The following is a 165,926-nucleotide window of genomic DNA, read 5'->3' as shown; positions in this document are numbered from 1 at the left end:
TTGTACTTTTTTTGACTCATGGTCGGACACGTCCTCTCTTATGTTCAATTCTATTGATTTAACCGAGGTATGTCCACTTATCTATAATACATCCATAAAGTGCCCCCTATAAATAATTGAACTATCCTGCGTTAGTTTAAGAAAAAAGTGCTACCCCTAGACTTGAAGTAAAGCACCCCTTTTCGTTCAATATTTTACATATATTAACTTATTCAACGCATTCGCAAAAAAACCTCTTCTTCAACTAAACTGCACCGTTAGTTCAATAAGAAAAAGAGCTGCCTATGCAACTCAATGGTCTTCAAGAAAAGCACCCTTTAGTCATATATTGTTACCGAACATCATCTGTACTATGTGCGTTTCCCTTATTCTATTACTATACTAAATGAGATGTTAAGTTTATCCCAAACCCAAGCCTGGAAAATCCTATCTATTTCTATTTTTAGTGCTTTATCATCCAAATCATTATCAATACCTAATTCTTTAAAAGTAAATGTTTCTGTCGCCTCTGTACCTTCATATTTTGTACTACTGAATGAAAAAGTAACTGTCTTATCCATTAGTTCACCCTCCTATTTTAACCCTGCATAAATTCGCCTTTTATTACAGTTTACATTATTCCTTCTTATTGCACTAAACTGCTCCGTTAGTTGAATAACTGAATAATCAGTTGCTATGTCTAGTGAAACATATTTACAAATATGGGTGTGCGGAAGTGCGAGCTTATAAATCGAGCTATGATGAGATTGCGGTAGCACATCATTAAATTGGTGTGCTTTTTCTATTTGAATCGGATTAATGAATATAAGAAGCGAAAAAACAAACACAAGCTCTTGGTTGAAATAAGGAGTGTGGCAAAGTTCAATTCTTTCAACTTTGAGTCAGCTTACAACAACAATCGTAGCAGGCTTACAGAGCCATTTAACGAGCCTGTAAGAGTTGATAGATTTGGCTTGGGCTTGTCTCAATGGACTTTAGGAAGCTTACATATTTAACAAAAAGGTAAAAATCCAACAATCACTATTTACAACCCTTTCACCGAATCAATATTAAACAATATATGTTAGGGCTATCATTTATCACTCAATCCTGTTAAATGAAAGAAACATTGAATATTACCACTATCCCAAATATTGGGTTTATGATAACATATATCTGAATCTTATAACTTTAGAAAATATGAAAGGAAGTGTAATATTCAGATATGAAAAAGATATTGAAACCATTGATTAGTGTTATTGCCATTGGTGCCCTCTCTCTATCTATAAATATAGATAAAAATGTATTAGCTAGTAATATTGCAAATACATGTGATTATAATTCGGCATCGAAAGGAAACCCTGATTTTTCCACAATGAACTGTTTGTTAACCGAAACAGCACTGATTTATGATGTTCCTCCTGAAATTGTGAAGGCAATAGCGGAAGGTGAAAGTGGAAATTGGCGTCATTTCGATATGAATGGTGAAGCTATTGTGACAGCCGATAATGGAATTGGCATTATGCAAATTACAAATCAAGCCGGCTACAATCAAGATAGACTAAAAAGTGATATTGTCTATAATATTCAAGCTGGTGTAGAGACTCTAGATAAAATGTTTAAGCGGAAGGATTTACCTAGCATCAACAGTGGGGAAAGAGATGTACTGGAACATTGGTACTTCGCTATCATGGCTTATAACGGTACTAAGCCAGTAAATAGTCCAATTGTCCAAGCAACTGGTGAAAGAAATGCAAATGCCTATCAAGAAAGAATTCTCCGAATTATTGAGAAATTGGAATTAATAGACTTAACAGAGCTGCCTTTTTCACGCGAATATTTTCAATATGACTCTAACAGCAGGGAAAATATTAAATTCTCGGCGATGAACTATCCTTTTGATTTACCATTAACAAAATCAAAGTATTTTTTTGAAACAAATCAAAAAGTTAGTGCAACAACAACAAATGTGAAATTTAGGACAAGACCTTCTATAGATAGTCCTTCTTTGGGTACTTTACGTGAAGGCGAAATTGTTACCATTACGGGTCCTTTTGAATATGAAGAAGTAAAAACGAAGAAAAACCATTTTGTTTGGTATCCTGTGAAAAGAAGTGACGGGACAGAGGGGTATGTAGCATCAAGTTTTTTAAACTACTCAGCTTCAACACCAACGCCAACACCTCCAGTAACACCGCCAACAACGGGTAACGTTGATGTATCAAAGTTTGCTGATTACAATGCAAACCAATACTGGGCTGAGGATTTTAAGTGGGCAGTCAACATCGGTCTCATCAGTGGAGACCCAAACGTGAAAAACCCATCAACAGGTAAGTACGAAAACTTACTTAAACCGTACAATAACTTAACGGAAAACCAAATGTTATCTATCCTATTTCGTTACTTCAAACCATCAGAACTAGCTTCAACGATAGCTAATACTTCATGGTATGGAGACGTAAACTACCAACTGGCTACAAAATACTCTCTACCAGTCCTAGGTGCAAACACAGCATCCAAACAAGCCATTGCAGGTAAGGATATCACACGGGGTAACTTCGCTCGTATCTTAGCTTCAATGCATTATGGTAAGACTGTATCTCAGTCAGAAGCTATTAAATTCCTTCGTGATAATGGTTTAACAACTACTAAAACAAATGAAGAGTTTAAACCAAATGATTCTCTAACAAGAGCGCACACAGTGGCATTCTTCCACCGTTACGAACAAATATTCAATAACTAAATTGCTACTTACAAGTGAAAAGGTGACTATAAAAGTCATCTTTTCTTTTTTATGTTTAATAAATCCTTTCTTGACACTCCTCGAACCTTTCATAACTAAATTCATTGACACAGATTGCTTGATGGGAGCTACAAAGTCTTGTGTTAAGCTACTGGAGTGATTGAGAAAGCATAACAAAAGGACTTGCATATATGAGATTCAATCATACACGCAAGCCCTTTTCTTATTAACCTACCGCTCTCGTTAGTTAAACAACCCTTGCTCTTTCCACTTGTTAAAATACTTTTGATAACCCTTTTCCTCTGCTATCATAGTGTATTGCGTATCTTCCCATTTAAAAGTATGAGAACCCGACAATGCCTCGTAGCTTGGATTCCCTTTTACATCCCCAAAAAGCGTTTCAAATGTATTTACATCCACTGAATTTGTTGTTCCATTCTCGTCAGTTTCAAGATGAATGAAATCAACCTCTCCCTGTTCTGAATTCCCCTTAAACATCAAACCTGCTTTATTTAAAGATAAATATAATTGATTCATACTCAATTTCTACTCTCCTTTAAAATTCGTTAGCTTAATCAACTAAACTGCTCCGTTAGTTGAATATCTGAATATTCAGTTGTTTGGTATAGTGTAACATGTTTCCAAATGTTGGTGGGAGATGGATGTGTATGACTAACAAGGGAGATTGACTGTTACAGCAGGGCGAGGCGTTGAGGTCTAAACCCTTTCAACTTTGAGTTAGATTATAACAACAGCCGTAGCATACTTTTGATCAATCTTTATTTCAAACCAACACTTAAAACACACATAAAAGCTGAACCAAGATCAAAATTAGTTCAGCTTAAAAAATAGCATATTATAATGTTGCACATTGTATATAGATCCAGAAATATTAAGTGCATTACTTTAATTCTTGACTTTTAATAAAAATATAAACTGTATATAGCTTTTTTTTACAAAAATAAATAAACAAATAGTGGACATAAAAATGCGCCTATAATTGCAGTTAAGGCCATAGATAGCGAGCCTACTGATAATTCTTGTTCTCCGTATTCTCTTAATTTAACAAGCCCAACGCCATGTGAAGCACTACCTACTGCAACACCTCTACTAACGGCTGAATCAATTTTGCCGTATTTAATGACTAGCGGTCCAATAATAGCGCCTACAAACCCTGCCAGCATTACAAGCACAGCTGTTAATGGTGGAATGCCGCCAATTGTCTCACTCACCTGCATACCTACAGGTGTCGTTAATGATTTAGGCAAGGCCGTCAGCAGCCAGCTTTTATTGACGCCAATCCATTTCAGCATAACAAATATTGTTGCTAAGCCCGTAATCATAGCGATAAAAATACCTGACAAAATAGCATATTTATATTTCATAATGATCTCACGCTGATTATATAGAGGATAAGCTAGGGCTACAACTGCTGGACCTAGCATTTTTTGAAGCCATTGCCCTCCCTCCATATAAGTAGAATATGGAATGTTAAAGACTAATAACATAACTGCACTGACGATCGTTGTCGTCACTAGCGGAATCATTAAAGGATGTGGGTAACGTTGATAAAGTTTTGTAAATAACACGAATAAGACAACGGTGCCAACGACAACAATAATTTCAATCAACAGTTAATTTCCCCTCTCCTTCTTCTACAATGGTTTCTGTTTCTTTTTTAGCCAGCTCTTTTTTCTCAACCATTTGACTAAGTAATCCTGTAACATAAATAGAGATTAGCGTGCTTGCTATAACGGCTAGCATAATCAATAGGCCAGTAGTTGAAAAAAGTTCAGGGTAGTCAATCACTCCTACTGTTGCAGGAATGAAAAACAAGGTTAATACGCCAATTAAGAAGCCTGCTCCATCTTGAATGTATTCTACTTTAATTATTTTAAAATTGAGTGAAAGTGCTAGTAATAGTAATCCAATTACACTTCCCGGAAGAGGTACATGTAGTAAAGCCACAATACCGACACCCATGTAATAAAAAATATTGAGTATCCCAATCTGAACAATAATACGAACAACTCTCTTTAACATCGAAGCAAAATTTTCGTTCAACATTTCGCCACATTTCACCCCCTATAACGTTTATTCTACATCTGCAGGAATTTTCTGTCTATTATAATTTTAGGAAAACAATAGAAAAAAAGGATAACTCCAAAACACTTTGAGCCATCCTTTTTCTATACATAAGATAAAGAGGTTGTCTAAAAACTGCTCTACATTCGTTTTTAAGACAACGCCAAAAGTCTTTTTTTAACTATAATGCGTGTCCAGAACCACCATCAATGTTTACAGAAGTTCCTGTCACATAACTAGCTGCATCTGATACTAAAAAAGTAATGACATTTGCTGCTTCTTGAGTATCCCCTACTCGACCAAGTGGAATCGCTTGACCTACTTTACGTGAATAATTTTCCCACGATAGTTCTGGCGCTTCTTCCTTCCACTTCTTCTCAATTTGATCACTACGAATAAGCCCAATACAAACAGAATTCACACGAATATTATCTTTCCCTAAGTCTTTGCTCATAGCCTTCGTTAACGCAAGCCCTGCCGCACGACTTACAGTAGTAGGGAGTGAGTTTGCTGGTGGTGTTTTAGCCATTACTGCAGTCACATTAACTATTGCACCGCCACCAACCTTACGCAAATGAGGTGCAGCATATTTTGAACAATTGACAGCACCAAATACTTTTAAATCTAAATCAGCTTGCCATAGCTCACTACTAACCGCTTCAAATGGATTAGCCGAAGCTGTCCCTGCATTATTAATAAGAATATCAAGACGACCAAAATGTTCTACTGCTCGTTCAATTAAGTACTTACAATCTTTTTCCTTTGTAATATCAGTCGCTACAATTAATACGTCCTCGCCTGTTTCGTTTTTAATACAGCCAGCAGCCACTTGAAGCTGTTTTTCACCACGAGCACAAAGTACAACCTTTGCCCCCTCTTTCACAAGCTGCATCGCTGTATAATAACCAATTCCCTTACTTGAACCTGTAATAACTGCTACTTTCCCCTTTAAGCCTAGTTCCATTGTGATCACCCCAGTTTTTTGTTCAACTTCTTTTGTTATACAAACATCGATATCATTTTCGAATATCTAGCAGTCAATTTCAGAGACTATCTGACACATTCGCTAAATCTATTCGGTATTTAATATAATCCCAACCGAACTATATTATTTGAATATTCATTCGATATAATTACTTTATCAAAATTACAAGTAATATACAAAAAAACGGCTACAAAGCAAATGCTTTATAGCCGTTTTCATAAACTTTATTATTTTTTAGCTACAATATGGATTGGGTTGCCAAGTAATACTTCAGCAGCTTCCATTGTAATTTCACCTAATGTTGGGTGAGCATGGATTGTTAATGCGATATCTTCAGCAGTCATGCCGCCTTCAATTGCTAAGCCCATTTCAGCGATCATATCTGATGCACCAGCACCTACGATTTGAGCACCGATTAATAAGCCATCTTCTTTACGCGCAACAAGCTTCACGAAACCTTCTGTTTGGTTTAATGCAAGTGCACGACCATTTGCTGCGAATGGGAATTTCGCTGCAGTGTATTCAATGCCTTCAGCTTTCGCTTCATCTTCGTTATAACCAACTGTTGCCATTTCTGGATCTGTGAAGCATACAGCAGGAATAGCTAAATAATCAACGATTGATTTTTCACCAGCGATTGCTTCAGCAGCAACTTTACCTTCGTAAGATGCTTTATGAGCAAGTTGAGGACCAGCTACAATATCACCAATTGCATAGATGTTTGGAATATTTGTACGACATTGTTTGTCAACATTGATAAGACCACGTTCACCGAATTCAATACCGATTTCAGCAAGGCCCATTTCATCTGTATTTGGACGACGACCTACAGTTACTAATACATAGTCAGCTTCAACTTTTTTCTCTTCTCCGCCAACTTCATATGTTACTACTACGCCGTTTTCTGTTTCTTCAACGCCTTTTGCAGATGCGTTTACTTCCATTTCAACGCCTTTCTTTTTAAGGCCTTTTTTCACGATTTGTGTCATTTGTTTTTCGAAACCAGCTAAGATATCTTTTCCGCCCTCGATAATTGTTACTTGTGAGCCAAGATTAGCATATGCTGAACCTAACTCTGTACCAATATAACCTCCACCGATAACAACTAATTTACCTGGTACTTCTTGTAAAGAAAGTGCGCCAGTAGAATTTAGTACGCGATCAGAGAATTTGAATGTTGGAATTTCAACTGGGCGAGAACCTGTTGCGATAATTACATTGTTAAATGTGTATGTTTGAGCAGATTCACCATTGATGATACGCACTGAATGAGCGTCAACGAAATAAGCTTCACCTTGTACAATTTCAACTTTATTACCTTTAAGTAAGCCTTCAACACCGCCAGTTAATTTTTTAACAACGCTGTCTTTAAATGCTTGTGCTTTTGAGAAGTCTAATTTCACGTCAGAAGCGATGATACCCATGTCATCTGAATGTTTAGCATGCTCAAAACGGTGACCTACTGAAATTAATGCTTTTGATGGGATACAACCTACGTTTAAGCACACACCACCAAGTACATTTTTTTCAACGATTGTTACTTTTTGGCCAGTTTGAGCTGCACGGATTGCTGCTACATATCCTCCAGGACCTGAACCAATGACAAGAGTATCTGTTTCGATTGGAAAATCTCCTACTACCATTTTTGTTACGCCTCCATTAATAATAATTCTGGTTCACTTAGCAAACGCTTTAAGTGATTTAAAGCATTTTGCGCAGTGGCTCCATCAATCATACGATGATCAAAGCTCAATGATAATGCTAACACAGGTGCGGCTACAATTTCACCATTTTTTATTACAGGTTTTTCTGAAATTCGACCAATACCTAGAATTGCTACTTCAGGATGATTAATTACCGGAGTAAACCATTGTCCTCCTGCAGAGCCGATATTCGTAATCGACATCGAAGCGCCCTTCATTTCATGTGGTGCAAGCTTGCCTTCACGTGCTTTAGTCGCTAATTCATTAATCTCGTTTGATACTGCAAATACAGATTTACGATCTGCGTGCTTAATAACTGGTACTAACAAGCCTTTTTCTGTATCTGCTGCAATACCAATATTATAATAATGCTTCTGAATAATCTCTTGTGTTGCATCATCTAATGAGCGGTTAAATTCTGGGAATTCGCGTAAAGTTGAAATAAGCGCTTTAACTACGTATGGTAAGTACGTTAATTTGACACCTTTTTCAGCAGCGATATCTTTGAATTTTTTGCGATGTGCTACTAGAGCTGTTACATCGACTTCATCCATTAGTGTAACATGTGGAGCCGTTTGTTTCGAGTGAACCATCGCTTTTGCAATCGCTTTTCGAATGCCCGACATTTTCTCACGTGTTTCAGGGAATTCACCTTCAAGAACTACTGGTGCTGCTGCTTGTGCAGTTGTTTCTTGCTGAACAGCCTCCTCATTAGCCACCGGTACTACTTCAGCCTCTACAGCGCCTCCACCTTTTAGGAAATTCTCAATATCTTGTTTTAAAATACGACCATTTTTGCCTGTACCTTTAACTTCACGAATATTAACATCATGCTCTCGTGCAAATTTACGTACTGAAGGCATTGCAATGACACGCTTATTTTCATCAGCTACAGTTACAGCTTCAGTCTTTTCGGCAGCTTTCTCTGGAGCCTGCTCATCTTTAACAGGAGCCTTTTCTACTTTCTGACCATCCTCAGCTGTTGCTTGAACTTGAGCCTCTGTTTTCGCCTCAGCATGGTCATCACCTTTTAGCTTTAAGTCTTCATAGCCAGGTGCATCAAAACGGATTAAGACATCACCAACAACTGCTACTGTGCCTTCTCCTACTAAAACTTCCTCTACTTTCCCTTCCACCGGAGAAGGGATTTCTACTACTGCTTTGTCATTTTGTACTTCACAAAGAATATCATCTTCTTTTACTGTATCTCCAGCTTTAACGAACCATTTCACGATTTCGCCTTCGTGAATACCCTCGCCTATGTCTGGTAATCTAAATTCAAATGCCATGTGTACCCATCCTTTCGATTTACAGTTCCTTGTTTAGAAGCTACATTAGAATGTTAAAACTTTTTTTGCAGTTTCCATTACATCTTTATAGTTTGGTAACCAAACACCTTCAGCTTGTGGGAATGGGTACACAGTATCTGGTGCAGCCACACGAAGTACAGGTGCTTCTAAGCTTAAAATCGCGCGTTCTGTAATTTCAGCCACAACATTTGCAGCGATACCTGCTTGTTTTTGAGCCTCTTGTACAACGATTGCGCGACCTGTTTTTTCAACTGACGCAATAATTGTTTCAATATCAATAGGTTGGATTGTACGTAAATCAATAACTTCTACAGAGTGACCTTCTTTTTCTAGCTCTTCTGCAGCCTTTAAGCTTTCGTGAACCATTAAACCATAGGCAATGATTGTTAGATCTTTACCTTCACGTTTTACATCCGCTTTACCTAGTGGAATTTCGTATGCTTCCTCTGGCACCTCTTCACGGAATGAACGATATAATTTTAAATGCTCTAAGAAAATGACTGGGTTGTCATTTCGAATAGATGAAATCAGTAAGCCTTTCGCATCGTATGGTGTAGATGGTACAACAACCGTTAACCCTGGTTGTGCTGTCATTAAACTCTCTAAGCTATCTGAGTGCATTTCTGGTGTATGTACACCACCACCAAATGGAGAACGGATTGTTACTGGTGCATTATAGACACCGCCGCTACGGTAGCTCATACGTGCTAATTGACCACTAATTGAATCCATTACTTCATAAACAAAGCCGAAGAACTGAATTTCAGGAACTGGACGGAAACCTTGAAGAGAAAGTCCGACTGCTAAGCCACCAATACCTGACTCTGCTAATGGAGTATCGAAAACGCGGTCAACACCGAATTCTTTTTGTAGGCCTTCAGTTGCGCGGAATACCCCACCATTGACACCTACATCTTCCCCGAATACAAGAACGTTTTCATCATTCTTTAATTCTGTGCGAAGTGCATCTGTAATTGCTTGAATCATTGTCATTTGTGCCATAGGTTATTTCGACTCCTTCTCTTTATAGATTTCATATTGTTCTTTTAAGTTTGATGGCATTTCGCCTTTATACATGTTTTCCATTAACTGTGTTACTTTTTGTTTTGGAGCAGCATCGGCTTTTTTGATTGCCTCTTTAATTTCTTCTTTTGCACGCTCAATAACAGCCTCTTCTTTTTGCTCATCCCATAAACCTTTCGCCTCTAGATATTTACGGAAGCGTACAAGAGGGTCTTTTTGCGCCCATTCACTATCTGTATCCGATGTACGGTAACGCGTTGGGTCATCCCCTGCCATTGTATGAGGACCATAGCGATAGCACATTGTTTCAATTAAAGTAGGACCTTCGCCATTAACAGCGCGCTCACGTGCATCACGTGTTGCTACGTAAACAGCTAACGCATCCATTCCATCTACTAAAATACTTGGTAAGCCTGCTGCTACACCTTTTTGAGCAATTGTTTTCGCAGCTGTTTGTAATTCACGAGGTGTTGAAATTGCATATTGGTTATTTTGTACAATGAAAATTGCTGGTGATTTAAACGCACCCGCAAAGTTAATGCCTTCATAGAAATCCCCTTGCGATGACCCACCATCACCTGTATAAGTTACAGCGACAGCCTTTTTACCACGTTTTTGAATACCAAGCGCTACACCTGCAGCTTGAATATATTGTGCACCGATAATGATTTGAGGTGCTAATACGTTTACCCCTTCAGGAACTTGATTCCCCATAAAATGACCGCGTGAGAATAAAAACGCTTTATCTAAAGGTAAACCATGCCATACGATTTGTGGTACATCACGGTAACCTGGTAAAATCCAATCTTCTTTTTCTAACGCAAAGTGTGAAGCAAGTTGTGAAGCTTCTTGCCCAGCCGTTGGTGCATAGAAGCCTAATCGACCTTGACGGTTAAGAGAAATGGAACGTTGGTCTAAAATACGTGTATAAACCATACGCGTCATTAACTCAACTAGCTCCTCATCAGATAACTTTGGGTCTGCCTCGTCATTTATAATTTCGCCTTCTTCATTTAAAATTTGAAACATTTCAAATTTATCTTCTATTTCAGTTAGCGTTTGTTTAGCGTCAAAAATATTATTGTTTTTCTTGCCCATTTGTCACATCTCCCTTTCAGCTGTATTAAAATAAATCACCATTTCAACTAGTACAACTTATTCTTTGCACTCAGTATACTGAATAAAATACTGTCGGTCAATCATATAATACGCGTATAAACAAAGATTTTTTCTAACATAGCGATTATACAACTCTGTTTCACACTGTACCACTAACAAAGAATAACTGTATTATAACAACATATCGAAAGTACATAATTATTTAGTTTCCTTACATGATTACCAATAGTAGAATGCCCCAGTTCCAGACAATCTAATAGCTTTAGAAAAATTTTTTAAGTATATTCAAATAAGGTCTTTTTTCATGTGATTGTTTTAAGACGTGATGTATACTTATAAGTAAGCACTACAAAGTTGAAAGGAAGATTCATATATGATTTTAATGGATGATATTATTCGCGAAGGTCATCCGACTTTACGCACAAAAGCTGAGGAGGTCAAATTCCCTTTAACTGATGAAGTAAGACAGCTTGCAGAAGACATGCTTCAATATTTAATAAACAGCCAAGATCCTGAAATGGCAGATAAATATAATTTACGCGGCGGCATTGGATTAGCTGCCAATCAAGTAAATAGCCTACATCGCATGTTTGCCCTTCATTTAACTGATGACAATGGCGAACAATTAAGTTTTGTAGCTATCAACCCAAAAATCGTTAGCCATTCTGTAGAAAACTCATACCTTGCAGCGGGTGAGGGCTGCCTTTCTGTAGATCGCAATGTTCCAGGCTATGTACCACGTCATGCTCGTGTTACAGTTAAATTTAAAACAATTGACGGTGAAGAGAAAAAATTGCGACTTAAAGGCATGCCTGCTATAGCCTTCCAACACGAATTAGACCACCTTAACGGCATTATGTTTTACGATCGCATCAATGAAAAAAATCCATTTGCGGAAATTCCAGATTCTACACCATACGAGCGCGATTAGGAGCACAGAAAGAAAGCAAACCCAAGCTAGGACATCCTGTTCCGTGAAATGAAATGTATACAATAGAAAGGCAACAGCATATTTTACAATTTGTACGAAAACATATGATAGTAAAATTAGTAACGCTAACAAAAGAGTTCAACGTTTCAACGGAAACAATTCGTCGTGATATTCAACACAGCTTGTGCAAGATAAGAAAATGGAGAAGTTTTATGGCGGTGGTGAACTACCCACCATTTATAACCTAACAGTTTTTGAAGTGGGGGCTTCTCGACTTATCGTTGCTTTTAGTAGCCAACGAAAACTGACCGAGCTATCCCTCTTGTTCCAAAAGTTTTTTTGTTATGCTAACGCTAATAAACGCAATCCTTCATGTCTGATGTTGATAAACGGCATTCCAGTCCCTGTCTGCTATAAACCCACAATCACAGTAGAACGTACACTCAGAAAGAGATAAGGACTCCTTTACTTGACCACAATTGGAACAAGTTTCGGAAGAAGGAAACCATCTGTCTATTTTGATTAACTTTTTCCCTTGCTCCTCTAACTTATACCTAAGAAAAGTTGTGAACAAGCCCCATGCATTATCTGCAACGCTTTTACCAAAACGGAGTGCTTGTGACATCCCCTTCATGTTGAGATCTTCAATCACCACGCAATCATAGGTTTTGCTACTTTATGCGATTCTTTATGCAGAAAGTCTTTCCGTTGGTTGGCGATTTTTTCATGTAACCTCGCTACTTTAAGACGCTGTTTGTGCCAACGATTAGAATCTTTCTTTTTGCGTGATAGAATACTTTGTTCCTTCGCTAATTTTACCAAGGCTTGACGATAGAAACGTGGGTAATTGGCTGTCTTACCTTCTTCGCTATCGACAAATAAGCCATTCATGGAAAAATCTAACCCAACAACATCTTGTACTTCCTTTTTTATAGGTTGATGTTCGTATTCGCGGAAACAAATTATAAATATTTCTCAAACTGTCTATGTAGCAGCGGACTCTTCAAAACTTAACAAAGATGTCGCTATTCAAGTTTGTCCAGTAAATGCGGTAGATATGATTATCACAGATTACTCACTCTCTAAAGACACGGTCAATCATTTCACGGATAATGGTGTACAACTGAAAATAGTAAGAACAAACATCGAAGACACTAAATAATTTATTAAATACAAAAGCAACTAGTTGTAGTCAATTCTTACAACTAGTTGCTTCTTTAGTTTCTCTAATCAATTATGCCTCGGCATTGCGTCCGGAGGTTTAACTTATTTCAGCGGATGTCTTTTGTACCGAAAGCTTAGCGACAGGTACGGATGTTTCGACTCCGTTGAAATAAGTTAGATAATATTTAATTGGTGCATGATTTTAGCAAGACCATCCTCGTCCACATGCTCCGCAATATGAGTAGCAACAGCCTTCACTCTCTCATGACCATTCCCCATCGCCACGCCAGTCCCAACAGCCTGTAGCATTTCAATATCGTTAAGTCCATCCCCAAAAGCAATGGCATCATTTAATGTCAGCCCTATCTTATCAAGGACCTTTTCAATACCAGCAGCCTTCGAGCCTCCCTTTGGTAAAATATCACAAGAATAGCGGTGCCAGCGTACAAACTCCACGTTCGGAAATGCTTCACGATATAAATGTTCATCTTTTTCTTCCATAAAAATAAGTGTTTGATAGACATCGTTCTGCATATAATAAGTTGAGTCTATAGTCGGATACTCGTATTTTAATGTATCGAGGCTTTCTACTACCATATCGTTATTTCCTACAGATGCAATCATACGCTTGTCGTCTAAAAATACTACAGGTTCATTTCGCGCTTCACCAAAGGCAATGATTTTGGCTAGCTCACCTTTTCCAACACCATTCGTATAAATAACCTCACCACGATAAACAACATATTGTCCGTTAAATGTCACATACGTATTAATATCTAGCTCTTCTAGCAAGGATTGAATCATGAAAGGTGCACGTCCAGTTGCAATCGCTATCTCATATCCATTACGACGAGCTTCAAAAAGTGCCTCTTTCGCAGAAGCAGGTAATATTTTCTCACTATTATAAAGTGTACCATCTACATCAAAAAATAATATTTTCTTCATCTTATAGTCCCCTTCATTATGTATTATTCTGCAAGGTTAATGACTTTACAGAGGCAATATTTTTTATTATAATGATCCTAAGGAGTGATGTGCCATGCTGAAGAAACTCAAACGCAAATTGTTGAAGCAACTTCGCGGCATACTCGGAAAAAAATCAATTGCCTAACATTTGCCCTTCATTATTTGAAGGGCTTTTCTTTATTTTAGAGTAACTGCGTGATAATATAAAGGAAATGCATTTATTTGGCTATGCGCAACCACTGTCTCATTGCATAATTCAATTACACCTTGTTGTAATTACGTCTGGATTGTAACACTGAGATACAAGAACTTCAAACGCCTAATTTCTTCCTTTGTTTACTAGAAATTTGCTGTTTTTTCTTGTAGTACGTGTGTGGTATTAGTCAAAGGTGCAAGAAAATTGTACGCAATAAAAGGAGAGCAAACTATGATTTACAAAGTTTATTATCAAGAAAAAGTAAATGAAATTCCAGTTCGCGAAAACACTAAAAGTCTATACCTAGAAGCTGCTTCAGAACGCGAAGTACGTGAAAAGCTAAAAGACCGAAACTACAACATCGAGTTCGTTCAATTGCTTGAAGGTAACTATTTAGTCTACGAACAAGCAAGCCCGAACTTCATCTTGGAGGAAATTTAACAAACATGAAGTTTGTTAAAAATGACCAAGCAGCTGTTTTCGCGCTCGGCGGACTGGGCGAAATCGGCAAAAACACTTACGGCGTTCAATTTCAAGATGAAATCATTTTAATTGATGCCGGCATTAAATTCCCAGAAGACGACTTACTCGGCATTGACTACGTTATTCCGGATTATACTTATTTAGTACGCAACGCCGACAAAATTAAAGGATTATTTGTTACACATGGACATGAAGACCATATTGGTGGTATTCCCTACTTATTACGTCAAGTAAATGTCCCTGTCTACGGCGGCAAGCTTGCACTTGGTTTATTACGCAATAAGTTAGACGAGCATGGTTTACTACGTACAACAAAGCTTATCGAAATTAAAGAAGAGGATGTTATTAAGTTCAGAAAAACATCTGTTAGCTTCTTTAGAACAACACACAGTATTCCAGATGCTTACGGAATCGTTGTAAAAACACCACCTGGTAACATCGTGCATACAGGTGATTTTAAATTTGACTTTACACCTGTAGGCGAGCCAGCCAACTTAACAAAAATGGCTGAAATCGGCCGTGATGGCGTACTATGCTTACTTTCAGATAGTACGAATGCAGAAAAGCCGAACTTTACAATGTCAGAGCGTACAGTTGGTAAAAGTATCGATGAAATTTTCCGTAAGGTAGATAGTCGTATTATTTTTGCAACTTTCGCATCTAACATTCACCGTTTACAACAAGCAACAGATGCTGCAGTAAAATACGGAAGAAAAATTGCTGTCTTCGGACGTTCAATGGATAATGCCATTACAATTGGTCGTGAACTAGGCTATATTAATGCACCAAAGGATACATTTATTGATGCCCAAAGCATTAATCGTCTTCCTGCCAATGAAGTTATGATATTATGTACAGGCTCTCAAGGTGAACCGATGGCCGCACTTTCTCGCATTGCCAATGGTACACATCGTCAAATCCAAATCCAGCCTGGTGACACAGTTATCTTCTCTTCTTCACCAGTACCAGGAAATACGGTAAGTGTAAACAAGATTATCAACTTACTTTTCCGTGCAGGTGCAGAAGTTATACATGGTGCACTGAATAATATCCATACTTCTGGTCACGGTTCTCAAGAAGAACAAAAACTAATGCTGCGCCTAATGAAGCCTAAATTCTTTATGCCAATTCACGGTGAATTCCGTATGTTGAAAATGCATACTCATCTAGCAGAAGATTGTGATGTTCCGCTTGAAAATACATTCGTTATGGAGAATGGTGACGTGCTAGCATTAAGTGCCAACGAAGCACATGTAGCAGGTCGTATTCCTTCAGGAGACGTTTATATTGACGGCAATGGTATTGGAGATATCGGCAATATCGTATTACGTGATCGACGCATTCTTTCTGAAGAAGGTTTAGTGATCGTTGTTGTAAGTGTGGATATGGAAAACCAAAAAATCGTTTCCGGTCCAGACATTATTTCACGAGGCTTTGTTTACATGCGTGAGTCAGGTACGATGATTAATGAAGCACAAAAAATGCTAAACCGACACCTGAATGAATCAATTCAGGGCAAAACGCCTCAATGGACTGAGCTAAAAAATGAAATCACTGACGTATTAGGACCATATTTATTCGAAAAAACAAAACGTCGCCCTATGATTTTACCGATCATTATGGAGGTTTAATCTCATTAAAAAAACTACGCAAAATTGCGTAGTTTTTTTATTTTCATTTTTTTGGAACCTCTTTGCTTTTTTTTCGTATATAGTATGAAGACTCTAAAATAATTTCAACAACAATAAGTTTCAAAATGAATTAGAGTAACACAAGAAATAGCTACTCGAATGGAGTTTTGTCCCTATTGTAGTACTATCAGAAACTCGCAATCACTTCTAGTCACCGAGACTAATACTTAATTACCGCTAACACTTCAAGTTTTCATATAACATTCAATAATCTTAACCAATTTCGCAGTGTCATAACTTTAACTGTCGCTACAGAAAACACTGTGCCAAATGAAGATAAAATAGGATCGCTCACCCGTTAGAATGTGCAATCCTATCCTTATGTCTACATATTAAAGTATTTAGCTATTACATAAGCAACCCAACGATAATCTGGCTGCAAGCGTATGTTTTCAATTAAACCTTTTACAATCGGTTTACTATAGGTTGGATTTTCGACTTGGTCTTTTAATAATTCTAGAGACTCTCGTTCTATAGTGTCTTCTAAGCCATCTAGATGTTGTTCGATTAATTCTAGCAAAGATTCCTGCGTAACTTCTTCATCACAAGGTTTTTCCGTTAATCGAACGAGTTCTTCAGTTATAAATGGTATCGTCGTATGTCGTGCAATAATTTCCGTCTTTTCAGCTAGCGATCTGGCCAATTGATCTAAATCGAGTGGTATATCGGAAAAAATAAAAAGTTCCGAATAACTTTTCATAAATCCTTTAATGCAATACATAACATCATATTTTGTCTCCTGAAGTTCATCCTGATATAACTGCTCCAGCATATAGAGAATCGACTTAGACATCTCAACATCATAGGCAATTATTTTCTGAAACAATTCTTTTTTTGTAAGAAGTACTTTCTCATTAAAAAACACACGGGCAGATGCAGCATGATTTTTAAAAGCTTGAAAAATACTTTTGTAAAATTCAACTAAAATGATATCTTTACTAAGTGAACTTCTGACTACTTGGTCAACGTCAGTGACAAACTGTTGTAGATAATACTCTACCATAGAAATTAGAAGCTCGTCTTTTGTTTTGAAAGATAAATAAAATGCACCCTTTGAAATTCCACATCGTTCTGTAATTTGCTGTACAGATGTAGCTTCGAAGCCTTGTTCTGAAAATAGCTCCAACGCTTTCTCCATAATAAGTTGCTTTTTTAACATACTTTTAATCTCTCCTAATGTGTTTCATTGACAAATGACCGATTAGTCATTAGTATAAATAACGAAATCTAGTTAGTCAATAAAGGGTAGGTGTGAAGGTGAAAGGTTTAGTTAATTTCGTATTGAAAAACAAATTGGCAGTGTGGTTATTAACAATTATCATCACTGTCTCTGGTATTTATTCAGGTACAAAAATGAAAATGGAGTCCATACCTGACATTTCTATACCATATTTAATTGTAATGGGTGTTTATCCTGGTGCAACACCTGAACAGGTTATGAATGAGCTTTCCATGCCATTTGAAAAGTCAATAGAAAGCTTAGAAGATGTAAAGGCTGTTTACTCAAATTCCTCTTCAAACGTAGCTCAAGTTCAAGTTGAATACGACTACGGCATTGATATGGATGAGAAAAAGCGCCAATTAGAGTCCGCTTTAGAAGGTATAAAAATACCTGAAGGTGCTCAAAAACCGACAGTTATGGCAATTAGCATGAATATGATGCCTGTTGTCGCTTTATCAGTTAGTAGCTCTAAGGAAGATATTGTTGAATTAACGTCAACAGTAGAAGACATTCTACTTCCAAAAATCGAAAAAATTGATGGCGTTGCTTCAGCAACTATCAATGGTCAGCACATTAATGAAATATCATTTAAATATGATAAAGCAAAAATGGCTGCTCTCGGCTTAACAGAGGATTCTGTCAAGCAAATGATTCAAGCAAGTGATATGTCACTATCACTTGGTTTATATCAATTTACCGTTGGCGAACAAGCCGTATCAGTAGACGGTAAAGTACAATCTATCGATCAGTTAAAAGAATTATTGATCCCAGTCACACCTTCAGCTACAAATCCTTCACCATTCGTTCGCTTAGGCGATATTGCAACGATTGAAGTCGAAGGTAAAGTACAATCTGTATCACGTACAAATGGCAAAGATGCGATTGCGATTCAAATCGTTAAAGCTCAAGATGCAAATACGGTAAAAGTCGTAAATGCAGTGAAAGATTTAATGAAAGACGAAGAAAAATCATTAGCCGGCTTAAAAGTGGATATCTCACTTGACCAAGGTAAACCAATTGAAGATTCAGTCTTCACAATGATTGAAAAAGCAGTATTCGGTGGTGCCATTGCCGTATTAATTATTTTACTATTTTTACGTGATTTCAAATCAACAATTATTTCGATTATTTCTATCCCAGTTTCAGTATTCATGGCATTACTACTATTAAACTGGATGGATATCACATTAAACATTATGACTCTCGGTGCCATTACCGTGGCGATAGGTCGTGTTATCGATGACTCCATTGTAGTTGTTGAAAATATTTATCGACGTATCCATTTAAAAGGAGAAAAACTAACAGGTCGTGCTCTTATTCGTGAAGCGACAATTGAAATGTTCAAACCAATCCTTTCTTCTACATTAGTAACTGTGGCCGTATTCGCCCCACTAATGTTTGTAGGCGGTATGGTTGGTGAATTATTCATGCCGTTTGCGTTAACAATGTCATTTGCGCTAGGTGCTTCATTACTAGTGGCGATTACAATAGTTCCAGCTTTATCTCACTTCCTATTCCGCAAAAAAATATACGGTGAGAAAAAAGAAAGTCAACATAAAGAAGTTGGAAAGCTAGCTCTTTGGTATAAAGGTGTACTAAAAAAAGCATTAAACCATAAAATCATTACATCAGTTATAGCGATTGTATTGCTTGTTGGTTCTCTTGCTTTAACACCACTTATCGGCTTCAGCTTCATGGGCTCTCAAGAAGATAAGGTTATGTACTTAACGTATACTCCTGGTACAGGCGAGCTAATGAAAGATACAGAAGCAAATGTTGCAAAAGTAGAAAAAGAATTAATGAAACGTAAAGACGTTAATATTTTACAAGTTTCGATCAATGACCCTAAACATGTTGATCCTTCAGCAATGATGATGGGTGGCGGTGCTGGTGGTGCCTTAATGTACCTCATCTTCGATCCAGATATGAAGGACTTCCCTGAAGCACGTCAAGAAGTAGAAGACTATGTAACGAACATCGATCAATCAGGAGAATGGAAATCTCAAAACTTCTCATCAATGTCGGGGTCTTCAAATGAAGTAAGTTACACATTATACAGTGAAGATCTAGATAAGCTTCGCAAAGCAGTGAAACAAGTGGAAGGCGCATTAAAAGAAGTTGATGGTTTAGAAGAAATTAAGTCTGATACTGAAGATCCATTTGTTGAAAATACCTTAAAAGTAGATCAAAAGAATGTTCTACAATATGGTTTAACTACTGCTCAAATTGTAATGGCTTTAAATCAAAATACATCATCAGAAGTTCTAACTAAAGTTCAGTATGATGGTGAAGATATTGATGTTATTGTACAACATGAAGAAAAAGCTGCAGCCAAATCTCTTGATGATGTATTAGCTACTAAAATCCAAACAGCTTTAGGCACAACAATGACAATCGGTGAGTTAGTAAAAGTAGAAGAAGGCACTACATTAAACACATTGTCTCGCTCAAAAGGTGAATATTTCGCAAAAGTTTCTGGTACGATTATCGGTGACGATATTTCAAAAGCAACTACAGCTGCTGATAAGAATATCGATAAATTAGATTTACCTAAAGGTGTAACGACTGGCGTTGGAGGCGTTGCTGCAGACATGCAAGAAACGTTCACACAGCTTGGAATTGCTATGTTAGCTGCGATCGCGATTGTTTACTTCATCCTAGTAGTAACATTCGGTGAAGGTTTAGCACCATTTGCTATTCTGTTCTCACTACCATTCGCAGTAATTGGTGCATTTGTCGGCTTGTACGTTACAAATCAAACCATTTCTGTTTCTGTTATGATGGGACTATTAATGTTAATAGGTATCGTTGTAACAAATGCCATCGTATTAGTAGATCGCATTATTCATATGGAACGTGACGGACTTGCTATGCGCGAGGCCATTTTAGAGGCAGGTGCAACTCGTTTACGTCCAATCCTAATGACAGCCATCGCAACAATTGGTGCGATGATTCCAATGGCACTTGGTAATGGTGGCAGTGGTCTAATTTCAAAAGACCTAGCGATTACCGTAATTGGTGGTTTACTATCTTCAACATTATTAACATTAGTAGTTGTACCAATCGTGTATGAAATGCTATCTAAAATGTTAAAGAAAAACCGAAAAGACGTTAAAGATAATTAATAAATACTTGTAAAAAAGGGCTCTCCATTGTAGGAGGCCCTTTTTTCTATGTTTTGAAGAAATACTATTGTCTATGACTCATTAGCATAAAGTGAGGTTGATTTCCGTTACGGTTGATCGGTTTCCTGAGGGCGTCGTGGCAACAGGTGTTTTTTGCGCGAAAGCGTAGCGGCAGCGGCAGATGGTTTTTGCGCGAAAGCGTAGCGGCAGCGGCAGATGGTTTTTGCGCGAAAGCGTAGCGGCAGCGGCAGATGGTTTTTGCGCGAAAGCGTAGCGTTGACGTAGCGTCAGCAATATGGCGGGTATTTGCTTTCCTTCCGCGAGTATTTGCCCTCCTTCCGCGGGTATTCTCTAGCTTCGCGCAAATCATCATATTATAAGTAAAGCTGTTGCATTAGATTACAGACTACTAAACGAGTTCATCCCCTTTCAATCTCAAATAAACAGCCTAACGAAAATTTACAAATCTTGTTATAATTAAATACACTCAAACGCTTTTAAGGGGGAGTTTTATGAGCGACAACATTTTTAAACAAGCAGTACCTGTTTTAAAGACAGAAAGATTAACATTAAGACCAATTACACTGAATGATGTAGAAGCCATGTTTCTTTATGCTTCCAGTGAACATGTAGCTCGTTATGTGACATGGGACGCACATAAAAGTTTAGATGAAACGAAGGATTTTATTGCATTGATTTTATCTGGTTACCAACAAGGTCAACACTTTTTTTGGGGCATCGAATATGAGCAAAAATTGATTGGCACCATTGACTTCGTGTCGATTAACACGACACATAAATTTGCGGAGGTTGGTTATGTTCTTTCTGAAGCTTATTGGAATAAAGGGATAACGACTGAAGCGGCAAAAAAACTAATCGACTTTGGCTTTAACGAGTTAGGATTAGTGCGAATTCAAGCGCGATGCTTTGAAGAAAATATTGGATCTCAAAAAGTAATGGAGAAATCAGGGATGCATTTTGAGGGAGTTTTACGAAAATGTATGTTTGTTAAGGGCATTCATCAAAATGTTAATATGTATGCTATTACAGATGATGACTATGTTAAATCTTAAATGGACTAAGCCCTGCAAAAAAGCAGGGCTTACAACCATTTCTCAATACAATAGACTTTTTTGGCCGTTGCATCTAATCTCACTTGTTTTCCTATAGCAATTGGATGCATCGGATGCGTATGACATATATCAAATTCTGCCAATATCGGGATATCAATGCCGTCTAACTGTTCAAGCAGGATTTCATATGGTTTACGCCCAGTCCCTAAATCATCATAACGTTCATGCTTGCCTAAAATAATGCCACTTATTTTTTCAAATACACCATGCAATTTCAGCATTGCAAAATTCTTCTCAACGATAGCCGTATTTTTAGCGCAATCTTCTATTAATAAGATATCTCCAACATTAATTTTCGGGAAATAAGAAGTACCAATAAATCCATACATAGCATTTACATTGCCGCCGATTAATCTACCTTCAGCAACACCTTCTTGAACCGTCACCCATTCATTTTTATATAAATTTTTTTCCACCGTTTTTTCTAGCCAATTGACAGGTTCATCTGACCAGTATGTAGGCATTGGAATTTCATAAGGTGATACTTGTGATTTCAAGAAGTAGTTCTCGAAGAATTGATATGTATCATTGACTAATGGCTCAAATTCACCAAAGGAAGGAATTAATGCTGGTCCGTAATAAGTTGTAATTCCTGTTTTTGCGTAAAGTGCCAGTAAAATTGCTGTTGTATCAGAGTAACCAACGACGATTTTGGGATTGCTTCGAAAAGCCTCATAATCAATATATGGCAGCATACTATTTGAGTTTGTACCACCTATTGTCGACATGATAATGTGGACGTTTGGATCACGTAATAATTCATTCAATTCCTCTGCGCGCTCTTTAGGAGTACCTGAGCGATAAATATCAGCTTTACCCGTCAAACTACCTTCAATTAGATTAATATTTTTTTGTTCAAGAAAAGCTTTTGCACGCTTATATCGAGAAAGTGCATTGACGGATGCAGGGGAAGACGGTGAAAAAATACCGATATTAATACTTCTAGTGTTTCTTCTAGAATTCATATACATCCCCCTTTTTTATTACAATAATTTTGACATATGATATTCATCCATATATTCCCCATCAACATATAAGGAATGTCTTTTAGTCCCCTCAATTTCAAACCCCATTTTTTTATATAAAGCTATGGCTGCCATGTTATTCGCCATTACTGTTAGTTCCAAGCGATGCATGCTCTTTTCTTTTGCCCAATCGTCGAGGTGACTAAACAATGCAGTACCAATTTTCTGTCCCCTATATTCACTATGGATACCTACGACTATATAGGCTCGATGTGAAACACTGGATGGCATATGATTACCTTGAACTATTAAATAACCAACTACTATCTTTTCAATTTCAGCTATAAATAAAGCTGAATGGCTGTTATTGTTCATATTCTCGATAAATTTAGTAAACTGTTCAGTCTCTAACTTTCGTTCACCTGGCCTGAATAACATAAAATTAGACTCTTCCGCATTTTTGATGACAGCTATTACCTGTTCAGCATCTTTACCTATTGCCTCTCTTACTAACATCTTGATCGTACTCCCTTCTTTATCAATTAGCCTTCAGCGGATGTTTGGACTCCCGCTGAAAGAAGTTAAAATTTAGTGACATGTATCATCAAATCTTTCGTATTCATTTGAATTTCACCACCAATTGGAAACGTAAAGATTGGCTGTGTATGTCCAAAATCAACATCATATAGAACTGGTATTTTTCTTAAATTTGGATGCTTATCTAAAATAAAATGTAGTTGCTCCTCTGTCATATTAGAAGCTCTTTGAAAACGCCCTATCGCAATACCTTTAATATTACTAGTAGCTTGTAATATTGAGCTGAAGTCCCGAGCAAATATTTCTGGATAAACTAGTTTATCATCCTCTACAAATAAAATACTATTTGATAAATCTGGCATATACGGTGTCCCTTGCAACAAATTTAATGTACATAAATTCCCTCCGAATAATTGCCCACTTGCTTCTCCTGCGGAATATACTTTCCAACTAGCCGCTTCAAAATGACGATTATGTTGATCTAAATACCATGCATCATCACTCCAAACGCTTGATGCTTTAATAGTATATGGTGTATTACTCATCAAACATTTTTGAAAATATGATAGCTGATAGTCTTGTGCCTGTTCCATACGGAAGCTAGAAAAATGAGGACCCGAATACGTAATAAATTCACATTTTTTTGTAATAGCTGTTGCTAAAGCTGTGATATCACTGAAGCCACAAAATATTTTTGGATTATTTGCTATCATGTCGTAATCCAAATAAGGTAATACCTCATTACAGTTATAACCACCAACAACTGTTAATACAGCCTTTACATTCTCATCACGAAAGGCATCATGAATGTCAGCAACTCGATGCTCAATAGAAGTTGAATTTTGAAGATCACATTCAAAAATATGTTGACCAAAGGATACTTTAAAACCTAACTCTTCAAGATTTTTCTTTGTTTGTTCAGCGCCTTCTGCTGTTATGATTGCTGCGCTACGACTAGGTCCGATAATCCGTATCTCTTCACCTACTTTTAATTTATTCGGAATACGCAAGCTACTCCCTCCTCTGCTTTGTAGAAGTTAAAAAAATTTAATGCAAGATTGCCTTTCTAATCCGTGCAGCTATCTCATTTGGATTGGTGAGAGGCAAAAAATGATAGCTTTTGGGAATAATCTCAACTTGTGCATTCGGTTGTCTTTCTTGAAATCTATTTAACTTCTTATGTAACAAACTATCCGAATGTTCGTCTGCCAACAGTAATAACACCGACAAAGGAATTTCATTTTCTATACAGTAATTATTTTTTTCTACTGCTTTTGACAAATCATTTAAGGCATTTGCATCACTGTGATGGTAATAGACATTGTTTTTTTCAACAAAGTTATGAAGGAAATAATTATACGAATATTCTTTATTTTCTGCAGACAAGTTCCCCATGTTCCGTATTTCTTCATTTATAGCCTCTTGTAAATCTTCTAATCGTTCAATGATAGGTAATTGTATTTCTGCTTTATCATCAGGATGATATTCGCCTATAAAATAATATCCACCGTCTAACAATGTTAATGATTTAACCGAATCAGGATAGTTTGTATAAAAATTTTGAATGATCCATGCACCTATTGAATTTCCAAGAAAATGAGCTTTAGTAATTTTTAGATACTCCATAATTTCTTTTATCGTATTGTTATACGACTGAAATGAAAAATCATTATCTAGTTGACCATTATGCCCTGGTAAATCGATTGCTACAATATGGGCTTCTGGTAAGATGCTCGCTAATGCTGCGTACATTTCTTTACGTTCACCAAGCGCAGGTATCGCAATTATTACCTCTTTATTCTGAAATGCATTGTATTGTATATAATTTTTCACGATACTATACCTCCCCCTAATTCACTTACAGTTTGAGCTCCTCGTAAAGGTTCTATATACAAAAAATTTGGTCTGATCACCACTTACCTCAAAACTAAAATTTTCTCTATTATTACAAAGCTCCAATGGAAAATCAAATGCAAAATTACATTTTTTTCATATATTTTGTTTCATCGTGTAATGAAGCCCAGTAAATACTATTTGGAATACCGCATACCACATTCATAATGTTTCTAGGCGATGTTCGATACTTTATCAGCGATTCTAGCTTTTTTATCAGCGATGTTCGATGCTTTATCAGCGATTCCGGCTCTCTTATCAGCGATGTTCGATGCTTTATCAGCGATTCCGGCTCTTTTATCAGCGATGTTCGATGTTTTATCAGCGATTCCGGCTCTTTTATCAGCGATGTTCGATGCTTTATCAGCGATTCCGGCTTTTTATCAGCGATGTCCGCTGTTCTTCCAATGATAAAAAATCAATCAAAAAAGATGCATCGCAAAGTAATTTTGCAATGCATCTTTTTTTTATTGGCTGTGCGACCAATGCGTTTAATTATGCTGGCAGCACAGACTTTTTAAAATGATTCGGCTATCTATTTTCTCTTTTTGCCAATCAATAGCGTGACTTGTGCCATTGTAAATGGCAATGAAGATTTCTTTCGATAGGCTATATACTTTGGCTCCCAAAAATCTGCATATTTTAATTTAAAGTTTCTTAATCCTTTAAAATGATAGAAGTGCTGCCCATGTAAAAATATTTGTGCTGCAATTTTTTCACTTAAAAAGGAATACCTAGACTGCCCGACATTTGACAATGGCGACATCCCCATATTAAAAACACGGTAGCCTTCTGATTTTGCCCATTCAAAAAGCGATAGGAATATGAAATCCATCGTTCCAGATGGTGCTCCCGGCTTAAAACGCATGAGATCTACTGAGAGTCTTTCGCCATTATCGTACATGGGCATGAGACTAGCAAAGCCAATAACTCCTTCTGTACCACGTAAAACGGCAATGTTTGAAGTGTTTAAATAGTGTTCATTAAAAAAGCCAAGAGAAAAGCCTTTTTCTGACCTTCCCTGCAACCATTTCGTTGATACTTCTTGCATTTCATTCATTAATTCCTGTGAGTAAGGAGGGCTTACTATTTCAACTGTAAAATTTTCTCGTTCAAATTTATTTTTTACCGCTCGACGTCCCTTCATTCCCTTACCAGCAAGTGTAAACTTCTCCAAATCTACAAAAGCTTCTTCGCCAAGCTTAAAAAAACTATACCCATGCTCATGTAAAGAAGGGAAAATTTTATTGTTAATTTCATAAAAGACTGGTGTATAACCATGCTTATCTGCCAATTCTAAAAACTCTTGAATAGCTGATAAAAAATCAGATTCATCTCCTACTGGATCTCCCAGTACAACGATCTTATCGGCATATATTTGATAAGAAAATAAAACTGTACCTTGTTTATTCCAATGTACAAATTTGTCATGTAAAAAAATTAAATGTGAATACTCCGTCCCTTTATAGGTCATCAAATGATCTTTGATTCTCTCTTCTTGCTCACTTGATAAAAGCTTTTCCATTTTCTTAGGTGCACGGATAAAATAACCTATATAAAAAATAACAATTGCTATTAGGATACCAATTACTGCACTATAAAATAGGTCTCGGTAATCAGTAATGATGTATTCCTGCAGAGCGACTGGAATATGAATTTTGGAAGACGGTAAGTTCACATAACCAATCAATACATACATCGTTGTAATAATTGTCACTGCAGCAAGATCAATCAAAACGATGCCCCATGTCAAAACGTAACTTTCACGGTAAAATTGTTTTTTTGAGGCAATTAACAGCCCTGCGACAATCAGTAGAAAAATAGCTTCTTCATAGTCCAAGCCTTTAAAAATTGAAAATAGTGCAGAACTACTTAGCACAATGAGGCAAAGCTGATATGCCCTTTTTACTTTATATTTAATCCCTCTACATAGACCTAAGAGAATAAAGCCAGCTGCAACAGTCATTTGATGAGAGACATGCATAATCGGCGAAGATAAAAATTCCTGAGCTATTTTTAGTCGACTTAAAATCCCTGGAACTGAAGCCGATAGCAATAATACAATGCCAGAGAGAAATACCATTATCGTTAATAGCATGTGGCTAAGTTTCTGAAAAACGACATTTGGCAAGTCATCCCATGATTGATTCCAACGTTCCCAATATTCTTTTACAAACAAAAGAGAAGAAACTAAAAACGGAAGCACAAAGTAGCCAACCCGGTACAAAATTAATAGAAAAAGCACTTTTTCATCAGCGATTCCTAAACTTTGAGTCCCCCATAAAAAAACAAGGTCAAAAGAGCCCACTCCGCCAGGGATCATACTAACAATACCCGCGCAGGAAGCAATTAAAAATATGGGGATTAAATTGGAGAATTCTATTGGGATCTTCAATATAAAAGTTAATATCCAGATAACTAAAAAGACTGCAACCCATTCAGTTACGGAAGTACCTATCAATTGAAGAGAGATCTTCGGCTTTATAGAACCTGCTTTTTTATTGCGAATGAAAAGCATAGCAATAAAAATCGGAACATATAAGCTGACAAGAATAACTGCTATCTTTAACCATCGTACTTCTTTTAGCAATGGGAAGTCCCAAAAGAATATATACATAATCCAAGCTAACAGCGAAATCCCTGTTAAATAAAAGAGTGTTACGGAGGCAATGCTTTTTAACAAGTCTTCCTTATCCTCTTTATATTTCGAATAGAAATAGTTACGCAGAAAAACACCAACTAAACCACCAAAGCCTATAAGATTGGAGAAGGTGTTCACAATAAATGAATGATTCAGCAAAAGACGATTGTTTATTTTGATTCCTAATATTTTCACTAAAATTACATCATAAAAAATCATCGGTGTAATGGCACAGAAGGTGATAAAAAGAATAAATAAGAGCTCCCATATCTGCAGTTCATTCACTTCTTTCCGAAGTAAATGAACATCTATCCCACTTATCGTTTGTAGAATTTCATAAATTGCTATTGCTAAAAGCGCTATTGGAAATAGAATTTTCAAAAATTTAAATAGCGACTCTTTTCGAACGTTGAACATGTGTATTAAACCTACTCCCCATTAGCTTTCTAAAATCAAGTATATCTTTAATTTCCATAAAAAATCCTCCGAAGAATAACATACCATTATTGTAACGGATTCTCTGCTATATGTATCGCTAAAGTAAGTTTGCCTCTCGGGATAAAGCATATTTTATTCAACTATTGACTCTATTTGCTGCATAATGTATTCATCAATAAACAAATTTCCCTAAACACCTTCTTCTTCCCAAAATCTAATCCATATTGGTGAGAAAGCGAATGATGCTTCGAATATCCCCTTAATTTCTATAGTTTCCCTATAAAAGATGTATTAAACAGCTCTATAAGACACTCATTCGGATTAAATATAATATCGATGGATAGGACGTCCCACACTTCCATATTGTATATCCACCTTTAATAAATTTTGTTTTTCTAAAAAATCCAGGTAACGTCGAGCTGTTACACGAGCTGCTCCAATATACGTTGACACTTCTTCCGCTGATACGGCTCCGTCACTCTCTTGAATGTAGGCAAGCACCTTGTCTAATGTTGCTCGATTAAAACCCTTTGGTAGCTCGTCAATTATTATCGTCTCAGTGATCGGAGGAACAACTATTTGTTCAGAAATACGTTGCTGCATTAGATGATCTACATCATGCTGTGTTAGATCTTGCATACCACTTATTTTCTTTCTATAACCTTGATAATTCTTTAAAGTCTGTTCAATTCGTTCAAACGTAAAAGGTTTCATAATATAATCATAGACACCTAGGTGTAATATTCTCTGCACAGTAGGCATATCATTCGCAGCAGTTACGGCAATAACATCAACTGGAATATGTTCTTCACGAATTTTTCCTAGCGTAATAATACCATCCTGCTCTGGCATAAAAATATCCATAAAGACAAGGTCAGGGTTTAATTGTTTAATCTTCTCTATCCCTTCTATCCCATTACCAGCATAGCCTATCAATGAAAATCCTGTGATTTGCTCAATAAATTGCCTGTTCACTTCTCGTACCATTGGATCATCTTCAATTAATAACACATTTATTACATCCATCTACTCTTCCCCTAACTCAAATAAGATTAAGAAACTTGTCCCTTTCATAAATTCACTCACTACCTCAATATCGCCATTACCTTTTCTTACGATTTCATGTATTAAATGCAAGCCGATACCGCGATTCTCACTTGCCTTTGTAGAAAATCCATTTTCAAACATACGAACTTGAACCTCTTCAGACATCCCAATTCCATTATCAGAAACAGCAATTGCTAGCACACCGTCATGCTCATCTACAGAAATCGCTACATATTTATCATCCTTCGAAAGAACATTTAGCGCTTCAAAGGCATTTTCAATTAAATTTCCTAACAAGACGACAAAATCGTGGTGATCTAATAATGGGGGAAAGCTTTTAAAATGACTTTTTCGATCGATTTCTACTTGTATGCCTAATTCCTTGCCATAACTAACTTTACTAAGCAATAATCCTGAAATATTTTCATTATGAAAGCGTTCATTCAAAAACTTCGTTAAAGAAGCTTCATTTTCAGTAGTAGCTGTAACGTATTCAAGTGCTTGCTTTGTATGTCCCAATTGTAGAAGTCCTGCAATAGTATGAAGCTTATTTTTATGCTCATGTGTTTGTACACGCAGTGCTTGCACAAAAGCTTTAACACCTGTTACCTCTTCCGCAAGCTTTTTCACGGCTGTTAAATCTTTAAACATAGCAACTGCTCCCACTAACTCACCATTTACAATAATCGGGACACGATTACTCAAAATACTATGATGATTGATGTAGAGCTCTTGATCGTATACCGGCGTTGCCGTTTCAACAATTTCAGGCAATCGTGTGTCAGGCAAAACATCATAAATCTTTTCCCCGATACAATCCTCTATCTTTCTAGCAACTCCTAATATATCAGCTGCTTTTTCATTAAAAATTGTAATATTCATTCCTTTATCGACTGCTATAATGCCTTCATGCATAGCATTGAACGTTTCTGTTCGTTCCACATACATCTTGGCAATCTCATGAGGCTCAAGCCCAAACATTTGCTTTTTAATATGTCGGCCCAGTGTATATGCCCCCCAAATACTAAAAACAAGCGATATAAGAATAGTAATAAAAATTTCATGCTCATAATTTTGCAACATTTCTATAAAAGTTGGCAGTGAATACCCTACAACGACAATGCCTACTTGTTCTTTTTTGTCATCAATAATAGGGACAAAAGCTCGAATCATTACACCCGCTTCCCCTTGCGCCTTCGATATATAATAATGCTCACTAAAGGAAGCATTTAAATCCTGTGATTCACTACGCTTCCCTATTTCTTTACTAACTGGGTGAGATAGTTTAATACGATCCATATTCATTACAACAATATACTCCGCTTTATTAACAACACGAATTCCATCTACAATTTTATTGACATTTTTCGCAGCTTCTTTAATATTGTCATTTTTCAAATGCATACTGATTTCTGGCACATTTGATACAGTCCGCGCTACGAGCATAGCACGCTGACCAAACTCCTTTTCTTGCTCAGTTAAGAGGTTTCCAAGTACAAAAATGCCACCAAGTAAAAAGGAGAATGCAATGATTAAAAATGTCACTAGCAGGATTTTGCCGTTTACAGGCATTTTTATCATTTAATATTCCTTCCTTTCCAAATCTCTGCATTTCACTATTAAAGAAGTTTAATGGGATGATTTTACTCATGCTCAGAATGTAACTTCTATCAATGATATGCTTTTAAGATTATCTTCAAAAAAATCTTTTGACAACACTTTTAGTTGACATAAGTAGGAGAAAGTCATGAACTTAATGAACAATATTACAAAAAATTGACATAAAACTAAATTTTCTTTCATTAATTATTTTTGTATTATAACAATAGTAAATTATTTGCAGAGTATCATAACAGCTTGAGTTATTGAAAACACTACGTTTTATTTAAAATATGGATGAATGTACTTAATGAACGATATGTTTCTTATTTTCTAAATCTCTTTTTTCTAAAAAGATTCGCTATGATAATTCTAGTGAAAACGATATCAAAGAGAAAATTTAGAAAAGAGGTAGCATAAAGTGAAATTACTGAAAAATCTGACTGTTCAGGTTATAGTTGCGATTATTCTAGGGGTGATTGTTGGGGCTATCTTCCCTGAGTTTGGTGCAAGCCTTAAAATCCTGGCTGACTTATTCATTAAGCTAATTAAAATGTTAATCGCCCCTATTATCTTCTTAACAGTTGTAATCGGAATCGGTAGTATGGGGGATATGAAAAAAGTTGGAAAGATCGGAGGAAAGGCGTTACTGTATTTCGAAATTGTCTCTACCATTGCCTTAGCAATCGGTATTGCTGTTGCATTAATTGTTAGCCCTGGTACAGGTTTAGATACATCAGGTGCTTCCGAAGCCGATATCTCAAAATATACAACTGCTGCAGCAGAGTCTGAGCAAGGCTTAGGTGCTTTCATCTCTAGCATTATTCCTGAAAACGTTGTAGGTGCACTTGCAACAGGACAATTACTTCCTGTGTTATTCTCTGCAATATTGTTCGGCTTAGCTGCTGCTTCTATTGGAGCACCTGCAAAACCTGTCATCACATTTTTTGAACAAGTGGCAGAAATTTTCTTCAAAATCGTAAGTATGGTGATGAAAATATCTCCAATAGGTGCTTTTGGTGCAATGGCCTTTACGATTGGTAATTTTGGCTTGAAATCGTTAGGCAACTTAGGTCTATTAATGGCCGCAGTATACATTACAATGTTCTTATTCGTAGTTTTTGTTTTAGGAACGATCGCAAAATTTTTCGGCTTCAACATTTTTAAATTTATCGCTTATATAAAAGAGGAGATTTTCTTAGTAATTGGTACTTCATCATCTGAATCTGCCTTGCCATCTATGATGCGTAAATTAGAAAACTTTGGTTGCTCTAAACAAGTTGTTGGATTAGTAGTACCAACCGGTTATTCTTTCAATCTTGATGGAACGTCCATCTACCTATCAATGGCTGCATTATTTATTGCACAAGCATACGGAATGGATTTGACGTGGATTCAAATCATTACACTTCTTGGAATTTTAATGATTACATCTAAAGGAGCCGCTGGTGTAACAGGTTCTGGTTTTATCACATTAGCAGCAACACTTGCTGCTTTCCCAATGATTCCAGTTGAAGGAATTGCGCTATTAATTGGTGTTGACCGCTTCATGTCTGAGGCACGTGCCGTAACAAATTTAATTGGTAACGGTGTAGCTTGTGTAGTCGTATCGAAATCTGAAAAAGAGTTTGATATAGAAATGCAAGAGCGTGCACTTCAAGGAAAAAATACTATTGTGTCCTAAGAACAATTCACTAAAGCGCTCGTTTACATCCGACAAGCGCCGGAGAGCCCCTCGGGGCAAAAGTAAACGCTAATCCACTTTTGCCCGAGGGATCGAAGCGACCTAGAGGTTGTAGCGGTTAGCCTAGACACCTACTATGTTCTAAGTTATCTACAGGCAAAGGGTCTATATTTTCCTTAACTACAAGAAAGGGTAGTGATGACAGCTAGTTGCTGTTTTCACTACTCCTTTTTATTTAACATATTGTTCAAGCAAACGTTGCGTATTTGTTGATTGTTCAAGTGCTTTTTTCTCTTTTGCCCAATATATCAAATATTGCTGATCCCCAACATTAAAAACCATCTGCTGTAATTCTTCACTTAGCTCAGAGCTAATCGCGACCTTTAAAATATCTACCTCATATAAAGGCTCTCCTTTAATTTCGTAGACAATATGATAAAGTGGTTTTTCTTCAAATATAGCTCGTTCTTTTTTACTTAGTTTCTTAACATGGCTTAGCGGATAGTTTTCAATATTAGCTGTTGCATCTTGACCTGTTGCTCGAAATAAAGATTGCTCTCCTTTAAATAGCTCGATTGCATCAATTTCTGCTGTATGATCTAAAATGCGAGAAATAGCCTCTTCCTCATTTTTGTCGCGAGATTGTAATGTAAAGGCGACAATAAGAATAATTGCAGCAAATATAACTAGTTTCCATCTTCGTTTATTCATTTTCATTACCCATTCAATGCCTTTTTGACAAAGCGGTTAATATCTACATCCGCCCCAATGACAAGCATTATATCTCCCAGCAAAATTTTATCACTCGCCTGTGGAGATACGATGATATCTGGACCACGCTTAAGACCTACAATATTAATCCCGTACTTTGCACGAATATCTAGATCCATAATAGAGTAACCTGCAATCGCATCATTGGCCTTAAGCTCCATAATTGAATGTTCATCTGAAAGCTCTAAATAATCGAGCACTGTATTAGACAACATATTATTGGCAATACGTATCCCCATATCACGCTCAGGATGCACGACAAAATCTGCGCCAATTTTACGCAGAACTTTTTCATGGTAATCATTCTGAGCCTTTACAGTAATCTGCTGAACACCAATTTCTTTTAAAATAATAGTCGACAAAATACTAGCCTGAATATTTTCACCAATCGCTACGATAACATGCTCAAAATTACGAATACCTAATGAAATTAATACCGATTCATCCGTCGAATCTGCGATAACGGCCTGCGTGGCAATCGAAGCAAACTCGTCCACCCGCTCTGAGGAATGATCTATCGCCATAACTTGTGCGCCTTGACTCATTAGTTCTCGAACAATACTTCCTCCAAAACGACCCAGTCCAATGACAGCAAACTCTTTTTTCATCATTAATAATCCCTCCGAAAACTACTATACCATTATTGTAACGTATTCTCTGCTATATGTATCGTCAAAACAAGAGAGTATTCGTCAATAAAAGACAATCCTTGGACAGGATCGTTCTGCCTAGTGGCTTTCTTGTTCGGTTGTCGTTAGGATTTGATCGGGTGAGAGACGAAACTGCTCGGGTGGACCGAGGAAGTAATCAGATTTGCCCCAAAACTGCTCGGGTTGACCGAGGAAGTGATCAGGTTTGCTCCAAAACTGCTCGGGTTCACCGAGGAAGTGATCAGGTTTGCTCCAAAACTGCTCGGGTTCACCGAGGAAGTGATCAGGTCTGCTCCAAAACTGCTCGGGTTGACCGAGGAAGTGATCAGGTTTGCTCCAAAACTGCTCGGGTTGACCGAGGAAGTGATCAGGTTTGCTCCAAAACTGCTCGGGTTCACCGAGGAAGTGATAAGGTTTGCCCCAAAACTGCTCGGGTTGACCGAGGAAGTGATCAGGTTTGCACTAAAACTGCTCGGGTTGACCGAGGAAGTGATCAGGTTTACCATAAAACTACTCGGGCTGCCGAGGAAGTAATCCGGCCAACCCCTTTTCCGCTCTGGTCACTTCTCCATCGGCTTGCTTTTTTTCAATCAGCTTGACTCATTGATCGCTCAAGGTACGTCACATATAGTGAGCTTCATAATAATCCCGTAGTGGACACTAACATTGTGTTTTCCATAAAAAAAGACGAGGAGTAAAATATCCCCGCCTCGTTTTCTACTATTTTATGCGTTGCGCATTTCATCTAAAACGCGATTCACACGTTTTTCTAGCATTTTCATACCGCTACCACCAGCTTGCATATGACGAAGCTGACCATCTTTATCGAAAACAAAATACGCAGGTACGTATTGGTTTTCAAATGCATCTGTCAGCTTTAATTCGCTATCTACAAAGATTGGTTGCACAATGTCATGCTCTGCTGCTACCGATTTGATTGTTTCTAAATTTGTATCTTCCTCAGAACGTGGCATATGCACTGCGATAACGTTTAACTCATCTTTGTATTGATCACGGAAATTGTTCACATCCGGCATTGCCTCTTTACATAGATGGCAACTAACTGACCAGAAGTGGATTAATGTTGGCTTTTCGCCTACTAAATCCGCTTTTGTTACTTCACCATTTAACCAAGTCGTTGCGCCTACAAGTTCAGGCATTTGTTCACGAAGTTTCATAAAACATTCTCCTTTTTCCTTTTTCTAGGATCATTATCAAAACGTGTGGTTGATTTCCGTTCCGGCTAGGCGCTTTGTAGCTGCCGCTTTGCTTTCGCTACAGAAAACAATTGTTGCTGCCGCTTTGCTTTCGCTACAGAAAACAATTGTTGCTGCCGCTTTGCTTTCGCTACAGAAAACAATTGCCGCTGACGCTTCGCTTTCGCGCAGATAAAACATTTGCTGCCGCTACGTTAGCACTACGCTTTCGCACAGAAAACATCCGCTTCGCTGCAGGGTCTCGGGCCAGCACGATGCTGGTCACGAAGGCGTTATCACAGGACGTGATGGTTTTAGCCTTCGTTCCTCTATTGCTAATCCCCCAAGGAGTCGCCTAGCCTCCACTCCAACGTTTTAACAAAAGTCATCCCCAATTTTTGGTGATGAACCTTTTTCTCTATCAAGTTTAAAAAAATCCCCACAAACTTACTGTGGGGACTCTTTATTTGTTGAATGATCTAAAACTCTAAATTATAGAGTTGCTTGACCTGGGCGCCAGTTTGCTGGGCAAAGACCACCAGTTTGTAAAGCTTGAAGTACACGTAAAGTTTCGTCTACATCACGGCCGATGTTGTTATCGAATACTGTTTGGTATTTTAATTCACCTTCTGGGTTGATGATGAATAAGCCGCGTAGTGCGATACCTTCTTCTTCAATTAATACACCATATTCTTGTGAAATTTGGTGATTTGTATCTGCTGCTAATGGGTATTTTAACTCACCAAGACCATTTTTAGTGCGGTCAGTGTTAATCCAAGCTAAGTGAGTGTGGATTGTATCAGTAGAAACACCGATTACTTCTGCATCTAAGTCTTCGAACTCATCGTAACGATCGCTCATCGCAGTGATTTCTGTTGGACATACGAAAGTGAAGTCCATTGGATAGAAGAAAAGAACTGTCCATTTGTCTTGTGCTTTAATGTCTTCTAATGATACTTTACCAAATGATTTGTCTGGAAGTACTGCTTCCATTGTAAAGTCAGGTGCTTGTCTACCTACCATGCGTTCTGCCATTATAAATCCCTCCGATTAAATATGTAGTGTATATATTCCATTCGCACCAGCGAACTCGTCTTCTACGATAACAGAGTAATCGTAGTTTTTCAAACAAGTAAACTTCACAAAAGTGCTCACATTAAATTATCTGACAAATTTCCGTCAAATCCCTAAATGGAATAACTGCTACAGCCTATTCATTAGCTATTTTTAACAATTTTATTCTTATTTAAACGAAATTTTTCTATGCGGTATTTATGTATAATTTCTAAAAATTTCATCTACTTTTTTTTCATTAAAAACGATTGCAAATTCTTTATTATTATGTATAATTGTAATGGTTTTAGTAAACTAAAAGTTTCGTTAAAGTAAACTTCGTATTTCAAAAGTTTATGATTGCTAAACTTCTTCTAGGAGGGAAAAGATGCAAATAGGAGCAAAAATCAAAGCGCTTCGTTTAAAAAAAGGTCTTACCCAAGAGGAGCTTGGAGAACGTACAGATTTAAGTAAAGGGTATATTTCACAATTAGAACGTGATCTAAATTCACCTTCCATTGAAACACTATTTTCACTATTAGAGGTTTTAGGGTCAACACCTAAGGAATTTTTCGATGATGGAGCACCTGAACAAAAGGTTGTATATACAGAGGAAGATCAATCCACTTATACAGATGAAGAAAAGAAATATGAAATTCAGTGGCTGATTCCTACATCAAATGAAAAAGAAATGGAGCCCATTTTCTTAACACTTGCTGCTGATGGTGAATTTAAGCAGTTTGAACCCTCCCTTTCAGAAACATTTATTTATGTTGTCGAAGGGCGTATTCGTCTCGTTTTAGGAGATGAACAGTACATAGCGAGTGAAGGCAATGCTCTCTATTTTGAAGCGACAGATCATCATCAAATTTTTAATGCACATGCTGATGAAACAAAAATTTTACTTGTCGCAACGGATTCATATTTATAGCTTAAGGAGGCGCATCTATGACAACGAATTCGATTATCCGCTTTGAAAACGTTTCAAAGTCCTATAATGACGGCACGGTCGTCTTAAAAAACATTAACCTGGAGCTAGAAAAGGGCAAATTCTATACACTACTAGGTCCGTCCGGTTGTGGTAAAACAACTATTTTACGTATGATCGCTGGATTCACAGAACCGACAACAGGAAATATCTATTTTCATAATAAAAAAATCAACTCAGTGCCAGCAAATGAACGCCAAGTAAATACTGTTTTTCAAGATTATGCTTTGTTTCCTCATTTAAACGTCTTTGAAAACGTCGCATTTGGGCTTCGTATAAAAAAGCTTCCTGAAAGTGAAATTAAAAACCGTGTTGTTGAAGCATTAAAATTCGTTAACTTAGCAGGCTATGGCAATCGTGAAATTTCTGAAATGTCTGGTGGCCAACGTCAACGTGTTGCAATTGCTCGTGCGATTGTGAACGATCCTGAAGTAATTTTACTCGATGAACCTCTTTCAGCTTTAGATTTAAAGCTACGTACAGAAATGCAATATGAGTTACGTGAGTTACAACAACGCCTTGGGAAAACATTTGTCTTTGTCACACACGATCAAGAAGAAGCACTTGCCATGAGTGATGAAATCTTTGTCTTAAGTGAAGGTGAAATTCAACAATCTGGTACACCGGTAGATATTTATGATGAGCCAATTAACCGCTTCGTTGCTGATTTTATTGGTGAATCAAATATTGTTCCTGGCGTGATGATTGAAGATTTCAAAGTAGAATTTGCTGGTAAAGTTTTTGAATGTGTTGACCAAGGTATGAAGCCAAACGAAAAAATCGATATTGTCATTCGCCCAGAGGATTTAGAAATGACAACAATCGATAAAGGCAAGCTTGTCGTTAAAGTTGATACTCAATTGTTCCGTGGGGTGCATTATGAATTATCTACGTACGACAAAGATGGCAATGAATGGCTCGTGCATTCATTGAAAAAAGCTGAGGTAGGGACAGAAATTGGTTTAGACTTTGATCCAGAAGCAATTCATGTAATGCGCTTAAATGAAACAGAAGAAGAATTCGACAAACGTTTAGAGGCGTATGGAGACGACGAAGATGCAAACTAAGACTTCGAAATCAGCCTTATTTCCATATGTTTTATGGATTGCGTTTTTCGTTATCGCGCCGATTGCACTCGTTGTTTACTATTCCCTACTAGATATACATGGCAATTTCACGCTCGATAACTATAAAGCATTCTTTACTTCTGTCTATTTAAAAATGACATTAAGTTCATTCTGGTATGCGTTTTTAATTACGTTCTTTACGTTACTTGTTTCGTATCCAACAGCCTATTTTTTAACGAAGACGAAACATAAACAGCTTTGGCTTTTACTAATTATTATTCCTTCTTGGATTAATCTTTTGTTAAAAACATATGCCTTTATCGGGATTTTCGGCTTGTACGGTCCATTAAATGCATTTATCGAAGTATTTGGTTTTGATCCGAAGCAAATGCTATTCACTGACATTAGCTTTGTGTTCGTATCCGTTTATATTTTTATTCCATTTATGATTTTACCGATTTTCAACTCATTGGATCGTTTAAATCCGGCTCTTGTTTATGCCGCACGTGATTTGGGGGCATCTGCCTTTACTACATTCCGTCGCGTTATATTGCCTTTAACAATGGACGGTGTTAAATCAGGTATTCAAGTTGTATTTATTCCTGCATTATCACTTTTCATGATCACTCGTTTAATTGCAGGAAATCGTGTTATTACACTGGGTACAGCTATTGAACAACAATTCCTTGTAACCCAAAACTGGGGAATGGGTTCAACAATTGCTGTTTTCTTAATTTTATTCATGGTCATCGTTATGTTAATTACAGGACAGAAAAAGGATAAAGGAGGTCGCGTACGATGAAAAAACTATCTGCTACAGCAAGAGTGTATTTAGCGATTGTTTTTATCGTTTTGTATGCACCTATCTTCTATTTAATCTTCTATTCGTTCAATAGTGGCGGATCAATGAATAATTTTGAGTCCTTTACGTTAGAACATTATAAAGCCGTATTTGAGGATTCACGTCTACTCGTAATTCTAATTAATACAGTGATCGTGGCATTACTCTCTGCATTGATTTCTACAATCATTGGGACACTAGGAGCAATTGGCATTGTCACTGTTAAAGATGCAAAAATGCGCAATACACTACTTTCTTTAAACAATGTGTTAATTGTGAGCCCGGATGTCATTATTGGTGCAAGCTTCTTAATTTTATTCACAATGATTGGTATTAAATTAGGATTTACTTCTGTGTTAATAGCACATGTAGCGTTCAGCGTCCCAATTGTTGTACTGATGGTCTTACCGAAACTATTAGAAATGAATAAATCATTAATCGATGCTGCATTAGATTTGGGAGCAACGAAAAAAGATGTCATGATGCGTGTTATTTTACCGTATATTCAACCTGGTATTTTTGCAGGGTTCTTCCTTGCCTTAACATATTCTCTAGATGATTTTGCGGTAACATTTTTCGTGACAGGTAACGGCTTTAGTACTTTATCTGTTGAAATTTACTCAATGGCACGTGCCGGTATTTCCTTAACGGTTAACGCTATTTCTGGTTTAGTATTCTTTGTAACGGTTATCGTCGTAGTTGGCTATTACTTCATTACAAGCCGCGCTAGTAAAAGAACGGGGGGAACTCAATGAAGCAATTAATTCAAGCAACAGTCGCAATCCTTGTCGTTTCCGCCCTTTTGTTCTATGCTGCTGACGCCCTAAGTGCCGGTGGTGGTAAAAGTGGTAAAGATACGTTAACGATCTTTAACTGGGGAGAATATATAGACCCGGATTTGCTGAAGCAATTTGAAAAAGAAACAGGCATTCACGTCATTTATGAAACGTTCGATTCAAATGAAGCAATGATGACAAAAATTCAACAAGGTGGTACAGCTTACGATATCGCAGTACCTTCTGAATATATGATTGAAAAAATGAAGGAAGAAAACTTACTTATTCCTTTAGATAAAACGAAAATCCCTAATTTTAAAAATATTGATCCTTATTTTTTAGATTTACCATTTGATAAGGACAATAAATATTCTGTCCCATATTTCTGGGGAACAGTCGGCATTGTCTATAATCCAAAGCTCGTTGGAAATTTAGACTTCTCATCTTGGAAGGACTTATGGGATCCTTCATTAAAGCGTAAAGTCTTTTTAGTAGACGGTGCACGTGAGGTGATTGGTATGGGCTTAAACAGTCTTGGCTACTCTCTCAACTCTTTAGATGACCAGGAGCTACGTAAAGCTACTGATAAACTAATCACATTGGCGCCAAATGTTAAAGCCATTATCGGGGATGAAATTACACCGTTGATGGTTAATAATGAAGCTACTGTGGCACTCACTTGGTCTGGTCAAGCAGCAGACATGTTATCAGAAAATGAAGATTTAGACTTCGCTGTACCAAAAGAAGGCTCAAACTTATGGTTTGACAATATGGTTATCCCAAAAACGTCAAAAAATATTGATGGTGCACATGCTTTCATTAACTTTATGCTGAAAGCTGAATCGGGTGCTAAAAACGCTGATTATGTAGGCTATTCTACCCCTAATATTGCAGCGATGAAGTTAATGGATAAAGAAGTTGTATCTGATAAACGCTTCTATCCTACTGAAGAACAACGTAAAACATTAGAAGTTTATAAAAACTTAGGTCCTGATTACTTAGGCAAATACAATGAGCTGTTCTTGGAATTTAAAATGAGTATTCGATAACCTATTTTAACCCATTTAAAGCTGTTCTCACGTTAGTAACGTTGAGAACAGCTTTTTCGTTTAGCTGAAGGTAAACTATTTTTAAAAATGGATAAACAAGCAAAATATCAATAAAAGATTCCTTTTATCGACTCATCTCTAATAGATAGGACTGATAATTGTTAAAACTATATCATGTTATAAGTTGATTGGAGTGGAGGCTGGGCGACTCTTGGGGATCAGCGTCACAGATGAGACCCTGAGCGAAGCGAAGCGGCTCATCGGACGCCCCCAGGAAAGCGCCCAGCCGGAACGGAAATCAACACCCCCACGTTATGATGTATATGATGCGCCCCCATTATCCTTAATAATAAACCTATATTTTACTAATCAACACGCTTATTTTATTTGATCAATAGAATCCTCATAACCTTACTACTAAATCTCAGACTTATAGTCAATAGCAAACGTACAAGCCTTGTGGTAGACTGTAGTATATTTGATTAAAGAAAGGGGTATTCGATGACCCAGCAGAAGTCTAACAAGGCGGCTTTGTATATTTTAATGTTTAATATGTTTATCGCAATGGGGAGTATCGGAATTATTATTCCTGTCATGCCTGATTATTTAAAACTATTTGGTGCTGCAGGACAAGTACTTGGCATGTTGATTGCAACGTTCGCCTTAGCACAATTCGTATTTTCTCCAATTGCTGGGAATCTTTCCGATCAATACGGTCGTAAAAATCTCATTATTTTCGGCCTTATCGTAACAGGACTTGCACAAATTGGATTCGGACTTTCTACAGATGTGTGGATGCTCTTCTTGGCACGCTTTTTAGGTGGCCTTGGATCTGCATTTGTGGCACCTCCTATAATGGCATTTGTGGCTGACATCACAACGTACGAGGAACGCGGAAAAGGTATGGGGATGATAGGGGCAGCAATGTCCTTTGGTTTTATGATCGGACCAGGTATTGGCGGATTCCTCTCAAAAGTTAGTTTGCATTTTCCGTTTTATACTGCTGGATGTGCAGCTATCTTAGCAGCTATTTTATCGTTCTTTTTATTGCCTGCTACAAAACCGAACACTGCTAAAAAAGCACAGAAGCAGGATAATCTTGCAAAGCAGATGGCCCGTTCAGTCCGAATGCCTTATTTTGTCATGCTAATTATCATGCTTGTATTCTCTTTCGGGATTGCTAACTTCCAAACAACATTATCATTATTTGTTACAGACAAGTTTAATTACACACCTACTGATATCGCCATTATATTAGTTATGGGCGGCGCTTTTGGTGTTGTTGTACAGATGTTTGTTATTACACCGCTGTTTAATCGCTTCGGCGAAATGAAAGTAGTGTTAGTCAATTTATTTATTGCAGCCGTTTCGATTTTCTTAATATTATTCGCATCTGGTTTTGCACTTATTTTAATTGTAGCGACCATCTTCTCTACAGCTACGACATTGATTCGCCCAGCCGTCAACACATTGATTTCAAAGCTTGCTGAGAATGAACAGGGCTATGCAGCTGGTCTGAACAATGCTTATATGAGTCTTGGTAATATGATTGGTCCAGCTCTAGCAGGTATATTATTCGATTGGAATATGAACAGTCCTTATATATTCGGGTCTATTATTTTAATGGCTTGTTTCTTCCTTGCCCTTATTTGGACAATGAAAAAAGCACCACATCTTATGCATCCTGATACAAAATAGTCTGAAAAGTTATTGACTATTTTTAGTAGTATGCTACATTAATATGTGAAAAACTAAAAATTCTATTAATTACCACTAGGGGAGTCTTTAAAAGGCTGAGACGTATATGATCATATACGGACCCTTTGAACCTGATCTAGTTCACACTAGCGGAGGGAAGTGCCGACACTTGCTTTTTACTATGTAGATACAAGGCCGCTTCCTATTGTTTTTTAGGAAGCGGCTTTTTTACGCTTTAGCGGCGGAACTCTCCTGTTTAGCGGCGCTTCTCATAGCCTTAACGGCGGAACTCCACTGTTTAGCGGCCGTTCTCTTTGGCTTAGCGGCGGAACTCCCCTGTTTAGCGGCGCTTCTCTTTGGCTTAGCGGCGGAACTCTCCTGTTTAGCGGCGCTAACTATAAAATTCACATTTCAAAGGAGTGGAAATTATGTCAATTCGAAAATTAACAATCATGGCCTTATTAGTAGCAATTGCCGTAGCAGGTTCTACCTTCGTTTCAATACCAACGGGGATTGCGCGTGCCTACCCTGTCCAACATGCCATTAATGTTATCGGTGCTATCATTCTTGGTCCAGTGCCTACTGTTATGGTCGCCTTTGTCACAGCCATTATTCGTATTTTAACAGGCACAGGCTCATTACTAGCTATACCTGGCAGTGTTATTGGCGCTCTATGTGCAGCTCTTGCCTATAAATACAGCGGTAAGCAATGGCTTGCAGGAGTCGGTGAAATGTTGGGGACAGGTATCATTGCCTCACTTATCGCAGTACCTTACGCGCATTTATTAATGGGGACATCCGTTGCTGCTTTATTTTTCATGCCAGCCTTTTTAACTTCAAGTACCATTGGTGCTATGCTAGGCATTGTCGTTGCTAGCAATTTGCGTAAGACAGTATTTGTAACTAACCTTAACACTCAGCTTAAATAACTTGATTTACAGCAATTTAAAAACGTTACTTTCTTTAATGACAATTAATTAAGAAAGTAACGTTTTTTGTTCCAACCTAATTCACCCATACTTCAACGGTAATCCCATTTCATGAGCAATTAATAAAAAGTCTTTTTTGCTTATTTCAAAATGACCAAATCTAAATTTATAGCCATATTTGGATTTGTCCTCTACAAACTCTAAATAATCTAAGATCCTTTTTATTGGCACAGCTTTTGCATCTTTATAAAAGTCTATATCTCTTCTAAAAGGAATAAAATTTTCTGCCATTTGGAACTCGTATATTCGCTCGTCCTTCACTCTTCCAATTGCGGTAAATGCTCTTACAGGCTCATTACCATCTAGACTTCTTTTAGGAGAATAATAAATGATCCAGTCTCCTTTTTGCATTCGTTTCAAAGGTCTTTCTTTACCATGGCATAACTGGCCGAATCCTCCCTCAACCCCTTTTTGCACATGATTAAGAGATACCACACCAATCCAATATTTCGTGTCTCTTTCAGGTGTAGGAAGGGAATTTTTATTAGGATTTAATGACATAGCTTCCGCCCCCTTTTATTTTGGAATCATCGCCAACGATTTTATTTTTTCATTTTCAAGAATCAACCTTTCTTCCAGAATCACTGGGTTTGGCAAACCATCCCAAGTAGTTAAAACTGTAGCAATACATTCTGTATCATCACCATCAATATTTTGGATAGTTAATTTAAAGCCTTTTGGCATAGGTGACGTGTAAAAGTTTTGTATTTCTTTTCTTCCTTTAAAAATTTCACCTTTAAAATTTTTTAATTCTCCATGATCTACATACATATCAGATAAATCCTGACCCTCTTCTTGCGCTCTTCTCAAATACTCCTTCATAACCTCTACTGCTTTCATTTCTCATCACTCTTTCTTTTTTATTGATATGGTTATCAATTATGCCTCGGCATAATTGTTGCTGTCGCTTCGCTTTCGCACAGATAAACAATGCGTCCGGATTCGGCTTTGTGCTTAGGCCTGCAGATGTTTTTTGTGCGAAAGCGTAGCGGAAGTGGCACCGTTGCAGGTCAGTTAGCCGTTATCGCATGGATGCGATGGTTTTAGGCTAACATCCTTTATTAACTCCTTTCCGAATCCGTGACATCCGCCGGAGGCTTTAGGCCAACACGAAGTTGGTCACTCAGTCGTTGCCACAGGACGTGGCGTTCTTAGACTGAGTTCCTCTATTTCAGCAGGTTGCTGAAAGAAGTTAAACCCTATTCACGATTTTCATATACTTTTTTCAATATGCTTTTCAACAGCTCTTTTTCTTCCAATGATAGTACGTTTAACACTTCATTCTCAGAAATCGAAAGGGTCTTCAATAAATCTTCTGCCAAATTTTCACCATGTTCCGTAAGGCATATTAAATTCTCTCTTCTATTTTCTGGATTTTTCTCCCTATAAACATAATTTCTTTCTTCTAGACCATCGATAAAAAAGCGGACACTATTTTTATCTAACTTTAAAATCTGCCCTATTTGAATTTGACTAAGTTTATTTTCTTTTACAGCAATCATGATCCCGACTTCTCTGGATTTCATTTGATATTTTTCACTAATATATTTCTCGAGGTTTTCCTCCAAAGCCTCTGCTAATTTAAAACTAAGAAACCCAAAAGAATTCATTATATTGGTCATGTCCAAACCTCCAAAATCTATAGTACTTAAAAGTGATAGTAATATTTTATTACTATCATCTATTATTGCATCTATGTATATTATTTACAAGTCATATTTTACCTTTCATGAATAATTCTCCAATCCAGTTGTTGAAATTACAAAAAAACGATGGCACATCTCTATGCACCATCGTTTTATCTGTTAGGATCGTTTTTTCATGCCCTTTAATAGCTGGGCAACATTTGTGTCCTCTGCCTGTATCTGTGTTTCCTCTACAGGCTGTTCTTTTTTCTTCGGCCTTGTTAGGAAGCCCCAACCAAAGCGTCGAATAGTAATATCTATGAAGAATAGTAGCATACCTGCCAATAAGAGCCATGTTGCAATATTTTGGCGTTCCGTACCTTTTTTAGTAAATTCACGGAATGCCTCGCTCGGTTCTTTTAAAACGGAGCCGCCTGTTTGCTTTGTTAGCTCTTTGACTAGCTTATCATTCACTGGGCGTAATTCATACTCAGCACTATAAGGTACACTTAAGCCTGCCTGGTAAATGGCATTTTCTTCATCGGCAATGCGGAAGAAGATGAGTCCTGGTTCTGCTTGTACGACTGCTCGAACTTGTGATGCTGAAATTGTTTCAAGCTGTGTATCAAGTTCTTCACCCGCTTCATTGACAGCAACAATATCTAAGAACGCCGCTTCATTTGTTGGGTCAGTGATGACAAATGAGCCGTCTGATTCTAGACGTACATCATAGGCAACATCATTATAGCTTGGTAGCATTTTTGAAATAAGCGTTTGCCAAAATGTGCCCCAATTTTGCCATCTTGCCCAGTCTCCTGTCCATTTTCCTGTCGAATCAGAAGTAAAGGCGAATGTTTTGCCAAGGCCATATTGCCATTCTGCAAGTACTGGATCTTCCTTCTCACTTTCTGCAATAACAGTAGCTCCTTGCTTTGCTGTCGTACCGATATAAGCGTTCATTTTAGGTACACCATCTGTAAATAATGTATTCCAGCCAGCTGCATTAAATATCGTTGGATAGAATGGGTTATCCTCAATATATGTGCGTGAAATCATGGCTGTTTCACGCGATAAAATAGAAGGGATTGTCTGCTCATCAACAACATCGTAGAAACGCCCACTGCCCATCTCGCTAAGCGCTTCAAGTAAGTTAGCATCTGCATCCTGACCAATTGCAACTGTTGAAAGAGTAATGCCATTCTCTTTTCCTTGAGCAATTAAGTCTTCATAGTTACCAGGCTGAGACTGACCATCAGTTAATAGAATAATATGCTTTCGCTGTAGCTTTAAATCAGCTAGATTTTCATAAGCTTTTTCTAGTGAGCCATATATTTCGGTACCACCCCCTGGCGTTACAGATAATATCGTATCTACCGCTTCTTCCTTATTGCTAAGTGGTCCTGCCTCAATAATTTCCCAAGGTCGATCATCAAAGGCAATAAACCCGAGTGTATCCTCTTCTCGTAGCAGTTCAACTGAACGAGCGGCCGCCTCTTTTGCGAGCTCTAGCTTTGCTCCAGACATACTTCCAGAGCGGTCAAGGACAATCACAAGCCCTAATGACGGTAATTGTTCCTTACCTTTAATCTCCATTTCAACAGGTAGTAAAGTTTCGATTGGTGTTTTAAAGTAGCCTCCTAAGCCAAAGCTATTTTCGCCACCGACCATTGTAAAACCGACACCGAAATTTTTCACTGCTTGCTCAATGACATTCATTTTTGCCTCGCCTACTAAATGTCCTTGCACATTATCAAAAATGATGGCATTGTATTGTAAATAACTAGAGAGTTCATTTGGCAGACTGTTAGCATTTACAACATCATAGGCAATTGATTGTTTGCCAAGCGCTGCTGCAATTGGTGATACCGTATCATAGCCATTAACAATTAGTAAATGTGGTTCACTTTGCACCATTGTGACGCTTGTTAATTTATTATTTTCAAAAATGGCATCCTGTTCGACCTGCATGATTGCCTCATATTTTACAAGCCCTTCAGCCGTCGCTGAATGTTTATATGTAAAAATATTTGACCCTTCTGCAAGCTCCACTGCTTCACGGTGAATAAGCTTATCGTTTTCGTATAGCAATAGCTCACCTTGTTCTGCTACAGTTGCATTTATTTCGGCAACTAGCTGCTGTTGCTCACCTACATAAGCAACTTGCGGTGTGACAAAGCTTTTCATAGATACATCCTTAGCAACAGGTTGGTTAAATGGCATTACATCAACACTTATATTTGACCCTTTAAACTTCGATGCAAATTCTAAGGTATCTCCTTTTGTTTCATTGCCATCCGTTAAGAGTACAAGTCGTGTTGCTTTTTTTTGATCTACAATACCTGAAGCAAGCTGTAGACTCTGTTCAATATTTGTTTGATCTGTTGCTTTTATAGCTGTAAACTTCGGCACTTCCTTTAAAGTCTTCGATAAAATGGCTTCCGTTTGTAATGTCGATGAAAAAGAATAAATCCCTGCAAGCTGTTCATCTTTCTTCGACTGTAAACTTTCCGCTATAAAATTGGCCATCTTATCATCTGTCCCATTCATTGAAGCAGAACGATCTACTAAGAATAATACTTGTTCTTCCTTTACGGGCAATAAAATATAGGGTCCTGCAAGTGCAAAAACCAAACAGCATACTGCCACAATGCGAATACCTAGTACGACGATATGACTCTTCTTTAGTCGCTGTCGTTCACGCCAATAGGTCCATCCAAAATACATAAGCAATGGAAGTAAAAGCAACAATGCTAATGGCATATCAATTCGTAAATCCACGACGTCGTTGCACCTCCCACTCTAAAACAAGTAATACCAAAATCATAAGGATCAGCCAAGGTACGAACGAGGTTTTCGATATTTCTTCCTTACCATTGTCTGGAAGCCCTCCAAGTGTATAACTTGTCCCTTTTTCAATCACACGCTCTTGCGCTTGGAGCTGTACGATGAAGCGCTTTTCTTCATCTTTTGAGCGAGCTGTATAAATTCCTGGCTTCATTGGAGCTGTTAGTAGACCATTCGAAATAGACGATAAAAACTCTTCTTCCTGCGAATATATACTCCAATCACCTTGCGCTAAAGCAACTGCGCGTTGCTCATTTGGTGTAAAAATACCAAGAGAACCAACTGATGCTGAAAGTTCCTGTTCAGCACTCCATAAAAATAATGGGAATGAAGGATGTAACGGCCAATCTGTATCTGCAATATCAGCTAATACAACGATATCCCCTTCAGGTGAACGCTGAATAAATGGCTGGTCTCCAACTGATGCAATCGTTTTATAGTCATCGAATCCAGGATATACAGCACTGACGTAAATATCTTTTAGCTCACTAAATGCAAACAATGCATCACTTGTTGTACTGATTTCCCCAGTAGCTTCAACCTTCTCAACGTCATCCCGTCCAAATAAAACAATTGGCTTGTCCATCTTTTCGAGTAGCGCCGTCTGATTGGTCACTACTGTAGCATCCTGATTGTCAGCCAGTTGTGAAGATGGAACAATTTTCACGCTACTATTAATCGTTTGCAAACCTTTTTGAATGAGTTGATGCATACTTTGATCCACAACTACTTTTGAAGTAGCTGTTTGTAGCAATACAGGCTGTGAATTATCAACAGCATAATCGTCCTTAGCATCTATTTTGGCAGTCAACGTATCTTCTAACGGTAGATCTTTAAATGTTTTTGTTATGGCTTCATTTGGAGGTAATGCGACACTCTCTGTAACGATCTCCTTACCCTTAACATTTTCTATCGAAAGTTTTACATTTTGCTCTTGGTCCGTATCATTTTGTAACTGTACAAGCGCCATAGCAGATTGTCCATCTGTAGTAGCAACAAAACGTGTCATTGCGATATTTGTTAAATCCTTTGCAGACCCTTTTACGATCCACTTCACCGTATCTTTTTCCATCGGTAATTGCTTTTTATCGAGCGCATCTGTAAAGACATAAATAGATGTTGGTGTATTGCCGACAAAAGCCTGTGCCACATCTAAAGCTTTATTCATTTGAGCTGTCTCATACGTTACTTGTAACTGTTGAATGGCTTTTTCAATATCTTTAGTATTTGTTTCTTGCTGTAATATGGCTTTTGGCGTATTACCTGTTGTAATGAGTGTCACAGGTCTTCCATCAAGCTCATTGACCAATGACAGCATTTCTTTTTTATGTGTATCAAATGTTGACTGCTCTTTCCCTGCTAACATCGTTGCAGAAGTGTCCACTATGAAAATCGTCTGCGCACCAACAATGGTTGACTTTTTAACATATGGATTCATTAATGCTAGTACGAGTAAAAGAAGAGCAAGTAGTTGCAAATAAAGCAGTGCATTTTTTTGTAAATGTTTTAAGTATGGTGACACACGTGTTTCTTGCATAATTTCCGACCAGAAAAGTGTGGAGGATACGGTTTGATCGGTATATTTTTTTCGAAAGAAATAATATAGAAGGACAATGACCGGGATGATGGCCGTCCAGCTAAAAAGTAATTGACTAAAGCCCAATACGGCTCACCTCACCTAATCCAATGTGCTTTTAATAATTGATGGAAGATGGCATGCTGTAATCCATCCTCTACTTTAAGTTGTAATTGTCGAACACCGAAACGTCGACAAATTGCTTCAAATTCCTCTTCATGTAATAAACGTCTTGCCGTATATGTGTCCAGCACTTTAGAAGACATCGTAACATTTACATCTCTGCCCGTTTCACGATCAAGTAAGCGCACATCACCCGTATATTCTGGTGCTATTTCTTCTTGTGTAACTATTTGCAAAATACGGACATCCCCTGCAAAACGTGGTAGCCTTTTTAAAAGTTGCTCCCATTCCTCGATTGGCTCAAGTCCGTCTGTGACAATAAATAGTACGGTACTATCCTTAGGCAATGCTTTGAAAGCTCCTTGTGCGAAGCTATTTGTATAAGTTGCTTGCTCAATCTCGGTGACCAACTGTAAAAAGGCGCGACGATACATAGCACCCTTACGACGAAACGGTGGCTTCACCTCATCCTGTAGAAAAGAAAATGATAAGCGATCATCGCGTCCGAGCACCATTAGGCCAAGTGAGGCGACAATTTGCCGGGCAAAAGTCCATTTTGCTTGATCGCCCATCGATTTAGTTGTATCTAGCAAAATGTGGACGCGCATTTCTTGTTCATCTAAAAAACGTTTAATGAAGTATTTATCAGTTCTCGCAAAGACGTTCCAATCCACCTGACGTACATCATCACCTAAATGATATTCACGAAAATCCGAAAAATCGAGCGATGCCCCAAAGCGTTGCGAACGGTGCGAGCCCTTGTGCTGCCCACGTAATTTGGAGGCCGTTGCCACTTGGAAGCGACTGATTTTCGCTAACCAATCCTCGGGCAATAATAATTTTTGCGTCACCTGCTAACACCTTGCTGTACTTTTTCTAAAATGACATCAATCACATCGTCTGCTGTTTTACCTGAAGCCTCCCCTTCATAATTCAACAGCATCCGGTGGCGTAATACTGGCTTAGCCACTGACTTAATATCTGCTACAGAGACGTGGAAACGTCCATTCATAAGCGCCCTTGCCTTCGCTAATTTGATTAAACTTTGTAAACCTCGAGGGCCGCTACCATACATGGCATATTGCTTGACCTCATCAATGGCATCCACTCTCTCAGGATGTGTAGCCACAACAAGATCCGTCGCAAATTCGAGCATTTCATCAGCAACAAGTACTTCCTTAACCATTTGCTGCGCTTCAATCAGTGCTTCTGTATCCATGATCTTTTGTAAATCAATTTCCTTAGCGCCTGTTGTACGCTTCATAATTTCCATTAGTTCACTTTTCTCAGGATACGGCACTAGAATTTTACATAGGAATCGGTCCATTTGTGCTTCTGGTAAAGGGTATGTTCCCTCCATCTCAATCGGGTTTTGTGTTGCTAACACGAAGAATGGTTTCGCCATCTTCTTTGTATCTCCCAAAATTGTTACAGTTTTTTCACCCATTGCTTCAAGCAGTGCACTTTGTGTTTTTGGTGTTGCGCGGTTAATCTCATCTGCTAATACCATTTGGCTAAAAATTGGACCAGGCTGGAACGTAAATTGCTGCTTGCCATCAGCTGTGCGCTCAATCATGCTTGTCCCTGTAATATCCGCTGGCATTAAATCTGGTGTAAATTGAATTCGTGAAAATGATAAATCTAGTACTTCAGAAATTGTACGAATTAACATCGTTTTCCCTAAACCCGGTAGGCCCTCTAATAATGCATGCCCATCAGCAAGGACTGCGTATAATGTATAATCAATTGCTTCCTCTTGGCCAACGATAAAGCGATGAATTTCTTCCTTTACTTGTTGTAATTTCGTACTCATTTCAACATATTGTTGCTCTGTAAATGCCATTCCTTTTCCTCCTACTTAGAGTCAATTGACGTGAAATAAGATTGCACGACATTTTGTAAATCCTTCGGTAATTGTAAACGCTCTGAGCTTTCTAAATAGCTATCTTTATAGGAACCTATAACTTCCTCATAAGGACGGATAGAACCTTTAGTAATCGGGCCATTTCCTTGTTGCTCTGAAACATGTGATCCATCTCCTAATGCTCCACCATCAACTGAAGTCTGACTAGATCCACCAATTCTATTCGGTGTTGTCAATAAATCGCGGCCGCCCTGTCCTGTGCCTGTGCCTGCGCCTTTACCTCCTTGAGCAGTACCTTGACTTTGACCATTGCCATTTCCCTGACCTTGTCCTTGACCTTGTCCTTGACCTTGTCCTTGACCCTGACCTTGTCCGTTTCCTTGACCATTGCCTTGTCCTTGTTGATTGCTTTGATTCGATCCTTGTTTCTGTCCTTGACCACTAGCCTGTTGGGAACCATTTTGAGAATTAGTTTGGCCTTGTTGTCCTGTTTGACCTTGTTGATTACTTTGCTGTGAATTCGCTGATGGATTGGTATTAGGATTGTTTTGCTGATTATTATTGGCACTATTGGCACTCGCAATAGCATTTTGTAGAGTATTGCTTGCAGGTTTCCCAAGCTTGCTCATAGCTGTCTGAGTAGCATTTGCATTTTGCGTTAGCTCCTGCTGCATTTGGGCGAGCTCCTTCAATTGCTCCGCTTCTTCCTTCGATAAGCCTTTGTCGTCAGAAGCGCCCTCCTTACTAGCCGTTTGCTTATCCTTTAATTGTTGCTCCTTTAAAGAAAGCTCCTTTTGCTTTTTCACGACTTCTCTTAATGCCTCTTCAGCTGTTTCTGTCTTTTTTAACGTATTTTGCAATTCTTTTAATTGCTCTTTCACTTCTTTTGTTTCTGCTTTTTTCTCTAATTTAGCAACTTCCTTCTTTACGTCTTCAATGACAGCTTTTTCTTTTTCCACCTCAATTGCTTCAATTTGTGAAGCTGCTGGGAACATATAAAGAATGGCCAGTACGACAGCTGTTCCAAATAAGCCAATCAATGCTTTGGGGCGAAATAAAATTTTTTTCCGAGCCTTAAAATCAGCAAATGCCTTTTCAACGTTCTCGATTGCTTTCGTTAGTAGAGATTGAACGAGTGGGTCCTTATCGTCCTCGAACGATAAGGCTGTCACAAGTTCATTGTGAGAAAAATAATCATCCAGTGTATGCAATGCTTCCTTTTCTTTCACACGCTTCCACCACATAAACAGCACTGTTGCTAGTATGACTATGATAAAGATAGCAAGAGCTGTTTGGCGATAATACGGCCAAACAAAGAGCCTGGAAACGAGGAAGAGGGCAGCACTCGAAAGCAATGCCAAAAACAAGCCGTACTGTGCAATTGGAATGCTTCTTTCTACTGTTAAACTCGTCTTTGCACGTTGAATATATTTTCGTAATTGCTTACGACGCTCCATAAGATTTCCTCCTTATCGGTTACTTTTCATATTGGCACGTAATTTTTTAATCGCAATTGTTAAACAAACAACAATGATCAATGAATAAGCTATTAAATAACTAATCCATACAGGTAATTTCACTCCTGAAACTTGCACTAAAGCATCGCCCATAGATGATGAAGTAAGCGTAAGCATTAATGCACCTGGGTTAATAGAAGCCCAGAAGTAAGTCATGTAGGAAGTACCAGTACCTGCGGCATTCCCCATTTGATGGAAGGCCATTGATAAGAAGAAGAAAAACGCTGTAATGCCACCTAAAAAAATGATCGAACCATACGTAGAAATCATCGCAACAATTGTTCGTTTTGTAATGGTTGAAAACATAACACCAATACTACCAATGGCTACAACTGTTAATAAATAAAATAAAAATATCGAGATTAATTGAGACGGTGATACGCCACCAAATAAAAATACTAAACTATACAATGGTAACCCTGCGATAAGCATTAATACTAAAAATGCTACCGAGGATAATAATTTCCCAATGATGATTTGAGTAGAACTTTGTGTCGTTGTTAGTAAAATATTTAATGTTTGCTTTTCCCTTTCGCTGCTAATTGCACCGGCAGTTAAGCTCGGTGTAATGAAAAGAACAAGAGCCATTTGTAATATTGTTAAGACTGCGAACATCATAAAGCTTGTGTCTGGTCTAAAGAAACCTTTGCCTGTGAATCCAGTTGTTATAAGCAAAAATCCTACGATAAAAATACAAATAACCGCTAAATAAAACATTAAACCTGAAAAGCTTTTAAAAGAACGGAAGCGCAACTTCAATTCTTTTACGAATACCGGATTATAAAATCGTTCCATCATTGATTGTCCGCTCCCTTCGTAATAGCCATAAAGACATCCTCTAAATCTTTTTCCTCTTCGCTTAATGCATAAATAGGTAAATTCGCAAGTATTGCCTTTTTCAAAAGTGCTACCTGATCGTCATCTGTTCCTCGGTAATTAAAGGCTGTCTCTAAGCGATTATCCATTACATCTATAGAAGAGATCAGTGGATCCTCCTCCAAAAACGCACGTACCTCGTTTAAACGATCCGTTACTTTTACTACGATACGCTTCTCCCCCTGCAGCTGTGCTTGAATGGAAGCCACATTGCCATGAGCGATAAGCTTACCATTATCAATCACACCGATTTCATCACACATTTCTGCAAGCTCAGGCAAAATATGTGAGGAGATTAAAATCGTTTTTCCCATAGATTTTAAATTCCGTAAAATATCTCGCATTTCTACTCGGGCGCGTGGATCTAAGCCTGAAGCAGGTTCATCCAAAATTAATACTTTAGGATCGTGGATAAGTGCACGTGCCAAACATAGACGCTGCTTCATCCCACGTGACAGTAAATCAACATATTCATGACGTTTATTCGATAAATTCACGAGCTCTAGTAGCTGTGGAATAAGTACTTTTCGTTCAGCTGCCCCAATGCCGTAGCTGGCACCGTAAAAGTCTAAGTATTCGTCTACTTTTAGTTGATCATAAACGCCAAAGAAATCTGGCATATAACCAATTTGTTTTCGAACTTCCTTAGGTTCCTTAATAACGCTTTTACCATTAATAATGGCATCACCTGAAGTTGGAGATAGCAAGGTTGCTAAAATCGAGAATGTAGTCGATTTACCTGCCCCATTGGCACCTACAAAACCAAAGACAACCCCTTCCTCCAAAGATAAATTCAAATGATCTAATGCTGTAAAGGAGCCGTATCTTTTCGTTAAATCACGAATTTCAATCATTATTTCGCCACTCCCTTCAGCTCTACATCTGGTAATCTTGTTTCCTCACCTGTTTGATCTGGTCCGAATTTAATCTCAATCAGCAATTCATCATGATCATTGAAGTATTTTTTTATGTTACCTGTAAACACCTGTTTCGCATCTACCAATGGCTCATAATTTTTCGTTTCGTTATTCCAAATCGATAGCTGCATGCGATCAATATCCTTATTTGAAACTGTCAATTCGTTTAATGTTTGAACTGAATTCATAAACTTATCTGGCATCGCGATGGATACTTCATAGGAACCATCCGACAAGCGCCAATTATTTAATTGTTCATCTACTTTTTCAGCATACGAATTAGGAGATAGTTGGTTTACTGAATACGCAAAGTTGTTACGTTTCATCGTAAATGGACCTGATAACTCTACTTTGCCTTCAAATGGCTGAACGAAATAGGAAATCGGCGACATACTAGCACTTGTTTCTAGCTCAACCCCAGCAATTGCTTGGTCTGCCCATGCTGTAATGACAGGTTTTTTATCATCTTCTACAAGCGGTAATGCCATAGATTTCATACCCTCGATACGTGAAGGATTCACGTCTTCCTTCTTCGCTGGATAATTATTAAAATTGTAATTAGTAAAATCAGATGGTTTTTGAAGAACCGTTGCTTTTAGCTCTGTGTCGACTTTAAGTGTACCGTTCGCTTCAATGTCGCCAAGTTTAACTTCTTTAATGCCAGAGATTAGAGTAACGTCCTTTAGGGCAAACGGGAAATTGTTCTTAATTGTCCCAGTTAACTTTTCATTATTTAACGTAATATCGATATCCATCTTCCCAATATTTTGTGCCACTGACTTCCCTGCAAACGATTGCACAGACCAATAACTTAAATCACGTAGTGTTAGCGTTGAACCATTGGCATTTTCCTTAATATAGGATATTTCGTGTAAATCCTCCCTTACCCCTGCGAAATTAATAGAATTTCGTAGCGCGAATGCATTTGTATTCTTATCTGCATTAACAACAAAATCACCACTACGATTTGTTAAAATGGACTCTACATAATAACCATTTACACTACTATCTTCATTTATTTTATAAAATGCAGATTGTTGAATTTGCGGTTGCCCAATTCGATCTTTTGCACCAAAAATAAATAGAGTAATAGATAACACAATTGATATTGCAGGAATGATCCACCATGCATGCTCACGTTTGTCTATTTTCTTTAAAATGAAATATAAAATAGGTCCGATAATTAAAATATAGAAAATAATAACTATTAGCATATAGCCAACAGATACTTCAAACGAAGGGAATAGCTCATTTATGGTACGCAGGTCATATGGAATTTGATCCAGCGGTGACTGTCCATTAATCATTCCCCCTTGTTGTGACATCTTTTGAATATTTATCAATTTTGAAACTAATGCTGGATAGCCATCCATAGACGCAAGTGGTTGATCTCCTAAAGAAAAGGCTGTTTGAATAATTTCCCCACTGCCAACTTTTTTCTTAGAAGCTAAAATCTTATTGTTATCTGTTAATACAGGAATACTTCCTTTATTTTCAGTTGCTCCATATACAGAAATAGGATGTGCAAATTTTCCTCCTCCTGATAATTTTGATAGGCTATCTGCAGAAACGGATGTCATTTGTTGTGATAATGCTAGTGGTAAATAATCTTTGAAAATACCTGCTGTTGCATTTACTTGATCAGCAGCTCCTACTATTAATGTTCCACCATTTTGTACCCAATCTAGTAAGGACTCTTGTTGCTTTTGCGTTAAATCAGCAATCGCAATTTCATCGATGACGATAACATTCGCCATTGCAAATCCCTGTGTACCCTCTGGCAGTGTATAATCCTTGATTTGCTTTAAATTGAAAACTTCAACACTATTTTGAGGAGCTAATTGGGATAGCTTGAAAAATGCTGATAAACGATCACTATTATCCGTTAATGTGTAAATAAAAACTGATGAAGGATCTAAAAGATTACCTTGTAGCTGCTTTGTTCCTTTATAAGCAACCTTTTTTCCTTTTTCAATGCCTCCTTCATAAAATGCAAACACATCTGCATTCCAGGAATCGATACCCTCTAGATAAATATCAAATGTTTTTTCTTCTCCCGCCGCTATATCTATTGGAAGCACTTTAGCTGACGCAGCTTGATTGGAACTGGAAGTATTGATGACCATATCTCCAGAAAAATCTGTACCATTATTTTTTACTGTTATTTGAATTGGCACAACTGATTGGTATTTTGCTTTACCTGCAATCCCTGCCTTAGCCTGCACATCTAACGTAGCAGCCGCTTTTGCCTGCTCCATAGGTAGAATAAAGCTAATAACAAGCATGAATAGTAGTATGAGTGCCGTTATATTCTTTTTCTTCAAAAACTCAACCCCTTTTATGTAAATTGTTGGTTACATAATTATACGATTTAAATTGCACTTTGTTCCATTTCTTATGACATCTTCATGAATATTCATAAACTCTTAAGAATTAGCTAATTTCCAACATGTGGGGTTGATTTCCGTTCCGACTGGGCGCTTTGTTGCTGACGCTTCTCTTTCGGGGCGTCTGTATGTGCCATCCTTTAGTTTCTTTTTGAGGGCTCAAAATATTTCCGCAGGTGAGATTTTAGTTCGTGAACTGTTATTCCGTTCACACCCGGAGCTCCTCCATTTTCTTTTACCTTTTTAAAAGCTCTCCATAAATTGCCGTTGGTAACGATTCTATCGATTAAATTGAATTTCTTGTGTGCGTGGCAATTTTGATTTTCTGATTTTAAACGAAGTCGTAAAGGGCAATCCCGTATCTAAATTACTGATGATCAAACCTGTGAAGATCCAGAGTGCTTTAGTACGTGTTGGATTTCGTAATCGCAGAGTAAAAGAAGCAGATTTTTATGTGTTGAAGCATACGCAAGCCCCTGCGTTATTGCTGGAGGTTGGGTTTTATTGATAATAGAGCGGATAATAAGCTGTATGACGTGAAGTTTGAGGCGATTGTTGACGGGATTGTAAATGCGGTTCTTGAGGTCGATGGTGTGATTAAAAAAAGTCAATAAGACTTGTGGGCAAGTGATTGTATAAGATTACAAAAGCAACTCTTGAATAGTGCTTCTTTTACAGAGGTTACATTCTTGAACATTGCATCGATAGGGTTTAATCTATCGAGACGTAGTCAATTTTGCAACAAATAAGGGGTGCCCGTGTCTCAAATAAGGTGTCTCAAAAGTCTTATCGTTGTAAATCCGCATTTTCGGGACTTAACCCCCTAAACGTTCGTTTTTGATAATTTCTTAGCGTATAATATCTGCGCTTTGTCAGTTGCCTATGTGAGTATTAGAATAAAAATCAAAAAACTGTATCCAAGCTGTTACTTAGTTTGGATACAGTTTTATCTACTGGTATTCAAAAGCGATTATGTACAGTGAGATTAATCCCCTGCACTTAGATAATATTGATACTTATTCGTATCAATTTTATGACTTAGTTTTTTTTGGAAAAATCCCTTATTACTTGATGTAATTGGAAATACTCCGATAACTGGATGAGTATTCGAAAGCTTCATTATTTTTCTATATTCCTCTATTGGAATATCAGTTAGAATTTCCTCGCCTGCTACAATATCTTCATTAATTGGAGTCCAAATAATCGTTCTCACGACGTTTTCCTCATTTATATAAAATGGAGAAACCATTTCTTCAACAAATAAATTATTTTTCTTAGCAAATTTCAATGGTTCCTCTTGATAATTATTTGTTCCAATAAACATGTAATACTCGTCTCCAAAATGCACAAAAAAATTTGAAGATATGAAATGACAATATATGAAACCTCGTAATACCATTTTAGAAATTAGACGAATTTGATCAATAGTTACTTCTTGATCATCCTTTAAGTGGAGATTGTCTAATTTTTTATCATATAATTTGTTATACAAGGCAGAATCCATATCTACATCAATATAAGTAGTGTTATAAATTCTTAATGATTTTATATGATTGACATCTAAAAACTTAATAATCGTATCAATATATGCAGTTTCGACTTTTAAATATTCTTCTAATGTAAATGTTTCACCATATATATTTTTCCCTATGTGTGAAGGACTTGTCCATTCCAACTCTTTCGTGTAATGACCTTCATTATTTCTAAAGTTGGGATTATATTTCGTTATCCTCCATTGATATTTTATATGATTACCCACTTATATCACCTCTTTAGTCATATTATTTTATGAATCAACATATAAAGAATAAAAAAATATTATAGAAAACAATGAGGGATACCACTAAAAAGAATACTAAATACTCGAAAATAAAAGTGTCTATCCACTAATTATTTTCATCTTAATTTAATCACCTATTCTCTTTAAGACAGCATCATATGTTCCAGATCTACTTTTATCCGAATTTAAGTTCTCCCATTTTTTATTTGCACCTTTCCAGACTCCTCCAATATGACTTGTTCTATCTCTAGAAATAAAATCTGGTCCGTCAACGGCATCTTTTGCTGACCTTTTAAATACAGCTGCACCAGCCTTTGTACGATAAGCAGTTTTTGCATAACCTAGTTCTGTAGCTAATTCTTTCGCAGCTGCATCTGTTGCTAACTTAGTTTTTGATGCATTGCTCACTTGCGCTTGTGTTATTCGTGCTAACCCATGTTTTGAAACTGCACGAGTAAAGCCATATCTAGCTACTGTTGCTAAAACAACTACTAAAGGAGCAACCGACGCTTGAACTTCTGCCGTATTAATATAAGTCTCTTCACCAGTTTCTTTATCAGTAAAAATTGCTCTAAAATCTTCACCATCTATTGTTAATAGGTTAACAGCGTATTGATTTTGTATAACTTCACCAGAGTTATCATCGTATAAATTATCAAGACTAATTTCATTAGTTTCAAAATCTATACTCAAATCACTTTCCACGTATATATCTTCTGTATTTAATGTAGTAGTTATTATTGTAACATTTTCTTCAACTGTTTCAGTTATTTTAATAGATTGTTCATCAGTTTCATAACTTGTTAAATTTTCATTCCCATTCGCTTGTACTAACAAAAAATTGGGGGAGACACCTGAAATTATTAAAGCAACAACAATAGTAACACATAGGCAATTAAGGCCGCAAAAAGCTGATTAAATACTGCATTTTTCGTCGTGCCAAATAACACAGGTACATTTAAGTTCTGTTAAATCCAGCAAAAAAAGGAATCGATTGCCCAGGGTTCTTTGTACATACCTGCGATTTCTTCTGCTGCCACATCACGAAGATTCGTGACAACTCGTACAATCCCACAACACGGTGGCGTTCTTTTGTTTGTTTTTGAGCCGTGCCAAGTTACATGTGAAATTAGCGACGATATTGGCCGTGCACAAAAAGACAGCCCCAAGTGAATCACTTGAGACTGCCTTAAGATATTATTTTTTTTTCGTATAATCAAACAAACATCGCGCATGGTCTTGCACTACTTCTACAAAAGCCTCTACTTGCCGTAATTCAAATGAAGATTCATAGCCAATTAACCAAGTATCACGCGTTATACCAAATTCTTTTTCATTATTCGTTAACGCTATTTTATTAATACCATCATTATCATTTAAAGTAATGGAAGGTAAAATAGCATAACCAATGCCGTTCAATGCCATTTGCTTACAAATTTCAATCTGATCCACTAAAATTTGTTTTCTTGGATTTGAAGCGAAATGTTGCTGCCACCATTGTTGAATTTCCTGATAGTAATTGGAATCACTTTTAAATTGAATAAAAGGTCGATCTGTCGTCAGGACATCTTCTATAGTTTTTAGCTCTTTATCTACTAAATAAAGCGTGTCACGAAATAGGTGAATTTTTTCCCCTTTCCAATCAACCTGCCCACGTACAATCCCTATATGAGCCTCACCCTCATAAAGCGCTTTTACAATTTCAGAGCTCCAGCCAGTCATCAGAGAGATTTTTGCATCAGGATATTTCGATACAAAATCCTTTAATATGATCGGAAGCCAGTTTTGGCCGACAATCGATGCACAGGCGATTTTCAATGTCCCGTTTACTTTCGTCGTTAATGATTGGATTGTTTCAAATATCTCTTCTTTTTTGCTGAGCATTTCTGTTGCATAGGCAATAATAAGCTCTCCAGCAGGTGTCGCCGTAAGTCCTTTTTGCGAACGAATAAATAACTGAGCACCCCAGTCCTTTTCAATAGTCTGCAACCGTTGTGAAAGTGCTGGCTGAGATAAAAATAAACGTTCTGCTGCTTTACGCATATTACGTTCCTCTGCTAGTACTTTTAAAATTTCAGCTTCCGTTGCCATCAATCAGTAAACCTCCAATACAAGCAAAGAGGGCCTCATGATTTTCATCTGAGTCCCCTCTTAAACTACTACTCTTTTTGATAAATATATTTTTTCAATTGCTTTAAAATAACACGTCTTGTTAAAATTCCCGCAAATGTTCCTTCTTCGTCCACAACACATAAAAAGGCGTGATTAATAACTAAGTCGAGCGCTCGCTGGAAAGTATCCTTCAACTTTAATACAGCGATATCTTTCTCCATTATTGTATCCACTTTAATGTCGGGTAGCTTTTCATATTCAATATGTTCTAGTCCAAGAATGGATTCAGTAATCATTTTCATACTTAGTAAACCTTGAAGTCGATATTTCATATCTAAAACAGGTATCGATGAATACCCTGTACGTGTAAGTACTAGGAGTGCATGTTCCGCACTATTTCCACTTTGTACATGTGCAACCTTTTCAGATGAAATAATAAAATCACTAATTGGCATTGCTAATAAGTCTTTGCTGTTAGTTGAAATCATGAACTTCTTCTCCTTTTCTGTCCCCGCTTTGCAGAACAGGATGCTTCCCTTTTATCATATCATAACTATTCCTTTTATGACCACGACAAGGCCGAGAAGAGTTTTTTATAAAGCAACGAATTATTTTAGCATTTTGAACAAAACTAAGTATCGAAAGTGCATATATACGAGGGTTTTTATTTGAGGGTAATGGAGAAATATCTTCATTCAGCCTCATTTATAAAATATGAACTGAATGAAGATATTATTTACTTAATATCCAGCCTTACTCCAGTAATAAAAAATCATTATTCCCAAAAAGAGTAAAAAAATGATATATACCCAAACAACTGGGTTGAGCATAGTCGCATACTCTTCAACGGTTTCTGAAATCGGCGTATCGTTTTCTGATTTCCGCTGAGATGTCATTTTAGCAATTTTCAGCGTCGACACAAGCGAAATGGCAGAAATAATCGTAATGGCAATAAGAGCCGGTATTAACCACATACCCATCGGCAAAACTCCTTTCTTTACCCTTAGTATGCGTCAACCCAGCTCTCCATTATGCAAAGTTTTTATTATCAATTAGCCTCGGCAAATTGCCGCTGACGCTTTGCTTTCGCGCAGAAAACATTTGCCGCTTTCGCCACATAAAATAATTGTAACAGCCATTTCGCTTCCGTTACATAAAACACTTGTAGCTGTCGCTTTGCCTTCGCTACAGAAAAAAATTGCTGAAAAAAGTTAGAAAGGATACTGATTAAGCCATTGCCCGCCATCAAGTGTCACACATTCACCGTTCATATAACTTGCTTTATTAGACATTATAAATGTAGCTAAATCTGCAATTTCTTCAGGAGTACCTGTCCGGCCTAACGGAACAGAATCTAGCGTACGAGCAGCTGCAGCCTCTGATTCCCAAAGCTTTTCCGCACCACCTGTACGCTCAATTGGACCAGGAGCAATCGCATTTACTCGAATGCCATATTGTTTCCCCCATTCAACAGCTAACGTTCGAGTTAATGACAATACACCTGCTTTTGCTGCTGCAGAATGAATAACACCAGCACCTGCACTCCATGCGTAAGTTGCAACCATATTAATAATAGATCCCTTAATATTATTTTGGATCCAGTACTTACCGACTGCCGAAGAACAAAAGAATGTCCCATTTAAAACAATATCAATAACAGCCTTCCAACCATTTGGTGATAAATCCTCTGCACGCACTATAAAATTACCGGCCGCATTATTCACAAGCCCATCAACTTGTCCAAACTTTTCAACAGCAAATGCTAGCATTGCCTCAGCATGCTCAGGCACTCGAACATCCATTTGGAACGTTTCAATCGTTTTTCCAACCTCTAAAATAAAGGCTTTCGCTTCTGCTAATCGCTCCTCGTTACGACCTGTAATGACAACATTTGCCCCTTCAGCAACAAATTGCTTTGCCATATAAAGCCCCATGCCATTTGATCCACCCGTAATAATAATTGTTTTCCCCTGCAACATACGATTTCCCCCTTCGAAAAAAATGAATGATGATTCATATAAATATTACTATATTTTCTCGTATATGTCATATTAATTCTGCAAAACGTTAGGGAGTAGTCCTACTAGCAGGGATTCTTAAGTTGCGGGGCTATTTCACTGGCGTGCGCGGAGATTCGTTTCCCTTTCGCGGGTATTTCCATGATGCGCGCGGGAATTCACTTCTCTTCCTCGGGTATTTCTCTGACGCGCGCGGGGATCCTCTTTTCTTCCACGAGTATTTCCATGGTGCGCGCGAGTATCCGCTTCTCTTTCGCGAGTATTTCCATGGTGCGCGCGGGAATTCACTTCTCTTCCTCGGGTATTTCTCTGACGCGCGCGGAGATCCGCTTCTCTTTCGCGAGTATTTCCATGGTGCGCGCGAGTATTCGCTTCTCTTTCGCAAGTATTTCCGTGTTGCGCGGAGATCCGCTTCTCTTCCGCGGGTATTTCCATGGTGCGCGCGGGTAGAATCCATTACGAACTCGCTTCTTGATTACTTGCTCTAGTGGCTTCCTTTGCAATATTAACTTTCCAAAAAACGATAGTGGTGCTATCTCTGACACCATTTTTTTTGATATTGTTTAACATTGAGCAAATGCTCTCTTGATCCGTAGAGTTAAAAAATGAATTATAAATGTTAATAGGGTTTGAATATGGTTCATGGGGACATTCAAGTAAGCCATCTGTGGTTAGAAAAAGACGATTTTCTCCTTTTCTTAATTCTTTAATTCCAATACTGTAGCAAGGGACGTCCTGTTCAAAAGTATTGACTTGGCCTATCCATTCGTAAAATTGCCTTTGATTTAATTGAAACTGACCGAGTGCAGCCAATTCTTGATGAAATAAAAAAAGAACACAGTCTCCAACTGAAAACCACCATACATATTTATCTTTTCTTACGACAATTAAACACGCAGTTTCTCCAGTAATATTCCTGCAAACAGATAAGAACTCTTCTGATTGAAATATAGTTAAAATCTTCTCTTCAAGTCTTTTAAAGGTTTGATGGTTTGTTGGTAATGATAATAAATGTTTAATTTCATCTTTATAATAAAAAAATTGCTCGATAATGATTTGAGCACTCTCAGATGTATTATGCGCATCCAGTAAAACGGAAAATTCCCAATCTTGCTTTTCATCTAGCCATACTAAACAGCCATCTTCGTTTTTATATTGGCCTGCATCGGAGTTACCACCATATCGCCCAACAATAACATGTTTAATTTGATGAACACTTGGATGATCTATGAAGTTGTCTTGGCTACCTATCCAACTAAAATCTTCAATAGATTTACTCATATGCATTTTTCTCCAGATATGCTCTAATACGTGTACAAAGTTTAACAACTTCGCTATTGTCACCCATTGGGGCATCTTCCCAATCATACACATCATTTGGTTCCCAATATTGTTGAGGGGTATTAGGATATCGAGGAACTAAATGCATATGCAAATGTGGCACTGAGTTTCCGGAAACTAATGAATAAATATGCTCTGCCTTTTCACACTCCATTATTGCCTTACTGACTCTAGCCATAATAACCCCAAATGCTTGTGCCTCTTCTAGAGTCATATCTCCAAGAGTAGGGACATGTCTTTTTAAATCTATCATTATATGACCTAAATAATTGGGTGCTCCATTCCTATCTATATGCCCAACATGAACATATTTGTCTTCATAAATCATAACCCCTGAAGTTTGAATGTTGCCCGTGTGTTTATTGCAAATAAAACATTCTTCCATTAATCCCCACTCCCTCGCTTAAATTTTCAAAATTATAGCATAACTACCGATAAATCAGAATACTTTTCCTAACCGATAAAATAGAGTTACAAATCACATATGATTTGTAACTCTATTTTAGACAGTTTCTTTTCGAATTCCTAAAACTCATAATGATAGGCAATTTTATAAAGCTCCATTAGCTCTTCCTGTGTTGGAACCTTAGGATTATTTCCAGGGCTACCGCTAGCAATTGCATCAGCTGTCATTTTTGGAATAGCTGCGTAAAAGGCCTGTTCATCGATTCCCCACTGTTTTAAATTCCCTATATCCATCTTCTTGCACATTCCCTTTATCGAAACAATAGCCAAATCGGCAAGCTCCACTTGAGATAACTGCTCATTATCTTTATTAAAAAATTTACCTAAATCCGACAGCCGATCGACACAAGCATCCTTTGAAAATTCTAATACTGCTGGCAGGAGCATGGCATTTGAAATACCATGGGGCACATGGAATAACGCTCCTATTGGTCGAGACATGCCATGTATTAAAGCTACAGAAGCATTTGAGAATGAAAGACCTGCTTGCATTGAACCTAGCGACATTGCTTCCCGAGCTTCAATATCATTACCTTGCTCATAAACTTTTAAAATATTATTTACGATTAACTCCATGGCTGATAGTGCCAGTACATTCGAATAAGGATGTGCTAAACGAGATAAATAACTTTCAATAGCATGACTTAATGCATCGATACCAGTCGCCGCAGTGATGGAGGGTGGGGATGTAACCGTTAAAATCGGATCTACAATAGCGATACTTGGCATAAATGCAGGTTGCTTAATCATCATTTTCACGTCATTTTTCGTATTCGTAATGACTGTTGCATCCGTGGCTTCTGAACCAGTACCAGCTGTTGTCGGTATCGCAATATGCGGGATTGGTGCTTGCTCAGCTATTTTTGCCATTTTCATATAATCACCAATGTAGCCACCATTCGTTGCAACTACTGCAATTGCTTTTCCTGTATCGATACAGCTCCCGCCACCGACGGAAATAATAATATCGCAGCCCTCAGATTGTAAAATATGGAGCCCCTCTGCTACATACGTATCTACTGGTTCCGTTGTTACGCCTAAATACGAAACCGCTTCCAAACCACTAGCTTTTAATAAAGTACTACATTGATTAACAAAGCCTAAGCTATCCATTATCGGATCACTAATGATAAGAGCCTTAGTCCCCAATTTTTTCGCATAGTCGCCTACTTCTTGAAAAGAATCTCGTCCATAAACGATTGTTCCTGGTGAATGTACCGTATAGATTGTTTTTGTTTGAATCATATTTTACCCTCCTAAACTATTGTGCTGTATAACCGCCATCCAAAAGTATTGCTTGACCTGTTAACCCCTTCGCCATATCACTAGCTAAATAAAGCGCAAGTCCTGTAACTTCCGATACATCTAGTAAGCGTTTTTGAGGAACGAGTGGATAAAGCACCTGCTCAAGCACTTCCTCTACTTGAATTCCCCTTGTCTTTGCCAAATCCGTAAACTGATTACGCACTAATTCTGTATCGACATACCCTGGACAAATGGCGTTCACGGTTATCCCTTCAGTTGCAACTTCTAGTGCCGCCACTTTCGTTAAACCGACTAGCCCATGTTTGGCGGCATTGTAGCCAGCTTTACCTGCAAACCCAATAACGCCATTAATGGATGCCATATTAATAATGCGTCCAAACTTATTTTTCTTCATATGTGGTAAGACATATTTCATTGCTATAAAAGGTGCAACAAGCATCACTTTTTGCATGGATTCGAAGATTTCTGTCGCGAAATCCTCTATAAGAGAAACATGCTGAAACCCTGCGTTGTTAATTAAAATATCTATTGTCTTAAACTTTTTAATAGTAAAGTCAATCGCATCACATATTGCCTGTTCATTCGTAACATCACATGTGTATGCAGTTAATTGCGAATTTTGTTGAATTGCCTCCGCTAAAAGCTGTTCATTAATATCTGTTATAACGACATTAGCTCCCTGCTCAGCAAACGCTAACGCCATGGATAACCCGATACCACGGGCTGCTCCTGTAATAAAAACAGTTTTTCCTTTCACGTCAAATCCCCCTACATTCCTAGTGAGAATAATATGATGGCAATCAATGTACCTATAATCGGTATAATGACGGTTAAAGCACCAAATGGCATATAAGCATCTTTATGCTTTTCATTGCATACCGAATTGATGGTTGTTACTACATAACCACCATGTGGCAATGAATCGAGAGAACCTGATGCAATAGCAATTGTACGGTGCAACGCCTCCGTATCAACTCCAATGTCAATATAGTGTGGAGCAAGTAAAGGCAGTGCAATTGTTTGACCACCTGAAGCCGAGCCTGTTAAACCTGCTATTACAGCGATGGCTAACGCACCGCCAATTAACGGACTTCCAGGAATATTAGTCATAACGTCAACAGTTGCCAAAAATGATGGTGTAGCTTTTACCACACCTCCGAAACCAACTACAGCTGCCGTATTAGCGATAGCTACAACTGCCCCCATAGCACCAGCTGCTAGTGTCGCACCGACAGACTTTGAATATTTATAGCTCACTAGATAAGCCATAATACATCCGCTCGTTAATGCCACAATTAGGGCTGAAGTTCCTAGAGATTCGTGGAACGCAAAGGAAATGCCTAAAACTACTACTAGTGGTACAATACTTAAAATTGGACTTGGAAGCTTACGAGATTCATCAACAACTGGATCAGTAGAGCGTTCGATGAATATCTCTCCGCTTTTTACTGCACGTTTGATCATCCAATTTAGCCACAGTGATCCACCAATAGCCATAAAAATTGCAACAATTATACTTACTTCCCATCCGGCGTATGGCGTTGTACCAAGGTATGGAATAGGAATCCAATTTTGAATTTCCGGTGAACCTGCTGAGGTCATCGTAAAGGTTACAGAACCTAAACCAAGTGCAGCAGGGATAAAGCGACGAGGAAAATTAGCTTGCTTGAATAAACTGATAGCCATTGGATATACAGAAAAGGCTACGATAAACACTGAGACTCCACCATACGTTAGTACTGCTGCTGCAGCTACTACTGCATAGGCTGCATATTTCACTCCAATTTTTTCTACAATCCATTTAGAGACACTATCAGCTGCTCCCGTATCTTCCATTACCTTTCCGAAAATGGCTCCTGCCATGAACATTAAATACCATGAACCAACGAATCCAGTGAACCCATCCATATAACTTGTTAAGAAGTTAGCTTGATTCTCATCAGCTGTTTGTGGAAAAAATGCTAGACCATTCGTTACGGCCGCTATCAATGCAGTCAATGGTGCTGAAATCAGTAAATTTACGCCCCTCATTGTTAAATACACAAGTAAAGCTAAACTACCAAAAAGCCCAATGTACTCTAACATCCCCATCCTCCTCTTCTGCTTTTAGAAAAAAGAGCTGTAATAAAATTATTATAGGTAATATATATACTAAATGAACTAGAAGTCTTTTGGATAAAGGGTTAAAGTTTTAGTATATATACTAAAACTTTATACTAAAACTTTTGCAAGAGTTAGCGTCAGAAAAATGCGGATTTACAACGTTAAGAAATATGCATAAATTTATTCATTAAAGTCGATAGTGCTACAGAGTACCTTTTGAATGCAGTTATGTTGTCTCGCGCGTTCTTTAATTATACTCCGACGATACCGAACTAATTCTGTAATTCACGTTGGGTGCGATCTGGAATGAAACTAGCTTTGTTTGAGTAATCCATGACGAAGTAACTTGGCGATCCATTCTGCATCTTAACATCAGTCTTACGACCGGGAACCGCTTTGATATGTTAGGTATTTACAACTAAAAATTTTCGATATTATCAGCCTCGAGTATGTTGTGATTTTAAGTATATCTTTGCCGCGTTGGCAAGATGATAAGTAATCAGAGAAAGATAAATGGTTTTGAGGATTGATTGGGTAGTTGATATAGGCAGTTACTTAATATACAAATTCAATTTTTAAATTCAAAAAAGAGCCCCTATTCTCAATAGGGGCCCACTAAATTAATTTATCCTACATATTATTGGAGGAATTTTATATTTTTGAGATACTCATTGTTATTTTCTCTCTCTACTCACAGGTGCTGACTCATAATATTCTTCCAATGTTAACCCTTTATTATATAACTCAGTGGCTAAATTTACCCCAACATAACGTATATGCCATGGTTCATATTGGTAGCCGGTAATATTTTCTTTGCCTTTTGGAAAGCGAATGATATATCCATATTTATGGGCGTTATCTTCAAGCCATGCTGCCTCTCCTGTATTCGCGAAACAATCATCTGCAGCACAAGTTCCATCGGTTCCACTAACGTCAATTGCTAATCCTGATTGATGTTCGCTTGTACCAGGAACAGCACTATATGTTTTTGCTTTTTCAATACCATCTTTTTTAACATAATTATTAAATAGGGTTGTTTGAGTTTGAGAAGAACGATAGGCTGAAACACCTGCTAGATAAATATTCTGTTTATTCGCAGCATGGAACATTTTTTCGAGATACTTCGCTGCTTCTTCTTTCATCATTCTTTTTTCTATTTTTCCATTAAATATAAATGGAACATTTGGATAAACGAGATCTTTCGGTTCATAGCCTTCCGGAAAAGCATATTTTTTATTGACAAGAAGGGTGATACTTTCAGGATCAGCGACAGTGAGTAATCCCTGTTGGATTTGTTGTTTGTTTTGTTCATTTCTGGAACAGCCAAAAACAATTAGAATCATCATGAGTAGTGCAATTGTGACTGTTTTTTTATCATATTTATATGACTCCTTGTACATTAGTGTAAAAGACTCTTTCTAATAGATCCCCCAGCTGATTCGGACAACTGGGGGATCTGTTGGATTTCCTATAGGAGATTGTTCGCCTTTTGGCTCTCTCACTCTTTTTATGTTGTACCTGTTTGACCCTGGTTTACACGAGGTCCTTGAGTTTCTATACTGTATCAGGAAATACTGTCACAATCACACCATCTATATTATTACCCGATACCTCATAACGAAGATTGGCTGGTACATTAATAGTGGTATTTTCAGTAACAGGATAATAAAAGACCTCATATTTTTGACCATTTACAGTAGCAGAAATATGTTTTTCTGCTTTTAGAAAGTCTAAATATTCCTCTAAAACATAATTCTTTTCTTTCATAATCGCACTATGCGGTAAACCGACAAAGCGGATATGCCATGGTTCATTCATAATTCCAGTTATGTCCGTTTTATCCTCTGGATAACGTAGAGTAAACCCGTATTTCCAAGCGTTCTGTGCTATCCACTCTCCCTCAGGTGCTACCTCCATCTTCCCTTGGGTACTTCCCATATCAAGCGATAAACCTAAATTGTGTTCGCTGAAACCTGCTGGTAAGGCACGTTTGGAACCCATTTCTTTATAAAGTTTAGTTTGCTCATCAAATCTTCGAAAACCACTCGTAATTAAAAAACTAGAAACTCCATCTTCTTCCGCATCAAGAACCATATCCGAAAATTTACTTGCTATATCTTCTGATAAAAATATTTCGCTATTAAACACTTTATATCCTTTTACCAATTCTTTGTTAGCGTATAAATTGATGACATCTGATATTATACTTTCATTGTGAACTGGGTTCTTACTATTGACCAAAAGTAAATTTGCTGCACTTTGGGCATTGAATAAAGGAAATACCATTCCCCCAAACAATTCACACACCCATGCAATAGGAACTGAATTTACAAAAAATAAGAGTACGAATGAAAGACCTCCTCCTATTAAGTCGAGGTACATAGTTTGATAAGTTTTCGGTAACTTCGTAAGTAGTACCATAACCTTGTTATCAACGATTTCTCGCTCGCATATAATTAAAGGGTTTAAGAGAGGGAATAAAATTAATGCAATCGATTAGGCTACTTGGGGTGCTTTACTTGAAAATCATTGAGTTGCATAGGCAGCTCTTTTTTATTGAACTAAAGGCGCAGGTTAGCATAATAATATAGAATAGTTGTGGGGGAAATTGGAAGTGTGGTGGATTCAATGGAGAATGTTAAATGAATAAATGGAAGCCATAAAGAGGATAACCGTATTTTTGATTCAGAGTTTGAAGTTAAAGAATGGACAGAAGCATTATATCCAGATTGTGTTGCCTATTTAAGTGATAAAAATAATGTAGGATATGCAACACCTGATGAAAAGGAAATTAAATATTTAGCATCCTTTTTTTCTCAATAATAATGTATGATCAAATTGATACTAATAACCTTGATAAACGAACAAAAAGATGTTTACTGATGGATTTTACAAACTCAGTAAACATCTTTTCAATTTTGAATTCTCAATTATAAATAAAAAGGGAATCGATTCTTACATTGTTTGACCATTGTCTACTGCTATGATTTGTCCTGTTAGAGACTTTTGAAGAAGTGTATAACAGATGGTTTCAGCAACATCCTCGGGTGTGGAAATCCTTTTTAATCCATTTACGCCCTTTTTTTGCGCGAAAAATGCGAGGTTTATTTGAGTATGCCCCAGTTGTTCAGTTTTTAGAAGCAAGAGAGTACTTTGTCATTATCGTAAATCCACTGGTATGTATAGCATGAAGTGTTTTTTAATTATAAAGATTTTTATTGACAATCTATTAGCTGGTTTAATTTAAGTAGAAAAAGGCTCTACTCCTTATTGAAGTAAAGCACCCGTTCGCGAATTTTTCACCTATACCGGGAAGAGACTGGAATAGTTCGTTTTCTTCTAGTTATGTTTTCAATTGAGTAATCTCACATGAAATTGATTCAATGGTACTTATGTAAAAATAATATTTTAAAAAAGATTAAAACAAAATACATCCAAATTTTGTTAATATATTATATCGAAAAATCAGAAAATTACAAATTAAACTCATGAATTTAGTTAAAATCACACTTTTAATAAATTGGAAAATATTATAAGATAATAATAGAAAAAGGAGAAATTTGTATGAAACTTACAAAAATGTTAACGCCGTTCTTAATTGCAGGTGTTGTTTTATCTACAGGTAGTAATTCATCAGTTAAAGCGAGCTCTGAATATACTGATATTGATTGGGATAAGGCTTGGGAATCTTTCGAAGTAGGAAAGTATCCTAATACTATTGAACTTTTTGATCCAAATGAAATTTCAAATAATGAAACTTCAGATTATGGAATTTCACCTTTGGCAAACGAAGCGTTCAAATATACAAATGGGAAAACAACAGTTAAAGGATCGGGTAGTAAAGTTACTAGCACTGGGTATTCTCAAGACGGAGGAATTATGGATGTAATAACTGCAAAAACTTCCATTAGTACAGCAGGGTTAAGTCCTATTCAAGGTAATTTTGCTTCGACTACTGTATTGTCTTCATCTTCTAAAGCTACTTCTACAATTGAGACTAATGATTTATCGGGTACGAATGCATGGTCAGGGTTAACTTACCATACGGTAAATAGATTCACATCAAATATAACTTTTACTGGATATACCTCTGATAGTATAAACTACTAAATTTCAAATCGACATTTTCTATTAAAGAAAAAGATTTAATCATTATTATGGTTAAATCTTTTTCTTAATCAAGGAGTTAATAAATGAAAAAAATCTATTTATTTGTTATAGCAATAATTATAATTCTTTTCTTGGCAAGAATAGTATACTCAGATCTAGAAAACACAGAGAAAAATGAGATAAAAGTATATGAAGAAGTTTCTAACGATTCTCCTGATGTAAAAATTAACGATGATTACAATATATTCAACTTATCTCCAGATATCGGTCCAAAATACAGTAAAGTGTTGGGGTTCCTTCCCAACGAAAAACTTATAAAACATATTAAGATGAAGAGTGTCTCCTATCCCTATATTAAACTTGATACGGAGCAGGACCATATTATAGGGACAATTATTTTCGAAAATAAGGGGAACGAAAAATTGAAAGTTCAGAGTTTTTTCATGCAAGGTAATAAATTTGCGAAAGTAAAAATGAATAACTCTAGTGAATGGGCTTATTCCATTTTATATGATGTACAGCCTGAATCTTCAGTGGAAATTAATATTAAGATTGAATGGGATAAAGATGGGATGAATGAATTATTATTTTTCCCACTTGAACACTCGGGAATTCCGGGTTTGTACAATGGTGAAATGTCACCCATCCATCGGAATTTCGTTATGGATGGCCCTGTTAACGTAAATAACAATACTGCTAAACATACTTTTGATTTGGATTTGAAAGATGTGGAGAATGTTAATTTAACCCCTTACCCTAAATGGATAGGAAAAAATAAACAAGACATTGAATATATGATAAATGAAGGGATAGTAATTACTAAATCACCAATAGAAGGTATGAAATTAGGACCGGTTCCCTATAATACGGAAGTTGATATAATCTCTTTAGATGAAAGAGGGAATTCTTCTGTATTAATGGAGAAAGTAAAAGTGAAAAAAAACGAACCAACATATATATTTTTTGATTCTCAACAATTGAAAGAGTTACGTACATCCAAAGAAAAAAATTATCTAATGATTCTTAATAATAGGGAAGAAGAATTACTTGCAGATATAAAAGCTGTTGAATTAGGATTAAAACCCTTCCCTACCTCATTCCAAACAGTTATAGAATTTTACAAAGAGAGTGATTAATTTGTAAGTAATAAACAGATGATAAGATGGTTTAACACTGGTTTAGGAGTTATTAAGTTGAGCCCTCTTATATTCATGTATTGTATTTTAATATTATAATCTAAAGGTGGTTAAAAAATGAAATTGAAAGCATTAGTCTATTTTATAGTGATTACATTATCTCTTATAATTTCTGAACGTGGATTGATATATATTATTTTGATATCAAATTCAGGATCAGTAGTAATAAATCCTTATCCGCTATCTGAAATATCAAATTTCGTTCGTTGGGGTGTATCAGCCTTTATTGTGACGTTATCTTTATGGATTACGAATCAATTAATGCAATATTTCTCTTTAATTAAAACTAAAATGATAAAAAATGTTTCTTAATATAAAAAGCACCCTATGAAGGTAGACAATTAAAAAAAGTCTACCTTCATAGGGTGCTTTTACTTAAAAAAGATACATTATCAAGAGAATAATGAACATGAGTGTAGAAAATGAGTCATCAATTATTTAATCCGAAACAAGTGAAATAATTTGCTGAGAATCCTTACGTGAAAGACCATATCCGATTGTACGGTCTAATTAACATGAACTTAGACAGGGTTTCCCCACTCCAGGACCTTGTTCATCTAGAAATCCATTTATTTTTCTCCAAACGCTTTAATGACAGATAAAGAGTCCCTTCTTTAAGTTCAAACTGATTATTTACTCTTTTCTCGAACTAATTTTGCAAGTTCATCATATCCTTACTATGTAAAAGTGAAAGAATTAACGTATCAATATGTCCTTTTAAAACTCCCTTATCAACTTCTATTTCTCACACATATTGGTAATAACGTAATTTATATTACTCTATAATGCAAGGTATAATAAAAAAATATATTGCTGATAAATAAAGGTAGTGTAGACCAACTGTATAAAAGGAACAATTATAAAAACATTCACATGTGATAAAATATAAATAGGTCTAATATTTATAAGAGGAGGTGTTCTACGATAGTAGAAGATAATAATGTGGAAAACGTTGAAGACCAACAAGTAGTTGAATTTGTTGATGAAATAGACGAGGAAATTATGTCTGTTATTTATCGATTATACGATAAGACTTTAAGAGATTTGGTAAATCGCTAAAGATTTTTCACCAACAGCTTTGGATGAAAGATGACGATAAAGAAATAATGCTACACATATGATTAATCACGGTGCGCCTAATGAAGTGATCCAAAGCTTTAGGGGTTGTCTGTAAAGGATTCCTTAAATTTTACAGTTACAAACAACGTAGAGAACCGTTCCATAAGAAAAGGAATTTATTGTTGAACGGTATTAAACAACTTTATTATCTCGAAACAACTTGGAGCAGGCCAGAAGGGGCAGCAGCACGCATTCATTGAGTGGAACTTTTGATATATTTTTCTTATGAAGATATTCGATTAGAAATTTCCCAAGTGCTGATATTACTCCAGATTTGTTTCTTATAACTGTAATCAGATAATCTTTAGCTAAAGAACCCCATTGTTCAAGTTTAGGGTCTATTTCTGTAACCCAACTAAATGTTATGTCTGAGCTTTGTCCAAGGTTTTTTTTCTTCATCTATTTTTTCCCCTTTGGATCCACTTTTTTTGTAGCTTACGTTCTTGATTGAACCACGCATCCATATCTACGTTCATAGGTAGCTTAATGCCATTTTCTAGCGCCTCACTTGCTTGGGTGAGTGCTCGTGTCACACTATCTATCGTTGGCTCTGTATAAATATCCTGTGACTCCTCAGACTTATGGTGCAGTCCTGCCTGCATAACTGGACGGTCTAAGTTTGCAGCACGTCCACGTTGTCCCCAAGCATGCCGATGACCATGCTCAGTTGTACCATGCATTTTACCCACTGTAAGTCCTATTTTTTCTACTGCTTTGGCATGAGATTCTTTAAACGACTGCATGCTGTACATATCACCTTTAACCTTGTCCTTAAAGGATACAAACGCGAAAGGGTGTGTGTCAGGTATATTCTCACGAAGGCGTTGAGCCATATACATCTTCCAAACTTGCATAAAAAGGTATCCCCATTGACGAGGAAACCAATGAACCTGCATATAGTTTTGTTGTCCGTCAGACATCTTAGGATTTTTCCATCCAGCATAGCGCCTCTTGTCTACATATTTGTTTCTAGGTAGCATGCCATATTTGATACCTAAATAAGCTTCACGATTCGTTACATAACGTCCGTTTGAGGGGTTTTTATAGTCGTTAGGTGCAGCGCGCCATCAACAGGGTGGTAAATTCGTACAAGAGCGAGGTTTGGGTCGTAGGGGTCAGGCATTACATCATGTACCCATAAGTGATAAGCCTCACAATGTCGAATGCCACCTCCATGCATTAAAATAGTAATAGCAATATCACGCCAGTTGTAACTCTCAAGAAAACTTAAATTGTTCTTTTTGTCTGTCTTCTTAAAGCCTTCCCACAGTAATTCGTTAATCTTGTCTTCAGGAAATGCTTTTGTTCCGCTGTTTTCACCTGAAGGAGCTCTTCGTAGTTTGAGATTGCGTGCTTTCTTAGCTGTCTCTGACGTTTTTAATGAACTGTCCAAATGTCCTAAAAAGGACCTATGACTCTTATTGTTCTGTGCCATCCAATTCAATCTTTCTTCATAACTGGTAGCATTTCTCCATGGATTGAGTGGCTTTACATTATAGTTCTCTGCCAGCCAATCAGAGAATTGAGTTAGTAAGTAGAGAAGATTATTCGCTGTAGTGGTTTTTTTAGGTAACCAGTAAAGACCACTTGGGTCATACCCATCTTCACCAATCGTCCCAGAATACATAGATTCAGCAAAGGATTCAAAGAAAGCCTTTGGAGATGAAAAGCAATGTTGATTTGCATTCATATAATCTAGCATTAATTCCACTGCCTGTATAAGTTTGTTATGCCATGACTTGCTCATTACATGGTTTTTTAGCTGATACTCGTGCAATGGATGTAAAAGACTTGTTTCTCCATTGTGCTCTACGAGAAGAGAGTACAATTCAATACTTCTACCAGTGTTGTCTTTGTATGTTTTTGTTAGCACTCTTACATATCTCATAAATTCCCCCCGATCTATGTATCTTGAATTAACGTTATATCATTGCATATATTTGGTATTTGGTATATATTTTACCTGTAATAATATTTTAAGACAATAAAAAAATACAGCCTTTTATGTGTATAAAGACTGTATTTGGTGGTTAACTATTAAGTTTTAGTATGGTTTCCTACCTGTAATAAAAAGTATACAGCTCCTCTTCTGAACTAGTCGTTATTACTTGGGAATGCAAACGTAGATGCTGTCGATGCTTGACCTGTCATCCAACGCTCTGATATTGTTTTTGTTTTAGTGAAGAAGCGTGCTTGATCGGGACCAAACATATGCCCTTCTCCAAAACGAGAGCCTTTAAATCCAGCAAAGTTATGGTAGCCTACTGGGATTGGAATTGGGACATTTACACCAACCATACCAACATCGATTTCTGTAGTAAATTTACGAGCTGCTAAACCGTCATTCGTAAAGATTGTTACCCCATTTCCAAGCTCATGCTTATTTATAAGTTGGATTGCTTCGTCCAATGAATCCACACGTACAACATTTCGTGCTGGACCAAATATTTCTTGTTCATAAATTTCCATGCCCGGTTTTACGTTATCTAGCAATGTTGGACCTACAAAGAATCCTTTTGACTCTTTGACAATATCAAGTTCACGACCATCACAAACAACTGTTGCCCCTTCAGACTCTCCTCGATTGATCGCAGCAATAATCGCTTCCTTCGATTGCTGTGAAATGACAGGGCCAAAGTCTGTCTCTGGATTTGTAAATGAGCCTACCTTTAAATTAGTGATTTTCTCCTTTAATATTTCAACAAGACGATCCGCAGTATCCTTTCCAACAGGCATAATCGTAGAAATGGCCATACAACGTTGAGAGGCTGCTCCATAAGCTGCTCCGATAAACGCATTTGCTACCTGATCAAGATCTGCATCAGGCATAACAACCATATTGTTTTTTCCTCCACCAAGTGCTGTGACACGTTTACCGTGTTTCGAGCCTGTTTCATAAATATATTTGGCAACTGGTGTCGACCCTACAAATGAAATTGCTTCCACACTCGGATTTTCTAATAGTTCATTAACTGCATCTTTATCTCCATTTACTACCGTCCAAATGCCATCTGGTAACCCAGCCTTTTTCCAAAGCTCACTAACATATAAGGCAGTCATAGGAACACGTTCGGAAGCTTTTAAAATAACGGCATTACCGACAGCAACTGCCATACTTGTTTGCGCTAAAGGCACCATGATCGGGAAGTTAAATGGTGAAATAGCCGCTACAACACCTAAGGGATATTTTGCAGAGTAGGCATTAATGTCACCACCAACATTAACTGAATACTCTCCCTTCATTAAATGAGGTGCACCGATAGCTAAGTCAACAGACTCTAAACCACGTGTAATTTCACCTTTCGCATCCTCAATTGTTTTACCGCTTTCTGTACAAATAATTTGTAAAAGCTCCTCCATATTTTCAGTAATAAGATTACGGAACTTTAATACAATCTCAGCACGTTTAGCTACTGATGTATCTCTCCATTGTGGAAAAGCTGTCTGTGCCTTATCGATTGCCTCTCGAGTTTCTTCTGCAGTTGCAAGCGGAACCTTGGCAATAACCTCACCAGTCGTTGGGTTAAATACCGAACCGAAACGTTCGCTTTTCCCTTCTATTAGTTCCCCACCAATAAAGTGCGTTAATGTTTTAACCTCATGTGCTGTTGTCATATTTATTGTCCTCCTTTAAAATTGTTCAATTTTACATGTTTCTTTTAAACTTAAATAAGCAGCCGACATATCATTTTCTCCATAGCCTTGCTGAGAAATATCACTATAAAGATCCACTAATTTATTCCCGATTCGAAGTGGTACCCCTGCTTCTTCTGCCATATTTTTCGCTAGTTTCAAATCTTTTAATAATAGATTTGTAGAAAAACCTGGCTGATAGTTGTCGTTTTTCATGTATTCTAAAAAATTACGTTCATAAATACGGCTTTGACCGTAACTATTACTTAACACTTCAAACAATGTATCTGCATGGATACCCATCTTTTCACCAAGCACGATTGTTTCAGCGACTGCCTCAGTATAAAATCCAATCATTAAATTATTGAGTAATTTTATACGTGTACCTACACTTGAAGACGTACCAAGATGATAAATATTTTTTCCTACTATTCGGAATATTCCAGATCCGCTTTGATAATTATCCTCTTCACCACCAACCATTATCGTAAGTGTTGCATTAATAGCACCTACAACACCTCCACTAACAGGTGCCCCAAGATATCGTAATCCCAATGATTGTGCTTCCTTATGTAAGGAATCATTCAATTCGGGATTTACCGTACTAAAGTCTATTAATAAACTTCCTTTCTTAGCATGATGCATTATACCCTGTTCAGATCTATATACTTGTTCCACTACTTGTGGTGTCGGCAAGCTCGTCATAATAATATCGCTTTGCTCAGCAACTTCCTTTGCTGTTGCAAGTCCAACTCCACCTTCTTTTTTAAATTGCTCCACTGCTTGTGAATTAGTATCAAAGCCATATACCTTATAGCCAGCCTTTAATAAATTAACTGACATCGGTAACCCCATATTGCCTAAGCCGATAAAACCTAATTTCTCCGTCATTGTTGACATCCCCCGTTCCTTGAAAATCCAATGAACACTAGCCAAACCCTACTCTTTTATCGTAACATTAATAACGTGATTTATTAATTGACCAAAGTCATTGACTACGGTCAATTAAATGATAATCAAATCAAATCCATTACGTCAATCAAAACATTTTATATTTTCAGAATACTTTCCATAAAAAATATGTTAAAATACTTTAACTTGAAGGGATTGTCCAATATGAATTCATTGACTAGCCGTCAAAAAAAGGCATTAGAAACACGGGAAAAATTACTCAAAGCATCTTTAGATTTATTTAATAAACATGGATTCGAGCATGTATCTGTTGAGCAAATTACTAAAGCCTGTAATGTATCAAAAGGAACATTTTACACACATTTCCCATCCAAGTACGACGTTATTTTAGAAAAATTTAAAGAGCTAGATAGTTTTTATGGCTCTGTGGAAAAAAATATTGATCGTACATTGCCTGCAAGTGAAAAAATTTTATTGCTGTATCAAGAACAAATGAAGTATTTAACAAATGTTGTTGGAAAAGATTTGTTACGAACTGTGTATACTGCTGCGATGACAAATCAAGTGGAACAAGATCATTATTTAATAAATCCACAAAGAATGATTTTCCAAATTATGAACAGTTATATCGAAGAAGGTATTCAACTTGGGGAGTTTCGTCACGATATAGAGGTTAATCAAATTCAAGCAATTATTCAACGTTGTATGCGTGCAAATGTTTATGATTGGTTAATCCACAATGAAGATTTCAATTTAGCTACAGAAATGGCGCAATTTACAGCTATTGTGTTAGATGGATTGAAAGTAGAAAATAAATAGCTCATTTTAGACAGGTTTGCTCAGGTGGAAACAGCATGCGCTCGGGTGTAGTCCTTTTCCAATCCGGTTGTATCTCCGTTCGTTCGGGTTGACGGGAGAACTGCTCGGGTAAAGCATTATTTGATCGAGTTGACCAGAGATGTGATTAGGTGAAGTCCTTTTTTGATCGGCTTGCCCGGAGATGTGATTAGGTGAAGTCCTTTTTTGATCGGCTTGCCCGGAGATGTGATCAGGTGAAGTCCTTTTTTGATCGGCTTGCCCGGAAAAGTGATCAGGTTTAGCCCTTTTTTGATCGCCTTGACCGGAGATGTGATTAGGTATATTCCTTTTTTGATCGGCTTGGCCGGAGATGTAATCAGGTATATTCCTTTTTGATCGGCTTGCCCGGAAAAGTGATCAGGTATAGCCCTTTTTTGATCGCCTTGACCGGAGATGTGATCAGGTATATTCCTTTTTTGATCGGCTAGACCAGAGATGTGATCAGGTATATTCCTTTTTTGATCGGCTTGCCCGGAAAAGTGATCAGGTATAGCCCTTTTTTGATCGGCTTGCCCGGAGATGTGATCAGGTATATTCCTTTTTGATCGGCTTGCCCAGAGATGTGATCAGGTGAAGTCCTTTTTTGATCGGCTTGCCCGGAGATGTGATCAGGTTATGCCTTTTTTTGATCGGTTGTACCTGCATTTCCCTTAGATACCCCTCTTCCCAAAACTCTAAAAAGTAGCACTTCATCCAATTCACGATGAAGTGCTACTTGACTTGTTTTCATTAGCCGACAAAATATTTATTAACAATGGTTTCTACAGGTAATGGCTTGTTATATAAAAAGCCTTGGCCTTTTTGGCAACAATGACGTTTTAGGAAATCAACCTGTGATGGTTCCTCGATCCCTTCAGCAATGACCTCTAATCCCAAGTTATGGGACATTGAAATAATGGCCTTAATAATTGCCTCATTTTTATCATCTTTCGTAATATCAGCTATAAATGATTGATCAATTTTTATGATGTCTATCGGATAACGCTTTAAATAGCTTAAAGATGAATAGCCTGTTCCAAAATCATCAACCGAAACATAAACACCTAGTTGCTTCAATTCAGTTAAAATTGAAAATGTTTCATGAACATTAGTCATGGAGCTTTCGGTAATTTCCACCTCTAATAATTCAGGTGGCACATTATACTTTTTCAAGGCAGTTTTAATTTTCCGAGCAAAGTTTTCTTTTCTAAATTGTTTTGGTGAAATATTGATGGCAATTCGTACTGGTCGATAACCCTTCATTTGCCACTCTTTTTGATAGCGACATACCTCGTCAATAATCCAATCACCGATTTCAATTATTAAGCCTGATGCCTCCGCAATAGGTATAAATTGTGCAGGAGACACATAGCCAAATTTTCGATTATTCCATCGTAATAAGGCCTCAAAGCTATTGGTGCTGTTATTCGTTAAATCCATTTGTGGTTGTAAATGAATACTTAGCTCATTAAATTCGATAGCACGACGTAAATGGGCCTCCATTAGCGCTTCATTTGGAAAAATAGTTGTCATATCTTCACGATAGTAACGGTAGTGTGAACGCCCATGTTCTTTTACAGAAAACAATGCTTTATCTGCTTTACGTACAAGCGTTTCTAAATCCATGCCATCTGCTGGACTGAGTGAGATACCAATCGACACGCTAATAAAATATTCCTGCCCATCAATCATGAATGGCTGTTTTAATGCGTCTAAAATAGCATTAGCCGTATGTTCAATTTTGTTGATGGTTGCATCTTTTAGAACAAAAATAAATTCATCACTATTATAACGATAAAGAGAGCATTTGGAGTAACAGAGCTCACGAAGTCTATGACTAAACATTCGCATAAGTTCATCACCCTTACTTTCACCAAGGGATTCATTAAACTTTTTAAAGCGATCAATATCCACTAAAATAATAGCTGCTTGCTTATTACGCTTTTTATCATTTAAATGTTGAAGCCAATGCTCCTTAAAAGCCTTGCGATTCCAAATACCCGTTAATTCATCCATTAATGCTAGGTAATAAAAGGCCTCATGATCATTCATAAATGAAGTGGCATCTTTCACAAATAAATGTACACCTATAATTTCACCATTAAAGTACGTTGGATGCGTTCTTAAATAAAATGGTTCTTTACTTAGCAATTGACCTTTAAACATGCATTTGGGCATACCAAATGCTGAGCCCTCAATAGTTTTTGCGAATAATAATTTAAATTCGTTGATATACTTACTCTCTAATAATGAAAAAATATTTTGACCTATCAAGCTTTGATGTTCTTTTGACAATAGAGAAGTGGCAACAACGTTTTGGTGAATAATGCGACCTTGTAAATCAGTTGTTAATACCGGACTTACGTGCTGTTCTACAAATTGCAAATACGGTTCTACCTCATTTTGTTTCTCCCGTAGAATAACTGCTATAACTGATTTTTCTAAGGGCAGTACACGAACAACAAATGTTTTTACTGTGTGCTCCGTACTTTCCTTTAGACTTTGGTCTATATTGAATTCTTGTTGTAATATATTTGATAATTGCAGCCAGCATTGCTCCTTAAAAAATTGTTCTGCGTTGATGGCTTTCACATCTTGTAGCTTAATAAATGACGGTAGCTTTTCGTTAAAATGAACGACTTCAAACGCTTTTGTATCAACTTTTCTCAAACATACGATTGCATCAAATGGGTTGAGTTGTATGAATTGATGATAGTCTGCAAATTGCGCTACACTCTCTTTATATTTTTTCATTATATCCCTCACTAAGTAGCGTGTTTGCTTTATTCTTCGTCTAGCGTAGGTTTTAGTGCATCCTTTAGGAAAATTTCCTGACTATTAATTGGGTCTTCACCACGGTCAAACTCTTTGTAATGATATTTTCCATTGGAGTCTTGAATACGAGCTTTTGCTGTATCCTCAAGTTGTGTATTCATGATGTTAATAATACGAGCTTTTGCTTCGCTTGCATATACAGGGAATAAAATTTCCACACGTTTAATCATATTACGAGTCATCATATCTGCAGAAGATAAGTAGACTTTATTTTCTCCATTATGATGGAACCAATAAATACGAGAATGCTCAAGGAAACGACCAACAATACTCGTTACTGTTATGTTTTCACTAATTCCAGGGATACCTGGTCTAATGCAACAAATACCCCGAATGATCAGCTCTACTTTCACACCTGCAATAGACGCCTCATATAGCTTCATCATTAAGTCTTTGTCCGTTAGTGAATTCATTTTAGCTCGAATAAAACCATTCCCATGCTTCTTATGACAAGCAATTTCCTCATCCATTAATCGGATAAACTCATCTCGAATATCAAATGGCGCCACAACTAAATGATTAAAAGTTGGCTTTTCTGTATAACCGCTTAAATAGTTAAAGAAGTTAGTAGCATCAATGCCAAATTCCTTATCTGTCGTTATTATACCCATGTCTGTATAAATTTTTGCAGTTGCATCATTATAATTTCCTGTTCCAAGATGTACAAAACGCTCAATCTTTCCATTTCGACGACTTACAACAAGCGTTATTTTCGAGTGTGTTTTTAAGTTATTCATACCGTAAATGACCAGGCAGCCAGCTTGCTCAAGTTGCTTTGCCCAAAGCACATTATTTTCTTCATCAAAACGTGCTTTCAATTCAACTAACACTGTTACCTGCTTACCATTTTCTGCTGCAAACTTTAACGCTTGTATAATAGGTGAATTACCACTTACACGATATAACGTTTGTTTGATTGCTAAAACATTTGGATTGACCGCCGCTTCTGAGATAAAATCTACAATTGGCACAAACGACTCATATGGGTGATGGAAAAATATATCTTGTTGCAGAGCTTTTTCAAAAATATTTTCATCCGATTGCAAATCTAATGGTGGCTGTGGAATAAAGCTTTCATATTCTAAATGTTCTCGACCAACAGATATGCCTTTTACAAACGAGAACATAAAAGTTAAATCTAGTGGTCCATCTATATGAAAAACATCTGTTTCTTCAATTTCAAATTCATCAAGTAAGTATGTAAGAACTTCCTCGCTCATCTCGCCCTCACGAACTTCTAGACGACTCCCTACACCCCATTTACGTTTTTTCAACTCTTTTTCGATTTCTACAAGTAAATCTCGTGCACCTTCCTCATGAATCGTTAAATCAGCATTACGTGTCAAACGGAAAGCCTGTGCTGATTTGACACTGTAACCATAAAAGAGCTTTTCGATATGCGCTACAATCACGTCTTCTAATAAGACAATAACTGTCTCTCCATCTGCTGATGGTACTTTAATATAACGATCTAAGACAGATGGAACTTGTACGATTGCTACCTTTTCACGATTTTCTAAGTCGGCTTCATCTTGCTCTAATAAAACAAGTAAATTCAAAGTTTTACCAAGCAAAGTTGGGAAGGGACGATACGCATCTACAGCTACAGGTGTTAAAACAGGGAAGATAGTTTCTGCAAACATTTCATTGACGAATGCTTTCTGTGTATTATTTAAGTCTTTCATGTCTGCAATATGTACATTATGTTGTGGTAATAAATCATATATTAAATGTCTATAAACTTCAGTTTGTCGGCGCACTAATGCCTGAGTTCGCTCTGCAATTTTTGCTAATTGTTCTTTTGGTGTTAAGCCTGACTTATTTTCAGGCTTATGGAAACCTGCACGCACCTGATCCTGTAGACCCGCAACACGCACCATAAAAAATTCATCTAAATTCGAGCTAAATATCGCCAAAAATTTCAATCGTTCTAGCAGAGGATTGTTGACATCCTCTGCTTCCTCTAATACTCGTTCGTTGAAGGCTAACCAGCTTAATTCACGATTATTATAGTATTGTGGCTTAGCGATTTCCTCTAGTAAACGACCTTGTGCTTCTGTTAAATTCCCTTCACTTAACTGATTATTCGTAACTTCAGTTGTCATAATTGCTCAACCCTTCTTCAATAAAGTTTATTTTTATAGGTATTTTCAGTGCGCGTTCTAGATGCTTTTTATGTCGATTTGCTTGATATTTTTCAGCGGTCGCATTGTGTTTCACATAGATGTTAAGCTGAACATAATCCTCTTTTGTTTGCATCTTAATGGTACGTACAATCTTTCTTTTAGATACATTTAACGCATAGACAAATTTTAAAAGTGCGCCAAAGTCTCGTATTTTACGATACTCCTCACGACTTATCCATTCTGTAAAAGGAGCTGCGAATAGCTGATAATAATCTTTATTTTTATACGAGGCTAACAGTGCTAATTTCACACGCTCCTTATGGTTTAGCCCATCGATAGATTGGTTCGCAATTAAATAAAAGGTATGCTGGCTCGCCGAACTTAACTCAATATACTCCCCTATATTAAAAACCTTCGCCGCTTTCGCCAATAATTGCAAATCTTTTGGATTATGTTGTAAACAACCGACGCGACAGCATTCACTGTACAATTGATCCGTTAAACGCGTCAAATAGTCCACTTCTATTTCAGTTCGACCATACTGACGAGCCAATCTTTTAGCGTTTCCCTCAAACACATTGTACTTATCAAACGCACGTTTATCTGTTTGCAAAATACGCTGTATAATGAGTCCTTCTCGCAAACCCTTTTTTGTTATTTGGAACAACTTACTGCCAACAACCTCCACTAACACATTGAAAACCTCTAGTGCAGGAGCGATGATGTCTGCACGATCTGTCGAAAGCCCATCTAACTGTTTCAATTCATTAAAACTTAAACTACCTAAAAACACACTGAGCTCCACTAAATTTTCCTTAGTCATTTCGTAGCCATGTACACTTGCTATCGGATATGCATGTTTTTGCTGATGAATTTGGGCAATATTTCGAGCACTACCACCAATGGCGATAATCGGTAAACCAATATCCTGAATCCACGGAAGTGATTTGAACTGTTCTTTAACAAATGCAATGAGTTCCTTTTTTTCACTACCATTCATAATCTCGCCCTTTACAAAACGTTGCTTTAAAGAAACTGTTCCAAAAGGGAAACTATAAGATTTCTGTAGTTCTTTATTTTCAAAAAGCGTTATTTCTGTACTACCACCACCAATATCGATAGTTACAGCGGACTTCGTGCCTATTGAATGCGCTACAGCAACAAAGCCATAATATGCCTCTTCTTCTTCTGATAAAAGCTCTATTTGAATGCCTGTCTGTTCTTTCATTAAGGTAATAATTTTTGCTCTATTTGTTGCCTGACGGATTGCAGCTGTTGCAGCAGCTTTAACATCAGTCACTTCAAAATCATCGAGCATTTCTTTAAAAGTCAATAATGTTTCTGTTAATACTTGTATACCTTCTTCAGACATTTCACCAGAGGGCTGTAAATATGTACGTAAACGTGCAACCGTTTTAATATTTCCAATCTCACGAAGTCCCTCTTCTTTATCGTATTGATACAATACTAATCGAACAGTGTTGGAGCCAATATCGATGATAGCAGTTTTTAATTCATTCAAATGATCACTTCCTTAACGCATACATTCATACTATTTACTGATCGTTTAGCCTCCTCGGTTTGTAGATACAAACCTGCGGGCTCTTAGCTTGCCCGTGTCAGGATACTCACGTCAAAGTTGTATAGATCCCCCCGACAAATCAGTCCTTATTATTTTGTTCCTAGCCTCATTTATCTATACAAAAGAGCCGGAGCCTAAAAGGCATCCGACTCTCTTAAAATTATTAATATACTTTCAGGATACCCATTATTAATATTGTGAAGTACCTTTATCTCTATTGTTAAACCCTGATAAAACTTAATTTTATAAGATAAGTTGATCTATTCGTAAAATAAGCTCCGCAATTTCAGGCTTACTAATTTGATCCTCTGCACCTACTTGGTCACCTTTATGACGAAGATCATCTGTAATTAAGCTTGAGAAAATAATAACAGGAAGCTTTTGGAGGTCTGGATGCTCTTTTATTTTACGTGTTAAATGATGCCCATCCATTTGTGGCATTTCAATGTCTGTCACAACTAATTGAATATGCTCGGCTACTTCGTTACCACCTTTGACGATAGATTCGAGGTATTCATAAGCATCACGGCCGTTTTCAAAGAATTCAACATTCGCATAACCCGCCTCATTCATAGTATCGAATAAGAGCTTACGTAGTAATGGCGAATCTTCAGCAATTAAAATTCGTTTTTCAGAGCGTTCACGTTTACCGAGCTTTTTAACGGATTCTACACTAATACCAGAATCCGGATTTATATCCACCATAATTCTTTCGAAATCAAGTAATAAAATCATCTGTTCATTTTGCTTAATAACACCAATTACTTGTGATGTTCCTCCTTGATACATATCAGAAGGTTTCTCGATTTGATTCCATGAAATACGGTGGATCTGCGTTACATTATCTACATGGAATACTACGCGCTGTTTATTAAACTCAGCTACAATATATTTTTGCTGAGGACTACGCTCTGCATTTTGAATACCTAATACTCGGAGCATATCAACTACTGGTAAAACCTCACCTCGTAATTGAATGATCCCTTCTACATGCGGGTGCGCGTGTGGAATAAATGTTACTGGAATCGGTTGAATAATTTCCTTTACTTTAATAACGTTAATACCAAATTTATTGTTCGCTACTTCAAATTCAACAATCTCTAGCTCATTTGTGCCACTTTCTAACAATATACCTTTATGTTCCAAAGCAACCCCGCTCCTTTCTCCTCAACTTCAATTTAATTCTATTTATAATTCAATTGTATCATAGGCAATACATTTCTCCTACTTGCTTTTACCAATTTTATCATGAACTTGGGTTGTCATCATAACATTGGGTTGATTTCCATTCCGATAGGGCGCTTACCTGGGCGTGCATACGTTTTTTCAAATGTCATCTCCAACTTTTGAGCCATTAATTTTTAAATGTATCAATAGGCCAATTATCGTCATCACAATTAATGTCGATAATGCAACACGGCTTGCTAGCGTTCCGTAATCTTTCATCCATAATGTGACCGTTCCGTAGACTGCCGGCCCAATAATGGAGGATACTTTACCTGAGAATGCAAATAAGCCAAAAAACTGACCCCGTTTTTCTTCTGGAGACAATTCAATAATATATGTTCTAGATGTTACCCACATGGATCCTAGTGATACGCCAAACATACTACCTGCAAGCCAGAACATCCATTGCTCTGTCGCAAAGACAGCAAATGTTAAAGCAACAATCATTAATAGCGCCACCACGGTAATCGCACGTTTGGCTCCAATTGCTTTTGTAATATAACCAAATGCAAAAGAGCCAATAATAGTTGAAACCGTAGACACTAAATAAAGCACGATAAATTGACCCGACGTAAAGCCGACAATCGTTGTTGCATATACAGCCATCATTGCAATGGTTGTTGCAATGGCATCATTTAAAAAGAAATAAGCAATCATAAAGGTGAAAATAGTTTTATATTGCTTCATGTCTTTAAAAGTCTGAACAATTTCCTTATAGCCATCTAGAAATTTAATAGGCTTGCGCTGAGACCTTGGAATCGGTGTATCTTTATTAATAAAAAATAATGGCAAAGAAAATAACAAATATAAAATTGCAGTTGGAATAAATGCCCGATGGAATCCACTATTTCCTACATACAAATAAACAAGTAGTCCAAGAATTGTACCAAGATATCCAATCGCTACCCCATAGCCAGAAATAAGGGGCATTTCTTCTTTTGTTCCTAAATCACCCATCATTGAATCATAGAACACTAGACTTGAATTAAAGAAAAATTTTGCGATGATAAAGCTGACTACAACTAAAAATAAACTAAGCGGCACACCTGAATAATTCGCTGACGTCTGTAGATTTGCAAAAACACCCATCATAAAGGTGAAAAAGATAGAGATAGATGCAAACCACACTATAAATCTCTTTTTATAGCCTGTATTATCAATCCATACACCAAAAAGTGGCGAAAAAACGACGAGGAAAAAGCTTGCAATGGCATTCGCATAAGAAATAAACGTGCTTGCCACCTGCTGCATTACCTCATTCGTCCCTAAAACTTCATCCATATAAAACGGGAAAAATATAGTATTAATATTTGAAGAAAATATTGTATTCGCAAAATCATAAAATGCCCACGATAAAATTGGCAGTGATAAATAAAGAGCTAACTGACTCCGATGCTGTGCGTCTATTACTGAATTCCGCTTCATAAAACCCTCCTTTCCATTCTCTATTATATGATCAATTATGCCTCGGCATAATTGCGTCCGGAATCGGCTTTGTGCTTAGGCCTGCGTGATGCAGGTCAGTTAGCCGTTATCGCATGGATGCGATGATTTTAGGCTAACATCCTAAATTGAACTCCTTTCCGATTCCGTGACATCCGCCGGGGGCTTTAACTTCTTTCAGCGGATGTTTGGACACCCAATGAAAAGTAACTTAAAACTGCATTCATCTCACCACCCATAGAGGTGGGGGACTTCTGCTGAAAGAAGTTAAATAAATTCCCTCATGTAATAAAAAATACCTCTTATTTAAAGAAAATTAACACTATTTACAATATACAATTATTTTCACTTGACTAACACTCTAAAATAAACGAATCTTAGCCTTATCTGCGGAATACAAAAGATTACATATTCATAATAAAAAAGCTGTTTTCAATATAGATTGTAGCTATTAATACATAAAGACCAAGTTAATTCTACACATTTTGTAGATTAACTTGGTCTTTGGTAAATCCTTCTTTAACTAAACCACCCCGTTAGCCATCCATGGAGCGCAAAAATCAGCACTTCACCACAGAAAATGAAAGATGATTAAGTTCCTTCATGGGAGTTTATGTATAATATTTCTAAAACTTTCCGACATACTGATTCTCTTTATTCCTTACCACAATCATAACAACGTTTGTCTTTGTCCTTGTCTCCGTACATACGGAGTTCCTTTTCTAATCCACAAACGCTGCAAAAGTCAAAATGTATTTGCGGAAGTATGCCTTCTTCGGCTAATGGAACCCACTCTTTTTCATATAAACTCTTTGTCATACCATAATCGGTAAAAACAAGTTTACCATCATTGTTTAAACCGTAATTACTACTGTCTTTTAAATCAAAGCAGTCGAAGTTTTTATCTAATATTTCTAAAACCTCATCAAATAAATTAGGGATCAAGCATCGGTGTTCTTCAACCTTTACCTCATACGATTGATTATTCTTTAGTTCTAAAGGTTTGTAATATTTTTGTACAGATATGAATTCATCAACATAGTATGTCTGAGCGAGTAAGGGGGCAAGACCTTTATCAGCCATTGAAGTGTAAATTTCTAATTCATTTTTTGATTGTTTATAACCGATTGGATGTAAATGCACTTTTATTACATAATCCAAAACTCTATATACTTTTCTTGTAGAACCTATGCCAACAAAATTTTCATCTTTACAATACTGATTCCAATTTTGAATTATTTGTGTAAGCATTGTTTCCCCTCCTTACACAACTAAAAACTTAACTGTATATAAATTCAACACTTTGTTAATTTTTCCTTCTTAAAGATTAGTTGAAGAACAACGAAGACAGCCTAAAAAAGATATCCAAGCCCCCTCGCTTGGATATCCTTTTTACTATTCTTCTATATTCACCCACATAGAAGACCATTTTTCAATTGCTTTTAGGACCGGCGCAAGTGCATGTCCTTTTTCTGTTAGCTCGTATTCAATCACTACTGGTGTCGATGGAATAACAGTGCGTTTCACAATGTTCTCTATCTCTAATTCTTTTAATCTCTCCGTTAACACGCGACTGCTAATACCCATTTGTTTTTTAATTGTTGAGTATCGTTGAGGACCTTCTAATAACTGATAAATAAGCAGAGTGTTCCAGCTATGATTTAATATTTTTAGCGCTTTCTCAAATCGTGGGCAAATTTTTTTTTGATCCAATTTCCCTGCCTCCTAAGTACTTCGTTCTTATATAACAGTATATCATTTTTCCGAAAATCATTTTTAAAAATAAAATTAAGTTACTTGACAAAAGTTGTTTTTAAAAATAAACTAAGTTACGAAATGTAAGCACAAAAAAAAAAAAAAAAGGAGTTTATTAAACTATGCAAAATATCGGTTCAACTATTTTACGTGTGGTGCTTGGCTTTATTTTTGCCGCCCACGGATTCCAAAAATTTCAAGGTGGTATCGGCTTCACAGCTGATTATTTTGATGCCATAGGTATTCCAGGCTTTATGGCTTATATTGTTGCCATTATAGAACTAGTCGGTGGTGTTGCAATTATTCTAGGTTTAGGCACAAGACTTTTTGGCGCTTTATTGACAGTGACTATGATTGTTGCCATTTTCACGGCGAAGCTTAGTATTGGCTTTATCGGCGAAAACGGCTTAGCTGGATATGAATTTGATTTAGCTTTAGCTGCAATTGCTTTATACTTTGCACTTGCAGGAGCATCTAGTTTTTCTTTAGACGCAAAACTTTTTCATAAAGAGTAATGTTTCGTAGTTTGCTATTTTCTGTGTGTTAGTGAGCTGCAGCTTCTTTATCAAAGACAAAAACCCGAAGTACCCATCCTTTCATAAGATGATACTTCGGGTTTTCTAAAATCAGAATTCTTCGCTCTCTATAGTCAGTATTTTATTGATAAGCTTTTAAAAGAGCCTGTGTACCGTTTTCACCATAGCCTGCTTCCACTAGCTTGTCATACATATCATAAGCAAGTGCTAGACCTGGTAATGTAATCCCCATTTTTTTAGATTCGTCTAAAGCAATTTTCATATCCTTTACAAAATGCTTGATATAAAAACCTGGTGCGTAATCTTCTTTGATCATACGGGGTGCTAAATTACTTAACGACCAGGAGCCTGCTGCACCCGACGAAATAGATTGCAATACTGTTGGTAAATCAAGTCCAGCCTTTAAACCGTAAGCAAGTGACTCACACACACCAATCATTCCAGAAGCAATAACGATCTGATTACACATTTTAGCATGCTGTCCTGCACCAGCTTCACCTTGATAAACAATATTTTCACCAAAATGTTTCATGACTGATAAAACTTTATTAAATGTATCTTGGCTACCACCAACCATAATTGATAATGTCCCATTTTGAGCACCAATATCTCCTCCAGAAACAGGCGCATCTAGTGCTTCTACCCCAAGCTTTTGGGCATGCTCAAAAATTTTCTTTGCCAATGTTGGCTCTGAAGTGGTCATATCAATAACGATATTGCCGGATTCAGCTGTTTGCAATAAACCGTTATCTCCAAAATAAACTTCCTCTACATCTGCTGGGTATCCAACCATTGTAAAGGCAATATCCTTATTTTTAAATGCTTCTGCCGGTGTACTTGCCCAAGCTGCACCTAGCGCCAAAAGCGGCTCCGCTTTCTCCTTTGTACGTGTGTAAACTGTCACCTCATGACCATTTTTTAATAAATGCTTGATAATACTTGCCCCCATAACACCACTGCCGATAAATGCAATACTCTCTTTTCCCATATGTACATACTCCTTTGTTTATCCAGGCTATCGATTCTACATAACCAATCATTAGCACTTATTTTTATCTTTCAGTGTAGTTGAATAAGTGCGATAATTCAAACTCCTTTTATTAAGTTGTACTATATACCTTATGTGCTGGACACTCGCTGAAAGAAGTTAAATCAAAATAAAAAAGAGAGCAAGTGATGGGGTATCACTGCTCTAAAGGGGGAAATGAGAATGTTGCTGTGTTCAAAATAAGTATTCCCCAACTAATGCTTTTTAAACATATTATTTAAAAAGTTTATACTCTGAAGGAACATTCTTTCAATCTTCTTGATCTTCTTCTTCTTCAAATGCTGTCTGTCTATAATAAGTATTCATTAACTGATCTAATCTGCGACTCAGTTGAATGGTTTTTGCATTTTGTAATCCGTTCTCTACACCTGAGCGAATCATCATTTCACGAGTTTGCTCCATTTGTTTCAAGAGTAGATTGACCATTCATACAACCCTCCACACACAAATAATCATACCATTATTATACATTTATATTTCATTTCTTACAGCATTAACTTACGACAATGTTCGACAAATTAGCTTCTTGCAACTTCTTGATAAGTATAGATTACTCGTCCATTTTGTTTGGCCTCACCCCTAAAATGTTTAAATAAAGGATGTTTTACAAGTACTTCTCGAAACTCATAAAATTGTTCCTTTTCTATCTCTATACTTTTTAATTCCCCGTTTTGTAATTGTTTAAGCATATTTTCGTATTTTTCCATTTTTCTTTTCCTCACTTCTTAGTATTTTGTTTAATAAATTATGAATTATTTAAAAAGGGCTTTACGTTTTCCATTTTTTCATGCAAACTGTATATTATTAGTCGATGAAGGAGCTGACTGTCTGTGAAAATAGCTGAAGTTGGAAATATTATCGAGTTTAAAGATGGCTTACAGGGTATAGTAGAAAAAGTAAATGAAAATTCGGTGATCGTTGATTTAACATACATGGAAAATTTCGATTCCCTTGAAATTGAAGAAAAAACGGTCGTCAACCATAAACGTTACAAAATTTTATATACAAACGAGGCTTAATAGTCTGAATAGTCCCTATTTGTCTTTATAGATGATAAGGGGCTTTTTTTTTGATAATATTAAAAGCATGGAGGTCGAATAATGCTTACAAATTCGAAACAAACAATAATATTGCTCCTTTCTTTATTATTCGTTTATGGCATGCTTGCATATACCTTTGCTAACCAAGCTGTATTTTGGTACCTATATGCTTTTACTTTACTTGTATGTATTGCCATTGCCATTTTGGCTGGTAAAATTGAAGATCAATTACCTACCTGGAAATTTTTACTTTTCGGTATTGGGTACGGTACAATAACATACGGTATTATACGCTTTGGCTATTGGCTTGCACCATACATTAATGATTCATTAGTACAGTCAGTACAAAAATTTTTAGCAAACTATGGACCACAAAATATTTGGCACTATATTTTACTCGTATTCATTGTTGCAATCGGTGAAGAGATTTTTTGGCGTGGCTATGTTCAACAACAGCTGAAACGCTTTATGCGTCCTATTTTTGCTGTTATTGTAACTGCGATTTTATGCGCCATCTCTATTGCATTAAGCGGTTTTATGCTTGGTATGATCGCCGCATTTGTAACCGGCCTTATTTGGGGCTTGTTATATGAATGGCGTAAAAGTATGCCACTTGTTATTGTAACCCATGTAGTTTTTGTACTACTATTATTTTTAGTGTTACCTTTAACATGATAACATTAAAATTTGGAAACATTTTATCTTTACCAGCGTTTAATTAAGAAAGGGAGGGCTTTTCATGCAAAAAAAATTATTTTCTGTACCTGCATTATTACTAACAGCTGTTTTAGTCGTAGGATGTAATACTTCCGAAACAAAGGATTCTGATGCTCAAAAAAATGAGCCATCAAATACACCGACTGAACAGCAACAACCATCATCTAAGGATACAACTGTAGATGAATCGCAAGAAACGCCTACATCAAATGAAACAAATAAAGACAATACAGATAATAAAGACAATACAACTAAAAAAGAACAAGAAGTTAAATATGTACAAAAAGGTGTAGACAAGACTGAAAAAGCAACGGAATCTAAAAGTGTTGATCAAGACTATAAAGTGCACCAACTACCTGGATTTACACTTACACAAGAAGAACCAGGTAAAGACATGTTAGTTTCTAATGACAATGCTGAAGTATTTATGCGTATCGAATCTATTGATGCATCACAAACAAGCTACGAAGATGCAAAAACATCTATGCAAGATTATATGAATGCTGTTGGTGAACCATCATCTTTATCTTCTGAAGATTTAGCTGCATTTAAAGATGTTAAAAACATTGAGGGTTATGTTGTACATTTTGAAGCAGAGAAAGAAAAAGTAATCGGCGTTGTTTTTGAAAAAGACGGTTTAATTACAAAACTAACAATTCACGATAACGACGAATTAGATTTAACAGATGCTATGCTTAAAATGGCAGCAACTATTTCTAAAAAATAATTATTCAAATAAGACTGTAGACAAACTTGTTTGCTCTATAGTCTTTTTTATGTTGACGGTGTTAAGGTTTCAAGAAGCTGAACAGGTTCCAAATATCAATTTTCTACTTTAACAGTTCCTTTATTTTAAATAGGGTTTATAGCATAATGTGAGGCTGATTTTCGTTCCGGCTAGGTGATGTCCGATGGGCGGCTAGGAGCGATCATGGGGGCTTTAACACAGGTCAGGATACTTAGCCTTCGATTGCGCTCGCTCCTTCCTTATCTTTGACGTTAAGGATTTAAGAGGGGGTTGTTGGAGTACTTTAACTTCTTCCACAATAACACGTTGCGTTCCATAAAAAAAGTTGCCTCAAACTCATTGAGACAACTCTTTTTAATAAGATAAGTCTTTAATAGACAGGCCTAATTTTTTTAATAAAGTGATCGCTTGGCCTTTTTCTTCAACAGATAATACACTCATCAATTCATGTAAATGCTGTTCATGTTTTGGAAATAGTTCTCCCATAAATGCTTCACCTTTGTCCGTAATTTCTGCATAGGTAACACGGCGATCTGATGGACATGAGACACGCAATAAATACCCTCTTTTTTCAAGTTTGTCAATGACATACGTAATAGACCCACTAGCTAGCAAAATTTTATTGCCAATTTGCTGTAATGGCTGTCTTCCTTTATGATAAAGAAGCTCTAATACAGCAAATTCAGTAGGGTTTAATCCATTCTCTTGAAAAAATTGATGGGTCGTCTCATTAATCGCTTTATGTGCACGTGATAATACTATATATAATTTTAAAGATTGCTTTATCTCTTCTGACGTCATATCCTTTTCCTCTCAATTCGCGTTTTATACATGCCATTATAGCGATATTAGAAAAGCATTGTCAAAAGCAATATTTGATTTTAAGCCTTTTACGGTGGTTTAAGTTACCATTTTGACTCTTCTTATGTTACTAAATAAGCAGAATCTTTCGTGGAAACATCCATTGTATCCATCTGATTAAATGTGTAAATCGGGAATTGTAAGTGGAAGCATGTCCCCTTCTGTAATTCACTATTCACACCTATTACACCTTCATGCTCTTCAATCACCTTTTTCACGAAAGCAAGGCCTAGTCCTGTCCCTGTTGATTTCGTCGTGTAAAAAGGTTGGAATAAGTTTTGAAGGGTAGCACTGTCCATACCGGTACCTTCGTCTTTAATCAGTAATTCTACAATCGCACAGTCAATAGCATTCATTTCTACTGTGATCGTTCCACCATTATTCATGGATTCCATCGCATTTTTAATAAGATTCATGAATACTTGCTTTAAGCGATTCTCATTGCCACCAATGTATACTTGTGTAGAAGGAGAAATGTATTGAATCATAATATTTTTCATAAGCGCATCTGGAAGCATAAACTCAATCACTTGCTTCACAATGTGATCTAGCTCTAATAATTCCACTTTCATACTTGTTGGCTTGGACAATACTAAAAGCTCGGATAAAATTTGTTCCATCCGTTGGAGCTCACTATCGATGACAGATAAATACATGCGTGACTCTTCATCAGCATTTAGCTTTAACAATTCGGTAAAGCCCTTTAAAGAAGTTAATGGATTACGAATTTCATGGGCGATACTTGCGGCCATTTGACCGACAACATTTAAAGCTTGTTGATGTTCAACTTTATGTTGAAGTTGTTTCTTTTCTGTTTCATCATTAATGACTGTGACAATAATATTGTTATATTCATCAAAGATACTTGAAATTTCATAATAGCAAGGGCTAGTAACTATAGTTTCATCAATTACATGAATACTCGCATGCTTTTCACCCATCAGTTTAGAAAGGTATGTTGTAATTTGACCCTTCTTCAATGTAAATGTATCGAATATGTGCTGATGTGCCCTATGAAGAAGCAGCGATTTTTCTATTCTTAAAAACATTTCAGCATACTTATTTAGCCCAAGAATTATCCCGCTAGCGTCACTTATAATAACAGCGTACGGTAAGTGATCATAAGCATTGAAAGATTGTGATCTCTCCTGCTCTTGGCTAACATATAATTCATGAGCTATGTCATTATTTAACGTTGAAATTTGCGCAACAATTTCTTCAGTGCTTGGATCATAAAAACATTTAAAGGACATCATTTCAAACTCATTACCAGCTGTTTGAATATTGAAGATTTCTTCTGATCTTAACTCGCTTTCTAATTGTTTAACGAACTTCGCCCAATTTAAATTAGATGGCTCGTCCATAGTTAAATAGCCAAAATACGTTGAATTGAGGTTAAAAAGTTTAACAGCAGCCTCATTCACGTTCAAAATTTTTCCTACTTTATTAAGAATAAGTGTTGGTGACGAAGTACTTGTCATAAGATTTTCAAAACATTGATTAATATCATTTTGCTTCAACTTTCTCACCGAACCTTTCAATAGAGTAAATAACCCCTTATTCGAATTTTGAGCCTTTACTATACTTTATGACTGTACGATTCTATTATTACAAAATTTAGTAAATTTAAGTATTTAAAATTATTTCACGAACTGTTCACAAAATAAATAGGTAAAAAGGATTATATTGTATGACAGCTACTTGACTGTTACAATTAGAAATTGAAAGGAAGATTATTGCATGAATACTATTTTAACTACTTTAAACGCAAAGTATATTCACACAAATTTAGCATTGCGTTATTTAAAAGGTGCAGCTTTACCAGAATTTAATCCAATTATTGCAGAATATACAATTAAAGATCCTGCTTTTAATATTGTATCAGATTTGTTCCAAAAAAAACCTGATATTGTAGGATTTAGTTGCTATATTTGGAATATTGAAGAAACCATTCACGTCATCAAGATGTTAAAAACTGTCTGTCCAAATGTTAAAATTTTGCTCGGTGGACCTGAAGTTTCTTATGATGCCCACCATTGGTTACGTAAAATTGAAGAGGTTGATTTCATTGTTATGGGTGAAGGAGAAACATCCTTTAAACAATTACTACGCTATTTTCATGGAGAAATTGCATTGGACGATGTTCCAGGGATTTGCTACTTAGAGGATGGTAAAGTACGCATACACGCACAAGCACCAAAAATAGATTTACGTGAATTACCAAGTCCATTTCGTTTTGAAGAGGATCTCCCTCATTTAAGCAAACGAATTCAATATATTGAAACAAGTAGAGGCTGTCCATTTAGCTGTCAATTTTGTTTATCTTCTATTGAAGTAGGTGTTCGTTATTTCAACCGAGAAAAAATAAAAGAAGATATTCGATTCTTGATGGACAATGGTGCACGTACTATTAAATTTGTCGACCGCACATTTAATATAAGCCGCAGCTATGCCATGGAAATGTTCCAATTTTTAATCGATGAACATAAGCCAGGGGTCGTATTCCAATTTGAAATTACTGCAGATATTATGCGTCCTGAAGTGATCCAGTTTTTAAATGATAACGCACCAAAAGGTCTTTTCCGTTTTGAAATTGGTGTTCAGTCAACGAATGATTTAACAAATACTCTTGTAAAGCGCCGTCAAAACTTTGAAAAACTAACGCGTACAGTGACGATGGTCAAAGAAGGTGGAAAGATTGATCAGCATTTAGATTTAATCGCTGGTTTACCAGAGGAGGATTATGCAAGCTTCCGTCAAACCTTTAATGATGTTTTCGCAATGCGACCAGAAGAATTACAGCTTGGATTCCTAAAACTTCTGCGTGGTACAGGCCTTCGTCTAGAGGCTGAAAAATTCGGCTATACGTATGTGGACCAATCTCCTTACGAAATTTTCTCAAACAATGTCTTAACGTTTGATGATATAGTACGCATTAAACATGCAGAGGATGTACTTGAGAAATATTGGAACGATCACCGTATGGATCATACGATTGAATACTTAGTAACTGAAGTGTTTGAAACACCATTTGATTTCTTCCAAAACTTCGGTACTTATTGGGAAACAAAAGGTTGGTCTCGTATCGGTCATCAGCTCGAAGATTTATTCCGTCGTTTATTAATGTTTTTAGAAACTGTAGAGGGTGCTAATTTAACTATCATTAAAAGCCTAATGCAACTAGATTATTTAATGGCACAGCAGTTCCAGCCACGTAAATTATGGTGGAAGGAGCGCCCTACAGTGGAGCAACAGAAAGCACTTTATGCTGCCTTACGTGAAAACCCTGCAATTGCAGGTGAGGAATTCGCCAGCTTCAATCTATCTGAAAAAGAGTTGTTTAAACATACGCTCATTATTCCGCACCATGTAGATTACCAAAATTTCTCAAATGGCAAAATTGTACAAAAAAACAGCTATTTATTAACTTACTTCCGTCACGGTCAAGCACCATACTTTGCAACAATCCACTCTATATAATAAGAAACGCTAGTCCTTTAATAAAATTTAGGACTAGCGTTTTTTTCATCCATCATTAACTTTTTCAGTAACCTAAAATGAAACCAAACAATTACTTTTTTATTTATGCAAATTGTCAATAATAACCATATTCATTGCTATCAACAGATATTCTAAGTGGCATTACAATTATCCTAAAAAAGTTTAGTACGAAATTCTCAACCAGTTACCACCTTATTATTGTAAAAATTACCTATCGAATAATCGTAATAACCGGGAAAAACAATTTAAATTTTTTTGACAATTATGTGGCGACATCCTTTTTTTAGTCAATTAAACAATCTTAGACCCCTTTTATGCATAGATTTTCTACTCAGGTAATCTCTAAATTTCTCAGTTTTCATATAAATAAGCTTTAGGGTTAATCGGAAAAATAAAAAAGAGCTAAATTAGCTCTTTTTTAATCTCCTAGTAATTTACCCAATAATTACACGCTCTTTAGGATAGTGATAATTAGATTTTTTGCCTCTACCTCCACCCCCTAAAGTGTAAAGGAAGGAAATTAAACCGACACGACCAATAAACATTAAAATCATAATGATAATTTTGCCAACTACCGATAGGTCGGAGGTGATTCCTAAAGACATCCCACACGTTCCGAACGCTGATGTAATTTCAAAGATTATTTGAATCAGTGATGCGTGTGGTTCAGTAATGAGCAAAATAATAGTCGCAACTAATACCATAAAGAATGCCAATAAAATAACAACAAACGAGCGGAATACATCAATTAAATGTATTTCACGTCCGAATACTTGAATATCCTCTCTTCCTCGTGAAAAGGTAATTAGGAATAGAATGGCCATTGCAAACGTTGTTGTACGTATCCCACCACCAACTGAACTTGGTGAGGCACCAATAAACATTAAAAAGCTCATAAAAATATCTGTTGCTTCACTAAAGGTTGTTACATCATACGTCGTAAGTCCAGCTGATCGTGTTGAAACAGAATGGAACATTGCCGAAAATAGTGCCTCATGCCAAGACATTCCCTTAAAGGAATGGAACGATTCAAGCAATAAAATAACGACAGCCCCTACCGCAAATAAAATTGCATATGTGGAGGTAGTTATTTTTGTAAATAAACTAAAACGGAAATTTGTATGGCGATTTAATAAAAAGGTTTTCACTTCAATTAATACTGGGAAGCCTATCGCACCAAGCACAATTAACACCATCGTTATCAATTGAACAAAGTAATCGTTATGAAACGGAAGCAAACTCATGCCTGTAATATCAAAGCCACCATTTGTAGTAGCTGAAATTGAGGCAAAGACACCATGAAGCAAGGCTTCTTCGAAAGTGTCAAAATAATTTGTAAAGTGCAAAGTTAAAATTAACGCACCCATCAATTCAATACCAATTAAGATTTTCAATATTTCCCGAATTAATTGAACAACCCCTGACAAATTGTATTGATTATGATCGATCATAATCAATTGACGCTCACGCATACCAATTTTTTTCCCAACTAGTAACCACACAAAAGTACCAAGTGACATAATGCCAATTGCGCCAAGCTGTAAAATGACAAGTACCATCGCAATCCCGAATGTTGTGTAGCTTTCAGATATATTGAATGTTGTTAAACCTGTTACACTAACTGCACTTACTGCAGTAAACAAGCTATCTAATAATGAAACATTAACTCCTTCTTGATGAACGCCTGGTAGCCGTAGTAACAGGAAGGAAATAGCTATAGCTATAAAATAATAAGAGACAAGTACCTGAAAAGGTGTTACAAGTCTATTTTTTGATCTTTTCCAGGGCACTTTGACAACCCCTTCCTCATATGATGCCAAACTCGATAGATATTAGTATAGAAAAAATACATCAAAAAAGAAAGAGGAATAGATACGACTATTCCTCTCATCAAATATGCCTCTGTTGAAATAAGTTAATTATTGATCTTGATGTTTATGACGAACTCCTACTAAATAACCTACTAGTGCGATGGCCACTAATACAATCCAGAAAGTTAACTCCCACACAGTAGAATGCGGAAATTCTGCAGGTAATATGCCCACCTTCTCATGTGACAAAGTCAACACAACAAGCTTCACGCCTACCCAACCTACAATTAAAAACGCAGCGGTCTCAAGTGAGGGGTAGTCATTTAATATTTTCACAAACCATTGTGCCGCAAATCGCATCATTATAACCCCAATAAAGCCTCCAAGTAACATGACAATAAATTGTCCACCATTGATGCCACCTATATCAAAGTTCCCTAACTGCGGTAAAGTTACAGCAATGGCAACTGCAGCAAGCATTGAATCAATAGCAAATGCAATATCCGCTGCCTCTACCTTAAGCACTGTCATCCAAAAACCAGCGCCCTTTTTCCCCGCTTCATCGTTAGATTCTTCGTTTGAATCCCCTTTATGACGCAAATCATATATATTTTTGGCAGACATGAATAGTAAATAAGCTGCTCCCAACGCTTGGATTTGCCAATAATTAACTAATACTGTAATGACAAAAAGTGCTGAGAATCGGAAAATTAATGCGCCGAATAATCCATAAAATAATGCCTTTTTTTGTTGTTCTTGTGGCAGGTGCTTCACCATCACAGCCATCACAACTGCATTATCTGCTGCTAATAACCCTTCTAATACTACAAGTACAATCAGTACCCAGCCGTATTGTAATAAAATTGATTCCATTCATGTGCCTCCTCTAAAGCTCTGTTTACCCAAAATAGTCATTATTATACGAATACAAAAGAAAAGACCTCTGCCTCTAAAAAGGCAAAGGTCTCGCTAAGCAAATAAATACTAATCGTTCAATACCGCTAGTATAGAGTTATTCGCTTATCACACCCGATGGTAAAAAACCACGTCATGACGAATGTGAATCCAGATACTTCGCTCGTACCTGTTAGCTACTCCCCTTTGACAAAACGTCGAAGGTTTTTTTCTTCTGAAAACTTATTATAGCACTATCATATATGAGTGGCAAAATTATCTACCCCACTTTAAACAATAACTCTATGTCTACCGCAAGATCAATTATGCCTCGGCATAATTGCGTCCGGAAACGGCTTTGTGCTTAGGCCTGCGTGAGGGTCGACACGATGTCGGTCATTTCGGTAATGCCACAGGACGTGGCGTTTTTACCGATGCAGGTCAGTTAGCCGTTATCGCATGGATACGATGATTTTAGGCTAACATCCTTTATGAACTCCTTTCCGATTCCGTGACATCCGCCGGAGGCTTCAACTTGTTTGTTAGCTAGATGGGACTGAATGTAAACATCGATTTTTATCACCGTACCACTAATTGAAGCTTCACTTTATTTGAATTTGATAGCGTTTATCTTCTTTATGCGCTAAATAAAAATCAATCATTCTAGGCATAGTCTGTATAAAATCGGGACATGCAATACTACCCTTTTTCAAAATAGTAACTGCTTCGGATGTATCGAATTTAGCATTCCAAGCTAAGTAGTCTAGAGTTTCTTGCTCAACGCCTAGATATTTTCGAATAAGTGGTATTTGTAAAGATGTTCTTGCTAGTATTAACGGTAATCGCCCTTTAGGATAATGATTAGTTAATAATTTTACCATCGTACGATACACTTCCTGCACAGGATGAGGATTTGGGTCCGTTAGATGCAAAGTTTTCCCTTCAGCACATTTTTCATCAACGAGATAAGTCGAAGCGTTTATAATATAATCCACTGGTACCACATTTATTGTTGATGTTGATTGACCAATATACGGGATAAAAGGGAGGTATTTTAATTTATCTACCATATTTAAAAAGAAATAAGGCCCATCGAATTTAATCGTTTCTCCTGTTTCAGAATGTCCACGTACTATGCCAGGTCGAATAATTGTCAGTGGTATTTCTGATTTCAAATCTTCTACTCGATGCTCAGCTTCATATTTTGTTTCCTCATAATAATTCTTAAATGTAGGCGGGCGAATTAGTTCACTTTCACGTAAAATACCTTTACGTGTTCCTGCTACATACGCTGTACTAAAATACATATAGCGTCTTAAGTTCGGAAGTGTGCGAACAAAATCATTGACCATCGTCGTACCATGCACATTTACTTTCCATGCAATATCGCGTGGTACCGCTAAATCATAAAGTGCAGCTAGATGCCAGAGCACCTCAATTTGAGGTACAATTTCCTGTACGGCTTGGTTTTCTAGACCGAGATTCGGTAATGTAATATCACCCTCTACAATATGAATAGAACAATTAGGAAACTCTGCAAGTATATTTTCTCTTTCTACATTGGCCTTTACTAATTCCCCCGCTAAAACAATTGCGATTACTTCCTGTGATTGTTTTTTTCGAAATAACTCTCGTATTAATTGACTTGAAATAAAACCCGGAAAACCTGTAAAAAAATGAACCCCCATCTCTCATCCCCCCTGAGCTTACCGTTTCCTAGTTTCTTTATCCATTAGGCTATAAATAATCGGTACAATATATAATGTCAATAAAGTTGATGTCACAAGTCCTCCGATTACTACAATCCCCATCGGTTGATTCATTTCTGTTCCTTCACCAATACCAAGAGCAAGTGGTAGCAATCCTAAGATTGTTGTTAGTGCAGTCATTAAAATGGGGCGAAGTCGATCTTGTGTAGCCAGTAAAATCGCATCATACGTCGCCATTCCCCTAGCTTTTTGTTGATTAATGTAATCGACAAGTACAATCCCGTTATTCACGACAATTCCAACTAGTACTAAGATGCCTATAACAGATGTCACACCAACTAGCGTGTTCGTAGCAAACATTGCAATGGCAACGCCAATAATCATTAATGGTACTGTAAACATGATAACGAATGGGTATTTGAATGATTCAAATTGAGCTGCCATTACGATATATACAAGGACTATTGCTAATGCCACGGCTAAAAGCATATCATTAATCGCACTATCGTAAAGCTCACGATCTCCACTAAAGACAACTTGAGTTTCAGTTGGTAAATCCGCTTTTTCTAATACTTTGTCCACTTTTGCTGAGATGCCCCCGAGCGATTCCTTCGTTTCATACTCGACAAAAAATGCAACCGCAGCCGCCTGATCAGAGCGTCTTATCGATACTGGTCCTTCCTGTACAGAAACTGTCGCAATGTCCTCTAGCTTTACAAACAAACCTGCAGGTGAACGAAGCTGCATCGATTTTAATGACTCGATACTATCATTAAACACTTGTCCAAAGCCTGTATAAACAGGCAATACAGCACCATCCTCTGCCATAATTTGCGTAGTTAGCTGCCCCTTCGTCATTTGATTGACCGTTTGAGCAATTTGCGCAGGTACAAATCCGTAGTCTTTCGCCTTTTCTCGGTCTACTTCGACTTGAATTTCTTTTACAGTAATATCTAAATCCGTAGATACTTTTGTGATGGCTTTTACCTTTAATAGCTCCTGCTGTACTTTATCAACAGAGCTTTGAAGTCTTTGCTCATCAGAGTCTGTTAACCTAAACGTTAATGTATTTGGTGACGATCCTGTTGTTGTTGAGACATTAAAGTTGATTTCAACTTGCTTACCTAGCTCTTTATGCAAATCTCGCTCAACTTCTTCTACAAATTCAAAAATCGAACGATCCCTATCTGCTAGAGGGACAAGCTTTACATATAGTTCTGCTTGGTTTGCACTTGTTTGTCCCCGTGCTTGTGCCTGTTGCGTACCACCGATTAAGCTAACATATACGTCAACATCTTTCTCCTGTTTTAAGCGTTCTTCTATTTTCGCTACAACTTTTTCTGTTTCTGATACTGCTACCCCTTTTTCAAGGTTTACGCTAATGGATGCAAATCCTTCGTCAGTTGGCGGTAAAAACTCTGTGCCCATTTTCATAAGCCCAAACAATGCAAGTCCAAAACAGACAACTGCTGAGATTAGTACAAGCATACGGTGACGCAATACCCAAATAATTGATGTTTTGTAGCGCTTATAAAAGGATGACTCATTACGTTTTTCATAAATATTCGTTGATTTCATTTTTAAAAGACGACTTGCAAGCATTGGGACAACTGTTAACGCAACGACTAACGAAGCAATTAAGCTAAAGGAAATAGTTAATGCAAATTCTGTGAAAATTTGTCCTATCAACCCTTCAATAAACATTACAGGAATGAATACTGCAATAGTTGTGAGAGTAGAAGCAGTAATCGCAAGTGCCACTTCCTTTGTCCCTTCTTTAGCTGCTGTTATCGGATCCTTGCCAAGTCCTAAATGTCGTTCAATGTTTTCAATAACAACGATAGCATTGTCAACCAACATACCGATGCCAAGTGCTAACGCCCCTAATGTCATAATATTGAGCGAGAAATTGGCAAAAAACATTAAAACAAATGTAACAATCACTGAATATGGTATCGCAATGCCAATGATAATAGGGCTTTTCACACTACGTAGAAAGACGAATAATACGAACATTGCGAATAATCCACCTAGAAGTAAAGAGGATCCGATATTACCAATCGCTAAATTCACGTAGTTCCCTTGGTCCACTAGCACGTCTGCAACGATTCCTTGATATTGCTTCTTTGTTAATAATTCATTTAAAGCTTCTTTAAAAGCTTTTGATACCTCTGCCGTATTAGCACCCGATTCCTGTAATACAGACATTAATACCGCAGGATGCTCATTTGCTCGTGTAGTAGTTACGGATTTTTGCTCCACACGTTCAACAGCCGCTACTTCTCCTACTGTTAATGCTTTACCATCTAGTGGATTTACTGAAATGATTAAATCAGCAATGCTTTCTGGCGAATTTATAGTGCTTAAAATACGTGTCGTTAACATCTTCCCGTCTGCTGTTAACACCGGTTCACCCGGAAGAGAAACATTGTTCGATTGAATAATTTGAATAATATCTGCTTGGGTTAATCCTTTTTCAACTAGCTTCGATTCATCCAAAGTTATTTGAACTTCTTCTACTAGCTTACCGGAAATGTTGACACTTGCGACACCTGCTGTTCGACGAAGTTCTTTTTCCAAAGCTTCCGCCAGTAAACGCACATCTACATTGTCATTTTCCGCCCGTAGTGAAAGTTGAATTATAGGAAATTGTGATGGATCAAATTTTAAAAAGTTAGGTTTCTCAGCATCACTCGGTAAAGGGGTCATATCGATGCGTTGTAAAATATCGAGCTGAGCATCATCAATATTGGTTGACCAATCCAACTCGAGAATAATTAAATTGGATCCTTCTTGAGAGGTAGACTGTAGTTTTTTTATCCCTGGTAAGGTGGCGAGTGTTGTTTCTAACGGCTTCGTTATTTTCTCATTAATCTCTGTTGGACTTGCACCAGGATAATTGGTAACAACGATGCCTATTGGTGGACGTAATTCTGGAATAAGCGTAATAGGTATTTTTAATAATGAAACGCCACCTAATATAATGACTAACAACATCGTAACAATTGTAAAAACAGGCCTTTTAATAGAAAAATTACTAATGTTCATTATTACAAGCTCCTTTTAATCTCTTCCTTTCTATAATACCCGAAAAGCAGATGAATTTAGAAACTTCCCCATTTTTTATAGGTTTAAAATATAACTCACCGCCAAAATTAGGAGATGCAATTTGTTAAAGCATATGCCATATGTAAGTTGATTGGAGTGGAGACTGGGCGACTCCTTGGGGATTAGCGTCACAGATGAGACCCTGGAGCGAGCAAAGCGAGTGAAGCGGCTCATCGGACGCCCCCAGGAAAGCGCCCAGTCGGAACGGAAATCAACCCACGTTATGCTGATGAGGCTTATATTTCCTAATAATGTATATATTCTACATATAGCTCCAATTTTCCTTGTAAAAAAACACGATTCGCAACATGTCGATTCGTGTTTTTTCATGTAATTAAGGTGTCTTATAAAAAAGTATGCCCCTTTGGCAAAACGAAGCAGTGGCAATAACAGATAATACAATTGGCTTAACTGTTATAAGTCCATTCTGATGAGTAACCACTGCGTTCACTTTTGCATTGCATAAATTTTATAAAAGTTCTACGCTATTGCTGATTGTAGTGGAAGGCTACTCGACTCCCGTGGGAAAGCGAGACAGGCGAGACCCTGAGGCCAACACGATGTTGGTCACGAAGGCGTTGTCACAGGACGTGACGCACTTAGCCTTCGTTCCTTTAGCGGAGGAAGCGGCTCGACGCTCGCCCACAGGAAGCTCTACTCTGTGCGAAAGCGAAGCGTCAGCAACAAATGTTTTATCTGTGCGAAAGCGAAGCGTCAGCAACAAATGTTTTATCTGTGCGAAAGCGAAGCGTCAGCAACAAATGTTTTATCTGTGCGAAAGCGAAGCGTCAGCAACAAAGCGAGTAGCCTGGAACGGAAATCATCCCGACAATTTTGTTTAAATTATAAAAGGCTATACAGTTTAATGTTTTCGTTTTTATCAGCAAACCAACGCATAGCAAATTCATTTTCAAATAAGAAAACAAAATTATCAAAACGGTCTTTTACAAGCATTGAACGACCTGAAGACATTGATTCTTTAACATCCTCTTCGTTTTCAATCCATCTTGCAATTTTCGAACCAATTGGCTCCATTCTCACTTCAACATTATATTCATTTTTCATACGATGCTCAAAAACTTCAAATTGTAATTGACCAACTGCTCCAAGAATAACTTCTTCTGTATGCAACGTTTTATAATATTGAATAGCGCCTTCTTGCACTAATTGTAAAATCCCTTTATGGAATTGCTTAGATTTCATAACATTTTTCGCAGTAACACGAACAAATAACTCCGGAGTGAACTGTGGCAGTTTTTCAAATTGGAATGTCTTTTTACCACCTACAACTGTGTCACCAATCTGATAAGTGCCTGTGTCATATAAACCGATAATATCACCAGCAACTGCCTCATCAACTGTTTCACGGTCGTCAGCAAGGAATTGTGTAGATTGTGTCACTTTGAATGATTTACCTGTACGAGATAAAGTCATGTTCATGCCTCGTTCAAATTTACCTGATACGATACGCACAAAGGCAATACGGTCTCGGTGTGCAGGGTTCATATTCGCTTGAATTTTGAAAATGAAGCCTGAAAACTCCTCATGCTCAACAGGATCAATAAATAGTTCATTCTCAGTAATGCGAGGCTGTGGTGTCGGTGCAAATTGTAAATATGTTTCAAGGAATGTTTGTACACCGAAATTTGTTAGAGCAGAACCAAAGAACACAGGTGTTAATTCACCACGACGAATTTTTTCTTCAGAATACTCATTACCCGCTTCGTCAAGCAACATGATGTCATCCATTGCTTGTGAATAATAAGAAGTCACCTTCATAGGATGCTCGATTGCAAGTTCCCCATTATCATCAATTGGTAAGAAACGTTCTTCTTCCTCAGTACGGAATTGCTCGATACGTTTATTATAACGATCATAAATACCTAGAAACTCTTTACCCATACCAATTGGCCAGTTCATTGGGTAAGCGTTAATGCCAAGTACTTCCTCAAGCTCTTCAATCAGCTCAAGTGGCTCTTTCCCTTGACGGTCTAATTTATTGATAAAAGTAAAAATCGGAATACCACGCATTTTACAAACTTTGAATAGCTTTAAAGTTTGTGCTTCAATACCTTTAGCAGCATCTACGACCATGACAGCACTATCCACCGCCATTAATGTACGATACGTATCCTCCGAGAAATCTTGGTGACCTGGAGTATCTAAAATATTGACACGTGAGCCGTTATAATCGAATTGCATAACTGAAGAAGTTACAGAAATCCCACGTTGTTTTTCAATTTCCATCCAGTCAGATGTTGCAAACTTACCTGTTTTCTTTCCTTTTACTGTACCGGCATCACGAATCGCACCACCAAATAGTAAAAGCTTTTCTGTAATCGTCGTTTTCCCAGCATCAGGGTGACTGATAATGGCAAAAGTTCGACGTGATAATATATCTTTTTCTAAATTTGAATTCATCTCGTCATTCTCCTTTTTTCATACTTAATAATAATAAAAGAATACTTGCCTTTCTTACAACCTTTTTACATGAATTCCCCAAAAAAGAGGTCTATAGAGGAGGAGACTTCTGTAAGGTGTAAAAACTCAAAAAGAAAACCCCTTAGTACTAACTAAAGGGGTTCTCTAAGTAAGGTGAACTTATCGCATTATTACATGCATTGCGTTCACAAAATCAAGTCCGCTCTAACTTCTTTATTGGAGTTCATATATTATACAAATTTTAAGTGGCCAGCTTCTATTGCAATATCTGCATCACTATGCGGATATTTAGTATTCTCAATAATTTGATAATCTTCATGGCCTTTACCAGCAAAAATAATCATATCCCCTGGTTCAGCAACCTCAATCGCATGACGCACCGCATCAGCACGGTCTCCTATACATGCATAATTTTCATGAAGCATCCCTTTGGCAAGATCACCTGTAATACTATCATAGTCCTCATAGCGTGGGTCATCTGTCGTTAAAATAACGTAATCAGCGGCTGATGCCTTTTCTGCCATCGCTGGACGTTTCGATTTATCACGATTGCCCCCTGTGCCAACTAGGAAAATAAGCTTGCCTGTTTTATACGGTTGGGCTGAAGAAATCGCCTTTTCAATTGCATCAGGTGTATGTGCATAATCAACAAAAATCTGCACAGGTAAATCTGAACAAACTTTCTCCATGCGGCCCTTCACTGGTGGTAATTGCTCAATTTGCTCAATGATTGTTTCCATTGAATAACCACGACCATAAAAAGCAACCATAGCTGCAAGCACATTATATATATTAAATTCCCCGAGCAAATGCATTTTTACATGGTATATTCCCTCTGGCATTTCAACGTCAAAAGATGTCATGAAATCATGATACTCACAGTTAATAGCTCGGAAATCAGCTGTTTCATTTTTTAAACCATATGTCCATACTGGAAATGGTGTCATCGCTGCATAGCGCTCTGACCAAGCATCATCAGCATTTAACACTACAAATTTATTCTTTTCTAAGTCTTGTCCAAGTTGAGAGAACATTAAGCCCTTCGCATGGCCATATTCCTCCATCGTACCATGGAAATCAAGATGATCATGTGTAAGATTTGTAAAAATAGCTACATCATATTCTACGCCAGCTAGACGTCCAAGTGCTAAACCGTGTGAAGATACCTCCATAGTCATTAATCGGCAGCCTTCCATTTTTGCACGGAATATCATTTGTTGAGTCGATAATGCATCGCTCGTAGTATTTGCAGATTCATATAAAATGCCATTTAGATTAAAGCCGATTGTTCCTGATAGTGCAGACTTCTCGCCCATTCCATGCATTATATTTTGAATAATACCCGTTACTGATGTTTTGCCATTTGTCCCTGTTACGCCAATCATTGCCATATCTTTCGACGGATAGTCAAAAAACTTTGCAGCTAACAGGCCAACTGCACGATCCGTATCTTTCACGATGACCTGTGCAATATTTTCTCCTAAAGGTAATTTTCGTTCTGTTACAACAATTGTTGCGCCACCTTCGACAGCTTTCTGTGCATAGTCATGACCATCTACTGTATAACCTTTTATACAAACAAACATACTATTTGGTTGCACACTTCGCGAATCAATTACAATATCACTTACTTGGTCTGGTAGCACTCCAATTATTTTTTTCAAAGGTAATGCATTCAACAATTCCTCTGCATACATTTCATAGTCCTCCAATCAATCTCTACATTCATTTCATCATTTGTTGTCTATTCGACAAAAAATGACAAGATGAATACCCCCACATTCTAATGAATTTATTTTACTACTTATTCGCCCATAAATAAAATGCCTGTAAGAACGTTTTTTAAATGAAAACGCTATCATTTTAATATATCTTTAATATTTCACCGATATTTACCTAACATATCAAAAAACGGCATTTATCGACAACCGAAATGCGGAATATACGAGCTGATCAATTATGCTTCGGCAAAATTGTTGCTGTCGCTTCGCTTTCGCACAGTAAACATTTGTTGCTGTCGCACAGATAAATTGCCATAGGTTGTGGCGTTCTTAGACTGAGTTGCTCTATTTCAGTGGGTGACCAACATTCGCTGAAAGAAGTTAAAAAAGGAGGTGTCAGTTTAGTGTCCGACACCGCCTTTTACTATTTCATGATAGTTCGCACAAGCTTAACTTTTTGTTTATATGGGGGAAAGAGAACATTCGTCTCTAACTTCGATGATTTTTTTAAGATAGATTTTGAATGAGTAAAGTTTTCAAAGCTTGCCTTCCCGTGATATGCTTTTACCCCTGATGGTCCGACACCGCCAAATGGCAAATGTAAATTTCCTACATGTGTAATCGTATCATTAATACATCCGCCACCAAATGGTAATTCCTCTAAAAAGTACTGGGTAGCCTTTTCATGCTCTGAGAAAAAATAAGCCGCTAAAGGTTTTGGTAACTGACGAATCTGGTGAATGGCCAGCGGTAGATCATCATACATCATCACGGGTAAAATCGGACCAAATAGTTCATCCTGCATCGAAGGACTTGACCATTTCACATATCCAATAATTGTAGGCTCAATATACAAATCATCACGATCTGTTCTACCGCCAAATGTAATTGCATCGCGTTCTTCCATGATAATTTGCTGTAAGCGATCAAATTGTCTTAGATTCACAATACGGCCGTAGTCAGGGCTTTTTAATGCATTTTTACCATAGAAGGAACGAATCGTTGCTTTCAATATCTTCATAAATCGCTCATAGACATCTTTATGGACAAGGACATAATCTGGTGCCACACAGGTTTGACCAGTATTTGTAAATTTACCCCAAGCGATTCTTTTCGCTGCTACTTCTAAATTGGCTGTTTGATCAACAATTGCGGGACTTTTCCCACCAAGTTCTAGGGCAATTGGTGTTAAGCGTTCCGCCGCTGCCTTTGCAACAACCTTTCCGACTGCCACACTCCCTGTAAAAAATATATAGTCAAAGGATGCATGAATAAGTGCCGTCACTTCTTCTTTTTCTCCCTCTACAACCCGAACATAAGAAGGGTTAAACGTTTCTTCAATTATTTTTTTAACGATTCCTGCAGTATGCACAGATGTTTCTGATGGTTTTACTATAGCCGTATTACCACCAACAATTGCTCCAATTAATGGCTCCATTACTAGCTGGAATGGATAATTGAATGGACCAATGATTAATGTTACTCCATATGGCTCTCTTACAATAAAGCTTTTTCCCATCTGGTATTGTATCGGTGTTTTTACAGCTTCAGGTTTCATCCATTCTTCAATATGCTTGACCATATAAGAAATACTATCTAAAACAATGCCGACTTCTGTTGCATATGCCTCAAACTCACTCTTACGTAAATCTAAATATAGAGCATTCAAAATTTCTTTTTCATATTTTAAAATCGTTTTCTTCAGATTTATTAATTGCTCTTTTCGAAATTTTGTACTCTTCGTCGCTCGTGAAAAATAAAATTGACGCTGTTCTGTAATCATATTTTCTACATCTTGTGTCGTAAAATTCATAATAAAAGCACCCCTTTTTTTAAAATGGCATACATAGTTTTTTCATTTCGAAACAAACTATCTTTGTCTATACGATACAACATTAATAACCAAAATTCCTCTTTCTTGAATGGATGGAATGTGTAGATGATTTATGATTTCGAGTAATTTACAACTACATATCGGAAAATTGAAATGGGGGCGTAGATGAATGACAACAACAACAGGAACTTGGTGGGAGTCTATTTTTTCTGGACCATTAGCACACGGTATTTGTGAAGAAAAAATATTGCTATTGCAAGATGAGGCTTTCTTATATCTCTCTACAACACCGGATGAGAAAAAAGAAGAACCTGAAGTTAATTAAAAAATAGCGCGTTATAGGAGGTCATTTCCTATAATGCGCTATTTTTTGAACTTCACGGCTCAGCCCCAAAGATTGGGATGACATTATTAAAACTCATCTGACGCCCCAGGAAGCTTTGCTCTGTGCGAAAGCGTAGCGTCAGCAACAAATGTTTTATCTGTGCGAAAGCGTAGCGTCAGCAACAACAAAGCGCCTAGTCGGAACGGAAATCAACCACACGTTATATTACTGAGCTTCTTCATGCTTAAATGGATACAATTTGCTGAAATTGTTTTAATTCTACCTCAAGACGGTTAATAGCTCCTTCCTCGATAGCAAAGCTTCCATCTTCTAATCGAATAATTTGTTTATCAACAATATAAACAGAATGTGCAATAGTTGTAGCTCCTAATACAGCTAAAACTGGTTTTAATGCATATTCTAATGCAAGTAAATGTCCAATAGAGCCACCTACAGCAATTGGTAAAATGGTCTTTCCAAGCAATGCTTTTTGCGGCAGCAAATCTAAATAAGTTTTCAATATTCCTGTATATGAAGCTTTATAAATTGGCGTCAAAAGTACGATAATATCTGCCTCTTCAACTTGTTTATTTTCTGAAACGATGGCCTCACTTGCAAAATTAGCCTTAATTAAGTCCTCAGCTGGCAATTCATGTACATAATTTGTGTGTACCGCTATTCCCTGTGCTTTTAAGTAATTTTCCACCTTTTCATGAATCGCCGTTACCCGTGAATTTCTCGAATTCGTGCCATTAATAATAACTGCTTTTGTCATATTAGCCACTCCTTATTAACAAAGTTAAATGTCCTTACACCAAATGCAATGTCTTTTCATATTGACGTAATGTAGCGCCTAAGTAATTAGCAACAGCCAACATGCCATATTTCCCTACGGCTTTTTCGGCTTCTGCATTGTAGTTCGTGTTAGTATTCACGTCATATGTGAAAATATTACCTTCTTGATCGTTAATCGACTCAATCCCTGCGACACTTACCTTATTTTGCGCTAAAAATTCTTCATAACGCTCAATAAGCTCCTCTGAAAAACTGTCTATAATTTGAAATTTTGATTTATTAGTTGCCGTTTCACCTACTGGACAAAATTTATCCTCTATTTGACAGCTATCAGCAGGACAGAGTTCAAAGCCCTCAGATGTATCAACTCGAACAGCATATAAAAATTTGCCACCTACGAATTCACATCGCGTTATATAAGAAGCAGGTGATTTTATAAATTGCTGAACAAGCGTAATACCATCTATAGGTGACTCAAAAGTATCACTATTTGCATATGCTTCTAGTGCTTCAACTGAATGAAATAGTTGTACGCCAAGCCCCTTCCCCGCTCGATTATGCTTCGTAATAAACGGTGTTGTACCAATTGTTCTTGCTGCTTCTATTAGCTGCGATTTGCCAACTGTCGCTATCGTTTTAGGTGTTTGAATGCCTACAGCTTCAAGTGCAAAATATTGATTGACCTTACTTACTTCTAATCGTAAGGCTCGACTTCCATTAATAACAGGACGACCATGATACTCTAGCCATGCGAGCACTGCCTCCGTTAGTTCAGGTGCAAATACATGCCCCCGCGTATGTGATGAAGCACTCATACGACTATAAAAAATTCCTTGTGGTGGCTCTTTTGATAGGTCAATCAATCCCTCTGCCAAATGCCAAACCTCATATGGCAGGTTTTGTTCCTCTAAACGCTTTGTTAAATGAATTGTCCATTCATCATTTTCATGAAGAATATAAATTTTTGCAGTCATGTAGTCGCTCCTTACTGTATAATGGCTGATTTTCTTTTCACTAAAGGCATAACCTCTCTTGCAAAACGTTCCATTTCCTCTAGATGTGGGGAGAATTGAAGAAGTAAAAGATTTACGCCAACCGCTTCATAAGCTAAAATGCGCTCTGCCACTTGTCGAGGTGTACCAACTAAATTTGGTCGTAGCCCTCTGTTTGAAACTGAATAATCCTGTAGTGTAATTTGTTGTTCTAGCTTTGATTTACTTGTGAAGTCATTAAAGCCTGCATACCCTGCTGTATCCTGTACATTGGTAATTCGCGCTAGTTCGGCAAGTGCTTCTTCTTCTGAATCACGCACAATGACATATGCAGCCATCCCAAAAGTTTCGAACGGGCCTTTTCCAATTGCTTCTCGACGTGCAAGCATTTCCTTTATTTTGGCCCCGACTTCCTCTACTGTTCCTCCATGCATCACGTAAGCGTCACATGACTTTGCAATTGCCTCTTTACCGCGCTCACTTTCCCCACCTGCGTATAGTGTTGGATATGGTTTTCGGACTGGCTTGGGCGATAAATATGCATTTTCTATTTCGTAATATTTCCCATGATAGCTGAACGTTTCTTCTGTCCATAAACCTTTTAAAATATCAATGAATTCCTCTGTGCGATCATAACGCTCTCTATGCTCTGTAAAATAACCACCATATTGCTTTGCTTCTTCTTCCCACCAAGCTGAAACTACATTTAATGTAAAACGGCCATTAGCGATATGATCAATATTTGCAGCTACTTTTGCCATCACAGCTGGATTATGATAACCAGGCCGAACTGCAGCCAATATTTCAATCTTTTCAGTAACTGCTGCTAAAGCTGCTGCAGTAGACCACGCCTCAAGTGCGTCAGCATCAATACCTTTAATATCATTTAAATATAGCTCGGCAATAAGCGTCACATCAAAGCCAAGTTTTTCTCCTGTTTGAATAACCTGTTTTACATATTCAAATGTTGCAGGCATATTTTCATTTTCTACATTACGTAACCATCCTCCAAAAATCGGTAGCCAAAACCCTAATTTCATATTCCATCCTCCTCAAGTCCAATAGAAATTCACAACATAAAGATAAAAAAAGGCTTCTATGTTTACGGTCGGAGGAAATCCGTTACGTAAAATAGAAGCCTCTAGATGTCTAGTCAACTCATTTTTAAATACCAAGTATTCTTATAAACTTAATTTAACATAATAGCATACAAAGTCAATAGGTTTTTTATTTAATGGGTGTCAGAGGTAAATATTGGTGTTTGAAGCCCATGTGAATACTTATTATAATCAGTTAAGTATTCGAGAGGGTGTCAAAGTGAATATGGCAAATTACCACATACATTTATGGGTTAAACGCCATGTTGAACCTTCATCCTCTGTTAGTGGGTCGCTGAATCAATGAAATGAGAGAAACTCGCTTCTCCTCATTGTAAGGTTCTTTCAATAAGGAGAGATGTTATTGCATGAGTAAATTAATGCTGTTTGTATGCTCATTAGTTTTATTATTTTTTGCTGGAAACGCTTTTTATGTTGCTTTTAAAAAATACGAAGAAGATGACGATTTTTCTGGAGAGCTTGAAACATTCTTTTTAATTGATTTGGTATTAGCTGTTGTATTATTAATTTCCGAAAAATTCGCTCCCCAAAAGTATCATATTGTTATTTTTAAAACTCTCTCCCTTTTATTTGGACTAATAATATTAGGCTTAACAGTAATGTTATGGGGACTTTTCTCTTAATAAAGTAATTCAAACAAAAAAACTACATTCCATTAACGAGAAGGATAGCCTTCCGCTGAAGAATGTAGTTTTTGCGATCATTAATGGTGAATGGCTTTGTCAAAAATAGCTTTTGCAGCATCCCCAATATGCTCTGATACTGTAGGATGTGGGAAAATCATATTTGCAAGAGTGTGGGCAGTGCCGCCAGCGTTTTTAGTAGCTAAAATAACATTTAACATTTCTGTTGCCCCATCAGCAACAACACAAGCTCCTAAAATACGTCCTTCCTTTTCCGTCGCAATAAGCTTTATAAAGCCCACTGTATTTCCTTCCATTAATGCCTTAGGGTTTGTATGTAAAGGGATTTGAGTCACCGTATAAGGTTCGTTAACCTGCTCTTCTAGTAAACCAAAAGTTGCAATTTCAGGATGTGTATAAACACAACGAGGAATCGATGTTTGATCAATTAGTGCCGGTTTATTTCCCAAAATATGCTCCACAACATGAATTCCCTCTGCACTCGCTGAATGAGCTAGCTGGTACCCCCCAACTAAGTCACCTATAGCATAAATGTGTGACTGGCTTGTTTCAAAATGCTCATTGACAGCTATCAATCGATCATCGAACATTAGACCAAGTTGCTGGGCTATTTCTGTATTCGGGCGTCGACCCGTTGCAAACAGAAGATTTTCATATGTATAAATGCCTTTAGATGTATGAATTTCATTGTCATTAAAATGCTCAAATCGGAAATCTGTCACAAGCTCAATACCAAGCTTTTTCATCTTTTCACGAATAAGTGGTCGTGCATCTGGCTCTTCTGTCTGTAAAATATCTTCACTATGATTCAGCATCGTCACCTTTGTTCCAAGCGGTGCTAAACTAAATGCCATTTCTACTGCAATAACGCCTCCGCCAATAATTGTTAACTGCTTCGGCAGCTCTTTCATATCGAAAAAGGTATCCGTTGTATAATAGGAAGAAGTCTCTATACCTTTAAAAGGTGGTACAAATGGTTTACTTCCGGTTGCTAAAATGATATCCGTTGCTGTAAAGGTCTCACTACCAACTGTTACAGTTAAATCATTAAATACTGCCGCTTCTCCCCGATAAAAGGTAATTTGATTGCTCAAAATATAGCCCTCAATATTCGTTAAAAGCTCGTCAATAATAGCATCCTTACGTTTCATCAATCGTGGAAAATTCACATTTACTGTAGGAGTTTCAATACCCCAGTCATTACCACGTTGTATTTCTTGAATGAGCTTACTATGCTCCAACAATATTTTCGAAGGAATACAGCCAACATTATAGCAGGCTCCTCCTACTTTATCGCGCTCTACTAAAGCGACCTTCTTGCCACTTTTCGCTGCATGAATGGCTGCTACATAGCCCCCAGGACCTGCACCAATAATTGCAATATCAAATTTTTCCACAAAATTCACCTCATTTACCACCATAGCATTTACAAAATTTGAATGCAATGTCATAAATGTTACAGGAAATTTAGTAACATTTTGTCTACCCCAACGTCCACTACCGTAAAGGAGGATTGTATGCAAAAAAAATTTTACTGTTAATCTCTATGCTACTCCTAGTTGCCGCCTGTCAGAAAAAAGAAGCATTAAAGCCCCCACCAAGTAAGAACTATTCACAAACGGCTACTTCACAACAGGAAGACTTTCTTTATGAACTCTCTATTTCCAAACCCACCTTTACAGAGGGGGAATCCATAAAAATAACGGCTAAACTCACATATGTAGGGCAGGCACAAAACGTAACTATTTACCATGGAGGCTCCCCATTTCTATTTAATTTGCAAGAAACGACACGGAATTTTGAAATACCTAGTGTAATGGATACTCCACTAATTACACGTATTCTTGAACGAAATGTGCCCTACGAAGAGGTCTACACGAGCGGAGGCGTGTACGACGAATTTTCAGAACCTAAACTCGTTGAATTTATGAAACAAACAATGAAAGGTCATTTTCCAAAAGGACATTATATCGTAAAAGGGAGCAATGACTTTTACACAGAAGACCCGAATGAACAAAAAACGGAGTACAAACCATCAGCAACAATTGAATTTAACGTACAATAGGCAAAAAAATACTCTCATTATTCTTAATAGAACAATGAGAGATTTTTAATTGTAAGTATTTTCATCACGGTATTCCATGTGCTTCCGCGGATATTCGCTCTGCTTCCGCGGGTATTTCCTCTGCTTCCGCGAGTATTCTCTCTGCTTCCGCGAGTATTCTCTCGGCTTCCGCGAGTATTCGCTCCGCTTCCGCAAGTATTCGCTCCGCTTCCGCGAGTATTCTCTCTGCTTCCGCAAGTATTCTCTCGGCACGCGGGGATTCGCTCTGCTCCAGGGGATTCGCTCGGCTTCCGCGAGTATTCGCTCCACTTCCGCAAGTATTCTCTCTGCTTCCGCAAGTATTCTCTCTGCTTCCGGGGATTCGCTCGGCTTTCGCGAGTACTCTCCCGGGGATTCACTCCGCTTCCGCGAGTATTCGCTCTGCTTCTGCGAGTATTCGCTCCGCTTCCGCGAGTATTCGCTCCGCTTCCGCGAGTATTCGCTCTGCTTCCGCGAGTATTCTCTCTGCTTCCGCGAGTATTCTCTCTGCTTCCGCGAGTATTCTCTCAGCTCCCGCGAGTATTCTCTCTGCTTCCGCGAGTATTCTCTCCGCTCCCGCGAGTATTCTCTTGGCACGCGGGGATTCTCTCGGCTCCCGCGAGGATTCTCCTGCTTCACGGGTATTTGCTCTGCCCCCGGGTATTCTCCTGCTTCCGCGGGTATATACTGCAAAACAACGTTAGTTAATAAATATTCCGTTCCCAAAAGCGTTGTTGAGCTATTGCTTTCACAAATTTTTTAGCGAAATCTTTGTCGCCAGTTGCTAGCACCATTCCTGGCCCTACATTGGCATTAGACATATTAAAAAATGTCGTTCCTGATGTAGCTATTCCAATCGGTTTGTAATGTCTATACGCTTCATTGATATAATTTACAATATGTGAATTAAACTTTGCCTGATTTTTTGCTCTTACGCCTACAACATATAACGAGTCAAATAGTACCGCATCCGTAGTAATAAATGTGTCACTTGCTGTTAGCTGTACACCGTCACTACTAGTAACAACCCCTAATCTGTCAGAAATAATACTGTATCGAACTCCCTGTCTTGTTAAATATTTTAGTATTTCTCCAACTTCATTTGCATCAAATCCATCACCTATTAGCACGCCTACTTTAAGTGTTTGGGGCATTTTTATAGTATTTGCTTGACTAAGTGCAGGTGATGATAACGTGACATTTATTTGCTCTCCTTTTGGACGATTAACACCAACATTATCGGCCACAGTTGTTGCCATTGCTTTATCAACACGGACGAACATATCGACAACCTGTTGGCGAACGGACTTACTTTTCACCTTTCCTACCTCAAAACTAAAGGCATCAATGATATGCTGTTTTTCAGGAGGTGACATACTATTCCAAAACAACCTTGCCTGTGAGAAATGATCATCAAACGATTTACTACGTGCTCGTGTGATTCGTCCTTCTACCTTTTCTTCATAATGGACAAAGCCACCTTCCCTTGCCGTTGAAGTTGATGGTGTATTATTGGCCAAGGAATTTTTATGATAGCTCACTTTTCCTATATTAATAGTTTGACGACTAAAGCCATTGCGCTGATTGTTATGAAATGGACAAATGGATCGGTTAATCGGTATTTCAGAAAAGTTTGGTCCCCCTAGACGTATTAACTGTGTATCTAAATAAGAAAATAGCCGCCCCTGCAAAAGTGGATCATTTGTGAAATCTATCCCTGGTACAACATTTCCAGGGTGGAAGGCGACTTGCTCTGTTTCAGCAAAAACATTATCCACATTACGATTCAATGTCATTTTCCCAATCTTTTTAACTGGCACTATCTCCTCAGGCCATAGCTTTGTTGCATCCAAAATATCAAAATCAAATTTAAATTCGTCCTCTGGCTCAAGCATTTGTACACCGAGCTCATATTCTGGATAATTACCTATCTCAATTGATTCCCATAAATCACGTCGCTGAAAATCTGGATCCTTTCCAGCAATGATTTGCGCTTCATCCCAAATGAGTGAATGAACACCTAACACAGGCTTCCAATGAAATTTTACAAACCTCGATTTTCCTTTATCATTGACGAAACGAAAAGCATGAACACCAAACCCTTCCATCATGCGAAAACTTCTAGGTATTGCTCGATCAGACATATGCCACATAATCATATGCGCAATTTCCTGATTATTTGCCACAAAATCCCAAAATGTATCGTGAGCTGAGGCTGCTTGTGGCATTTCATTGTGAGGTTCAGGCTTTACCGCATGAATTAAATCAGGAAACTTAATGGCATCCTGAATAAAAAAGACCGGTATATTATTACCAACTAAATCATAATTGCCCTCATCCGTGTAAAATTTCGTCGCAAAACCACGAACATCACGTGCAGTATCCATCGAACCTAAGCTTCCAACTACAGTTGAAAATCTGACAAATACAGGTGTTTTCTTATTAGGGTCCTGTAAAAAGCTTGCTTTCGTATATTCCCCCATCGATTCATACAATTCAAACTCTCCATGTGCTGCAAAGCCCCGAGCATGTACAACACGCTCAGGAATACGTTCATGATCAAAATGCGTTATTTTCTCTCGAAAGTGAAAATCCTCCATAATAGTTGGCCCACGAACTCCAGCCTTCAACGAATTCTCATCATTCGAAACTTTTAGCCCCTGATTCGTCGTCATCTTTTGCCCTTCATTATCGACACGAAACTGCTCTAACTGCTGATCCTTTGCATTCTCCTCCAAATCTTTGCGCTGATTCGACTTAGATTTATCCACGCAATCCCCTTTCATTCCAATACTCATCATTCTCAATAACACTATATGTTTGTCTGGAATAAACATGCTTCAAGGCGTTGCTATAGAAGAACTTTATCAATTTTTTCTTAATTTACGACAAAAAGTGATTTGAAGTTAATTTGTAAATGTAGTGAAGGTAATATAGCATTTTAATTAAAAGAGGAGAGAAAAATATGAAATCATTTCACTTTATAATAATAAGTCTTTTCTTATTCTCTATATTAGCTCTGTATGGCGTCTACGGTTATGTAAGTATTGCTATAAAGAAGCATATTAATATTTTTTACATTCCACAATTTCTTAAATTCATCAATAGGAACTTTTCGATTATAGCCATTGTTATCATCATTACAATTCACCAGTTGCCTTAATGATTCTGAAAGGTAGACATGCTCTTTGTCATACCCTACGACAGGGACAAAATGCAAATTATTACGATTCTTATGTACTTTAATAAAAACAATTACGGGAGTTCCTTTACTAACTTCGGACTTTAATGTATTTACATTTCCTTTATAATAGCTTGTTTTAAATCCCTTTTTTCTTAACACCGTACGGATTCCCTTTGGATATACATTGCCTGATCTCATTTTACTAGGGAAATTAGTATATAACTCTTCACCATCGGCCTCCATTCCAAAATGACGCAACACATATGATGTTGAAAATGCTGCACATTCCCTTTTGTTTTGTATATCTATCCTATTATTTCGTTTAATTAGAAAGTTAGTCGGATAATCTCTTTTTCGTAAAACAGGTATGGGTAATGTCATTAAATATGCATTAATGATAGTTGATATAATAATCCATAAAATAGCTGTTCTAACTATAAACATACTACTCCCCCCATTGCTTTGCGACCATATCGCAACAATATTCTAAGTCCTTCTTTCACTAACTTGCTCCGTTAGCACAATCGAAAAACAATCTTACTAATTTTCCCAATAAATATATTAGTTCTCCTAAGAATTGATAATTCCTTCTTCGACTATCCTACCCCGTTAGTACAATAAGAAAAAGGCTACTCCTAATTAAAGTAATGCCCCCGATAGTTTAAGTGAACTTATTCACAAAGTTATTTTATTATTGAATAAATGCAAGTGTCTGTTAATCGACATCCATCTGCTGACAAATCCTCATTCCTTAGTATTCCTTCTAACTTAAATCCGAGTTTTTCAGGGATGGAACGACTCTTATAATTTGTTGATTCACACCTAATTTCAATTCTTCTAAATATGATTTGATTTAATCCGAAATTAATTAACTCATTTATAGCTTCTGTCATATACCCATTGCCACTAAAAGTTGAATTAATCCAGTATCCAATTTCACATTTGGGAATATTCCAATCAATCCCCTGAAAGCTCGCTGCTCCAATAAATTCATCAGTATTTTTATGAAAGATAAGAAAACGAAAGCTTTCTCTTTTTAAAAAGTTGATATGAGCATTTCTTAGGTTAATCTCTGTTTCTTCAATACTAGGAATTTCTTGAGCAAAGGGCATCCACGCTTTTAATTCAGTGAAGGAATCTCTAATTGCTTGGTTAACAATATTTCCATCTCCAGAATGATTTGGAGCACGAAGAATTAATCTTTCCGTTGTTAATTGTGTTGGGATATCTAATAGTAAAGGATTATGCATTTCATTTTCCCCTTTTAAATTTTTGATTACTAAAAAATTATATAAAAACTATCCCTCCCAAGACATTCGTCTTGAGGACGAGAGTTATAACTTCGTGGTACCACCTCAGTTTGTTGATATGTCAACATATCAACCTCTTCAGGTACGTTCATATCCTATCTTTGAACCCGTCTCACAATCCCTGATTTTTCATTAGATTGGTAAGATACTCAGAGTCTTTTTTATTAAGATTTATCACTATTACTCCTTTTCAGAAAATAGGAGCTCTCTGTAAATAATCAACTCTTAATTACTTCTCATCAACGCTTGATATATTTAGAATTTTTCAATACTTTATCTAAAATTGTAATTATTGTCAACAGATTTCTTATTCAACTACCCTGCCCCGTCAGCTCAATAAGAAAAAAGATGCTACCGCAGCAACATCTTGTTTAACTCTTGCACCCGTTAGTTTAATAAGAAATGGAGGAACTCAATTAAATTAAGTTCCTCCGTTACTATGAATATTTACAATTAAATCTATTTCGGCTTACACTCAAAAGAATAATTACTTGTGAGATTATTACGAATTTCTAATATGACTTCTCCACCATTTTCATAACAGCCAGTGATGAGTAAATTTATTTCTTTAGTATTGAAATAACTATAGGTATGCGTTATAAAAGACACTCCAAATAAAGCGATAACGAAAAGCCATAAAATGCCTTTTAAATCCTTTTTTTAAAGATACTCATTTTCATCCCCTCCTAAATTTTAATTGAACTAATCTATTCCTTTACCTTATTACGCTTAAAAGTAATAGAATTTCCATTTTTTTCAAAAAAAAAAAAAAAAACAAAACTCCCATTATTGAACTAACCTTCTCCGTTAGTTCAATAAGAACAGCGACGCTTCTTCAACTAAAGTTCTTGTTAGTTTAAATTGAAGTACCGATTAAAAAATAATGATTTACAGCGTTATATATTGTCTATATATGCACGTTTTTATTCATATAGCATATCTGTAGAATTTTCTGCAAATTTTTGAAAAGTCTTATTGTAGCTATGTTTATATACCTTTCCATAAAATGCTGCATAATTAATGTTCATACAAAAAGCCCAAAACGTTGATTTAACAACATTCATGACTTTTTAATGTGTGCCCAAACTTCCATTTGGAAACGTTATTAGGTTTAGTTATGTATACGTTATAAATCCTGGTTGCACTAAATCCTCCATTAGTTGAAAAAGAAAAGTTAAACATATTCAACAATCGCGGCCCGTTAATTAAACATTTGTTACCTTATTCATTCTAAAACAAATCCAAAACGTTAGGGTATATGTATTGTAAAGTCAGAATAAAAAGAACAATCAAGCCTATTGTGGATATTAAAAACACCCAAACTTTTTTTATCCTTAACTGTACAAAAGCAGATACCAACACAAGAATATTAAAAATCACAATCATTGAAACCCAAACCCCATAAGTTTGATCTGGGTCTGGTGCAGCAACGCTAAATGCTGGGCCTAAACCAATAAGAGTTACTAATATGAATATCAATCCGTGTACCAAGTATACTGCTGCCTTAAACAATTAAACCACCTGCCCTCTCCAATCTCGATCATGAGTAAAATAATCCTTACTCCGTTAAATGACCCGTTTGCGGAACAACTTAATACATTGTAATTTCAAATGACTTTATGAATTAAACAACTTTAAAATCACGAAACACTTTTAAGTATAACATTAGTTCCCAAAGCGCCGTTTGGTAACAATTCTTTCCTGTTTTTTAATTTAAAACTCGAGCGAAGCGACAACAAATATAGCTGCTTATTTTGGAAAATAAAAGCTAAATATTTGTAAAGGTCGTAGGAATCTCCTACCAAGCCAAAAACAGCGTTTTCGGGGATTACCATGGTAATCCCATTGCTTGCCTTTCTCTCAAAAATAGAAAACTTTCTAATCTTTTCTATACTTTTCACTAAAGCACCCCATTAGTTTAAGAGGAAAATTAAAAAAATAATATAACCTTTTATCATTTTCCGACAGAAAACTCCCACTTCTATAAGTGTGAGTAGTTCAAGTTTCGCCCATAAACACAAGTAGTACGATTGACAATGAAACGCCAATGACATAAATCCCAAAAACAATCATAGGGGAATACTTCCAAAATCCTTTTTCTCTTTTTTTAAAGCTCTGAACACTAAATATTATTCCTATGACGAACATAATAGCCCCAACGAAGAATAGCCAAGCAGTATTAAGTTGAAAGTAATAAAAACACGCTACACAAATAAGTCCTACTACTGAAAATAATGTTGATAATATCCCTTTTTTTCTGAGCATTGTTTACCGCCTCCTTAATTTCTACAATTACTATAAGGACGAACGAAATGAACATCAGTTCCAATTTTAATTAATTTTACCATTTAAAATATACAGAATCCATTACTGCTTATTGAACTAAACTGCACCGTTAGTTGAATAGCAACACTCTTTTAGAAAACGGCCTAATTTAAAGATTTAATTTATCCAAAACGAAGTTTGAGTGGTGAGATATGAAGAAACCTTGGTTTTTAATTATGTCAGGATCATCGATATTGCTTATATGTATCTATGCAATGTATCAGACTTTTTTCAAATCTCAAATTGGACCTTTTGGAAGTGGGATATTTCTGAGATTTCATTTCTGACATTGGGTATAATAAGTCTAAAAAATTACCGTAATCGTTAAATCGCGAACAACTGGCTCTAACCAAATTCATTTCATAATGCAACTCTAAATCGTTTATCTAAAACAAAACCTTGATTGGCAACTGAAGTGACCCCAGTTAGATTTTTGTCTAACAACCGGATCCGCTTCAAATTTGCCTATCAAGGTTTTTTTCATCACTATTTAGCTATCTTCACTAGTTACTACTATTATTTAAATGCTTGAGCAGCTGCTACAGCTTTTTTCCAGCCTGCATAGATTTCTTCACGATGTGAGTCATCCATATTAGGTGTGAATTGGCGATCTAAATTCCAATACTCACTAATTTCATCTGGTGATTTCCAGAAGCCAACTGCTAAGCCCGCTAAATACGCAGCACCTAAAGCTGTTGTTTCGTTAATGACCGGACGATCAACAGGAACGTTTAATAAATCTGATTGGAATTGCATTAAGAAATTGTTTGCAACTGCACCACCATCTACACGTAATTTCGTTAGTGGAATATTGGCATCCGCTTCCATTGCACCAAGTACGTCTTTTGTTTGATACGCTAACGATTCTAATGTTGCACGTACAAAATGTTCTTTAGAAGTACCGCGCGTTAAACCGAAGACTGCACCTCGTACATCTGAATCCCAATAAGGTGTACCTAGACCAACGAATGCAGGAACTACATAAACGCCGTCAGCCGACTCTACACGCGCAGCATATTGCTCAGATTCTGAAGCAGAACGGAACATTCGTAAGCCGTCGCGTAACCATTGAATAGCAGAACCAGCTACGAAAATACTTCCTTCTAAAGCGTAAGTAACCTTACCATTTAAACCCCATGCAAGCGTAGTTAATAAACCATTCTCTGATTTTACTGCCTTTTCACCAGTATTCATCAACATAAAGCAGCCCGTACCGTAAGTGTTTTTAACCATACCTTCTTCAAAGCAAGCCTGACCGAATAGAGCAGCTTGTTGATCACCCGCAGCCCCTGCAATTGGAACAGCAGAACCAAAGAACAGCGCTTCCTCCGTATATCCATACACTTCTGAAGAAGGACGAACCTCAGGAAGCATAGAAGCTGGAACGCCTAAAATGTCTAATATTTCTTCATCCCATTTTAAATCATAAATATTGTACATTAACGTACGAGAAGCATTTGAATAATCTGTTACATGGACTTTACCACCTGTTAACTTCCATATTAACCACGTATCAATCGTACCGAATAATAAATCGCCTGCTTCTGCTTTTTCACGAGCACCTTCAACATTGTCTAAAATCCATTTTACTTTTGTACCTGAGAAGTATGCATCGATTAATAAACCTGTTTTATCACGGAATAAATTATTGTAACCGTTTTCTTTCAATTCCTCACAAATAGCGTTCGTTTGACGTGATTGCCAGACAATCGCATTATAAATTGGTTTCCCCGAATGTTTATCCCAAACAACAGTAGTTTCGCGTTGGTTTGTAATACCGATCCCAGCAATTTGATGTGATTCAATATTTTTTGCAGAAAGCACTGTAGCGATACAAGAAAGAATAGAAGACCAAATTTCTTCTGCATGATGTTCAACCCATCCTGATTGTGGGAAATATTGCGGGAATTCTTGTTGTGCAACGTGGAGAATGCTCCCTTTTTCATCAAACAAAATAGCACGTGAGCTTGTTGTACCTTGGTCCAAAGCTAAAATATATTTTTTTTCTGACATCGGTCATACCTCCAATAATTTTTTAATTTCTTTCAGCGTCTTCTTTGTGCAAGCACAAAGCCGATTCCAGACTCATTGTTTCTGTGTGAAAGCGATGCGACAGCTACAATTATGCCGAGGCATAATTGATTTACTCTTCACTTTTAACATTGTTCACTGTCATTTGAGCACTGATAAAAATAATAACTACGATAATAGCAAATACCCAAAATGCGATACTATTTTCCCCTTCAAAAATTTGTTGGAAAAATAGGGCACCAAATGTACCACCAATAATTGGACCTACAACTGGAATCCATGCATATGACCACCCTGAGTCACGTTTACCTGGGATTGGTAAGAAGAAGTGAGCAATACGTGGACCTAGGTCACGTGCAGGGTTAATTGCATAACCAGTAGGACCCCCTAATGCCATCCCAATGACTACAATTAGCATACCAACTAGAAATGGATTTAAACCATCCGTAATTGTATTTGTTCCTAATGCTAGAATACCTAAAACAAGTATAAATGTACCAATCATTTCTGAGATTAAATTTGATAATGGATGTTTAATAGCAGGCATCGTAGAAAATACAGCCAGTTTCGCTTCCGGATCTTTCGTACCTTTCCAATGTGGTAAATACATAAAATAAACGAGTACCCCACCTAAAAATGCACCAATCAATTGTGCAGCAATGTAAGTAGGTACGTCTTCCCACGGGAAATTACCGATTGTAGCAAGCGCGATCGTTAAAGCAGGATTTAAATGAGCCCCACTAATACCACCAACAGCATATGCAGCCATCGCCACACCTAGACCCCAAGCGAATGTAATCACTACCCATCCACCGCCAAAACCTTTCGATTTGTGCAGTGATACACCTGCAACAACGCCACCACCGAATAAAATAAGAATCATCGTGCCGACAAGTTCAGCTGTAAATGTTGACATACAAAAAGCCCCCCTTTGTAATATTGCACTTAGTAAAAAAATAAACCCACACTTAAACAAACTGCATGTTGTAATGCAGATGAATAAATGTGGGTTCCTTTTCCTAACCACGCGCTTTTTAACTTATGTACATTGTAGAGAAAATAATATACATAGTCAACGATATTTTTGGAAATTTTCCCACAAATTCTTATTTGATGTTGTAATCGCTATTGCTCCAGCCGATAACGCTTCCTCTATGCTTTCAACAGTGCGAACTAGTCCACCTGTAATAACTGGAATTTTTGTTCGCTGGTGTACTTCTGAAATCATTGAAGGAATGATGCCTGGTAATAATTCAATATAATCAGGCTTTGCTGACTCAATCATTGAAAAGCTTTTTTCAAGTGCAATCGTATCAATTAAAAAGACGCGCTGAATGGCAATAATCCCACGAGATTTTGCTTTTATTAACATATTAGATCGAGTGGAAATTATACCTGCTGGACGGATATCATTACATAAAAAATCTGCTGCAAAGTTATCCGTTTTTAAGCCATGAATTAAATCTGCATGAATAATTAATTTTTTACCGTTACGATCTGCTTCTCGTTTTATGGACATGAGCAAACTAATATGCACTTCTAATAGAACAATGTATTCGAATCGACTATTTAATATTTCATCAAATTGCTTTACTGTTCGTGCTGCGGGAATAATTTGTTGATCATTGAAATTCATTTGATTTCCCCTTTATTCAAAAAGTCAGGCCGCCATTAAGACGACCTTCCTTTTTATTATAATGCAGTTGTAGCTCTTGTTATTTCTAAATTTAAATCTTTTTCATATTGCGTACGTTGTTCAGTAGACCATTGTAATTGTTTTGCCATTTCATCTAATATCGCTTCTTTATATTGTATTACAAGGGCGATATTAAAGAACATATACGCTGTACGACGAATCATAAAGTCGTTTGGATGAACAACCATTTCATGATGAATACCGTACTGTAGCTGAGCATATAGCCCTTGTGGTAAAACAGGATGTTCTTCTTTAGCATATTCAAAAACAGTATCCACATTAGAACCATAATGATGTGCTAAATGTTTTGCTTCCTCTTCTGATAATCCGATATCAACACCCATTTTTGTTCGTTTTGACACGAAGGCTTGTAAGTTTTGGGAGCCCCCAACATCTCCACCAGAAATATGAATATTCTTTGTATAACATGGTTTTGATGCAATGCCAAATCGTTGTTCTAAATCTTGCGCAATCATATTTAAAACCGTTTCAGCCATTTTACGATAACCTGTTAATTTACCGCCAGCGATTGTCACAAGTCCCGAAGCAGATTCCCACACTTCATCCTTACGAGAAATTTCAGATGGATTTTTACCTTCCTCATGAATTAATGGACGAACGCCTGCCCAGCTTGATTCGATATCTGCATCAGTGACGTTAACTTTTGGAAACATGTAATGAATTGCCTTCATTATATAATCACGATCTTCTTGTTGGATATTCATTTCCTTGGCATCGCCTTCGTAAAATGTATCTGTCGTTCCAACATATGTTTTCCCATTTCGAGGAATCGCAAACACCATACGGCCATCAGGGGTATCAAAATAGACTGCTTGACGTAATGGGAATTTAGATTCATCAAAAACGATGTGCACACCTTTTGATAAAATTAAGTGCTTGCCATTTTGTTCCCCTTCAATATTACGAACCTCATCTACCCATGGGCCTGCAGCATTCACAACTTTTTTTGCACGAATATTAAACGTATTATGGGCAATCAAATCTTGTGCTACAATACCATTAATTTTCTTTTGGTCATTGTATAAAAAGTTTTCTGCCTTTGTATAATTAATGAGTGTAGCGCCTTTTTCGATGGCAGCTTTGGCAACTTCGACTGTCAGACGTGCATCATCTGTACGATATTCTACATATACACCACCGCCGCGTAAGTCCTCACCTTTGACCAAAGGTTCTTTTTCCATTGTTTTTGTAGCATTTAACATATATCGACGTTCAGAACGTTTAACCCCTGCTAAAAAATCATAGACACGTAAGCCTATATTCGTTGAGAATTTACCAAATGTGCCTCCTTTATGAAATGGCAGTAGCATCCAAACAGGAGTTGTTACATGCGGTCCATTTTCATAAACGATCGCACGCTCTTTTCCTAAATCTGCAACCTCTTTTATTTCAAATTGTTTTAAATAGCGAAGTCCACCGTGCACTAATTTTGTCGAACGACTTGAAGTACCAGCGGCGAAGTCTTGCATTTCAACTAACGCTACAGATAGTCCACGAGCAATTGCATCAAGTGCGATACCACAACCTGTAATCCCACCACCAATCACCAATAAATCGTATTCTTTACTTTGTAATTCTTCAATCGTTTGTTGACGTTGTATTGCTGAAGCTGTGCTCATAATGAATTTCCTCCTTATTTAAAGCGAAAAAAGAGACCATTAAAAGCACATGTACAACTGTACATATGTTTTTAATGGTCTCTCAATCGCTCAAACCTAGTATATTAACTTAATTTCATTGTAATCTGTTTAGAAAGAAAAGGCAAGGTAGACCGTCTGGAAAAATTACGAATACAACATACACTTTTCAATCATTTATAGGTTTAAGGGCGTGTCATATGTACTGTTCAATTGTCATGGCTTCAGATATTATTCCCAAATACAAAAAATTTATTTATCTTCATTTTTGAGTGGAGAATAAAATAAATTTAGTTGTAATCGTCGTATAGAAAAAGTTCCACTCCAATCAACTTAATATATGTCATACTTTTAATAATTGTTATCCCCATCTTTTGAGATATAAAAACAGCAGGTTCTCCATTAAGTGACGGAAAACCTGCTGTTTGGCAATCAATTCTGCCTCGGCCTTTGTAGCTGACGCTTCGCTTTCGCTACAGAAAACATCTTGCCGCTGTCGCGCAGATAAAAATGCGTCCGGAATCGGCTTTGTACTTAGGCCTGCAGATATTTTTTGCGCGAAAGCGTAGTGCTAACGCAGCGACAGCAGCACCGATGCAGGTCAGTTAGCCGTTATCGGATGGATGCGATGATTTTAGGCTAACATCCTCTAAGAACGACTTTTTTGCCGAAAGAAGTTAAAATATGTATTTTATCATTTCATGTATGTTGCAATAAGGATTATCACGACTTTCCGACTTGCGAAGTGCCATCATATCTGTGCAATTTTTAATAGCGACCTCATGTCGAAGTGCGATAGGTGCAATGACTGACTCATCCGCTTTATGACGAAAATAACGTATTACCCCAAGATGCTGCTCCATCTTGTCATTTAATACAGCTCGAGGATACTTTTCGGAAATATCGACTTCTTCAAAATGCAACAGTAGCCATAATTCGAACGCTTCATTTGAATAGGCGATATGAATATTATTTTCCTCGCAAAAGTCATTCACTTCCTCTAATTGCTTTTCGGTTAAATCATCCTTATCAAAAACAATCCATACCTCGTCAAAATATTGATAGCTTGAATCTCGATAGGCATGCTGGGCTAGCTTAATTGCTGAACGCTTGACGTTTTTTATTTTGACACTTACCATTTTTGAGCGCTTTAAAATACGCATTTGCTCAAAATAAATACGTTCGGTTTCACCTTCACAATAAATTAAAACGGTTTTACGCAGTGTTCGATTTCCTTGTTGACGCACTCTCACTGTTCAGATACCTCCATTTCCTATCAATTTTGCCTCAGCATAATTGCCTCCGGAATCGGCTTTGTACTTAGGCCGGCAGATGTTTTTGCAGATAAATTATCACAGGACGTGGCGTCTTAGACTAAGTTCCTTTATTTCAGCGGGTGTTTGGATTCCCGCTGAAATAAGTTAAATATTGATCTGATAAATATTCATTAATAACCGGTGTAGCTCCAAATTCTCCTTTTAAGTAACGCTTGGCATAGGAAATATCCCCACGTTTCTTCTGTAAATCTGCAAAATCAAATAAGGAGTATAACTCGGATTCATTTTTAAAGCTTTTATTCACAAACCAAATTTGATCGGAACGTAGTGGCTGATCTAATAAATCAATTTCATGACTTGTGACAACAAATTGATTCGTAACATTACGCTTGCTGTTCATAATGGCCATTAAAAATTCGCAGATGGACACATGAAATGCTGTGTCAAATTCATCTATAAAGATCGTCTTCCCTTTATTGTATGCATCGACCATGACACATGCTAAATGCAGCATACGGACTGTCCCCTTTGAATCCATGGTCCAATTGATCGTTTCTGTTCCGATTGGCGCGCCTGCTTCATCGAACGATAAATAGTGCAAATCGATATCCACCTCTTGAATAACCTCTGGAGTGTCAAAGTCATAGCCAATAGTATTTTTCTCTCTTCGTTCAACGCGTCTTGCCGTCACATCTTGAATAGAAAAGTCTGCAATCTTTAGTAACTTTATAACTTCTTTCTTAAAGTGCTCCTCTTCAAGTTTACGAATAAGTGGATGACTTGATAACCGATTTGCTTCATCTAAAAACATTATTTTATGTAAAAACCAATCAAATATTTTCCTAGCATCTGGATCATTAAAGACATTTAATACCGATAAGAAAGCTGTATTATTACGCGTATATTTTGTCAATTCTAGCGATGTGCTGTGGGCAGTTTCATACAAATATTCTGTTCCATCCCATTGTCTATTAAAAAGCTGCTCTTTCATAGACTTTGTCGTTTTAGTTAGACTTTCATAAAGAACCTGTGACGCATTATACTGTACCTCATAATCGTACAGTACCCCATCTAGTAATAACGAAATCATAAATTCTGTCGGTTGTTCCTGCTGACCTCCTAACTTAAACGGCTGGTAGGGCAAGCGTAGTTGTTTAACATTATTTAGATTTTCAAAGTTAAACAATAAAGAACGTAAAATTTTAATAGCAGTGAATAAGTTTGATTTTCCACTTCCATTTGGTCCGAAAATAAAGGCACTTTTTACAAGGTGAAATGAGTCGAATTTCATCGTATGTGTATCCTTTAATTTTCGAATACGGCTTCCCGCCACCATTGAAAATAGTGTTTCATCCTTATAACTTAAACAATTTTTCACTCTGAAATCTACCAGCATTTGTAAGCCTCCGTTCAATTCCGCAACATTCCTTTAATTATACTATAGGCGTAAAAAAACACCTATTACTCCGCGTAATACCAATAATGCGGAGCATTTGCTGATGAATGATACGTAATCGAAAATATAAAAAGACGATTTTCCCTTTACAGTAGGGTAAATCGTCAAATAGCCATCTACATATTTTGCCCATATTGATAAAAGCTAAAATTGTTCCAATAAAATGAGATTTTGTTCCGATAAATCTTCAAGGTATAATGAATTCATCACTATAACTTGGGGTTGATTTCCCTTCGTTACGCTTCTCCAGGATCTCATCTGTGTCGCTAAATGATAAACTTACATTTTGACAACACGGACATACTTTTACAATTTAATTATATTCCCACTATCTTTTCATTTTGAAATGCTTGCAATGTACGCTCTATGCCTTCCGCAAAAGTAGTTTTTGGTCTCCATCCTATCGCCTTCGCCAACTTAGCGTTATTTAAAAATGAATGCTCAATATCTCCCTCTCTCGCAGGAGCATATTGAATTTCTAAAGGATGATTTAAATGCTGTAATAATAAAATAACTTGATGAATCGACCATGCCTCATTCGTTGATACGTTATAAATGCCCTGTAATCTAGCCTGTACACCAGCGTAAATAGCATCTGCAATGTCATCTACATATATGAAATCTCGTGTTTGCTCTCCATCTCCATAAATCGTAAAGGGCTTTCCTTCAATACTACTTTTTAGCATGCTAGGAATAACCGCCGCTTCCCCCTGCATACATTGCCTTGGACCGAATACATTAGCAAATCTATAAATTAATGTTGGTAAACGATAATCTTTTTTCCATTTTTCACAGTATGTCTCACCTATACTTTTGTTTAATCCATACATCGAAATCGGCTCACTAACATCTGTTTCTTCTAATGGTGGATAGTGACTATCTCCGTAAACAGCTGCTGACGAGGCAAAAACGAAATGCTTTACCTTATATTTTGACGATAAGAAGAGCATCTGACTAAGCCCTACAATATTCGTTAAAACATCCTTCACTGGCTCCTGCATCGATTTTTGAACACTCGTTTGCGCTGCACAATGGATGACCACATCAAATGATGTTTCTTTAAAGAGATGCTCACAAACTTCATCTTCCACATTCAATAGATAAGATTTATGCTCAAAGTCGACATTGCGTAAATGACCTGTACTTAAATTATCAATAATATAAACATTTGCACCCTCTTTAAAAAAACGCCTCGCCACTGCACTACCAATAAAACCATAACCACCTGTCACTAATACATTCATCCCATCGCCCCCAAAAACAATATGATGTTTTATATGCAGTAATTACTAAAATTATGCAAGCAACTTATGTGAGGTGGTATTTTTTAACAACTTTTTAACTAAAAAAAATGTGCTCGATATGAAAACGAGCACATTTACAAAATTAAGCTGGGTTTACTTCCAATTCAACTGTAATTTTAATATCTTTCCCAACTAGAACACCGCCAGTTTCCAATGCAGCGTTCCAAGTTAAGCCAAAATCTTCACGATTGATTGATGTTGTAGATTCAAAGCCATAAACTTCTTGGCCCCATGGATTTGTACCCTTACCATTAAATTCAGTATCAAATGTTACTGATTTCGTTACGTCTTTAATTGTTAAATCACCTGTAACCGCATATTCATCATCTGATTTTTTTGCAATGTTTGTAGACTTGAATGTAATTGTCGGATATTTTTCAGCATCGAAGAAATCTGCTGCTTTTAAGTGATTATCACGATCTTCACTACGTGTATTAATGCTAGCTGGATCGATTGTAAAGCTAATGTTTGCTGTTGTTAAATCTGCAAGATCTGCCGCTTCAATATCTGCTGAATAAGTATCGAATACACCTTTTACTTTTGATACCATCATGTGTTTTACTTGAAAATTAATTGCTGAGTGTCCTAAATCAATGTTCCATTTTGTCATTTTAAATTCCTCCAATTAGGTTGTTTTTATCTCGAATTCGAGATATATTATAAAATATGAAGTAACTACATTAATTATGTCCCCTAAAATTTAAAGGGTTAAACATTCGTAGTTACTTCTTACGTACATCTTAGTTAATAACAGTTACGAAAAGTAATTGATTACTTTATGTAACTTACTATATATTAATAAGTTTATTGCGTCAAGTAATTTTTAATAAGTTTTTTTAAAATCAATAATACCAAGCGTTTTCTTCACAGGTAGCGAGTTCTACTTTAGCAGTTCTATAGGCTACCCGACTGATTTCTCTCGACTACAGAAATACACTAACTACTTTTGGCTATATAAAAAGAAGCTCTCCAATGAAATAGGATACTGCCTATCTTATTAACGTTTCACTAATTTACCTTGGACGACAAAACGATGGTCGTTACTCATGACAGAATCCTTACAAGTGGATAGTGTAAGAATTTTATCTTCTGGTCCAATCTCTACATTCATTTCGATTGCAGAGCGTGCTTGGATTTCGTCCAAAAATTTTAGGAAAGCATCATTGCCCTTAAATTCTGTTTCAATGTAATAAAAATCAATTGTAGTTTCATAAGCAGCAAAGACTTCAACGTCATAGCCTTCATACAGTGTGTCTAAATAAATGATAGGATGCTCATCTGCGTATTGCTGATTTAAGTAATTTTTAAGACTCCCAAACATCGTACTATTCTTCATGGCATGGCCGTACAAAATAGTATTTCGGTTTATATCCTGCACATTATTACGATAATCCATAAATACACTGCCTGCACGGCTTTCTCGATCTTTAAAATTATGATTCAAATAAAAATCATTATTTTCAGCTTGCAGGATTGGATTATTGAGCTTTGTCCCGTCTGTAGAAATCCATCCAACAATATTGTTATTGACAGTTAGTAAATCTTTGAATTGTGGACGGATCGTAAAAGGCGTTGATGAGGTTTCCACAGCTTCATCTTCTAGAGTAGCCAATGTTGATTGATAAATTATTTGTACTTCTTCCAGTGATTTTGAAGTCTCATAGTACGTGTATAAGTATTTGGCTAATGAAAATCCTGAGTATAAGAATATAGCTAAATATATAAATGTTAAAAACTTAGATGTCCATTTTTTCATCATATCACCTATTTATATTCCAAGGGGGACCATGTAAAATCCAAGCAGCTCATCCTCATTGAAAACTGCTTCTACTCCATAGACTTCTTTAATAACTTCCCTAGTAATGACGTCGCGTGGTGCTCCCTCAGCTATTATTTGTCCTGTTTTCATCAAAATGATCTGATCGCTATAGCGAATCGCCTGATTTATATCGTGAAGCACCATAACGATTGTTAAGCCATGCTCCTCATTTAATGATTTTACAAGCTCCAATAACTCAATTTGATAATAAATATCCAAATATGTTGTCGGCTCATCCAAACATAAAATTTCTGATTGTTGGGCTAAAGCCATAGCAATCCACACTCGCTGACGTTCCCCACCTGATAAAGCTTCTAAATCGGTATCTCGTTTTTCTAGTAAATTCGTACAAGCAAGTGCCCATTCAATAGCTTTGGCATCTTCCTCTTCATTTCTTTTTAGCATTGTATGATGCGGTAAACGTCCTAAGCTCACCAATTTTTCTATTGTTAAATCCTTTGGTACATCATTTTGTTGGTAGACAATTGCTAGTTTTTTTGCAAACTCTTTTGGCTTGTAGTGTACCAAATCCTTGTTTTCTAATGATACATTCCCCGAAATCGGCCTATTGTTACGGGACATAACACTTAATAATGTTGATTTTCCACAGCCGTTTGGACCAATAATCGTTGTGATTTTGCCCTTTTGAATTATTGTCGATACTCCATCTAAATGATTTCGAGTATTATCATGCGATACGATAATATCTTGTATTTCCATGTCTCCTCACTCTTTTCGTAATAGGAATATTAAGAATGGTCCACCGATAATCGCCATAATGGTTGAAGCTGGTATTTCAATCGGTGTAGCAATTGTGCGACCAATCGTATCTGCCACTAATATTAATAATGCTCCAGCTAAAGCTGTAAAAGGTATGAGTACCTTATGATCGTGCCCAACTAAACGACGAGAAATATGTGGCACTAACAGACCAACGAACGAGATAACCCCTGCTACGACAACAGAAACAGCCGATAATAATACCGCAACAGCAGCTATTAATAGACGAGCACGAGCTACATGAAAGCCTAGGCTTTTCGCTGTTTTATCTTGTAATACTAGGAGATTACACCAGCTATATAACGCAAAGGCAGCTATTAATCCGACAGTACCATAAGTAACGATTGTTGATACATCCTTCCATGTACGCATCGTTAAGTTTGAACCTACAACGCTGGCAGCTGAAGTATTCAATGAGCCACCTAAACTAATGAAAGCCTCTGTTAACCCAGTGAATATTGCATTAATAGCAATTCCGACTAAAATAAGCTTCAATGGACTTAAGCCTGACTTCCATGACAACGCAAAGACGAGTGCGCAGGCAAATGCTCCACCTATAAATGCTAATACAGGTGTCATAAAAAATAATGTTGGAAAGAAAGAAATAATTAAGAGCTGTACAAATGCCGCTCCTGAAGATATACCAATAACACCTGCATCCGCTAACGGGTTACGCATCACAGATTGTAACAGGACCCCTGAAACAGAAAGTGCTGCACCAGCAAATAGCGCAACAATGATCCTTGGAAATCTCAAATCGCGGATAGCATCCATTTGACTATTTTCTTTATCAAATAATGCACCAATAAATTCAAAGAACCCCATTTTAATGCTACCTGTTGTTGCTGCATAAACTGTTGAAACTAGTAATAATACAATTACAATTGAAAAGCTTATAATTTTTTTTGTCATATTAGATTTCCTTTTTCTTTTCAAATTCCGTCATGTTATTTGTACAATTCACTCCCAAAGTGATCCCCTACTAAATAGAAGATCGCTCTATAGCAAGACTATGCTTGCGATATGAGCGACATTTTCTAATGACTATTCACGATAAAAGATTTCCATTAGCTGTCCTAAAGCCTGTGGCACTTTTAAGGACGCTGTAGTACCAAACAACTCTTCCTCTAAATCATACACTTTACCGTTTTTTACTGCGTCAAAATGTTTCCAAATATCATTCGTTTTAAATTCCTCGTCAAACATTTTTACAACTTCATCTGGCATACCGTGTGATAAACGTAAAATTATATCAGGGTTGCTGTTGTGCAGATACTCAGTATTTGAAGCCAAGTATTCAGCATCCTGCCCTTCCATTACATTAATACCGCCTGCCCGTTTCACAAGATCACCTGCATAGGAGTTTTCAGTTGCAACTAAATAACTACCTGGAATGCCAAGTAAAATTAGTACACGAGGTCCCTTTTTGTTACCAGCAACTGTTTGTACAGCATCAATATTTTTTTGCAGGCCATTCACTAACTCCTCGGCTTGTGCTTCGCGATCATAACGTTCACCGAGAGTTCTAATTTCGGAAAGCATAGCATCTACACTTTGAAAGTTTAAAAAATTAACTGGAATTTTTAACTGCTCAAATTTATCCTGTAAGTCATATTCTAACGTTGACACCGATAACACATCTGTTGGATTTAATGATTTAACAATCTCCATATCCGGCTCCATTGCATTACCGATAGTAGGGAGACCATCAAAACGTTTTGCTAATGTTTTTTCTGTTTCAGGTACTGCTATAGCATCTAAATCAAGCTTATCTAAAATTTCTGCAATAACAACTGTACCTACAATAATACGATGTTCATTCTCTTCAGCTGCTTTAACTGGTTGCTTTTCAGTAGATGTCTCTGTTTCTTCTTGCTTATCTCCATTATTACAGCCAGCAATTACCAAAAGTAATGACATAAGCACCATTATAAGCAACCAACATTTCCAATTCTTTTGCATAAAGTCATCTCCTACTTATTCAGTCACATCTTTTTTAGAATTTCTGATACGACGAACGAGCAACCAGCCCGACAAAAGACAGATTACTACAAGCAAAACTATCTTTATGATATTCAGCTGAGCAAGCTGCTGATCGACTTTAGTATTCTTCACCACTTTTTCAGTAGTTTCCTCTTTAACATCAGATTTCTTGGCTTCATCTTTAACAGCATCCTCAATAGACGCGTCAAGTGTACGATCAAATGCTAACGGTTCCTCCTTTGGCACAGTTAAAGTAGTCTGAAATGATGGAATTGGCCGTGTCAGCTGAGTTGGTTTTACCACCGTCTCATGTTGTGCTACCACTGGTGCCTTTTTCACTTCTTCTTTAACAATAACGGAAGGCTTTTCACTCGTTACTTGCTTAGCGGGTGCTGTCACAGCAGGCGTATTTAAAAACTTTGCTACCTGCTGTTGATCGAATTTTAAATTTACGAAATATTGATGATGATAAGAAATCTCAGGAATATCTACCTTCACCCACATTCGTATTGGCTGTTCAAAATTGTGAATTTCAAATTCGACAATTCGGACATTGTCTTCAGGTGAAATAAGCTTTGGCTCTACCTGTTTTCCTTGTTGATCTACGGTTAAGCCTGTTATCCACATAGATTTTAAAATTGTCATATGGGCATAATATTTGCCGTTTTTTCCTTTTATTTTTGCAACAGGATTTACATATGTATTCATAATAGATTGTTCGTCTTTTCCATCTACTAACAATATGTAATTCAATGACCATTCCTTATCATAGGTTTCTTCTGAAGTAGATTCTTTGGTTTCACTTTCTGGAATAGCTTCCTCATCCTTTGGCACAATTGTTGAAAGGGTTGTTAACTGTAATTGAATCTCCTGTGAAAAAAAGAAATATTCCTCGGAGGATGAAAGTGCCATCTCGCCTTTAATGATAATAGGCTGTTGTAAATCCTTGACATCAAATTGAACTAAATTTTCAGTCTGAATGTTTAACGAAAGCTCATTTTCCAACTGTTCGATATGTATATCTCTTATACTCAATGGCTTATTTATAGCTAAATTTAATTTATACTGACTATTCTTTACATCAACTGTCGCCAATTCGCTAAAAATATTGTCTTTTGCTCCATCTAGAGATGAAAAACTTAGTTCAACTTGATAGCTCCCATTTACTAATACAGATTCTTCAGCTTTTGCCTTAAACGAAAAACATGGAGAAAAAAACATCAGTAAGATAGTGCTGAAAATGAATCCTCGAAATATTTTTCTATTCACTGTGTAAATCCCTCCAATATCTATCAATTATGCCTCGGCATAAGTTCAGTGGATGTATGGACAAGAGCTAAAAAGTGACTTAAAACCGCATTCATCTCACCATCATAGAGGTGGGAGACTACTGTACCTGTCGCTTCGCTTTCGCTACATAAAACACTTGTAACTGCCGTTTCACTTTCATTACATAAAACACTTGCTGAAAGAAGTTAACATAACAGTAACTTCCTTCCTCAAATAAGCGAGAAAGGAAGTTGCTGTAACCGCGCTATTTATTCATGTATTGTAATGAACCATTTAAAATTTTTGCCATTTGTGTGCGTTTCAATGGGCTACTTGCATTAATAACAGTTTTACCTTCAGCATTTACAGATCCAGTCATGATTTTACCTGCGTATAGAAACGCAAAAGCTTTTTTAGCTTCTTCACTTGTGACAGTTGCACCATCTGCATAATAAGATAAGCTTGGATCACCATAGTTCATTTCTTTTCCTGCAACATGTGCTACTGCACGATAAATCATCACTGCAGCTTGTTGTCGAGTAAGTGTTCCATTTGGATTAAAGTTCTCTGCTTTCACAACAATTCCAGCATTAGCTAAAGCATTGATTGCTTGTACACGTTCTGTGTCAAGTTTCGCTGTATCTTTAAATCCAGCATCTGTTGTAGTAGATAAATTTAATGAACGTGCAATCATTAACGCAAATTGAGAGCGTGTAATATTGTCATATGGTTTAAAATTATCTTGCCCCTTAACAATTCCCTTACTGTATAATGCTAAGATTGCTTCTTTATTAGCATCATTGCTAATATCTTTAAATGGATTCACCACTGGTCTCACTGCGCCTTCCACAGCAAAACTAAATTGCACTTGGTGGTTCGAGTCATAGTTCACGCCTTTGCCCGGTTCATTCACAACAATATGCAGTTGGGCATTCACAAGTTTTTTTAAGTCTGCCACTTCAAATGAATACTTACTTATATTTGTTGCATCGTCTTTACTTACTAAAGTTGCTTCTTTTCCCTCTACTGAGAATCCTTTAACATATTGACCTTGAGGGAATGTCATAGTAACTATGTTTTTACCATCTACTACTGATACGTCTACTTTTGGGTTAATATATTGCTTCATCATAGATTCTTCAGAAGTACCGTTTTTGTAAACAGTGACAGCTACTTCATTTACTTTAACTTCTTCTTTAACCTCCTCAGATTTACCATTTCCCTCTGTAGTAGTTACTTCCTTATTTTCTACTGCTTTTAAATCAAAATCATACCACTTGTCCATATTAGCTGAAGCTACGACAACGTGAATTTTTGCTTGTAATATTTCACCAGCTACTACTGGGAAACTGTATGTAATTGTTCCATCTGCATTTTTCACTTCAGTAGCATCTACAAACTTATCACCTTGCTTTGTTTCTAAGCCTGCAATCATTGGGGCAGATTTTGCTGCTACCGTTAATTTCGCCTCAAATTTTCCATCCTTCTCAACGATTGTGCCTTGGGTTACAAGATGAGAGCTAATTGCAGGTTGTGGTTCTGTTGTACCAGGCTTAAAGATTTGAAAATCAACAATAGTGCTAGTATTCTCTGATTTAACAGCCTCTACTTTTATTGCAGTATTTGTAGTCGTTACTTCAGCCTTTGCAGACGCAAATAATGGTGCTGAAAGTGATGCTACTAGCAATGAAGCTAGTACTATTTTTGTTGCGCGTGATTGTCGTTTTTTAGCCATTATTGACCCTCCGTTTTTGTTTGTAGTTTTTTTCTATAAAGTAAAAATGCTGATCCAACTAATGCTCCAATTAATAAATATGGAGTCGCATCACTTGTTTGTGGATTTGGCGCATGACTTTCAGAAGAATTTGCTGGAGCATTAGTAGTTTTCGAATCAGATGCTTCCGTTATGGTTGTGCTTCCTACAGATGCTGCATCAAATACTAGTGAAACGCTGTATTCGTGATGATAATTAATATCGTCAATATCAATTTTCATAGAAGTCACAACTGGTTTCGTTAAATCTTTAACAGTAAATTGCACAGTACGTGTATCTGCTGCTTTATCTTCACTTACTACAGTTGCTCCACCTGGTGGTTGGAACTTTGTGATCCATGCACTATTTTTTAATGTAATTTGAACAGTAGCTGTCCCATTCTTCAATGTGACCTTTGCTGGTTTTATAAAATAATCGTTTGCAATGGATACAGAGTTGTTCTCTGGTTTATTGACCTGATATTTTATCGAATGAGTGCCGTCAGCTAGTTGAGCCGATGCTTGCGGTAGCGCAATGTTAAATACAAGCAAAGTTATAAGCATAACGAGCATCATCAATTTCTTCATGTGTTGTACGCCTCCTCTGAAAACATAATTGAAAGTATTTTATTGAAAACGAAAATCATTCTCAATTATACTTCTGTTACCAAGAATAATCGTTATTGCCAGTGTATGTCAATAACAAAATCAAATTTGTCCTCAACATGTCAAAATTGCCTCAAAAAAAGAAAATATCACGAAAAAAACATGTGATATTTCCTATTATATAGAATAGCCTCTTTCTATTTATTCATCTCAACTAGACATCTACTGAATTTAAGAAATTATTTCAATGACCCCTATAAGTATAAGCAACCAACCAGAAATAGCGGTTGAGTGTTTTCCAATAAAAGTCTTGGTAAGTAAGACTCCAAAATGAACACCAGCGCCTACTGTGATGAACGAAAAAAAACCGATAGAAATAACTGTCCAGATCGCAGAAATACCATTGGCTCCAAGCGCTATTCCTCCAGCTAAACAGTTGGCTGATAAGACAAAGCCGAGCGTCATTGCTTCTCGAATTGAAATTATATAATTTTTATCCTCATCAAATACTTCCGGGTTTCCCAATATTCCTTGTTTAGAAAAGCGACTAGATAATAACGTCCATATCCCTATGGCACAAAGTAAAAGACTTCCTATTAAATTTGCGAAATCTGGAGAGATATAATTAATAACTACACTTCCAGCTGTTACTGCTGCGTAAGTGACGATCATTGAAATAAGGGCAATAACCGCATTGGATAATATGGGTATTTTCACTCGCTTAATACCATAGGCGAGACCAATTCCTAAATTATCTAAGTTGGCAGCTATCCCAATAAGAATGATGGCTATCCAATGCATTCTTTTCCTCCTCAATAACGTAAAATCCATTCTCACATAGGATATGAAGGAATAAAATTTTTGTTCATCTATGTTTTGAACAGAGTTAATTGCTGAGAAATTAGGATTGCCATTGATACAATGACTATTTCACATGCTTTAACACTTTTAACCCGCGGAAGACTTGATATTACTTACGTTTTTCGTCTTTTACCCGCGGGTACTGTTATCCTATAGTTTGAACTTATTCAATTGTTTGGAAATCTTTTCAGCAATATTTGCGGTTTCAACGGATGACTCTGCTACATGCTGTATTGCTTGTAAAGTTTCTGAAATACTCTTTGCTATATCATTCGACTGATCAGATGACTCTATTGCGACATTTGATACATTTTCAATTGCATTTTGTATTTCTAGCATAGAATATTTCATCGTTCCAACAAATGTTGTCACTTCAGTTATTAATTTATTAAAGTACATAGCATCTTCTTCATATTGAATTCCACTGTTTTGGAAAAGCTCATAATCAGGTGTTACTTTATTATCTATAAAGTGTAAAAGCTCTTGCGCATTAATAGACACATTCGTAAATGCTTCTTCTACTTCACTAGTAACAGTTTGTATTTTTTGAACAGTCTCAGATGATTGTTCAGCTAATTTCCGTACTTCATCAGCTACAACAGCAAAACCTTTACCCTGCTCCCCTGCTCTCGCAGCCTCAATAGCTGCATTTAATGCTAATAAATTGGTTTGATCTGCAATATCTGCTATTGTGTCAGACATTACTTTTACTTCGGATACGATTTTTCCGGCTTGAATTGCCTCTAAAACTAACCTTTGTTTTTCATCATATAGATTACGAGCTGTACTGTATGCTTGAACAGCTGTTTCCTTAATATCAATTGCTCTCTCTTTTACTTTTTGCGAGAAACCAAGACTATATTCTGTTTTCTCATTTAATTTTTCCGCACTATCTAGTACCTCAATTGCAGTAGCATTTAATTGCTCGGTTGTTGCACCTAGTGTAGTACTACCCATAGCAACATCCTTTGTAGTTGTATCAATTTCATCCATTGAAGCAGTAATTTCCTCAATAGTTGCAGTTAAATCTTCGCTTAAAATACTCATTTGTGCTGATGTGCTACTAACACTAGAAACAAGTTCCTGAATATGCGAAACAGAATTGTTCAACCCTTCAGTAATTTTCCCAAGGTCATCAGAAAATATCACCGGGGCATGTTGTGATAAATCACCATTTTCAAGTGCAGATATAACATTCTTAATATTGGAGATTGCCTTTTTAACATATCTGCTTAAATAAATTAAGAAACTTACACTAAATATTAAAACAATAGCCATAATAACGATGTTTCTATAAAGAGTTTTAGAATATGCTGTATTATTTTCTTCGCTTTTTATTTCAGCACTTTTAATATTAATTTTTTCTATTTGTTCCATAAGAGCATCTCTTTGCTTCTCTATTTCTAATAGAGGTGTTAGTAATGAATCAGCATCTTCTATATCTGCATCAGAGATAACTTGTTGAAAAATGGATTCTAATGTACCTTTATAACTTTCAAGTACTTGTTCTAAATTCTTACTTAACTTTTCTTCCTCGCTACTCATTTTTGTATTTTTTAAATCTTGAAATGTGCGACTATTTTCTTCTTCTAAAGCAGCTATTTTTTCGTAATATTCCATTTTCTCGTCGTTATCTTGTGAATTATAAAAAATTTTGAACTTTAAATTAGTTATTTTTTGCTGGTTAATTGAAAGATTGCTTAATAAATAGACAGATGTTAAATTTTCTTCATAAATATGCTTTGCATTATCATTCATTTCTTTAACGCCATAGATTCCAGTAAACCCTATGATGACAATTGCAATCAACATAACAGTGTTCAATATTCCGAATTTCCCAACCAATGATGAATTTTTAAAAAACTTCATATGATCCTCCGTTATATTTATTATTATTTTGGCTCATCACCAAAAGTTGTGGATAACAATTGTTTAAACGTGCCATAAATAAGTTGATTGGAGTGAAGACTGGACGACTCCTTGGGGGGGAGGAGAACGAAGGTTAAACCATCATGTCCTCTGATAAACGCCTTCGTGACCTACATCCTGTTGCTACCGCTACGTTAGCACTACACTTTCGCACAGAAAACATTTGTTGCTGCCGCTTCGCTTTCGCACAGAAAACATTTGTTGCCCCAAGCAGCTCATCGGACGCCCCTAGCGCCCGGGAATCAATCCCACACGTTATGATAATGACATCTTTTTTACAATATAGATTAATTATGGAAATTAAGTATTATAGTTTCCCCTATAACTCAAAGTTTTGGGCTTATAGAACAATACTATTTTTATGAATAACTTTTTCGACAAACACTTCTACTAAATTAGGATCAAACTTAATACCCTTATGTTCTTTTAAATAAGAAAGAGCTTCTTCTATTGTCCAAGCTTTTTTATAAGCTCTATTACTTATTAAAGCGTCGTATACATCTACTATTGATATGACTCTCGCCTCAAAAGGAATTTCTTCTCCTTTTAAACCCATTGGATATCCTGTTCCATCCCAATTCTCATGATGATATTTAATAATATTTTCAGCTATTTTTTTGTCATTAAAAACTTTATTGTTCATTTCATCAGATAGTTTATTCAATACATCCACCCCCATAAGAGGATGCATCTTCATAATTTTCTTTTCATAGACTGTTAGTGGCCCAGTTTTATACAGTATCGATTCTGGTATACTTGTTTTTCCAATATCATGTAAAACGCTGTATTCTATAACTTTATTAATATACTCTAACGATAAATTATATGTTCTATCTTCAAAGAGGCTTAGTAAGAATTCCTCTAATAACTTTTGCACATTTAAAAGGTGTTCTGCTATACTTACATCGCGCATTTCACTTGATAGAGCTAACAACTTAAATAGCTCCTTTTTGTCTATTTGGTTCTGCTTCACTTCTTCTATCAATAATTGTTCCGCTAAGCGCATTACTCCTACATAATAAACAATTTCTTTTATTTCAATTGGCGTAATCGTTATAAATGAGTACCTTAGCTCTAATGATTTGTTGACATTCACCATTGTCCCAGACCATGGTTGTCCTTTTTTTAATGTACTATTTAACGATTTATACATAACGAATGGTGTTACACTCGATTTTAAACACTCTACCGGTAATCCGATAAGAAATTCTCTTTTATAGCCGGTGATCGTTTCATATTGTTGATTTACATCGATAATTAATTGATCTTCATCAACGATTACAACAGCATCACCCAATTTTAAATAATACGTTAATTCCTTTGGTATATTTTTACACATTTAAACAACTCCTCATCAATTGTTTAATTCATTAGCAAAACTAGCAAGCCGGTCAGCCGACAATGCAACTTCTTCAAATGCTTTACCTAACTCATTGACAACATTAGCGAAAATATCAATTTTTTCTTGTGAATGTTCATTATGTTCTTGTGTTTCTTTCATAGATTGTAAAATTTGCTCAAAATATATGTCAGTTTGCTCCATTGTTTGTTTTCCGTCTTGAACAGATTGATTAATCAAGTCAAGTGAGGCAGCTAACTTTTCTACCTTAGATACAGTAGATAAAATTAAATGAGCTACATTCGAGACTGATTTTTTTGTTACTTCTGATAATTTTTTAACTTCGTCTGCTACAACTGCAAATCCTCTTCCATGTTCACCTGCCCTTGCAGCTTCAATTGCTGCGTTTAAAGATAATAAATTAGTTTGATCCGCTATTTTCGTTACAATATCAATAATGCCTTGAACTTCCTTTGTTATCTTTAACAAGTCTTCTATATCATTGGAGATTATTTGAACTGCCTCATGAACATTCCTCATATTACGATCCTGTTCACTTATTTGAAACTTCCCATGTTCCGCTCTCTCCTCTGCTAACGCAGATAACTCTTTTCCGGCATTCACGTTTTCTACCATTTCTGTGCAATGAATATGTAATTCCTGGAATGCTGCATTAGTTTGCTCTGAAATTGCTGCTAAATTTTCAGTTGAATTCATCACTTGAATTTTAGTTTTTTCTGCCTGTTCGTCTAACTTTTCTTTAATTCTACTTATCTCTTTATCGTATTCTTCAAGAACGACTTGTTGTTCTAAGTTAAATAATTTTGAGAGTGCCTTTACACTAGTAGAATAAAGCTCCTTTTCAGAAAGATTCTTTTCGGTAATCTCCATAATTGTTATAAACAAATTTTGAAAAGCACATAAATACCATTTTGTCTGTAGACCAATTTTCACATGCATTTGTGCTATTCTAGCCCTTTTTAAAAAATATTCATCATCAATTATTCCTGAAAACATTTCTAAAATATGTGATTTTAAAGTTCTCTTTAAAGCATCTACTGAACTATTTTTATTTATTAGTATTTGTAGTGATTCTTCCAAGCTGAGATTCCTGTAAAAACGATCAACAATGTCATCTATTTCTTCTTTAATAAATGGCTGCAAGCTTTTTATTACTTGTAACTCTGCCATTGAAAAATTAATCATTTTTATTTGTTTCTCTATATCACTGCCATATTGAATATTCATTTTTATATTACTGTCGAGTAATAAATGGCCGTTACCTATCTCTTTCTCTTTACTTTTCCAAAACATGAATAACCTCCATCCCCAAAATATCGATTAATTTCTTTAAACTTCACTTAATAAAGTTTTCAATAATAGCTTATTTGGCTGTTGGTATTTATCGAAATAGATTTCCTGTAGATTTCTTGCTAATCTATCATAGTCTTCTCTGTCCGGAACTGAATTCCAAACAAATATATCTTCTATGTCTTTGTTAATATTTAAATATAAGCGATCTGTTATAATTAAATCCGCCTCTTCATCTTCAGCACATAATTCTACATGAATAAAAACACGTTTTATTTGACTGAATAGATAAGGAACATCATTTATCATTGAAAATATTTTTAATTTGATCTTGTCTCTATCTACAAAATCAATTGTTTGTTTGAGTAATTTATGATATCGACCAATTAATATTTCTTTGCGTTTAAATACGATGGCGAAAGACTTATTTTCCAATAGTCGATTATAAAACTGATTCATGATTTCTATTTGAGCCGTTTCATGCATTTCTAATCGCTTTTTATAAAGATCTTCTTTAAATAAATTAGCTGGACCAGAAAAAGATAAAATACCATAATGAAGATGCAGTAAGTTTACAAAGAGTGCCCCATATTCTTCTAAATCTAAAGTAACTGAAAAATGCTCCATGAATATCTCCATCCAATATATAGTCGCTTGTATAAATAATTCTTGATTATGATGCTGTGCAAAGTTCATCAATAAACTTACTGCACTATCTTTTTTTTGATAATGACGCATGCAACTAATGATGGAAAATGAAAACATTGTTTCTAATTCAATTTCTTCATCTGATAAATCAGTACATTCTCTAAATATATACTTGATTTTTTCCGATAATGACTCATAGTTATAATGATGTTTCGTAAAGTTTGCATACATTGGATGATATTCAATTAAGCAACCTAGTTTTGCGCGTGATAAGCAAATGGCGAGCCAATATAAAAGTTGTTCGGAATAGGCGATGTCTACTTCCTCCACTAATTCTAGTATTTCTTCTCTAGAAACTAGAGCAAATGGCCATTCCTCTCCCCAACACGAATTCCAGTAGAACAAGAAATAAAAATAACGAAATTGCTTTTCTGTCCCTTCAAGACTGACTTCCGCATAAGATGTATACTTCAAGTGAAATTGATCTAACAAAGGCTTAACTTTTTTTATTCGTCGATACACGGATGCAGGGCTTGTGAAATTATCCAAAACAAACATGTTAATATCAAAAAATTTATTGTAAAACATCTCATCAAAAGCTTTATATGTTAATGAGTTTTGTAAATAATATCTTTCTATAGTCTTCATAGAAAAATTATCTTTATAAATTAATTGAAAACACTTAAGCTCTTCTTTTTGGATAACAGCAGATTTTGTAATAAATTCTAAATCAATAGCTATTTCATCTACTATTTTCAAAATTGTTCTTTCAGACAAATCCATCATTTGAGATAACTCTAAACTTGAATATAGCCTTTGTTCTTTATAAATATGATGTAGAATATTCACCTTTTGTAAAGATGAACGATCCAAAAAATTATACATAAAAACACCTCAATGTCTTCCACCAGTAAAACCCAGCTGTGTCATACTAACAGTTTGTATTAGATTAACTTATATATCTTTTATCAATACATTCTATTCCCCGTTTTTTAAGACACTAAACATTAAAAAGCAATATTCTCGATACTTTATAACTACTTTAGTTACTACATATTGCCAATAAACACTTCATTAATACTCTTTTAAACAACAATTACAGCTTATTTTCATCATATTCACTCATTTTGGGAAACTGTGAATATAGCCTCATGTTTTCAAGGTTATTTACACTATAACAAGCATTTTACAACAAACAAAATCACTTTTTGTTCGATTTCAAGCAAAACTTGATAATCCTATATTTCCATTCAAAACATCTATCTTTTGGGGGAGTTTCAATTCTAGTTTTTCATCTTAAGACTTCATTTTTTGAGCTCATCTATTGGATTTCTATCGTGAAAGGGGGGTGTTTCTTTACGCTTTTTCCTGAAATTTCGTCCATAGACTTTCAAGGTTAAATATAGAATTGAACACGTTGTCAAACAGAAAAGAGATGTATCAAATTATGATACATCTCCCATCATGGTAATACTTATAAACCAAGTGCTCTGTACATAAACACTGTAAATCTGTGCGCGTGTTACGTTTTCGTTTGGTCAAAAAAGTATCGTTTACATCGCCTAATGCAATGTCTTGATTTCTAAACTCTACTAACTTCCTGGCGTTACACCAAATGCGAGCAACATCATTTTTGCCATTTGGGCACGTGTTTTATGAGCATTTGTTGGTATCGGAATTTTACTGCTGTCGTTTGAATCAAAAGTAACGATGAAACTGCTTCCAATCATTTATCGCATAGCGTTATATCTTTTGAAACTACACATATGAGATTTTACTCAACTATCACTAATTATAAAATTGATAAAATCAAAATTTGTTAGTTTTCGAGCAAATTTTGATAATCTTTTTTGTTGCAATATTAAGTTTCGTCAGAATCAGCGCCATTTGGGCCTTTCACTAACTAAAGCCCAATGATATTTTATTTACTTTAGTAACCTCGAAATGTATCAACCATAGCAATAAACATTAAATACTCGCTTTACTCATCTGAATTCACCTGTAAAGCAACCTAATATATTTCCGCATTTCCCATAGATTCGAGGTAGGTTTGGATAATTTTCCCTCTTCATAATGAGAGTTTAAACAATTTTTCTATTGAAGCCGATTTGACAAAAGTAACAACCTTTTGATAACTTTAAGTTGTTACTTGTTAATATTTAGATATATCTCATCCTATAATAAAGAGAGGGAGATTTTATGAAAGTCGGTAAATTATTAAAGATAGGATTGGCTTTAGCATTAATGTTCGTATTAACTGCTTGTAGCTCAGATGATGAAGGCACGAAAAACAAAGAAAAAAAGGACGTGAACTTAGCCTATGTTGAATGGGATACTGAAATTGCCTCAACAAACGTAGTAGGACAAGTTCTAGAGGATTTAGGGTATGATGTAACACTAACACCACTAGATAACGGAATTATGTGGGAAGCTCTTGCAAAAGGAGAAGTTGATGGTATGGTGTCAGCCTGGTTACCACAAACACATGCCCCACAAGTTGAAAAGTACAAAGATAGAATAGTAGATTTAGGTAAAAACCTTGAAGGTGCAAAAATTGGCTTAGTTGTCCCTAGTTATATGGATGTAAATTCTATCGCAGATTTAACAGATGAAGCTGGTAAAACGATAACTGGTATTGATCCAGGAGCAAATATGACAGCTACAACGGAAAATGCTTATAAAGAATATAGTAACCTTGAAGGTTGGAATGTAGTTACCTCATCAGCAGGTGCAATGACAGCAGCCCTTACTCAAGCTATTGCGAAAAATGAAGAAATCATCGTTACAGGTTGGTCTCCACACTGGAAATTTAACGCTTTTGATTTAAAATATTTAGACGATCCTAAAGGCATATACGGAGCCGAAGAATATATTGGTACATTTGCACGTAAAGGATTAAAAGAGGATAATCCGGGAGCGTATAGTGTTCTTAATAACTTCCATTGGACTCCGGAAGATATTGAAAGTGTAATGTTTGATATTATGAAAGGCGCTGATCCTAAAGAGGCCGCAAAAAAATGGATTAAAGATAATGAGGATAAAGTTTCAGAGTGGACAAAAGATGTAAAATAATACACATGATAGACTTTTATATACTCTGTCCAACAATTCGACTTTGAGATATATGAATTTCAGGCCCTACATATAATATCGTACAAAAGCTCACGCAAAAAGTTGGAGTACACTAGCGATGCACGTAATTAACATAAAAAGCTCCATTCACTGAGCAATCAGTAAATGGAGCTTTTTATGTTATGTTAATACCTCCGGATGGAAATGACTCTCTTAAGTAAAGATACATAGGACTCTTGTCTAAACAAATGAAATTTTAAAATTAAACTATTTACTAAAAAGAGGAGACCAGCCAAAAAAATAACCCCTTTTATATGGATTATTCCACTTAAATATCCCCCAAGTAAAGGACCAATTAGATTTCCTAAAAATAGAGCACTATGATAATAACCAAATGTTAAACTTTCCATTTTTTCAGGTGCATTTTTTCGTATTAAACTTATGACCGATGGAAGCAGACCACCTATAAATATTCCCATTAAGAACCGAGCGAGCAGAAATAGCCATATAGAAGAAACTAAAGCTTGGGTAACATAACAAATAAAATTACCTAACAACGAAATTAACAAAATAATTTCAGAACCCACTTGATCTGCTTTCCTTCCTAAAATGGGAGAAAAGATTATAATAGAGAAACCCGAGATAGAAACCGCTAAACCTACCATCGTTGTTAAAAAGACATCATTGTTCCACATACTTTCTACATATGTGGCCAAAAATGGTGAAGTACTCATCGTTGAAAACTGAATAAGAAATCCAACTAGAAACAAAGTTCCAATTAGAGGTCCTTTCGTAATTTCCCGTAATTCGGAGAAAAAATTAATACGTCCTCTCTTAGGCGTCGGAATTTTCAATGTACTTGGTTCAGGTTTATTAATTTCTGTTAAAAAAAATAATATAAGTGCCCCTGAAATCAGTAACATAGCGCTAGACACATAAAGGATTTTATAAAATCCTATCCACTGTCCCAAAACTCCACCTATTAACGGCCCAAAAATATTCCCGGTATAAGCACCAGATTGAGCTATACCGAGTGCATAACCTATTTTTTCTTTAGGCGTATTCATTGTGATGAATGGAGAAGAGGCAGGGATAAAACCACCAAAAATCCCTAAGATAAAACGTAGAACTAATAAGTGCCAAGCTGTTGTGCTATAGGTCATTAAGAATGTGGCAAATGCCATTCCAATTGCTGAACGGATTAGTATAGTTTTCCTACTCGTTCGATCTGCAATCTTTCCCCATATCGGCTGAAAAAGAAAAGCGGATAAAAAAGTAGCTCCAAAAATCATCCCTGTCCAAAGCTGAATATCTGCTTGAGAGTGAACATCCAAATCACTTTTAAGATACACTGGAATAAAAGGTATTATTAAGCTAAATGCAGACATGACTAAAAATTGTGCAATGCTCAAAATATACATATTCTTTTTCCAAACTTCCAATTATATACCTTCTCTCACTGATTTAATAGTTTCATAGAATGTACAGGATATCTATCACCAGCTGCTGAACCTACCGGTATAGCTTTATCTATGAAATCCTTTACATCCTTTGGCAATTCAAAATCTATTGCAGCAATATTTTCTTTTAAGTAGGATCTCCTTTTTGTCCCTGGTATAGGGACGATATCTAATCCATTAGACATTAACCATGTTAATGCTAGTTGTGCCGGACTAATATTTAGTTGGTTTGCTATCTCTTCTAGCTGTCGAATCAAAGCAAGGTTTTGATTGAAGTTGCCTCCCTGAAATCGAGGTGCGTTCCTTCTAAAATCGTTCTCTACGAATTTATCGACTGACTTAATTTTTCCAGATAAAAAACCTCGTCCCAGAGGACTATATGGTACAACAGCGATATTTAGTTTACGGCAAAGTGGTAATATTTCCTCTTCAATATCTCTAGTCCATATTGAATACTCTGTCTGTAATGCAGCTATAGGATGTACTTTTTGTGCTCGTTTTATCGTTTGAGAAGATACTTCTGAAAGCCCAATATGTCGTACTTTACCTTCCTCAACTAATTCCTTCATAGCACCAACTGTCTCTTCTATAGGAACGCTGGGATCTACACGGTGTAGATAATATATATCGATGTAGTCAGTATTTAACCGTCTTAGGCTTGCTTCACAGGCCTTTTTTACATATTCCGGGCTACCGTTAATTTTAATTACCTTCCCACTCTCATCTCTTTCAAAAGCAAATTTGGTAGCTATGTTTATCTGTTGTCTGACATTTTTTAATGCTTGACCGACTAATTCTTCGTTTTTCCCCACTCCATATTGATCAGCTGTATCAAAAAAGTTAACACCGAGTTCTAAGGCGTAATGCAATGTAGCAATCGATTCCTCATCATTTTGAGTTCCATAGTATTCTGACATTCCCATACATCCTAATCCTAAGGATGAAACACTTAAATCTCCAATAGATCGATATTTCATTTTTTCTCCTCCAATCTTTCTTTAGCATGAAATTATATCGATTAGAGTGCACTCTAAGGCAAATGTATTTTTTCCCATTTCTCATAAAAAAAAAGACCTTTTAGAAAGGTCTCTAGAAACTTATATTACAGATGTGTTGATTAACCGTTTTTATCCACTTTAATTGTTTAGAAGACGCTGATTTCCGCTATGGGCTACTCGCTTTCCTGCGGGAGTCGAGTAGCCCTTTCGCTACAATCTGCAAAAAAATCCTTTTATCGCTCAATAATAAACCTATATTATCCTAATCAACACGCCTGATTATATTACTTAACTTTTTCCTCCAAATTTTTATAGTAGTCAATTTTTTCATTAACCTTAATTAAACTATTTTCTAATTGCTTAATTTGGTTAAGAACGTTCTCTTGATGAGCTTCTAATAGTTCTCGTCTTTCAGTAACGGTAGAATCCCCTTGACGTCTTAGGTCTGCAAATTTTTTCATATCTCTTACAGGCATTTCTGTGTTACGTAACATAATGAGAAAGTCTATACATAAAATATCGCTCTTTGAGTATTTACGATATCCATTTTCATCTCTTTCAATCTCACATAAAAGACCAATATTTTCATAGTAGCGTAGAGTGTAAGAACTAAGACCCGTGATTGAGGATATATCCTGAATAGTTAATAATTTTTCCATATTTTTATTATAACACACTTGCTTTATAGTGCACTCTAAGGAGTATCTTTGATTCTAGATTCATTTTTTAATAGTTTTTAGGAGGAATTTTTAATGAATATAGGGATTTTTGTTTTAGCACTTGCCACATTTGTTGCTGGTACAGTGGAGTTGGTGATCGCTGGGATAATCAACATGATTGCAGAAGATTTACATGTTTCTGTAGGAGCAGTCGGTCAGTTAGTTTCAGTTTTTTCATTGGTTTTTGCCTTTGGGGCTCCAGTACTTATTGCTTTAACTTCTAAAGTAGAAAAACGTAAATTACTGCTCATAGCAATGTTAACTTTTCTAGGAGGTAATATTTTATCTATAGTTAGTCCGAATTTTACAACCTTATTAATAGCTAGAATTATTCTTGCAGCTAGCTGCTCTATCGTGGTTGTCACTTCCGTAACAATGGCTGCCAATACTGTTGCAACGGAATTAAGAGGAAGAGCTATTGGATTAATTTTTATGGGTTTAAGTGCATCATTAGTGTTAGGTGTACCATTAGGAACTATTATCGGTGAAAATTTCGGTTGGAGAATGACATTTGTATTAGTTTCAGTCTTAAGTATTGTTTCTATGGTAGGAATCATTAAGTTTTTACCTAAGGTTCCACCACAACCAGCCATTCCTTTACTTAAGCAAATAGCCACATTAAAAAGTAAAAAAATCGCATCAATCCAGCTCATATCAGTTTTGGAGCTGACTGGTCATTTCATAGTTTATACTTATTTCACGCTTTTTCTTAAAACAACAATGGGCTTATCAACAAATATGATTAGCATGGTCTTACTTGTTTTTGGTATAGCTGGAATAACAGGTGGTTGGATAGGTGGCTGGACATCCGATAAATTTGGCGGAGCAAAAACTATACTCACATTTCTTATACTTTTTGCAGTTTCCTTGTTCCTATTACCTTATTCTACAGGATCAATGATCAGTTTATTGATCGTTGTCGTACTATACGGTGTGATGGTTTGGGCACTTAGTCCAGCTGTACAAAATTATCTAGCTGAGTCTGCTCCCGATTCCTCAGATATCCAATTAGGTTTAAATACTTCATTTTTACATCTTGGAGTAGCTTTAGGTTCTGGTTTGGGTGGCTTACTTGTAGACTACTATTCTGTAACTATCAACACGTGGGTAGCTGGTATTATGGTAGTTTTAGCCTTAATCTCTGCTATTTATTCGCTAACAATAAACCGTAGAGAAAATTCTTCAATTTAGGGGCTATAACTAAAAGGATAGGAGGACGCCCTCATGCCCATTAAGCTAAGATTTTAAAGTACCCCCTAAATGGAAATTTTGTGTTTTGCAGGACCCCTATTTACAATAACAAACTAATTAAAGGAAAATAAAAAGGAATGAACCCTGTCCAATACAGAGTTCATTCCTCAGTAACTGCTTAAAATATGTGTCTAACTTTTTGGGGTCACTTCATTTGAAGATCCTTATAAATTCGTTATCTTACAGGTTCTATAGATGAGATCCGCCACTTGCATCGAGCAATTGACCAGTTACCCAACGGCTGTCTGAGGAAGCGAGAAAGGCGGCAATATCTGCCACATCCTCGGGTTCTCCCCATCTGTTGAAGATTGAAAGACCAGCCGCATATTTTTGTCCATCAAGGTTTTCCAAAGTCTCAGCATTCATCTCTGTATTAATAATTCCAGGCTGGATGGCGTTTACCGTAATATTACGGCTCCCTAGTTGTTTGGCTAGAAGACGCGTAAATGTGTCGATAGCACCTTTGGACATACTGTACGTGAAGACACTTGGAGAAGCTGCACGTGTCACAAAAGATGAAATATTAATAATGCGTCCTCCATCTTTTAAACGTGGCAAAGCTTGTTGAGTAACAAAAAGTGGTGCTTTGACATTAATCTTCATTACCTCGTCAAATGATTCTTCCGTCGTCTCTTCTAAACTGATAATTTGACCAATTCCAGCATTGTTGACAAGAATATCGAATCCGTTACCGCCCATATATTCCCGAATAGTATCATCAAAAGTTGTAAATAAATCTTGAATGCCATCTAGAGTACTAAGGTCAGCACCAATCGCGCAAGCATTTCCTCCGCTTTGCTCGATCAGGTGAACAACTGCTTCTGCCTCATTTCGTCTTTTCCCGTAATGAACTACGACAAAGGCTCCCTCTTGTGCCAGACGCAATGCAATACTGCGGCCAATTCCTCGACTTGATCCTGTAACTAAAGCTATTTTGCCTGCTAACTTACTCATGCTTCCATCTCCTTGTTCAAACATAGTTATATTACATAGATAGTTATATCATGGAACATTATTTGAAATGTTGCTCTCCTATTCGGTTTCAAGGGGGCGATTGCTTCAGATAACTTAGTTCATCTCTTGGTTGCCAGCATTGCTTATATAAATCTTGAATACGTTTTTGACGATGTGCATCATATTGTTTAAATACTTGTTCAACATAGTTATTTCTTTTAATACATTTCGCCAAAACATTTATTTACTATTATATATTTTGAATAAAGAAAGGACTGTCCTCAAAAGGCATTTTTCATTGCCTTTTGGGACAGTCCCTTAATCGATCACTTTTATTTTAATACTTCCGGATGGAAACCATCTTTTTGGAAGTAATTTTGATGTGACCAAATATTTAATTTTTCTTTCTCAGCATCTTGCTGGATTTCTCTAAATTCATCCTCCAACGTATTGTTTGGTTTATGAATAAAGCGCACTGCTGCAAGTCCTTCTTTTAATAATGATTCCTGCAACATTACATCATCAATGAAGACATAGGTTAATAAGCGATCATAGTTATCTGTCTCTGGTCCAACATCGTAAACTGCTTCAACCTTTTTGGCGTGTTCTAACAATTTAATCGTATAATCCTTAGCCACTTTAGCATAAGGTTGAGCTTCACCTTTGTTATAGAAACAGCTTGTTGTGTTATAATCATAGGCTGTTTTTTGTTTCTAGTTCAAATGTTGGGGGGAGGGTAATCTTTCATCCTTTTTTTGAAATACTCCTTGAAAAACGTCAGAGTATATTAAGATCACTAAACTTCTCGTTATGACATACTTCAATTCATTATCGTGAGCAATGGCATTCGAAAAAGCTGCCGCCTGTAAAATACAGACAGCAACTTCAACTAGAATAATTTAATTCTCTATTAGTTTTTTGGCATACTCATTTTTTGAGATGCTTCTTTTTTAAAATTTCGTAACTAATAAACAGCGAGTGGCCCATAAGGACCTTCGATAATTTCTATTTTTGTTTCGAAAATATCTGTCAAAATTTTCGAATTCATAACCTCTTCTACTGTTCCAAAAGCGGCAATTTGTCCATCTTTCATAGCACAAATTCTATCAGAATATTTGGCTGCAAAATTTATATCATGCATCACAGTCAGAATTGTTCTTCCAAATTCATTAGCCGCACGTCTCAAATGCTCCATCATTTGAACAGAACGAGCAACATCAAGATTGTTCAGTGGCTCGTCCAAAAGTACATATTCAGTCTCTTGGCACAAAACCATCGCTACATATGCTCTTTGTCTTTGACCACCTGAAAGCTCATCTAAATATCTATTCTCTAAATCAGTTAAGTCTAAAAAATCGATATATTTAGAAATAATAACTTCATCTTCTATAGTTAACCTTCCCTTTGAATAAGGAAAACGTCCAAATCCAACTAGTTGTCTAATAGTAAGCCTAGTTACAAAATGATTTTCTTGGCGCAAAATAGTCAAAATTTTTGATAAGTCTTTTGATTTGGATTCAGAAACATCCATATTTGCCACCTGAATTTGACCTTCCTCCATATCCAACAGTCTTCCAATCATCAAAAGTGTCGTAGACTTTCCAGCGCCATTTGGGCCAATTAAAGAAGTAAAACCCGCTTTTGGTATTTCAATATCCAAAGGTCCTATTTTTACCTCATCCGTATAGAACTTTTTAACATTATCAATTTTTATCATAAAGCCCTCTTCCTTAAAACTACAGTTAAAAATATTATTCCACCAAATAATTCGATAATAACTGATACTACACCTTGAGCATGGAATACATGATACATCAAAAAGTATGCACTCGTTATTATCAAAAATCCTATAGCAAGAGCCATTGGAAAAATATATCTATGATCATAAGTTGACGCCGCCTGATAGCTCAAAGTTGCTACTAAAAAGCCATAGAAAGTAAGTGGTCCAATCAAAGCTGTTGAAATAGACATCAAAATAGCAACTAATACAAGAGTATAAATTACATTAGATTGATATTTAACTCCAAAAGAAGTAGAAACATCCTTTCCTAGTGACAATATATTTAGATTCTTAGAATGAGCAAGAAGTAATATTGCTACAATTATTACTATAGGAATTACAATAGGAAAATATGCAGAATCTGCATTATTAACAGAACCAAACAATCTTGCCTGTAAAATATCAAATTCAGAAGGCGCAAGTAGTCTTCTCATGAAAGTTGACACAGAATTTAGCCCAGTGCCAATAATAATTCCAACTAAAAGCATAAGTTGTAGATTCCCGTATTTACCAGAAAGTAGCCATCCATAAAGGATCAAGCTCATTAAGACCATAACAACAACTTGAAATAAAAATGATCCAATCCCAGTAAAATTTATCAATGCACTAGCCCCAAAGAAAAATATAGTACTAGTTTGAATTGTTGAGTAAAGTGATTCGAAACCTAAAAGCGAAGGAGTTATAATCCTATTATGCGTAATGGATTGGAAAGCAACAGTCGACAAGCTCTGACAAACTGCAGCAATAATCATTGCAACAAGAGCTACTATCCTTCTCTTAACAACTGGGATAAAAGAAGGTGAATCAATCGGAACTGGATTGTTATAAACTAAAAGTCCATATGAAGAAAGGATGCCAAAAGCAATCAATGTTATTAGCAAAATCCAATAACGCCTTTCTTCCTTCTTAGAACGAAAAGCCCTAGCTGATCTATTTTTATTATGAAGGCTAGAATCGATTTCGACATTTTCTTTATTTCTATATTCCAATGTGCTCATCGTAGCCTCCTTGGTTTTCTTTGTCTCAATAAGATAATAATAAACACGACTGACCCCACTGTTCCAAGTATTAAAGAAACAGGTACTTCAAAAGGCATTATAATTGTTCGAGAAATTATGTCACAGGCAGTTATAGTCCCCATTCCTATCAAACATACCCAAGGTAAATTACTCCTAAGATCATCACCTCTATACATTGAAACAATGTTTGGGACAATTAAACCCAGGAAAGGTAAGTTTCCAATGACAGCTGCAACAATTCCAACTGCAAAAGAAATGAGAACAGTACCAAAAAGAACAATCCTGTTGTAATTAACGCCAAGGCTTGTTGCGACATCTTCTCCTAGTCCAGCTAAAGTCAATCTATTAGCATAAATAAAAATAAACAAAGTAACGATAACAATTAGCCACAAATATTCATATCTTCCCACCTGAACAGGCGCAAAAGAACCTACAAACCAAGTTTCAATACTTTGTGTCATTTGAAAAAGAAGTCCCATAAAAGTGGACACTGCAGAAATAACAGCTCCAAGCATCAATCCAATAATCGGGACAATTAAAGACGAGCGAAGTTTAACTCTTCTTAAAAATAAAAAGAAAATCATAGTTCCTATAAAAGAAAAAATGATTGCACCAGTCATTCTTAGCACTAAAGTCGGAGCAGGAAATAATAAATAAACGAAAAGCAGCCCTAAACCTGACCATTCAATAGTCCCTGTTGTAGTAGGTTCAACAAAACGATTCTGTGTGATCAGTTGCATTACGAGTCCTGCCATTGACATTGCAGCTCCAGTAAGCATTAATGCAGCTGTTCTCGGAACACGAGTTATGAAAAACATTTCCATTCCATCCTCTTGTCCACGTATATCATACACTCCAGTAAACAGTGATATAATGCCTAGAATAATAACAACTATAATCGCTAATATAAAAGGTTTTGTCCATATCTTATTGTAGTTATAAAACTGGGGTTGAGAATTTATCTCAACCCTAGAAGTTACATTTTTCAGCACTATTTTATACCCCTTTACATTACTTAGCTTTAGCTAAAGTATTTGCAAGGTTTTCAAACAACTCTGTATAAGTTTGAATTGATTCATTTGTGTAAGTATCTGCTGGTGCATAAACAATATGTTTTTTAGAAACAGCAGTTGTTTTTTGAAGAGCAGGTGCGTTAGCAATAACATCCTGAGCAGGAACTGAATCTTCTTCACCAGATATTGCAGCATCACGATCTAATACGAAAAGCCAATCAGGATTACTTTGTGCAATAGCTTCAACAGAAACTTCATCACCTTTATGATCTGATGTAGAATCAGCAACTTCTAATGCTGGAGCCCAACCGAAAATTTCATACATCGGTCCCCAAACACGTCCAGAATGAGGAGCTGAGAAACCAATATCCCCACCACCAACGATAACACTCATAACTTTATCTTTTCCATTATAAGCAGATTTAGCATCTTCGATAACTTTATCAAAATCAGCTACCACTTGTTTAGCTTCTTCATTTTTATCGAAAATTTTTCCTAAAGCAATTGTAGAATTTTTAAGTCCATTTACTAAGTTTTCCCCAGGCGTAGCAGTTTCCTCAGAAACATCTACATTAAGATCAATAACAACTGCATTTGGTACTAATTTTTTGATCTCTTCGTAATAACCAGCAAATCTTTGACCAACGATTACAAGTTCAGGGTTTGCAGCTGCAATAATTTCAAGATTTGGTTCGCGGTGATTTCCAATATTTTTAACTGAATCGTCCTTTACATATGGTGAATCCGCAGGCATTACATCCTTTGGAACAGCTACTAAGTCAATGTTCCAATCAGCTAAAGTTTCAAAAGTTCTATTATCCAAAGCAACTACATTCTTTGGGTTTACAGGAACAGTAACAGTTCCATGGGCATCAGTGATTTCAACTGTCGTAGGCTTAGCAACCTCTTCGCTTCCATTATCTTCATTAGACTTTGACTCTTCATTAGTTTTATTACTTGAACAAGCTGCTAACATCAAAGTCAAAACTGCCAAAATTCCAACTAATTTTAAAAACATAGATTTCTTCATACATATACTCCTTATGTAATTTATTTTGAAAACGATGATGTCTATAGATTGAATTGGATAATAATCGCTAACCATCTCAATTGCTATTGATAATCATTTTCATTTGGTTGTTCTGTGAATCAGTATAGTCTTTAATTATGTGAAAATCTTGTGAAAGATATAAGTTTATAAAGAAAGTTGCTTTCAAGCATAAATTGGCTACAAAAAAGTAATACGTGAAGTATTCTTTTTATAGTTTCCGTCTCTTTAAAATATCTACCAGAAACTGTTTGATTATCAGATTTAATAGAACAAAAAAAACGAGCAAAACAGGATGAAACTGTTTATACTCGTGTTTTCTCGATTATGTTAGATATTGATTATTGTGACAAATTGTACTTTACCTATTATCTTATTTTTACTATTCAATCATTGAATAGCCCCTACCATGGATTGTTTGAATATATCGGTCTTTCTTCTCGCACTTTAGCTTTTTTCTTAAATACCCAATATATAAATCCACTACATTTGGATTGACTGCTACGTCATATCCCCAAACCTGATTCAAAAGCATTTCACGGCTTAATACTTTATTTTTATTCTTGGTTAAAAATAAAAGTAAGTCATACTCACGCTTAGTAAGCGGGAGATTTTCGCCACCTTTTGTCACAATATTACGGGATGCATCAACGAAGAGATCTTTAAACCGAAAGAAAGTAGTCTCGATTGGCTGGATACCGTCTCCTCTTCTTAAAATAACTTTTATCCTTGCTACTAATTCTTCTTTCACAAATGGTTTTCTTATATAATCATCTGCTCCTGCTTGTAATCCTGCTATACAATCCTTGCTGGACACATTATCGGTCACAATGATTATCGGTGTCGTTTTAACAGCCCGTATTTGACTGCAAATTTCCGGTCCAGGTATACTTAACGAATCCCAATCCAATATGATAATATCCCAATCTTGCTCATATACTATATTTAACCCTTTGTTTTCATTGTGAAGTGTTAAAATGAAATAGCCTTCTTGCTTTAGGCCGCTTACGATTTTCTTTGCTAAAGACCGTTCATTCTTAATTACCAACACCTGCTTCACCTATGGTTCACCTCTAATTCATTACATAAAATAATTTATCACAAAAAAAGAATATCGAATTTATAAATCTTAAATTTCTAAAAGAACTATTATAACAACTTATCGGGATATATTCGGGGAAATTTACAATAAATATGTATGAAATAACAAATTACGGAATTAAACGGAAGAATACTTCAGTTATTTAACCAAAATATTGGCGAATCCGTTGACAGAAGTTTATTAGACTTTCAATATGCTTGGAGCTGGACTATCCATTAAAGATCGGGTTACTTCAATAAGTTATAATAGTGAATTTTATTTTACTTTACTAGATTGTTTAATAAAGTAACCGGAATACCGCCAATAGTATATGCCAAAAGAAACTGATTTAGAATTGGTATTGCTCCAAGATTTAGACTTCAAGATAATCTAGTAGCAGTAGTTGATTGTTATAAACACCAGGAGATGGACAAGACGATTATGAGAGAAGATTGGCTTTACAATTAAAAGAATTGCGTAAAGCAAAACTAGATTTATTTATTGGTGATTTTTCACATTCAATTCTGAATGAAACCTTTAAACAAATAACTTCTACAGTAATATTTGACCATTGTTTAGAATGGCGTACACCTTTTCAGAGTTTGTTTACTGCAAACACATTAAGTTTAAAATGTAGAAATTTACTTTTAAAATTAAAAAAACCCGCCGTTTTGAAATTAGCCTAATCAAAATGAGTGGGTTCGATTTAATATAATTATATTTTAATATAAATCACTTTAAATATCTTGCTTCAAACGTATATTGATCGTTTAGTTTACCACTTTCAAAAATTAAGAAATGACTCTAACATCCCAATTCTTCATATGATCTCTATTACTGACATGTCCCAACTGCCTGGATAGTTCTTTTATATTTTTCTTTAAAGGTTTCCCGAATTTCTCTTCTAGAATATTTTGTAATCCAAATCAACCACTTCTAAATCATCCGTAATTTCATTAAACCTTTTTTGATTCAAAGTACAATTTTAAATTACTTTTTCTTAATTTATTAGCCTCTTTAATTAAGTCAATTTTTTTTTGATGTATTTTTTTTAGTGAGCTTATTGCATTTTCTATGATTGCCGGAGCACCGTTTCCTAAGTTAGGGAAATTCTGATTTAAAAATTCATATAAAGCCTTTTTTTCAATATTGGATGGAACGCTAGGTGCTAGAGGCAACTCGAACGGTGATTTGCTATCTGCCAATTGTTGAGGAGTATTATATATAAACTGAAAGGCATTTTGTAGCATCCTTCTATTCCTTTCATCAGTCACCTCATACCCCCCTTGTGAGTCAAGAGTAATTCGGTCAAATTCAACCATTACTAGTTTATCTGGTTTTCTATTTTTTGTTCTGTAGTACAGCATAACCTTTAAAACATCCTGCTCTGAAAGCTCCTTTATTTCTTTGAATCTCCCATTTTTAGGATTAGGGACCTTATAAATTTTATTTTCTTCAGAAATATACAACCACTTTATACCACCCATAATCAATCCTCCTAAAACAACAAGAACATTAGTTCTCTTTCGAATTATAATGAACAGCAGTAAAAATTTCAAAATATAAATAACTTATTTGACTTTTAACTATACAAAACTTTCAAATAAACGAAAGTATGCTGCGAGCATTTAATAGAGCCTTCATAAAATCAATGTTTTTGGAAAAAAATCCACGAGTTAATACCCCATGGATTTTCTACTTAAGTGAAGTTGAATTAATTAAACGCTTCTAATTTAT

At 36.5% G+C, this 165,926-nt stretch carries 142 protein-coding genes, 6 pseudogenes and 1 riboswitch; of the genes and pseudogenes, 33 read left to right on the top strand and 115 right to left on the bottom strand.

Going from position 1 to position 165,926, the window contains the following annotated elements:
• Nucleotides 1-365 precede the first annotated feature (365 nt).
• Nucleotides 366-560: a hypothetical protein gene (locus ABH966_RS06950; RefSeq protein WP_370077022.1), complete on the bottom strand. Its 195-nt coding sequence runs from the start codon at nucleotides 558-560 to the stop codon at nucleotides 366-368.
• Nucleotides 561-1,204: 644 nt separating this feature from the next.
• On the opposite strand from ABH966_RS06950, the gene ABH966_RS06945 reads away from it, so the two are divergent.
• Nucleotides 1,205-2,722, top strand: coding sequence for an SH3 domain-containing protein (locus tag ABH966_RS06945; RefSeq protein WP_370077020.1), 1,518 nt, complete (start codon nucleotides 1,205-1,207; stop codon nucleotides 2,720-2,722).
• Nucleotides 2,723-2,965: 243 nt separating this feature from the next.
• Here the strand turns inward: ABH966_RS06945 and ABH966_RS06940 are convergent, their stop codons facing one another.
• From ABH966_RS06940 to pdhA, 8 genes are all read right to left on the bottom strand, one after another.
• Nucleotides 2,966-3,259, bottom strand: coding sequence for a hypothetical protein (locus tag ABH966_RS06940; protein WP_370077042.1), 294 nt, complete (start codon nucleotides 3,257-3,259; stop codon nucleotides 2,966-2,968).
• Between the two features lie 416 nt (nucleotides 3,260-3,675).
• Complete coding sequence (locus tag ABH966_RS06935) at nucleotides 3,676-4,353, bottom strand: LrgB family protein (RefSeq protein ID WP_370077018.1); 678 nt, start codon at nucleotides 4,351-4,353, stop codon at nucleotides 3,676-3,678.
• The gene (locus ABH966_RS06930; RefSeq protein ID WP_370077016.1) at nucleotides 4,346-4,789 is read right to left on the bottom strand and encodes a CidA/LrgA family protein; all 444 of its coding nucleotides are present in this window, start codon (nucleotides 4,787-4,789) and stop codon (nucleotides 4,346-4,348) included. Before ABH966_RS06930 ends, ABH966_RS06935 begins: the two co-directional genes overlap by 8 nt.
• Nucleotides 4,790-4,988: 199 nt before the next feature.
• Nucleotides 4,989-5,771 (bottom strand): SDR family NAD(P)-dependent oxidoreductase, encoded by a 783-nt coding sequence (locus ABH966_RS06925; protein ID WP_370077014.1) that lies wholly within the window; start codon nucleotides 5,769-5,771, stop codon nucleotides 4,989-4,991.
• A gap of 248 nt (nucleotides 5,772-6,019) precedes the next feature.
• Entirely contained in the window at nucleotides 6,020-7,435 is a 1,416-nt protein-coding gene (gene lpdA, locus ABH966_RS06920) for a dihydrolipoyl dehydrogenase (protein WP_370077012.1), read from the bottom strand.
• 5 nt (nucleotides 7,436-7,440) lie between these two features.
• Nucleotides 7,441-8,784, bottom strand: coding sequence for a dihydrolipoamide acetyltransferase family protein (locus ABH966_RS06915; protein WP_370077010.1), 1,344 nt, complete (start codon nucleotides 8,782-8,784; stop codon nucleotides 7,441-7,443).
• Nucleotides 8,785-8,829: 45 nt separating this feature from the next.
• The gene (locus ABH966_RS06910) at nucleotides 8,830-9,807 is read right to left on the bottom strand and encodes an alpha-ketoacid dehydrogenase subunit beta (protein ID WP_079559704.1); all 978 of its coding nucleotides are present in this window, start codon (nucleotides 9,805-9,807) and stop codon (nucleotides 8,830-8,832) included.
• Nucleotides 9,808-9,810: 3 nt separating this feature from the next.
• Entirely contained in the window at nucleotides 9,811-10,926 is a 1,116-nt protein-coding gene (gene pdhA, locus ABH966_RS06905; RefSeq protein WP_100542608.1) for a pyruvate dehydrogenase (acetyl-transferring) E1 component subunit alpha, read from the bottom strand.
• 394 nt (nucleotides 10,927-11,320) lie between these two features.
• On the opposite strand from pdhA, the gene def reads away from it, so the two are divergent.
• Together def and ABH966_RS06895 are read left to right on the top strand one after the other, a co-directional pair.
• Entirely contained in the window at nucleotides 11,321-11,878 is a 558-nt protein-coding gene (gene def / locus ABH966_RS06900; protein WP_370077007.1) for a peptide deformylase, read from the top strand.
• Nucleotides 11,879-11,931: 53 nt separating this feature from the next.
• Nucleotides 11,932-12,126 carry a DeoR family transcriptional regulator gene (locus tag ABH966_RS06895; RefSeq protein ID WP_370077005.1) on the top strand — a complete coding sequence of 65 codons (195 nt, stop codon included), beginning with the start codon at nucleotides 11,932-11,934 and terminating at the stop codon, nucleotides 12,124-12,126.
• Between the two features lie 94 nt (nucleotides 12,127-12,220).
• On the opposite strand, the pseudogene ABH966_RS06890 reads toward ABH966_RS06895, so the two are convergent.
• Together ABH966_RS06890 and ABH966_RS06885 are read right to left on the bottom strand one after the other, a co-directional pair.
• Nucleotides 12,221-12,847: pseudogene (locus ABH966_RS06890) on the bottom strand (RNA-guided endonuclease InsQ/TnpB family protein); the annotation flags it as partial.
• Nucleotides 12,848-13,216: 369 nt separating this feature from the next.
• On the bottom strand, nucleotides 13,217-13,987 hold the full coding sequence (locus ABH966_RS06885) for a Cof-type HAD-IIB family hydrolase (protein ID WP_370077003.1): 771 nt from the start codon (nucleotides 13,985-13,987) through the stop codon (nucleotides 13,217-13,219).
• A gap of 448 nt (nucleotides 13,988-14,435) precedes the next feature.
• Between ABH966_RS06885 and ABH966_RS06880 the strand changes: the two genes are divergently transcribed.
• Both ABH966_RS06880 and rnjA read left to right on the top strand, forming a co-directional pair.
• Nucleotides 14,436-14,645: a DNA-dependent RNA polymerase subunit epsilon gene (locus ABH966_RS06880; protein ID WP_370077001.1), complete on the top strand. Its 210-nt coding sequence runs from the start codon at nucleotides 14,436-14,438 to the stop codon at nucleotides 14,643-14,645.
• A gap of 5 nt (nucleotides 14,646-14,650) precedes the next feature.
• On the top strand, nucleotides 14,651-16,318 hold the full coding sequence (gene rnjA / locus ABH966_RS06875) for a ribonuclease J1 (protein WP_370076999.1): 1,668 nt from the start codon (nucleotides 14,651-14,653) through the stop codon (nucleotides 16,316-16,318).
• Nucleotides 16,319-16,703: 385 nt separating this feature from the next.
• Here rnjA and ABH966_RS06870 read toward each other — a convergent pair whose 3' ends face one another.
• Nucleotides 16,704-17,537 (bottom strand): TetR/AcrR family transcriptional regulator, encoded by an 834-nt coding sequence (locus ABH966_RS06870; RefSeq protein WP_370076997.1) that lies wholly within the window; start codon nucleotides 17,535-17,537, stop codon nucleotides 16,704-16,706.
• 98 nt (nucleotides 17,538-17,635) lie between these two features.
• Here ABH966_RS06870 and ABH966_RS06865 point away from each other — a divergent pair, with 98 nt between their 5' ends.
• Both ABH966_RS06865 and ABH966_RS06860 read left to right on the top strand, forming a co-directional pair.
• Nucleotides 17,636-20,725 carry an efflux RND transporter permease subunit gene (locus ABH966_RS06865; protein ID WP_370076995.1) on the top strand — a complete coding sequence of 1,030 codons (3,090 nt, stop codon included), beginning with the start codon at nucleotides 17,636-17,638 and terminating at the stop codon, nucleotides 20,723-20,725.
• A gap of 512 nt (nucleotides 20,726-21,237) precedes the next feature.
• Nucleotides 21,238-21,798, top strand: coding sequence for a GNAT family N-acetyltransferase (locus tag ABH966_RS06860; protein WP_370076993.1), 561 nt, complete (start codon nucleotides 21,238-21,240; stop codon nucleotides 21,796-21,798).
• 29 nt (nucleotides 21,799-21,827) lie between these two features.
• Here the strand turns inward: ABH966_RS06860 and ABH966_RS06855 are convergent, their stop codons facing one another.
• The 4 genes from ABH966_RS06855 to ABH966_RS06840 form a co-directional block, all read right to left on the bottom strand.
• Complete coding sequence (locus ABH966_RS06855; RefSeq protein WP_370076991.1) at nucleotides 21,828-22,823, bottom strand: S66 family peptidase; 996 nt, start codon at nucleotides 22,821-22,823, stop codon at nucleotides 21,828-21,830.
• 18 nt (nucleotides 22,824-22,841) lie between these two features.
• Nucleotides 22,842-23,339: a GNAT family N-acetyltransferase gene (locus ABH966_RS06850; RefSeq protein ID WP_370076989.1), complete on the bottom strand. Its 498-nt coding sequence runs from the start codon at nucleotides 23,337-23,339 to the stop codon at nucleotides 22,842-22,844.
• 65 nt (nucleotides 23,340-23,404) lie between these two features.
• Nucleotides 23,405-24,370 carry a S66 family peptidase gene (locus tag ABH966_RS06845; RefSeq protein ID WP_370076987.1) on the bottom strand — a complete coding sequence of 322 codons (966 nt, stop codon included), beginning with the start codon at nucleotides 24,368-24,370 and terminating at the stop codon, nucleotides 23,405-23,407.
• Between the two features lie 37 nt (nucleotides 24,371-24,407).
• On the bottom strand, nucleotides 24,408-25,193 hold the full coding sequence (locus ABH966_RS06840) for an alpha/beta fold hydrolase (RefSeq protein ID WP_370076985.1): 786 nt from the start codon (nucleotides 25,191-25,193) through the stop codon (nucleotides 24,408-24,410).
• A 240-nt stretch (nucleotides 25,194-25,433) separates the two neighbouring features.
• Here ABH966_RS06840 and ABH966_RS06835 point away from each other — a divergent pair, with 240 nt between their 5' ends.
• Entirely contained in the window at nucleotides 25,434-25,664 is a 231-nt protein-coding gene (locus ABH966_RS06835) for a hypothetical protein (protein WP_370076983.1), read from the top strand.
• 124 nt (nucleotides 25,665-25,788) lie between these two features.
• On the opposite strand, the gene mprF is transcribed toward ABH966_RS06835, so the two are convergent.
• From mprF to ABH966_RS06820, 3 genes are all read right to left on the bottom strand, one after another.
• Nucleotides 25,789-28,311, bottom strand: a complete 2,523-nt coding sequence (mprF, locus tag ABH966_RS06830; protein WP_370076981.1) for a bifunctional lysylphosphatidylglycerol flippase/synthetase MprF — start codon at nucleotides 28,309-28,311, stop codon at nucleotides 25,789-25,791.
• A 342-nt stretch (nucleotides 28,312-28,653) separates the two neighbouring features.
• A complete protein-coding gene (locus ABH966_RS06825; protein WP_370076979.1) occupies nucleotides 28,654-29,358 on the bottom strand; it encodes a response regulator in 705 nt (234 codons plus the stop codon).
• Nucleotides 29,359-30,960, bottom strand: a complete 1,602-nt coding sequence (locus ABH966_RS06820) for an ATP-binding protein (RefSeq protein ID WP_370076977.1) — start codon at nucleotides 30,958-30,960, stop codon at nucleotides 29,359-29,361.
• Between the two features lie 439 nt (nucleotides 30,961-31,399).
• Between ABH966_RS06820 and ABH966_RS06815 the strand changes: the two genes are divergently transcribed.
• Nucleotides 31,400-32,662: a dicarboxylate/amino acid:cation symporter gene (locus ABH966_RS06815; RefSeq protein ID WP_370076975.1), complete on the top strand. Its 1,263-nt coding sequence runs from the start codon at nucleotides 31,400-31,402 to the stop codon at nucleotides 32,660-32,662.
• Between the two features lie 231 nt (nucleotides 32,663-32,893).
• Here ABH966_RS06815 and ABH966_RS06810 read toward each other — a convergent pair whose 3' ends face one another.
• Together ABH966_RS06810 and ABH966_RS06805 are read right to left on the bottom strand one after the other, a co-directional pair.
• On the bottom strand, nucleotides 32,894-33,373 hold the full coding sequence (locus tag ABH966_RS06810) for a hypothetical protein (protein ID WP_370076973.1): 480 nt from the start codon (nucleotides 33,371-33,373) through the stop codon (nucleotides 32,894-32,896).
• A gap of 5 nt (nucleotides 33,374-33,378) precedes the next feature.
• A complete protein-coding gene (locus ABH966_RS06805) occupies nucleotides 33,379-34,041 on the bottom strand; it encodes a potassium channel family protein (protein ID WP_370077040.1) in 663 nt (220 codons plus the stop codon).
• A 237-nt stretch (nucleotides 34,042-34,278) separates the two neighbouring features.
• Between ABH966_RS06805 and ABH966_RS06800 the strand changes: the two genes are divergently transcribed.
• The gene (locus ABH966_RS06800; protein ID WP_370076971.1) at nucleotides 34,279-34,617 is read left to right on the top strand and encodes a hypothetical protein; all 339 of its coding nucleotides are present in this window, start codon (nucleotides 34,279-34,281) and stop codon (nucleotides 34,615-34,617) included.
• Nucleotides 34,618-34,808: 191 nt separating this feature from the next.
• Here ABH966_RS06800 and ABH966_RS06795 read toward each other — a convergent pair whose 3' ends face one another.
• Nucleotides 34,809-35,261 (bottom strand): TlpA family protein disulfide reductase, encoded by a 453-nt coding sequence (locus tag ABH966_RS06795; RefSeq protein ID WP_053483465.1) that lies wholly within the window; start codon nucleotides 35,259-35,261, stop codon nucleotides 34,809-34,811.
• Nucleotides 35,262-35,771: 510 nt separating this feature from the next.
• Nucleotides 35,772-36,314 (bottom strand): peroxiredoxin, encoded by a 543-nt coding sequence (locus tag ABH966_RS06790; RefSeq protein ID WP_370076969.1) that lies wholly within the window; start codon nucleotides 36,312-36,314, stop codon nucleotides 35,772-35,774.
• A 406-nt stretch (nucleotides 36,315-36,720) separates the two neighbouring features.
• Between ABH966_RS06790 and ABH966_RS06785 the strand changes: the two genes are divergently transcribed.
• From ABH966_RS06785 to thiW, 7 genes are all read left to right on the top strand, one after another.
• Nucleotides 36,721-37,263 (top strand): helix-turn-helix domain-containing protein, encoded by a 543-nt coding sequence (locus ABH966_RS06785; protein ID WP_079559677.1) that lies wholly within the window; start codon nucleotides 36,721-36,723, stop codon nucleotides 37,261-37,263.
• A gap of 17 nt (nucleotides 37,264-37,280) precedes the next feature.
• The gene (locus ABH966_RS06780; protein ID WP_370076967.1) at nucleotides 37,281-38,387 is read left to right on the top strand and encodes an ABC transporter ATP-binding protein; all 1,107 of its coding nucleotides are present in this window, start codon (nucleotides 37,281-37,283) and stop codon (nucleotides 38,385-38,387) included.
• The gene (locus tag ABH966_RS06775; RefSeq protein WP_370076965.1) at nucleotides 38,377-39,189 is read left to right on the top strand and encodes an ABC transporter permease; all 813 of its coding nucleotides are present in this window, start codon (nucleotides 38,377-38,379) and stop codon (nucleotides 39,187-39,189) included. The genes ABH966_RS06780 and ABH966_RS06775 overlap by 11 nt, the downstream gene beginning before the upstream one ends.
• Nucleotides 39,186-39,983 carry an ABC transporter permease gene (locus tag ABH966_RS06770; RefSeq protein ID WP_370076963.1) on the top strand — a complete coding sequence of 266 codons (798 nt, stop codon included), beginning with the start codon at nucleotides 39,186-39,188 and terminating at the stop codon, nucleotides 39,981-39,983. The genes ABH966_RS06775 and ABH966_RS06770 overlap by 4 nt, the downstream gene beginning before the upstream one ends.
• Nucleotides 39,980-41,053 carry an ABC transporter substrate-binding protein gene (locus tag ABH966_RS06765; protein ID WP_370076961.1) on the top strand — a complete coding sequence of 358 codons (1,074 nt, stop codon included), beginning with the start codon at nucleotides 39,980-39,982 and terminating at the stop codon, nucleotides 41,051-41,053. The genes ABH966_RS06770 and ABH966_RS06765 overlap by 4 nt, the downstream gene beginning before the upstream one ends.
• A 501-nt stretch (nucleotides 41,054-41,554) precedes the next feature.
• On the top strand, nucleotides 41,555-42,751 hold the full coding sequence (locus ABH966_RS06760) for an MFS transporter (protein WP_370076959.1): 1,197 nt from the start codon (nucleotides 41,555-41,557) through the stop codon (nucleotides 42,749-42,751).
• Nucleotides 42,752-42,818: 67 nt separating this feature from the next.
• Nucleotides 42,819-42,926, top strand: a riboswitch (TPP riboswitch).
• 253 nt (nucleotides 42,927-43,179) lie between these two features.
• Nucleotides 43,180-43,680 (top strand): energy coupling factor transporter S component ThiW, encoded by a 501-nt coding sequence (gene thiW, locus ABH966_RS06755; protein ID WP_370076957.1) that lies wholly within the window; start codon nucleotides 43,180-43,182, stop codon nucleotides 43,678-43,680.
• An 81-nt stretch (nucleotides 43,681-43,761) separates the two neighbouring features.
• Here the strand turns inward: thiW and ABH966_RS06750 are convergent, their stop codons facing one another.
• The 17 genes from ABH966_RS06750 to fadH all read right to left on the bottom strand — a co-directional run bounded on the left by ABH966_RS06750 (nucleotide 43,762) and on the right by fadH (nucleotide 63,340).
• The gene (locus ABH966_RS06750) at nucleotides 43,762-44,241 is read right to left on the bottom strand and encodes an EVE domain-containing protein (protein WP_370076955.1); all 480 of its coding nucleotides are present in this window, start codon (nucleotides 44,239-44,241) and stop codon (nucleotides 43,762-43,764) included.
• Between the two features lie 15 nt (nucleotides 44,242-44,256).
• Nucleotides 44,257-44,580 carry a hypothetical protein gene (locus ABH966_RS06745; protein WP_370076953.1) on the bottom strand — a complete coding sequence of 108 codons (324 nt, stop codon included), beginning with the start codon at nucleotides 44,578-44,580 and terminating at the stop codon, nucleotides 44,257-44,259.
• A gap of 359 nt (nucleotides 44,581-44,939) precedes the next feature.
• A complete protein-coding gene (locus tag ABH966_RS06740) occupies nucleotides 44,940-45,362 on the bottom strand; it encodes a MarR family winged helix-turn-helix transcriptional regulator (RefSeq protein ID WP_370076951.1) in 423 nt (140 codons plus the stop codon).
• Nucleotides 45,363-45,545: 183 nt separating this feature from the next.
• Nucleotides 45,546-48,143: a VWA domain-containing protein gene (locus tag ABH966_RS06735; RefSeq protein ID WP_370076949.1), complete on the bottom strand. Its 2,598-nt coding sequence runs from the start codon at nucleotides 48,141-48,143 to the stop codon at nucleotides 45,546-45,548.
• Entirely contained in the window at nucleotides 48,127-49,872 is a 1,746-nt protein-coding gene (locus tag ABH966_RS06730; protein ID WP_370076947.1) for a vWA domain-containing protein, read from the bottom strand. Before ABH966_RS06730 ends, ABH966_RS06735 begins: the two co-directional genes overlap by 17 nt.
• 11 nt (nucleotides 49,873-49,883) lie before the next feature.
• Entirely contained in the window at nucleotides 49,884-50,759 is an 876-nt protein-coding gene (locus tag ABH966_RS06725; RefSeq protein ID WP_370076945.1) for a DUF58 domain-containing protein, read from the bottom strand.
• On the bottom strand, nucleotides 50,756-51,751 hold the full coding sequence (locus tag ABH966_RS06720; RefSeq protein ID WP_370076943.1) for an AAA family ATPase: 996 nt from the start codon (nucleotides 51,749-51,751) through the stop codon (nucleotides 50,756-50,758). The genes ABH966_RS06725 and ABH966_RS06720 overlap by 4 nt, the downstream gene beginning before the upstream one ends.
• Nucleotides 51,752-51,762: 11 nt before the next feature.
• On the bottom strand, nucleotides 51,763-53,229 hold the full coding sequence (locus ABH966_RS06715) for a hypothetical protein (protein ID WP_370076941.1): 1,467 nt from the start codon (nucleotides 53,227-53,229) through the stop codon (nucleotides 51,763-51,765).
• A gap of 12 nt (nucleotides 53,230-53,241) precedes the next feature.
• Nucleotides 53,242-54,087 carry an ABC transporter permease gene (locus tag ABH966_RS06710; RefSeq protein ID WP_370076939.1) on the bottom strand — a complete coding sequence of 282 codons (846 nt, stop codon included), beginning with the start codon at nucleotides 54,085-54,087 and terminating at the stop codon, nucleotides 53,242-53,244.
• Nucleotides 54,084-55,019 (bottom strand): ABC transporter ATP-binding protein, encoded by a 936-nt coding sequence (locus ABH966_RS06705; RefSeq protein ID WP_370076937.1) that lies wholly within the window; start codon nucleotides 55,017-55,019, stop codon nucleotides 54,084-54,086. The genes ABH966_RS06710 and ABH966_RS06705 overlap by 4 nt, the downstream gene beginning before the upstream one ends.
• Nucleotides 55,019-57,406, bottom strand: coding sequence for a DUF7408 domain-containing protein (locus tag ABH966_RS06700; protein ID WP_370076935.1), 2,388 nt, complete (start codon nucleotides 57,404-57,406; stop codon nucleotides 55,019-55,021). Before ABH966_RS06700 ends, ABH966_RS06705 begins: the two co-directional genes overlap by 1 nt.
• A 1,048-nt stretch (nucleotides 57,407-58,454) precedes the next feature.
• On the bottom strand, nucleotides 58,455-59,228 hold the full coding sequence (locus tag ABH966_RS06690) for a DUF7683 domain-containing protein (RefSeq protein ID WP_370076933.1): 774 nt from the start codon (nucleotides 59,226-59,228) through the stop codon (nucleotides 58,455-58,457).
• Between the two features lie 147 nt (nucleotides 59,229-59,375).
• Nucleotides 59,376-60,128 (bottom strand): SAR2788 family putative toxin, encoded by a 753-nt coding sequence (locus ABH966_RS06685; protein WP_370077036.1) that lies wholly within the window; start codon nucleotides 60,126-60,128, stop codon nucleotides 59,376-59,378.
• A gap of 318 nt (nucleotides 60,129-60,446) precedes the next feature.
• The gene (locus ABH966_RS06680) at nucleotides 60,447-61,340 is read right to left on the bottom strand and encodes a transcriptional regulator CcpC (protein WP_370077034.1); all 894 of its coding nucleotides are present in this window, start codon (nucleotides 61,338-61,340) and stop codon (nucleotides 60,447-60,449) included.
• Nucleotides 61,341-61,408: 68 nt separating this feature from the next.
• On the bottom strand, nucleotides 61,409-61,849 hold the full coding sequence (gene cbpB, locus ABH966_RS06675; RefSeq protein WP_370076931.1) for a cyclic-di-AMP-binding protein CbpB: 441 nt from the start codon (nucleotides 61,847-61,849) through the stop codon (nucleotides 61,409-61,411).
• 252 nt (nucleotides 61,850-62,101) lie between these two features.
• The gene (locus tag ABH966_RS06670) at nucleotides 62,102-62,341 is read right to left on the bottom strand and encodes a hypothetical protein (RefSeq protein ID WP_049668244.1); all 240 of its coding nucleotides are present in this window, start codon (nucleotides 62,339-62,341) and stop codon (nucleotides 62,102-62,104) included.
• A 231-nt stretch (nucleotides 62,342-62,572) separates the two neighbouring features.
• A complete protein-coding gene (gene fadH, locus ABH966_RS06665; RefSeq protein WP_370076929.1) occupies nucleotides 62,573-63,340 on the bottom strand; it encodes a 2,4-dienoyl-CoA reductase in 768 nt (255 codons plus the stop codon).
• A gap of 180 nt (nucleotides 63,341-63,520) precedes the next feature.
• Between fadH and ABH966_RS06660 the strand changes: the two genes are divergently transcribed.
• Nucleotides 63,521-63,829 (top strand): hypothetical protein, encoded by a 309-nt coding sequence (locus ABH966_RS06660; protein ID WP_370076928.1) that lies wholly within the window; start codon nucleotides 63,521-63,523, stop codon nucleotides 63,827-63,829.
• Nucleotides 63,830-63,835: 6 nt separating this feature from the next.
• Here the strand turns inward: ABH966_RS06660 and ABH966_RS06655 are convergent, their stop codons facing one another.
• The 9 genes and pseudogenes from ABH966_RS06655 to ABH966_RS27070 all read right to left on the bottom strand — a co-directional run.
• Nucleotides 63,836-64,660: a PP2C family serine/threonine-protein phosphatase gene (locus ABH966_RS06655; RefSeq protein ID WP_370076927.1), complete on the bottom strand. Its 825-nt coding sequence runs from the start codon at nucleotides 64,658-64,660 to the stop codon at nucleotides 63,836-63,838.
• Nucleotides 64,653-65,105, bottom strand: a complete 453-nt coding sequence (locus ABH966_RS06650) for an HIT family protein (RefSeq protein WP_370076926.1) — start codon at nucleotides 65,103-65,105, stop codon at nucleotides 64,653-64,655. The genes ABH966_RS06655 and ABH966_RS06650 overlap by 8 nt, the downstream gene beginning before the upstream one ends.
• 140 nt (nucleotides 65,106-65,245) lie before the next feature.
• Nucleotides 65,246-66,430 (bottom strand): iron-containing alcohol dehydrogenase, encoded by a 1,185-nt coding sequence (locus ABH966_RS06645; protein WP_370076925.1) that lies wholly within the window; start codon nucleotides 66,428-66,430, stop codon nucleotides 65,246-65,248.
• A gap of 16 nt (nucleotides 66,431-66,446) precedes the next feature.
• Nucleotides 66,447-67,208, bottom strand: coding sequence for a 3-hydroxybutyrate dehydrogenase (locus ABH966_RS06640; RefSeq protein WP_370076924.1), 762 nt, complete (start codon nucleotides 67,206-67,208; stop codon nucleotides 66,447-66,449).
• A gap of 11 nt (nucleotides 67,209-67,219) precedes the next feature.
• Complete coding sequence (locus ABH966_RS06635) at nucleotides 67,220-68,536, bottom strand: GntP family permease (RefSeq protein WP_370076923.1); 1,317 nt, start codon at nucleotides 68,534-68,536, stop codon at nucleotides 67,220-67,222.
• A 225-nt stretch (nucleotides 68,537-68,761) separates the two neighbouring features.
• Nucleotides 68,762-68,958 (bottom strand): annotated as a pseudogene (locus ABH966_RS06630) (IS110 family transposase); the annotation flags it as partial.
• A 270-nt stretch (nucleotides 68,959-69,228) separates the two neighbouring features.
• Nucleotides 69,229-69,954: a M15 family metallopeptidase gene (locus tag ABH966_RS06625; protein ID WP_370076922.1), complete on the bottom strand. Its 726-nt coding sequence runs from the start codon at nucleotides 69,952-69,954 to the stop codon at nucleotides 69,229-69,231.
• A 154-nt stretch (nucleotides 69,955-70,108) separates the two neighbouring features.
• Nucleotides 70,109-70,804: pseudogene (locus tag ABH966_RS06620) on the bottom strand (M15 family metallopeptidase); the annotation flags it as partial.
• A gap of 705 nt (nucleotides 70,805-71,509) precedes the next feature.
• Nucleotides 71,510-71,620, bottom strand: a pseudogene (locus ABH966_RS27070) (3-ketoacyl-ACP reductase); the annotation flags it as partial.
• Between the two features lie 498 nt (nucleotides 71,621-72,118).
• Between ABH966_RS27070 and ABH966_RS06615 the strand changes: the two are divergent.
• The 3 genes from ABH966_RS06615 to ABH966_RS06605 all read left to right on the top strand — a co-directional run bounded on the left by ABH966_RS06615 (nucleotide 72,119) and on the right by ABH966_RS06605 (nucleotide 74,172).
• Entirely contained in the window at nucleotides 72,119-72,664 is a 546-nt protein-coding gene (locus tag ABH966_RS06615; protein WP_370076920.1) for a hypothetical protein, read from the top strand.
• A gap of 83 nt (nucleotides 72,665-72,747) precedes the next feature.
• Complete coding sequence (locus ABH966_RS06610; RefSeq protein ID WP_370076918.1) at nucleotides 72,748-73,800, top strand: hypothetical protein; 1,053 nt, start codon at nucleotides 72,748-72,750, stop codon at nucleotides 73,798-73,800.
• 117 nt (nucleotides 73,801-73,917) lie between these two features.
• The gene (locus ABH966_RS06605) at nucleotides 73,918-74,172 is read left to right on the top strand and encodes a hypothetical protein (protein ID WP_370076916.1); all 255 of its coding nucleotides are present in this window, start codon (nucleotides 73,918-73,920) and stop codon (nucleotides 74,170-74,172) included.
• 247 nt (nucleotides 74,173-74,419) lie between these two features.
• Here the strand turns inward: ABH966_RS06605 and ABH966_RS06600 are convergent.
• From ABH966_RS06600 to ABH966_RS06575, 6 genes and pseudogenes are all read right to left on the bottom strand, one after another.
• Nucleotides 74,420-74,602: pseudogene (locus ABH966_RS06600) on the bottom strand (PadR family transcriptional regulator); the annotation flags it as partial.
• Nucleotides 74,603-75,111: 509 nt separating this feature from the next.
• Complete coding sequence (locus tag ABH966_RS06595) at nucleotides 75,112-75,378, bottom strand: hypothetical protein (RefSeq protein WP_370076914.1); 267 nt, start codon at nucleotides 75,376-75,378, stop codon at nucleotides 75,112-75,114.
• On the bottom strand, nucleotides 75,375-75,833 hold the full coding sequence (locus ABH966_RS06590) for a hypothetical protein (protein WP_370076912.1): 459 nt from the start codon (nucleotides 75,831-75,833) through the stop codon (nucleotides 75,375-75,377). Before ABH966_RS06590 ends, ABH966_RS06595 begins: the two co-directional genes overlap by 4 nt.
• Before the next feature lie 161 nt (nucleotides 75,834-75,994).
• On the bottom strand, nucleotides 75,995-76,867 hold the full coding sequence (locus tag ABH966_RS06585) for a hypothetical protein (protein WP_370076910.1): 873 nt from the start codon (nucleotides 76,865-76,867) through the stop codon (nucleotides 75,995-75,997).
• A gap of 206 nt (nucleotides 76,868-77,073) precedes the next feature.
• A complete protein-coding gene (locus ABH966_RS06580; RefSeq protein WP_370076908.1) occupies nucleotides 77,074-78,594 on the bottom strand; it encodes a CoA-acylating methylmalonate-semialdehyde dehydrogenase in 1,521 nt (506 codons plus the stop codon).
• 15 nt (nucleotides 78,595-78,609) lie between these two features.
• Nucleotides 78,610-79,503 carry an NAD(P)-dependent oxidoreductase gene (locus ABH966_RS06575; RefSeq protein WP_370076906.1) on the bottom strand — a complete coding sequence of 298 codons (894 nt, stop codon included), beginning with the start codon at nucleotides 79,501-79,503 and terminating at the stop codon, nucleotides 78,610-78,612.
• 225 nt (nucleotides 79,504-79,728) lie between these two features.
• On the opposite strand from ABH966_RS06575, the gene ABH966_RS06570 reads away from it, so the two are divergent.
• Nucleotides 79,729-80,343, top strand: a complete 615-nt coding sequence (locus tag ABH966_RS06570; RefSeq protein WP_370076904.1) for a TetR/AcrR family transcriptional regulator — start codon at nucleotides 79,729-79,731, stop codon at nucleotides 80,341-80,343.
• A 768-nt stretch (nucleotides 80,344-81,111) separates the two neighbouring features.
• On the opposite strand, the gene ABH966_RS06565 is transcribed toward ABH966_RS06570, so the two are convergent.
• The 7 genes from ABH966_RS06565 to ABH966_RS06535 form a co-directional block, all read right to left on the bottom strand.
• Nucleotides 81,112-83,115: an EAL domain-containing protein gene (locus tag ABH966_RS06565; RefSeq protein WP_370076902.1), complete on the bottom strand. Its 2,004-nt coding sequence runs from the start codon at nucleotides 83,113-83,115 to the stop codon at nucleotides 81,112-81,114.
• A gap of 29 nt (nucleotides 83,116-83,144) precedes the next feature.
• Nucleotides 83,145-85,301: an RNA degradosome polyphosphate kinase gene (locus tag ABH966_RS06560; RefSeq protein WP_370076900.1), complete on the bottom strand. Its 2,157-nt coding sequence runs from the start codon at nucleotides 85,299-85,301 to the stop codon at nucleotides 83,145-83,147.
• Nucleotides 85,291-86,844 (bottom strand): Ppx/GppA phosphatase family protein, encoded by a 1,554-nt coding sequence (locus ABH966_RS06555; RefSeq protein WP_370076898.1) that lies wholly within the window; start codon nucleotides 86,842-86,844, stop codon nucleotides 85,291-85,293. The genes ABH966_RS06560 and ABH966_RS06555 overlap by 11 nt, the downstream gene beginning before the upstream one ends.
• 303 nt (nucleotides 86,845-87,147) lie before the next feature.
• On the bottom strand, nucleotides 87,148-88,050 hold the full coding sequence (locus ABH966_RS06550) for a chemotaxis protein (protein ID WP_370076896.1): 903 nt from the start codon (nucleotides 88,048-88,050) through the stop codon (nucleotides 87,148-87,150).
• A 180-nt stretch (nucleotides 88,051-88,230) separates the two neighbouring features.
• A complete protein-coding gene (locus tag ABH966_RS06545) occupies nucleotides 88,231-89,556 on the bottom strand; it encodes an MFS transporter (protein ID WP_370076894.1) in 1,326 nt (441 codons plus the stop codon).
• Between the two features lie 672 nt (nucleotides 89,557-90,228).
• Nucleotides 90,229-90,825: a protein kinase gene (locus tag ABH966_RS06540; RefSeq protein ID WP_370076892.1), complete on the bottom strand. Its 597-nt coding sequence runs from the start codon at nucleotides 90,823-90,825 to the stop codon at nucleotides 90,229-90,231.
• A gap of 144 nt (nucleotides 90,826-90,969) precedes the next feature.
• Complete coding sequence (locus ABH966_RS06535) at nucleotides 90,970-91,287, bottom strand: winged helix-turn-helix transcriptional regulator (RefSeq protein ID WP_370076890.1); 318 nt, start codon at nucleotides 91,285-91,287, stop codon at nucleotides 90,970-90,972.
• Nucleotides 91,288-91,451: 164 nt separating this feature from the next.
• Here ABH966_RS06535 and ABH966_RS06530 point away from each other — a divergent pair, with 164 nt between their 5' ends.
• On the top strand, nucleotides 91,452-91,844 hold the full coding sequence (locus tag ABH966_RS06530) for a DoxX family protein (RefSeq protein ID WP_370076888.1): 393 nt from the start codon (nucleotides 91,452-91,454) through the stop codon (nucleotides 91,842-91,844).
• A gap of 142 nt (nucleotides 91,845-91,986) precedes the next feature.
• Here the strand turns inward: ABH966_RS06530 and ABH966_RS06525 are convergent, their stop codons facing one another.
• From ABH966_RS06525 to ABH966_RS06515, 3 genes are all read right to left on the bottom strand, one after another.
• Entirely contained in the window at nucleotides 91,987-92,853 is an 867-nt protein-coding gene (locus ABH966_RS06525) for an NAD(P)-dependent oxidoreductase (protein WP_370076886.1), read from the bottom strand.
• 309 nt (nucleotides 92,854-93,162) lie between these two features.
• On the bottom strand, nucleotides 93,163-93,339 hold the full coding sequence (locus tag ABH966_RS06520) for an aspartyl-phosphate phosphatase Spo0E family protein (RefSeq protein ID WP_132357797.1): 177 nt from the start codon (nucleotides 93,337-93,339) through the stop codon (nucleotides 93,163-93,165).
• Nucleotides 93,340-93,431: 92 nt separating this feature from the next.
• Nucleotides 93,432-93,620, bottom strand: coding sequence for a hypothetical protein (locus tag ABH966_RS06515; RefSeq protein WP_100544207.1), 189 nt, complete (start codon nucleotides 93,618-93,620; stop codon nucleotides 93,432-93,434).
• Nucleotides 93,621-93,743: 123 nt separating this feature from the next.
• Between ABH966_RS06515 and ABH966_RS06510 the strand changes: the two genes are divergently transcribed.
• From ABH966_RS06510 to ABH966_RS06500, 3 genes are all read left to right on the top strand, one after another.
• On the top strand, nucleotides 93,744-93,932 hold the full coding sequence (locus tag ABH966_RS06510; protein ID WP_053483503.1) for a YkvS family protein: 189 nt from the start codon (nucleotides 93,744-93,746) through the stop codon (nucleotides 93,930-93,932).
• Between the two features lie 81 nt (nucleotides 93,933-94,013).
• Nucleotides 94,014-94,628: a CPBP family intramembrane glutamic endopeptidase gene (locus tag ABH966_RS06505; RefSeq protein ID WP_370076884.1), complete on the top strand. Its 615-nt coding sequence runs from the start codon at nucleotides 94,014-94,016 to the stop codon at nucleotides 94,626-94,628.
• A 64-nt stretch (nucleotides 94,629-94,692) separates the two neighbouring features.
• Nucleotides 94,693-95,397 (top strand): hypothetical protein, encoded by a 705-nt coding sequence (locus tag ABH966_RS06500; protein ID WP_370076882.1) that lies wholly within the window; start codon nucleotides 94,693-94,695, stop codon nucleotides 95,395-95,397.
• A 375-nt stretch (nucleotides 95,398-95,772) separates the two neighbouring features.
• Here ABH966_RS06500 and ABH966_RS06495 read toward each other — a convergent pair whose 3' ends face one another.
• Nucleotides 95,773-96,219, bottom strand: coding sequence for a MarR family winged helix-turn-helix transcriptional regulator (locus ABH966_RS06495; RefSeq protein ID WP_370076880.1), 447 nt, complete (start codon nucleotides 96,217-96,219; stop codon nucleotides 95,773-95,775).
• 122 nt (nucleotides 96,220-96,341) lie between these two features.
• A complete protein-coding gene (locus ABH966_RS06490; RefSeq protein ID WP_370076879.1) occupies nucleotides 96,342-97,820 on the bottom strand; it encodes a PAS domain-containing sensor histidine kinase in 1,479 nt (492 codons plus the stop codon).
• Between the two features lie 199 nt (nucleotides 97,821-98,019).
• Here ABH966_RS06490 and ABH966_RS06485 point away from each other — a divergent pair, with 199 nt between their 5' ends.
• On the top strand, nucleotides 98,020-99,759 hold the full coding sequence (locus tag ABH966_RS06485) for a B12-binding domain-containing radical SAM protein (RefSeq protein ID WP_370076877.1): 1,740 nt from the start codon (nucleotides 98,020-98,022) through the stop codon (nucleotides 99,757-99,759).
• 455 nt (nucleotides 99,760-100,214) lie between these two features.
• Here ABH966_RS06485 and ABH966_RS06480 read toward each other — a convergent pair whose 3' ends face one another.
• The 7 genes from ABH966_RS06480 to ABH966_RS06450 form a co-directional block, all read right to left on the bottom strand.
• A complete protein-coding gene (locus tag ABH966_RS06480; protein ID WP_370076875.1) occupies nucleotides 100,215-101,570 on the bottom strand; it encodes a TrkH family potassium uptake protein in 1,356 nt (451 codons plus the stop codon).
• A gap of 129 nt (nucleotides 101,571-101,699) precedes the next feature.
• Nucleotides 101,700-102,464 carry a TerC family protein gene (locus ABH966_RS06475; RefSeq protein WP_370076873.1) on the bottom strand — a complete coding sequence of 255 codons (765 nt, stop codon included), beginning with the start codon at nucleotides 102,462-102,464 and terminating at the stop codon, nucleotides 101,700-101,702.
• Nucleotides 102,465-103,087: 623 nt separating this feature from the next.
• Nucleotides 103,088-104,173 carry an SDR family oxidoreductase gene (locus ABH966_RS06470; protein ID WP_370076871.1) on the bottom strand — a complete coding sequence of 362 codons (1,086 nt, stop codon included), beginning with the start codon at nucleotides 104,171-104,173 and terminating at the stop codon, nucleotides 103,088-103,090.
• A gap of 18 nt (nucleotides 104,174-104,191) precedes the next feature.
• Nucleotides 104,192-107,242 carry an efflux RND transporter permease subunit gene (locus tag ABH966_RS06465; protein ID WP_370076869.1) on the bottom strand — a complete coding sequence of 1,017 codons (3,051 nt, stop codon included), beginning with the start codon at nucleotides 107,240-107,242 and terminating at the stop codon, nucleotides 104,192-104,194.
• Between the two features lie 903 nt (nucleotides 107,243-108,145).
• On the bottom strand, nucleotides 108,146-109,723 hold the full coding sequence (locus ABH966_RS06460) for a peptide chain release factor 3 (protein ID WP_370076867.1): 1,578 nt from the start codon (nucleotides 109,721-109,723) through the stop codon (nucleotides 108,146-108,148).
• 251 nt (nucleotides 109,724-109,974) lie between these two features.
• Nucleotides 109,975-111,441, bottom strand: a complete 1,467-nt coding sequence (locus tag ABH966_RS06455) for a UDP-N-acetylmuramoyl-L-alanyl-D-glutamate--2,6-diaminopimelate ligase (RefSeq protein ID WP_370076865.1) — start codon at nucleotides 111,439-111,441, stop codon at nucleotides 109,975-109,977.
• Between the two features lie 448 nt (nucleotides 111,442-111,889).
• Nucleotides 111,890-113,278: an aldehyde dehydrogenase gene (locus ABH966_RS06450; RefSeq protein ID WP_370076863.1), complete on the bottom strand. Its 1,389-nt coding sequence runs from the start codon at nucleotides 113,276-113,278 to the stop codon at nucleotides 111,890-111,892.
• Between the two features lie 190 nt (nucleotides 113,279-113,468).
• Between ABH966_RS06450 and ABH966_RS06445 the strand changes: the two genes are divergently transcribed.
• On the top strand, nucleotides 113,469-113,624 hold the full coding sequence (locus tag ABH966_RS06445; protein ID WP_370076861.1) for a hypothetical protein: 156 nt from the start codon (nucleotides 113,469-113,471) through the stop codon (nucleotides 113,622-113,624).
• 244 nt (nucleotides 113,625-113,868) lie between these two features.
• On the opposite strand, the gene ssuE is transcribed toward ABH966_RS06445, so the two are convergent.
• The 3 genes from ssuE to ABH966_RS06430 are packed head-to-tail and all read right to left on the bottom strand — an operon-like array spanning nucleotide 113,869 to nucleotide 116,451.
• Complete coding sequence (gene ssuE, locus ABH966_RS06440) at nucleotides 113,869-114,399, bottom strand: NADPH-dependent FMN reductase (protein WP_370076859.1); 531 nt, start codon at nucleotides 114,397-114,399, stop codon at nucleotides 113,869-113,871.
• A 34-nt stretch (nucleotides 114,400-114,433) separates the two neighbouring features.
• Nucleotides 114,434-115,393, bottom strand: a complete 960-nt coding sequence (locus tag ABH966_RS06435) for an ATP-grasp domain-containing protein (protein WP_370076857.1) — start codon at nucleotides 115,391-115,393, stop codon at nucleotides 114,434-114,436.
• An 11-nt stretch (nucleotides 115,394-115,404) separates the two neighbouring features.
• Nucleotides 115,405-116,451 carry an LLM class flavin-dependent oxidoreductase gene (locus ABH966_RS06430; protein ID WP_370076855.1) on the bottom strand — a complete coding sequence of 349 codons (1,047 nt, stop codon included), beginning with the start codon at nucleotides 116,449-116,451 and terminating at the stop codon, nucleotides 115,405-115,407.
• Between the two features lie 425 nt (nucleotides 116,452-116,876).
• Between ABH966_RS06430 and ABH966_RS06425 the strand changes: the two genes are divergently transcribed.
• Complete coding sequence (locus ABH966_RS06425) at nucleotides 116,877-117,152, top strand: hypothetical protein (protein ID WP_370076853.1); 276 nt, start codon at nucleotides 116,877-116,879, stop codon at nucleotides 117,150-117,152.
• An 80-nt stretch (nucleotides 117,153-117,232) separates the two neighbouring features.
• On the opposite strand, the gene lpdA (ABH966_RS06420) is transcribed toward ABH966_RS06425, so the two are convergent.
• Nucleotides 117,233-118,570 carry a dihydrolipoyl dehydrogenase gene (lpdA, locus tag ABH966_RS06420; RefSeq protein ID WP_370076851.1) on the bottom strand — a complete coding sequence of 446 codons (1,338 nt, stop codon included), beginning with the start codon at nucleotides 118,568-118,570 and terminating at the stop codon, nucleotides 117,233-117,235.
• 116 nt (nucleotides 118,571-118,686) lie between these two features.
• On the opposite strand from lpdA (ABH966_RS06420), the gene ABH966_RS06415 reads away from it, so the two are divergent.
• On the top strand, nucleotides 118,687-119,238 hold the full coding sequence (locus ABH966_RS06415; protein ID WP_370076849.1) for a hypothetical protein: 552 nt from the start codon (nucleotides 118,687-118,689) through the stop codon (nucleotides 119,236-119,238).
• Nucleotides 119,239-119,960: 722 nt separating this feature from the next.
• Here ABH966_RS06415 and ABH966_RS06410 read toward each other — a convergent pair.
• From ABH966_RS06410 to ABH966_RS06285, 26 genes are all read right to left on the bottom strand, one after another.
• Nucleotides 119,961-122,042 carry a catalase gene (locus ABH966_RS06410; protein WP_370076847.1) on the bottom strand — a complete coding sequence of 694 codons (2,082 nt, stop codon included), beginning with the start codon at nucleotides 122,040-122,042 and terminating at the stop codon, nucleotides 119,961-119,963.
• A 227-nt stretch (nucleotides 122,043-122,269) separates the two neighbouring features.
• Nucleotides 122,270-122,884, bottom strand: a complete 615-nt coding sequence (locus ABH966_RS06405) for a cysteine peptidase family C39 domain-containing protein (RefSeq protein WP_370076845.1) — start codon at nucleotides 122,882-122,884, stop codon at nucleotides 122,270-122,272.
• Nucleotides 122,885-123,123: 239 nt separating this feature from the next.
• Entirely contained in the window at nucleotides 123,124-123,690 is a 567-nt protein-coding gene (locus tag ABH966_RS06400) for a GNAT family N-acetyltransferase (RefSeq protein WP_370076843.1), read from the bottom strand.
• A 1,290-nt stretch (nucleotides 123,691-124,980) separates the two neighbouring features.
• Entirely contained in the window at nucleotides 124,981-125,262 is a 282-nt protein-coding gene (locus ABH966_RS06395; protein ID WP_370076841.1) for a hypothetical protein, read from the bottom strand.
• Nucleotides 125,263-125,390: 128 nt separating this feature from the next.
• Nucleotides 125,391-125,651: a hypothetical protein gene (locus tag ABH966_RS06390; protein WP_370076839.1), complete on the bottom strand. Its 261-nt coding sequence runs from the start codon at nucleotides 125,649-125,651 to the stop codon at nucleotides 125,391-125,393.
• Between the two features lie 97 nt (nucleotides 125,652-125,748).
• Nucleotides 125,749-126,015, bottom strand: a complete 267-nt coding sequence (locus ABH966_RS06385) for a hypothetical protein (RefSeq protein ID WP_370076838.1) — start codon at nucleotides 126,013-126,015, stop codon at nucleotides 125,749-125,751.
• A 576-nt stretch (nucleotides 126,016-126,591) separates the two neighbouring features.
• On the bottom strand, nucleotides 126,592-128,088 hold the full coding sequence (glpK, locus tag ABH966_RS06380) for a glycerol kinase GlpK (RefSeq protein WP_370076836.1): 1,497 nt from the start codon (nucleotides 128,086-128,088) through the stop codon (nucleotides 126,592-126,594).
• A gap of 130 nt (nucleotides 128,089-128,218) precedes the next feature.
• Entirely contained in the window at nucleotides 128,219-129,022 is an 804-nt protein-coding gene (locus tag ABH966_RS06375) for an MIP/aquaporin family protein (RefSeq protein WP_370076834.1), read from the bottom strand.
• 156 nt (nucleotides 129,023-129,178) lie between these two features.
• Nucleotides 129,179-129,742 (bottom strand): glycerol-3-phosphate responsive antiterminator, encoded by a 564-nt coding sequence (locus ABH966_RS06370; RefSeq protein ID WP_370076832.1) that lies wholly within the window; start codon nucleotides 129,740-129,742, stop codon nucleotides 129,179-129,181.
• A 56-nt stretch (nucleotides 129,743-129,798) separates the two neighbouring features.
• Entirely contained in the window at nucleotides 129,799-131,442 is a 1,644-nt protein-coding gene (locus tag ABH966_RS06365) for a glycerol-3-phosphate dehydrogenase/oxidase (protein WP_370076830.1), read from the bottom strand.
• A gap of 695 nt (nucleotides 131,443-132,137) precedes the next feature.
• Nucleotides 132,138-132,713, bottom strand: coding sequence for an RloB family protein (locus ABH966_RS06360; protein ID WP_370076828.1), 576 nt, complete (start codon nucleotides 132,711-132,713; stop codon nucleotides 132,138-132,140).
• A gap of 136 nt (nucleotides 132,714-132,849) precedes the next feature.
• The gene (locus tag ABH966_RS06355; RefSeq protein ID WP_370076826.1) at nucleotides 132,850-134,133 is read right to left on the bottom strand and encodes an AAA family ATPase; all 1,284 of its coding nucleotides are present in this window, start codon (nucleotides 134,131-134,133) and stop codon (nucleotides 132,850-132,852) included.
• A 377-nt stretch (nucleotides 134,134-134,510) separates the two neighbouring features.
• Nucleotides 134,511-135,437: an NAD-dependent epimerase/dehydratase family protein gene (locus tag ABH966_RS06350; protein ID WP_370076824.1), complete on the bottom strand. Its 927-nt coding sequence runs from the start codon at nucleotides 135,435-135,437 to the stop codon at nucleotides 134,511-134,513.
• 142 nt (nucleotides 135,438-135,579) lie between these two features.
• Nucleotides 135,580-136,107 (bottom strand): YceI family protein, encoded by a 528-nt coding sequence (locus ABH966_RS06345; protein ID WP_370076822.1) that lies wholly within the window; start codon nucleotides 136,105-136,107, stop codon nucleotides 135,580-135,582.
• A 387-nt stretch (nucleotides 136,108-136,494) separates the two neighbouring features.
• Entirely contained in the window at nucleotides 136,495-137,256 is a 762-nt protein-coding gene (srtB, locus tag ABH966_RS06340) for a class B sortase (protein WP_370076820.1), read from the bottom strand.
• A gap of 9 nt (nucleotides 137,257-137,265) precedes the next feature.
• Nucleotides 137,266-138,036 (bottom strand): ABC transporter ATP-binding protein, encoded by a 771-nt coding sequence (locus ABH966_RS06335; protein WP_370076818.1) that lies wholly within the window; start codon nucleotides 138,034-138,036, stop codon nucleotides 137,266-137,268.
• A 6-nt stretch (nucleotides 138,037-138,042) separates the two neighbouring features.
• Complete coding sequence (locus ABH966_RS06330; RefSeq protein WP_370076816.1) at nucleotides 138,043-139,008, bottom strand: FecCD family ABC transporter permease; 966 nt, start codon at nucleotides 139,006-139,008, stop codon at nucleotides 138,043-138,045.
• Nucleotides 139,009-139,140: 132 nt separating this feature from the next.
• Nucleotides 139,141-140,058 (bottom strand): heme ABC transporter substrate-binding protein IsdE, encoded by a 918-nt coding sequence (gene isdE, locus ABH966_RS06325; protein ID WP_370076814.1) that lies wholly within the window; start codon nucleotides 140,056-140,058, stop codon nucleotides 139,141-139,143.
• Nucleotides 140,059-140,073: 15 nt separating this feature from the next.
• Nucleotides 140,074-141,348, bottom strand: a complete 1,275-nt coding sequence (locus ABH966_RS06320) for an NEAT domain-containing protein (RefSeq protein WP_370076812.1) — start codon at nucleotides 141,346-141,348, stop codon at nucleotides 140,074-140,076.
• Between the two features lie 265 nt (nucleotides 141,349-141,613).
• Nucleotides 141,614-143,083 (bottom strand): NEAT domain-containing protein, encoded by a 1,470-nt coding sequence (locus ABH966_RS06315; protein WP_370076810.1) that lies wholly within the window; start codon nucleotides 143,081-143,083, stop codon nucleotides 141,614-141,616.
• A complete protein-coding gene (gene isdC / locus ABH966_RS06310; RefSeq protein WP_370076808.1) occupies nucleotides 143,083-143,688 on the bottom strand; it encodes a heme uptake protein IsdC in 606 nt (201 codons plus the stop codon). Before isdC ends, ABH966_RS06315 begins: the two co-directional genes overlap by 1 nt.
• Nucleotides 143,689-143,937: 249 nt before the next feature.
• Nucleotides 143,938-144,507, bottom strand: coding sequence for a manganese efflux pump (locus tag ABH966_RS06305; RefSeq protein ID WP_370076806.1), 570 nt, complete (start codon nucleotides 144,505-144,507; stop codon nucleotides 143,938-143,940).
• A 210-nt stretch (nucleotides 144,508-144,717) separates the two neighbouring features.
• On the bottom strand, nucleotides 144,718-146,436 hold the full coding sequence (locus ABH966_RS06300; RefSeq protein ID WP_370076804.1) for a methyl-accepting chemotaxis protein: 1,719 nt from the start codon (nucleotides 146,434-146,436) through the stop codon (nucleotides 144,718-144,720).
• Between the two features lie 400 nt (nucleotides 146,437-146,836).
• The gene (locus ABH966_RS06295; RefSeq protein WP_370076802.1) at nucleotides 146,837-147,835 is read right to left on the bottom strand and encodes an HD domain-containing phosphohydrolase; all 999 of its coding nucleotides are present in this window, start codon (nucleotides 147,833-147,835) and stop codon (nucleotides 146,837-146,839) included.
• A gap of 15 nt (nucleotides 147,836-147,850) precedes the next feature.
• Nucleotides 147,851-149,149, bottom strand: a complete 1,299-nt coding sequence (locus ABH966_RS06290; protein WP_370076800.1) for a protoglobin domain-containing protein — start codon at nucleotides 149,147-149,149, stop codon at nucleotides 147,851-147,853.
• 36 nt (nucleotides 149,150-149,185) lie between these two features.
• Nucleotides 149,186-150,679, bottom strand: coding sequence for a helix-turn-helix domain-containing protein (locus tag ABH966_RS06285; RefSeq protein ID WP_370076798.1), 1,494 nt, complete (start codon nucleotides 150,677-150,679; stop codon nucleotides 149,186-149,188).
• Between the two features lie 1,314 nt (nucleotides 150,680-151,993).
• On the opposite strand from ABH966_RS06285, the gene ABH966_RS06280 reads away from it, so the two are divergent.
• Nucleotides 151,994-152,866 (top strand): glycine betaine ABC transporter substrate-binding protein, encoded by an 873-nt coding sequence (locus tag ABH966_RS06280; protein WP_370076796.1) that lies wholly within the window; start codon nucleotides 151,994-151,996, stop codon nucleotides 152,864-152,866.
• Nucleotides 152,867-153,051: 185 nt separating this feature from the next.
• On the opposite strand, the gene ABH966_RS06275 is transcribed toward ABH966_RS06280, so the two are convergent.
• From ABH966_RS06275 to ABH966_RS06265, 3 genes are all read right to left on the bottom strand, one after another.
• Nucleotides 153,052-154,308, bottom strand: a complete 1,257-nt coding sequence (locus tag ABH966_RS06275; RefSeq protein WP_370076794.1) for an MFS transporter — start codon at nucleotides 154,306-154,308, stop codon at nucleotides 153,052-153,054.
• A gap of 14 nt (nucleotides 154,309-154,322) precedes the next feature.
• On the bottom strand, nucleotides 154,323-155,303 hold the full coding sequence (locus ABH966_RS06270; RefSeq protein ID WP_370076792.1) for an aldo/keto reductase: 981 nt from the start codon (nucleotides 155,301-155,303) through the stop codon (nucleotides 154,323-154,325).
• 305 nt (nucleotides 155,304-155,608) lie between these two features.
• Entirely contained in the window at nucleotides 155,609-155,983 is a 375-nt protein-coding gene (locus ABH966_RS06265) for a MerR family transcriptional regulator (protein WP_370076790.1), read from the bottom strand.
• A gap of 93 nt (nucleotides 155,984-156,076) precedes the next feature.
• Between ABH966_RS06265 and ABH966_RS06260 the strand changes: the two genes are divergently transcribed.
• Nucleotides 156,077-157,234: an MFS transporter gene (locus ABH966_RS06260; RefSeq protein ID WP_370076788.1), complete on the top strand. Its 1,158-nt coding sequence runs from the start codon at nucleotides 156,077-156,079 to the stop codon at nucleotides 157,232-157,234.
• A gap of 249 nt (nucleotides 157,235-157,483) precedes the next feature.
• Here ABH966_RS06260 and ABH966_RS06255 read toward each other — a convergent pair whose 3' ends face one another.
• The 7 genes and pseudogenes from ABH966_RS06255 to ABH966_RS06225 form a co-directional block, all read right to left on the bottom strand.
• The gene (locus ABH966_RS06255) at nucleotides 157,484-158,248 is read right to left on the bottom strand and encodes an SDR family oxidoreductase (protein WP_370076786.1); all 765 of its coding nucleotides are present in this window, start codon (nucleotides 158,246-158,248) and stop codon (nucleotides 157,484-157,486) included.
• 332 nt (nucleotides 158,249-158,580) lie between these two features.
• Nucleotides 158,581-158,901 (bottom strand): annotated as a pseudogene (locus tag ABH966_RS06250) (thermonuclease family protein); the annotation flags it as partial.
• A gap of 311 nt (nucleotides 158,902-159,212) precedes the next feature.
• On the bottom strand, nucleotides 159,213-159,965 hold the full coding sequence (locus ABH966_RS06245; RefSeq protein ID WP_370076784.1) for an iron ABC transporter ATP-binding protein: 753 nt from the start codon (nucleotides 159,963-159,965) through the stop codon (nucleotides 159,213-159,215).
• Nucleotides 159,962-161,026 carry an iron chelate uptake ABC transporter family permease subunit gene (locus tag ABH966_RS06240; protein WP_370076782.1) on the bottom strand — a complete coding sequence of 355 codons (1,065 nt, stop codon included), beginning with the start codon at nucleotides 161,024-161,026 and terminating at the stop codon, nucleotides 159,962-159,964. Before ABH966_RS06240 ends, ABH966_RS06245 begins: the two co-directional genes overlap by 4 nt.
• The gene (locus tag ABH966_RS06235; RefSeq protein WP_370076780.1) at nucleotides 161,023-162,039 is read right to left on the bottom strand and encodes an ABC transporter permease; all 1,017 of its coding nucleotides are present in this window, start codon (nucleotides 162,037-162,039) and stop codon (nucleotides 161,023-161,025) included. Before ABH966_RS06235 ends, ABH966_RS06240 begins: the two co-directional genes overlap by 4 nt.
• A 19-nt stretch (nucleotides 162,040-162,058) precedes the next feature.
• Nucleotides 162,059-163,090 carry a siderophore ABC transporter substrate-binding protein gene (locus ABH966_RS06230; protein ID WP_370076778.1) on the bottom strand — a complete coding sequence of 344 codons (1,032 nt, stop codon included), beginning with the start codon at nucleotides 163,088-163,090 and terminating at the stop codon, nucleotides 162,059-162,061.
• Nucleotides 163,091-163,490: 400 nt separating this feature from the next.
• Entirely contained in the window at nucleotides 163,491-164,168 is a 678-nt protein-coding gene (locus tag ABH966_RS06225; RefSeq protein WP_370076776.1) for a response regulator transcription factor, read from the bottom strand.
• Between the two features lie 473 nt (nucleotides 164,169-164,641).
• Between ABH966_RS06225 and ABH966_RS06220 the strand changes: the two genes are divergently transcribed.
• A complete protein-coding gene (locus ABH966_RS06220) occupies nucleotides 164,642-164,875 on the top strand; it encodes a hypothetical protein (protein ID WP_370076774.1) in 234 nt (77 codons plus the stop codon).
• 270 nt (nucleotides 164,876-165,145) lie between these two features.
• Here ABH966_RS06220 and ABH966_RS06215 read toward each other — a convergent pair whose 3' ends face one another.
• Nucleotides 165,146-165,676, bottom strand: coding sequence for a hypothetical protein (locus tag ABH966_RS06215; RefSeq protein ID WP_370076772.1), 531 nt, complete (start codon nucleotides 165,674-165,676; stop codon nucleotides 165,146-165,148).
• Nucleotides 165,677-165,926: the final 250 nt, after the last annotated feature.

The sequence above is a fragment of the Lysinibacillus sp. RC46 genome (assembly GCF_041262385.1).
Classification (GTDB): Bacteria; Bacillota; Bacilli; order Bacillales_A; family Planococcaceae; genus Lysinibacillus.
Note: the sequence above shows the minus strand (reverse complement) of the source record. Positions and strands in the feature narration are given on the sequence as shown.

Bases quoted from the DNA above. Each gene is read 5' to 3' on its own strand.
- ABH966_RS06950 (WP_370077022.1), bottom strand. From the start codon at position 560: ATGGATAAGACAGTTACTTTTTCATTCAGTAGTACAAAATATGAAGGT.
- ABH966_RS06945 (WP_370077020.1), top strand. From the start codon at position 1,205: ATGAAAAAGATATTGAAACCATTGATTAGTGTTATTGCCATTGGTGCC.
- ABH966_RS06940 (WP_370077042.1), bottom strand. From the start codon at position 3,259: ATGAATCAATTATATTTATCTTTAAATAAAGCAGGTTTGATGTTTAAG.
- ABH966_RS06930 (WP_370077016.1), bottom strand. From the start codon at position 4,789: ATGTTGAACGAAAATTTTGCTTCGATGTTAAAGAGAGTTGTTCGTATT.
- ABH966_RS06925 (WP_370077014.1), bottom strand. From the start codon at position 5,771: ATGGAACTAGGCTTAAAGGGGAAAGTAGCAGTTATTACAGGTTCAAGT.
- lpdA (WP_370077012.1), bottom strand. From the start codon at position 7,435: ATGGTAGTAGGAGATTTTCCAATCGAAACAGATACTCTTGTCATTGGT.
- ABH966_RS06915 (WP_370077010.1), bottom strand. From the start codon at position 8,784: ATGGCATTTGAATTTAGATTACCAGACATAGGCGAGGGTATTCACGAA.
- ABH966_RS06910 (WP_079559704.1), bottom strand. From the start codon at position 9,807: ATGGCACAAATGACAATGATTCAAGCAATTACAGATGCACTTCGCACA.
- pdhA (WP_100542608.1), bottom strand. From the start codon at position 10,926: ATGGGCAAGAAAAACAATAATATTTTTGACGCTAAACAAACGCTAACT.
- def (WP_370077007.1), top strand. From the start codon at position 11,321: ATGATTTTAATGGATGATATTATTCGCGAAGGTCATCCGACTTTACGC.
- ABH966_RS06895 (WP_370077005.1), top strand. From the start codon at position 11,932: ATGTATACAATAGAAAGGCAACAGCATATTTTACAATTTGTACGAAAA.
- ABH966_RS06885 (WP_370077003.1), bottom strand. From the start codon at position 13,987: ATGAAGAAAATATTATTTTTTGATGTAGATGGTACACTTTATAATAGT.
- ABH966_RS06880 (WP_370077001.1), top strand. From the start codon at position 14,436: ATGATTTACAAAGTTTATTATCAAGAAAAAGTAAATGAAATTCCAGTT.
- rnjA (WP_370076999.1), top strand. From the start codon at position 14,651: ATGAAGTTTGTTAAAAATGACCAAGCAGCTGTTTTCGCGCTCGGCGGA.
- ABH966_RS06870 (WP_370076997.1), bottom strand. From the start codon at position 17,537: ATGTTAAAAAAGCAACTTATTATGGAGAAAGCGTTGGAGCTATTTTCA.
- ABH966_RS06860 (WP_370076993.1), top strand. From the start codon at position 21,238: ATGAGCGACAACATTTTTAAACAAGCAGTACCTGTTTTAAAGACAGAA.
- ABH966_RS06855 (WP_370076991.1), bottom strand. From the start codon at position 22,823: ATGAATTCTAGAAGAAACACTAGAAGTATTAATATCGGTATTTTTTCA.
- ABH966_RS06850 (WP_370076989.1), bottom strand. From the start codon at position 23,339: ATGTTAGTAAGAGAGGCAATAGGTAAAGATGCTGAACAGGTAATAGCT.
- ABH966_RS06835 (WP_370076983.1), top strand. From the start codon at position 25,434: ATGTTCGATACTTTATCAGCGATTCTAGCTTTTTTATCAGCGATGTTC.
- mprF (WP_370076981.1), bottom strand. From the start codon at position 28,311: ATGTTCAACGTTCGAAAAGAGTCGCTATTTAAATTTTTGAAAATTCTA.
- ABH966_RS06825 (WP_370076979.1), bottom strand. From the start codon at position 29,358: ATGGATGTAATAAATGTGTTATTAATTGAAGATGATCCAATGGTACGA.
- ABH966_RS06820 (WP_370076977.1), bottom strand. From the start codon at position 30,960: ATGATAAAAATGCCTGTAAACGGCAAAATCCTGCTAGTGACATTTTTA.
- ABH966_RS06810 (WP_370076973.1), bottom strand. From the start codon at position 33,373: ATGAATAAACGAAGATGGAAACTAGTTATATTTGCTGCAATTATTCTT.
- ABH966_RS06805 (WP_370077040.1), bottom strand. From the start codon at position 34,041: ATGAAAAAAGAGTTTGCTGTCATTGGACTGGGTCGTTTTGGAGGAAGT.
- ABH966_RS06795 (WP_053483465.1), bottom strand. From the start codon at position 35,261: ATGAAACTTCGTGAACAAATGCCTGAACTTGTAGGCGCAACGACTTGG.
- ABH966_RS06790 (WP_370076969.1), bottom strand. From the start codon at position 36,314: ATGGCAGAACGCATGGTAGGTAGACAAGCACCTGACTTTACAATGGAA.
- ABH966_RS06785 (WP_079559677.1), top strand. From the start codon at position 36,721: ATGCAAATAGGAGCAAAAATCAAAGCGCTTCGTTTAAAAAAAGGTCTT.
- ABH966_RS06780 (WP_370076967.1), top strand. From the start codon at position 37,281: ATGACAACGAATTCGATTATCCGCTTTGAAAACGTTTCAAAGTCCTAT.
- ABH966_RS06775 (WP_370076965.1), top strand. From the start codon at position 38,377: ATGCAAACTAAGACTTCGAAATCAGCCTTATTTCCATATGTTTTATGG.
- ABH966_RS06770 (WP_370076963.1), top strand. From the start codon at position 39,186: ATGAAAAAACTATCTGCTACAGCAAGAGTGTATTTAGCGATTGTTTTT.
- ABH966_RS06765 (WP_370076961.1), top strand. From the start codon at position 39,980: ATGAAGCAATTAATTCAAGCAACAGTCGCAATCCTTGTCGTTTCCGCC.
- ABH966_RS06760 (WP_370076959.1), top strand. From the start codon at position 41,555: ATGACCCAGCAGAAGTCTAACAAGGCGGCTTTGTATATTTTAATGTTT.
- thiW (WP_370076957.1), top strand. From the start codon at position 43,180: ATGTCAATTCGAAAATTAACAATCATGGCCTTATTAGTAGCAATTGCC.
- ABH966_RS06750 (WP_370076955.1), bottom strand. From the start codon at position 44,241: ATGTCATTAAATCCTAATAAAAATTCCCTTCCTACACCTGAAAGAGAC.
- ABH966_RS06745 (WP_370076953.1), bottom strand. From the start codon at position 44,580: ATGAAAGCAGTAGAGGTTATGAAGGAGTATTTGAGAAGAGCGCAAGAA.
- ABH966_RS06740 (WP_370076951.1), bottom strand. From the start codon at position 45,362: ATGACCAATATAATGAATTCTTTTGGGTTTCTTAGTTTTAAATTAGCA.
- ABH966_RS06720 (WP_370076943.1), bottom strand. From the start codon at position 51,751: ATGGCATTTACAGAGCAACAATATGTTGAAATGAGTACGAAATTACAA.
- ABH966_RS06715 (WP_370076941.1), bottom strand. From the start codon at position 53,229: ATGGAGCGTCGTAAGCAATTACGAAAATATATTCAACGTGCAAAGACG.
- ABH966_RS06710 (WP_370076939.1), bottom strand. From the start codon at position 54,087: ATGATGGAACGATTTTATAATCCGGTATTCGTAAAAGAATTGAAGTTG.
- ABH966_RS06705 (WP_370076937.1), bottom strand. From the start codon at position 55,019: ATGATTGAAATTCGTGATTTAACGAAAAGATACGGCTCCTTTACAGCA.
- ABH966_RS06680 (WP_370077034.1), bottom strand. From the start codon at position 61,340: ATGGCAACGGAAGCTGAAATTTTAAAAGTACTAGCAGAGGAACGTAAT.
- cbpB (WP_370076931.1), bottom strand. From the start codon at position 61,849: ATGATTTCAACTAACAGCAAAGACTTATTAGCAATGCCAATTAGTGAT.
- ABH966_RS06670 (WP_049668244.1), bottom strand. From the start codon at position 62,341: ATGGGTATGTGGTTAATACCGGCTCTTATTGCCATTACGATTATTTCT.
- fadH (WP_370076929.1), bottom strand. From the start codon at position 63,340: ATGTTGCAGGGGAAAACAATTATTATTACGGGTGGATCAAATGGCATG.
- ABH966_RS06660 (WP_370076928.1), top strand. From the start codon at position 63,521: ATGATGCGCGCGGGAATTCACTTCTCTTCCTCGGGTATTTCTCTGACG.
- ABH966_RS06655 (WP_370076927.1), bottom strand. From the start codon at position 64,660: ATGAGTAAATCTATTGAAGATTTTAGTTGGATAGGTAGCCAAGACAAC.
- ABH966_RS06650 (WP_370076926.1), bottom strand. From the start codon at position 65,105: ATGGAAGAATGTTTTATTTGCAATAAACACACGGGCAACATTCAAACT.
- ABH966_RS06645 (WP_370076925.1), bottom strand. From the start codon at position 66,430: ATGATTCAAACAAAAACAATCTATACGGTACATTCACCAGGAACAATC.
- ABH966_RS06635 (WP_370076923.1), bottom strand. From the start codon at position 68,536: ATGTTAGAGTACATTGGGCTTTTTGGTAGTTTAGCTTTACTTGTGTAT.
- ABH966_RS06625 (WP_370076922.1), bottom strand. From the start codon at position 69,954: ATGTACAAGGAGTCATATAAATATGATAAAAAAACAGTCACAATTGCA.
- ABH966_RS06615 (WP_370076920.1), top strand. From the start codon at position 72,119: ATGAAACTTACAAAAATGTTAACGCCGTTCTTAATTGCAGGTGTTGTT.
- ABH966_RS06610 (WP_370076918.1), top strand. From the start codon at position 72,748: ATGAAAAAAATCTATTTATTTGTTATAGCAATAATTATAATTCTTTTC.
- ABH966_RS06605 (WP_370076916.1), top strand. From the start codon at position 73,918: ATGAAATTGAAAGCATTAGTCTATTTTATAGTGATTACATTATCTCTT.
- ABH966_RS06595 (WP_370076914.1), bottom strand. From the start codon at position 75,378: ATGAAGAAAAAAAACCTTGGACAAAGCTCAGACATAACATTTAGTTGG.
- ABH966_RS06590 (WP_370076912.1), bottom strand. From the start codon at position 75,833: ATGCAAGTTTGGAAGATGTATATGGCTCAACGCCTTCGTGAGAATATA.
- ABH966_RS06585 (WP_370076910.1), bottom strand. From the start codon at position 76,867: ATGAGATATGTAAGAGTGCTAACAAAAACATACAAAGACAACACTGGT.
- ABH966_RS06580 (WP_370076908.1), bottom strand. From the start codon at position 78,594: ATGACAACAGCACATGAGGTTAAAACATTAACGCACTTTATTGGTGGG.
- ABH966_RS06575 (WP_370076906.1), bottom strand. From the start codon at position 79,503: ATGACGGAGAAATTAGGTTTTATCGGCTTAGGCAATATGGGGTTACCG.
- ABH966_RS06570 (WP_370076904.1), top strand. From the start codon at position 79,729: ATGAATTCATTGACTAGCCGTCAAAAAAAGGCATTAGAAACACGGGAA.
- ABH966_RS06565 (WP_370076902.1), bottom strand. From the start codon at position 83,115: ATGAAAAAATATAAAGAGAGTGTAGCGCAATTTGCAGACTATCATCAA.
- ABH966_RS06560 (WP_370076900.1), bottom strand. From the start codon at position 85,301: ATGACAACTGAAGTTACGAATAATCAGTTAAGTGAAGGGAATTTAACA.
- ABH966_RS06545 (WP_370076894.1), bottom strand. From the start codon at position 89,556: ATGAAGCGGAATTCAGTAATAGACGCACAGCATCGGAGTCAGTTAGCT.
- ABH966_RS06540 (WP_370076892.1), bottom strand. From the start codon at position 90,825: ATGCTTACACAAATAATTCAAAATTGGAATCAGTATTGTAAAGATGAA.
- ABH966_RS06530 (WP_370076888.1), top strand. From the start codon at position 91,452: ATGCAAAATATCGGTTCAACTATTTTACGTGTGGTGCTTGGCTTTATT.
- ABH966_RS06525 (WP_370076886.1), bottom strand. From the start codon at position 92,853: ATGGGAAAAGAGAGTATTGCATTTATCGGCAGTGGTGTTATGGGGGCA.
- ABH966_RS06520 (WP_132357797.1), bottom strand. From the start codon at position 93,339: ATGGTCAATCTACTCTTGAAACAAATGGAGCAAACTCGTGAAATGATG.
- ABH966_RS06515 (WP_100544207.1), bottom strand. From the start codon at position 93,620: ATGGAAAAATACGAAAATATGCTTAAACAATTACAAAACGGGGAATTA.
- ABH966_RS06505 (WP_370076884.1), top strand. From the start codon at position 94,014: ATGCTTACAAATTCGAAACAAACAATAATATTGCTCCTTTCTTTATTA.
- ABH966_RS06500 (WP_370076882.1), top strand. From the start codon at position 94,693: ATGCAAAAAAAATTATTTTCTGTACCTGCATTATTACTAACAGCTGTT.
- ABH966_RS06495 (WP_370076880.1), bottom strand. From the start codon at position 96,219: ATGACGTCAGAAGAGATAAAGCAATCTTTAAAATTATATATAGTATTA.
- ABH966_RS06485 (WP_370076877.1), top strand. From the start codon at position 98,020: ATGAATACTATTTTAACTACTTTAAACGCAAAGTATATTCACACAAAT.
- ABH966_RS06475 (WP_370076873.1), bottom strand. From the start codon at position 102,464: ATGGAATCAATTTTATTACAATACGGCTGGGTACTGATTGTACTTGTA.
- ABH966_RS06470 (WP_370076871.1), bottom strand. From the start codon at position 104,173: ATGGGGGTTCATTTTTTTACAGGTTTTCCGGGTTTTATTTCAAGTCAA.
- ABH966_RS06465 (WP_370076869.1), bottom strand. From the start codon at position 107,242: ATGAACATTAGTAATTTTTCTATTAAAAGGCCTGTTTTTACAATTGTT.
- ABH966_RS06460 (WP_370076867.1), bottom strand. From the start codon at position 109,723: ATGAATTCAAATTTAGAAAAAGATATATTATCACGTCGAACTTTTGCC.
- ABH966_RS06455 (WP_370076865.1), bottom strand. From the start codon at position 111,441: ATGTATGCAGAGGAATTGTTGAATGCATTACCTTTGAAAAAAATAATT.
- ABH966_RS06450 (WP_370076863.1), bottom strand. From the start codon at position 113,278: ATGAATTTTACGACACAAGATGTAGAAAATATGATTACAGAACAGCGT.
- ABH966_RS06445 (WP_370076861.1), top strand. From the start codon at position 113,469: ATGACAACAACAACAGGAACTTGGTGGGAGTCTATTTTTTCTGGACCA.
- ssuE (WP_370076859.1), bottom strand. From the start codon at position 114,399: ATGACAAAAGCAGTTATTATTAATGGCACGAATTCGAGAAATTCACGG.
- ABH966_RS06435 (WP_370076857.1), bottom strand. From the start codon at position 115,393: ATGACTGCAAAAATTTATATTCTTCATGAAAATGATGAATGGACAATT.
- ABH966_RS06430 (WP_370076855.1), bottom strand. From the start codon at position 116,451: ATGAAATTAGGGTTTTGGCTACCGATTTTTGGAGGATGGTTACGTAAT.
- ABH966_RS06425 (WP_370076853.1), top strand. From the start codon at position 116,877: ATGAGTAAATTAATGCTGTTTGTATGCTCATTAGTTTTATTATTTTTT.
- ABH966_RS06410 (WP_370076847.1), bottom strand. From the start codon at position 122,042: ATGAAAGGGGATTGCGTGGATAAATCTAAGTCGAATCAGCGCAAAGAT.
- ABH966_RS06405 (WP_370076845.1), bottom strand. From the start codon at position 122,884: ATGTTTATAGTTAGAACAGCTATTTTATGGATTATTATATCAACTATC.
- ABH966_RS06400 (WP_370076843.1), bottom strand. From the start codon at position 123,690: ATGCATAATCCTTTACTATTAGATATCCCAACACAATTAACAACGGAA.
- ABH966_RS06385 (WP_370076838.1), bottom strand. From the start codon at position 126,015: ATGCTCAGAAAAAAAGGGATATTATCAACATTATTTTCAGTAGTAGGA.
- glpK (WP_370076836.1), bottom strand. From the start codon at position 128,088: ATGTCAGAAAAAAAATATATTTTAGCTTTGGACCAAGGTACAACAAGC.
- ABH966_RS06375 (WP_370076834.1), bottom strand. From the start codon at position 129,022: ATGTCAACATTTACAGCTGAACTTGTCGGCACGATGATTCTTATTTTA.
- ABH966_RS06370 (WP_370076832.1), bottom strand. From the start codon at position 129,742: ATGAATTTCAATGATCAACAAATTATTCCCGCAGCACGAACAGTAAAG.
- ABH966_RS06365 (WP_370076830.1), bottom strand. From the start codon at position 131,442: ATGAGCACAGCTTCAGCAATACAACGTCAACAAACGATTGAAGAATTA.
- ABH966_RS06355 (WP_370076826.1), bottom strand. From the start codon at position 134,133: ATGCTGGTAGATTTCAGAGTGAAAAATTGTTTAAGTTATAAGGATGAA.
- ABH966_RS06350 (WP_370076824.1), bottom strand. From the start codon at position 135,437: ATGAATGTATTAGTGACAGGTGGTTATGGTTTTATTGGTAGTGCAGTG.
- ABH966_RS06345 (WP_370076822.1), bottom strand. From the start codon at position 136,107: ATGACAAAATGGAACATTGATTTAGGACACTCAGCAATTAATTTTCAA.
- srtB (WP_370076820.1), bottom strand. From the start codon at position 137,256: ATGATGAAAAAATGGACATCTAAGTTTTTAACATTTATATATTTAGCT.
- ABH966_RS06335 (WP_370076818.1), bottom strand. From the start codon at position 138,036: ATGGAAATACAAGATATTATCGTATCGCATGATAATACTCGAAATCAT.
- ABH966_RS06330 (WP_370076816.1), bottom strand. From the start codon at position 139,008: ATGACAAAAAAAATTATAAGCTTTTCAATTGTAATTGTATTATTACTA.
- isdE (WP_370076814.1), bottom strand. From the start codon at position 140,058: ATGCAAAAGAATTGGAAATGTTGGTTGCTTATAATGGTGCTTATGTCA.
- ABH966_RS06315 (WP_370076810.1), bottom strand. From the start codon at position 143,083: ATGGCTAAAAAACGACAATCACGCGCAACAAAAATAGTACTAGCTTCA.
- isdC (WP_370076808.1), bottom strand. From the start codon at position 143,688: ATGAAGAAATTGATGATGCTCGTTATGCTTATAACTTTGCTTGTATTT.
- ABH966_RS06305 (WP_370076806.1), bottom strand. From the start codon at position 144,507: ATGCATTGGATAGCCATCATTCTTATTGGGATAGCTGCCAACTTAGAT.
- ABH966_RS06300 (WP_370076804.1), bottom strand. From the start codon at position 146,436: ATGAAGTTTTTTAAAAATTCATCATTGGTTGGGAAATTCGGAATATTG.
- ABH966_RS06295 (WP_370076802.1), bottom strand. From the start codon at position 147,835: ATGTGTAAAAATATACCAAAGGAATTAACGTATTATTTAAAATTGGGT.
- ABH966_RS06290 (WP_370076800.1), bottom strand. From the start codon at position 149,149: ATGTTTTGGAAAAGTAAAGAGAAAGAGATAGGTAACGGCCATTTATTA.
- ABH966_RS06285 (WP_370076798.1), bottom strand. From the start codon at position 150,679: ATGTATAATTTTTTGGATCGTTCATCTTTACAAAAGGTGAATATTCTA.
- ABH966_RS06280 (WP_370076796.1), top strand. From the start codon at position 151,994: ATGAAAGTCGGTAAATTATTAAAGATAGGATTGGCTTTAGCATTAATG.
- ABH966_RS06270 (WP_370076792.1), bottom strand. From the start codon at position 155,303: ATGAAATATCGATCTATTGGAGATTTAAGTGTTTCATCCTTAGGATTA.
- ABH966_RS06265 (WP_370076790.1), bottom strand. From the start codon at position 155,983: ATGGAAAAATTATTAACTATTCAGGATATATCCTCAATCACGGGTCTT.
- ABH966_RS06260 (WP_370076788.1), top strand. From the start codon at position 156,077: ATGAATATAGGGATTTTTGTTTTAGCACTTGCCACATTTGTTGCTGGT.
- ABH966_RS06255 (WP_370076786.1), bottom strand. From the start codon at position 158,248: ATGAGTAAGTTAGCAGGCAAAATAGCTTTAGTTACAGGATCAAGTCGA.
- ABH966_RS06245 (WP_370076784.1), bottom strand. From the start codon at position 159,965: ATGATAAAAATTGATAATGTTAAAAAGTTCTATACGGATGAGGTAAAA.
- ABH966_RS06240 (WP_370076782.1), bottom strand. From the start codon at position 161,026: ATGAGCACATTGGAATATAGAAATAAAGAAAATGTCGAAATCGATTCT.
- ABH966_RS06230 (WP_370076778.1), bottom strand. From the start codon at position 163,090: ATGAAGAAATCTATGTTTTTAAAATTAGTTGGAATTTTGGCAGTTTTG.
- ABH966_RS06215 (WP_370076772.1), bottom strand. From the start codon at position 165,676: ATGGGTGGTATAAAGTGGTTGTATATTTCTGAAGAAAATAAAATTTAT.